Genomic DNA, 229,653 nt, shown 5'->3' with positions numbered 1-229,653 from the left:
TTGGCGATGGCCTGGTTGGTAGAGCCAACCCACGGCTGCGGGCTGCGCGTGTTCACAAACACCACAATACGCTTATCTCCCGCATCGGCCATGATGGCGTCGATCTGGTCGTCGGTTACCAAGCCGTTGGTGCCCAGGGCAAAGACCACGATCTTGTCGGCAAGGTTCTGCTGGATATAGCCCTCAAATGTCGCGCGCCCCGCATCAAACTGGCGGCCCTTTTCGGCATCGATATGGCTGTGCGGGAACACGCCGTCAAAGGTGTCTACGGCACGCAGCGACACGGAGTCGCCGATCATAAGCAGATCGTAGGAGCCATCGGGGAAGCCGTCGTTGTCCTTGTCGGTGTCGTCGGCCGCCTGCTGGTCGGTGGGCGCGGTGTTCTTGGCTTCCTTGTTCAGAACTTCGGCGCCCTCGCCGCTCAGCGCAGACGTCTCGGGCACAAAGATCAGGCCGCCCAGTGCAACGACCAACACGACAGCGTAGGCTGCGCAGACAGGGATGTGCGTGCGTGCCCAGTTGGCGGGCGTGGTGGTGCCATCGCGGAATTCGGCGACGGTGCGCCCAAAGGCGCCCTTCCTAAACGGAGTCTCGATAAAGCGATAGCAGCACTCTGCCACGGCGACCACCAACAACACCTGCAAAATGTACTGCCACCACGGCGTATCGTTGATGTTGGCGACCGGGTTCATGAGGAGCAGCAGCGGATAGTGCCACAGGTAGATGCTGTAGGAGCGCTTGCCAACCCACACGAGTGGCTCGGCGGATAGCGCGCGGGCAACCATTCCCTGGGGCTGCACGCAGGCCGCGATGACCATGAGTGTGAGGATCGAGCACAGCAGCGTGCCTCCGCGATACTGGAAGGCGGTGTAGCCGTTGGTGAGCGCGACCATGGCGGCAAGGCCAACCAGACCCACGACGCCCAACACATCGATGGATGCGGGCGAGGACCAAAAACGCACGAGGGCGCTCGGCTGTGCCGGGGCGGTCTCGGCTGCTTCGTCGGCCTTCTCGCCAGGCTTGCCCTCGGCGTTCTTGCCGTGCTTGGCGGCGCCAGCTAGGCGATTGAGCCCCAAACGACGAGCGAGACGCACCGGCGCCAGGTCGCGATCGGGGATAAAGGCCATCCAGGCACCCAGCAGCAGCGAGAACACACGGGTGTCGGTGCCGTAGTACACGCGGCTGGGGTCGGCGGCGGGGTTATAGAGCACCATCATGGCGAGGGCAGATACCGCGGCAAGGCCCAGAACCACGCGGCGCGTGTTGGGTTTGCTCACATGCATGGATACCATGGCAAACAGCAGTGGCGGCCAAATCAGGTAGAACTGTTCCTCGATGGCAAGCGACCAAAAGTGCGTGAGCGGCGAGGGGTCGCCCAGAGCATTGAAGTACGAGACGTTTTGGGCAATCTGCCACCAGTTGTTGAAGAACAACAGCGACGGCAGGATGTCGGGGCGCATCTTGGTGAGCATCACGTGGTTGAAGACGGTGCACAGAGCACAGGTCACCACCACGACGGTCACCACGGCGGGGACCAGGCGACGGATGCGGCGGATCCAGAAGCTCTTGAGGTCGATGCGGCCGGTCTTAGCGACTTCGTTGAGCAGCAAGCGCGTGATCAGATAGCCCGAAAGCACAAAGAAGATCGTGACGCCGAGCAGGCCGCCCTGAGCCCACGTGAGGTTAAGGTGATAGAGCACCACCGCGACGACGGCGAGCGTACGCAGGCCGTCGAGTGCAGGGATGTAGCGGGACTTGGGGCGAGCAGGCGTCTGCTCCGCGGCGGGAGTGTTGGCGCGGCCCGCGTTGTTGGCAGAAGCGCGATGGGGGCTCGTGGTGCGTCGCGGCTCGTTGGCACGGCGTTCGCTCTTCACGCGTTCGTGCGGCGCCGGCTCGTTGCCCGTGCGGCGTCGACCGCGCGAGCCCGATTGCGAGAATTGTTCCATAAAACATCATCCAATGACGAGAATAATCAGCACGTATTCATTGTAGCTGCCTGCTCCTGTGAATGCTTGCTGCTGGCGCAACCTCAAGCGCGCGTCCACATCAAAGTGAACTAAAGTTATAGGGGGTGCGAGAGTGCACGATCGACGGCCGACGGTGGGCATAAGGCCCGCAGATGAGGAGGTTTCCATGGCAGATCGCGGCATCGTTGCGGTGTTCGGCAGCATGAACATGGACCTTTCGGTGGCGTGCGAGCGCATACCGCGTGCGGGCGAGACCGTCGGCGGCAGCGGGTTTATCACCAACGCCGGCGGCAAGGGCGCCAATCAGGCCGTAGCTGCCGCGCGTATGGGCGCGTGCACGCACATGATCGGCGCGGTCGGTCGCGACGCGTTCGGCGCATCGCTCGTGGTGGGGCTCCAAGACACCGGCGTGGACTGTGACTTTGTAGTGCATCGCGATGACGTGGAGACGGGAACGGCGACCATCATTCGCTGCGAGGGCGACAACCGCATCGTACTGTCACCGGGCGCCAACCATGCGCTTGCGGGCGCGGACGTTGCCCGCGCGCTGAGGCGTCTGGTGGCCCATGAGCTCGACGGCGACGCCAGCGAGATTGCCCCGGCTGCCGGAAGCGTCTTTATCGCCCAAGGCGAATGTGACCTTGCGGCGACGGCCGAGGCGCTTGTTTGTGCTCACGAGCTGGGGTTCTATACGGTCTTTAATCCAGCGCCTGCCTGCGAGCTGCCTGCGGAGGTCTGGCCTGCGGTCGACCTGGTCTGCCCCAACGAGACCGAGTGCCAGGTTCTGACGGGCATTCTGCCCACGGATGATGCAAGCTGCGTCGCGGCGCTCAATGCGCTGCTCGACAAGGGTGCCGGGGCTGCGGTCATCACGTTGGGCGGTGCCGGCTCGGTTACGCTCGGCGATGGCGGTGAGCTGCTGCGCATGCCGGCACTTTCGAGTACGGTAGTCGATACCACGGCCGCCGGCGATACGTTTATCGGCGCGTTGGCGGCGGCTCGCCTAGAGGGCCTGCCGCTCTTTGAGTGCATGGCCGCGGGTGCTCGCGCCTCGGCAGTGACGGTGTCGCGCCTGGGCGCTCAGCAATCGATTCCCACGCGCGCCGAAGTTGAACATTGGTTTGGTTAAACGATAAAGACGGAGAAGCGGAGTAGAACAATGACAACCAAGAAGCTGATCCTTGATCTGGATATGGGTGTGGACGATGCGATGGCGCTGGCCTATGCCATCGCGAGCCCCGAGGTGGAGCTCGTGGGCATCACCACGTGCTTTGGCAACGTGCGCGTCGAGCAATCGGCGCACAACTGCCTTGCGGTGCTCGATCTGCTGGGTCGCCCCGAGGTTCCGGTGTACCTGGGTGCCGACCGTCCTCTGCAGGCGACTGAGCCCTATACGCCGCCGGCGTCCACCGCGCTCATTCACGGCAAGAACGGCATCGGCGGCGCGAGCGTGCCCGCGTCGCCCTACGAGCCGGTGGGGGCGACCTCGGCCGACGGCAACGCTGCGGTCGATTATCTGATCGATGCCGCGCGCACCTATGGTCCCGATCTGGTCTACGTAGCGACTGGCCCGCTCTCCAACCTGGCGCTCGCCCTGGAGCGCGATGCGGCGGCGATGATGTCCATCGGCCGCGTGGCCGTGATGGGCGGCGCCCTTACCGTGCCCGGCAACGTGAGCGCGGGCGCCGAGGCCAATATGGCGAGCGACCCCGAGGCAGCCGACGCGGTGCTGCGCTCGGGCCGTAAGCTCACCATGGTGGGTCTGGACGTGACGCATCGCGTGGTGCTCACACGCCGCGACATTGCCGGCTGGACGGGCTCGGGCACCATGGCGGGCTGCGCATTTGCGAGCATGGTCGAGCACTACATTGGCTCGTACGAGATGAACGCACCCTACCTGGGTGGTTGTGCGCTGCACGATCCGCTGGCCGTTGCCGTGGCGATCGACCCCACGCTCGTAGGTGCGCTCGGCTGCAACCTGCGTGTTGATCTGCTGGGCGAGTACCGCGGTCGCACCATCTGCGATGAGCGCCGCCTGTCCGATCCGGACAAGAGCGCGCTTGTGGCACTGACCGTGGATGCTCCGCGCTTCCTGTCCGAGTTCAAGACGCGTATGGCCCGTGTCCTTGGCTAAGTTGTCTTTTTGGACGGGGCTTTTTTGACTGGTATGATTGGTACGACCATTCGAACCAGCTAAAAGAGCCCCGTCCCAATTTGACTATCGAGAGGATCTGCCATGGAGCGCATCGCCAGCTTTTCCGTTGATCATCTGCTGCTTGAGCCCGGCGTGTATGTGAGCCGCATCGACCGCGATCCGGCGACCGGTGCTGCCGTCACCACGTTTGACCTGCGCCTGACCACGCCCAACAAGGAGCCGGTCATGAACACCGCCGAGTGCCACACCATCGAGCACCTGGGTGCAACGTTCTTGCGCAATCATGCCGAGTGGTCGGGCCGCATTGTCTACTTTGGCCCCATGGGCTGCCGCACGGGCTTTTACCTCGTTGTGTTTGGCGAGGTGACGAGCGAGGAGATCCTGCCGCTCGTGCGTGAGCTGTTCGAGTTTGTCGCCGACTTTGAGGGCGATGTCCCCGGTGCCGCTCCCGAGGAGTGCGGCAACTACCTGGACCAGAACCTTCCCATGGCTAACTGGCTCGCGCGCCGTTACCTCGACCGCGACCTGGCCGATATCGACGAGAAGCACCTGCACTATCAGCAGGCATAAGGGCTTTATCGCCCAAAACGCGCGCATTGGGCGCCTTCGCTTATGCGGGGGCGCCTTTTTGTTGATTGGTCGGGACGAGCGTTCAAAATCGCTCATGTTTGTTCTAGAATGTTCGTATAGTCACATTTACGAACAGGAGTGAACATGCATATCTGCTCTGTCAACGATCCCGAGTTCAAATCCTATGGCAACGTTTGGAATAACGTTCCGTCCGAGCTCACGTCGCCCGTGCTCGAGGCGCTTTCTGCCACGTCCATTCCCGAGGGCAGCAAGTACGTAGCAAGTGCGCCGGAGCTCGAGGGCGTCAAGGATGCCGATAAACTGGGCTTTCTCATGTTTGGCGGCCGACCCTTCCAGCTGGGCTGGTGCAATGGCCACAACACGCAGCTCAACTGCCTGGAGTATCACCGCGCCAGCGAGTTCAACCTGGGCGCGCGCGACTTTATCCTGCTCGTGGCGCATCGCTGGGAGATCGAGGACGGTAAGCTCGACACCGCGTGCGTCAAGGCGTTCCGCGTGCCGGCGGGTACGGTCGTCGAAGTCTTCAACACCACGCTCCACTACACGCCCTGCATGGTCGATGACGGCGGCTTCCAGGTGATGGTGGCGCTGCCGGCGGGCACCAACGGCCCGCGCCCCGAGGCTGCATCCGACATGCCTGCTGCCGGCGACAGCTACTGCTACTGGAAGGCCGACAAGTGGGTCCTCTGCCACGCCGACAGCCCCAAGGCAGCCGAAGGCGGCTACGTAGGCCTCATCGGCAAAAATCTCGACATCACCGTGGACTAGCGCATCGCCCCAAACCACCACAAAGGTGCCTGTCTCCTTTGCGGTGGTTTGGGGCGGGCAGATATCGGGAAGTGCCAGACGGGGGAGGCTGCCGGGCGCCTTGCCGTCTGCGGATTTTGGGACATGTGGCCCGCTTTTTGAGCCTGCCTGTCGGTACACTAAAAGCACTATGGGTACCCGCGAGCGACATATCGGCAACGCGGCCGCCCGATCCGCACCCGTGGCGGATCCCAGGGGCGGCAGGCTCTTCGCCATGCCGCGATTCCTTGTTGGCATAACACATCAGGTGTACCGCCACCGCGTCTTTGCTATCGCCGGTGTCATCACCGCGATGTTCCTCATGCTTTTGGCAGTCTTGCCGGCGCTGTTCGCCTTCGACCCCAAACTTTCTAACGCCGTGCCCGCCTATAGCGAGGTGTCCGAAGAGGTCGTGGATGCGCTCGTCCATTCGAGCTCTCTGCCGTTGCTTGTTGCCGCAATTGCATTTTCGATCTGGGGCGTATCGGTCTATCTGCGCTGTTTGGACTATGTGTTGCGCCGCCGTCTTGTTGCCATCGCCACCATCTGCGCCCTGTGGATGATCGAAGTCATTCTCAAGTACAAGTCGTTCACGCCGTTCTATGCCACCGTGCTGTGGTACCTGTACTACGTGCCCATGACGCTCATTCCGCTGCTCTACCAGTTGTGTGGTCTGCGCCTTGCGGGCCTGGAGCAACACCGCCTGGGTCGCCGCTACTGCGCTGCGCTGTGGATTATGGCTATCCTGCTTATCGGATTTGTGCTCACCAACGATTTTCACCAGCAGGTCTTCCACTTTGACCGTACAAGCGACACCTGGAGCAACGATTACACGTACGGCTGGGGTTATTTCGCCGTCCTCGTGTGGACGGCCTTTAACTTTGTGGCCTTTTTTATCCTGGTGGGCCGGTCCTCGTCCTTTCGCATCCAACGTTTCTCGGGCACGGCGGCGCTCGTGCTGCTGGGCGGCGCGTTCTTTGCCATCTCATATGCGTTGCGCGTGCCTTGGGCATGGAGGCTCAACTTCTCGCTCGTCTATTGCGTCTTGTGCGTGGTGGCGATGGAAATCTGTCTCGATTGCGGTGTCGTTCCGTCATATCACGACATCGCCGGCATTTTCGACACCTTGCCGCTTGACCTCAAAGTTCTAACGCGCGACCTGCAGGAAGTCTATGCCACGCCAGTGTCAAAGCCAATGCCGGTGGGCGTGCGCGAGGAGTTGCGGACCCAGGCGCACAGCCGCGCCCATGCCTTTGCCGTGGCGTCCGATCCCGATGTGATGTGCCGTGCCTTTCCACTGCTGGGCGGATCGGCCCTGCTTGCCCAAGACGTGTCGGATCTCAACGAGCTTAACCGTGAACTGGCACATCGTCGTATGGAGCTGCAGCGTCAAAATGAGCTGCTCGCCGCCGACTACGACCTTAAGACGCACCTGGCAGACCAAGAGGCCGAGACCTTGCTGGTCCAAGACGTGGACCAGGCGCTTGCCCGCGCGCTCGAAGGGATGTACGACCTGCTGAGCTCGCTGCCGCCGTTGACCGATGAATCGTCTTCGCACGAGCGTTACCGCATGCTGCAGCGCGCCAAGATGCTCGTCGCCTATTGCAAGCGCAAGGGGTCGCTCACGTTGGCACAGCACGGGGAGAGCGGTTTTGATTGCGACCGCATTCAGCTCATTGCCAACGAGCTCGCAAGCGACCTGCGCACCATCGATATCGATTGCGCCTCGATTATCGCCATACGGCGCCCGATGCACGCCAGTACGGTAAGCGCCCTGTACGACTGCGTGTATGACTTTGCGTTTTTTGCCTACACCACCGACCATCCGGCGCTTATGTATCACTTGGGCGATCATGACCGATGCAGTGTCGAGCTGCGTGCCGCGCTTTTTTCCAACGATGATGCAGATCTTTCGCAGACGCCCGCTGCGCAAGAGCTCGAAAGCGCTCTGCAAGGGCGCAACGTGGCATACCGCCTTGAGGGCGAGCCCGGCCAGCTGCGCATGATCGTCTTGATGCCGAGGGCGGGTGAGTGACGATGCAGATTTCGCTCATTCTTCCCCAAATCGTTGCGCTCGATGTTGTCTTTGCCCTGGCTGCGTGTCTGCAGACGATCCACGTCCCGCTCATCGCATCGCGCCGCTCGTCCTATAACCGTAAGGTGATTTGTGCCTACGAGGCGAGCCTTGTGCTTCACCTAATTATTTCGGTGCTCATCTTGTTCGCGTCGTCTGGCTCATATCTGGTGGCGCCGCTTGACGTTTGCGCCAGGGCAATGGGCGGAGCGTTGTGGCTCAATGCCGTGATCTTTGCCTACGGCATGGTGCTTATGGTGCACTATCGTCGCCCCGTCATGCTGGCCGAACTGTTGCTCGTTGCCGCCGTGACACCGCCGGTGGTTTTTGCCATGGGCTCGGCGTGGACCACGGTCCTTATCGCAGAGGGAGCGTTTTTCCTGTTCCGCTCCATTGCGGCGCTCTTGATGGATGTCCGCAACCGCCAGGAGGATATCACCGCGTTCTCGACGATCGAAACCATCAACGTGATTCCCGTGGGCATCCTGTATCTGGACCCGAGGGGCCGTCCGCTGCTCATGAACCGCTGCATGCGAAAAAACCTGGTGGAGCTTCATATGCCCACCGACCTAGGCGATATGAGCGGTACATGGAACGACCTGCGCAAACTCAGCATGCAAATGCCCGAAAGCAGCCAGAACCGCGTGCAGATTAATCTGGACCGCTTTGGTGAGGCGCGCGTTGTGGTCGAGGTTTCTCCCGCCGAGATTCGCTTGTTCGTGCACGATGACGTTATGGTTTCGGGCCGCCTCTTCGAGCGCATTATCGGTCTGGATGTAACAGAGTATGCGCATGCCCATGATCGCCTAGCGCAAGCCAACCACCTGCTTGAGCTTGCGGGCCAAGAGCTCCAAGCCCAGATCGAAGAAGTCAAAAAAGTTGCTGACAATGCGGCCTATCTGCGTATGCGCGCTCGCGTGCACGACGTGATCGGGCAGCGCCTGTCCATTCTCCATCGTTATCTGGAGGAAGGGCGCCTGGATGACGAGTCACTCGAGCAGATCGACCCGCTGCTGCGCTCAATCGCTGCCGATCTGCGCAGCGGGGGCGACAGCGAACCGGCAGAGCAACTGGGCGATATCGTCCATGCCTTTGGCCTGGTGAGCGTGCAGATCGATGTGGAGGGCGAGCTGCCAAACGACGCGCGTGTCGCCGCAGCATTTTTGCAGATTATCCGCGAAGCCTCGACCAATGCCACCAAGCATGCACAGGCCCATCAGGTCCATGTGCGCCTGTGGCAGGAGGGGACAGAAGACGGCGCTGTCGCGCGGATGGTCGTTTCTAACGACGGCGCGCCTGCACCCGTATCGTATCGCGAGGGAACGGGTATCCCAGGTATGAGGCATGTCGCACAGAATCTGGGCGGCAGCCTGGAAGTCCACACCGCCCCGCCCTTCACGCTTACGGTGTCCATTCCGCTCGCCTCCAGCGCCACGGCCCAAAGGAGAAGTTCATGATTCGCGTGTTAATCGTCGAAGACCAGGCCATCCTGCGCGAGAGCCTCGCGCGCTCCGTCGGTGACCAGCCCGATATGACCGTCGTCGCCGCGATCGCCGATGCCTCCGAGGCCTTGGGTGTCGCGCTCAAGGAGCGCCCGGACATGATACTGATGGATGTGTGCACCGAGCACGATTCCAACGGCATCGTGGCGGCGGCGCACATCAAAGAACAACTGCCCGAGTGCCGCGTCATTATCATGACGGGTATGCCCGAGATCACATTTGTGGACCAGGCACGCGAGGCGGGCGTCGACAGCTTTGTGTACAAGAACGTCGGTATCGACGAGCTTTTCGCCGTGATGCGCTCCACGCTGGCGGGTTACTGCACGTTTCCCAAGCCGCCCGAGAGCATCTTCTCGGGCACGGCGGCCCTCGACGATGTCGAGCTGTCGATCTTGCGCCTTGCCTGCGAGGGCAAAAGCCGTCGCGAGATCGCGGCCGAGCTGTTTATGAGCGAGGGCACCATCAAGCGTCGCATCTCGGAGATCCTGAGCAAGACCGGCTACGACAACATCATGCGCCTGGCCGTGCACGCGGTGACCGAGGGCAGCATCGTTCCCAACATGGAGCGCTAAAGCTCGTCGCGCATCGGCATAAAAACGACGGGGCCGCAGGATCAACTCCTGCGGCCCCGCCTGGTGTGCGCGGATATGTCCGCCAATCCGCGGCTGTCGGTGTCTGTCGCTACGCGATGGTCGCGGTGTAGGAAGCGACGTCCTCGTAGGAATCGGTCAGGTAGGCGTCGATGCCGATGGTCGTGTTGACCAGGTCGTCAAGGCTGTCAAGCTCGCCGCTCGAGAACGTGAACTCCTCGGTGGCGTTGGTGCCGGGCATCAGGTGAGCCGAGAACCAGGGTTCCTTCATGGTGCCGTTGACGTTGGTCTTGCCGGAAGGAGCGTAGAAGGTCAGGTCCTTGTCGCTCTTGTTGGTGATGTTGACGACAAAGCCGATATCGCCCCAGTCGTCCTTGAACTTCTCGGTGATGGTGATGGTGCACAGATCGTCATCGGCGACGGTGACGGCGGGGGAGATTTCGACGTTCTGGACATCGTCGTCTTCGACGGCCTCATCGATCTCCTCTTCCTTCTCGGCCGCCTCGCGATCCTTCTTCACCGTGCCGGACAGGTCCTTGTCGGACTTGGTAAAGACAAGATTTCCGTCATCTTCTTCGAGGATGAGTTTGCCGTCCTTGAGCTTCATGTCATACGACTCGTCTTCGGCGGTGAGGGTTACGGTGGTGGCGTCCTTTGCCTCCCATTTAAGGTCGACGACTTCAAGGAACAGGTCGAGGGCACCTGTACCGTCCTCATCGAGAATCAGGACGCAGTGGACACCCCAATCCTCGAGCATCTTCATGTACTCATCGGTTAGCTCTTCGCCATCCACGGTTCCACCCGAGAGTTCCCAGCTGCCGACGAAGTTGGCCTTGGGGTCTTTGCCGCCGCCGCTGCAGCCCGTCAGGGCAAAGGCGAGCGCCAGGACGCATGTCAGAAATGCGAGTGCGGACTTTTTGAACGTTGTCTTCATGGTGTCCTCCTTTATCGAACGAAACCCATAGAAGCAAATGCGGGGGTGGCGGACCTCCCCGCCAATTACCGGATAGAGGGGCTAGGGCCTGGGCGTTCCGCAGTTGCTGCAGAACTTGCCGCCGTTTTCGCTGCCGCAGTTGGGGCAGAACCACTTGGCCGGTGCCGGGGCGGGTGCGGGACTACCGCACTCGGAGCAGAACTTGCCGGTGTTGGTGGCGCCGCAGCTGCAGGTCCACGTGCCGGCCGCAGGTGCGGCGACAGGAGCCGGGGCGGGTGCCGGAGCCGGCTGCGGGGCAGCCTGTTGCTGTGCCTGACCGGCGGCGAACAGCTGGCTAGCGTTCATGCCGCCCATGCCACCTGCCATGCCCATGCCCATAAAGCCTGCCATCGCGCCGTTGGGGTTGGCGGCTGCCGCGCGCATCGCATCGCTCTGGGCGCTGGCGATGTTGGCTGCCGCCATGGTGGGATCGCGCATGACCGCGGCTTTCTGCAGGTCCTTGATCATCTGCTCGTCTTCTTGCGAGGCGGCGATGGAGTTGACGCCAAAGCTTACGATCTCAACGCCGCGCAGGTCACGCCAGTCGGCAGAGAGGACCTCGTTGAGCGCGCGGGCGAGCTCGGTGGTGTGGCCGGGGATGGCGCTGTAGCGGATGCCCATCTCCGAGATCTTGGCAAAGGCGGGCTGCAGGGCGGTGAGCAGCTCGGACTTAAGCTGGCTGTCGATCTTGTCGCGCGTATAGCTATCGGTCACGTTGCCGCACACATTGGTGTAGAACAGCAGCGGGTTGGTGATACGGTACGAATACTCGCCGTTGCAGCGAACGGAGATGTCGACATCCAGACCGATATTGTTGTCGACTACGCGGAAGGGCACGGGAGAGGCGGTGCCGTACTTGTTGCCGATGATCTCCTTGGTGTTGATGAAGTAGACGCGCTGGTCCTTGCCCGCGTCGCCGCCAAAGGTAAAGCGGCTGCCGATATTGGCGAAGGTCTCCTTGATGGAGTCGCCCAGGTTGCCGCTAAAGACGCTCGGCTCGCTGCCGGTGTCAAAGACGAACTCACCGGGCTCCAGCGCGACTTCGATGATCTTGCCGTTTTGCACCACGAGCATGCCCTGGCCGTCGTTGACGGCGATGACCGAGCCGTTGGAGATGACGTTGTCCTCGCCGCGCGTGTTGGAGCTGCGGCCGCCGGTGCGCTTGCTGCCCTTGCAGGCCAAGACGTCAGCGGGCATCGATTCGCAGTAGATAAATTCCTTCCACTGGTCGGCCATGACGCCGCCGGCAGCACCCAATCCAGCTTTCAAGAGTCCCATGGTGATCTCCCTTTCTCGTCAAAGGCCGGGTGGTATTGGTCAGGATGGTTAATCGTCCTTGTCGTCCTTCATGACAACGGTGGTCTCGGTGTGGCTGAAGGTGTCGTGCTTCTCGGTCAGGTCGAGCTCGCCACAGTAGCAATCGGCGTGGGTGGCCTCGTTGGCCGTCTTGAGCTGGCCCACCAGCAGCACGTCTGCGATGACCACGATGATCAGCGGCGCGACGATGTTGATGAGGATGCCCTCGATATCAAAGGTGAGGTAATCCGGATCGAAGGCGTTCTCACCCATGAAGAGGATCTGGGAGAGGACAAATCCGATCACAAAGAACAGCGCCGAGGCGATAGCGAGCTTGGGCTTGGAGCAAGGAAGCTCGCCGACCATACGGCCGGTTTGGCCGTTCATGGCAAACAGGTAGCTCTTGCCGTTCCACGAGGTGGAAAGCATCCACACGGGGAACAGGGCATAGTCGCTGTCTTCCCAGGTGTAGTCGAGCTGCTTGCTTTCGACCGTGGCATCGTCATATTCGTCGACGACGGTTTCGCGCAGGGCCGAGATCGTGCTTTCCTCCATGCGGCGTTCGGCGCGCGCCTTGCAGGTTTCGCAGTCCTCGTCGTAGCGGTTGGCGATGTAGCCGGGCATATACGCGACCGAAAACGGGCGCAGGGCATCGTAGTCAAACGGCTCGATGGCGTCCATGTGGCCGTCGGGCATCTTGGACGATCCGTCGACGGGCACGCGCTTAAACGAGATGTTTCCCTTGCGGTAGGCGTCGTAGTGGTCGGTGGTCGTGACGGTGCGGTCGGATTCCTCGGTCACGGTCTCGTTGGTCGCATCGAAGCACACTTCGCCGTCCACGCGGGCGCCGTAAAGCCAAAACGGCACGTAAACGCCTTGGACTTCGTCGATGTGGTTGCCGGTGACAAAGCTCTTGGGCAGCAGGATCTTGCCCTTGTAGTGCTCTTTGAGCGCGGCCATAACGTCGTCGCGGCCGAGCTTAAACGGAATTACCAGGTCGGGCGAGAAGTCGCCCGAGAGCTGGCCGGGTGCCACGGCGGGGTTGCCGCAGTACGGGCAGGTGGTAACGGCGACGGTGCCATCCGAGATTAGCTCGGCGCCGCACGACGAGCAGATATAGCCGGCGTTTTGGGCGAGCTCCTGCACCGCAGCGTCGGTCGCGGGCTTGGGCGTTGCGGCTGCCGCATCGGCTTTGGCATCGGCCTTGTCCTGGCGCTCGCGATAGAGGGCCTCGACTTCTTCGACTTCAAAGCGCGAGTCACAGTAGTCGCAGACGAGCTTTTGCTCGGCGCTTGCAAAATGCAAGGGGCCACCGCAGGCAGGGCACTGATAGTTAACGCTCTCGAAGGCCATGATCGGTCCTTTCCGTGCCGGGGGCTATGCGCCGATGGCGCCGCCGCAGTATTCGCAGCGCCCGCTGGCATCGGGAATGGTGGTGGCTCCGCAGAAGGGGCAGGTCACCGCGGTCTTGGGGGCCTTGGCGGCCACGACGCTGTCGCGCGTCTCCTGGCGCAGCTGCACCAGCGCATCGCGGACTTCGGTTGCCTGGCGCTTGGCCTCGCGGTATTCGATGGAGCCGCGCTGATCGATGGTGGAGTCGTTCACGCGCAGGTTGATCTCGGTAAAGTACGGCGTGTTGACGTGGATGGTCAGATTAAAGTCGTAATCCAGGTCGTAGCGCGGCGGGTTGTAGCTCTCGCGCTCGCCGTCCTTGGTCTCGCGATAGATCTCGGTGCGCTGCTCGTCGATATCCATATCGCAGCCGAGTACCTGCGAGAACTCGATGATGTCGGGATTGGCGTCGCGCCAGCGGCTCTGCGAAGTGATGATCAGCAGGCCCGCGTCCTCATCGAGCATAATATTGGTGCGCCCGGCAGAAAGCGTGCGCGTGGGGTTGAACGAAGACAGGCGCTCGGCGTTGGCCTCGCGGTAGGCGAGTTGCTCACGGATATCGTCCGCGGTGCTGGAGCGATAGCCGTGAAAGTAGGGGGAGAGCTTGCCGGCGCACTCTTTGCACAGGTAGCCTTCATTGATTTTTGTCTTACCTAGAAGTCCCAGCTCGGTACCGCAAATCGCGCACTCTTTCTTCTCGAACATCTTGTCAAAGAAGCCCATGGCTGCCTCCCATCAACTGGTAGCGTGTGTCACTTTTGATGATGGGGGAGTGCGCGATCCTTCGCGATACCCAGACGGCTCAAGGAGTCTCCACAACTGGGACACATGGCCCATTTTTGACTAGTCGTTGGGGACGTTCTTCGGCCACTCATTGGGGACGTACTTAAATGAGCGGTAGTTGGAGACACTCCTTGTCGAGCTAGAGGTCGCGCGTGTCCCTTCTGGTCCATGCGGCTAAAAATCGCGGCGTGATGTGAACGGCTGGGGTCAAATTTGCAGCATTTCGAGCTCGGCTTCGATATTGAGATTGGTTCTTTATTAAAATGGAATTCCAGACAATTGAGCGGCCGGGGGTTAACCATGAGGGGCATGGGAGACACAACCGCATATCTGCGTCGGGGCATTCGGGAGATTATATGCCTGGCGCTGTTCTCCTTCACGTTTTTGGCGTGCGAGTATCTCTTTGATGTGCGCATGGCCGAGTTCGTGTCTCCGAACGAGGTCGTTATTTATGAGAGCCTTGTCCTCGGCGCGAGCGTGATTGGCTTTTTGTGCGTCCCATTCTGTATTATCACCGTTCCCATGCCATCGACGCAACGAGTGACGTCACGGGCGTTTTGCTGGTGGCGGCATTGCTGCTGTTGATTATGGCGGTTCAGGTTGAGGTAATAATTGCCGGAGGTTTGGTGGCGTGCTGCGCGCTGGGCTACTGCGGATCGACTGCTCACGCAAACTTTGCGCGGCGCTTTGCGCGGACGCCTTGCTTGGCGCGCGCCGCAGCACTTTCCTATGCCATGGGCGTTCTGGTACAGGTGTTCAACCACATGGTGATGCCTGTCGGTATTCCTCAGCAGGCTGTTCTGGTTGTCTGTGCGATCGTGCAGGTGGCGTTGCTCCACGGTGCCCGACGCGCCAAACTGCGCGACGAGTCCGATCCCAACTTTGAACCCAGCGTTGCCGGACTTTCGGTAGATGCTTTGGAATATGGCGCCAAGTGGCAAGACGATCCCAAGGCAAAGGCGGCATTCCGCCGCGCCGTAGTTCGCCTGACCGTGGCGACGGTGTATCTTTCCGGCGTATTCGCCGCTCTCAACGCTGGCCTCACGACCTTGCATGCTGTCGGAGCCGTTGATTTGGGTGACTGGCCGCGCCTACTGCTTGTCGTGAGCTCGTTGGCCGCTGGCGTCCTATTTGACCTGCACGGTCGTTCGTATATGAATATCGGCATGACATGCGCCGCCATGTTGTCCACGCTTTCGTTCTTTGTGCTCATCGTCGATGGCAATGGCGGCAACGAGCTTGCTGCCACGATCATCTTTTATCTGGGCTCAGGCTTCTTTGTGGTGTTCTTTACCACAAAATATGCCGCCGTCTCGCTTTATGCGCGCTGGTCATATTTTTGGCCGTGCATGGGTCGCGTCGTCAACAACGTGTGCTCGATGTTCGTGACGGCGCCGGCAGTGGCGATCATCTCGAGTCAAAACGTGCTGGCTGCGGTCGGCGCGGCGCTCGTGATGTTTGTGGGCATTGCGATTACGCTGCTGGGACAGTTGGGGCAACGAGCCGATGACGCCGTGATACGGGGCGAGCTGGCACCTGCCACCGATGATCTTGGTGGGGATCTTGCGCCCACGTGCTCCGACTCCGTGCCCGTGGAGGCAGCGGAGCTCACGTCAGATGAGCGCCTCGATGCTTTCGTCGTCACCTTTGGGCTTACAGAGCGCGAGCGCGATATTCTTGAGGTCTTGGTCGTTTCGGACCAGAGCGTTCAGGACATCGCCACAACGCTCTTCCTTTCGCGCTCCACGCTCTATCGCCACATTTCTTCGATCAACAAAAAGGCCGGTACCGCCTCGCGTGTAGCCCTTATCAACTTCTTCTGGTCCTGGACGCCCAAGGACTAGCTAATCCTCCAATTAGTTGCGGTGGAATAGTCCCTAAATTAAAGTCACGGGGCTTTAAACAGGAACTATTTCACCGCAACTGCTGGGGGGATAGACTGCGGCGGCGGCAGCTGTGGTAGTGGCAACGGCAGCTGGCAGGGTGTTTTCCGTCTACTTGCTACAGCAGCTCGCCGTGGCGGGCAATGTAGCGGCGCTTTGCCAGCTGGGTGAGCGCGATATAGGCGGTAACGATGCCAATGAGCAGCCCAAAAAAGCTCGTGGGCAGCGGCATGAGGCCGAGCGCATCGGCGATGGGGCTTGCCGGCAGCCAGGTGACGAGCGCCAGGCCCAGCACGGTAAGAACGCACAATGCGGGCGCGGCGTGGTCGCGCGGGCTCGGCAGATGCGGGGAGCGCAACATGTGGACCACGAGTGTCTGCGACCACATGGACTCGACAAACCAGCCGCTCTGGAAGAGCGCAGCAAAGGTCGCCATACCCGCGACGTCGCCCGCGGCGGCAAGCTCGGACCAGCTTGCGTCCACGGCGGCGGGGCACACGACAAAGAAGAGCGCGGCGAAGGTCACGATGTCAAACAGCGAGCTCACGGGGCCCAGCTCGAGCATAAAGCCCTTGATGGACGCGGCGTCCCAGGCACGCGGGCGGGCAGTCCAGGCGTCATCGACGGTGTCCCACGGCAGTGCGATGCACACGATCTCGTAGACCAGCGACAGCAGAACCAGCTGCAGGGCGCTCATGGGCAAAAACGGCAAGAACAGGCTCGCGACGGTCACGGACAGCACATTGCCAAAGTTGGAGCTCACCGTGGTCTTGAGGTACTTGAGCAGGTTGCCGTAAGTGCGGCGGCCTTCGATGATGCCGCGCTCGAGCACGCCCAGGTCCTTCTGAAGCAAGATGATATCGGCGGATTCCTTGGCAATGTCGACGGCCGAATCGACCGAGATGCCGCAATCGCTCGCACGCATGGCGGCGGCGTCGTTGATGCCGTCGACCATAAAGCCCACGGTGTGGCCGAGCATCTCGCGCATGACACGTACCAGGCGCGCCTTCTGCAGCGGCGAGAGCTTGGCGAAGAGGTGGGTTTTCTCGGCGCGCTCGGCAAGTTCGGCGTCATCGAGCGCATCGATCTCGGAGCCGAGCAAGACGTTGCTCGCATCGATACCAATCTGCTCGCAGACGGTGGCGGCGACGCGGTCGTTGTCGCCGGTTAGGACCTTGACCGCCACGCCCTTGGCCTCGAGGGTGGCGACGGCGCCCGCGGCACTTGCTTTGGGCGGATCGAGGAAGGCCAAAAAGCCCATCAGCACCATGTCGCACTCGTCGGCGATGCCAAACTCGCCCACGCAGCGCGGATTGGTCTTCTGCGCCACGGCAATTACGCGTAGGCCCTCGGCGTTAAGTCCGGCGATCTGCTTGCGAATCTGGGCGAGCTTCTCGTCGGTGAGCGGCTGAGCGATGCCATCGATCTCGACAAAGGAGCAGATCTCGAGCATTTCCTCGGCGGCGCCCTTGGTAACCATCTGGGTTTTGCCTTGGGCGTCGGCGACAACTACGCTCAGGCGACGGCGCGAGAAATCGAAGGGAACCTCGTCGACCTTGGTGTAGCGGTCGCGCAGGCTCTGGCCCAGCATGGAATCGGGTGCGACGGTCGAGGGTGTCACATCGGCACGGTCGATTACGGCCAGGTCGATAAGATTTTTGAGGCCGGTCTGGAAGAAGCTGTTCAAAAACGCATGGCGCAGCACGCGCGCGTCCTCGTTGCCATCGGTGTTGAGGTAGCGCTCGAGCACGATGCGGTCTTCGGTGAGGGTGCCGGTCTTGTCGCAGCACAGGACGTCCATCGCTCCGAGGTTTTGAATCGCCGGCAGCTCCTTGACGATAACCTGGCGACGGGCGAGGTCCTTGGCGCCCTGCGACAGGCTCGTGGTCACGATGACGGGAAGCATCTGCGGCGTGATGCCCACGGCCACGCTCGTGGCGAACAGCAGCGCGTCGATGACGTTGCCCTTGGTGGCGGCGTTGATGGCAAAGACGGCCGGCGCCATAACGAGCATCAGGCGCACCAGCAGCATGGAGACGCTCGAGACGCCGCGGTCAAACGCGCTTTTTTCGCCGCGCCCGTTGAGCATCTTGGCGATGCCGCCCAGGTAGGTGTCCGAGTCGGTGGCAACGACAAGCGCCATGGCGGCGCCGTTTTGCACGGAGGTGCCGGTAAAGACGATGTTCTTGCAGGCAGAGAGTGGCAGTGCGGAGCCGTCGGCGCCCTCGACGACGGTGACGGCGGTGGTCTTCTCGACGGCCTCGCTCTCGCCGGTGAGTGCGGACTCGATCACAAACAGGTCGCGCGCGGTGATGATGCGGGCATCTGCCGGCACCATATCGCCGGCAGAGAGACGGATTACATCGCCGGGGACGAGCTCGTCGAAGGGGATCTCGATGCGCTCGCCGTCGCGCAGGGCGGTGCAAGTGTTGGAGACCAGGTCCTTGAGGGCCTCGGCCGCATTGCCGCTGCGGGCTTCCTGGATAAACTTCATGCCGCCCGATACCAGCAGCATGGTGCCGATGACGATGACCGTGGAGGGGTCGCGCTGCGGTTCGGGCACGGCGAGCACGTCGATGTAGAGCGAGACCAGTGCGAGCGCGGCGAGGATGCCGGCGAAGGGATCGATGAACGCGTCGGCGATGCGGCGGGCGAGCGTTTTGGTCGTTGCCTCGATGGCGTTGGGGCCGACGGCGTTCAGGCGCTCAGTTGCCTGCTCGACGGTGAGGCCGTTTGCCGTGGCGTCAAGCAGTACGAGGGCGTCCTCGGCACTATGGGTGGCGGCGAATATGGTGTTCTTGGACAGGCCGGTATGAGCGGCAGGGCGCGCCGTGCGGCGGCGCTTGGAGATGGCTTCGAGTACCGTGACGGTTTTGAGCATCAGCATAGGGTCCTCCTTGTTGAGGGGAGTTAGCGTACGTGTCGTATTTGCTTCAAAAAACCTAGATGTCGCTCACGTCAAGCTCTTGAGCCCACAAAGGGTGCAGCGCGCCTTTGCGGTGGTTTTGGCGATCTGCCGGTGGCGTTTATGCGTGTGCGGAGTCCTCGCGGCGTGCCGAGGGCGACATGCAGGTTTTTCGACTAGGACTGCCTTCCATGGCACACCTCCTAAAGGCTGAGCGCAGCGCGCTTTGGGTATCTCGTACCCCTTTTTAATCCGCCCGTATTCTTGATGAGGGGGTTTGACATGTCAACCCCATTGTTCGGAAAACCATTCCCCCTGACAAAGCCTTTACAGAATGCCGTGGCCCCAAAGCGCGCCCGCATCGACGCTTCGCCTGCGCTAAACTGGAAGGCACGTACGCGATTACGAGAGGAGCCCGCATGGAGGCTTACAAGCAAGAGTTCATCAAGTTTATGGTCGAGTCCGACGTCCTTAAGTTCGGCAGCTTTACGCTCAAGAGCGGCCGTCAGTCCCCGTTCTTTATGAACGCCGGCGCTTACGTGACGGGCTATCAGCTCAAGAAGCTGGGCGAGTATTACGCCCAGGCCATCCACGATAACTTTGGCGACGACTTTGATGTGCTGTTTGGACCGGCCTACAAGGGTATTCCGCTGGCCGTCGTGACCGCAATTGCCTACCACGAGCTGTACGGCAAGGAGGTCAAGTACTGCTGCGACCGCAAGGAGGCCAAGGACCACGGTGCCGATAAGGGCAACCTGCTGGGTTATGAGCCCAAGGACGGCGACCGTGTGGTCATGGTCGAGGACGTTACCACCAGCGGCAAGTCCATCGACGAGACCTATCCCAAGGTCAAGGCTGCTGCCGATGTCGAGATCAAGGGCCTGATCGTGTCCCTCAACCGCATGGAGGTCGGCAAGGGCGGTGTGACCACCGCGCAGAAGGAGATCGAGGCCAAGTACGGTTTCCCCGTCGCGAGCATCGTCTCCATGGCTGAGGTCGTCGAGACCCTCTACAACCACGAGATCGACGGCAAGGTTGTCATCGACGACGAGCTCAAGACCGCCATCGACGCCTACTACGAGCAGTACGGAGCACGTTAGTTACGGCGTTTTACCAAACGCCGTAACTGCTCGACGCTGCGCGGGCCGCATTTGGACAATCTGACGTTCAACTTCAAGGGCGCGACCAGAAGGTCAGCGCCCTTTCGTTTCACGTCACCTTGTCTCAAATGCGACCCGCTCGCTGTCCGTTCTCTACCTGCGGCGTCGTCTTGCTCCGAATGCGGCTCGCTCGCTGTCGTTGCCGAAACATCGGCGTTGCCGGACTAGTCATTGGGGACGTTCATAAATGACTACTCAGGAATGAGCGTGGATAATCTCCCGTTTTTGGCCTGTGTGCAGGCTCAAAGTGGGAGATTATCCACGCTCGCTTTAATTTGCCTGGGTTGCGATGCCTATCTAATCGGCTCGGCGTCTTCCCTGAGAATCGAAAGATACTCTTCATACCCGTACTGCCGGTATCTCTGTCTTGACTCGTCGAGCGGACGGAGGATACCCAATTCTTCAAATGATTTGACGAGCGAGCTCGCGGTACTCCTGCCGATATCGAGTTGGGCAGCGATGAATGCGGTGTCGACGATGGGGTGCTCTTCAAGAATGCCCAACAGCCTTTGCCCGTTTGCAGCAGTCCTTCCGAGATTTTCGGTAATGGTTGCTGTGGAACGGTTATGGAGGTCAACAAGGTTTTTTAAAGACCCTACCGAGTCCTCCGCACTCTCGAGAAGACTGTTGCAGAAAAACTCTATCCATTCCTCGTAAGTGCCTCTCTCCCTTACGGATGTGAGTTGCCGGTAGTACTCGCTTCGATTTTTCTTGAACTGGAACGATGGATAGAACAAGCAAGAATGAAGAACGCCATCATTGATGAGCATAAGTGTAATGAGAAGCCTGCCCAGGCGACCGTTTCCGTCTAGGAATGGATGGGCAATTTCAAATTGGTAATGGACGAGCGCCGCCCGCACAATCGGATCCATTTCGACTTGAGGCTCATTGATAAAGCGTTCGAGGTCCTGGAGCGTGTTACTCAAATCTTCAATGTTTGGAGGGACAAACGATGCGGTTGCAATGGTGCAGCCTGAGGGGCCAATCCAGTTTTGTGAGGAGCGCAGTTCGCCTAGATTCTTCTCCGTTCCGCGCACTCCGTCCAGCAAGACCGCATGAACTTGCCTAAGAAGTCTCGTGCACAAGGGCATCTTTTTGAGCAGTTCTACGCCGCGGTCGACAGCACGGACGTAATTCACGACGTCTGCGACATCTTTATGATGGAGTTGTGTTTGCGATGGACTAAGTAGGTCGTCAAACGTGCACTGGGTTCCCTCAATTTGCGAAGAAAGGAGTGCTTCTTTGCGCACGTACATTGTCAGATACATGTCGGCGTTGGGAACAAAGTAGAGCATGCCTTCAAGCTCTCCAAGCTTTCGTGAGCATGCGGAAAGCGTGCGATAGGTTTCCTCGGTGAGGTTTAGCTGCCTCAATGATTGCAAGGGCGTTGGAAAAAACGAATAGTAAGCCAATTTCCCCGATAGATTATTGCGGAGCGTTCCCTGGCCGTTCTCCTCGATTTGCATCGCGCCCTCCATATCTTTAGTGCCGGAAACTCGTTATTAGGCTAATCATATCAATTCTAATAACGAGTTTAAGGATTAAATAGTTATTAGAATTCATGTAAACAATCTAATGATGAGAAGTCGTTATTACTTGACCATGGAGCTCGGCTTGGTACAAGGGGGTCATCCAAAATGAACGTGGATAATCTCCCGTTTTTGGCTCGGTGACGGCCTCAAAGTCAAAGTGGGAGATTATCCACGCTCGTTAGTTAAGCGTCCGAAAATCCACACTCGCCAAACCTACCAAAAAGGGACGGGTTTATTTTGGCACGTTTCGGTCGGTATCAGGAAGTGTCAGGGACGGGGCGGCGGCAGGACTCGAGAGCGAAAAGAAGTATCGGGTTTGGTGCGCCCGCTTCTGCCCGTCCCGTGTGCAGGCGATACTCGGCTTATCGACCCGCGATGCAAAGGAGATGCTCGCCCCACGAACACTACCGGGAAGGGCTCGCGATTCGAGTCCCCACCTTAGCATTTGAACCATTTGGCACTATAATTACCGTAGGCATGCGCACAACGTTGCGCTTAATCAAGAGGAGAAAACATATGGGTCTGTTTGACATGTTCAAGAAGAAGGCTGAGCCCGCGGCTGCCGCTGCTCCGGCCTCCATCTCTGCTTCTGCTGGCGCCGACGTGCTGTGCTCGCCCGTCAAGGGCAAGGTCATCAAGATGGCCGACGTGCCCGATCCCGTCTTTGGTGGCGAGGTTCTGGGCAAGGGCTGTGCCGTGTGGCCCGAGGACGATCTGGTCTACGCTCCCTGCGACGGTAAGGTGACCGTCACCATGGGTCACGCCGTGGGTCTGCAGTCCGATAGCGGCATCGAGGTTCTGGTGCACGTTGGCGTCGATACCGTCAACATGAACGGCGATGGCTTCGAGGGCTTCGTCAAGGCCGACGACGTTGTGAAGGCTGGCCAGCCCATACTCAAGATCGACCGCGCCAAGATCGCCGCTGCCGGTTACAAGGACTGCGTCGTCGTGGCCGTGTCCAACACCGCCGAGTTTGCCGATGTCGAGCTCACCGTTGAGGCAGAGTCCGCCGTCGCCGCCGGTGACGCCATCGTCAAGGTCGTCCGCAAGTAAACTGCGGCGTCCAAAGGATGTGCAAGGGTGGTCGGGTTTTCCGGCCACCTTTTTTATTGCACCGTGGGGAAGCGTTTTATTGCACGTTGGGCGGGCTTGCAAACCGTTCGGACGCTAAAACGAACCGACCACGCCTTCGCGTTGCCGAGGGTGTTCATAAGTGGATAGTATGGGCTTACTTATTACAACGTGTGCCGCGTCCGGGAAGCGCGGTGCCGCTCATTGGGAGGAACAACATGAAAAAGAAGCTGCTGCTTGCGCCCCTCATGGCCGTCTTGGTTGCATGCGTGGTCGTGCTTTCCGGCTGTGGAGGTCCTTCGGTTGAGGAGCTCATCACCGAGGATCTTACGACGCAGTTTGACGAGGTCAAGAACGGTGGCGACGACTTCCTCTCTGGTCTGGAGGAGGCTTCGGGCGACGAGTTCGAGCAGCTGGGTATCGATCCCAAGGAGTATGCCAAGACCTATCTCGAGGGCTTTGACTACAAGATCGGCGACGTGACGGTCGACGAAGACAAGGGTGTCGCGACCGCCGAGGTCTCCATCACCTGCAAGTCCATGAACAAGATCGTCGAGGACTTCTCCACCCAGTATCAGGAGAAGGTTGCCGCGCTTGACACGGTTCCTTCCGATGACGAGCTGTACAAGATGGCCGGTCAGGTTATGGTCGATGTGACCAAGGCCACCGAGCCCAGGAAGACCACGGTTATCTTCAAGTACACCTGCAACGACGACGGTGAGTGGTCTGCCGACGACTCCGTCAACTCCGAGATGATGGATGCAATGCTGAGCTAGTTCGTTGCGGCGTTTTACCAAACGCCGCAACTGCTCGACGCTGCGCGGTCACCAGAGCGACAACTTGTCATTCAAAGAGGACGGCATGACCAGAAGGTCAATGCCGCCCTCTTTTCATGCCAATTTGTTCGCTCTGGTGACCGCTCGCTGTCGTTGCCAAAACATCGGCGTTGTCATGGCAGTCATTGGGGATGTTCTTAAATGACTAGTCGTTGGTGACGTTCTTGTTTGACTAGTCGTTTAAGAACGTCCCCAACGACTACTTTCCGCGCAACGGTATTGCGACGGCTGGGTTGAGCAGCACCAGCGTTACTCGCCCAGAATCAGCGCCGCGAGCTCTGCCTGGGTGTCCACCACGTAGTCGGCGCCGGCGGCTTCCAGCTCTGCGCGGCCGCGGAAGCCCCAGCTGACGCCCGCGCTCTTAAGGCCGGCGTTGTGGCCGGTCAGGATATCGACATTGGAATCGCCCACATAGAGCGTGGTTGCCGGATTGGCGCCCAGCTTTTCCATCACATGTAGCGTAACGGGTGCTTCGGGCTTGGGCGGAAACGCATCGACACGGCCCTGTACCAGCGCAAAGCGCTCGGAACCAAAATACTTCTCGATAAGCGGAGCCGCCGAGACGTGGTCCTTGTTGGTGAGCACGGCAAGCTGAACGCCCGCGGCGCGTAGGCGGTCGAGCATCTCGATTGTACCGGCATAGGGGGCGGTGTGGTCCTCCTTGTGCTCGCCGTAGTAAGCCCTAAACTCGGCAAGCGTCTGCTCAAACATGCGACCGTCGCCCGCATATTCGGCAGGCATAAAGCGTTCGACGAGCTTGAGCATGCCGTTTCCCACCTTGTAGCGGTACTCGTCGACGGCAAACGTGGGCCAGCCGTGCATCTCGCAGGTATGGTTGCCGGCGGCCGCCAGGTCCTCGAGCGTGTTGAGGATGGTGCCGTCCAGGTCAAAGATCACATGGGAAAAAGCTGCTGCCATGAAAGCTCCCGTCATTGGGTTCCAAAACGCACCCCATGATACTGGGCATGCGTGCCGGGCATGTTTGGAATCTGAATATCTTTAATAGCCCTGAGCCTTTGTCGCTAGCAAATCCTCGGCAGCTGCTCTCCCACGAGCATGTCGAGGATGCGGGTCGAGCCCCAGCCGGTGCGCACGCGCACGGCGGGACGGGCATCCTCGGCAAGTGGCAGCACGCGACCGATGATGGCGGCATTCTCGCCGTAGCGGGCGGCGCGCATGGCGGCTAGCGCGGCATCGGCTTGCTCGGCCGGCACGACGGCAACCATCTTGCCCTCGTTTGCCACCTGCAGCACATCGTAGCCGAGCATCTCGCAGGCGGCCTGCACGTCGGGACGCACGGGCACGGCATCTTCGTCGACCTCCATGGCAACATTGCTGGCCTGGGCAAACTCGTTGAGTGTGGACGCCAGGCCACCGCGCGTGGGGTCGCGAAAGCAACGCGTGCCGGGCGCTGCGGCCAGAACGTCGGCAATCAGGTGGTTGAGCGGCGCGGCATCGCTTTCGATCGTGCTCGAAAACGCCAGGCCCTCGCGTTGGCTCATGATGGCGATACCGTGGTCACCCAGTGTGCCCGACACCAGGATAACGTCGCCGGGCTGGCAGTTGGCGCCGCTGAGCGCCACGCCCGTGGGAACCTCGCCCACGCCGGCGGTATTGATGTAGACGCCGTCGGCCCCGCCGCGCTCGACCACCTTGGTGTCGCCCGTGATTATGGACACGCCCGCCTCACGTGCTGTCTCGGCCATCGTCTGCACAATCTGGTGGAGCTTATCCATGGGATAGCCCTCTTCGAGGATAAAGCCACACGACAGGTAGCGCACGTTGGCGCCCGAGGTCGCGACGTCGTTAACGGTTCCGCACACGGCGAGGCGGCCGATGTTGCCACCGGGGAAGAACTGCGGCGAGACTACAAAGCTGTCAGTCGACATGGCTATGCGCCCGCTCGCGGGCAGCGCGGCGACGCCGGCGTCGTTGCCTTCGAGCAGCTCGGGCGACCCAAATGCATCCAGAAAGACCTCATCGATGATGCGTTTCATCATCTGACCGCCAGAGCCGTGGCCCAACAGGACGGTGCTATCGGTGGCAGTACGGGACATATCGAAAACTCCAATCGTGGGTGGTGCCGGTGTGTGGGTGTGTCCGGGCTAGTCGCGGTAGCGGTAGTACGCCGCGCAGCTGCCCTCGGAGCTCACCATGCACGGGCCGACGGGGTGCTCGGGCGTGCAGGTGCGGCCAAAGAGCGGGCAGCTGCTCGGCGCAATGGCCCCGCGCAGCACGTCGCCGCAGCGGCACCCGCGCGGCTCGACCGTCGCCTCAACGGGCACGTCAAAGCGAGCACGGGCATCAAAGCGCGAGAACTCGGGGCGGATGGAAAGACCCGAGTTGGCAATCAGCCCCAGCCCGCGCCATGTGGTATCGCACGGCTCAAATACCTGCTCGACCAGCTGGCGCGCCACGGGATTGCCGTCGGCATTGACGCCGCGACGGTAGGCGTTGTCGATTGCGGGCCTGTCCTCGACAACCATCTGGACCAGCATACAGATGCCCTGCAGGATATCGACCGGTTCAAATCCTGTGACCACGCCCGGGGTATTGAACTCGTCGACCAAAAAGCCAAAGGGGGCTAAGCCCGTGATGGTGGCGACGTGTCCCGGCAGGATAAAGCCGTCGATGGCGGTCTCGGGATCGTTGGCGATGGCGCGCAGCGCCGGCGGCGTGGTCTTGTGGGCGCAATAGACCGAGAAGTTCAAAAGCCCGCGCGCTTCGGCCTCCAAGATGGCGGCGGCGATGGTGGGCGTTGTGGTCTCAAAGCCCACGCCCATAAAAATGACCGGGCGATCGGGGTTTTGCTCGGCAATGTCGAGCGCGTCGAGCGGGGAGTAGACGATGCGAATGTCACGCCCTGCCGCTTTTTGCGCAGCGAGCGAGGTGGATGATCCGGGCACGCGCATCATGTCGCCAAAGGTGGTGATGATGGCGCCGTCTATGTTGGCGAGCGCGATTGCGTGGTCGATGTCGCGGTTGGCGGTGACGCAGACGGGGCAGCCCGGGCCGCTCAGCAGCTTGAGCCCGGCCGGCATAATGGAGCGAAAGCCATAGCGCCCGATGCTCACGGTATGCGTGCCGCAGACTTCCATAAGGTTGATGGCGCGGTCGCCGACAAGCTCATGAATGCGCTCGATGAGCTCGCGAGCCAGCTTGGGATTGCGGAATGCCGAGAAGTCGATACCGGAGCGAGCCGGTTGTTCGGGCGCCACTAGTAAGCCTCCGCCGGGTTGGTGGCAAGCTGGTCTTCTTCGACCAGCTCGGACATGGCATTAACAAGCTCGAGCGTTTCCTGTGCTTCCTGCTCGTCGACGATCTGGATGCCAAAGCCGGCGTGTACGAGAATATAGTCGCCAACCTGCGCCGTCGGCACGAGTCGCAGCGACACGGGGCGCTCGATGCCCATCATGTCGACGGTGGCCTTGAGGTCGTCGTCGCGTTTGACTACTTTACCGGGAACGGCAAGGCACATATTGTTCCCCTTTTATACGCTTTGCGCTGGACGGGCGCTCAATAATCCATCAGTTGATGGTAGCGCTCGCGGGCGCTGCGGGCAAACGCGCTACACCTGTGAGACGGCGGCTTGCGGGCTGGCCGAACAGCCTATTGCGGTGCGACCTGTGCGAGGCGAGTGCGTGCGACTGCCGCCTGACCGTAGGCGATGCAGCCGTCGTTAACGGGCACGGTTTGGGGAATCAAGACCGTAAGGCCTGCGTCTTTAAGCTTGCGGGTGAGGAACTGAAGCAAAAGTCGGTTCATGAACACGCCGCCCGAGAGCGCGACGGTATCGATGCCCTCGTGCACGCAGATATCGCTGGCGATGCGCGCCGAGGAGCGCGCGACGGCGACATGGAAGTCGAGTGCGAGCCTGTCGGCGGGCGCTCCGGCTTCAATTCCTCCCAAAAGTGCCTCAAAGAGTGCTTTCTGGTCCAGAACATAGGGGCCGTCTAGCCACGATGGGCCAGATGCGAAATAGCCGGCGTTGTCGTCGGGAAAATGGGCGATTTCGTTGTCGAGCGCGCGCCAGGCGGCGGCCTCAAGCTCGATGGCGGGTTCGCCCTCGTAGGTTGCCTTGTCGCAGATGCCCAGAATTGCTGCTGCGGCATCAAAGAGACGCCCCATGCTGCTGGTACGCGGGCTGTTGATGTCGCGCTCGATCATGGTGGCTGTCACGCTGCGCGTTTGCTCGTCGAGGCTGTCCAAAAGTCGAGCGGCACCTGGGTGCTCGAGCAGGCCGAGCTCACTGAGCAGGGCAAAGGCGTTGCGGCGGGCGTCGCGCACGGAGGCCGCCCCGCCGGGGAGCGCCCAGGTGCGCAAATGCGCGGCGCGCTCAAAGCCGCCAAGGCCGGCGACAAGAAACTCGCCGCCCCAAATGGTCCCATCGGTGCCGGCGCCGGTGCCGTCAAAGGCGATGCCAAGGACGCGCGCGTCGGTTGTAAGCTGGCCCGCGGCGATGGCCTCGGCCATTACGCTCGCGATATGCGCATGATGGTGCTGCACCTCGACGAGCGGCAGATTGCATTTTCGCGCCTGCTCGCGCGCCCACTGGCCCGATAGATAGCTGGGGTGTACATCGCAGGCCAAGGCGGCGGGCGCCAAGTCAAAGAGATCTTCCAAGCGCGTGCGCGCGGCGTTCCAGGCATCGAAGGTCCCGCCGTTTTCAACATCGCCGATATGCTGCGACACAAAACAGGTTGCCTCGCCGTTCGTCCCTTCGCGCGTGAGCGCAATCGTGGCCTTTTGTTGTGGCCCGCAGGCGAGCACGCAGGACGGAGCGCCGTCGAGCGCCGGCAACGGCAGCGGCTGGGGTGCATATCCGCGAGCGCGGCGCACGGGCATAACGGCGCCGCCGACCACGCGCACTACAGAGTCGTCGTAGCGCGAGAGGATCGCGCGGTCGTTACCGAGCAACGCGTCGGCGATGCCGGCGGCAACGAGGTGTTCCCAGGCAAGATCGTCATCGGTCTCGATGGGCTCTTCGCTCAGGTTGCCGCTGGTCATGACGAGCGCGTGCATACCGCAGGCTTCTGCCACGGCAAGCAACAGATGTTGAAGCGGCGTATAGGGGAGCATGACGCCGAGCTCGGGCAAGTCGTGCGCGACAGATGGCGCGAGGGCGAGGATGTCGGGGGAACCGCCGTTGCCCTCGCCAGCAGTGCGCTGGCGCAGCAGCACAATGGGGCGGATACTGCCGGCGAGCAGATCGCGTTCAGCATCGTCGATATGACACAGGCGCCCGGCATCGGCAAGACTGCGCACCATGACGGCAAGCGGCTTATTGCTGCGGCGTTTGCGACGGCGCAACTCGGCCACCGCCTGCTCGTTGGCAGCGTCACAGGCTAGATGGAATCCGCCCAGGCCCTTGATGGCGACGATGCCACCGCTGGCCAGCAGCTCAACGCAGCGCTCGATGATAGCGTCGCTGGCCTCGCGTGTGGTGCCGACGGCCGGTGTCGCGGACGAATTCCCGCACGCATCGCCGTTCACAGCCTCGCGCCACGTAATATGCGGCCCGCAATCAAAGCAGGCATCGGGCTGTGCGTGAAAGCGACGGTCGAGTGGATTGGCATACTCTGCGGCGCAGGCGGGGCACATGGGGAAACGGTCCATCGAGGTAGCCGCTCGGTCATACGGCAGCGACCGGATGATGGTAAAGCGTGGGCCGCAGTTGGTGCAGTTGATAAAAGGGTAGTGATAGCGCTGATCGGCGGGGTCGAACAGCTCGCGCAGGCAATCGTCACAGGTGGCGATATCGGGCGAGACGAGAGTCGTGTGCGCGGTCTGATCCTGCGACGCTACGATGCGAAAGCCCTGCTCATTGGCAGTGCTCCAGCCGCTAGGCTCCAAATCCGCAATATCGACTCGCTCAACGTGAGCTGCCGCAGGCGCATGCTCAGAAAGCGCGGCAACAAAAGCATCGAGCGCATCGGCCGGAGCGTGCGCCTCGATATGCACGCCGTCGCCCGCGTTGAGCACCCATCCGCAAATGCCATGCGCCATGGCCTCGCGATACACAAACGGTCGCATGCCAACGCCCTGCACAATGCCCGTCACATGAATATGCACATGCCGCATGCGACACCCCTCATCAAAACCGACCAAAAAGGGACAGGTTTATTTTGGTAGGTAAAACTTCTAAACCTGCCAAAACAAACCTGTCCCTTTTTGGCAGGTGCGCTGCGGGAAATCCCGCTACAGCCCCAGGCTCTGCTTGGTGGCGGCGCACGTGAGCTCGCCGTGCTTAACGCCGCGCAGGCCCAGCAGGCGGTCGGACAGTTCGTAGACGCGCTCGCCGCGACCCTTGAGCGCCAGGATCTCCAAGCAGTTGTGGTGATCCAGATGTACGTGCATGGTCGATACGATCTCGTCGGTGTAGTCGTGCTGCACTTCGTCCAGACGGCGCGTCAGGTCGCCGGTATGGTGGTCGTAGATCATGGTGAGCGACCCGATAACATGCTCATCGGGCGTGCGCATCTGCTCTTTGGCGATCGAGGCGCGAATCAGGTCGCGCACGGCCTCGGAGCGGTTGGCCACGTCGCCGCGGCGCGCGATCTGTTCGTCAAAACGGCGCAGCAGGTCGTCCGGTGCGGTAACCGAAAAGCGGACCAGCTCGGAGCCGGAGCCACTACAGTGGCAGCCTGCGTCACCGTCCGCCCCGTGCGGATGCTCGTGCTCGTACCCGCAGCCGTGCTCATGTTCGGCCACGTTACACCAGCTTCACGGAGCCGACGGAGTTGTGGTCGGCCTCGATGGCTTCCTCGTAGCCCTCGAGCGCGTCATGCGCCTCGTGCAGCGCGGCCATGGCGGCCTCGAGCTTGGCGCCGATGCGCTCCATGTCAAAATTCTCGGTCGCATGCAGCAGCTGATGGCTCCACTCATGAGCGAGCTCGATGGTGTCGTCGACCTGTTTGACGCTCATGGCAAGCTGACTCATGTTCATTCCAACATCATGCATGGGAAATCTCCTTTTGTATGGGGCAGTTCAGTGGTTCAGATTTTACTACGCCCGCTCTGCGCGCAGTTGCATAAGAAAACGGGTACGAGTCTGTGCGACCCGCACCCGTTCACTGGGGGCTGTTTGTGACTACCATACTATCCGTGGTTGCACTCGGTGCATCCAGAAGTCCGGCGAGCGGTGCAAAAGCGCTCATAGACGGCGAGTAAGTAACAAGCGTATTACAGATGCTTCTCCAGCAGCGCCTGCAGCCTCGCCTTGGGTAGAGCGCCAACCGAGCGGTCAATCTCCTCGCCGTTCTTAAACACAATCAGCGTGGGGATGCTCATGACGCCATACTTCATGGCCAGGTCCTGGTTGTCGTCGACATTGCATTTGGCAACGGCAAGCTTGCCCGCCAGCTCATCGGCAACCTCGTCAACGATGGGCGAGAGGGATCGACAGGGACCGCACCACGGTGCCCAAAAATCAACCAGCACGGGCAGGCTGTCGTTAACGATGGAATCGAAGTTCTCGGGGGTAATCTGATTAATGCCAGCCATGGTGACCTCCATAATGCGACGCGGCTCGGCCGCGTAAAACTCAGTACGACCGTGCTTATACCCAGCCGCCCGCAAAGCAACCACTCGCGGGCAGCTCTTTTATATAATGGTGGGCACGCAAACGATTGGAGAGCGCATGTCCACGTCACAAAGCCAGAAAAAAGAAGCCATCGCCCAGGCGGCCGAGCAGGAGCTCACATCGCTTGCGGTCCGTGGCGTGCGTATCGCGGGCAACGCGTGCTCGCCGATCGTTCTGGTCAAAGGCGATTTGGACGACGCCGAGCGTTCGGGTGGCGAGCTTGCTGCCGGCCCGGATGGCACGGCGTTGCGCAAGGCGCTTGGGGCCATCGGCTACGCGCCCGAGGATTTTTGCGTGCTGGCAAGCGTCGCCGGCGTGGGTGACGGAGCGGTCGCGGTGGGCGAGACTCTGCCGTGCGAGCTGTTCCGCGAGGCGCTTGAGGCTTTGGATCCCGAGGCGGTGCTACTGCTCGACAACAACGCGGCTGACGCCATGCGCGAGACCTACGCCGATATGCTCGTGGCGATCGATGACTTCGACACCGCCATGCTCAAGCCCGGCTTGGTCGCCCATGTGCAGGGTCGCCGCGTGCTCGCGCTCGACGGTTTTGAGGCGGCGCTAACTGACAAAGCCGCCAAGCAGCGCATGTGGGCATACATCAAGCAGCTGACCCCGGCGGCCGCTCCGCTGTAGCGGATTAGCGCCGGCGAGCGATTGTCTGGCGGGCAAGGCACGCCTCGAGATCGGCGCCGCACTTCTACATCACAGCGCGCAGCTCAAACCGATCGCCGTTAATGCGGAACTGGCAGTTGCCGTTCATGCGTTCGACGGCAAGCTTAATGCTCTTGGTTCCAAAGCCGTGTCCGGTGTGCCCGGCTACGGGCATGCCGTCGACCATGCGCGGCGCGCGGTCAAACGTGTTGGAAACTAACAGCAGCAGCTGGCCGTCCTCTAATCGCAGGTCAAAGTCGACGAATCGCTTTCCTTGGGGTGCGGCGCTTGCAGCGGTGATAGCGTTTTCCAAGGCATTTGAGAGCACGCTAAACAGGTCGGCGTCACCTACGTGGATGGTTTCGGGTACGGCGGCGCGCAGGTTGGCGGTAATGCCGTTTCTATTGATATCCGAGTTAAATGACGAAAGCGCGATGTTTACGGTCTCGTTGGCGCAGAAGCGGCGTACGGCGGTGCGATCGCCGACTTCGCAGAGTTCATCGATGCGTTTGAGCGCCTCGTCGGTGTGGCCCTCCTCAATTAAAGCGGCCAGGCCGCGTAGGAAGTGGCGCATATCGTGGCGAAGAATCGACAGCTCGCGCCCAGATTGACGCCAAGCCTCGAGCTCTTTGATGGCGGCGCTGTCGCGGGTTTCGAGCATCCAGCGCTCTCGCTCGGCGGTTTCCTTTTCTTCGTATTCGCGCAGGTAAACGGCAAGAAACATAAGATAGAAGGCACAGAGCGCAAATGCCAAAAACTCAACCGTCACCACCGAGCCCGAGTGGAACAGCGTGGTGTAGACGTTGGTGGCATAGTCAAAGACGTAATAGACGAGCGGCAGGATTAAAAGGATGCCCAGCTCGGTGGTGCTTTTAATCGCCAAGCGCGGACCGATGTCGCCGGCCCAATGCAACAGGACGGCAAAGACGGCGAGTGTGGTCGCGATGCGCGCCAGATAGTACGCGATCTGAGAATCGGTTGCGGCAAATGCGGCAATGCCCATCCAATTGCTGAACTGGCAGCTCAGATAGGCACTCGTAATGCCGAGTACGGCAAGCAGCGGGCTCAGGCGGTAGCGCGCGCACAAATAGATGACGAGCGGCAGATGCACGACGAGTGGATATACCTGGCGGGCGAAAAGCTCGCCGCCGACGGCATTGGCGAGGCCAAATGCGCATCCAGTTACGGCACCGACCAGCACCAGTTCAAGCGCATGACGCCGGTTGATCTCGACACCGCACAGCGCCGCCGAGGCAAAGACGCCAAAGAGCAGCGTCGTGGCGTGGTGGATTGCCCAAAGGATCATTTCGACCGTGGAGACCATCAGTGTCTCCCACCCTCAAAGCGCACCGCAAAGTAGGCGTCTTGGAATCCCTGCTTGCAGCTGCGCGAAAGCGGGATGCACGCGCCCGAGCGCATGACGATGTCCGTGCGGTCAAAGTGATCGATATTGCGCAGGTTGACCTGGTAGCTGCGGTGGCATTTAAAGAAGGTGGCATTTTGCGCCAAACGGTCTTCGACGCTGCGGAACGACTCAAGTGCCTCGATATCGCGTCCGTCGCGCAGGTGGAAGACCACGTGCTTGTTGCGCGCCTCGGCATATTCGATGTCGGACAGGCGCAGGGCGTGGTAGCCAAAGGAAGTTTTGATCACGAGCTCGTCGGTTGCCGCCGGGCGCATGCTCGAAAGCTCGTCGAGCAACTGCGCTAGGCGTTCGTAAGCCACGGGCTTGAGCAGATAATCGAAGGCGCGGACCTCGTAGGACTCCAGTGCAAACTCGGGCGATGAGGTGAGAAACACCAGACGCACGGCGGTATCGGCCTGGCGCAATTCGCGCGCGGTGTCCATGCCGTTGACGAGCGGCATGATCATATCGAGCAAGATGATGTCGGCGCGCGATGCGGCATGGCGGGCCAGCAGGTCCTCGCCGCGCGTGACGAGCGCAACATCGACCGCCGTGCCCGTCTCGCTCGACCAACGGTCGATCATCCGGTGCAGTCTATCTAGAAAAGCGACGTCGTCGTCGCAGGCAATAATCTTGAGCATTCTGAGCCCCCTTAGTAGTTCGATTTTGCCACATTGGGTGCGGACCGCTCGCGGAGGCGTGTCCCATTTGCGCCCCACGTCGCGCAACTCGCGCCGAGCGGTATTGCGGTGGCGAAAGATGCCTCCTGCGCTATCGAGAGCTCGGCTATCCTCAGCTTGCCAGTTCGAAAATGGACCTGCCGCATGATTGAATCTTTATTTCAACTTTACACCTAGGTTTACAGCTGTCTTGTCAGCTGTAAACCTAGGTGTCATACTAAAGCCCCAAGATTCGCCAAAAGAGAGGGGCCTTGATGGCACAGAGCGCGAACATGGATGCGTCGGAGCTTGCACGCGATATCGCGGCCGGCCTAGCATCGGCAACGACGGCAACGGAGCGCGCGGCACTGGTGCCCGCAGAGCTTGTCGAGGCCATTCAACAACTAAAAACCCAACGTGACGCGGTGATCCTAGCGCACTATTACGTGGCGCCCGAGGTACAGGCCGTGGCTGATTACGTCGGCGACAGCTTTTACCTGGCAAAGCTTGCCAAGAGCCTGCCGCAGCAGACCATCGTGCTGTGCGGCGTGGAGTTTATGGGCGAGAGTGCCAAGCTGCTCAGCCCCACCAAGACCGTGCTGCTGCCCGAGCCGGGCGCGGACTGCCCCATGGCGCACATGGTCAAGCGTGAGACGGTCGACGCGGCGCGCGCCGAGTACGGTGACGACCTTGCCGTGGTCTGCTACGTCAACTCCACGGTCGAGATCAAGAGCTGGAGCGACGTGTGCGTCACCAGTTCCAACGCCGTTAAGATCGTGTCCGAGCTGCCGCAGCAGCATATCCTGTTCATTCCCGACCAAAACCTGGGACGCTTCGTAGCCGAGCAGGTGCCGCAAAAGCACGTCATCCTCAACAACGGCTACTGCCCACGCCATCACATCATCACCGTCGAGCAGATCGTCGACGCGACGGAGGCCCACCCCGACGCGCTCGTGCTGGCGCACCCCGAGTGCAAGGCCGACGTTCTGGCCGAGGCCGACTACATCGGCTCCACCGCCGGCATCATCAGGTATGCCGAGGAGTCCGACGCGAGCGAGTTCATTATCGTGACGGTCCGCGGCGTGCTCTACGAGCTCGAGCGCCGCTGCCGGGGCACCGGCAAGAAGTTCTACTTCCCCGCGGTGCAGCCCACCTGCGTCAACATGGATCTCATCACGCTCGAAAAGCTCGTGCGCTGCCTGGAGACGGGCGAGGGCGAGGTGCAGATCGGCGTGTCGGACGAGGCTGCCGACCAGGCCAAACTCACGCTCGACCGCATGCTCGAGTACGCAGCGCGCTAGAACAATGTGACAAAGGGACAGTCCCTTTGTCACATTCAAGGGAAAGGATTCCTGTGGAAACCAAGCAATACCCCGATATGGAGTGCGACGTCGTCATTGCCGGCTGCGGCGTGGCAGGCCTGTACGCGGCCCTCAATCTGCCGACGAGCACGCGTGTGATCATGCTCTCCAAGGGCGCTGTCGACGAGTGCGATTCGATGCTCGCGCAGGGCGGCATCTGCGTGCTGCCTGAGGGATCGGACTACGATGCCTTCTTTGAGGACACCATGCACGCCGGTCATTACGAGAATCGCCGTGAGAGCGTCGACATCATGATCCGCTCGAGCCGTTCGGTCATCAACGACCTGCTAGCGCTGGGCGTGGATTTTGAGCGCAAGGCCGACGGCAGCCTCGACTTTACCCGCGAGGGCGCGCACAGCCGTCCGCGCATTGCCTTCCATGCCGATATCACCGGCAAGGAGATTACGACCAAGCTGCTCCAGGCCGTTCGCAAGCTGGATAACGTGCAGATTTTGGAGCACGTGGCCATGACCGATATCCTGACGGGCGAGCGTGACGGCGCCACGGTGTGTGCCGGTGTCGTCGCCGTTTCCGTGGACGAGGCCAACTCGGTTCGTCCTGCCGACGAGCTGGCAAATGCTGCCGAGGGCGTGCATGCCGGCGAGCCGTTTAAGATCCATGCCCGCCACACGCTGTGGGCGACGGGCGGCATCGGTGGCGTATACGACCACTCGACCAACTATCCGCAGCTCACGGGCGATGCCTGCTACATCGCTCAGGAGCATGGCATTAAGATGGAGCACCTGGACTACGTGCAGATCCACCCCACGGGACTGTTCTCGCCGCAGCCGGGCCGCACCTTCCTGATCAGCGAGAGCTGCCGCGGCGAGGGCGCGATTTTGCTCAACGCCGCCGGCGAGCGCTTTACCGACGAGCTTCAGCCGCGTGATGTGGTCGCCGCCGCTATTCGCGAGCAGATGAAGCAGGACGGTACCGAGCACGAGTGGCTGAGCTTCGCCCCCGTCGAACGCGATGTGGTGACCGGGCATTTTGCCAACATTCGCGCGCGCTGCCTTGAGGACGGCCGCGACATCTTGGACGAGCCCATCCCCGTTACGCCCACGCAGCACTACTTTATGGGTGGCGTATGGGTCGATAAGGACGGCCGCACCTCGATGCCCGAGCTCTACGCCGCGGGCGAGACGGCCTGCAACGGCGTTCACGGCAAGAATCGCCTTGCATCAAACAGCCTGCTCGAAGCGCTGGTCTGGGGTCGTCGCGCCGCGTGGTATATGCGTACCGGCGAGTCACTGGCCGTGGAGCAGGCGGGCGATCCCGCGCTCGATGGCCGTCATCGCGCCCTGAGCGCCGACATCCTGGCAATCGATGATTTGGCCCGTGCCGCCGGCACGCAGGCCGTGGAGGAGTAGACCATGAATCCCATTACCATGAAGCTCGTCGTCGATGATCTGATTTTGCAGGCTCTGCGCGAGGACATCACGTTTGAGGACGTGAGCACGGCGAGCGTGTGCCCCACGGCGCGTCCCGCTACCGTTGAGCTTATCGCCAAGGCCGACGGCATCATCGCCGGCTTGGATGTGTTCGCCCGCACCTTTGAGCTGTTGGATTCGCAGAGCTCGGTGCTGTTCGACGTTGCCGGCGGTGACGAGGTGCACGCCGGCGACCATGTGGGTCAGGTGCGCGGCGATGCGCGCGTGCTGCTTTCGGGCGAGCGCGTGGCGCTCAACTACCTGCAGCGCATGAGCGGCATCGCTACCTACACGCACAGCATGGCCGCGGCGCTCGAGGGCACCAAGACCGTGCTCGTCGACACGCGCAAGACCACGCCGGGCATGCGCGTGTTTGAGAAGGCGGCGGTCGAGATCGGCGGCGGCAGCAACCACCGCTACAACCTGTCGACGGCCGTCATGCTCAAGGACAACCACATCGATGCCGCCGGTGGCGTGACGCGTGCGATCGAGATGGCGCGCGCCCATGCATCGTTTACCACGACGGTCGAGATCGAGTGCGAGAACCTGGACATGGTGCGCGAGGCTGTGGAGGCCGGCGCCGATATCATCATGTTCGACAACATGACCCATGACGACATGGCCGCCGCCATAGAGCTTATCGCCGGTCGCGCCAAGACCGAGTGCTCGGGCAATGTGGATGCCAGCAATATCCGCGCCCTGGCTGATCTGGGCGTCGACTACATTAGCTCGGGGGCATTGACGCACTCTGCGCCGATTCTCGACCTCTCGCTTAAGCACCTGCGTCTGCTGGACGGTAAATAATGGACGCCCGCGAGCGTCGCCGTGCCATCATGGCCGTGCTCGAGGGAGCCAAGGGGCCAGTTTCGGGCAGCGCGCTTGCCCGCGAGGTGGGTGTGAGCCGCCAGGTCGTGGTGCAGGACATCGCCCTGCTGCGCGCCGATGGGCACGATATCGTGGCGACCAACCGCGGCTACGTGCTGCAGGAGGCCCCCAGCAGCCCCGCCGTGCCCACGCGCTTGGTCAAGGTTCGCCACAGCGTGGAGCAGGCAGGCGATGAGCTCACGAGTATCGTCGACGCCGGAGGCGCCGTGCTCAACGTGATCGTCAATCACCGCGTGTACGGTAAGATCACGGCCGACCTGGACATCCGCAATCGTCGCGATGTTGAGCGCTATCTGCGCGATATCGAGAGCGGCAAGAGCTTCCCGCTGCTGACGGTGACCAGCGGCTACCACTTCCATCGCATTGCGGCGGAGGACGAACAGACCCTCGACGAGATCGAGGCGATGCTCAAGGAAAAAGGCTACCTAGCAGACCTGATGCCCTACGAAGACGATCTCTCTTAGCCGACGCTGCAAACGCCCCTAAGCGGCAATCTGACGTTCAATCGTCGGTCGCGTACCCAAAGTACGCTTCCCTCCTCTTTCACGTCACCTTGCTCGCTTAGGGACGTTTTCGCTGACGTGGGCTCAACCTGCGACGGTGCCAAATTAGTTATCCGCACAAAAAGGAGGCCTCCGCGGCGATGCGGAGGCCTCCTTTTTGTGCACGGTGTACTTTTGAGTGTGCAAGTGGGGGAGTTGTTACTCCTCGACGATCTCGGTGATCGCGCCAGCGGGGCAAGCGTCCTGGCAAGCGCCACAGGCGACGCAGGAGTCCTCGTCAGCGACGGTAGCGACGTCCTGGAGCTCCAGAACGCCAGCGGGGCAGGAGTCGACGCAAACGCCACAAGCGATGCACTCGTCGGCATCAATTACGGGATGAGCCATGGTAGTTTCCTCTCTGTTGACCGACGCTACAGGCGATGCGCGCCGGTTTGATTCGGGCAAAAACATACCACGGGAGCGACCGTTTGCAATACCCTCTGACCGGCATCTTCATACCGTTCGCCGAGTATGCCAAGGTTTACTAAAAAATGCGCAGGTGGGGCCGTTGAGCTGCGCAAATGTTAGCTAAAGGTGACTTGAAATATCGAGCTATTGAGCGCGCCTGCGGAAAGGGCATCCCGTTATTTGGCCGAAAACCGGGTCGTAGTTTCCGGTTGGGCCCGCTAGCGGAAACTGCGACCCGGTATCAGCTCTCAAAACGGGACGAGCTTTCCGCAAGGCAGCCCCAGGCACCCTCGGACCCAAGCCTCAGCCATCTCTACATAGATCTCGATAGATTTGCCGAGAACTCAATCAGCGCATCTACCTGCACATTTAAGAACCTAAACTCTCAGCAATAAGAAATCTTATATGAATTGACTTAGATTTTGTATATTCCGGCCCATAAGGGGATACACTACATCCTGAAAGACAAGCCGAAACACCGCTCGGCAGACCGCCGAGTCGGTGCAAACGCACAAGAGAGAGGGAATTTCTAATGGGCAAGATTCTTGGTATCGACCTTGGTACTACCAACTCCGCTATGGCCGTCCTCGAGGGCGGTTCTCCGACCATCATCGTGAACGCCGAGGGCGACCGCACCACCCCGTCTGTCGTGGGCTTCCGTGCCGACGGCGACCGCGTCGTGGGCAAGGCCGCTAAGAACCAGGCTGTCACCAACCCCAAGAACACCGTGTTCTCCATCAAGCGCTTCATGGGCCGCAAGTATTCCGAGTGCACCTCCGAGATCAAGACCGTGCCGTATGAGGTCAAGGAGGGCCAGGGTGGCCGTGCCGTCGTCGACATCGAGGGCAAGGATTACACCGCCGAGCAGGTGAGCGCCATGACGCTCGCCAAGATGAAGGCCGACGCCGAGAAGTATCTGGGCGAGACCGTCACCGACGCCGTCATCACCGTCCCGGCCTACTTCAACGACGCCCAGCGTCAGGCCACCAAGGACGCCGGTAAGATCGCCGGCCTCAACGTCAAGCGTATCGTCAACGAGCCGACCGCTGCTGCTCTGGCCTATGGCCTGGACAAGCAGGGCACCGACCAGCGCATCCTGGTCTTTGACCTGGGCGGCGGTACCTTCGACGTCTCCATCCTCGACCTCGCCGACGGCGTGTTTGAGGTTCTGTCCACCTCGGGCGACAACCACCTGGGCGGCGACGACTGGGATCAGCGCGTCATCGATTGGATGGCCGATAAGTTCCAGCAGGAGAACGGTGTCGACCTGCGTCAGGACCCCATGGCCCTGCAGCGTCTGAAGGAGGCCGCCGAGAACGCCAAGAAGGAGCTCTCCGCCGCCCAGCAGACCACCATCAACCTGCCGTTCATTACCATGAACCAGTCCGGCCCGCTGCACCTCAACTACACGCTGACCCGCGCCGAGTTCGAGAAGATCACCCGCGACCTGCTCGAGCGCTGCAAGCAGCCTGTCACCAACGCCCTGCGCGACGCCAAGCTTAAGCTCTCCGATCTGACCGAGGTCATCCTCGTCGGCGGCTCCACCCGTATGCCCGCCGTCCAGGAGCTCGTCAAGACTATGACCGGCAAGCAGCCCAACATGTCCGTGAACCCCGACGAGGTCGTTGCCGACGGCGCCGCCGTCCAGGGCGGCGTGCTCACCGGCGACGTCGAGGGCATCCTGCTGCTCGACGTTACCCCGCTGTCGCTGGGTGTCGAGACCATGGGCGGCATCATGACCAAGATGATCGACCGCAACACCACGATCCCGACCTCCAAGACCGAGGTCTACTCCACCGCTGCCGACAACCAGACCAGCGTCGAGATCAACGTGCTCCAGGGCGAGCGCGAGCTTGCCCGCGACAACAAGTCGCTCGGTAAGTTCCAGCTGACCGGTATCCCGGCTGCCCGCCGCGGCGTGCCGCAGATCGAGGTCACCTTCGACATCGACGCCAACGGCATCGTCAAGGTCTCTGCTAAGGACAAGGGCACCGGCAAGGAGCAGCAGATCACCATTTCCGGTTCCACCGCGCTTTCCGACGACGAAGTCGATCGTATGGTCAAGGACGCCGAGGCTCATGCCGAGGAGGACAAGAAGCAGAAGGAAGAGGTCGAGGTCCGCAACCAGACCGACAGCCTGTGCTACTCCACCGAGCAGACCCTCAACGAGCTGGGCGACAAGGTTTCCGCCGACGTGAAGTCCAAGGCCGAGGCCGCTATCGCCGACGCCAAGAAGGCGCTCGAGGGCTCTGACGTCGAGGCCATCAAGGCCGCCGGCGAGTCCCTGCAGTCCGTGGCCTACGAGCTGGCCCAGGTTGTCTACGCCGACGCTCAGCAGCAGACCGACGGTGCCGCCGGCGCCCAGCCTGCCGACGATGACGTTGTCGACGCCGACTACGAGGTTGTGGACGACGAGGACAAGTAATCATGTCCGCCCGTAAAGCTCGCACGGAGGCGGCCGCCGTTGGTGCCGCCCCCGTTGACTCTGAGGAGAAGGACGTGAAGATTCCCGTAGAGGCCGTCGACGATACCGAGGCCAACGAGGCCGCGGCCGCCGAGGCTGCCGAGAACCAGGTAGAGGATTCCAACAAGGAGGCGACGATGACCGAGGACGAGATGGTGGAAGCCGCTATCCGCGCCGGTGAGGAAGCCGCCGACAACGACTTTAAGCTCAAGTTCGAGCAGGCCCAAAAGGAGCTCGCCGACGTGCGCAATGAGCTCGATGCTGCGGCAGAGGCTCAGAAGGCCGCCGAGGACAAGGCAAAGGACGCCACTGAGCGTACCGCCCGTCTTCAGGCCGACTGGGAGAACTTCCGTCGCCGCACCGCCAATGAGCGTATCGCCGAGCGCGAGCGCGCGACCGAGAAGCTCGTCACCGCGCTGCTGCCGGTGGTCGATGATATCGAGCGTGCGATCGACCATGCCCGCAGCCAGGAGCTTGCCGACGACTTTAAGCAGTTCGTCGACGGCGTCGACGCGGTGCATGCCAAGCTGCTCGATGTGTTTGCGCACGAGGGCGTTGAGCCCATCGACCCCAAGGGCGAGGCGTTCGATCCGCTCGAGCACCAGGCCGTGGGTCGCGTCGAGGACGCGTCGCAGTACGACGAGACCGTCAACGACGTGTACCAGAAGGGCTACCGCATGGCGGACCGCATCCTGCGTTCCGCGATGGTGACGGTGACCTACGGTGGCGAGAAGCGCCCCGCACCGGAGCCCGAAGCGGCGCCCGAGGATGCTGCGGCCGATACGGCCGAGAGCACCGAGGAGTAATTGAGAAGGGCCCCGGGGCAACACCCGGGGCCCTTTCTGGCCTAGTGCCATATGAAAGCATGAGCCGTCGTCTGCATGGACGGCGGACGTAACAGGAGAGGAGCTACGATGGCTGCAGGCAAAACCTTCTATGACATCCTGGGCGTATCCAAGAGCGCCTCCGACAAAGAGATCAAGAGCGCGTTTCGCAAGCTCGCGCAAAAATATCACCCCGATGCCGGCGGCGACGAGGCCAAGTTTAAGGAGATCAGCGAGGCCTATGAGACGCTTTCGGACGAGAAGAAGCGCAAAGAGTACGACCAGATGCTCATGTTTGGCGGTATGCCGGGCGCGGGCGGCGCGTATGGCGGCGGCTACGGTGCCGGCGCGGGTGCCAGCGGCTGGGGCGACATCTTCGACAGCATCTTTAGCGGCAACGGCGCCTGGGGCAGCGATTGGGGCTCGGGCTTTGCCGGGGCTGCGGGCGCTGCCGGTGCCGGCGCTGGCCGCAGCCGTGCTCGCAAGGGCGGCGACCTGTCGCTGACCGTCGATGTGACGGCCGAGGACGCGTTTCGCGGTGTGACGCACAAGGTCACCTATCGCATTCCCTCGACAGGTGAGCAGCAGACCATTACGGTCTCGGTGCCTGCGGGTGCGGTCGACGGCGGCAAGCTGCGCTACAAGCGTCGCGGCGAGTATGGCGTTGCGGGTGGCGAGCGCGGCGACCTGGTCGTGACCACGCATGTGGAGGAGCACCCGCTGTTTAAGCGCAAAGGTGCCGACGTGACCATGGAGGTACCGGTCTCGGTCTACGAGGCGGCGCTCGGCTGCACGGTGGACGTGCCGACGCCCGGCGGTGCGACGGTTCGTCTGAAGGTGCCCGCGGGTACCCAGACGGGCAAGAAGTTCCGCTTTAAGGAAATGGGGGCGCCCGACGTTAAGCACCGTGGCCGCACAGGCGCGCTGCTCGTCGAGATCAAGGTGCAGGTCCCCACGAACCTATCCGATGACGAGCGCGATGCCATGACCAAGCTGCGCGAGACCGACACACGCGACTATCGCGAGAAGGTCAACCGTTACAAGGCGACGTACTAGGGCGGTCGCGGCGCACGCCCGCGCCCACGGGCTTATGATGGACGATAACGAGACGGAAAGGGGTCAGGTAGCATGGCCGAGGACAATAGGAACAAACCGCTGTACATGATCAGCGTGGCGGCCGAGCTGACCGGCATGCACCCGCAGACTCTGCGCGTCTACGAGTCCAAAGGCTTGGTGAATCCCCAGCGCTCGGGCGGCAACACGCGTCTGTATTCGCGTGCCGATATCGAGCGCCTGGAGCTCATCAACCAACTGACCGACGAGGGCATCAACCTCGCCGGCGTGGTGCGCATCCTCGATATGAAGGAGCGTGCCGAGGAGCGCGAACGCGAGAACGAGAAGCTCCGCGCCCGCGTACGCCAGCTCGAGGACGAGCTGCACGAGTACAAGATGCAAAAGAAGATCACCGCCCTGGCCCCGCGCGACGGCTCAGTTAACCCCGAGCAAGTCATGCGCAAGCTGCTGGGCGCCGGCGGGGATTTGTAGTTACGCGGTTTTACCAAACCGCGTAACGGGCCGACGCTGCTCGACGTCCAGAGCGACAATTTGTCATTCAAAAGGCAAGGCATGACCAGAAGGTCTATGCCTTGCCTTTTTCATGCCAACTTGTTCGCTCTGGACGTCGCTCGCTGTCCGTCCTCTACCTGCGGCGTTGCCTTGCTCCGGATACGGCAGGGTAGTCATTGGGGACGTTCTTAAATGACTAGTCAAAGGGGACATTCTTGCGGCATTTGGCACTTGGGGACGTTCCTTTTGTGCCGGCACTTTGGGACACTCCTTGTTAGGAGAGTGATGCAAGGGGCTCGTCCTTTACTTTACCGAGATAAAGTGAACGTGCAGATTCGCAACCCACTCGCAACTGTTCTATGGCACGATATTGAATGAATGTATGCTATGCGCCCGAGCCTTTCGGGCAGAGTGGGAGACAGTATGGTCAAGCTGTACGAGGACGGCATCTACCTGCGCGGCGGCAGCGAGGTTGTGCCTGCGGCCGAGGCTGCCGAGCGCGGTATTACGCAGACGCCCGAGGATGCCAAGCGTGGCACCATCGCGTATTCGATCCTCCAGGCACACAATACGTCCGGAGATCCCGAGGCGCTCAAGATCCGCTTCGACGCCATGGCGAGCCACGACATCACCTTTGTCGGCATCATCCAAACGGCGCGTGCCTCGGGCATGGAGCAGTTCCCGCTGCCCTACGTGCTCACCAACTGCCATAACTCGCTGTGCGCCGTGGGCGGCACCATCAACGAGGACGACCACGTCTTTGGCCTTTCCGCTGCTAAGAAGTACGGCGGCATCTTCGTTCCGCCCCATATTGCGGTCATCCACTCCTTTATGCGTGAGAACTTCGCCGGCTGCGGCAAGATGATCTTGGGCTCCGACTCGCACACCCGCTACGGCGCCCTGGGCACCATGGCCGTGGGCGAGGGCGGCGGCGAGCTGGCAAAGCAGCTGCTGCGCGACACCTACGATGTCGCCTATCCCGGCGTCGTCGCCATCTACCTCACGGGCGCTCCGCGCCCCGGCGTCGGCCCGCACGATGTGGCGCTCGCCATCATCCGCGCCGTCTTTGCCAAGGGCTACGTCAAGAACAAGGTCATGGAGTTCGTGGGCCCCGGCATCGCGAGCATGACGACTGACTATCGCAACGGCGTCGACGTCATGACCACCGAGACCACCTGCCTTTCCTCCATCTGGGCCACCGACGAGGACACACACGCGTTTTTGGCCATGCACGGCCGCGGCGACGACTACCGCGAGCTCAAGCCCGCCGATGTCGCCTACTACGACGGCTGCGTCGAGGTCGATCTGTCGAGCATCAAGCCCATGATCGCGCTGCCGTTCCATCCTTCCAACGGCTTTGAGATTGACGAGCTCAACGAGAACCTCGAGGACATCCTGCACGAGGTGGAGCTCGAGGCCGCCAAGATCGGCGAGGGCAAGACGCACTTTAGCCTGCTCGACAAGATCGTCGACGGCAAGCTGCACGTGCAGCAGGGCGTTATCGCCGGCTGCTCGGGCGGCAACTACGACTCCGTGGTCCAGGCTGCCCGCGTGCTCAAGGGCGCCAACACCGGCTGCGGCGAGTTCTCGCTGTCGGTCTATCCCACGAGCCAGCCCGTGGCACTCGAGCTTACACGCCGCGGCTACATCTACGACCTCATGGAGGCCGGCGCGATCGTGCGCACGGCGTTCTGCGGCCCGTGCTTCGGCGCCGGCGACACGCCCGCCAACAACGGCCTTTCGATCCGCCACACTACGCGCAACTTCCCCAACCGCGAGGGTTCCAAGCCGGGCAATGGCCAGCTGAGCGCCGTGGCCCTGATGGACGCCCGCTCCATTGCGGCGACGGCTGCCAACGGCGGCGTCCTGACGCCGGCGACCGACCTGCCCGAGGAGACTTGGGACGAGGCCTGCGAGTACACCTTTGACGACGCGCCGTACAAAAAGCGCGTGTACTGGGGCTTTGGCAAGGCGGAGCCTGCCGACGAGCTGGTCGAGGGTCCCAACATCAAGCCGTGGCCCGCGATGGAGCCGCTCGGCGACGATATCCTGCTCAAGGTGTGCTCCAAGATCATGGATCCGGTCACCACGACCGACGAGCTCATTCCTTCGGGCGAGACGAGCTCCTTCCGCTCCAACCCGCTGGGCCTGGCCGAGTTTACGCTCAGCCGTCGCGATCCGGCCTACGTGGGTCGCTCCAAGGAGGTCGACGCCGTGGAGAAGCGCCGCGTTGCCGGCGAGGCAGCAGGCGATCTGGCGGCACTCGATGCCGAGCTTGCGGGCGTGTTTGAGGCGCTGGTCGGCGCGGGTGTCGCGGCCGATGCCAAGGCGACTGAGTACGGCTCCATGCTCTATGCCAAGAAGCCCGGTGACGGTTCCGCCCGCGAGCAGGCCGCGAGCTGTCAGCGCGTGATCGGCGGTCTGGCCAACATCGTCCACGAGTACGCCACCAAGCGCTATCGCTCCAACGTGATGAACTGGGGTATGGTGCCCTTCCAGATGGAGGCCGAGCCCAGCTTTGAGGTGGGCGACTATGTCTTTGTGCCGGGTATCCGTGCCGCGCTCGACGGTGACCTAAAGGACATCGCCGCCTACGTGGTGCGCGCCGACGGTGCGGTCGAGCAGATTGAGCTCTACATTGCCGATATGACGGCAGAGGAGCGTGCCATCGTCAAGGCCGGCTGCCTGATCAACTACAACAAGTTCAAGGCCGCTGCCGAGTAACGCACTTAATTGTCCGCCCGGGGCTTACCCTTTCCCGCCCGCTCACGCGCTTCGCGAGGGTCGCGTTCGGGAAAGGGTAAGCCCCGGGCTACATTTCTGCGTTCTCGTTGGGTCTTGAGGGACGCTAATAAATAGACTTGCTTGATGCCGCCTCTGTTATCGGGGCGGCTTCTTTTGTCGAAAACCACCATGAAGGGGTAGGCGCCTTTGCGGTGGTTCCGTTTGTCTCGACCTGTAACATCTGGGCCCCTATTTGACGAGCGGTTGTTACAGATTGAGACAAACGATCGCCGCCGATCATTTCATCTCAATCTGTAACATCTAGGATCGAAAAGGGCCGCTAGATGTTACAGATCGAGACAGTGGAACATCGGAGCCGAAACCACCACAAAGGTGCCTGCCCGGCGGGTCCTTATTTCGATGGGGTCCAGGTTATTTCATCGTCAAATAGCCAAGTGCGTGCCGAGCCACTGTTGCGCGCTGTCTGCGGATCGGGCTCGCAGGTTTGTTCGTAGGCATCCTCGGTACACCGATCCATAAAATCGACGACTGCCGTCTGGTCGCCCTCCATGACGTAGATTACGTCGCCATCCGAGATATAGACCCCCGGTCCTTCATTGTCCACGCAGCCGGGGTCGTATGAGACGTTGCACAATTTGCTCCCGTTTGCCGCATCGAGCTCAAGGGTCGAATGATACCCGCCAACCATTTGGCCGTTCTTGGCTCGATATGTTGCGGCGCCGTACCACCGCTTAAACGTCTTGCCTTTGAGTAAACTGGTTGCCTTACCGATAAGCTGCTCATCTTGGGTATAGCGCGTGGCTCCAAGTTCGATTCGGGGATAGTTACTGACCCCAAGCGCTGCGGGCGTACCGTCGAAATCGACGGTGATCGAATCGGGTTTGACGATATCGGTGAGGATTTCGATGGGGTAGCTTACGGTTTCAACCGCCGCCTGCGTTGCCGAGGCAGGGAGAAATGCGAGATAGATAATTCCTACGCCGACTGCGGTAATCGCAAACGCTAAGACGAGCAGGCCGATATAGGTGGAGCGTTTCACGGCGGGTACCTCGCAAACAGTATGCATTCATTAAGATAAGTGATACCAGCTTACGACAATATTCAAAAGAAAGCGATCGGTCGAAATGACGGGGCGAAAAGGCCCTATTGGGCTTCGATTTGACCTCTAATAGGAATATTTGCCCCACTCATTCTGGGCGAGAGGTCAATAATTCAGTTCACGAGTCTTGAGCGATACTATTCTCACTAAACTCACTATTTTCACAGTAAGCACTATAAATACGATAGGGAGGACGACGAGAACGTTGTGACGTGCGATAGCTAAGCCGTTTAAGCCGGACTCTGACCTTGAATCTCCGCCTCTATCTGTGCGAACGGGCTATTGTCGGTTCTCGATTCCATCGCTGCGTTTTCGTTGGGTCTTGAGGGACGCTAATAAATAGGCTTGCTTGATGCCGCCTCTGTTATCGGGGCGGCTTCTTTTTGTCGAAAACCGCCACAAAGGGGACAGGCACCTTTGTGGCGGTGGGGACGAGCTCGATGTTGTTGTGATCGTTGAGCGGCATGTTAATGGGCACCTCTACAGAATTTCATCTGGGCTGGCGGGTTTGGTTGTTTTGGGGATGCCGAGTTTGGATGACGCGAAATCGTCAACATTGTCCTTAATTCCGTCTTTGGTGTAGACAGTGACCATATAGGTGCTGTGTCCGAATTCGCCCTTGTCGCGTGTTGCCCAGGCATCCCAGTAGGCGGCCCCGTTTCGCCCTTTGATTTTTCCGACACGGCGGAGTTCTGTTCGCTTTAATTTCTGGTTGCTATAGATGGTTCGACCGGCTTCCGCGGTGAGCCCGCACTGTCCAAGCAGCTTGTCGAGGACTTGGTTCATGTGGCGCTCATCGGTGTTTGGTGCGTAGTCGTAGGCGAGGGTGATGGAGTCAAGGGGCTGGTCGTCGATCAGATAATTCATTGTCTGAGGTTCGAGGCAGAAATAAGGAGAGCATCCGTCGACCTTGCCGAGCAACGGTAACTTGGACTGCCAACTTCCGGTGGGAATTGCATATTCGTAGAACACGCCACGGCAGACAAAGGAGAGCGAGGTGGCACGCGAGCCGGCGTCGATCATCCCGCAAAGATCGAAGGGCGAGGCGATACCAAAAGAAAAGGGCGTGATGACGATAAGGAAGAGCATCACGATGGGTATGGCGAGAATGGCGATGACGTTGCGACCGGTGGAATGAGACGGCTTCATATGCGCTCCTCGAGACAAAGAGCTGTTGAGGATAGGCAGAAATGGATATGTTCAGAGAACAATTCAAGTTTAATCTCATGGCGTGAGATGGTCGACCGTTAGCGTCGAAAACCACCACAAAGGTGCCTGTCCCCTTTGTGGTGGTGGGGAGCGCGCGGCTTCTTTTGGTGATAGTGTTAGCCGGCGGTATCATTAGGACAAATGGCGCGGGTTTGCATTGTGAGGTGCTTTGCTGTGAGAAGTCCTGCCCGTATTGGATTGATTGTCTTGGCGCTTGCGATCGCTGTGGTTGGCGCGGGCGCTGTCGGTATGGCATTTCTACCTGCTGCGGTGACGGAGCCGGTGGTCAAGCCTGTGACTCAATCTGTCGAACTTCTGACCGGCGACGACAAGCCTGAGACCATTACCGTTGATTTTGATGAGCAACCGGCTGCGCTGGGCATTAGTAATTATCCACGCATTCAGCTTGGGGCTATGCGCTATACCACGGATTCTGGTCTGATCGACAGGGCGTCCGAGCTGCTCAAGGGCAAAATCTTTAAGCGCTGGTATGGATATGCGTCCTATCGGGCAAAAGCGAACGACATGGTTGGCGGATGCCACTCTTCCATCGAGCTGGACACTGCAAACGGCGCAAAGTTATGTGATGTCTCGTACGATCCGGGCTACGAGGACAATGAGGGTCCGGGCATCTACATCATGGACGGCGATGTCGCCTATGTCATGGAGGGCGACCAGACCGAGCTCAACGATTTTATGGGCCAGTGTATCCAAGATGCCTATAAACAGACCTGCTTGCCTGACCCGCAGGCTGCACGCGATAGTGGGTCTGCCCGTACATGGCTGTTCGAGGATGAGATGCCCTGGACCGTCGAATCGGGAAGTACGGGTCCGGCGAAGAAGTAGAGACCGCGACCACCACAAAGGTGTCTGTCCCCTTTGTGGTGGTTTGCATGTCGTGGGAACACTCAGAAAATCTTATATATAGAGACTTAGATTTATGTATAAGATCGCACAAAGCTGGCAACAATACTTCTCGAACAACGTGAAGCCGCCCCGTAGGGCGGCCGCCCCAAGAGAGGTGATTCCATGAGAATCGATAAGCTAGCAATGACGTCGCGCGAGGCGTTGCAGACCGCCATGAGCACGGCTGCCGATGCGCAGGCCGGCGCGGTGGAGCCGATTCACCTGCTGTCTGCCCTGCTCGGTGCCGGCGAGCGCAATATCTCCGTGATCATCGAGCGCATCGGCGCTGATCCGGCCCAGCTCGCACGCTCCACGCAGGATGCCGTCGACCGCGCGCCCAAGGTTTCGGGCGAGGGTCAGCAGATGGGCCTGTCCAACGAGCTCGTCCGCGTCATCGAGAAGGCCGAGAAGAAGGCCACCAAGATGGGCGACAGCTTTGTGGTGACCGAGCATCTGCTGATGGCGCTTGCCGAGGACAAGGGCGAGGCGGGCCGTGTGCTGCGCGACGCCGGCGTCACCAAGGAGCGCATCGAGCAGGTCTACGAGGAGCTGCGCGGCGATGACCGCGTGACGTCCGCCGAGGACAAGACCCAGTTTGAGGCGCTGGAACAGTACGGCCGCAATATCTGCGACCTTGCCCGCGCCGGCAAGCTCGACCCGGTCATTGGCCGTACCGACGAGATCCGTCGCACCATTCAGGTCCTGTCCCGCCGCACCAAGAACAACCCCGTGCTCATCGGCGAGCCGGGTGTCGGCAAGACGGCCATCGTCGAGGGCATCGCCCAGCGTATCGTGGCCGGCGACGTGCCGAGTACCCTGCGCGACCGCGACCTTATCGAGCTCGACATGAGCGCGCTGGTCGCCGGCGCTAAGTACCGCGGCGAGTTCGAGGACCGCTTGAAGGCTGTGCTCAAGGAGGTACAGAAGTCCGAAGGCAAGGTCATCCTGTTCATCGATGAGCTCCACACCATCGTGGGCGCTGGTGCCACCGAGGGCTCCATGGACGCCGGCAACATCCTCAAGCCGGCGCTTGCCCGTGGCGACTTGCACGCGATCGGCGCGACCACGCTCGACGAGTATCGCAAGTACATCGAGAAGGACGCGGCGCTCGCCCGTCGTTTCCAGACCGTTATGGTGAGCGAGCCTACCGTCGAGGACACCATCTCGATCCTGCGTGGCCTCAAGGAGAAGTACGAGATCTTCCACGGTGTGCACATCACCGATAGCGCGCTCGTGGCCGCTGCTGACCTCTCCGATCGCTATATCGCCGACCGCTTTCTGCCCGACAAGGCCATCGACCTGGTCGATGAGGCCGCAAGCCGCCTGCGCATGGAACTCGACAGCATGCCGGTCGAGATTGACGCCACCACGCGTCAGCTCACCCAGCTGCAGATCGAGGAGCAGGCGCTCATGAAGGAGACCGACGACGCCTCCAAGGAGCGTCTGGAGGCCCTGCGCCAAGAGATCGCCGAGGTCCAAGAAAAGCTCAACGTGCAAAAGGCCGGCTGGCTCAACCAGAAGAACGCCATCGACCACGTGCAGGAGCTTAAGGGACAGCTCGACGAGGCCAGAAGCGAAGAGGAGCGCGCGACGCGCAACGGCGACCTGGGCCGTGCGTCCGAGCTGCGCTACTCCGTGATTCCGGGTCTGCAGCAGCAGATTCAGGATTCCGAGGCTGCGCTCGAGGCACAAAAGCAGAAGGACGGCGAGGGTCTCAACGAGCAGGTGACCTCCGATGAGATCGCCGAGGTCGTGAGTGCCTGGACCGGCGTGCCCGTGTCCAAGATGATGCAGGGCGAGCTCGACAAGCTGAAGGGCCTGGAGGGTGAGCTGCATAAGCGCGTCATCGGCCAGGACGAGGCCGTCTCCGCCGTCGCCGCGGCTGTGCGCCGCAGCCGTGCGGGCCTCTCCGATCCGGACAAGCCCATCGGCAGCTTCTTCTTCCTGGGCCCCACCGGCGTGGGCAAGACCGAGCTCGCCAAGGCACTTGCCGAGTGCCTGTTCGACGACGAGCGCGCGCTCGTACGTATCGACATGTCCGAGTACATGGAGAAGTTCAGCGTCCAGCGTCTGATCGGTGCGCCCCCAGGATACGTGGGTTACGACGAGGGCGGCCAGCTCACTGAGGCCGTGCGCCGTCGTCCGTACTCCGTGATCTTGCTCGACGAGATGGAGAAGGCTCATCCTGATGTCTTCAACGTGCTGCTGCAGGTGCTCGACGACGGCCGTCTGACCGATGGCCAGGGTCGCCAGGTGTCCTTCAAGAACACGATTATCATCATGACGTCCAACGTGGGCTCCAAGGCCATCGCCGATCTGTCCGGTAAGGACGAGGAGGAGATGCGCCATCAGGTCGACGCCGCCATGGCTCAGACCTTCCGCCCCGAGTTCCTCAACCGTATCGACGATATCGTGGTGTTCCATCCGCTCGGCATGGCGCAGATCGAGAAGATTGTCGACATCCAGCTTGCCGACGTTCGCGCACGCCTGGCCAAGGAGCGCATGACGCTTGCCATCACCCCGGCGGCCAAGCAGATGCTCGCCGTGGGTGGCCTGGACCCCGTGTTCGGTGCCCGTCCGCTCAAGCGCCTGGTTCAGCGCGAGGTCGTGGATGCCATCGCCGCCGCTATCATCGACGGCACGGTGCGCGAGGGCGATCAGGTGACGGTCGATGCCGACAAGGACGGCGGCTTTACCGTCGTGTGCGACAACACGCCGGCGGCCACCTACGAGGTCCCCGACGCCGAGTAGGTTTTGGGCCATGCCTTAAAATCTACCAGCCGTCTCTAAACGCCAAGGGCGGCGGATCCAATTGGGTCCGCCGCCCTTTTTCGTGCGACAATCGATGATATTGAACGGATGCGATGCGAGGAGCTATGCAGATGAAAGACGAGATCAAGACAAGCGCGCCGGCGACCGATGCCGCACCCGCCGCACCCAAGCCTGTGCCTAAGCCGGCGCCCAAGCCGCGCGACCCCTACATCCGTGCCGAGAACGAGGACGATGACGGCTACGATCCCTACAGCGATCGCCGCCCCGAGCGCGAGCCGCTGTTCGAAGCCGACCCCTGGCGCTAGTTGCATCAAGTAGCTAATTTGGCGATGATTTCCTGGGACGGGGTAGTCAAAAAAGTCCCGTCCCAAATCGACTGTCCAGGGAGTCGCATTCGAGCTTGGTTGCCCTCTCAGCCACTCGGCATCCTTCGAGCAGTAATAGTGAAAAAACTTGCTTAAGTGTTAATCAAGTCAGACATAATCTTGATCTCTAATTAATCAAGAATCGCTATAATTTTGATTAGCTAGAGAGCAAGATTGGAGAATCATGGCATTCAACGACTTGATCGCCCAGAAAATAAAGGACTTTGAACAGCAGGGGGTTCCGCAGGTCTTTGAGCGAGACCTTGATCTAGGAAACCCACAGGAGCCAAAGCGCGACAACATCGTAAATGTGATTGTGGGGGCCCGCCGTTGTGGAAAGACGTATCGCCTGTATCAGGAGATGCGGCGGCTTCAGAGCCGGGGCGTCGAGCTTGACCGGATGCTTTACTTCAATTTTGAGGATGAGCGCTTGCGCCCGTATGAGCCATCGCTGCTGGCGGACGTGCTCGACACGTTCTATGCGCTGTATCCTGTTGCTCGAACCGAGGGCGCTTACATTTTCTTTGACGAGATCCAGGAAATTCCCGAATGGGGTGCGTTTCTGCGGCGTGTAGTCGATACGGAGAAAGCGACCGTCTATGTGACGGGATCTTCTTCTAAGATGCTGTCCTCAGAACTTAAGAGCGAGTTCAGGGGTCGTTCTCTTGTGCGAGAGCTTTTTCCGTTGAGTTTTTCGGAATACGTTCGATATAAGACGGGGAGCGTTCTCGAGTCAGATGCGACCTTTTCCCCGAGCGATGCAGCGCTGCTTCGACATCATCTGATCGGGTATCTTGAACGAGGGGGATTCATCGCGACACTTGAGCAGACGCCTGCAGACGCGATTCAGCTGCTACAGGAATATGCTTCGCGAACGGTCGCCATGGACGTCGTTGAACGTTACGACGTCAAGAACCCTCGCCTGGCATCGCTGTTCTTGACGCGGTGTATGGCATCTTCGGGACGAGAGCTGTCAGTGAACAAAGTGTACAACGAGTTCAAGAGCAGACAGATACCCGTCAGTCGTAATTCGCTCAGCGACTTACTTGAGTATTATGAGGACGCCTACCTGTTATTTTCTGTGCCGGAGTTCACGCGTTCACTGGCAAATAACATGCGGTCTGCGTCTAAGGTCTACGCTGTCGACCCTGCGATGTTTGGAGCATTCTCTCCCGCATCGGCATTGGACCAGGGCCAGAGGCTCGAGACCGCAGTGTTCAATGCGCTAAGAAGAAGGACTCCCGCGGTGAGGACCGGCTCGGTCTGCCGCCTGCTAATCAAAGAGAAGAGCAAAAGCCATGAGGTGGACTTTGTGGCTGGGGATGCGCTTCTCATGCGGGCTTATAGCCTGATTCAGGTGAGTGCGGATATGGCAAGTGAGAAAACGCGCGAGCGCGAAATCGCCGCGCTTGATGCCTCGATGGCCCAGTTTGATCTTGGCGAGTCGGCAATCGTTACCATGGATGAACAGACCGATATTCCATGCGAGCACGGTGTGGTACACGTTATGCCCGCATGGAAGTGGCTCCTTGCCTAATCATCTATGGGCCTGTGGGGTCAGGACCTCCTGGCTCCTTCATCACGGTTGGGGAGCACCTTGCTGCGCCAGGCTAGTCCTGGGCTTTGATACTCGGCAGCAGGATCTGCGCGAGGTAGTCGGTTTCGAGCTTAGTGGCACCATCGGCCTTGCCGTCTTTACCCACCAGGTCGTTCTTGATCTGGCTATACGTATAGCGGTTGCCGGTCGTCAGCTCGACAAGCTCAATGGCCGTATCCATGGGGTAGGTCGACACGGGATTCTGCGTCCGCCCGTTGATGGTCTGGGGCACCACGTACGGATAGACGGGGCCGCTGGCGTAGACGGTATAACCGTTGCCTAGATTGGCCGCACCCAAAACCGTATCGCCTTCATCGGGCGTAAAGCTCTCGCCCTCGCGCACCGCGACGAGCGTCACGAGCGGCGTATTGGCGTCGTCGCCCAGATAGATGCATAGCGTGCTTCCGTTTTGCCAAGTTGCGACCTTGCCGTACCACTCGACGGGAATATCGAGCTGGTAGAGGTCGGTTGCCTTGTGGCGAGCGTCAGCATCACGGGACGCCTGTGCCTTTTGCGCGCTCACGGCATTGACGGCGGCGTCGCGCCGCGCGGTTGCTGCCTGCTGGAGCACTTTGGCAGCCGCGGCGGAGCTCGCACCGCCCTCCTCGGCATACTTGGCGGCGGCATCGATCTGGTCGTCAGTCACCGTGTCGGCCGAAGGCACCTTGAGCTTAAAGGTGGCCTGGGCACTTAAATCCTGTCCATCGCTCTTAACGGTGACCTGCGTCTTGGTGGTCGGGACGGTATAGATGGTGCCGTCGGCCGCGATGGGGGAGGCAGCGATGGAGAGCGTGTAATCGCCGGGCAGCAGTTTGATGCCGCGGCCGTGCTCGTCAACATAGAGCGTTTCGCTCACGGAGGAGCCGTCAGAATCCTGACCGCTCACCTGTACGGGAATCTTGGAGCCAGTGGAACAGTCGAGGCCCGCGGCATGCATGCCAATCTGCACCGACATCATCGTGTGGGCATTGGCGGCGACAGCGGCAGCCTGCTCTTGCTGATATCCGTTCCAGGCAGCATAGCCTGCACCGCCGGCGACGAGCGCGACGGCCACGACACCGGCGACCATCAGATTGCGGCGCTTGGGCGACATCTTGCGATGGCGGACCTCGGCCTCGCGTGCCGAGGGAACGGACGGCAGGGGTATATCGCCCATGGCGATGGTCTCGTCCACGGCTGGTGCGGAACCCAGGCCAGGAAGCTCGCGAGTCAGCGAATCCTCGGCCGGCAAGCTGTCGAGCAAGACGGTTTCCTCGCCCGTGTCGGATTCGGGCTGGTTGCCGGCCTCGCTTTCGGTGCCTTCGTGATCTGCCTCATCCTCGGCAGGCTCAACGTCGCCTGCATCCTGATTATCGGATTGCGCCTCGGTTTCCGGCTCATCCTGCACATCAACGCCCGAATCGTCAAACGCAATCTCATCGAGTGAAATCCGGTCTAAGCTCTCCAAGGCCTCAGCGCAAGCTTCTGCATCTTGGGCCGCATCCTCTTGGCCCATCGTCTCATCATTCATACATCCCCCAAGCTCAATATCGGGACAACACTGTACCCAAAAATGGAGCCATATAAAGCGCGTGCGAAATATAAGATCCGATTTAACCTGAGCGCATCGTTCGGCCGCATCCTCGCGGCGGCAAAAGGCCCCCGGAACGCGAACGAATCACATTCCGGGGGCTCTACAATGCGTTGAGTTGCGCGGAGCCGGCTATGCTGCTTCGTGCTCAAGCGATGTCTGCGCCGGGCGCGTTACTCGGCGTGTGCGTAATCCACCTTGGCGCGGCGAGCGGTAGCCTTCTCCCAATCGCTGGTGCCCTCAAAGACATCCTGCTTGTAGGGATTGCGGCCGAGCTTCTTGGCGCGGTAGGCGATGTAGATGATCGCGGCGACGTTGGCGACCAGTGCGGCGATCGAGACCGCGGTAGCGGCGCCGGGGTCGAGCGTGGAGTGGGTCACAAAGATGGACTCCTCCTGGAAGTAGGGGAATACCTGGGCAAACATGCACCAAATAGCCAGCGTAAAGGCGCGGTTCTGGATCCAGCCGCCCTTGTTCCAGATAAAGGCGGCGACGGTGGGCGCCAGCAGCAGCGCAAAGCCGCAGAACCAGGAGTGGGTGGGCAGGCAGTTGTAGGTGTAGCAGAAGTTCCAGATATCGTAGGCGATGATGTAGACCCAGGTCATGTCGGGCCACAGCATATCGGTCTGATCCTCGGAGGCGTAGACGCTCCACCAACCGGTCATGCAGAAGATGTTGATGAGACCGGCGATGCCGTTGAACACGTTGTTCCAGCCGGCCAGCTGCGTAGCACCTTCGGAGGTGACCCAGGTGGACTCGCCCAGGACAAAGAAGTGATAGGCGCTCTCAAAGTCGGATACGACGGCGATCATGATGTTGATGGCGACGATCACAAACGGCCAAGCGCGGAACCAATGCGCCTTGCCGATCTTTCCCCACTGGTACTTAATGGCAATGAAGCCCCAGCAACCGGCGAGCGCCGCGTATACCTTGGCGTAGTGGAACCAGCTGTTCTGGTACACATGGGTGGGGTTGGTGAGCGCCCACTCGGCGCCTTGCGAAACGCCCACGGCGATGGCGACGCAGTAGATGGTCATGGCCAGCGGAGCCACGCCAAAGATGATTGCCGCGCCCAGCTTGGTGCGGCGGCCGACTTCGTTGAGCACGATCAGGCCAATAAAGACCATGGCCCAGCCGGCCCAGTGGATAAGGGTATCGCTACCCCAAACATCGAACAGCATGCTGCTCTCCTTTCACACGCCCGCGGCCCCTCTTCTGATCGCGGGCAGTTTGGCCAAATGTCGTCAGTTCTGGGGCTTGCGCTCCGGATACTTGGCGGTATAGCCCTCGATGTGGAGTGTCGAGGCGATGATTTCCTTGACCGTCTCGTCGGGCACATCGGGGTGCGTGCGGATATACATCAACAACCCCATGATGAGGGTGTAGAACGTCTCGTAGACATGGTCGATGCGTAGCTCATGATGGGCGACAAAGTCCACCACGGTGGTGTCGCAGATATACTGCGCCACGCGCTGGACCACGTTGTGCAAAAAGCCGCCGTAGAGCGCGCCGCTGCTTGAAGTGAGCGTGCTCGGCAGCTCGTGGCCGCTGGCGACCAGGCGCTTAAAGAGCGGGGCGACGGTGTCGAGCGCGCCCTCGATATCACCGACGGTGCGGTCGGCGTTCCACTGCTCGAGCTCGGAGATAAAGCCGTCGATCGCCTCGTCCATAACAGCGGTGACGGCGGCGTCCATGTCGGCGAAGTAGTGGTAGAACAATGAACGCGTGCAGCCGGCTCGCTTGGTCACGGCCGATACCGATAGGTGGGACACGCCCAGCTCGGAGCTTACGGTGCGCACGGCATCGAGGATCTCGCGACGGCGTTCGTCGCCCGTCAGGCGCTTTGCCGCGCTATCGGATGCGGGAACGGTATCGACCACAGAGGTATCTGCTGTGTTGTTGCCCATGTTTTTGCCGCCTTTCATCCTCTTTTGCCTGACCGTTCGCCTAACAGTCTTGAATATTGTTGACGGTTCGTCAATACTATTTTTGACACAATGTCAACAATGGCGGGTGAACGGCATGGGGGCATGCCCGGCCTGCAAAAAAAAGAGGGGCGCCGCGGTCCCGCCGGGCTGTGGCAAGAGAAGGGACAACCATGATTCTCAACGGACCGGGGATTAGCTACACCGAGCCCGACATCGGTTCGGAGTTCGTGCCGCCGCTGCCGGAGCATCCGCGCGAGGCCATCGTCAAGCTGTGCGAGCACTGCACCAACCGTCTGCTGCATCGCGATGAGCTGCTGGGCTACGAGTACTGGTCGTTTGCCGAGGCCGCGACTGACGAGCAGGCCGAAGTGCTCTGCAAGATGAAGATGCGCCGTCCCTATACGCTGCCCGAGATGGTCAAGCTCACCGGCATGCCCGAAGCCGATATCGAGAAGATGCTCGACGACATGAGCTACACGGGTCTGCTCGAGTACAACTGGGAAAACCCCGAGCGCGCCAAGCAGTGGGTGCTGCCCATGCTGGTGCCGGGTTCCGCCGAGTTCCTCAACATGCGCGTGAGCCAGCTCGAGGAGCACCCGGTCTATGCCAAGTTCTTTGAGCAGGCGTCCAAGGGACCGCTGTCCAAGGCCACGCCGATGGTGCCGCCCGGTGGTGCCGGCATCGGCATGCATGTCATTCCGGTCGAGAAGGCTATCGATGCCGCGAGCACGTCGGTGCCTATTGAGCATATCGAGCACTGGCTCGACAAATACGAGGGTAAGTATGCCGCCAGCACCTGCAGCTGCCGCGCGAGCCGTCGCGTGATGGGTGAGGGCTGCGCCGACGACCCGGCCGATTGGTGCATCGCCGTGGGCGATATGGCCGACTACGTGGTCGAGACCGATCGCGGCCATTACGTGACCCGCGACGAGGTCTACGACATCCTGCGCCAGGCCGAGGACAACGGCTTTGTGCACCAGATCACCAACATCGACGGCGAGAACAAGATCTTCGCCATCTGCAACTGCAACGTCAACGTGTGCTACGCCCTGCGCACCTCGCAGCTGTTCAACACGCCCAACCTGTCGCGCTCGGCCTATGTCGCCAAGGTCGAGAAGGACAAGTGCGTGGCCTGCGGTCGCTGCGTTGAGGTGTGTCCGGCCGGCGCCGCCAAACTGGGCCAGAAGCTCTGTAGCAAAAAGGCCGGTGGACAGGTGCCCGAGTATCCGCGCCAGGAGCTGCCCGATGCCACCAAGTGGGACCACACCAAGTGGTCGCCCAACTACCGCAACGACAACCGCATCGAGACGCACGAGTCCGGCACCGCTCCCTGCAAGACGGCCTGCCCCGCGCACGTTGCCGTTCAGGGCTATTTGAAGCTCGCGGCGCAGGGTCGCTATGACGAGGCCCTAGCACTCATTAAGCGCGAGAACCCGCTGCCCGCTATCTGCGGCCGTGTGTGCAACCGCCGCTGTGAGGATGCCTGCACCCGCGGCCGTGTGGACGCCGCCGTGGCCATCGACGAGGTCAAGAAGTTCATCGCCCAGCGCGATCTGGATGCCGCGACCCGCTATGTCCCACCTGTGGTGACCCCGACGCGTGCCGGCGGCTTCGACCAGAAGATCGCCATCATCGGCGCCGGTCCGGCCGGTCTGTCCTGCGCCTTTTATCTGGCCGAGAAGGGCTACAGGCCCGTCGTGTTCGAGAAGAACGAGCACCCGGGCGGCATGCTTACCTACGGCATTCCCAGCTTTAAGCTGCAGAAGGATGTTATCGAGGCCGAGGTCGAGGTCATTCGCCTGATGGGTGCCGAGTTCCGCTATGGCGTGGAAGTCGGTCGCGACGTGACGCTCGACGAGCTGCGCGCGCAGGGCTTTAAGGCCTTCTACGTTGCCATTGGCTGCCAGGGCGGCCGCCTTGCCGGCATTCCGGGCGAGGATGCCGAGGACGTGACCGTAGCCGTCGACTTCCTTCGCGAGGTCAACAGTGGCAAGATCGACGCGTTGCCCGGCCGCACCATTGTGGTGGGCGGCGGCAACGTGGCTATCGACGTTGCCCGCAACGCCTGCCGTCTGGGCTCTGAGCATGTTGAGATGTTCTGCCTGGAGAGCGAGGCTCAGATGCCCGCCAGCGAGGAGGAGCGTCGCGAGGCCGTTGAGGACGGCGCGCACATCAGCTGCGGCTGGGGCCCCAAGGAGATTCACTTGGACGAGGCCGGTCGTGTCTGCGGTATCACCTTCAAGCGCTGCACGCGTGTCTTTGACGACGAGGGCCGTTTTGCGCCCGAGTACGACGAGAACGACCTGCGCCGTGTCGATGCCGACCGTGTCGTCATGTCGATTGGCCAGTCCATTGTGTGGGGCGACCTGCTGGCTGGCTCCAAAGTGGAGCTCGGCCGCGGCCAGGGTGCCCTTGCCGATCCCCAGACCTATCAGACTGCCGAGCCCGACATCTTTGTGGGCGGCGACGTCTACACCGGCCCCAGCTTTGCCATCGACGCCATCGCCGCCGGCCACGAGGCCGCGGTGTCCATCCATCGCTTTGTGCAGCCGGGCTCCACGCTCACCATCGGCCGCAACCAGCGCCGCTACACCTCGCTCGACCGCGACGACGTTGTGCTCGAGAGCTACGACAACGCGAGCCGCGAGGTTGCCCACGTGGACCGCGAGCGCGAGAAGGCTGCACCGTTTAGCGAGTATGTTGAGACCTTTTCCGAGGAGCAGGTGCGCGCCGAGACCGCCCGCTGCCTGGGCTGCGGCGCCTCGATCGTCGACCCCAACAAGTGCATCGGCTGTGGCCTGTGCACCACCAAGTGCGCGTTCGACGCCATCCATCTGGATCGCGACCGCCCCGAGTGCTCCACGATGGTCAAATACGAGCAAAAGCTCCCAAGCCTCGGCAAGTACGCGCTCAAGCGCGCCATCAAGATTAAGTTCGGTCGCAAGTAAGTAGCCATAACGGGAACGGCGGAAGAAAAAGTGCATGAATTGGGGATCGTTTACCACATCATTCGCGATGTCGAGAACGTGGCGCGCGCTCATGGCGTGCGTCGCGTTTCGAGCGTGACGTTGCTGTTGGGCGAGGTCTCGGGCGTCGTTCCCGACTTGCTGCTCGACGCTTGGCGCTGGGCAGCAGATAAAAAGCCTATCGCGCAGGGCGCGGAGCTTATCGTGGAGCCCGTCGAGGCCGTGACACATTGCGAGGCGTGCGGCTGCGACTACGCGACGGTCGAGCACGGCAAGACCTGTCCCCATTGCGGTAGCGGCGAGACCTATTTGCTGCAGGGCCAAGAGGTCATGATCAAACAGATCGAGACCCCCGACGAGGACCCGGCAGGCGCTGCTCCTGATGGCCTCTCCGACGCCCCCGACGCCGTCGACGCCGCCAACCCCCTCCACATCGCCTAGGATTCCCTATAAGTTGCGGTGAAATAGTTCCTAAATTCAGCCTTCTGGCTCTTAAACAAGAACTATTCCACCGCAACTATTTTGAGTGGTTTCATAGACCATAAGTCACGAAAATAGTCAAGCCATGTCTGTTTAAACAAAATAGCGGCAGTACAAGCGCATTCGCGCTTGCCTAAAATCGATATTAATGAACAGCCTGCTTGTATCTGTAAAATGCATGGCTTGATGAGCGACGCCTTGTCGTGTAATGAGTCAAAAAGCAGTAACGTAATCAACTTGTAACAAACTTAGACGTTTAAACAAATAATCCAACCTTTTGCGAATTTAGCTATAATTCCACAATCCAAACAGGTATACTCCTTTCATGTCGTGTAGGAAATACGTAGACAAAAAGGAGGTTATGTGATGGTAAGTATTGTTCTTGCTAGCCACGGGGACTTGGCAGCTGGAATCAAGCAGACGGGCTCGATGGTCTTTGGCGATCAGCCGTCTGTTGCCGTGGTCTCGCTCGAGCCGAGCATGGGCCCCGACGACTTCCGTGCCAAGGTCGAGGAAGCAGTCGCTTCCTTCGAGGACCAGGAGCAGGTGCTCTTCCTCGTTGATCTGTGGGGCGGCACGCCGTTCAACCAGATCAGCGGGCTCATCGAGGGCCACGATTCCTGGGCTATCGTCACCGGTGTCAACCTGCCTATGCTCATCGAGGCATATTCGCAGCGCTTTGACGCAAAGAACACTGCACATGCGATCGCAAAACATCTCGTGACTGAGGCTAAGGCTGGCGTGCGCGTCAAGCCCGAGTCTCTGGAGCCCGAGGAGAAGAAGCCGGCTGCGGCCGCCGCTGCTCCTGCAGGCGCCATTCCTCCGGGAACGGTCATCGGCGACGGGCACATCAAGATTGCCCACGTCCGTATCGACACCCGTCTGCTTCATGGTCAGGTGGCCACCACGTGGACCAAGCAGATCAACCCCAACCGCATCATCGTGGTTTCCGACGGCGTTGCTCACGACGAGCTCCGCAAGACCATGATCGAGCAGGCTGCCCCTCCGGGAGTCCATGCCAACGTCGTGCCCATCAAGAAGATGGCCGAGGTCGTCAAGGACACGCGCTTTGGTGACACCAAGGCCATGCTGCTCTTCGAGAACCCGCAGGATCTGCTCAAGGCCATCGAGGCCGGCGTCGACATCAAGGAAGTCAACATCGGTTCCATGGCTCACTCCAAGGGCAAGGTCGTCGTCACCAACGCCGTCGCCATGGGCGATGACGACGTCAAGACTCTCGAGGCTCTCAAGGCCAAGGGCGTCAAGTTCGAGGTCCGCAAGGTTCCTTCGGATTCCTCCGAGGATCTCGACGCCATGTTGAAGAAAGCTAAGGCCGAACTGGCCGCTCAAGCATAGTAAAGGAGGGTCCGATACATGTCTGCAATCACTATTCTGCTTGTTGCGATTGTCGCGTTGCTTGCCGGTATGGAAGGCATTCTGGATGAGTTCCAGTTCCATCAGCCGCTCGTGGCATGCACGCTTATCGGTCTCGTAACCGGTCACCTTCAGGAGGGCATCCTCCTGGGCGGTTCGCTCCAGATGATGGCCCTTGGCTGGGCTAACGTCGGCGCCGCTGTCGCGCCTGACGCCGCTCTGGCCTCGGTCGCTTCTTCGATCATCATGGTGCTCGCCCTCAACGGCGGCGCCACTGATTCGGCCAAGGCCGTTACCGCGGCCATCGCCGTCGCCGTCCCGCTGTCGGTCGCTGGTCTGTTCCTGACCATGATCTGCCGTACCATTGCTACCGCTATCGCTCACGCCATGGACGGTTGCGCCGAGAAGGGCGACTTCTCCGGCATCGAGCGCTGGCAGTACGCTGCCATCCTCATGCAGGGCCTTCGTATCGCCATCCCGGCAGTGCTTCTGTGCGTCATCCCGGCCGAGGCCGTTACCAACGCGCTTAACGCTATGCCCGACTGGCTGTCCGGCGGCATGGCTGTCGGCGGCGGCATGGTCGCTTCCGTCGGTTACGCCATGGTCATCAACATGATGGCCACCAAGGAGACCTGGCCGTTCTTCGTCCTCGGCTTTGTCCTTGCTGCCATCCCTCAGCTCACGCTGATCGCCCTTGGTCTCATCGGCATCTCCCTTGCCCTCATCTACCTTGGCCTTAAGGATCTGGCCAAGCAGGGTGGCGGCATGGGCGGTGGCTCCGGCGACCCGCTCGGCGACATTCTGAACGATTACGAGTAGGAGGGGAGTGATACATATGGCAGAGAACAAGATTCAGCTCACCAAGGCTGACCGCAAGAAGGTTTGCTTCCGTCATCAGTTCCTTCAGGGCTCGTGGAACTACGAGCGTATGCAGAACGGCGGCTGGTGCTTCGCAATGATCCCTGCGATCAAGAAGCTCTACACCAGCAAGGATGACCAGATTGCCGCTCTTAAGCGCCACCTGGAGTTCTATAACACCCACCCCTATGTTTCCGCCCCCGTCATTGGCGTTACCCTCGCCCTCGAGGAGGAGCGCGCCAACGGTGCTCCGATCGATGACGTCGCCATTCAGGGCGTCAAGGTCGGTATGATGGGCCCGCTCGCCGGTGTCGGCGACCCCGTCTTCTGGTTCACCCTTCGCCCGATTCTGGGTGCTCTGGGCGCTTCCCTGGCCCTGTCCGGTAGCATCGCCGGTCCGCTGCTGTTCTTCTTCGCGTGGAACATCATCCGTTACGCCTTCCTGTGGTACACGCAGGAGTTTGGCTACAAGGTCGGCTCCTCCATCGCCAAGGACCTCTCCGGCGGTCTGATGGGCAAGGTTACCGAGGGCGCTTCCATCCTGGGTATGTTCATCATCGGCGCCTTGGTCGAGCGCTGGGTGTCCATTTCCTTCACCCCGATCGTCTCCACGGTCAAGCAGTCTGCTGGCGCCTTTATCGACTGGGCTAGCCTGCCCTCCGGTTCCGAGGGTATCAAGGAAGCGCTGACGATGTATAACTCCATCGGTGCTACCGCCCTTGATCAGATGAAGGTCACCACGCTTCAGGCCAACCTCGATCAGCTCATCCCCGGCCTTGCCGCCGTGTGCCTGACCCTGCTGGTCTGCAAGCTCCTCAAGAAGAAGGTCAGCCCGATCGTCATCATCCTGGCTCTCTTCGCCGTCGGCATCATCGGTCGCTTCTGCGGCTTCATGTAAGCATGTTTCGGCTTAAGACCGAGAGTTGCTAGGTAAGGGCTTTTGAGCCATTGAAACGGACCGCACCCGGTGGGTACACTGGATGCGGTCCGATTGTTTTATTTGGAGGGCGAGGCGCGCATGGCGCAATCTCAGAACAGCACGGTCGATCTGGCAACGCCGGCAACCTGCCTGATGGGGCTTACCAGCCACGGTAACGTGATGGTGGGCAATAAGGCGTTTGAGTACTATAACGAGCGCAATCCCGAGGATTATATTCAGATCCCGTGGGACGAGGTCGACTATATTGCCGCCGAGGTTTTGCGCGGCACCAAGAAGATTACGCGTTTTGCCATCTTCACCAAGGATAACGGTCACTTTACGTTTTCGACGCGCGACGACAAAGAGACGCTTCGTGCGGTCCGCAAGTACGTCGACGAGGATAAGCTCGTGCGTTCGCCCGACTTTATCGATGTGACTGCCAAGGGCGCCAAGAGCATCCCCTCCGTTATCAAAAACCTCTTCCACAAAGGTAACTAGCTCCTCATAAGTTGCGGTGAAATAGTTCCTAAATACGGCTTTAGATGCTTCAGACAGGAACTATTCCACCGCAACTTCGAAGTCTAGTCATGCGACGTATTGCGATGCAGTAAATCTGCTACACTAGTGCAACATGCCTCCGTAGCTCAGGGGATAGAGCACCGCTCTCCTAAAGCGGGTGTCGACGGTTCGAATCCGCCCGGGGGCACCATTCCAATTTTGCTCGAACCCGCTGGATGTCCAATCTGGCGGGTTCGCCCTTTTTGTCGTAGTTCAGCGTGACCAGTATCTCGTCCTCCGAGACGACAGCCTGCCACACGAACGCCTTCAGCAGCGTCGCGTCGTCGAGCGTCGTCCCGCACTGCAGGAAGTCGGCGAAGCGCTCCGGGTCAATCCGCTCGTCCGTGATGGCCTCGAGGTCGTACCTCGCGCGCGCCTGCTGCTCTTCCAGCTCGGCTATGCGCTCGTTCACGCCCGGCGCTATCACGCCCTGCTCGATGGCGTTGAGGATGTTCCTCAGGCCCCTCTCCGCGGCCCTGAGCGAGTCCTCGGCCTGCCTGCGGCGCGCCCGCACCTCGGCCGTGTCCGCGCGCTCCGCTACCATGTTGGCTATCTGCAGCGCCTCGCCGCGGTCGCCGAGCAGCCCGCGCAGCGCCGAGGCTATGGAGCCCTCGAGCTCCTCGCGCCTGATGTTGCGGACGCACGACCCCGGGCAGCTGTAGTACTCGTACTTCACGTTGTTGCGGCCCCTGCCGCTCACGCCCTGCAGGTTCCTGCCGCATTCCGCGCACAGTGCCGTTCCCGCGAGGGCGAAGTCGCCCCAGTTCTCGCTCGAGCGCTGCTTGCGGCACTTGATTCCCTGGACCTCCATGAACGTCACCTCGTCCACTATCGCCGGCATCCCGCCCTCGCGGACGATGCCTCCCCACTCGTACCTGCCCGTGTACCTGCGGTCGCGCAGCATCTGCTGCACCATCGCCTGGCCGCACGGGTTGCCCTTGCGCGTCCTGAGGCCGCGCCGAGCGAACTCGCGCGCTATCGCGTTCATGGACATGCGCTCAAGCCTCAGCGCGAAGGCCTCGCGCACCCACGCCGCCTGCGCCTCGTCGACCTCGTACTCGTCATCCCCGTTCCTGCGGTATCCGAAGATGCGCACGCCGTTGGTCTTGCACTTGAGGGCGTTGCCCTCCATTCCGCGCTTGGTCCTGATGGCGGTCTTCCTCGACTCGCAGGCGGCGAGCCCCTCGAGCAGCTTCTCGTAGATGATGCCCTCAGGGCTGTCGGGTATCTGCTCGAGCGCCGAGACCAGCTTGACCCCGTGCGTGGCGAGCTCGCGCTTGTATATCGGCGCGTCGTACTCGCCGCGGCTGAAGCGGTCCATCATGTAGACGAGGACGATCTCGCTCTCGCCGGCGTTGGCTATCATCCGCTGGAACTCGGGGCGGTCGTCGGTGCGCCCCGACACGGCGCGGTCGCAGTACTCCGCCGCGACCTCGTAGCCCTCGCGCGCGCACCACTCGCGGCAGACGCGCAGCTGGTCCTCGATTGAGGCCTCGCGCTGCCTGTTGCACGAGAACCTCGCGTATATCACTGCCTTCTTTGGCATAATGTGTATGTCACCCTTCCTTCAAGTTGAGTTTGCATGGGTGCACTGGTTGGATGCCCCGTCGGCTAAAGCGGTACCAGCGCTGCCGTCGGGGCTCTTTTTATATATATGCGCCATAAGGTGCGACGCAAATGCTGTAACTGTCGCTAATGGTGAAGCCGCGCGCGTAATCGCGGCACGGCGGCATGGAGAACGCCCGATATGTCCGATTGAACATGAAGCCGTGCTTCTCCATTTTCTCTGCGCTGACTGTGCCCAGCAAGACACCGCTTTCGTCCAGTATCACCGCGGCTCCGTTCTCGACCTCCCAGTTCTGGGGCATGTTCCTTTTTGTCTGCCGCTTGAGCTTGACCGAGAACGGTATGAAGGGTTGGTGCGTGGCGAGAACATCTTGGAATGCCGAATAGCTGTGGATGTAAAGGCTGTCTCTTGCGAGCATCCAGATAGCGAACGGAACGTTCATTGGTGGTTGCTCCGTGCTTTGCTGAGCGTTTGCCTTTGGTTTCCCCGTTAGTTGATTAAACAGGCCCATAAAGTTATTCGCCGTCCTCGTATGATTCCGCGCGCTCGAGTAGCTCGTCGACCGTGATACCCATCGCGTGCGCGATCTTGTAGACAATGCTGGCCTTGGGGTCTTTTATTTTCCCGCTGAAAATCTGGGAGACGTGGGCGTCGGACAGCCCCGAAGCCCTGCAAACGTCGGCCTGCTTCATGCCGCGCTCGCCAAGATAGTCAATCAATGCGCGTGAGAGCTGCATTTGTAGCTCCTCTCCATCTAAAGACTGTACGAGTAAATCCTAACAGAAATTAGGAAAACTTCAACATTCTATTGATTCCTAATGCGCATTAGGTTACTGTATCCAATGTACCTAATGCAGATTAGGAAGGAGGTACGGATGAACAGCCTTCAAGGTCTGGTGGCAGCCCGAGTTGCGGAGCTGAACATTACCAAGCAGAGTCTTGCCGACGCCGTCGGGGTATCGCTCGTCACCTTCAACAAGAAGGTGTGTGGCGAGTCCGACATCACCATCACAGAGGCGCGAAAGCTCGCAAAGGCTATCGAGGTGAGCAGTGATGAAGTCTGCCGACTCGCACCCTAGCGAAAGTAAGCCCAAGACCCCGCGCGAGATAGCGCTCGACACCATGTGCTCGACGCTTCGGGCGGCGTACCGGGAATGGGAGAGGAAGGAGGGGAGCAAGAGACAGTGAGGCCATGGTCGACACGTGAGATCCGGTACCTGAGGGAGCACGCCGGCGACGGAGCCAGGGAGATAGCCAAGGCGCTTGGCCGCAGCACCGACGCGGTCAAGTGGCAGGCGCGCAGATGCGGAATATCGCTCCGCCAGCGCTGGATGTGCCCGAAGTGCGGGCGCACGACGTTCAAGCCGCTGAACAAGGCGAACGGCTGGTGCGCGGAGTGCACCAAGGAGGGCCACGTGGCAGACCTCAGGGAGCAGGCCAACGCGATGCGCGAGGAGGCGGCGAGGGCCAAGCGGAACGACAGGGAGCGGCAGAGGTGCTACAGCGCCAAGAGCCGCGCCAAAAAAGTCTCAAAATAGCCACCCTAAAAGCCACACCTGCATCTACCTGCGGAAACATCAGAAGGGAACACAAGATGTACACATACAAAGAAGCGAGCGCCCCCAGCTACCAACTTGCGAGCACTCGCCGAAACAGCCCCAGACATGAGGCTCAGACCATCATAGCACCCAAGTCATATCGACCGACCGTTCGCGAGCAGCTCGACTCCGATGCGTTCAGGGCGGGGGCCATGGTCGGCTTCATCGCCGCCGCGGTCCTGTTCGCGGCGATCCTGACCGTCTTCGTCCTCCCGACGATGGACGGCGCGGTCCAGGCGGCCAAGGCCGCATGCGCGGCGGGGGCCGTCAATGCGTAACGACGAGAGATACCGCCAGAAGCCGATGAGCAACCAGCTCGAGATATTCGGCCTCGGCGCGGACGGCGAGCAGGACATGGCCGAGGCGCGCGCATGGATAGGCGAGCACCCGCGGGCGTGGGACTTCATGGTCGAGCAGGCCACCCGCCTCAACCGCAAGGGCTACGTCTCGATCAACTACCTCATCCACATGGTGCGCAACGAGCTGCACGTCGGCGTGAAGAACGGCCTCGCGCCGAGCCTCGCCCGCATCATGGAGGCGCGCTACCCGCACCTGAGGCACGCATTCAACAAGCACCGCTCGAAATCGGACGGTTTCGTCGATGAGTAGGAGCAGGAGGACCGCCAAGGACGCGGGCACGAGGTTCGAGCGCCTGGTCGCCGACTACCTCGCCGGGAGGCTGGGGGCCGACATCGACAGGCAGGTCAAGACCGGCTCGCACGACACGGGCGACATCCGCGGCGTGTCGATGGCCGGGCGGGGCATCGCAATCGAGTGCAAGGACTACCAGGGAAGGCACGAGCTGCCCAAGTGGCTGCGCGAGGCGGAAACCGAGCGCAGGAACCGCGGGGCCGACTACGGCGTGGTCGTCTGGAAGCGCCGCGGGACCGCCATCCCCGGCGAGCAGTTCGTGACCATGACATTGGAGACGTTCGCGGCGATGCTCGCGGGCGCAGGCAGGGAGGAATAGCAATGGAGAGCACAAACATACCGATGGAGATCGAGGCCAAGTTCAAGCAGGCCACCGTTAAGGGCGGCGTCGCCGTCCTGCAGTTCGAGGTCGACACGGAGGACAGCGCGGCGTTCGACGCCATCCGCAAGAGCGGCGAGGAGGTCTGGCTGTCCATCCAGAGCAAGCAGCCGCAGATCCTGTTCGTTAGCCACGACGGGGAGGTGACCGAGTGATGGAGGACTACAAGGGGATGCTCGCCGAGCTGGCCGAGCTCGCCACGGAGGAGCAGGCGATGTTCACCATCTATGGCATAACCAAGTCCGACGAGGCGTTCGACAGGTTCTTGGACGCGCGCGAGAGGCTGTCCAAGTGGATCGTCGAGCACGCCGCCGTCATCGACGAGGCGATAACCGAGAGGAAGTACAACCGGATGCTCAACGAGGAGGTCAGGTAATGTCCGAGAAGAACAGGGCCGAGGAGGTCGTGGCGGAGGTCGTCGAGGAGCAGGAGGCGTCGTCGCTCATCGTGACCTATGCGCCCTCGTCCATCGAGGCGAACTTCGACGCCCTCGAGAAGCGCGTGCGCAAGACCGTCGAGCTCTACAAGGGCGCGACCTACGACCTCACCAAGGCCGACAAGATCAAGGAGGCCAAGAACGACCGCTCCTACCTCAACGGCCTGAAGAACGAGATAGAGGAGCGCCGAAAGGCCGTGAAGCGCGAGTACAACAAGCCGCTCGCCGCCTTCGAGAAGCGCTGCAAGGAGATCACGTCCATCATCGACGGCGCGTCGGACGGCATCAAGGCACAGCTCGACGAGGCGGAGGAGAGGCGCAGGGCGGGGGCGAGGGCCGCGCTCGAGGCCCACTACAGGGAGTTCGCCGAACTCCTCGCGCCGGTCGTGCCCTACGAGCGCCTGCACGACGACAAGTGGCTCAACAAGTCCTTCGGCGAGGTCAAGGCGAAGAAGGCCCTCGAGGAGAAGGTCTCCGCCGTCGCGCGCGACTGGGACACGCTCAAGGCGCAGCGCGACTCCATGGCCCACTACGAGGTCGCCGAGCGCGAGCTGTTCCGCACGCTCGACCTGGGCTCGGCGCTCAACGCCGCCCGCGCCGCCGACGAGGAGGACGCCCGCATCGCCGCCATGCGCGAGGCGGTCGAGTCCAAGCCCGCGCCGCGTCCCGTACCGAGGCGCCGGGCGGAACCCGCCGCCGCGGCGCGCCCCGAGCTGTCCTGCGCGTGGACGGTCGAGATCCCGTCCGCGACCCGCTCGCAGATGGAGCTGCTCGCCGCGGCGCTGCGCGAGCGCGGCATCACCGGCACCATCAAGTGCAAGGGGGTGTGCTAGATGGACGACGAGAAGATGACGCTCTCCCAGGCGATAGCCAAGGTGCAGCGCTCCGTGACCGTCCCCAAGGCGCGCTACAACGCCTTCGCGAAATTCAGCTACCGCTCGTTCGAGGACATCGTCGCCGCGCTCAAGGAGCCCTGCAAGGAGGCCGGCGTGGCGTTCACGCTCCATGACAGCATCTGCAAGGTGGGCGAGCGCTACTACGTCGAGGCCACGTGCACTCTGTTCTTCGTGGACGGGCACGGCGAGAAGAAGGAGTTCAAGGCCTACGCCCGCGAGGCGGAGCACAAGAGTGGCTCCGACGACGCTCAGGTGACCGGGATGGCGTCGAGCTACGCGCGCAAGTACGCGCTCTGCGGCCTGTTCGCCATCGACGGGCAGAGCGACCCGGACGCGCTCTCGGACAGGCCCGAGAAGAAGCCGCCCGAGAGCGGCGGCTTCACGGCGAAGTGCAAGGCCTGCGGCACGGCCTACGCCTTCGAGTCGAAAGAGCAGTACGAGGAGTTCAAGAAGCACCCCGGCTGCTGCGCCACGCCTACGTGGCGCGTCCTGTAGGCCATGCAGGACATGTACGCGCAGCGCGAGGAGCTGTTCGAGCGCCTCATGGCGGAGCTGGACACGCTCAGGCGGACGGGCCAGCAGTACGCCGAGAACGAGGCGGACTACCGAAAGGCGCTGCGCATCGCCATCCTCGAGGAGCGCTCCAAGGGCACGCCGGTGACCATCATCGGCGACCTGTGCCGGGGGCGCGAGGAGATAGCCGAGAAGAAGCAGCTGCGTGACTGCGCCGAAGCTCTCTACAAGGCATCGAGCGAGGCGATCATGGCGCTGAAGCTGCGAATCAAGACAGTGGACGCCGACATCCAGAGGACATGGACGAGCGGCGGAGAGGAGACATACAGATGAGCATCAACAGAGTGGTCGTGTCGGGCAATCTGACCCGAGACCCCGAGCTGCGCGTCACGCCGGGCGGCACGCAGGTACTGGGCTTCGGCGTGGCCGTCAACGACCGCCGCCGCAACCAGCAGACGGGGGAGTGGGAGGACTACCCCAACTTCATCGACTGCACTATGTTCGGCAACCGCGCCGAGGCGCTCTCGCGCATCCTGCGCAAGGGCATGAAGGTCGCCATCGAGGGGAAGCTTCGCTACAGCTCCTGGGAGGACAAGAACGGGGGCTGCAGGCGCTCGAAGGTCGAGATCATCCCCGACGAGGTCGTCCTCATGAGCCAGAACCCCAACGGGCAGCAGGCGCCTCAGCAGTACGCGCCGCAGGGCTACCAGCAGCAGGCGTACCCGCCCCGACAGGCGCCGCAGCCCGCGCCGCAGGCGTACGCCCCGCATCCGGCGCCCCAGCAGCCCGCGCCGCAGTGGAACGCCCAGCAGGCCTACCAGCAGGCCCCGCAGGCGGCGCCGCAGCCGGCACCGCAGCAGCCCGCCCAGCAGCAGCTGGACGTGTACGACGAGGACATCCCGTTCTGATGGGGCGCTTGCTCGACACCATCCGCGACCACTGGGAGGCGGTCCTGTTCGCCGCCTCCTTCTCCGCGGGTTTCCTGTTCTTCTCTTCGCTTCTTTGGGGGTGGTTCTGATGGCAAGCAAGTTCACGTGGTTCCCGAAGCTCACCGCCGCCCTCGAGCGCGTGCCGGATGGGCCGCGCGGGGAGCTGTGCTGGGCCATCATCCAGTACGGCACCAACGGCGTCGAGCCGGAGTTCGCCGACTGGGCGCTTTCCGCCGTGTTCGAGAGCCTGCGAGAGGACATCGACAACAGTCTCGCCGCCCGCAACAAGAACAAGGGCGGCAGACCGCGCAAGGACTCCAAGGGCGAAACGGGGGTTTCGGAGGATACGGAAACCTCGGAAACGGGGGTTTCGGAAAACGGAAACGGGGGTTTCGGGGTTTCGGAAACTACCGAAACGGGGGTTTCGGAACCTGAAAACCCCTCCTTATATACCAATCCATACCAGTCCATACCAAGCCAGGCCATCCCAGTGCAGGGCAGTGCGGACGCGTGCGCAGCGCCCGAGGGCTTCGAGCCGCCGACCGCCGAGGAGGTCGCCGCGTACTTCGGGGCCAACTGCCTGAACGGCGACCCGCAGGCTTTCTTCGACTTCTACGCGTCGCAGGGCTGGCGCAAGTCCAACGGCATGCCGATCTCGGACTGGCAGCCGCAGGCCCGGCAGTGGCACCGCCGCCAGCGCGAGCTCGACGCCGAGGCCCGCAGCCGCGGCAAGCCCACCGCCTCGGAGGTCGAGGCCGCCACGTTCAGGCTCACGAGGACGCCCGAGGAGGCGCTGGCCGAGCAGGAGCGCCGGTGGGCGTCCGAGCACCCGGGCATCGACCCGGCGAAGGTCGAGGCCCCGCGGGGCACGACCGCTAGCAGGGACCGGTTCGGGCTGTACCAGGACGCTCAGAGACTGCTGGCCGCACGCGCCGCGTGCGAGGGGAGGCCCCGATGACGGTCGACGCGGGAGTCCTCAGGAGCTGGTCCAAGGAGCGCGCCGAGCTGTACGGCAAGCCCCACCTCGGGGCGAGGTACACGCACGGCGCGGCATACGAGCCGACGCAGGCCCGGTGCGCTGTGTGCGGCCGGCGAGCCTGCAACTGCCACCACGTCGCGAGGCGCTCGTGGGGGAAGACGTTCAGGCTCGTCACGCCAAACGGGGTGTGGGAGCTGCGCAGCCCGCTGTTCGCCCTGTGCGGCTCCGGCACGACCGGGTGCCACGGGAAGTTCCACGACGGCGGACTGCACGCCGAGTGGGTATGGCGCACCGGGGCGGCCGAGGAGGCATGGTGGTCCGGCACGCTGCTCAGGGAGTACCCGCCGCACAGCCCCGACCTCTACATGTTCGGCTACTGGGCCATCACCGACCGATACGGCAACGAGATCATCCGAGAGGTGAAATGACGATGGAGATCACCAACTGCGAGCAGTACGTGCTCGCCGAGCTCGACTACGAGCAGCGCCGCAACGAGCGCCTCGTGGCCGAGAACAACAAGCTGGCCAAGCAGCTCGACGCCATGACAAAGATGGCGAACGGCTACAGACAGATCATCAGCCGGCCCAAGACGCCCGTCGAGGCGCTCGGGGACAGGGTCATGCGCGAGGAGATGCTGACCCGCTTCACATACGCCGAGGTCACGGACGTCAAGAGCGCGTTCAGCGGAAGGCTGCTCGACTTCGACGAATGGTGCCACGATGCGATATGTGGCGCTGGCGGACGACGTCGGCGAGGAGGAGTTCACCCGGTTCATGCGCCGGGACCTCAAGAAGATCTACGACAAGAAGGTGGCCAAGCGTGCCGAGAAGAGGCCGCCGTGCCCGACAGGAGCGGCAGGGCGGGCCGATGAATGACGAGAAGGCCATCGCCGCGGCCATCCACGCCGGGCTCCAGAGCGACGACGTGACCGACCTGTACTCGGGCGACTGCAGGGGCTGCGGCGAGTGCTGCTCGCGCTTCCTGCCCGTGAGCCCGTTCGACCGGGTGCGCCTCGAGCTGTACGTGCGCCGGAACGGGATCGAGCCCGCCGAGCCCAGGGCGGAGTACGACCTGCTGTGCCCTTACCTCACGGACGGGCGCGAGTGCGCGGTCTACGCCGCGAGGCCCGAGATCTGCCGCGCCTACCGGTGCGACAGGCACAAGAGGAGCGAGCTCGGAATGTTCTTCGGCGCGGAGTGCGCCGAGGTGACCGACATGCGCGAGCTCGCGGAATCAATGGCCAGCGACGTCTACAGGAAGGAGCAGGGGAATGGCTAGGAACGTCTACGGCGGCTACTGCCGCGAGTGCGGCAGGTGGACGCCTCCCGGGTTCGGGCACTTCGAGCGCTACCGCGGCGGCTGGCGCGTCCACTGCGTCGAGTGCGCGAGCGGGCGGAAGCTGCCGCCCGAGGGAGACCAGGCGGCGCAGGACATGCGGCGCCACGTAAGGAACATGGTGAACGACGGAAGGTACGGGAAGAGGGGATACAGATGACGGGGAACGAGAGGCCGGACATCTATGCGGACGGACTCCGGGAGGAGCGCTGTGAGAACTGTCTGCACTGCTGCGCGACGGTGCTGCGCACCGTCCACGGCGTGGAGCGCACCGAGTACGAGTGCGGGCGGCGCCCGGAGTTCGTGCACCGCACGCAGGGGCTCGCCAGGTGCAACTACTGGACCGACGCGAGCTACGAGACCGGGGAGGACTAATGGCAATTATCGAAATGCCCAAGGGCGTGACCCCATCCACGATCCCCGAGTATGCAACGCCCAACGAATGGGCCGAGGCTTTCAACGTGAGCCTGAGGACCGTCTACAGGATGTGCAAGGACGGGGAGCTAATGACCGTGAGGACGCCCGGCAGCATCCGCATCTGCCGCGACATGTCCTTTGTACTGCTGGGGCTAGATAGGTGATGGCAATGTTGAATATCGAGTTACCAAAAGATGCCGAGGGCCGCGAGATTCCGCTGGACACCAAGGTGCTGTACAACAACATAGGCGTCGGGTACGAGGTGAACAGGTTCACGTTCGGATTCGATGTGATCACACACGAGGTCGAATGGACAGCCGAGTCCTACGGGACTGGGTACATGGTGTACCACTTACCTGCCAACTCCATGTACCTCGAGAAGCCGGACAGCCTCAAGCAGCTCGCGGAAGACCTCAACCGTGTGTGGGATGTGCACGGCAAAGGCTGCAGGGACATGCCGTGCCACTACGACAAGGACCGTGGCGAGTACTGCAACGATTGTCGGCTGTGCAGCCACGGGAAGATGGATTGCCTCGATGCCATGATGGCCGACATCGTATCGCGTGTGAACCGTCTTTCCGGTGATTCCGAATGATTGAGCTACCGAGGGACGCCGAAGGGCGTGAGATTCCGCTGAACACGAAGAGGTTATACGACGCCGGCGGTGTCCCGGTCAGCATTCGAGCGTTCCGCTACAACCCGAATGAATGCTTCTGGAGAGTCGAGCGTTTAGACGGGTTGGGAACCCCAATGACGACAGCGCTAAGATTCACCCAGCCAGACAGCTGGGAGAAGCTCGAAGAGGACTTGGACAAATGCGTCGCAGAAGGCACCGCTTGCACGTACTTCAGCAAGGATGGAACCTGTCAAAGTTGTTCTCTCAGCAATATAACAACTGGTTGCTCTCCGAAAGTGATTGAGGACATCGTATCCCGCATCCGCAAGCTGAGGGGTGAGGCCTGATGGCGACGCACAGGCTCAAGATTCAAGAGCAATACGCCGACGCCGTCCTGAACGGCACCAAGACGTTCGAGATTCGCAAGAACGACCGGGGTTACAAGGTCGGCGATGAGATCGTATTCGACGTTGTCACGAACGAAGGCTACGCCGTCGGGGAAGCAGCCAGGCATCCGCTCAACGGTGAAGTCTACCGAATCGACTACATCCTCGACGACTTCGAGGGCCTTGCCCAGAAATACGTGGCGCTGGCCATATCCAAGGTGGACGAATGATTACCGATGAAAAGCGCCGCGAGGCGGCGGCGAAGGAGGTATAGCCATGGCATACAGCGACTACGGCGCGTTCGTGTACCTCAACGGCGAGCGCAGAACCGACAAGGAGGACGTAGGCGTATACGACACCGACGAGGGTTCCCTGCCTACTGGACTCCGCGTGTACGCGAACATCATGAAGCACCATGACGGATTCGAGTGGTTCGAGTTCTCGCACCATGGAGTCATGGGCGACGGCAATGTCCGCGTCGGGTGCTACAAGCAGGGTTGGCCGGAGGTCTACGAGTGGGAGGACGGCGAGGACAAGCCGACCATATACACGTTCGATGACCTTTCCCGCAAGTTCGGGTGGGACGGTTACGAGGAGTACGGCGACACGAGGTACGCCGCAGACGAGTACGACGAGGAGTTCGACTTCCTTGGATGGTACTTCCGCTTCTGGGGCGACGATACCGGCGGTACTCCGAGGTACGGGGCGACCATGAGCCGCGACGGAGAGACCTGGGAGTGCGACTACGACTGTATGTTTGGAGCTGGTTTCGATGACATTCACTAGCGAAGAGCGACGCGAGATGGCTGAGAACCTGCGACACCTGACCATCGGCCACTCCATCCAGTACAAGGAGCAGTTCTTCGACGAGCTTGCCGAGGTGGTGGTCGGCTTCGAGGACTACCATGACTTCGATGTTGTCCTCGATAAGCTCGCTGATCTCATTGACCCGGAAGGGGGAGACGATGATTAACGACGAGGAGCGCAAGCGAGCGGTGGCTGAGTTGCGCGAAGCATCGACCGGGGCATACCGCCACGTTGATTCACTCGACGTGATTGCAAACTCAATCGGCGTCGAGGTGGACGGCAAGTTCATTCACGAGGTTGAGAACGAGACGTACGCGGCCCTTGCAGACCTAATCGACCGTCCGACATGTCACAACGTCGCCGACTACACCAAGGAATCATTCAAGTGCTCAGAGTGCGGGTGCCGCGTGCTGGTGCCCGGCGACAGGCCGGACGGTGTGCTCGTCGTGACCTCCGAGGCGTTCCCAGTCGACTGGTACTCATGCCCGGTCTGCGGGGCGGTGGTGGTGGAAGATGAAGCGTATTAAGTTCGCAAGGCCGGTCGATTGCCCGACGTGCGGTGCGACCCCGTCGCACCAGAAGTGGAAGCCGCGCAAGCTGGTCTACACCAACGAGATGGTCGCGATAGGGGACGTCGACCCAGTCGACGCCGTCCACTGCCCTAGGTGCGACCTCGTCTTCGGCGTCGTGCATTACGAGCATGACGACACGTACATCACGAGCTGGACCGAGTTCGAGACTGTCCCACGGTATTGCCCGTGGTGTGGGGAGGATTTGACTGATGATTAGCGACGAGCAGCGCCGCGAGGCGGCGGCGAGCCTGCGCGGGTCGAGGGGCTTCTTCAACAGCCTGCCGAGGACCGTCCTCGAGCCGTTCATATTCGACATCTTCGAGCGCGTGCTCGAGTGCGTCGGCTATACGGAGGGCAACGTATTCGACTATCTCGCCGACCTCGTCGACCGCGGCGAGTGCGAGAACGTCTACGACGGGAGCGTCCAGGACTCGTGCGACAACGGCTTCCTGTGCTCGGTCTGCGGCTGCAAGGTCGAGGACGAGGAGCACTACCGCGTGAGCGGCGTCTGGAACTATTGCCCGCAGTGCGGGAGGAAGGTGCGGCATGGCTGACGAGATGAGGCCGGCGCCGTCGCCGTCCGTCGACCTGCGGAGACCGGATGGCCCCGCCGCGAGGGCCGCGGCCGCCATCATGGCCAACGCGGTGGCGAGCTTCAACGAGGCCCTCGTGCCCGTGCTGCGCGGCGTGAGGCGCGAGGCGAGGGCGCTCTGCAAGAGGCTCGACCCGAAATGGAGGCGCGCCCGGATTCGCGCGCTCAAGAGGTCCCGCCGCAACGTGGAGACGCTCAAGCGCGAGGGGAGGTGCAGGTGATGGCGACCGAGTACGTTCTGGACGCCGACAAGATCGCCCATTGGCGCATCGACAACCACGTCCCGCTGAAGCAGCTGGCGCGCGCCGCCGGGGTGAACCTCAGCAGCCTGAGCCATGCCATCAGCAACGGCAGGGAAGTGAAGATGAACCTGCTGCTCAATCTGGCGGAGGCGATGGGCGAAGACCCGCGCGACATCGTGAGGAAGAAGGTGGAGAGATGAGATTCGAGATAATCGAGCGCCACATCATCGACGTGCCTGACAGCGAGCTCACGGACGGCGAGCGCCCCTTGGGCAAGATGGCGCTCGTTGAGGTTCTCGACGTCATCGCGGAGAACCCGCACAGGTTCATCGAACGGTACGAGATGTACCGCGAGGAGGTGATCCGCCTTGGGGGCAAGCTGTGATCCGGGCTACAACCTCCCGGACGGATGCACCGGCGCGGCAATCGACAGGCACTTCGGCGAGGGCAAGCCCACTTGCGCCGAGTGCATCAAGATGTACGAGTGCTGCTGCGACTACGGCATCTGCGAGGTGGAGTTCGACGACGCCTTCCGGGAGAAGTTCGACGGGGCGGACGCGGAGCCGGGCGACGTCGCCTATTGGGCGCTCCCGTGGATAGCGGACCACATGAGGGACATGCAGGAGGAAGCGTGCGCCATGTTCTGTGGCTGATGCCGCTGGCGGCGCTCACCGCGCTGCTGGCGTGGGCGGCGAGGTCCGCATGGGCGCTCGTCGTGGTTCTGACCGTTCTCGTGCGCATGGCGTGCGGGTGGGATTGGAGGATTGAATGGACGAGATTGGAAGGCTGATCGGCAGGCTCATCGGGTGCCTCATCATGACGGTGCTCGTGTTGCTGTGCGTCGCCGCAGTGCTGTGGTGCATGCAGCTGGTCGTGGGGCTGGTCGCATGAGTGCGGGCGAGAGGGTGGCGCGGCAGCTCCGCGACGCCGCGGCCCTGCTGGAGTCCATGGCGGAAGACGTGGCGGGGGACATCGACGAGAGGTTCGTGCTGCCGCCCATAACGCTCACCATCAAGATAGGAAGCACCGACGAGACCCCGACCCTGTCGGTGAAGAAGGACTACCTCGTGAGGAAGCGCCTGGCATGACGTGGAGCTCCAACGGCAACGCCGAGCGCAAGCTCAAGGCGAGGCTCCGCGCCGAGGGCAGGCCGTGCCACATATGCGGACAGCCCATAGACTACAGCCTGCCGCCCGGCACGCCGTGGAGCTTCGAGGCCGACCACGTGGTGCCGAGGGCGAGGGGCGGCGCGGTGCTGGACTACGCGAACCTCGACGCGGCGCACCGCATCTGCAACCAGAGGAAGGGCAAGCACATGCCGGGCGACGCGAGGCCCGTCGAGATAAGGCGCACGAGGCTGTTCTGAACGTTATGGACAACTGAATAGGCGAGGCTGAAAAGCCTAATTGGAGGCGCGGTCGTTTGCTCGGCTGCGCCTCACTGCTTTTCTGGGGCGCTGAGCCGCAGATGGCGGGGGCATCGCCCCTCCCCGGGGGTGCACGGACACCCAACGCTGCCAGTACCGATTTCCCCCCGCCCCATGGCCCCAGGGCGGGGGTAGGCCGCGAATCTCACCCGCATCGCACAATGCGGGCACGAGAAAGGAGGCCGTGATGCCGGAGATGCCGGAATCGGTCGCATCCGACGACTATCAATCGCAGATCTGGGCGAGCGTCACCGCATCGGGGCGCTTCTCCGACGAGGACGCGCCGAACCTCGCACTGCTGTGCTACTGGCACGCCGTGGCGAAGGCCGCGGAGGATGCCATGAGCAAGGGCAAGTCCGTGAAGGTGCTCGACCCCGTCGGCTACAAGCCCGTCAAGGCGAAGAACGGCAGGCACGCCATCATGGAGCGCCCGCACCCCGCCGTGTCCGTGCTCAAGCAGGCGACCGCCGAGATACGCGCGCTCAACGAGCTGCTCGGGCTGTCGCGCAAGGCGGTGCCCATCCAGGTGCAGCAGGCGCGTCCGCAGAGCGATGGCGCTAGGGTGCTGAGCCTCATGTTCGCCGACCGCGAGCGCAAGGCCAAGGCGGCGGGCGCCTGATGGAGCCCAGGCAGACGCCGACATACGAGGCTAACGTCCCGGAGGATCTCAGCGGCGACGGCGAGATGGCCTGCGAGCTCGCGACCGCGTACTTCGGCGACCCGCTCCCGTGGCAGCCGTACCTGCTCGACGCGATGCTGGCCCGCGACGCGCGCGACAAGTACCTGCTGCGCACGCTGGGCATCTCCGTCCCGCGCCAGAACGGAAAGAGCTGGGTCGTGCGCGCAAGGTGCTTCTACGGCGCGCTCAACGGCGAGAAGATCCTGTACACCTGCCAGCACGGCGACACCTCCGACCAGATGTTCCAGGAGCTGTCCCAGCCATTCGAGGACGAGGACAACGAGGAGCTGCACGACCTGCTGCTCGCCGTGCGCAAGACCAACGGCCAGCAGGCCATCAGGCTCAGGAACGGCGGCCTCATCCGCTTCACGACGCGCACCGACTCGCTCGCGCGAGGCAAGACCTACGACGTGCTCATCTACGACGAGGCGCAGGAGCTGACCGAGAAGCAGCAGGCGGCATCGCTGCCCGCCATCTCCGCCAGCGCCACGCACAACCCGCAGACCATCTACCTCGGAACGCCGCCAGGCCCCGACAACGTCGGCACGGTGTTCCGCGACCTCCACGACGGCGTGCACGGCGGCGAGTCCGAGATGGCGTGGATAGAGTGGGGCGCGGACGAGATAGGCGACGTCCACGACGAGTCCCGCTGGTACGAGTACAACCCGTCCATGGGCACCGTGCTCAACTACGAGGCAGTCAAGGGCGAGTCCGAGCAGATGCAGCCTGACGTGTTCGCGCGCGAGCGACTCGGATGGTGGGCGAAGACGGGAGGCTCGCTCCTCTACGCCCTGTCCTCCAAGAAGTGGGACGGGTGCCGGCGCGACTCAGCGCCCACTGACGGAAAGCTCGCCTTCGGCGTGAAGTTCTCCGTGGACGGCTCCCGCGCCGCGGTGTCCTGGGCGCTCGCCGACAGGGACGGACCGTCCTACGTCGAGCTGTACGACGTGATGGGCGCTTCGGGCGGAACGGTCGCGATCTCGGACATGCTCCTGCGCAACCGAGACGAGATCGCGTGCGTCTGCATCGACGGCAAGTCCGGAGCGGACGCGCTCAAGCGGCGAATGCTCGACGGCGGCTTCAGCAAGTGCGCACTCGAGATGGGAACCCCGGCAATCGTGCAGGCTGCGGCGTCGATGCTCAAAGACGAGGTCGACTCGGGCACGCTCTCGCACATCGAGTCGCCGGCTCTCGACGACTCGGCGCGCAAGTCGCTCAAGCGCGACATCGGCAGGGACGGCTGGGGCTTCGCGGACGGCCCCGACTCCATCGCAGCCCCCATCGAGTCCGCATCGCTCGCCCTCTGGGCGGCTAGAACAACGAAACGAGACCCGCGAAGGGAACAGGAGGCCAGCTTCTGATGGCAGCAGTGAACATGGAACTGGCGGGGCAGGTAGCATCCGCCGCAGGCTTGGAGCCGGGGGACGCGGCGCTCGTCCGCGAGCTCATGACCGTTTGGCGCGAGCACAGAACGAGCAACCTCGAGCGCGAGGACTACTACCTCGGTCACGTGTCGGTGAAGGACCTCGGCATCGCCATGCCGGCGAGCCTCGCCAAGAAGATCAACCCACGCGTGGACTGGCCCCGCAAGGCCGTGCATGCACTCGCCGACCGCTCCATCTTCAACGGTTACACGTGCGCGGACGAGCAGACGAGCAAGGCCCTCCGCGCCATCTGCGAGTCGAACCAGCTGGAGCGCCTCTACCGCAAGAACCTCATCGGCGAGCTGAAGCACTGCTGCGGCTTCTGGACCGTGACGGACGGCGGCGGCTACCCGGTCATCTCGGCGTACCCCGCCACCGCGGCGGCGGCGCTCTGGGACGACGCTCGCAAGGCCATCAGGGCGGGCCTCGTCGTGGCTGAGTCCAAGAAGATGCCCGGCGACGCCGAGCGCGTGCCGACCGTGGTGCACCTGCTCACCGACGACAGCCTCGTGGTGCTCACGCGCGACGGCGGCTCGTGGGTAGCCGAGTACCGCGAGCACTCGATGGGACGCTGCCTCATGGAGCCGATGGCACACGGCGCGACGCTCGAGCGCCCCTTCGGCACCTCGCGCATCAGCCGCTCCGTCATGAGCATCACCGACGACGCCATCCGGCAGCGCGCCCGCATGGAGGTCGCCGCCGAGGCCGCGACCCTGCCGCAGACTTGGCTCTTGGGCACCTATAAGAAGATGCTCAACGACGGCAACAAGTACGACGCCTCGATGGGCGCGGTCAACGAGATCACCAAAGACCCCGACGGCGACAAGCCCACGGTCTGGCAGTCCGCGCAGCTCCAGATGGCCCCGCTCACAGAGTACCTGCGCCAACTCGCCTGCCAGATGTCGGCCGTGACCAACGTGCCGGTGAGCTTCTTCGGCGTGTCCAACGACAACCCGTCCTCCTCGGACGCTATCGCCGCGTCCCTGGAGCCCCTGGTCATCGACGCCAAGAACCTCAACCGCGACAACGGCACGGCGCTGCGCAACGTGGCCTACATGGCCCTCGCAGTGGCGAACGGCACCGACTTCGCGACCGAGCGCGACGCAGGGCATGAGATCAACCCGCGATTCCTCAGCCCGGCGTACCCGTCCACGGTGAGCCTGTCCGACGCGCTGCTCAAGCAGGTGCAGGCGCTCCCGAAGCTCGCCAACTCCACGGTGGCCTACGAGATGCTCGACTACACGGACGAGCAGATCCAGCGCATCGAGTCGGATGCCAAGAAGGCGCAGGCGAGCGCGGCTATCGCATCGCTGTTCGAGCCGAAGGAGGGCGAGAATGGCGGCGGTGCCGACTAGCCTGCTGGACGAGCTGACCGATGAGGTGAACGCGCTTTCGGCAGACGCCCAGGCGAAGGTGAGGCCGGCGCTCGAGTCCCTGCTATCGAGCTGGGAGCGCGGCGGTGGCGGCGATGTCGCCGCTCTCCGCGAGAGGGCGTACGAGACGATCGAGGCGGTGCTCGGGTACTACGCCGACACGTGCGCCGCCGCCAGGGCAGCCGAATACTACGACGCGGTCAGGGCGTCGCAGGGCTTCCCCGGGAAGTATCGGGCGGTCGCCGAGTCCATGCGAGACCCGGACGCCACGCTCGGCGCGGTGAGGTATTTCATCGGCAAGGTCGTCGAGGGCGCCCCCGAGGTGTTCGTCTCGCGGTGCGTCACGAGGGTCGACGAGGAGATCAGGCGTGCCGCCAACAGGTGCGTCGCCCACAACGCGCGCAAAGACCCGGCGAAGCCGTGGTACGCCCGCGTTCCCCGAGGCGAGACGTGCGGGTTCTGCCTCATGCTCGCGTCGTTCGGCTTCTACGCCAAGACCGAGGAGGCGGCCGAGCACTCGCACGCGCACTGCGACTGCCGAATCGTTCCCGGCTTCGACGGGGTGACGACGGTCAAGGGGTACGACCCTGACGGGATGTACGAGAGGTATAACGACTGCCTGGCCGCGCTCGGAGGCCGCGACGGCATCGCCTCCGATTGGTACGCAATGCCGGAGGACGAACGCGAAGCGCTCGTGAGGCGCCACGGCAACAAGGAGGGGAAGGCGTACACCGCCTACCTCAACAACCGCGTCGCATCCGAGATAGAGCTGCGCGACCCGTCTTGGTACGCCGGCGGCGAGCATAAGGGCATAACGTTCACGGACGATGCGGTGAGACGCGACAAGGTGAAGAGATGGAGGGTAGACCCCGGAGAGAGGAGAACCGCAGAGAAGCTGGCGACTCTGGGCTACAAGACCGAGTTCTGGGAAGACGAGGTGCACCTGAAGAGCGAGAACGCACAGGGAAAAACGACCGTAAGCCGCGCCGACCTGTCCACGGGCATCGAAATCAAGACCGTGTACACGTCGAAATCGGAGAACACGTTCAAGTCGCACATGAAGTCCGTGGCCAACAAGAGCGGAGTGCGGTTTGTCGTCTTCGACGTCAGCGAGAACAAGTCTGTCACCGACAGCCAAGCCGAAGCGTGGATACGCAAGTACATGAAGAGGTACGGAATCTCTGAAGTGCGGATGCTGGGGCACGACGGATCGCTCCAAACGATAAAAAAATAGGCGGGAGCTGCATGTCTCAATAGGTGAGTCAAACAGCTTCCGCCTGACCTCATCATACCGCATGGCCGCCCACGGGCGGCTTTTTTCATGCCGAAAAACGTCAAACAGGCCAAATCTCACGCCCGTAGGACACTGCCGCGCGACAGGGCCGCACGGCCCGAAACGCACATCTAAGGGGTTCGGCCGCACGGCTGGCCCGACGGGCCGCACGGTCCGGGAAAGGACGCGACATGGCAGAAGAGAACAACACGGAGCCCACGGGCGGTACGGAGCCCACGGGCGGTACGGAGCCGACCGGGGGCAAGGAGCCCGACTACAAGGCGCTCTACGAGGCCGAGAAGGCGCACTCCCGCAAGTGGGAGAAGCAGGCCAAGGCCAACAAGGGCGCGGCGAGCGCACTCGACGAGGCCAACCAAGCGAAGAAGACCGCCGACGAGAAGGTCGCGGAGCTCGAGAAGCGCCTGGACGCCAAGGAGAAGGCCGAGGCGCGAGCCAAGACCGCCGCCAAGGTCGCGCAGGAGAAGGGAGTCCCCGCGGACCTCATCGTCGGCGAGGACGAGGAGAGCATGGCCGCATGGTGCGACAAGATGCTCGCCGCATTCAAGACAAAGCCCGCGCCGCGAGTGGAGAAGCCCGGCAGCTTCGACAAGGGCGGCAAGGGCGGGGACGAGGCGCTGCGAGACTTCGCCAAGCGCCTCCTGAAGTAAGCCAAACCCGAAGAAAGGCACAGAAATGGCTGCAAACGACACCCAGAAAATCAAGCTGCCGTCCAGCGTGGTCTCCACCATCATCGGCAAGGTGAAGGACACCTCCACCATCGCCACGCTGAGCCCCAGCACGCCGCAGAAGTTCGCCGACACGACCTATCTCGTGTTCAACCCGACCGCAGAGGCCGAGGTCGTCGCCGAGGGCGGCAAGAAGTCCGGCTCCGAGATCTCCACCGACCCCGTGGTCGCAAAGCGCGCCAAGATCGTCACGACCACGCGCGTCTCCGACGAGCTGAAGTGGGCCGACGAGGACAACCAGCTGGAGATCATCTCCAACATCATCGCCGACCAGACCGCCGCCGCGGGCCGCGCGCTCGACTACATCATCTACCACGCCATCAACCCCAAGACGGGCCTCGCCCTCAGCGGCTACACCGCCCTGACCGCTGACAAGGACGTCCACAGCGTCGCCAAGACCGACTCCCCGGTCGACGACATCGACTCCCTCTCCGACGCCCTGCTCGACTACGGCATCAACGGCATCGCCATGAGCCGCCAGTTCGCCTCCGAGCTGCGCAAGCTGCGCGTCCCGGCCACCGGACAGCGCCTGTACCCCGAGGTGCCGCTGTCCCTCAACGTGGGCAACCTCGACGGCATCCCCGCCTCCGTGTCCGGCACCGTGAACGGCCGTCTCGCCAAGACCCCGACCAAGGTCTCCGCGATCATGGGCGACTTCTCCGCCATCAAGTGGGGCATGGTCCGCGACATCACCGCCGAGGTCATCGAGTACGGCGACCCCGACAACACCGGTCAAGACCTGAAGGGCTACAACCAGATCGCCTACCGCACCGAGGCCGTCCTTGCATACGCGGTACTCGACCCGAAGGCCTTCGCCGTCCTCAAGAGCGCCTAGGGGGTACCGAGATGGCTCATCTAGTCCAGAAGTTCATCGTGGAGGACGCGGGCAAGGCGTCCAGCATCCTCCCGCAGCACGTTGCGCTCGTGTCCCCCGACGGCAAGCCGCTCGTGCTGCCCAAGAAGGTCGCCAACCCCGGCGCCAGTCCGACCGTCGCGAAGGTCGTGCAGGCCCTCATCGACGCCGGGATCATGGAGGCCGAGTAGCCATGGCCGCGCTCGCCAGCGTGGACGACTACAAGGCCCGCTACGGCGAGCCCGCGGACTCGGCGCGCACCGAGGCGCTGCTGCAGGACGCATCCGACCTGTTGCTCGCGGCATTCGAGGACCGAATCGGCGAGTACGCCGAGGGGGCGTGCCCGGCGTTCGACCGCGCCGCCCCCGCCGTGTGCTGCCTGCTCGTCAACCGCGTGCTCTCGGCACCGTCCGCGATGGCCGGCGCCACGCAGTACAGCCAGGGGGCCGGAATCTACACCGCATCGGTGACCTACGGCTCGGCGCTCGGCGAGATGTACCTAGGCAAGAGCGACCTCAGGCGCCTCGGCCTCACCGGTCAGGCGCTCGGGTCGCTCACGCCGCTGGAGAGGGGAGGGGTGACCGAATGATGTGCCTCATCTCCGGCGAGACCGTGACCGTGCGTAATGCAGCCCAGTCATTCGACGAGCTTGGCGAGCCTACCGGCGAGACGGTGTCCGAGGAGGCGGTCGACAACGTCGTGGTGTGCCCCGGCGCGACCGCCGACCTCGACTCGACGCGCCCGAACGGCGTGACGGTCGCCTACACGCTCTGCTTCCCGAAGGGCGCGGACGTTGACCTCAAGGACGCGACGGTCACGGTGCGCGGCACCGACTACAAGGTGGTCGGCGACCCCAAGCGATACACCGCGGCCAATTCTCCCGGTCCCTGGGACCTCACCTGCGAGGTGACCCGAACCGATGGCTAAGGCGAAGTGCGAGGTCAAGATCAAGTGGAGGGGCTGGAACCGCGGCGGATACGCCGAGGTCATGAACGGTGGGGGCGTGCAGGCCATGCTCACCGAGAAGGCCAACGCCGCCGCTGCCGCATGCAACTCCACGTTCACGCCGAAGTACGGCGAGAGCGGTTACAGCACCGCGACCATAGGCGGCTCGCTTGCGAGAGGCCGCGTCGTCTACACGGACAGCAAACACGCCAACGTGAGCGAGCGCAGGCATAACCGACTGCAATCGGCATTCGGAGGTGACTGATGGACATCGAGAGGGTGGTCGCCAAGCGACTCATGGACGCGACCGGAATCAAGTGCGTGCCCGACGTGCCGCGCGAGAGACCGGATGAGTTCGTCCAGGTCACCCTTGCCGCCACGAGCGCGACACGGTTCATCCAGTCCCCGCGAGTGCTCGCCACGTCGTGGGCGAAGACCCGCAGGCGCGCACGCGAAATCGCCGAGGCCGTCGAGCGGGCGTGCGCCGCCATCGAGGACGAGCCGAACGTGTTCTCGGCCGTTCCCGACGGCACGTACCGATGGGACGACCCTGACACGGGGACTCCCAGATACCAGACGAACATCAACCTGACCATCTGCGAATAAGGAGCAATCATGGCAGAAAGCAACAAGAACAACGTCGCCAACGTCTCCAGCGCCAAGGGAGTAAAGGGCGGCTACATCTTCACCGCGCCCGCCGAAACGGCGCTGCCGACCGACTACAGGACCGCGCTGCCCGAGGCGTGGAAATGCCTCGGCTACATCAGCGAGGACGGCTACGTCGAGACGCTCGACAGCGACTCCGAGGACATCAAGGACATGAACGGCGACCTCATGGCGTCGCCGCAGACCTCCCGCGTCGAGAGCGCGCAGCTCACGCTCGCCGAGATCAAGGCCGTGACCCTCAAGGTCATGTACGGCTCCGGCAACGTCAAGGACGAGGCCGGCATGATCACCGTCAAGCACAACGGCGACTCCACTGAGACATGGCCCGCCGTGCTCGAGCTCGTGCTCAAGGACGGCCGCCGCTGGCGCAAGGTCGTGCCGCTCGCCCAGTCCTCCGAGCTGGACGACCTCACCCTCGCCGTGGGCGAGCTCGCCGCGCGCGCCCTCACGGTCAAGTACCTCACCGACGATGCCGGCAACACCTGCTACGACTACATCCAGTCCACCGAGACCTCGGAGGGCAAGTAATGACCGAGCTCACGTTCACCATCCCCGGTATCGACGGCGAGTTCACCGCCGACCTCGACGAGCTGCTCAGCTACAAGACGAACAAGCAGTTCGCCAAGAGCGAGACCGAGCCGGGCGGGATGTTCGAGGCCTTCGAGCGCGTCTTCGCGGGCCGCGACGAGGAGTACATGGAGCGCCTCGGCGGCTCCGTCGAGTCCACGGGCGTGCTCATGCAGGCCGCATTCGAGGCGGCGAAGGCAAAAAACTCCCAGGATTCGTCCTCGAGCTCGAAGGGCACCGTGCAGAAGTCGTAGCGGATTTCCGCCAGTACTACGGCATCGACCTCCCGCTCGAGGGCGGACCGGACGACCTCCGGCGCGCCGCCCTCCTGTGGGAGCAGCTGCCGGAGGAGTCGAGGTGCGCGTGCCGCATGTACCCGGAGCTCAAGTGGAGCGAGGAGACGTACATGCTCTGGCGCATCGAGCACCAGCTCAGGAGCCTCGCGTGGGGGCTGAGCGACAAGAAGCACCGGCCGCCGCAGGAACCGCAGCCGCTCAAGACGCCCGGGCAGCTCGCGGAGCTCAAGAGGCACCAGCGCAACGCCCTCGCGAACAGGGCGGAAATCGACGAGATTTTAGGATTAGGAGGACGGGATGGCGACTAGCGTAGGCTCGGCATGCATCACGCTCATGCCGTCCATGAAGGGCTTCGCCGGCAGCATCTGCTCGGAGTTCGGCGACACGGGCTCCAAGGCCGGAAAGTCATTCGGCGACTCGATGGCCTCCGGCGTGGACGGCGGGGTCAAGCGCTCGGGCGGGCTGCTGAGCGGGCTCGGCACCGTCGCAAGGGGCGTGGGCACCGTCGCCGCGGCTGGCATGGGCGCGCTCACCACGGCGGTGACCGCAATCGGCGGCGCTGCGGTATCCGCATACGCCGACTACGAGCAGCTGGTCGGTGGCGTCGATACGCTCTTCGGCTCCGCGTCCGGCAAACTGCAGGGATACGCCGCGGATGCGTACAAGACGTGCGGCATGAGCGCAAACCAATACATGACCCAGGCGACCAGCTTCGCCGCATCGCTCGTGAGCTCGTGCGGCGGCGACGTGGCGAAGGCCGCCGAGTCCGCCAACACGGCGATGGGCGACATGGCGGACAACGTCAACAAGATGGGCTCGGACATGGCCGACGTCCAGAACGCCTACCAAGGTTTTGCCAAGCAAAACTACACGATGCTGGACAACCTGAAGCTGGGCTACGGCGGCACGAAGTCCGAGATGGAGCGACTCATCGCGGACGCCAACAAGCTGCGCGCGGCGCAGGGCAAGACCGCCGACCTCACCATCGACAGCTACGCCGACGTGGTCGAGGCCATCCACACCGTGCAGTCCGAGATGGGCATCACCGGCACGACCTCCAAGGAGGCCGCGACGACCATCTCCGGCTCCATCGGCATGGCCAAGGCATCATGGGAGAACTTCCTCACCGGTCTGGGCCGAGACGACGTGGACTTCTCGCAGCTCACCGAGCAGCTGCTCACGTCCGTCGGCGCGGTCGCCAAGAACATCGCGCCGCGCGTTGCGCAGATCGGGCAGGGCATCATCAAGGCGCTCCCCGCGGCGCTCTCCGGCATCGCGTCGGTGCTCACGCCCATCGTGTCCGAGGCGCTCGCCACGGCGTGGAACATCGCCGTCGGGGCGCTCGCCGGCATCGGGATCAAGCTGCCGAAGGTGGACTCCTCGCAGATCTGCTCGGCGCTTCAGGCCATCCTCGGCGTGGCCACGTCCGTCGGTAACGGCATCAAGGCGGCAATCGGGTTCATCGCGCCGCTCATCGCGCCAATCGGCACGGCGCTGCTCAACATCGCGCAGGCCGTGCTGCCGGTGCTTTCCACCGGCATACAGGTGGTGCTCGGCATCGTGCAGGCGCTGTCGCCGGTCATCGGCTTCCTGGTCGGTGTTATCGCGGACGTAATGACGACCGTCTCGCAGCTCGTCGCCATCGCCATGCCCGCCGTGCAGTCCGTGCTGTCCGCCGTGCTGGCGGCGATGCCGCTCATCCAGGGCGCGATTCAGGTGGCGATGGGCATCATCTCCGCCGTCTGGAACGCGGTCTGGCCGGTGATCTCCGCTGTCCTGACTGGCGTGATGGACGCAATCTCTACTGCCGTCCAGGTCGCGATGGCCGTGGTGCAGACAGTCATCTCCACGGTGACCGCCGCGATAAGCGGCGACTGGGACACGGTCTGGAACACCATCAAATCGGTAGCCGAGCTCGTCTGGTCTCAGATTGAGTTCGCCGTTCGAGCGGCCATCGGGGTCGTCGAGTCCGTGATAACGTCAACGCTCGATGGAATCAGCTCGATTTGGTCGAGCGTGTGGGACACCGTCCGCGACTTCGCCGAGGTGGTCTGGGGACGCATCAAGTTCGCCGTCAACTCGGCGATAAATCAGGTCAGCGGCGTGATCAGCTCCGTGCTCAACAGCATCAGCTCCACGTGGTCGAGCATGTGGGGGAGCATCAAGAGCGCCTGCTCGTCCATCTGGGAGGGCATCAAGAGCGCGGCGTCCAACGGAATCAACTCCGTCTACAGGACCGTCACGAGCATCAAGGGCAAGATCACCGGGTTCTTCTCGGGTGCGCGCAACTGGCTCTTCAACTCCGGCAAGTCGATACTCAACGGCCTGAAGGACGGCATCATGTCCGCTATCGGCTCGGTGACCTCAGCGGTCTCAGGTGCAGTCTCAAGAATCCGCTCCTTCTTCCCGTTCTCGCCGGCAAAGGTCGGCCCCTTCTCCGGGCACGGCTACACGACCTTCTCGGGCAAGGCCCTCATGCAGGGCTGGGCGCAGGGCATCGGCTCCGGCACCGGCACCGTGGTCTCCGCCATCAGCGGCGCCATGGACACCGCGCAGGGGATGCTCTCGACGGGCCTGACCGTCGCGCCGTCCGCTGTCTACACTCCGGCGCGTCCCGAGGAGGATTCCGACGACGCCCTCGCCGGCATCCTGTCCGTCCTCGAGCAGATCCGGGACAAGGACGGAAACCTGTACATCGACTCGGAGCGCGTCTCCTCCGCCATCGCGATGCGCGGCAGGCACACGCTCGCCGCAAGGGGGTTCGCATGATATTCGGCGGAATCGACCTAACGCCGTACCTGCTGGTGACCAAGGTCACGAGACCGATTGTCCCCAAGGTGCGGCTCGATGAGACCGAGGTCCCCGGCATGGACGGCACACACGTCCGCGCCACGGGCCTCGAGCCCGTCGAGATAGCGGTCGACTGCAACATCGTCGGCGGCTCCCTCGACGAGGTCGCCGAGGCAAGGGCCGTGCTCGCCTCGGCGCTGTCCGGCGGCGAGAAGGCCCTCGTGCTCGACGACGCTCCCGAGCGCTACATGCTCGCGCGCTACAGGGGAGGGGCGGAGCAGGGGCGCAACGCGCACATGCCGAATCTCACGCTCGGGTTCTACTGTGCAGACCCCGCCGCCTACGGGCAGCGGCGCTCCGAGCAGGTGTCGGCATCCCAGCGCGCCGTCGCCGCCGGGGGCAACTACAGGGCCTACCCTACGGTCACGTGCAAGCCACCGGCAGGCTCGAGCTGGACAATCACCAACGTCTCGACCGGGCAGTTCGTCCGCGTCGAGGCGTCGTTCACGGGCGCACAGACCGTCGTGCTGGACATGCGCGCCGAGCGCTGCACAGTCAACGGCGCGGACTGGCCCGTGACCGTCGCGAGCGACTTCTTCTCGCTCGACGGCGTGCAGCTGATCAAGACGAGCGGCGGCACCGCGACGCTCGAATGGGAGGAGAGGTGGCTCTAGGTGCGAATTGACGTGTACACGTGGCAGGACGCCTATGTATCGACAATCGGCCCCGATGAGCTGCTCGCCCTCACCCATACCGACGAGCTCAACGGCGAGGACAGCGTGGACATCGCCACGACCTTCGCGCTCAAGCAGGGCTACCGCCTCGTGTGGGCCGACCGCCTCGGAGAGGTCCACGAGCACGTCTGCCAAGACCCCAAGGGCCTCCACGCCGGAGGCGATACGGTCTACACGGACACAGCGATCAACTCCATCTGCGAGACGTACGGCGACTACATCGAGGACAAGAGGCCCTACGGCTACGGCTTCCTCCAGGCGCTGAACGTCTGCCTGGAGCCGACCCGCTGGACCGCCGGAACTGTCGACCAGCCCGGTACCGTCGACAAGGGCCTGACCTTCTACCATACCAACTCACGCGAGTCGCTCAAGTCCATCCTGGAGTGCGGCGGCGAGCTGGAGACGGAGATCGCGGTATCCGGCGGCAAGGTGTCCTCTCGCAAGGTGGGCATCCGCTCGCATCGCGGCGCGAAGGGCGGTCACCGCAGATTCACCTACACCAAGGACCTCGCGTCAGTCTCGCGCACCGAGCACTACGGCGCGATAACAGCCTGCTACGGCTACGGCAAGGGAATTGAGACGGATACTGGCGGCTACGGCCGCAAGCTGACCTTCGGCGAAATCAACAACGGCAAGAACTACGTGGAGGACGCGACCGCGCTCAAGCTCTACGGTCGACCCGACGGCAGGGGCGGTCACGCCCACGTCTTCGGGCAGTATGAGAACTCGAACTGCGAGGACGCGGCGACCCTGCTCGCCGAGACCCGCGCATATCTCGACTCCCATAAGGAGCCGGGAATGACCTACGAGGCCGACGCCGTCGACCTCGTGCAGTTCGGGCGCGAGTGGGAGGGCGTCGCCGTGGGCGACGACGTCCAGATCGTCGACACGTGCTTCAGCCCGGCGCTGCGCTGCGAGGGCCGCGTGACCAAGCTCGTCACCGACGAGCTGGGCGGCTCCATGCGCGTGACGCTCGGGAACGTGACCGAGACAATCACGGACATGTTGCTGGCGCAGCAGCAGAAAGTGTCCAGCCTGTCGAAGCGCTCGTCCAGCTGGGACGTGGCGGCATCGACGCCGCCGTCGTACCTCCAGCAGGTCATGGACGCGATGAACACACAGTTCAACATGTCCGGCAGCAGCTACACCTTCACCAGCTTCGAGCAGGGGACAATCTACGCATCCGTGCCCATGGACGCAAACGGCCGCTCGACCACGGGCAAGGGCAGCGCCATGCAGCTGTGCTCCCAGGGCTTCCGCATCGCCTCCGGCTGCAAGGCCGACGGCTCGTGGGACTGGCGCACCTTCGGCACCGGCGCGGGCTTCACCGCCGACCTCATCACGGTCGGCACGCTCATGGGCGACCTGATCAAGGCCGGCACCATCCAGGACAGGAGCGGCAAGAACTACTGGAACCTCGACGAGAGCGAAGTCCATCTAGGCCCCGGCGCCAAGCTCGACGGCAAGGACATCGCCGTCGCCGATGCCGTGATCGCGTCGGTGGATGTGGAGTACGCCCAGGGCGCATCGCGCGTCACCGAGCCGCAGAGCGGTTGGCAGACCACCGCTCCTCAATGGGTTTCAGGAAAATACATCTGGACGCGCACAAAGACCACCATGCAGTCGGGCGACATCGAGTACAGCGAGCCCGTATGCATCAGTGGTCGTGACGGCGTTGACGGCGCGAACGGTGCCGACGGCAAGGACGGCGCGCGCGGTCCTGCAGGAAAGGACGGCGTGTCGACTTATTTCCATCGTGCATACGCCACGAGCGCCGACGGCAGGCAGGGATTCAGCACCTCCTACGGCTCCGGAAAGACTTACCTCGGCACCTACGTCGACAGCGTCAAGGCCGACTCGACCGATCCGGCGAAGTACCAGTGGTCGCTCATTAAGGGTGCCGACGGCGAGGACGGCGTCCCCGGCAAGAACGGTACCGACGGCAAGACCTACTACCTGCACATCGCCTATGCGACCAATGCGGACGGCAAGCAGGGCTTCAGCGTCTCCTACGGCGCTGGCAAGACCTATATCGGCCAGTGCGTCGACCTTAACGTTAAAGACCCGACAGACCCGTCTGCCTACACCTGGTCGAAGATTAAGGGCGAGACGGGTACCGGCGTGAGCGGCATCGTGGAGCAGTACTACCTGTCAACGAGCTCCACGGCGCAGTCCGGCGGCAGCTGGTCGGAGGCGCAGCCTGCGTGGAGTAAGGGCAAGTACATCTGGACGCGAAGCAAGGTCGCGTGGACGGACGGCTCGACCACCTACACCGCGCCGTGCCTCGCCAAGGCCATCAACGGCAGCAACCAGATGGCCGGCAGCGCCATCGCGGCGCGCGTGAAGCTCTACGCCAAGAATCAATCGGACAGCGTGCCGCCGATTAATGCGCAGAACCCAGAGCTGGGATGGTCCGAGGACCTCCCGCAATGGTCGAACGGATACTTCGTCTGGTCGATGGAGCGCGTCACCTACGGCGACGGCAGCGTCACCCACACGGCGCCGGTGCTGGAGGCCGCGTACAACAAGGCCTACCAGAGCGCGCACGACCTCACGGGCTCGCTCAATGGCCTCGACACGACGGTGCAGGACCTCGCAAGGGACGGCGTTGTGACCGAGGCCGAGGCGGCGGCGGTCAAGAAGGCCAAGCAGGACGTGGACAAGGAGCGCGAGGAGCTCACGAGCCAATACAACGCTCTGAAGTCCAACAAGGCGCTCAGCGCGCAGTTCCTCTCGTCCGTCCTCGGCCCCCGCTACACCAAGGCCTTCGGCACGACCGATGAGGGCGGCACGTACGGCGCCTACACCGACAAGGTCGACAAGGTGCTCATGTGCAAGACCGCCGAGGAGCTCAAGGACGCCATGTACGAGTACGACGCGGCCTACGGCGCCTACTCGACCGCCGTGAAGGACTACGCCGATGCCGCGACCGGGGCGCGCCACGCCATCGAGCAGAAGAACGCGTCGGACTACGCCGACGGCATCCTGAGCGCCTACGACGAGCAGATGGACCAGAAGGCCCTCTTCGACCGCCTGACAAAAGGCGGCACCGAGCAGGGCATCTACATGCAGAACGACAGGGTGTACATCAACGCCTCGTACATGGCCACCGGCACCATCGCGGACGCCAAGGGCCGCAGCTCGTGGAACCTCAAGGAGGGCGTGCTGAACACCAACTACATGACCGCGAAGAACATCACGGCGAGCGGCACCTTCTCGTGCGGTGGGAGCTCGTACTACACGAAGCTGAACAACGTCGGTCAGATGGAGGGGTACCGCACGAAAGGCGGGGCCTCGTCCACCTCGCGGGTCGGCTACATCGACTTCTCGTCGTCCATGTACGACAAGTCCGACGGAACGACGAGATACGGCCTCCAGCTCCAGGCGGAAGGCTCGGTTCGCATCAGCTCCCCGAAAATCTCCGTCAGGGCCACGAGCGACACGTCGGTGACCACATTCCACGGCTCGACCGGGAAGTACTACCCGGTCGGCTTCACCTACCCACCGGGTGAAGGGTGGGATACCGCGAACCTCGTGTCGATGGAGACTGAGTTCATCAACGGAATCTGCATACGCAACTTGGGATAGGAGGAAGAAATGACCGATGAGATGGAGAAGGCGACGAACCGCATCGTCGCCTACCTGCTGCACGACCCGATCGGCAACTGCGAGGGGTACGTCTCGGACTACGACACCGACCTGCTCGCAAAGGCGCAGGAGGGCGGCATGATCGTCATAGCCGAGCACGAGGACGGAAGGCGCGAGGTCGTCGACGCGAAGGACGTCAAGGAGCCCAATCCGGCAATCAACGGCGTCGCGGTGGTACTCCCGCCCTACGTCGACAAGCGCACGGCGGCCACGGTGGCGTGCTTCGATGCGCTCTCGGCCATCGTCGACCCGCAGCCGGTCACGGCCGACGAGACGGGGGAGGGAGCCGAGGCCGTCGACCCGGTCGAGGCCTTCAGGGCCGCGCTCGCCGCGCTCAAGGCGTTGGAGGCCAAGGAATGATCACACATGCTATAGCGCTCGACATGCGCAAGCGCCCGGGCACCGTCCCGCAGCGCGTCACCGTGCGCCGGGGCGAGACCCAGACCCAGCGGGTGACCGCGACACTCACCACGGACGGCGCCGCCTACAGCCCGGCATACCAGTCCGCGCGCCTGTGCGTGCTCCACGCCGACGGCACGTGGGCTCGCTGCGCGGCGACCGTGGGCACGGCCTCGGTGAGCGCCACGCTGGCGCCGGAGGCCGTCAACGGCACCGGCAAATGCCGCCTGGCCTACTTCGAGTTCTACGCCAACGGGGCCTCCGAGACTACCGAGGACTTCGCGCTCGTCATCCTGGGAAATGTGGACGGGACAACAGGGCCTGCCGTCAGCTACGACCAGGAGCTCGACGAGCTCTACAGGAAGTGGAGCACTGAACTATCTCGGCTCGGTCAATCCGCGTTCGATGCGGCATCCGCCGCTAGCGGTGCGGCGTCGAGGGCCGATGCGGCGGCAAGCGCGGCATTGCAGATCGCGAACGCGGCGGCGCAAGGCGCCGCCGGCGAGTCCGACATCGCCGAGCTGCGCCGCCAGAACGGCCAGCTCGCGACGATGCTCGCCGACGCGACAGACAAGTTCATCTACATGGACGGCACGGTCTACTGCCCTGCCGGCAAGGCGTCGGTATCCGGGGACACGGTGACGTTCGGCAGCACGTGCTCGGTATCGGGCGGCACGGTAACCCTTTCCTAAGGAGGATAAATGGCAAATGCAAAGACGCTGGTCGTAGGAGGCCAGCCGCTCAACGTCATCGACGATACCGCGCGCAGCAACGCGCAGACGGCGCTCAACAACGCCGAGTACAACCGCCAGGGCCAAATCGGCAAGTACGGCGGGCAGAACATCGCCGCCATCCTGGCGGGAGAGATCGGCAGCGGCAGCGTGTACGACGCGCTGCATAAGCGCATCGCCGCCGCGAACTTCGCGGGCCTGCGCGTGGGCGACTACCTGGACGTGCCGCTTGTGAGCGCATCCGCCGTCACCACACAGCAATCTGTGCGGTTCCTGCTTGCCCACATCGACCCGTACCTATACTGCGGCGACAACAGCAAGGGACACCACATCGCCTTCGTGGCCTCCGCGCCCATCGCCGTGGCCAAGACCGTGACCGGCGTTGCCAACGACAGCTTCCTGATGTGGAACACCACCAACACGAACCAGGGCACCGCCGACCGGAAATGCCCCTACCCCAACAGCAACCTCAAGGCGTGGGAGACGGCCTTCGAGGCGTGCCTGCCCGAGGGGCTGACCAAGTACCTGCTTACCCAGCGCGTGCTGCTTGAGGAGCGGTACAGCGCCAGCGGCGCGCTCAACGACTCCAACTCGTGGAGCTGGCAGGATATCGGCAAGGTGTTCTCGCTGTCGGAGATGGAGGTGTACGGCTGCCCCGTGTGGGGGACGAAAGGCTACAGCGTGGGCTTCGACTGCCAGTTTGACCTGTTCCGAGACACGGCGCACCGAGTCAACGGAAATCGGTACGATTGGTGGCTGCGTTCCGTTGCGTCGGGCTCCGCGTCCGACGTGTGCTATGTCTACAGCTACGGCACTGCCTACTGCGCCTCGGCGGCGGACGTCTGGGTTCGCCCCCGCCCCGGCTTCCTCGTCGGCTAGCCAGCCGAGTGCTCTATACTCTGCTTTTAGGCGACCGCCTTGCGCGGTCGCCTCCTGCCCGCGTAGCGGGCCGTTTTTTCGACAGTTTCCCCAGGAGGTGCACGTGAGCGGCGTCTACCAGCGCAACCGCGAGGTGTCCGAGTACAAGTTCTTCACACAGGCCATCGCCATCCGCGTGGAGGTTAATAAGCTGATGGCGTCCTCCTCAGTAGTGCCCAAGGCCTACAGGCTGCTGAACGCGGTGCCGACCGTGGAGACGGCGCGCAGCATCGTGTACAACGTCAACCGCGCCGACTGCTTCTATCCCAACAGCTCGTTCAACGCGCTGGAGAGAAAACGCTACCTGACGCTGGCCATAGCGGACTGCGAGCAGCTTATGCTGGACATGCAGTGCCTCATGGATATCGGCCTGCCCGTGAACGCCAACCGCTTCGAGGAGCTGGCGGCCATGGTCGAGGAGGAGATCAAGCTGCTAAAGGGCGCGCGCAAGAACGTGCGCGTCACCGGCAAGAAGTCCACCGAGGAGCGCATAGCCGAGGCCGAGGCCGAGCTAGAGCGCCTGCGTTCGCTATAATGGACGGCGGTCGCGCCTTGTTTATCGGTACAATTGGTGGCTGCGTTCCGTTGCGTCGGGCTCCGCGTCCAACGTGTGCTATGTCAACAACAACGGCAATGCCAACTACAACTCGGCGACGAACGTCTGGGTTCGCCCCCGCCCCGGATTCCCTTATTGCCAGACCGAGTAGGCCCCAGGGCCGAAAGCAGAGCGCGAAGAGGAAGGAAGGCGCGACCGTCGGGCATGCGCCCGTAAATACGCACCCCGCGAGGGTGGCCGGACGCTGCTTGCATGGCGCGGCGCTCCGTGGCTTCGCCGCGTTTCATGGCCATACCTCAAGCGGCTGCCAGAGCCACATTGCAAGCCGCGCGGGGTGCCTCCTGTGAACTCCGAGCAAAGGCGGGCGGCGCGCCGCAAGCGCCGCGAGGAGAAGCGCGCGCAGGCCAAGGCCGAGCGCGTCAAGGCGTGCACGCTTGATACCGTGGCCGACCTCAACAGCCTGTGCAAGGCATCGAAGCAGGCCGCGCGCGGCGTGATGTGGAAGGCATCCACGCAGCGATACATGAAAAGCTACCTGCGCAACGCCGTCCTGTCCCGTCGCGACCTTTTGGAGGGGCGCGACATATGCCGGGGCTTCATACGGTTCGACCTGTGGGAGCGCGGAAAGCTGCGCCATATCAGCGCCGTACACTTCCCCGAGCGCGTTGTGCAGAAGTCGCTGTCGCAGAACGCGCTCGTTCCCGCCATAGTCCCCACTCTCATAGCCGCCAACTCCGCGAACATAAAGGGGCGCGGCACCGACTACGCCCTGAAGCTGCTCAAGCGCCACCTGGCCGACAACTGGAGGAGGCACGGCGGCGATGGCTACATACTGCTCGGCGACTTCTCCGACTACTTCGCCCGCATAGCGCACGGCCCCGTCAAGGAGCAGGTGGCTGCCGCGCTGCTCGATCCGCGGGTAATCGACCTTGAGCACCGTCTGATTGACGCGCAGGGCGAGGTGGGCCTGGGGCTGGGCAGCGAGCCGAACCAGATATGCGCGGTGGCGCACCCCAACCGCATCGACCACTACGTGACCGAGATGCTGCGCCCCGAGGCGTACGGGCGGTACATGGACGACTTCTACCTCATACACGAGAGCAAGGAGTACCTGCAGGTGTGCCTGCTGCTGATAGGGCGCAAGTGCGCCGAGCTGGGCATAGAGCTGAACCCGCGCAAGACCCGCATGGTGAAGCTGTCGCGCGGCTTCACGTGGCTGAAGAAGCGCATCTTCTACACGGAGACGGGCCGCATAGTCGTGAAGCCGTGCCGAGACTCCATAACGCGGGAGCGCCGCAAGCTCAAGAAGATGGCCCGCATGGTCGCCGATGGCGTCATGACCCCCGAGCAGGTGGAGCAGAGCTACCAGAGCTGGCGCGGCGGCATGAAACGGCTGGACGCGCACCGCAGCGTGCGGGCCATGGACGCGCTGTACCGCAGCCTGTTCGGAAATCTCGCGCAGGGGGGGGGTGCTCCATGCAGGCCAACCAGAGGGACGATTCAAACGGAAGCAAGCCCTAGCAATAGCGGAGAACCGGCAACTCAAAGCAGCGGCCTAAGCGAAGCGGCTGCGAAATAACAGAAGCATCGAAGGCGTGCTGCGGCGCGCCTTCTTCCTTTGCGCCCATCAAAGCGGCTCGCCAATCTCACGGCGCTAATACGATGGCGGCACATTCCCCGACAAGAGAGGAGTCCGCATGGACACTGAGGAAGACACGCCGCGCCCCAACGAGCTTCAAGATGGCACCATGGCCGAGGTCAACGCCCTGCGCGATCTGCTGTCGCAGATCGGCGACCCCGACGCGGCGCACGACGCGGGCGTTATCGACGATGACGAGTACGCTGAGCGGAAGGCGCGAAAGCTCGCTTACACCGCGGCGCTCGCCGCCTACGACAGCGGCGAGACGCCCGACGTGTCGGCGCTGTTCGACCAGATGCGCGAGCAGGCGTCGCAGCCGACGCAGACCGAGCAGAACACTGCAAACATCGACTACCTGCTCATGACGGTCGGAGGTGACCAGTAATGCCGACGAAGAAGACCGACGAGCACTCCAAGCACTTCGCGCTCGTCAAGAAGTACTACGACCGACCTCTTTGGAGCAAGGCACGAGTGCATAAGGCAGTCGAGTGCAAGTGGATTACCGCCGACGAGTACAAGGAGATCACCGGCGAGGAGTACACGGCCGAATAGGCGGAAGGAGGTCGCTCAGGATGGAAGTGCTCAAGCTCTTTGCGCCATATGGGCCGGGATGGCTCGGTGGCGTCCTTCTCGGCCTCATAGCGTTCTACTTCGGCCGCCAGTTTTTGGATGAATACAAAAGGCAGAACGAACGCAAGGCCGGCATCGACCTGAAGCGCGAGGAGCGCAAGCAGGCGGAGGTCGACGAGCGCGCGCAGCGCGACCGCGAGCGATCCGAGATGGAGGGCCGCATCGCCGCGCAGATGGAGCGCAGCAACAGCCTCATGGAGGCGATGAAGACGCTCATGGAGTCAGTCGTCACGTCGAACGAGGTGCTGCACGCCGACTTGGCGCACAGCCAGGCGAGGAGCCAGGGCATGGCGGAGAAGGTCGACCACATCTGCGACCGCGTCGACCTGATCTACAGCAAGGAATCCGACAGATAGGAGCAATCGAATGAATGAGATCCAGGCGGGGCTCACGGTGTGCACGGTGCTGGTCGTGCCGTACATCGTGCAGGCCATCAAGACGAAGGCGATGACGGGCAATGTCGCCCGCTGGACGGCCATCGCCGTCTCGGCGGGATGTGGCGCCCTCACGGCCATGTCGGGCGGCGTCCCGACCGAACCCTCGGCATGGGTTACGTCCATCTTCGCCGCTGTCGGCGGCGTACAGGTGGCCTATGCGGCCTTCAAATCAGTCGGCATCACGGACAAATGGCTGGACGCCCTGCTGGCGCTCGGCGACATCAAGGAGGACTAACATGGCAGACTTTGCGAACGTCCAGCCGGACGAGTACAAGCTTCTGGGGCGCAACTTCTCCGCAGGTCGCCCGTTCGGCATCAAGGGCGTCACGATCCACCACATGGCCGGCGACCTCAACGCCAGCCAGTGCAACGGCACCTGGGGCGCCAACGGCTGTTCTGCCCACTACTCGGTTGACCGCAACGGCTACATCGTGCAGCACGTCAACGACACCGACCGCGCCTACGCCTGCGGCGACGGAATTGGCACCGGGCGCGGCAACGACACCACCATCAGCATCGAGCACGCGAACAGCGGCAGCAACCCGTGGACGGTTCACGAGAAGGCAATCGAGAGCGGCGCGCACCTCGTCGCTGCCCTGTGCCTGTACTACAACCTCGGTCGCCCCGAGTGGTGCAAGAACGTGTTCCCGCACCGCTATTGGAGTGCCACGGCTTGCCCCGGCGAGCTTGCGGGCTCCCAGCGCGACCATTACATGCAGCGCGCTCAGGCGTGGTACGACGCGATGAAGGGCGGCAAGGCACCCGCCCCCTCCACCACCGCTAAGCCTGTCACAGCAAAGCCCGCTCAGGCGGCATCTGGCGGCTTCTCAAAAGCATCTGGCAAGCGTATCCCCGTCCATTACTCCCTCCACCTCAAGGGCGGCGGCTGGCTGGACGAGGTGACCGACTTCGGCGCTGGGGACAACGGCTTTGCAGGGTATCCGTGCCGACAGCACGACTTGCTGTGCGCACGCGTCGACCGCGGCACGCTGAAGTACCAGGTGCATACCATCGAGGACGGCTGGCTCGACTGGGTCGCCAAGGGCGACCGCAATGACACCGTGAACGGCTGTGCTGGCATCGCCGGCCACACCATCGACGGCGTGCGCATGTACTACGTGACCCCGGGCGGCGAGGAGTACAAGCAGGCGTGGTATCGCTCACAGACCACCGCACGTGCCGGATGGCTCGATACCGTGTGCGACGACGGCTCCACCTACGGCGGCGACGACTACGCCGGTTTCTACGGCGAGCCGCTCGACCGACTCCAGGTCTGCGTCACCGACGGCAACCCGTACTAGCATGATTGCGTTGGCATTCGTGCTCGGCTCGCTCTTCGGCGGCGCCGTGGCGACAATCGGCCTGTGTCTCGTGAGCATAAACCGGCATTAGCCGCAGCCCGCTCGGGTTATCCCGGGCGGGTTTTTCTCGAGAAAAGGTGTCGCTACGCCGCCCGTGGTATCCTGAGCAGCACGACGGTCCCAACGGCGCAGATCTCGGTTCTAGAATCTATGCAGACGGGGCACCAGAGAAATATCGAGCCCGGTACCGCTACGGTGCCGGGCTCTTCTGGTCTAAGGGCAGGATTCGAGCCGTCGACACCCGCGTCACTCATTTCCCCGCGGGGGAGTTTTCGAATCCGCCCGGGGGCACCAGAGGAATATCGAGCCCGGTACCGCTACGGTGCCGGGTTCTTCTGGTTCAATGCCATGTCAAAAACGAAGCGCCCGCTTGCTGGGGGAGCAAGCGGGCGCCTGTGAGCGAATATGTTTGCGGCGAGAGCCGTGATGAGCGGTGGGGTGGCGACTAGTTGGTCGTACCGGAATCGTCACCCGTGCCCGAGCCAGAGCCCGAACCCGAGCCAGAAAGTGCGACCGTCAGCGTAATCGTGCTGTCGGTGGACTGCTTGCCAGTGGGGGAGACGCCCGTAACGGTGGCATCCTCGTTACCGCTTACGGGATTGCCGTTCTGGTCACAGAAGCCGATGTTATAGAAACCGGCGTTGTTGAGCGCGGTGACGGCGGCGGAGATGCTCTTGCCGTACAGGTTGCCCGGAACACTGGCCTTGCCGGACTTCTTGGCAATGACGACGGTAATCGTGGCGCCGGGCTTCTGCTTGCCACTGGGGTTCCAGCTGATCACGGTGCCCTCGGTAACCGAGTCGTTCTCCTGGTAGCTAACGTCGACGCCAAAGCCTGCCATATCGAGGGCGTTGCGCGCCTGGGCCTCGGTCATGTCGGTCAGATCGGGGACGGACGTGGTATCCGGGCCGCTCGAGACCTTGTACGAGATGGTCGTGCCCTTCGCGACTTCCTTACCGGCTTCGGTGCCCTGCTCAAAGACCTGGCCCTCATCGGCCTCGTTGGCCTCCTCGGAGGCGTTGCCCTTCAGGCCAACGCTTGCCAGCGCGGCCTCGGCCTGGTCCTTGGTCAGGCCGACAAGCCGGGGAACCTCAACCTTCTCGGAGGGCTTGGGACCCTTGGAGATTACCAGGTTCACCTTGGTGCCCTTGGCCTTCTTGGTGTTGCCGTTGGGCGTCTGCTCGGCGACCTTGCCCTCGTCGACATCGTCGTTGTAGCTTTGGTCGATGGTGCCGACCTCGAGGCCGGCTTCCTTGATCAGCTCGACGGCAGTCTGCTGGTCCTTGCCCAGCACATCGGGCACGGTGACCTGCTCGCCGCCAAAGAGTCCTGTGGCAAAGGCCACCACGATGCCGATGACGGCAACGGCTGCCACCACGGCGGCGATGATCTTGTTCTTGTTGGATTTGGGCTTTTCGACCTCGTAGGAGCCGGTGGAGCCCGAAACCGAGCTACGGGCGGTATTCTGGCCGCTCACGCCCGAGACGGGACGCACCATGGCGCGCGTCTGATCGGAAAGCACGCGAGTCTTGGTGGCGCCCAGCTCACCGGGGGCACCGATGATGCGCGTGGGCTCCGAGACGTTGACGGCACGGCCCGACAGGTAGCTGTTGAGCACCTGACGAAGCTCGTCGGCGGTCTGGAAGCGGTTTGCCGGGTCCTTCTCCATGCACTTGAGGATGATGCGCTCAAGGTCGGCGTCGACACCGGAGTTGATCTGGCTCGGCGGAATAGGCAGCTCGTTGACTTGCTTGAGTGCGACCGAGATGGCGTCGTCACCGTCAAAGGGAACGCGGCCGGTGGCGCACTCGTACATCACGACGCCCAGCGAGTAGATATCCGAGGTGGGGCCGAGGTCCTGACCGCGGGTCTGCTCGGGGCTGACGTAGTGGGCGGTTCCCAGCACGTTGTTGTCTTGCGTGAGGTGGCTGTTCTTGGCGCGCGCGATGCCAAAGTCCATCACCTTGATGTTGCCGTCGGGCAGCACCATGATGTTCTGCGGCTTAATGTCGCGGTGGATGATCTCGTGCTTGTGGGCGACCGAAAGCGCGGAGCTGATCTGCGAGCCGATCTGGGCGACCTTCTTGGGGTCGAGGGCGCCGTGGCTCTTGATGCCGCTCTTAAGGTCGGTGCCGCGCAGGTACTCCATGACGATGTAATAGGTGTCGCCGTCCTTGCCCCAATCGTAGACGCCCACGATATAGGGGGAGGAGAGACCGGCTGCTGCCTGGGCCTCCTGCTTAAAGCGTGCGGCGAAGGTTGCGTCGCCAGCATACTGCGGCAGCATGATCTTGACGGCAACCGTGCGGTCGAGGACCTGGTCCTGTGCACGGTAGACGGTCGCCATGCCGCCTGTTCCCACCTTATCCTTGAGGAGGTATCTTCCCCCGAGGACCCTCTGTTCCATTCCTGCTCCTAACATAACTATTCGCTCAACGATGTGTGTAGTACCTACGATGTGGCCGCTGGGGCCGTGTGGCGCGTTGCCGCTAACTCTTCGGCCGCGGCGCGCCTCGGGTGTCCGATTCGATCATGGGCATCACGCTCCCTGTGCGGCAAGCGCCGCGGTCAGGACGATACCGGCGATCTTGGCGGCCTTGACGTCATGCTTGTCGAAATCCTCCAAGGCCACCGAGATGGCGACTGTGGGTGAATCGTAAGGTGCAAAGCCAACGAACATCGAGTTGACGTTGGTGCCGCCGGTCTCGGCCGAGCCGGTCTTGCCGGCGACCTTGACGCCGGGGATCTGGGCATCGGTGCCGGTGCCGGACTGGACGACGGCAAGCATGGCCTGCTTGACCTGGTCGGCCGTGGCGGAGCTGACGGCCTGACCCAGCGAGCGGGACTGCGTGGTCTTGACCACGGTTCCGTCCGGGGCGAGTACCTGGGCTACAAAGTACGGGTCCATGACCACGCCGCTGTTAGCGATGGCGGCGGCAATCACGGCGTTTTGCATGACGGTGGTCTGCGGGCCGGGCGTGTGGTCCATGCCGACAGGCTGGCCGGCGCCGGCCCAGGCGGTCTCCCACTCGGTCATGAGCGACGGGTCGGCCATGATGGAGGCCGCGGAGGTCAGGTCCTGGCCGAGCTTTTGGCCGTAGCCAAAGGCGTTGGCAAACTGTACGAGCGTGTTTGCGCCAACTTCGTTTGCCACCTGGCCAAAGACGACGTTGGAGGACACGGCAAAGGCCTGCTGCAGGCTGATGGTGCCGTAGCTCTCGTTGGCATAGTTGGTGACCGGTGCGTTGCCGATGTCCATGGAGCCGGGCGCCTGGTAGGTGCTGGTAAGGCTGGCGGCACCGGTCTCGAGTGCCGCGGAAAGCGTAACGACCTTAAACGTTGAGCCCGGCGTGTACAGCGCGTCCATGGCGCGATTGTACATGGAGCCGTCCTCGCCGCCGCCCGTCTGCAGCAGGGCATCGATGTTGGTGTTGTCGTAGGTGGGCGAGCTGGCACATGCGAGCACCGCGCCGGTACGCGGGTCGATGACCACTACAGCGCCCTTAAAGCCCTTGAGTGCCTGCTCGGCAGCCGTCTGGATGCGCGAGTCGATGGTGAGCTTGGCGGTGTTGCCCGGCTGGGTCTGGCCCGCGAGCGACGCGATGGCGTTGTTCCAGCTGGAGTAATCCTTAGAGCCGGTGAGCGTGTCGTTCATGACGCTCTCGATGGCGGTGGTGCCATACTGCTGGCTCACGTAGCCAACCACGTGCGCTGCCAGGTTACCGTTGGGGTAGGAGCGTACGTAGGTGCCGTCCTCCTGTTGCAGCGACTCGGCCAGCGTCACGCCGTCGGACGTGATGATGGAACCGCGCTGGATGTACTTGGAGCGGGCGATGGTGTGGTTGTTGGTCGGCATGTCCTGATAGTCCTTGGCCTTGATGACCTGGACATAGGTGAGGTTGCCGATAAGGATGGCGAACAGCGCCGTAAAGGCGAGCACCGCGCGGGTTAGACGGTTGGCGAGCGCCACGCGGCCGAGCACACCGGATTCAGGTGTGTCGAGCAGGCGACGGCGCATGCGCGAGCCGACGGAATGGCTGCCGCTGCCGTAGGAAGACGAGGTGGCAAAGCGCGTGCCCGTCGGGGCGGCGGCAGATGCGACCTGATCATCGGTGATGGCGGCCATGGTGCCGGTGCCGGTAAGCTCGGCCTCGCGTCCGGTCGCCTCGTCACCGGCGCGCAGCAGGAGCGCGACGATGATAAAGCTCGCCAGCAGCGAGGAGCCGCCCTGGCTCATAAAGGGCAAGGTGACGCCGGTCAGCGGGATCAGGCGGGTAACGCCGCCAACGATCAAGAAGGCCTGGAAGCTGATGGCGGCCGTAAGGCCCGTGGCGCTAAAGGCGGCGAGGTCGGATTTAGCGCGGGCAGCCGTGGTGAGGCCACGCACGGCAAAGAGCATAAACAGGATGAGCACGGCGCCGCCGCCCAAAAGACCCATCTCCTCGCCGATGGCCGAGAAGATAAAGTCGGACTCGACGACGGGGATGTTGTTGGCCATCCCGTTGCCGATGCCAACGCCGACCAGACCGCCGTCGGCAAGCGAGAAGAGCGACTGGACGATCTGGTAGCCCTGGCCCTGGGCGTCCTTAAACGGATCGACCCAAACCTGGAAACGCACCTGAACGTGCGACAGGAACTTGTAGGCGCCCACGGCTCCAACGGCTAAGAGCGCAAGGCCGATAACGACATACGAAAAGCGCCCCGTGGCAACGTAGAGCATCAGCAAGAAGATGGTGTAGAACAGCACGGCCGAACCCAGGTCGCGTTCGAAGACGACGACGAGCAGGCACACACCCCACACGGCAAACAGCGGCAGCAGCAGTCGCAGGCGAGGGATCTTAAAGCCCAGGATCTTGCGGTTGGAGATGGAGAGTAGCTCGCGGTTCTCGGCCAGGTACCCGGCCAGGAACAGCACGATAAAGACCTTGGCGAACTCGCCAGGCTGGATGGTAAAGCCCGCGATGCGAATCCACAGCTTGGAGCCCGAGATCGTGGTGCCGATAAAGATAGGCAGCATCAGCAGAATGATGCCGATGATGCCAAAGGTGTACTTGTAGCGCATGACCACGTCGAGGTTTTTGACTAGTGCAAGCGTTCCCACCATGAGCGCCACCGAGACAAACAGGATGATGAGCTGTGAGATGGCGAGAGCGGGGGCGAGACGCGTCACGAACGTGATGCCGATGCCCGAAAGTATAAATACGATGGGCAGGATGGCGGGGTCGGCACCGGGCGCCAAGATGCGCACGGCAATGTGGGCCGCGGCAAAGGCGGCAAAGAGGCCGATCGGTACGGCGAGCGTCTCAAAGGAGATGGCAGCGCCCGCGGTGAGGACGTACATCGCATACAGCAGGATGACGGGGAACGCCGAGGCGATGAGCAAGAGCAGCTCGGTGTTGCGGCGACTCATAAGCGGCACTCCCTTTCTAATTCTTATCGGAGGCTTCGGCCTCGGCGGACTGTTCGGCGGTTTTCTCGGAATCTGATTTGGAGGTCGATCCCTGATTGGTGTTGTCGCGAATCGTTTGCGCGTCGATCACCTGGCGGGTCTGCTCCTCGTCGATCTGGTGGCGGTACTTGGATATCGTGTCCTGCGCATCGTCGACACTTGTTTGCGGAATGCCCGCCTTGAGGCGGTTTTGCGTGTCTTCGGGCAGGTCGGACAGCTTGATGCTGGTTTCGCTTTCGAGCCAGTGGAGCTTGAGTCCGAGTGGCTTGCCGGGCAGGCCGCGCCAGACGGCGACATTGCCCTGGTAGGTACCCAGGTAGTACGAGCCGGTGACACCCGTGTAGGCCCAGATGCCAGCTGCCAGCACAAAGACGAGGGCCAGGATGGCGGCGATAGTAACGTTGCGGCGACGCACGCGTTGCGCCTCGCGCATGACGCCATCGTCAACCAGGTCAACGACTACTACGGTCACGTTGTCGTGGCCGCCGGCGGCAAGCGCCGCGTCCACTAGGTTGTCGACGCAGATTTGCGCGGTTGAGGACTGCGTGGCGATGTTCTCGATATCGCTATCGGGAATCATGCTCGAAAGGCCGTCGGAGCACAGGATCAGGCGGTCGCCTTCCTCGATATGCAGAGTGAAGTGGTCGGCATACATGGCGGGGTCCGAGCCCAGTGCGCGGGTGATGACCGAACGGTTGGGGTGGACGCGAGCCTCGTCTGCCGTGATCTCGCCGGCGTCCACGAGCTCCTCCACGTAGGAGTGGTCGCGGGTCACGCGGATGAGCGTGCCCTCGTGGAGCAGGTAGGCGCGCGAGTCGCCCACGTGGGCGATGGCGAGCGTATCGTTTTCGATATAGGCGCAGGTGGCTGTGCAGCCCATGCCGGGCTTGCCCAGGCCGTTCAGGGCCGCCTCGATTACGGCGGCGTTGGCTGCCTCGACGGCTGCGGCCAGGCGTGCTGCGTCGGCGGACTGTGGGGCCGTCTTGGCTATAGTCTCGACAGCGATAGAAGAGGCTACCTCGCCGGCGGCGTGACCACCCATGCCGTCGCATACGCAAAAGAGCGGCGACTGCACCAGGTAGGAATCCTCATTGTGCGGGCGCACACAGCCAACGTCGGAGCGGGCGCCCCACATGAGTTGCGTGGTGGTACCGGCATCATAGGTCGAGTCGGTCTCGATGCGCTCCTCGGTCAGGGGCTCAAAGCTCATGGTCGAGCCGGGGTCTTTGAGCTTGGCCTCAACGGCAGCAACGTCGATCTCGGCGGTGTCACCGGGAGAGACGGTGTCGGTCTCGGCGTTTGATTCGGAATTGTCGGTGTCCGGGGAGTCGGGCTCCTCGGACACGCGGGCGGTCGACTCGTCGTCTTGCGGGCTGACGTCTATAGGCTCGGGCGCCGGCGTAGACGCGGGCGCAACCTCGGATGCCGGGGCTATGGGAAACGCCGGCGCGGCGGGCTCGGGTGCCGCAAACACCGCAGCGCTCTCGTTGATTGCCGCGGCGACGGGCTCTGCAAAGTGAGCCGGCGCCGGGGTTGCTTCGGGCGCTGTGGGCTGTTCCGCAGCATGTGCGCCGATGGGCACCGCTACGGCATCCGCTTCGTCCTCGTTATCGGCGAGATCCGAAATATCATGCGTTACATGCGAAAGAGGCAGGGAGAACACGGTGTCCTCGGGCTCCACGGGTGCGGAGCCTGCCGGAGCGGCGTGGGCCGGCGCAGCTGTGGTGGCGGCCGGTGCCTCGGTCATAGTTGCGGACTTGTTCTCCTCGTCGATCATCGACGGTTCACCTTCATGACCACGTCGCCAATCTGGACTTCGTCGCCCTCGCGCAGCGTTGCGGGCTCCACGAGCTGGCGGCCGTTGACGAGCGTGCCGTTAAGCGAGTTGAGGTCCTCGATGATGAGTGCCGGGCCCTGCAGCGAAAAGCGCGCATGCGAGGCCGAGACGAACGGTTCGTTGATGCAGATGTCCGAAGATGGCGAGCGACCGACGATGACGGGGCCGAGCATGTCTACGTGGATGCCGCGGATACCGCGCGGACCCTTGTCCACATCGATCGTCCAGATAGCCGAGTCGCGGCGCTGCCCGCGCACAAGTCCCACGCCGGTCTTCATGACGGCGAACAAGAAGATATAGAGCAGGGCGACCAGGACGATGCGGCCTGCAAAAAGGACGATATCGATGTTCATAAGCGACTATCCCCTAAATTCAAAGGTACTCAGGCCAAACGTCAGCAGATCGCCGTTGCGCAGCGGGCAGCGCGTAATGCGGCGGTTGTTGACGAGCGTGCCGTTGGTGGAATTGAGGTCCTCGATCGACCAATCCGAGCCCGTAAAGGTGAGCTGGGCGTGGCGGCGCGACACGTTGGGGTCGCGCAGGGCAATGTCGGAAACTGAGCGCTCGCGACCGATGGTCACCTGTGCGGAGGTGATGCTATGGCTCTCGCCGCTCACGACGTCGACGAGCTGGGCGAGCGGGCGCTGCGGGGCGCGAGTGCTCGCCATGTTGGAGGCGATGCCGGCTGCGGCGCCTAGGCCCACGGCGGCACCGGTCGCGGCGGCTCCGCCCATGCCGGCAAGCGCGTCGCGCGAGACGGTCTGCGGCACCGGGATGGGTGCGGCGGCGGGGTCGGGGACGCTAGGCGCGAAGGGGTCTGCCACGGCAAGCGGGTCGGGAGCGGCGGCGCGAGGCGTCGGCTGCTGCTGGGGCATGGCGGCGGGGCGCTGCTGCTGCGGGGCGGCAAACTGCTGCTGGCCGGCGCGCGGGGCGCTGGCGGCACGGCTTGCCGCGGAGTTGTTCTGGCCCAGGCCGTTCTGATAGGCGCGCTCTTCTTCGTACAGGCGGCCGAGCGTGGGGGCATCGACGTTCTCGGCAAAGACCGAGAACTTGCCGGCGCGCAGCTGCGGATCGATCATAAAGCGCACGAGGGGCTCGCCGACAAAGACATAGCGGCGCTTTTCGGCCTGCGCCTTCACGAACTCGCGGACCTCGCGCGAAAGCTCGGGGTAGAACGGGGCGAGCATGGGATCGTCGTCGGCGGCGATAAGGATGGTATAGAGTGCCGGCGCCGTGTTGACGCCGTTAATCACCAGAGTCTGATCCTCCATGTCGCGAGCGGCCTGCTTGGCAAGCTTCTTAAAGGAGAACGGGGCACGGGTGGCACCGAAGATGCCGGCCACGTGGTCCTCGAAGATGTTCAGGAAGTTCACGAAAGATCACTCTCCGTATAGGTTCTTTGGTATCCGAGCAAATATAGGCATATCCCAACGATTATAGAGGATAGGATTCCCGCAACCGCCGCCTTGGCGATGACCGCGGCTGCAAGGCTGGCAATTTCCATATGGTGTGCAAGACAGGACGCCGCTGCGCAGCCGATGCCGGTGACAGCGATGGCGGCGATTGCGGCAAGGTTTGAGCCCTGATTGGCACGCTTGGCATGGACATTGAGCAGCGCAGATGACGCCGCGGCAGTTGCCGCGACCAGCACAAAGGCAGCCCAAAGGAGCGGGTCTCCCAGCGCTGCGGCAACGTTACCGAGCCCCAGCACGCCTTCGGCTGAAAGCGCGACCGTGGCCAGACGGGCAAAAAGCGCGCCCATGCCCGTTGCCGCGGCGGCGCTTGCCGGGCCGAGCCAAAATGACGCGACGCCGGCGGCGACCCCAGCTGCCAGGAAGGTATTGCCGGTCAGACAGCCAAGCGCGAGTGCACAGGTGAGCGTGGCGCTCGCGGCAGTCTCGGTGCGACCCCAGGCGATCCACCAACCGGACATGGCAGCGGCAAAGATCACCGCGACGGGCAGCATCGACAGGATGCCCTGTGCCTGCATGGTGGCGTTGGCCATGAGCACCAAAAAGCCCACAGCCGAGATGGCCGAGCCAATCTGGGGGGCCAGGCCAGCCGCCGCTCCGATCGCGATGGCCGCAATGACCAGGCCGGGAAGCGTCGCGACCCCGGCCGTTTGCATCAGCAAAAAGCTAAAGGTGCCGCACGTTAGCGCCGAGATAGTGCGCATGGTGTAGTCGCGCGCATGGCTCCAGCGCGTGCCCGCCCAGCCGAGTGCGGGGTCGACCTCAATGGCGTCGTCCTCGTAGTGCGACGGCTCGATATCGTCGAGCTCCTGCTCGTCATCCGAAAGTTCGCCAACCATTTGCTCCAGGCTGCGACGGCCCTCGCGCACGCTGCCCAGACCGGCAAGGAGCTGGTCGCAAAATGCCTCGATGCTGTTGGGGCGGTCCTGCGGCATGGGGGAGAGCGCGCTCATGAGCGCGGCCTCGGCTCCCGGGGGAAAGTGTGGTATCAGCTCGCCGGGATAGGTGGCGCCGCCGATGATGCGGTCGAGCGAGTCGGCGGGCGTGGCCGCCATAAAGGGAGCGCTGCCGCACAGGCCCTCGTAGATCACACAGGCGAGGGCAAAGATATCGGCGCGCTCATCGACCGTGCCGGTCTCGATATCGAGCTGCTCGGGCGGCATGTAGCCGATGGTGCCGCCGCGCGAGCCGCCAAAGCCACCGGCGGACGACAGTCGCGCCATGCCAAAGTCGGTGAGCTTTACATTGCCCGAGTGGTCGATGAGCACGTTGGCGGGCTTAATGTCCAGGTGGAGCACGCCATTACTATGGGCGAAGGTGAGCGCCTGGCCCAGGGCATCGGCAATGGCCGCGGCCTCGTCAAAGGTAAGTGAGTGGCCGTCCACGCGATGCAAAAATTCGGCCAGCGACATGCCATCGACATATTCCATAACCAGGTAGGCATAGGCTGTGTCGTGCGTAAAGTCGATGACCTGCACGATATTGGGATGTTGAAGCATGGCGGCGGTGTGCGCCTCGCGCAGGACATCCATGATGTCGCTGGCGGGCATGCCGGCACCGTTGATAAGGGGGATGCGCTTAATGGCGACGCGGCGGCGCAGGTGCGTGTCGCGGCAGATCTCGATGGAGCCAAAACCGCCGGTCGTAAGTGTCTCGAGCGGCTGGTACCGCTTGAGCAGCTCGCGAGAGCTGGTGCCCTCCAAAGGAACGTCCGGCGAGAACCGGGCGGTATGTTGCGAGAAAAGCGGCATGGCCAACCCTCGTGCGTTTAAAGTTCGTTTGCGAGCGGCGGGCGCGGGGCCGAGCCATTCGCGGTGGCATAGATGCTGCTAGTGTAGCACGCTCGGGCGGATGGCGAGGATAACGGGATGCGAGGCTGCCTGTCTGTCTTGGCCTTAGCGCTTATTCTTGTTCTTCTTCTGCTTGCGCTGCTTGCCCTTGGTCTCCTGGGGCTTGTCGCCCTGCTTGGCCTCGGCGGCGGCCTTTTCAGCCTTCATCTTCTTGCGCTTGGTCTCGATGCGGAGTTTTTTGTTGATGCGCGCCTTAAGGAAGGTGCCAAACTGCTCGGCATCGCCGCGAATAAAGGTTTCCTTAGGGATCGTCACGCCCTGGTCGGCGAACATGGCCACAAAGATGCGCTCGCCGTCGAGCACGTGGTCGAGCTTCTCAAACGGGAAAAACTGCGACTTGCCGCTCTTGCCCCAAACCATCAGGCCGTCCTCGTTGGCGGCGACGCGGCGATAGCGGCCACCCATGGACTCGTCGGCCTCGACGGAATCGATAAAGTCGCGGGCGAGGGTGTGGTGCAGGTTTTTGCTCCACCAGGCCAAAAAGGCGCCGAACACGATCAACACGACGCCAAACTTGATCCAGTTGCCGCCGGCCACCAGCATGCCGATGCCGATGAGCGCGGCAATTGCCGCGGCGACATACAGCGAGCCGCGACGCCTGGGCGAGGCGACCAGGCGGGCGAAGTCGGTGACCAGGTCGTTTTCGTACTGGTACTCGTTGAGGTACAGGATGCCGTCATCGGCTGCGGCCTGCTCCTCGAGCGCGACCTCGACCTGGTCGGCTGCTTCGGAGGGAACGAGGTTGCTCTCTGCGTCTGCCATGCTCTTTGGACTCCTATCGCGGCGGGCTCGCCGTACGGGTTATTATGAATGCAGTATGCCGTGCGACCGCATGGCCGTCGCGGCAACAAGACTCAGTATACCCGGGGGAGCACCCATGGAATCGTTGTACCGAAAGTATCGCCCGCTCACCTTCGAATCCGTGGTGGGCCAGCAGCATATCGTCTCGACGCTCGAGCACGCCATCACCGAGGGACGCCTGTCCCACGCGTACCTGTTCTGCGGACCGCGCGGCACGGGCAAGACCACCATGGCGCGCATTCTGGCCAAGGCGCTGCTGTGCCGTAATGCCGAGGCAGCGCGCGCCGAGGGTGCAAGCGGCTGCATGCCCGACGGTACTTGCGAGGAGTGCGAGCTCATTGCCGAGGGCAACCACCCGGATGTCTACGAGCTCGATGCCGCCTCCCGCACGGGCGTGGACAATGTGCGCGAGGAAATCATCAACTCCGTCAACTTTGCCCCGGTGCGCGGCAAGTACAAGATTTATATCATCGACGAGGTCCACATGCTCACAACGGCGGCGTTTAACGCGCTGCTCAAGACGCTCGAGGAGCCGCCGGCACACGTGATCTTTGTGTTGTGCACCACCGACCCGCAAAAGATTCTGGAGACCATTCTCTCACGCTGCCAGCGCTTCGATTTCCACCGCATCGGCAACGAGGATATCGAGCATCGCCTGTCTTACGTGTGCGAGCAGGAGGGCTTCGATTACGACGACGAGGCACTCGCCATTGTGGCGCGCCATGCCAAGGGCGGTATGCGCGACGCGCTTTCCACGCTGGAGCAGCTGAGCGTCTTTGGCAACGGTTCTGTGCATGCGGACGACGCCCGCTCGCTTTTGGGCGAGGTTTCGGACCAGATCCTGGGCGAGTTTTCCCGCGCCATTGCCGATCGCGATGTTGCCGAGCTCTATGGACTGATCCGTGCGCAGGTCGAGGAGGGCAATGACCTGCTGGAGCTGACGCGCGACCTGGTGGCGCATGTGCGCGACGTGTACGTTGCCTGCGTTGCCGGTGCCCGTGCCGAGCTGTTTGAGGGCGGCTCCGAGCAGGCCGAGGCGCTTGCTGCCGAGGCCGCTGCCTTTGGCGAGCATCCTGCCGACCGCCTGGCCCGCGTGCTGACGGTGCTCGACGATGCCGCACTGGAGATGAGGGGCGCGAGCGACGTGCGCCTGGTGCTCGAGATTGCCTGCACGCGTCTGGCGCGTCCCGAGGCCGATTTAACGATTGAGGCATTGGCCGAGCGCGTGGCACGCCTGGAGGCCATGATTGCCAACGGCGCCGTGCCGGCGAGCGTGGCTGCTGCTCAGGCCGCCGCGCCTGCAGCATCCGTACCCGCTGCTGCCCAACAGCCGACGCTCATTTCGGGCGCTCGTGCTGCCGCTCCGGCGGCATCCGCTGCCCCCGCTGCTACGTCCGCGCGCCAGGGCGGTATGCCTTGGGACCGCGGCGCTGCTGTTCCGGCTGCCCAGCCTGCGACCAAGTCCGCGGCTCCTGCGCCGGCGCCCAGACCTGTAACGCCTGCACCTCAGCCCGTTGCGGCTCCGGCTTCCGCGCCTGCTGCATCGACCGTGTCGGTGTCCAAGCCCAACAACGCCGCCCAGGTTGCCACCGCCGGTGCTGCCGAGACCCCCGCGGTTGAGGACGCCGGCGAGCTCCAGCGCAAATGGGCCGAGGTCGTCGAGCGCGTCAAGGCTCGTCAGGCCTCCTACGCAGGGCTTTTGCTCAACGCCCGCGCCACGGCCGACGACGGCTCCAAGCTCACGGTCTCGTTCCCCGCGGGTTCGACTTTTGCCATCAAGATGCTCGGTCGCGCCGATACGCAGTCGGTGGTCCTGCCGACGGTCTGCGCGGTCTTCGGTCGTCGTACCGTCGACTATGTCCTGGATGGGGGTGGCACGCCGGCTCCTCAACATGAGGAGCATTCTCCATCTGCACGGGCTGCGGTATCTGCGGACCCGCAACCCGTGTCCTCGGTGCCCCCTGCATCCTCGAGCGCCAGCGCGACGCAGCCAAAAGCGGCGCCGGTAGCGGCACCGACCCCGTCGGCGCCTGAACCCGCTGCGCCCAAACCGGCTGCTCCGATCCCCGCGCCCAAGTCCGCTGCCGCGCCTGCGCCCAAGTCATCCGACCTGGCCAAGGCCCCTTGGCTGCGCTCCGACAACCCTGCCGGTGCTCCTGCCACGGGCAAGCTCCCGACCGAGCCCGCGCCCCGAGCGCCCGAGCGCGCGTCCGTCCCCATGGCTCAGCCGCCTGCGCAGGCTGCGCCATGGGAATCCGAGCAGGTGCCCTACGACGATGCTATGGTCGGTGGTTTTGCTGCCGATGCCGGCGGGGACAATCTGCCCCCGTTCGACGTGCCGGGTGCGGCGTCCGCGACCAAGGCCGCTGCTGTGGCACCCGCAGCCTCTGCAAACGACGACGTCCCCGCCGCTCCCTGGGAATCCAATCCCGGTGCTGGCAGCCCCTTCGGCCATCAGGGCGCAGCCCCGAGCATCCCGCAGACCGAGGACGAGGCCAAGGCCCTCATCCGCAGCGTCTTCGGTCAGTCCACCATCTTCAAGCCGGTGGAGTAACCGTGCGGGCGGGTATGCTGCTCAAGAAGAGATCTCTTTGCCCGGGCGCATCTGTATTTCGGACATGTGCAACGTGGTGCCGCGTATGTCGCATTTGAGCAGACAGGTGCGTGACGGTCGGCCTAGGATGCTGAGGTCGATACGATACGTCGCATGGCTGTCCGTGTACTCGACTTGCTCGGCGTTAATGGTTGCTCCGATTGCCAAATAAACGCCTAGCTCGGCATCGACAATCTTGAAGTCCTTTATCTTGACCTTGAACTCTTGATAGAGGGACGGGCTGTTGTAGTAGACGGTTCGGGTTCCGTCGGTGCACTCATCGGTCGTCTCCCATTTGACGACGGGCTGGTCCGAGCTGGCTATCAGCAGTTCTGCTCCAAAAGCTATGGCATGGGTGATGACAACCAGCAATGCCCAGCCGACAAAGAGATAGAGAACCACATATGCAACGGGGTGTTTTGAGCGGATGTTTTGGAGCGCGTTGGGGGCATTCATGGGGCACCTCCAAATTACTATCTATGGCAATCAAATTATACCTCGCCGTCATGAGCGCCGCCTCGAGTAGTGGCTCGGCATTTAGCCATTTAGTGGTACGCATTAAATGTCGGATTCCGGCTCTACAAGATTTAGCTTTAAATATTATGCAGATGCGAATTATTCAACTTTGCATAATCTATGGGTGCGGCTTGCGCTCCAGGACATGTATATCGACTGAGGTAACACGTCCGCCCCGCTCGCTGGCCTCGCGCCGTGGTACGATTTTTGAGTTTGAAAGTCCCGCCGTGCTCCGGCTGCCCTTGCAGCTCGGCGTGCGGCCGCACGTAAAGGAGCCATCATGGCCGGTATGAACATGCAGCAGATGATGAAGCAGGCTCGCAAGATGCAGGAGCAGCTTGCCGCCGCGCAGGAGAACCTCAAGTCCCAGACCGTCGACGCCTCTGCCGGCGGCGGCATGGTCAAGGTGACCGTTAACGGCGAGATGGAGCTCGTCAACCTCACCATCGATCCCGATGCGCTCGATCCCGAGGACGTCGATATGCTGCAGGATATGATCATGGCTGCCGTCAACGAGGCCGTCCGCGGCGTCAACGAGCTCGCCAACAAGCAGATGGGCGCCATCACCGGCGGCCTCAACATCCCGGGCATGCCGTTCTAAGACACGCATATATATGAGTGCCAACCACAGTCTGCAAAAACTGCTCGATGAGCTGGGCCGTCTGCCGGGCATTGGTCCCAAGTCGGCCCAGCGCATCGCCTATTACCTGTTGGAGGCCGACGCCGAGGAGGCGCGCCGCCTGGCCGAGGCCATCCTGGAGGTCAAGCAGGAGGTCCACTTTTGCAGCCGCTGCTTTAACTACGCCACGGCCGACGAGTGCTCCATCTGCCAGGACCCGATGCGCGATACCACTCGCATTTGCGTGGTGGGCGAGCCGCGCGATGTCCAGGCGATCGAGCGCACGGGCAGCTACCACGGCCTCTACCACGTATTGGGCGGCGTGATCAGTCCCATGGACAAGATTGGCCCCGAGCAGCTGCACATTCGAGAGCTGCTGGCACGCTTGGGCCACGAGGACATCCACGAGGTCATCATCGCCACCAACCCCAATATTGAGGGCGAGACCACGGCGAGCTATCTGGCCCGTACCATCAAGCCGTTGGGCGTCGAGGTGTCGCGTCTGGCAAGCGGCCTTCCCGTGGGCGGCGACTTGGAGTATGCCGACGAGCTTACGCTTGGCCGCGCCATCGAGGCCCGCCGCGCGATTTAGGTGGCGAGCCTGCTCCTGCCGTATGTTTTCCTCGCGACGCACGGGGTAGTCATAATTTCCCCGTGCGACTGTGAGTTTGTTGTGCAACAAAGATGCTTCGTATCCGCTTATCGCATGGACGCTTCCGCTCGCATCCTTAATTTGTCCATTCGTTGCGCAACCTTTTTGGTTCGCTGATACACTCAAATATGGATTCGAATGAATGCGCCGCTCCCGAGCGGCGTGTTTTTGTTGGAGGAGAACGCATGCGGCCCGGTGGCACTCAGACAAAGCGCGGCGCCGCGGTGCGCATACGACGCCGACTGGGCTTGGCGCCGCGGGCGTACGCACTGCTATCGTGCTCGCTGGTGCTGGTCATAGCTGGCGTTTCTGCCTATGGCATGACCGTGCCGTCCATGATGCAGGCGCATGCCGCACGCGAACCGCGCGTGGGGCATGAGGTCAAAAGCGATCTGGGCACCACGACTGGATATGCTTGGGCAAGTGTGGTCGGGCATATTGTGTTTGGCACCGACGATGCGGACGGCGCCGAGGCCCCGGACAACGAAGTCACGCTTGCCAATGGCAAAACCATCGTGCTCACCAACACCAAGATCATCGATCGATTGTCCAACAATAGCGTGGCGGCAACGGTGAATAAGGTCGAGCAGCAAAAGGAGCAGGACGCCCAGCAGTCCGGAAAGCCCGGTAGCTCGGATACTTCTGGCTCCGGCTCGGATTCATCGAGTTCGGGCGGCGGCTCTGGGTCGGGTTCCTCTACCGGAGGGCCTGGAAACGGCGGCTCGACGGGCGGCAACACTGACAACGATGCAAACTCCGGCGGCCTTTCCGCTGCTGAGGAAGAGAGCATTCACAGTTGGCTTGTGACCAAGTACAACATGCTCGACGGCTATGTTTCTCGTGCCAATGATGTGGTCTCGACCTATAACTCTACGGGAGATCCTAGGCCGTGCGACAGCCTGGTCGGGGAGATGTTTGTCATTCGAGCCGAGTTCGGTCGTCAGACATTCTCGCCCCGGTCAAAGTGGTATCAGCAGTATGCCAATCTGTGGGGCTGTTACACCAACCTATGTCAATGGGTCGGCCATTACGGCGATGATGACGTCGCGCTCGGTAACTTCAACAATAACGTGGCGGCGCTTGCCCTATGATGACCGATCTTGCATCCACCACACCACAATCGCTCGGTCGCGATCCGATGGTCGGCCTGCGCCTGGCGCGTGTCGACGGGTTTGAGCCGGCCATTGCGCTCGGTCAGGACGAACTGCCTGCCTATCTGCGTCGTTTTACGATGTTGTTTGCCGACGATGCCACCATGCGCCGTGGCGGTATCGGCCGCGTGACGCGTGCCGTCAACGCCCAAGGCGAGGCCGTGGCGCTCAAGCAGCTCATCTTGCCGGCGCGCGATGAGTTTGACGACGATGCCGCTCACGAGGCGCTGGTCGCCAAGTTCAAGGCGGCGTTTCGCGAGGAATACGAATGCCATCGCGCCCTTTCGGGCCTTAAGGGCTTTCCCTGCCTCTATGGCTGGGGCGAGGTCGACGGTGTGCCTGCAATTGTCATGGAATGGGTCGAGGGCGAGACGCTTGCCCGCTTGCGTTCGCGACTCGCCGTGGACGATGCCGGACGCCTGTCGCCGCTTGTGGCGGCGCGTCTGGGTCGCGACCTGTTCGATCTGCTCTGCCGTATGAGCCTGGTGGGCGAGGGCTTTGTCCATCGCGATATCTCGCCCGCTAATATTATGGTGCGTACGGCGCGCCTGCCGCTTGACCGGCAGCTTGCCGAGGGCACCTTTGACCTGTGCCTGATCGACTTTGGCTCGTCGCTGGCGCTCGAGCCTGCGTCGGCCGTGGCCGGTACCGGCGGCAAGGCGTCGTTTACGGAGCGTTATGCCACGCTGCGTCGCGCGACGGTTGCCTATGCCCCGCCCGAGATGCTCACCGACGATATTCCCGACCTGCGCGCTTTGCGTATGTCGCCGGCGATCGACGTCTATGCCGCGGCAAGCACGGTTTACGAGCTCATTGCCGGCGTCGCGCCATACGAAGCCGCGCCGGGCACTTCGGGCACCTCGTGTTCGCGCAAAAAGACGCGCGACATCGCCAGCCCCTATCGTCTCAAGATGGACACGCGCCCCGACTATCCCATTGGTGTCCATGCGCCCGGTTGTGATTTGACTCAGCTGCTTCGTCGTGAGCCCGATGTGGCGCTCGCCGCGGCCGAGCAGGCCCAGCAGCTGGGGCTTGAGCCGGATTCCGAAGAGCTACGCGATGCACTGGCGTTTGTCGATGCCCAGCTGTTCGACGTGGTGATGGCCTGTCTGTCCAGCCATCAAAAAGATCGTCCCGAGCCGGCGGCGGTCGAGGCGGCGCTCTCGGCGTTTTGTGACCACTATACGCAAAATGTCGGTCGTTCGCTCCGCGGCGAGCCGCTCACGCCGTGCCCCATGGATGCGTCCGGCCGCGCGGTTCGTCGCGCGCTGATGGTCGGCGCGACGGTCGTCTGTGGCGTGGTTTGGGCTGTGGTCGTGGTTTCGGCCACGCTGCTGGCGTCGGGCGCTCGCGTGACGGCGACTTTGGGATCGCTCGTGTGGTCTGGGTCGCTACCGGGTATTATTGCCGCACTGGCGTTGGCGCTGCCAGGCATAGCCGGCGTTGCCGCGGGGGCACTTGCACGTGATCGGCGCTCGGGCTTCCTGCAGGGTGTGCTTGCGCTTTCTGCCTGCGAGGTTCCGGTGTTGGTTGTGGCTGCATGTAGCGTATTTTCCCAACGCGCCGTGATGGGCGGCCTTGTTGCCGCTCTGGTTGCAACCTATACGCTTACGTGGTTTTTGCTTGCGATGGGCTTTGCCTTTGAACTTCCCGTTTCGGCACCGCGACGCACAAAAGCCCAGATGGCGACTCCGCTTGCCGGTGGAGCCGCAGCTGCCCGTACTTTTGGCGGACCTGTCGAAGTATCGTCCGATTCTATTTCTACGACCAAGGAGGCCTAGGTCATGGCATCTCAAGTTGAGCTCACCCCATGCGGGGCCATGTTTGACATCTTTAAGCGCGCGGCGCATCTGAGCCATATCGAGCTGTGCGGCTTGGTGCTTTCGTCCCGTCCGCTCGCCGACGGCCGCAGCCCGCAGAGCCGAGCCGCCGATCGCTCTTGGGTTTCCCGCTTTATCGTTCGCGCGCCGGTCGGCACGCTTCAGCAGCGCTACTTTGCCGAATACGGTACCTCGGCTGCGCGTATTATGTCGCAACTGGCCCTGCGCCAGCGCAATCCCATGGACTCCACGGCTGTGATCAATATGGTGTGCGGTCCTGCAGGTGAACCGATGGTACACGCGCTCGAAGAATGCCACCAGGACACGAATCTCTATCGCAACGCGCTCGATCGCCTGTCCCAGGCGGCGGAACTCATGCCCGCCGAGCGCGCCGAGGCCGTGCTGGTGCTGTTTGTCGCCGTCGGTTGTTCGGCGGATGTGCGGTCCTCGGTGAACTATGCCATCGACTACGCACACGCGACCTGTGGCGGAGGCACATCCACGCCGCGTTCGCTTGGCATGTCGCTGACTGCGGGCGAACGCGAACCCGCCCCGGCGCACCCCTTGGGCTTGCTGCGCGTGCAAAACAGTTTTGTCGTGAGCGCCCCGCGCTGGATTCAGCCGAGTGAGCAGGGTGTTGAGATTGGCGCGCTGGCCACTGGTGAGGGCGATATTACCGACGTCGGCGACGATGTCTCGGCCCGCCATGCCCATATCTGGTGCGATGCTCAAAATATCTGGCACGTCGAGGACTTGTCGTCCACCAACGGAACCGTGGTGGTAAACGGGGCCACGCGCGTCTGCATTCAGGTCGAGCCCGGCCGTTCCGCCCAACTCAATCCCGGCGACGAGCTCAAGCTCGGCGAATCCACTACCTATGCCATTCTCTTCGGTGCCCTCTAGCCGGCAGTTAGGGACGTTCCTTTTCTGCCGGCACTTGGGGACACTCCTTGGCGCGCCAGGGCCGGCCGCTTGGGACGAGGGGCCATTTCGCCCCTTGGCGGTCAGTCGGGGTAAACCTTTACCGCACGCCTATATTTGCCGAAATTACACTTGACGGCGGGGTACAATAAACCCGCATGCGGATTTCCGTTGCGGGCGCTTCCCATCGCCGGGGCGTGCCCGGGAGCATCCGGCATGCGGCCTTTGCGGCGCTCGGTCATGTGCAAGACGGGCGGTCGGGCCTGTAGGGCGCATCAGTTGCCCCTCGCCTCGGCATGTCTTCTCTCCACGCCATGTACCTGCTGCTGAGCCTGCCTGCCAGATGATTGGAAGCAACAGCGTAAATCCCATCACGCCAACATCCCGGCGATCGCCGGGGCCTGTATACCTATATGAGAGGAGAGGGGTATATGGCGCGTAAGTTTAAGTCTATGGACGGCAACGAGGCGGCCGCATATGTTTCGTATGCGTACACCGAGGTAGCGGGAATCTATCCCATTACGCCGTCCAGCCCGATGGCCGACCATGTCGACCAGTGGGCGGCCCAGGGTCGCAAGAATATCTTCGGCACCCCGGTCAAGGTCGTCGAGATGGAGTCCGAGGCAGGTGCAGCCGGTACCGTTCACGGTTCGCTGGGCGCCGGTGCTCTGACCACCACCTACACGGCTTCTCAGGGTCTGCTCCTGATGATCCCGAACATGTACAAGATCGCGGGCGAGCAGCTCCCGGGCGTCTTCCACGTCTCCGCGCGTTGCGTCGCTTCCCACGCCCTGAACATTTTTGGCGATCACTCCGACGTCATGGCCTGTCGTCAGACCGGCTTCGCCATGCTCGCCGAGGGCAACGTCCAGGAGGTCATGGACCTCTCGCCGGTGGCTCACCTTGCCGCCATCGAGGGTAAGACCCCGTTCCTTAACTTCTTCGACGGCTTCCGCACCAGCCACGAGATCCAGAAGGTCGCCATGTGGGACTACAAGGATCTGGCCGAGATGTGCGACATGGACGCCGTCCAGGCTTTCCGCGACCACGCGCTCAACCCTGAGCACCCGCACACCCGCGGCAGCCACGAGAACGGCGATATCTTCTTCCAGAACCGTGAGGCCTGCAACAAGGTCTACGACGAGCTTCCCGCCGTCGTCGAGGGCTACATGAAGAAGATCAACGAGAAGCTCGGCACCGATTACGGCCTGTTCAACTACTACGGCGCTCCCGATGCCGACCGCGTCGTCGTGTGCATGGGCTCCTTCTGCGACGTGCTTGAGGAAGTCATCGACTACCTCAACGCTCACGGCGAGAAGGTCGGCCTGGTCAAGGTTCGTCTGTTCCGTCCGTTCTCCATCAAGCACTTCGTCGACGTTCTCCCCGAGACCGTCCAGAAGATTGCCGTCATGGACCGTACCAAGGAGCCGGGTTCTATCGGCGAGCCGCTCTACCAGGACGTCGTCTCCGCTCTCTACGAGGCTGGCAAGACGGGCATCAAGGTCGTCGGCGGCCGTTATGGCTTGGGCAGCAAGGACACGCCTCCCGCGTCCGCGTTCGCTGTCTTCGAGGAGCTCAAGAAGGACGAGCCCAAGCGCGAGTTCACCATCGGCATTGTCGATGACGTGACCAACCTGAGCCTGCCCGAGGTCGAGGATGCGCCCAACACCGCAGCCCCCGGCACCATCGAGTGCAAGTTCTGGGGTCTGGGTGGCGACGGTACCGTCGGCGCCAACAAGAACTCGATCAAGATCATCGGCGACCACACCGACAAGTACGTCCAGGCCTACTTCCAGTACGACTCCAAGAAGACCGGCGGCGTCACCGTCTCGCACCTGCGCTTTGGTGATTCTCCGATCCGTTCGCCGTACTACGTGACCAAGGCCGATTTTGTCGCCTGCCACAACCCCAGCTACATCGTTAAGGGCTTCAAGATGGTTCGCGACGTCAAGCCGGGCGGCACCTTCCTGGTCAACTGCCAGTGGAGCGACGAGGAGTTCGCCGAGCACATGCCCGCCGTGGCCAAGCGCTACATCGCGAACAACAACGTCAACGTCTACCTGATCGACGCTATCGACCTGGCGGCCAAGGTCGGCATGGGCAAGCGCACCAACACGGTGCTCCAGTCTGCCTTCTTCGCGCTGGCCAAGGTCCTGCCCGCCGAGGACGCCCTGCAGTACATGAAGGACGCGGCTACCAAGTCCTACATGAAGAAGGGCCAGGCTATCGTCGACGCCAACCACAAGGCCATCGATGCCGGCGCTACCGCTTTCCGTAAGTTCGAGGTTCCGGCCGACTGGGCTACCGCCGAGGACGCCGCTCCCGTCGAGCTCTCCGAGGAGACCAAGTCCGCCATCGCCCAGCAGGTCAAGAACCTGCTCGAGCCCATCGATCGCATGGATGGCGACAGCCTGCCCGTTTCTGCCTTCGTCGGTTGCGCCGACGGCCAGTTTGAGCTGGGCGCCTCCGCATACGAGAAGCGCGGCGTCGCCGTGGTCGTTCCTCACTGGGACGAGACCAAGTGCATCCAGTGCAACCAGTGCGCCTATGTGTGCCCGCATGCCACCATCCGTCCGTTCGCGATGACCGAGGACGAGGCTGCCGCCGCGCCCGAGGCTACCCGCACGCTCGACGCCATGGGCCCCAAGGCCAAGGGCATGAAGTTCACCATGGCCGTGTCCCCGCTCGACTGCATGGGCTGCACCAACTGCGTCAAGGTTTGCCCCAAGGGCGCCCTCGAGATGGTTCCCACCGAGCAGGAGATGGACCAGCAGCCCGTTTGGGACTACATGGTCGAGAACGTCTCCGAGAAGAAGGAGCTCATCGCGGCCAACGTCAAGGGCAGCCAGTTTAAGCAGCCCTACCTGGAGTTCTCCGGCTCCTGCGCCGGCTGCGCCGAGACCGCCTATGCACGTCTGGTGACCCAGGTCGCCGGCGACCGCATGTTCATTTCCAACGCCACCGGCTGCTCCTCCATTTGGGGCAACCCCGCTGCCACCGCTCCTTACTGCAAGGACAAGGACGGTCACGGCCCGGCGTGGAACAACTCCCTGTTCGAGGACAATGCCGAGCACGGTCTGGGCATGGCCGTTGGCTATGAGGCCGTTCAGCACAAGCTGATCGCCGCTACCCAGGACATCATCGCTGCCGATGGTCCGTCCGATGAGCTCAAGGCTGCCGGCCAGGCTTGGATCGACTCCGTCAACGACGCCGAGGCTTCCAAGACCGCTGCCGCTGCCTACGTTGCCGAGCTCGAGAAGTGCGGCTGCGACGCTTCCAAGGCGATCCTCGCCGACAAGGCTTACCTCACCAAGAAGTCCTTCTGGATCTTCGGCGGCGACGGTTGGGCCTACGACATCGGCTTCGGTGGCCTGGACCACGTCCTGGCTTCCGGCCACAACGTCAACGTCTTCGTCTTCGACACCGAGGTCTACTCCAACACCGGTGGTCAGGCCTCCAAGGCCTCGAACCTGGGCCAGGTCGCTCAGTTCGCCGCTGCCGGTAAGGTGACCAAGAAGAAGTCCCTGGCCGAGATCGCCATGAGCTACGGCTACGTCTACGTGGCGCAGGTCGCCATGGGCGCCAACCCGGCTCAGACCCTCAAGGCCATCCACGAGGCCGAGGCCTACGACGGCCCGTCCCTCATCATCGGCTATAGCCCCTGCGAGATGCACTCCATCAAGAAGGGTGGCATGCAGAACTGCCAGGCCGAGATGAAGAAGGCTGTCGAGTGCGGTTACTGGAACCTCTTCCGCTTCAACCCCGAGGCTGCTGCCGGCAAGAAGTTCTCGCTCGATTCCAAGGAGCCTGCGGGCGGTTATCAGGAGTTCCTGATGAACGAGGCCCGTTACGCTTCGCTGACGCGTTCCTTCCCCGAGCGCGCCGAGGAGCTCTTCAAGGAGAACGAGCAGGCCGCTATGGACCGCTACGCTCACCTGCTGAAGCTCAAGACGGTGTACAACGAGGCCTAGGTCTCCCACCGCAGGATCTGAGGGCTGACCTTCGCGGACGTCCTCGGACATGAAAGAACCCCCGCTGCGCACTACGTGCGGCGGGGGTTCTTTCGTCCTGCGGAGTGCCCGCGAAGGTTAGCCCTCAGATCCTGCTACGACTACGTCCTCGGATTGTGTGGGCGGATGAAGGACGTAGTTGGCGGGTATTCCATCCCTTTCGCTGTTTCGCGGCTTTGCCGCGAAACCTCGCGCCACTTTGGGGATGGATGGGGGACTTGGCTGTTGCCGCCTTTTCGGAGCTCTTCTTTATTCCTTATGCTGGATGAAAAGCCCCTTGTTTTTGCAGGGGTGCATACTCGACTTATATGTGCATAGAATCTCGTATAGTGCGAGTAAGATATTGCGCTGTCCGTTTTGTGTTTAGCAGAGATGTAGTTTGCATAATCCGACATAATCCTTGCTTCATTTAAATAAAGTCGCACGTAAATTACGTAGATATGTCTGAGCTGGAGTTCTGTACGCTGAGCGGATAAAAACGACCGTTCACCGTTCCGCTATTTTCAAAATGAATAAAATGAGCGATAAAGAGAATATAAACCTTAATAAACTCGCGTATCGCACGGACGCGGGTTATTAATGGGTTGTAGGCCTTTTACAGAAAGGATTCCAGCAATGTCTAAGCCTCTTGGTAAGCCCGATCGTATTGTCGTCGCCCTTGGCGGCAACGCCCTCGGCAACAACCCCGTCGAGCAGATCGAGGCCGTGAGCAACACCGCCCATGCCCTCCTCGGCCTCATCGAGCAGGGCAACGAGATCATCATCACCCACGGCAACGGCCCGCAGGTCGGCATGATCCAGAACGCCTTCGCCGCTGCCCACGATGCCATCGGTACCCCCGAGATGCCGCTGCCCGAGTGCGGCGCCATGTCCCAGGGCTACATTGGTTATCACCTGCAGCAGGGCATCGGCCGCGAGATGCACAAGCGCTATAAGCGTTGGCACGCCGCCACCGTCGTCACCCAGATCGAGTGCGATCCCGACGATCCCGCGTTCAAGAACCCGACCAAGCCGATCGGTCCCTTCTATACCGAGGAGCAGGCCAAGGAGTTCATGGCCGAGGATCCCTCCAAGGTCTTCGTCGAGGATTCCGGCCGCGGCTGGCGTCGCGTCGTCGCTTCCCCCGATCCCAAGAAGATCGTCGAGGCCGACTCCATCCTCAACCTGCTCGACAACGAGTTCATCGTCATCGCCTGCGGTGGCGGCGGCATCCCCGTCGTCCGCGACTACGAGAACAAGGGCTGCTACAAGGGCGTTCCCGCCGTCATCGACAAGGACCTGGGCGGCGAGCTGTTGGCCGAGGACTGCGACGCTGACGTTCTGTTCCTGCTGACCGCCGTTGAGCATGTCGCCATCAACTTCGGCAAGCCCAACCAGGAGGAGCTCGAGGACCTCACCGCCGACGAGGCCGAGCGCCTGGCCGACGAGGGCCAGTTCGGCAAGGGTTCCATGGAGCCCAAGGTTCGCGCTGCTATCAAGTTCGCGCGTTCCCGCAAGGGTCGTACCTGCATCATCGGCGCTCTGGACAAGGCCGCCGAGACCATGGCCGGCCTCTCCGGTACCCGCATCCACGAGTAGTCTCTACTCTGCTGCCTCTCTTGTGGGCGCCAGGCAAAGCGCCCACAAACTAGCCTCTCTTCATGAGCCCCGCAGTCCGCTCCGACTGCGGGGCTTTTGCTATTCACCTAGTCATTGGGGACGTTCTTAAATGACTAGTCAAACAAGAGCGCCCCCAATGACCACTCATTTAAGTCTGTCCCCAATGACTAGTAGTAGGCCCACATGGCTTCGACTTCGTTGAGGACCTCTACGACGCCCCAGCGGCGGGCGCTGCGGTTGGCCGAGTTGGGGTCGTAGACGCCAATCTGGTTGGCGTTGTCGATGCCGTAGAGCACGATGTAGTGGCCTACGTTGGTAAACGTACCGGGGCGCACTGCGGCGATGACGGGCGCACCCGAGCGAAGTGCTTGGGTAATCGATTCGCGATCGTTATAGAGCTGTGTTCCGTTGAGCCCTAGCTGCCACGCACCGCCTGTCATAAACGACCACTCGGTGGCACCAGTGGGGGCGTAGTTGCCGGCTTCGGCCAGTGCGCATACATCGACCGGCGTCTTATCGGTGTGGCCGGTCTTAAAGATATAGACCATGGTGAGGCAAGTGGGACCGCAAGCGTTTTCTCGAATAGTGCCACCGGCATAGGGCAGCTCCGACCATGCGGGGTCAATTTGGTAGATGTGGGGCATGGCGCCGGCCTGCCATTGCGAGCGTGGGGTCGAGAACGCAAAGGAGTAACCGGGCGCGACGGGAGCTTTAAGCAGCTTGTCCTCGGCAGTGGGCTCAAGACCGGCTGATCCGTGGGAGATACAGGATCCCAAAAACACAAAGACGAGGCAGGCGGCAATGGAGCAAAGCGCAAGGCGTAGGCGGCGGGCCGGAAGCGCGTGGCTTGTGGTGTGCGACGCGGGGTGAGGGGCGGAATTGCCGCGATCGCGTTGAGGTCGCGAAAAGGAGCGCTTGACGTAGTAGTCGGTCTTACGGCGATCGTAGCGGCGTGGCTGCGATGTGCCGGTCTGGCGTTGGCGTGTGCTCGTACTTACACGGTCTGACTGCTGCACGGTACGGCTTTGCTGCCGCGAAGAAGCCCCGAGCTGCTCTTGGGGGCGCTGCGGGTTGTCGTTGTCGGAGGTGATTTTGGGCGTTGACGTGGTGCGGCCGGCAAGGCGCACGCTTTGTGGCCGTTGGTCGCCGTCATTGTATCCGTATGCCATTCGAATCACCTTGCCTCATGTGTAACTTGTCTATCCTACATAAAAAGATGCACGACACATGGGTATGTGCGCCAAAAGCCTGACAAATGGTATGAACGTTGCCGCGCCGCGCGCCAAGCGTCACGGCAACAGGTATTCAAAAGCAGACAAGATGAAAGCGTCCAAGACGAATGACGTCTCCCGCCGTTCGTCCCAAAAACGGTGCCGCTCGTTTTGCAATTCTGCCTTCGGTCGAGCTGCGAGCGGCGCTGCTGCGCCAAGGCCGTATCTTAAAGCCATGGAATAAAAGCGCGCGGCAAAACGGACCGCGCAAGGGGTGACGCCAAGGGCGTCAAACAGGAAAGGAGGGGAACAATGGCGGACAAGAACGCAGAAGTTGCAGTCGAGGATAACGGCGGCATGAAGAAAACGCTTTCGCTCTGGAACTTCTTCACCATCGGCTTCGGTGCCATCATCGGTACCGGTTGGGTTCTGCAGGTCGGCGACTGGATGGTCGTGGGCGGCGGTCCCGTTCCCGCTATGATCGCATTCCTCTTGGGTGCAATCTTCCTCGTGCCCGTCGGAGCTGTTTTCGGTGAGCTCACGGCTGCTATCCCCATCTCGGGCGGCATTGTCGAGTATGTCGATCGTAGCTTTGGCCGTACGCTGAGCTACATCACCGGATGGCTTTTGGCCCTGGGCAACGGCATCCTGTGCCCGTGGGAGGCCATCGCCATTTCGACCCTCGTGTCTGAAATGTTCGGCAGCCTGCCCGGCCTTGAGTGGCTGCGCGCCGTCAAGCTCTACACCATCCTGGGGGCCGACGTTTACCTGTTCCCGACGCTGATCGCGCTCGGCTTTGCAGTCTACGTCATCTTCCTCAATTTCCGCGGTGCCAGCTCGGCTGCCAAGCTCCAGGCCTTCCTGACCAAGGCCCTGCTCTGCGGCATGCTGCTCGCCATGGGCGTCTCGCTGTTCACCGGCTCGCCGGACAATGCCATGCCCGTGTTCTCCCAGGTCACCGGCGCTGGCGGCGGCAAGGCCGCTACCGAGAGCACCAGCCTGTTTGCCGGCATCGTGTCGGTCCTGGTTCTGACCCCGTTCTTCTACGCTGGCTTCGACACCATTCCTCAGCAGGCTGAGGAAGCAGCCGAGGGCCTCAACTGGAACAAGTTCGGCAAGATCATCTCCCTGGCTCTGCTGGCCGCTGGCGGCTTCTACATGGTCTGCATCTACTCGTTCGGCACCATCCTCGACTGGCATGAGTTCGTTAAGAGCCCGGTTCCCGCGCTCGCCTGCCTCAAGGGCATCAACATGCTTCTGTACCTGGCCATGCTCGTCATCGCCACGCTTGGACCCATGGGCCCGATGAACTCCTTCTACGGCGCCACGAGCCGCATCATGCTCGCCATGGGCCGCAAGGGCCAGTTGCCCGAGCAGTTCGCCGAGGTCGACCCCAAGTCTGGCGCTCCCAAGCTCGCCTGCGTCGTTCTGGGCGTCATCACCGTCGTCGGTCCGTTCCTGGGCAAGAACATGCTCATCCCTCTGACCAACGTGTCGGCTCTCGCCTTCATCTTCTCCTGCGGCATGGTCGCCCTCGCTTGCCTGCGCATGCGCTTCACCGAGCCCGACCTACCTCGTCCCTACGAGGTGCCCGGTGGCAAGTTTGGCATCTCCCTCGCTATCGCTGCCTGCGCCATCATCATCGGCCTGCTTGTGATTCCGTTCTCTCCCGCCTCCCTCAACATGGTGGAGTGGAGCATCGTGATCGGCTGGTTGGCTATTGGCCTGGCCCTCATGGCTTTCACCAATTCCCGCAAAAAGTAACGCCGAGCCGGGGCGGATCAGGTGCGCGGGCCCCTCTCTTCCGCGCACCGAACCCGGCGCCACTTGGGTAGCTTTGTGAGGCCTTAACCCAACACGGCCTCGCCCACTATATGGATCCATAAGGAGGAACCATGTCCACTAAGTATGCAATCGTTGGCGGCAAGCTCATCGACGGTACCGGTGCCGAGCCGGTCGAGAACTCCCTCGTTCTCGTCGACGACAACGGCAAGATCGAGTACGCCGGTGCTATGCAGGACCTTCCCGAGGGCGTTGAGGTTATCGACGCCGCCGGCAAGACCGTCCTTCCCGGCCTGATCGACACCCACCTGCACTTCTCGGGCAACCTGACCGACGATGATACCGATTGGGTCATGCAGCCGCTCCTCGAGAAGCAGGCCGTCGCCGTGAAGCAGGCCTACGACTGCCTCACCCACGGCCTCACCACCGTCTGCGAGATCGGCCGCTTTGGTATCCAGATCCGTGACTGCATCGACAAGGGCGTCTTCAAGGGCCCGCGCGTTCTGGCCACCGGCCTTGGCTTCTGCCGCGTTGCCGGCCACGGCGACTCCCACCACTGCAGCCAGGAGCTCAACAAGGAATCGCACCCCTGGGGCGATCAGGTCGACGGTCCTTGGGATCTGCGCAAGGCCGTCCGTCGTCGCCTGCGCGAGAACCCCGATGCCATCAAGATCTGGGCTACCGGTGGCGGCATCTGGCGCTGGGACTCCGGCCGCGACCAGCACTACTGCTCCGAGGAGATTCAGGCCGTGGTCGAAGAGGCCAAGATGGTCGGCATCCCCGTGTGGAGCCACTGCTACAACAACCACGCCGCTGCCTACGATTCCGTTCGCTTTGGCTGCGAGCAGCTGATTCACGGCTTCGATATCGATGAGCGTACCATGGACCTCATGGCCGAGCAGGGCACCTTCTTCACCCCGACGATCGCCTTCCTGCCCACCTGGTACGCCACCTATCCGCCCGTCTACGTCCCCGAGCTGCACGACAAGTACGAGGGCACCCTGGTCGAGAAGGAGCTGCAGCGCAACTACGACTGCCTGCGCGAGGCCAAGAAGCGCGGCGTCGTCATGACGATCGGCTCCGACTCCTTCTCCTTCGTCACCCCGTACGGCACCTGCTCCATCGAGGAGATGTACGAGTTCGTCGACAAGATCGGCTTCACCCCGGTCGAGACCATCACCTGTGCCACCCTCAACGGTGCCAAGATGTGCCACATCGAGGACGAGACCGGTTCCATCGAGGCCGGCAAGTGCGCCGACCTGCTGGTCGTCAACGGTGACGTCGCCGCCGACATCCACGTGCTCAACACCGACAACATGGACGTCATCATGAAGGACGGCTGGATTGTCGAGGGCGGCACCTTCGGCGAGGCAAACAAGTACAGCGCCTAAGCTACCGTTCATCGATGGCTTGATGTAAAACACAGTATTTGATTGCATAATGCATTGGAGAGGGTCGCTTGCGGCCCTCTTTATTGCTATGGGGTGCGTCAGTAAGAAGGGGATGACGGTGGATCTCAATAGACTGATTCTGGGCAAGAGCTACAACTCTACCAAGGTCTTTCGTACCGCTCAGCATGTGGTTCAAGCCATCTTGCTCGGTATTGTCGTTCCGCTGCTTATCCTGCTGCTCATCTGGGATCTAACCGATAATCCCAATCCCGTTCCGGCCGTTGTCGTCATTGCCGGCTTGGTCATGCTGTGCTTCTTCTTCTCGTACGTCTTTGTCGTTCCCGATGATCTCACGTCGAGCGCTACCGACCGCACGCTCGCCATCGCATCGAAAATATTCGCCTATACGTCGCGCGGCCTTACGCCCGAAGCTGCCCTGGGCGCCTCTAAGATCATCCTGTCCGAAACTATCGCCTCTGCCATCTGCTTTACCGACGGCAAGCAGGTGCTGGCGAGCTGGGGCGAGGGTTCGGCAAAGTGCCCCGCGGGCACCCCGGTGGTGCTGCGGACTACGCTCAACGTGATCAACAGCGGTGAGCAAAGCGTGTTCTCGCGCGATGCCTCGACCGAGACGGGTGGCTATTTTCCGCGCCTGCGCGCCGGTATTGTCGCACCGCTTACCGTGCGCGGGCATTGCGTGGGCACGCTCGAGCTGTATTATCCCCGTCTGAGCAGCATCGATATGCGCCAGACGGCGCTTGCCTCGGGCTTTGCCGACCTCATTTCCACGCAGCTTGCGAGCTTTGAGCTCGAGCGTCAGGACGAGCTTACGGCCCGCGTGGAGCTGCGCGCCTTGCAATCGCAGGTCGATCCTCATTTTCTGTTTAACACCATCAGCACCATCGTGTCGCTCGTACGTACCGAGCCGGACAAGGCCAGATCGCTGCTGATCGACTTTTCCAATTACTACCGTCAGACGCTTTCTGATTCCGATACCCTCACAACGCTCGAGCACGAGGTGGAACAGGGCACTCGCTATATCAATCTTATGCAGGCTCGTTATGGCGACGGCCGTCTGCGCGTCTCGGTCGATATCGACTTTGAGGTGCGCGATTGCATGGTGCCGCCGTTTATCTTGCAGCCGTTGCTCGAAAACTGCATCAAGCACGCGCAGCGCGAGACCGAGCCGCTTTCTATTCATGTTAGGGCTTTCGAGACCGATGACGGTTTGGAGATCATCGTCGAGGACGACGGCATCGGTATGAGCGAAGAGGTCTGCGCGCATCTGTTTGAGCAGCATCGCCGAGAGGAGCCCGAGAGCATTACCGCCGACGGCTCCGTCAAGCGAGGTTGCGGCCTGGCGCTCTTCAACGTGCTTCAGCGCATCCATTTTTTTTACGGAGAAGATTCCGGCATGCGCGTGAAGTCCCAGGAGGGCGTGGGAACGCAGGTCATCGTCGAGCTGAACGGCGAGCCGCATGAGCCCGCGCCGTTGACGGCGTAGCACGCGGTTGGATTGAGAGAAAAAGAGGGGAAGCACATATGTCCGAAGGCTGGAACATCTTGGTGGTTGATGACGAACCTCCCATTAGGGCTGAGCTACGCTATCTGTTGGAAAAGGATACGCGTGTGGGTCAGATTGCCGAGGCGGGCAATGTCACCGAAGCCGTGGAGTTGATTCTGTCGAACAAGCCCGACGTGCTGTTTTTAGACATTACCATGCCCGGTCGCTCGGGAATTGAGCTTGCCGAGACGCTGCAGAACCTAAAGACGCCGCCGGTGGTTGTGTTTGTGACGGCGTTTGCCGAATTTGCCGCCGATGCGTATAACCTCGATGCGGTCGACTATGTCGTCAAGCCGGTCGAGGACGCACGCCTGTCAAAGGCATTCGACAAGATTGAGGCAGCCTTGGGTGCCCGTCGTGTTATCCACGCTCCGCGCCAGCCTTTGCGTCTGACGGTGGACCGCGGGGGCAAAAAGGTGTTCATTCCCGCCGCAGACGTCTGCTACTTTGAGGCGCGCGCCGATTTTTGCAATGCCATCTGCGCCGAGGGAACGTACCTGATCAATGAGTCGATCTCTTCGCTCGAGCGTCGCTTGGTCTCCGAGGGCTTTATTCGCGTTCATCGCAGCTATCTGGTCAATTTGGAAGACGTGCACAATGTTGAGATCGGTTCCACGGGTCTTATGGAGCTCAGGCTCGACCACGTGAACTCGACGGTGCCGGTGTCCCGTCGTCGTGCCGCCGAGGTCAAGTCGCACCTGGGGCTTGCGTAAGAGGCTTGCGTGCCGTCGTTTACCATCGCAGGTTTGGCATGGGCGCGCGGTGGGCATAATGGGTGGCATCGAATGAAATCGAAAGGATCATTATGCCCGCGCTTATCACCCATCATCTGTTTGGCGAGGAAAGCATCGACCGTCTTCCGCAGGGCGTCATCGCGTCCGATGAAGAGCGCATTGCCTTTATCTTGGGCAACCAAGGCCCCGACCCGTTCTTCTTTCACATTCTGACACCGCGTGTTTCCGACTGCACGCTGCTGGCACAGGTCATGCATCGGTCGCGCATGTCTCGTCAGTTTGCGTGCCTGCGCGACGGCGTGTCACATCTGCTGCCGCGCGACGCCAGCTTGGGTCGCGCCTTTGCGCTGGGCCTACTGTCTCATTACGTGCTCGACCGCAACGCCCATCCCTTTGTCTATGAGCAGCAGTTTGGCATCGTGGAGTCCGATTCAGAGCTTGAGGATTCGAGCAGTCAGGTCCATGCCGTGATCGAGAGCGACCTGGATGTACTGATGCTGCAGCTTAAACGCGATGGCGCTACGGTCGACGATTACCCGCCGGCGGGCGAGATCGTCACCACCGATCGCATCAATCGCGTGGCCGGCGTGCTGATGAGCTATGTTGCCGGACGCGTGTACGGCATTGACATTCCGGCGGGGGAGTACGGTGCTGCCGTTGCCAATATGCAGCGACTTTACCGCGCGATTGAGCCGGCCGGCTCCGCAAAGACGCGCGCGATCTCGCTGGTTGAGGGCTTGGTGCACGACTACTCGCTGCTCGACGGCCTTGCCCATCGCGTGACGACGGAGCTGCCCGAGCGCACCGGTAACCTGGGCCATCTGACATGGAAGAATCCCTTTACCGACGAGGTCTCGAACGAGAGTTTCCCCGAGGTCTTTGATCGCGCGCTGGTCGATTACGAGTGCACGGTCGCACGTTTTATCGAGACCGGTGACATGGATGCCGTGACCAGTCACGTCAACTACAGCGGTCGCGTGCTCGAAGCCGATGAGGAGTTCGACCGCGAGGAATAGGGCCCGTGCGTGCCCCTTTGCCGAATCCTTACCGGCGGTTCTGGACAATTGGGGTACGATGAACTAACTGCATATCGGGCGAATACGAAGGGTCCCTGTCCATGAAATACACCAAGCTCGAGCGTAACTGGGTTATGTATGATGTGGGCAATTCGGCCCTTGTGCTGCTCAATACCTCGGTGGTGCCCATTTACTTTAACGCCATCAATACCGGCGCTTCCTCGGCCGACCTGGTGGTCGCCTGGGGCAATGCGCAGACGATCGCCTCGCTGGTCATTGCCATGCTCATGCCCATTCTGGGCGCGCTTGCTGACTACGCAGGCAACAAGATCAAGTTCTTCTTGGGCTTCTTCCTCACGGGCCTGGTGCTTTGCCTGGCGCAGGCTATCCCAATGTCCGCCATGGCATTTTTGACCGTGTACGTGCTGTGCACCATCGGCCTTAACTCTTCTATGACGTTCTACGACGCCATGCTGCCCGACATTACGACCGACGAGCGCATGGACGCCGTGTCCAGCTCGGGCTATGCCTGGGGCTATATCGGTTCCACCGTGCCGTTCGTCATCTGCCTGGCGCTCATCATGGGTGGCCCCGCTCTTGGCGTCCCCACCATGCTGGCAACGCGTCTGTCGTTTATCATCACTGGTGCCTGGTGGCTCATCTTTACCCTGCCGCTCATTCGCACCTATAAGCAAAAGTACGGTCGCGAGCGCGGTCCCGAGGACACTATCGGCCACATCGTGGGCGGTGTGTTCTCCGAGGTCGGACACACCATGCGCGAGATCGCCCACAACAAGACCGTGCTGGTCTACATGATCGCGTTCTTCTTCTATATCGACGGTGTGCACACGGTCATTTCCATGGCCACCAGTTACGGATCGGCCTTGGGCATCGATTCGACGCAGCTGGTGCTGGCGCTGCTCGTTACGCAGTTCGTGGCCTTTCCGTCCGCCATCATCTACGGCAAGCTCGCCGGACGCGTGGGCACGCTCAACATGATCCTGGTGGCGGTCGCCGCCTACATGGGCATTGTGCTGTTCGCCGCGTTCTTCCTAAAGACCGCCTTTGAATTCTGGGTGCTTGCCATTATGGTCGGCCTGTTCCAGGGCGGCGTGCAGGCGCTCAGCCGTAGCTACTTTGGCCGCATTATCCCCAAGGAAAAGTCCAACGAGTACTACGGCTTCTTTGACATCTTTGGTCGTTATGCAAGCGTTATGGGCACCTTCCTGGTGTCGGTCGTCACCTCGCTGACCGGCAACCCGTCGCTGGGCGTCCTTTCCATTGGTGTGCTGCTGGTCGTTGGCTTTATGCTGCTGGTTCGCCTGTCCCGCATGACTCGGGCGGCAGAGCATGCCGCATAGGAGCGAGCGGCTATTGTGCCTGTCCACGGTACTCTTTTGGGGTTATCCGCAATAAACATTGCGACTTGCGAGCAATGATTTGCCCAAGTGGGTATGATGGAATCAGCTAGGTCGCGGGGCGTCGCCTGTGTTTGGCGGCGTCCCGTTTTTGTGTTGCAGGGAGGGTAAGGCATGAACGCCACGGTCGTGATTCCAACGTATTGGGCGGGCGATGACGCTTGCGCAAACGCCCCTGGCACCTATGACCATTCGACGCGACTCAACGCCGACAATCCCGAACTCGACCGCTGCCTGGCCTCGCTTGAGCAGGTACGTGACATCCCGCGCATCATCCTTTTGGTGGTCTGTCCCGTTTCTGCCACAGCCGATGTGTCGCTGCGCGTGCACGAGATTGTCGACGCGCATCCCACGCTCAAGGTCACCGTTGTCACCAACACCCAGGCCTCGCGCATCGCAGACCGGGTTGCTCAGATCGCGCCCAAGGGTTCGGGCGAGTGCGTGAGCCTGCGAGGCTACGGCGCCATCCGCAACATGGGGCTAGCCTGTGCCGCTGTGCTGGGGCATGACGCGGTTATCTTTTTGGATGACGATGAGACTGTCATCGACGCCGACTTTATGAAGCGCGCGACCTATGCGTTGGGGCAGCAGACGCGTCAGGGCTTGCCGATCTTGGTCAAGAGCGGCTATTTCTACGATCGCGACGGCTCGCCGCTGGCTCCCACGGACAAGGCGGGCATCTGCCACCGTTGGTGGACCAAGCGCATCGAGTTCAACCGTTGGATGAAAAAGGCGCTCTCGGGCACCCGCATCTCGCGCTCCAACTACGTGTGCGGCGGCCTGATGGCCCTGCACGCCCGCGCCTTTACGCGTGTGGCCTTTGACCCGTTTATCACCCGCGGCGAGGACTTGGATTACCTCTTTAACATGCGCATGTTTGGCTACGACGTGTGGTTCGATAACGAGTGGACCGTGCGCCATCTGCCTCCGGAGTCCGAAAAGCGCTCACCGCGCTTTATGCAGGATGTATACCGTTGGTACTACGAACGGGCCAAGTTGACATTCGCCGCGCATCAAAAGGAGCTCATTCCCGTTACGGCGGCATCACTCATGCCCTACCCGGGCCCGTGGATTTCGCGCGAGCTCGACGACCGTGTGCGCAAGACCGCTATGGTCCGCAGCGTGTTTACCCGCGAGCATGAGGGCTACCTGCGCATCTGGCGCCATGGTATCGGCGAGGCAAAGGCCTATGCGCGCCAAAACGCTGCAAGCTACCTGCGTTTCCAGAGCTTTTGGCCCAAGATCATGGACGGGCTTTGGCGTGACGCACAACTGATCAGTATCCTGGAGGGGGCCGAATGATCGACCGCCGCGCCCAGCGCGATAGTTCAATATCAATCTTTCGCATCATTGCCGTTGCCTGCGCCATTTGCGTGCTGGTGTACTTTATTTTTGCCTTGGTGACCGGTATCGAGCCGATCGCCACGGTGATTGCCTGCGCGCTACTGTGCATCTTTCTGTGCATCTTTATCTTTTTGACGCTCAATCCCGATTCGGTGCGCTCCCAGTACACCGAGGAGACGCTCTCGGTGGCCTCGGCCATGCTCGAGGACATTAAGGGCGGTCTGACGCAGGAGTCGGCGCGTTTGGTGTGCCGGCGCATTTTGCCCGAGACGCGCGCCATGACGGTGGCCATCACCGACGAGGGCAACGTGCTTGCCTGCGCGGGAGAGTTTGAGGAAAAACTACTGCCAGATTCTCCCATCCACACGCTTGCCACGCGCTACGTTATCGAACATGGCATCGTGCAGTCGTTCAACCGTATGGTGGATGTCGTGGGCTCGGACGGCTCGCACAACCAAGTCCCCGCCGGCATTATCGCCCCCATCAAGGTGGGCGATCGTACCGTCGGCACGCTCAAGTTCTACTACAAGACCCCGCGCGCCGTCGACCGTACCCAGTACGCGCTTGCCTCGGGCTTTGCCGAGATCTTGTCCACGCAGCTCGCTATCCACGAGCTCGAGGTGCAAAAGGAACTCACGGCGCGCGCCGAGGTGCGTGCGCTGCAGGCGCAGATTAACCCACACTTCCTGTTCAACACGCTGAACACCATTGCATCGTTTACGCGCACCGATCCGCTGCGGGCCCGCGAACTGCTTCGTGAGTTCTCATCGTTCTATCGTGCCACGCTCGACAACTCGGGATCGCTTATTCCGGTCTCGCGCGAGGTTGCACAGACCAAGCGCTACCTTACCTTTGAGAAGGCCCGCTTTGGCGAGGACCGCGTGCTTGCGACGTTCGATGTGTCCGAGGACGTGGAAGATACGCTGGTGCCGGCGTTCGTGATCCAGCCGATTGTCGAGAACGCCGTACGTCATGGTATGGGCGATGACGACGCCCTGAGGATCGACGTGACCGTTCACCAAGACGGCGAGGATGCAATCTTGATTGCCGTGGCCGATAATGGCGTGGGCATGGATGAGGGTACCGCCGCCAGACTGTTTGACGAGCGCTCTGCCCGTCCCGACGCCAGCTCTCCCCAGGGTGGCGGCGCCGGTGTGGCCATGCACAATATTTCGGAGCGCATCCATCGCTTTTATGGGCCGCACTCCTATACGCGTGTCGAATCGGCGCCGGGCAAGGGCACCAAAGTGCTCCTTCATCTTGATTTGTCAGAGAGCATCTTCGACATTCAAGAGTAAAATAAAAGGCTACGGGCTCAACGTCATGCGACGGATGCCCGGCGTAGTTAGTTGACGAAAGGTTTTATCCCTATGCTGCGTGCGATGATTGTGGATGATGAGGCGCCGGCTCGCTCGGAGCTTCGCTTCCTGCTCGAGCAAACGGGCAAGATCGGCACGATCACGGAGGCGTCGAGCGTCCGCTCCGCCATCGAGATGCTTATGGAAAGTCGCGTGGATGTCGTGTTTCTCGATATCTCGATGCCCGGTGCCTCGGGTCTGCAACTTGCCGAGGCGCTGCATAAGCTCAAAAATCCGCCGGCGATCGTGTTTGTGACTGCGTATAGTGACCATGCGGTCGAGGCATTCGACGTGGATGCCGTTGATTATCTGATGAAGCCTGTCGAGGAAGCGCGCTTGGATCGCGCGATCGAGAAGGTCATGCAACGCGCCAAGCCGGTTACGGACAGCAAGGTGACCATCGAGCGTATCCCGGTGGAAAAGGGCGGCCGCAAGGTGCTCATTCCCGTGGACGACATTCGCTTTATCATGGCCAAGGACGATTACTCCTGCATCTATACCGTCGATGATCGCTTTTTGTCGACGACCTCGCTGGCGCAGTTTGAGGCCAAGCTCTGCGACTTTGGCTTCTTCCGTGTTCACCGCCGTTATATCGTCAACTTGGCGTGCGTCACGGACGTCGAGACGGTGCCCTCGGGCGCCATCCAGCTGGGCATTACGGGCGTCGACGAACGCGTGCCGGTTTCGCGCCGCCGCGTCGTGCCGCTTAAGAAGGCTCTGAGTCTCTAGCACACTGGCCCCGCAGCCCTGTAGACCCATCGTCTGCGGAGTTGTGGGGCCTTTTTTGTATGTATCTGCCGAATCGTTTTTTCGCGGAAGGGATCCCATGAACAGTGCAAGTGCCAAGCGCATCGACATCATCTCGGACACCCACGGCTATTTATCGCCTGCGCTCCTGGACGAGCTTGAGGGCGCGGATCTGATTATCCACGCCGGCGACCTTACGTCAGAGATGGACTACGAGCACCTATGTACCATCGCCCCCGTGCGGGCTGTACTGGGCAACAACGATTACTACCGCGACTACGGCCCCGATGTAGACCGTCTTGCACTCTTTACCTACGAAGGTCTCAAATTCGCCGTAGCCCACTACCGCGAAGACCTTCCGGTGGGATCCGTAGACGTAGCCATCAACGGCCACACCCACGTAACCAAAGAAGCCCAAGTGGGCCGTTGCTTAGTCCTCAACCCGGGCAGCGCCAGCTACCCCAGAGGCACCCGAGGCCCCACCATGGCCAGAATGCTAGTAAAAGACGGCAAGATCCTAAGCACCAAGTTTATTGACCTAGACTAACCGCAACAAAAACGGGGGATGCACAATGCATCCCCTGTTTCCATTTGAGCCAAAGGCGGAGCTTCAGCAAGATCCATCAGACCAACCCCGCCGAGGAGCACGCGGGCTAGCCGCGCAGCGGCGCACGCCCGCAAAACTGGTTGAATAATGTGACGGCAGGGAGGGTCTCCGGGGCTGAGGGCGGGGGTTAAGTTTGTCGCGAGTTCCGCACGCAAAGGAAAGCACTTAATGTGCTTTCCGTCTTGCGCAGGACTGTAGAGCAGCAAACTTAACCCCCGCCCTCAGCCCCGGAGACCCTCCCGGATGGCCCCGAAAAATTTTTTCAAAAAAGTTGTTGCGCGCCGGACAGACTTCTGTGTATACTAATCCCCGCAGCGCACGCGAGCGGAAACAAACGCGAACGTCTGCCTGGGGAGTTAGCTCAGTTTGGTTAGAGCGCCGGCCTGTCACGTCGGAGGTCGCGGGTTCGAGCCCCGTACTTCCCGCCAATGCAATTAAAGCCACGTCTTCGGACGTGGCTTTTTGCGTTTGATGCACTTTGTTTCGATAGAACGATCGCCCTGGTGCATCTTCGCCCAGAATCCCCGCGCCTTCGGGAACGCAAGTAAAATCTAATAAGTATATCTGTCTGAACAACAGCTTTGTTGCGCAACACCTGTTCAACGAGACAGGGGGTTAGGTTATACTAAATTGCACTGTAGGCCGCATTTGATGCATTTCGCTCCAAGCGCGGCGCTCAGTGGATATCCGATTTACTATTTGGATATCCTGCGGTCATTTAGCGTCTCGACACAAGCTCGGCCCCGGAGCTCGTTCGAGCTGTTCGTATTCCTTGAAAGGGGAAAAATGGACATATCGAGGAAGACTGATTACGCCCTTCGTATGTTGGCGATGCTTGCCGAGGATCCGGAGCGTTTGCTTTCTGTTCGCACCGCTGCCGAAGAGGTCAATGTCCCGTATTCGTTTGCCCGCTCGATTCAGCACGGTTTGGTCCAGGCCGGTATTGTGGAGAGCCTGCGTGGCGTCCACGGTGGCATGCGTCTCAAGGTCAGTCCGGACGACGTTACCATTCGTCAGGTCGTCGAGGCCGTTCAGGGCCCTATGGTTATGAATGATTGCACCGCACCCGATGGCGACTGTGCACGCATGGGTACGTGCTGCTATCATCCCCTGTGGGCCGGAGCCCAGGCGTTGATGCGCGACTACCTCGATTCCGTTTCGCTCGGCGACATCGTCGCTCACCGCCAGTTCCCGGCCGTCGATTCCAAATTCGCCGACCGCGACGCGTTTCCCGAGTACGCCGCCTGTGCATGTGCTTGCCGGGAGGAATAGCGCCGCATAAGGAGCATAGATATGATTCAGGACCCCTTTCGTTCGATGATTCGTTCGGAAGGGGTCCTGCGTTATCGCGACCTTCCGTGGCGCCGCACGCGCGATCCGTACATCATTTGGCTTTCTGAGGTCATGCTGCAGCAAACACAGGTGCCGCGCGTGGAGACGCGCATGCCGGCGTGGCTCGATCGCTTTCCGACCGTGCAGGCGCTTGCCCAGGCCGCGCCTTCCGATGTTTTGGACGCTTGGCAGGGGATGGGCTACAACCGACGCGCTCTGGCGCTCCACAAGGCCGCTCAGCGCGTTGTAGAGGACTGGAACGGGGAGTTTCCGCACGAGACGCGTGACTTGGTTGCTTTGCCTGGTATTGGCCCGGCAACGGCGCAGGGTATCCGGTCGTTTGCGTTTGATCTTCCGGGCGTGTATCTGGAGACCAACGTGCGCACGGTCTTTCTGCATCACTTCTTTCCCGATGTACCGGCTGTTCCCGATCGCGAGCTGGTGCCGCTGATTCAGGCGGCCTGTCCGGCGGCCCCCGGTGCGTTGGCGGACGAGATCGCTCCCTTTGCTGTGCCGTTCGATGATGCCGATACGCCGCGCGCATGGTATTACGCGTTGCTGGATTACGGCGCATATCTAAAAAAGACGTTGCCCAATCCGTCCAGGCGCTCGGCGGGTTATAGCCGTCAATCAAAGTTTGAGGGCTCGCGTCGCCAAAAGCGCGCGCATATCGTGCGTATGTTGCTGGCAGCGCGCGATGGCCAGCCGGCGGGGATTACGCTTGCTGATGCCGTGGTGGGCGTTAACGAGATGGAGGCGACGGCTGGGCGTGGACCGGTCGAGCGCGAGCTTGTCGCGGGCATTCTAGCCGACCTGGAGCGTGAGGGCTTTTGCCGAGCCGAGGGCGATCGCTGGCTGAGCATCTAGCCTGTGCAAATCTGAAGAACAGGATTGTAAGGTTTAGATTTTCGGCATGAGGGCATCCTAAAGACGAGGCCGCTCGAAGCCTACGGGCGGCATGCGTTGAAGGGAAGTACACCTATGGATTTTGAGAACTCCCAAACCAAGAAGAACCTCGAGACCGCTTTTGCCGGTGAGTCCCAGGCACACACCAAGTATCGCTACTATGCATCCAAGGCCAAAAAGGACGGCTACGTTCAGATCTCGAATATCTTTGCCGAGACGGCGGGCAACGAGTCCGAGCACGCCAAGCTGTGGTTTAAGTATCTGCACGACGGCGCCGTTCCGGGCACTCTGGACAACCTGCGTGACGCCGCCGCGGGCGAGAACTACGAGTGGACCACGATGTACGACGAGTTCGCCAAGACCGCCGAGGAGGAGGGCTTTGCCGAGATCGCCGAGAAGTTCCGTGGCGTCGCCGCCGTCGAGAAGGCCCACGAGGAGCGCTACAACAAACTCGTCGAGCGCATCGAGTCGGGCGAAGTGTTTGAGCGTGAGGGCGTGAAGGTGTGGAAGTGCCTGAACTGCGGGCACCTGCACGTTGGTGCCGAGGCGCCTGAGGTGTGCCCGGTGTGTAACCACCCCAAGGCGTACTTTGAGGAGCAGGTGGTGAACTACTAGCGCGTGGCGCTAGCGTGAGCTGGGCCGGGAGGGCCGGACTACCTTCCCTCCCCGCTCACGGCTCCGCAGGGTCGCGTTGAGGGAAGGTAGTCCGGCCCTCCCGGCCCGCTTTGGGTCGTCGCGTGCTCGATACAGAAAAGCTGATAAAAAAGTTTGTGTGCCGCCCCTTTTGGGGCGGCACGTTTTGTGTGGGGGCTGGTTGGGACGGCACCGTTCATGGGTGGGGTACACTGGGTAGCGACTTTTAGTTTATCTACTACCTGATGGGGTGTTTTTGTATGGGTAAGAAGTCTCGGGCTCGGATGGCCGCTGCTGGGACTCGTCGTGATCCTAATCGCGTGGTTAATGAGGACGGTAAGGTTGCCCGTGCCGATAAGGAGAAAAAGGTCGGCGCGCATGCTCATCCTGAGTGGGCGCCTCATTTGAATTCGGCTAGTGAGGATTTGACTGCCAAGTTGTTTACTCTGGTCGAGGTAATTTTGGGCGTGGTGCCCGTGGTGGTCATTGGTCTGTTCCTGGCCTCTAAGGATGCCACGAGCGTGGATAAGCTCACCGATGTCTTTTCTCAGGACCCCTCGATGGTGGTTACGTTTATCTCTGCGTGCCTGCAGCCGTTTGTGGCATACATGTTGTACATGATTTATCGCAAATACTGCGAGGGCGATGCGGGCTTTGCCGCCGGCAACCTGATTGGTCTCTTGTGCTCCGAGATTTTGCTGCTCAATATTCCTGGCGTCATCGGCATGGGCATCTTGTTGTGGCGTGTTTGGCGCAACGTCGCTCCGCACTTTGAGAGCTGGCTGTTTGAGCGTCGCGCAATGGGCGTGCTGGTCGACATCGCGGGCTCACTCGTGATCCTAGTCCTGGCGTTTATGTGTGCCACCGCCTCTCGGGGCCTTGCGGGCATGTAGTCTGTCCTCACCGACCACGGAGCGCAGGGCGGGGAAACCTTTGCCTCTCGCTCACGGCTTCGCAGGGTCGCGCGAGGCAAAGGTTTCCCCGCCCTGCGCTCCGGCGTTGAGTCGTCGCATGCTCGTTACAGAAAAGCTGATAATAAGTTTGTGTGCCGCCCCTTTGGGGCGGCACTTTTTGTGTGGGGTCCCTGTCTTCACAATTTTCGTCAAGCTTTTGGTTAGATTTTGGTCAGTTGGCGTAAGGGTGGAAGGCCAAAAGATTGTTGGCGAAAAAAGCTCAGAGAAAGTGCTGGTAGGGGAGTTGTTGAGCTTTTCGACAGCTTTTGAGCAAAAGAAACTTTGTGGCTATTGCCGGCGATTGCGTTGTCGCGGTCATGGCGGTGCGGGATGCTGGTCGTAAGCGTCGAACGCTCCGATTTTGGAGGCCAACATGGACCTGTTTCTTGAGACCCCACAGCAACAAGCCGAGCGTATGCTGCGGCAGCAGCGGCGGCTTATAGAGATGCAAATGCAAGGGGTTGCCAACCAGGCGCCCGTGCAAAACGTCGTGCCCGCTGCTGTGCCTGCAGCTGTGCCCGGGTGTGAATCGGCGCCAGAGGCCTATTCCGTACAGCAAGATTCATATGCGCAGGAGCTCGCGTTCGACAAGCGTCGTGCGCGTCGTCGCCGCGTGGGCCAGCGCTTGCGCACATTGGCGATGATCGTGCTGATCCCGTTGGGGCTCGCGGCAATCTTCTTAGCCTCATATGCCCTCACATGCATTCTCAACGGCGCCTCGCCCAGCGAGGTGCTTGAGCACTTGGCAGCTCTCGGCCAGCGCCTAGGCGATGTCGCAACAACCATCTGCGCCGGCTGGGAGAGTTAGCGTTTGTCACTTTAGGACTTCTAGGGAGTAGGGATTATCGCCACGAGTAGAATTCTTGCATCCTGCGGGTCCTGTCGTGCGACTGAATAGTATTATTGATGATGAATAATAATACCAAATGAATGGAGGTGCTCGGTTGAATCTGACCTTTGAGGGATTCTTAAAAGGCTATTGCCGAGAGCTATCCGGACAGCAGTCGCTGAGTTTTAGAAAATTGGTTGAGCAGGCGACGACGGCTGCGCCGCGCGTGGCGGAGCCTCTGTTTTTGCTCGCTTTGGCGCAAGGAAAAGCCGAATACGTTCTGGGTTTATCCGAGGGCTCGTGGATGGAACGGGATTACCGAGACGTTTTATCCTTGTACGGTCAAGCGGGTAGCCTGGCGTCTCTATGCGCCAAAAGTGAGCTCCCTAATCGTTATGCCAACGTTTGGCGTGCGTATAGAGCGGTGAAGGAAAAGCCGGCGGCCGATAGAAGGGTGAACGCCCTGATGAGAAAGAAAACGCTGGAAGCATTGGAGGAATCGGGTGTAACGCGCTATGGCCTCTGCCGTGCTCTGCGCCTGAATGAAGGAAACGTATACGCATACTTGGCCGGCGATGACTCAAAGGTGAGCAGGAAAACGGCGCGCCGCATTATGGAATATGCGGAGGAGAGGGGCGCCCAAGAAGGGGCCGGGCGCCCGGTGTGTGTGGCGGGGTAAGATTGATCGCGGTTTTGATTGGTGCTCGATTGGGTTTGTTGGGCGGAGTTTATGTCTGCTATTGATATTGCACTTATTGTGATCGCCTTGGTGGCGGTGGGGGTTGCTGTGGCTTGCGCCCTCCAGCTCAAGAGCCTGCGTGCCGAGTTGCGGGAGCGTGGCGACAGTAGCGCGGAAACGCTGGCAGCACTCGAGCAGGCCAACAACGCGCTCGATGCCCTGAACGTCGCGCTGGCCGAAACCCGCCGCACGGCCAATGCCATCGCGCAGCAGCAGACGACCGATGCGGCCGTGGAGCAGCAACGTTACCTGACCATCGCACGCGAGTTCTCGCAAGCTGGTGACCGGATGGATGACCTGCGCCGCGAGACGGCCCAACAGCTCGGCGCCAATCGCGAGGGCATCGAGCATCGCCTGGACAAGGTGCGCGAGACGGTCGATGCTCAGCTGGGCGCCATCCGTAAAGACAACAACGTGCAGCTCGATCAAATGCGCGCGACGGTGGACGAGAAGCTCTCTCGCACGCTCAACGATCGCCTGTCGGCATCGTTTAAGCAGGTGAGCGACCAGCTCGAGGCCGTATACAAGGGGTTGGGCGACATGCAATCCATCGCCACCGGCGTGGGCGACCTTAAGCGCGTGCTGGGCAACGTGAAGGCGCGTGGCATTTTGGGCGAGGTGCAGCTGGGTGCAATTCTGGCGGACATCCTTACACCCGACCAGTATCTGGAAAACGTCGCCACCAAGCCCGGCGCCTCGGAGCGCGTTGAGTTTGCCGTCAAGCTGCCGGTGGACGAGGGCGACCCCGTGCTGCTGCCGATTGACTCCAAGTTTCCGGGCGACGCGTACGAGCACTTGCTCGACGCACAGGAGTCGGGCGACGCTGAGGCCGTCGCCGCCGCACGCAAGACGCTCGATATGATGGTGAAGCGCGAGGCAAAGGACATTTGCGAGAAGTACCTGAGCGTGCCCGCGACCACCAACTTTGGCATTATGTTCGTTCCGTTTGAGGGCCTGTATGCCGAGGTCGTCAGCCGCCCCGGGCTTATCGAGACCCTGGGCCGCGACTATCACGTCAACGTTGCCGGTCCCAGCACCATGGCGGCCATCCTCAACAGTCTGCAGATGAGCTATCAGACGTTTAAGTTGCAAAAACGTACCGACGACGTGCTGCGCGTGCTCTCCGCCGTCAAGGCCGAGCTGCCGCGCTATCAAAAGGCGCTGCGTCGCGCCCAGCAGCAGATCGAGACCGCGGGCAAAACGGTCGAGGGCATCATCACCACGCGCACCAACGTCATGGAGCGCAAGCTCAAGGACATCGACGCGCTGGAAGACGCCGACCAGGCCGATGAAATCTTGGGACTCACGTCCGCAAGCCTTCTCGCAGACCAAGAAGACGAGGACTAATTGCAACAAGACGGTGGGGCACCAGCGCAAACGCGGGTGCCCCACCGCTTTTCGTATCGCACTTGTCTGGAGCGTGCTCCAATGTGCAACAATGGCGTTTCGCCCTATCAGATGCGAAAGGAAGCCCATGTCTCAGAGAAGCACCAGTCCGCTCAAACGCTCCACCGTTCGCCGCACGCTGCAGCGTTTTTGGGACGTCACGCGCATACAACCGCTGATTGTCTTTCTCTCGGTGTTCTCGTCGGCGGGCTACATCTTTTTGCTCACGTTTGCCAACACCTATGTGATGGCCCTTATCGTCGACCGCGTTCAAGCCGGTCCCGTGGCGGGCGACCAGGTGTTTGAGGTCTTTGGCCCCTACATTCTGGCGCTCGTGCTCGTCAACCTAGTGGGCCAGATCCTCTCCAAGCTGCAGGACTACACCGTCTACAAGCTCGAGATTGCGGGCAACTACCACCTGGCGCGCCTGTGCTTTGACACGCTCTCCAATCAATCCATGACATTCCATACCAGCCGCTTTGGCGGATCGCTCGTGAGCCAGACGAGCCGTTTTATGAGCGGCTATACGGGGCTGGTGGACGTGACGGCGTATTCGCTCATCCCCACCATCACCTCGGTCATCTGCACCGTGGCCGCACTCGCCCCGGTGGTGCCGACGTTTACCGTGATCCTGGTGGGCATTATGGTCGTCTACATCGCGTTTGTCTGGCTTATGTACAAGCGCATCATGCCGCTTTCGGCCGCGACGTCCGCCGCGCAGAACAAGCTCTCGGGCGTGCTCTCCGACGCGGTCACGAACATTTTGGCCGTCAAGACCTGCGGGCGCGAGGACTTTGAACGCGATCTGTTCGACGCCGCCGATCGTGCCGCGCGCGACGCCGAGACGGTCTCGATGCACGCCATGATGCAGCGCAACTTTACGACCTCGGGCCTTATCGTCATCACCATGGCCGTGGTGAGTGTGTTCGTGGCGGGCGGCAATGCGTGGTTTGGCATCTCGGCCGGCTCGCTCGTCATGATCTTTACCTACACCTATAACCTCACCATGCGCCTGAACTACGTGAGTTCCATGATGCAGCGCATCAACCGCGCTTTGGGCGATGCGGCCGAGATGACGCGCGTGCTGGACGAGCCACGTTTGGTGGCAGACGACCCGGACGCCCCTGAGCTCAAAGTGACCGAGGGCGCGATTGATTTTGAGCACCTGAGCTTTGCGTACCGTGACGCTGTGGCGGGCGAGAACGTGTTCGATGACCTGACGCTTCATGTGGCGGCGGGCCAGCGCGTGGGCCTGGTGGGCAAATCGGGCTCGGGTAAGACGACGCTCACCAAGCTGCTGCTGCGCCTGGAAGATGTTCAGGGCGGCCGCGTGCTCGTGGACGGTCAGGATGTCTCGCGCTGCACGCAGCAGAGCCTGCGCCGTCAGGTTGCCTACGTGCCGCAGGAGGCGCTGCTGTTCCACCGCTCCATTCGCGAAAACATTGCCTACGGTCGTCCCAACGCCACTGATGAGCAGATCCGCGAGGCGGCTCGCTTGGCTAATGCGACCGAGTTTATCGACCGCCTGCCCCGTGGCTTTGACACCATGGTGGGCGAACGCGGCGTCAAGCTCTCGGGCGGCCAGCGTCAGCGCGTGGCTATCGCCCGCGCCATCCTAACCGACGCGCCGATTCTGGTGCTCGACGAGGCGACCTCTGCCCTCGACAGCGAGTCCGAGGCGCTGGTGCAGGAGGCGCTCGAAAACCTGATGCGTGGACGTACCTCCATTGTGGTGGCGCACCGCCTGTCCACCGTGGCGGCGCTCGACCGCATTGTGGTGCTGGCCGATGGCGAGATCGTCGAGGACGGCACGCATGCGCAGCTCGTCGAGGCGGGTGGCGAGTACGCGAGCTTGTGGAGCCGTCAGACCGGCGCATTCTTGGAGGCGTAAGCGTCTCGGACGTGGGACAATTGTGCCCATAAGTTTATTGTGCCGTTGAGCCGAGGAGTCGTTATGCCACGCGAGACCAATGCCGCCAAACGCGAGCGCGCCGTTGAGGTGTGCGAGCGTCTCAACCGTCGCTATGGCCCGGTCGAGTGCTTTTTGGACCACGAGAATCCCTTCCGCCTGCTGATCGCGGTGCTGCTCTCGGCACAAACGACCGATGCGCAGGTCAACAAGGTGACGCCGCGGCTGTTTGCCCAGTGGCCCACGCCCGAGGCCATGGCCGGGGCGAGCGTGACTGACGTGGCGGACACCATCAAGTCGCTTGGCTTTTATAAGAGCAAGGCCAAGCATGCCGTGGAGGCCGCGCAGATGATCGTTGCCGATTACGGCGGCGAGGTGCCGGCCGACATGAAGGAACTCGTGAAGCTGCCGGGCGTGGGACGCAAGACGGCGAACATCGTGCTCAACGTGGGGTATGGCATCGTAGAGGGCATTGCGGTGGACACGCACGTCAACCGCATTGCGCACCGCCTGATGCTGAGTCCCAAGACGCATGCAAAGGAGCCGCTCAAGACCGAGCAGGATTTGCTCAAGATTTTGCCGCACGAGTATTGGGAGTCGGTCAACCATCAGTGGATCACCTTCGGTCGCGAGATCTGCGACGCCCGCAAACCCAAGTGTGACGAGTGCCCGCTGGCAGATTTGTGCCCCAGCGTGCGCGTAGCGGGGTAGGGCGGAACGCATTTTCGTCTGGCGTTTTTTTGCGGGGCTGGGTTTGCCCTTGAGCCGGAGTTCTCTCCATGCGCTACCATGACGGACAATGTATTTGACGTACGACCCGCCGAGCTTGCCCCGGCGGGCTTTTGGCGTTGCGATGCCGGAGGAACAGCATGCTCATTCACCGTATAGCCGCGCAGCTCTACACTGCCGAGGCGCTGCAGACCGTCGAGGCCGGACTCGATGCCGGCGAGGACGTGACGCTGGCCGTGTCGCAGTCGGGTCGCACGCTTATGGCGGCCGCCCAGTTTGCGCGCCGTCCGCGCCCGACGGTCTACATTGTGAGTGGCGAGGATGCGGCCGATCGCGCCGCGCGCAGCCTTGCCGCCTACGTGGGCCTGGCGCACGTGTGCCGTTTTCCCGAGCGCAAGGACTATCCGTGGCGCGAGCAGGCGCCCGACGACGCCGTGGTGGCGCAGCGATGCGAGGCCCTGGGACGCATCGTGCGCGGGGACAACTGCATCATGGTTGCCTCGGCTCGCGCGTTGCTGCGCTGCGTGCCGCCGGTCGAGAGTCGCTACTGGGAGTCCACTACTTTTGCGGTGGGCGAGGAGATTCCTTTTGATGAGGTACCGCAGCGTCTGGTGGGCATGGGCTACACCAATGCCGGCGCCGCCGATGCGCCCGGTCTGTTCCGCGTGCACGGCGACACCGTCGAGGTGTTCCCTGCACAGGAAAAGGCACCCGTGCGCATTGAGTTCTTTGGCGATGAGATCGATCGCATCCGCCGCATGGTGAGCTCAACGGGGCAGACCATCGGTAACGAGGACAGTATCGAGATCTTCCCCTGCCGTGAGCTGGCGCTTACCGACGAGGCCGTCCACAACATGCATGTGGCGCTCTATCGCGCCAGCCAGGACGACAGCAAGTTGGCGGCGCTGCTCGAGATGGTGGATGCACGCATCGTCACGCCCGAGCTCGACCGCTTTTTACCGGTGATGTACGGCCAGACCGTAAGCCCGTTGGCGCACGTGAGCGGCAAGGCGCTCGTGGTCCTGTCCGAGCCGCGCTCGCTGTTCGACGACTGCCTGCGCGCCTACGAGGATATTGAGGCCCGTGCCGGCGAGGCAGGGATTGACCGCCTGGATGGTCTGTACGTGCGCGCCCAACAGCTCGATTTTGGTGCCCAGCAGCGCCTGAACTATGTGAGCCTCATCCGTGCCGGCGGTGCGGTGACGGCCGAGCTCAAGATTGAGCAGCCGGCCATTGCGGGCTCGGACAACCGTTTTATGACGCGCATTCAGGAAGTCGTGGGCAAGCGCTATGCCTGCGTGTTTGCCATCCCCGATCGCGGTGCGCGCGAGTCGATGGAGCTCACCTTTGGCGACGAGGGCATTACCTTTGAGGAGTCGCTGACGGCTGCGCCCGAAAATGCCGGTGCTATCGGCGACCGCGTGCGCGTGGCAGCGGCGGATTCCGCCGACCGTGCCGCACGCCAGGAGGCCCATGCTTCCATTCGCGAGCGTAAGGCCGACGCGCTCAACGCCCGCTCGCTCGAGGCGGGTGCCGCCCAGGCTGCCGCCGGCGCCGCCGTGCCCACTATTTCGCGCGGACGTGTGACCTTTGTCGATGCCGCCTTGCCGCAGGGCGTGGTGGTGCCCGATGCCAACCTAGCCGTGTTCTCGATCGCCGACCTCAACGCCCGCATGGACGCCAACCGCGCGCGCAGCCGTCGCAAGGTTGACATTACGCAGATCACCTTCCCGTTTAAGCCGGGAGACTACGTGGTGCACGCCACCCACGGCATCGCGCTCTTTAGCGAGATCGCGCGCCAGGAAGTGGGCGGCAAGGAGCGCGATTACTTTTTGCTGGAATATGCCGACGGCGACAAGCTCTACGTGCCGCTCGAGCAGGTCGACCGCATCACACGCTATGTTGGCCCCGACGGCGACAAGCCGCGCCTGACCAGGCTCAATACCGCCGACTGGACGCGTGCCACCAACAAGGCACGCAAGAACGCCAAAAAGCTGGCGTTTGACTTGGTCGACCTGTATACGCGCCGCTCGTCGATTACCGGTATCGCCTGTCCGCCCGATACGCCCGAGCAGATCGAGATGGAGGAGAGCTTCCCTTACGACGAGACGCGCGACCAGCTGGAGGCCATCGCCGACATTAAGGCCGACATGGAGGCGCCCAAGCCCATGGACCGCCTGCTGTGCGGCGACGTGGGCTTTGGCAAGACCGAGGTCGCCCTGCGCGCGGCCTTTAAGTGCGTGGACTCCGGCCGCCAGGTCATGGTGCTCTGCCCCACGACCATTCTGGCCCAGCAGCACTACGAGACCTTCTTTGAGCGCTTTGCCCCGTTTGGCCTCGAGGTCGAGGTACTCAGCCGCTTCCGCACGCCGGCGCAGCAAAAGCGCGCGCTCAAGGCGTTTGCCGAGGGCACGATCGATGTGCTCATCGGCACGCATCGTCTGCTTTCGGCCGATGTGAACCCCAAGAACCTGGGCCTGGTGATCATCGATGAGGAACAGCGCTTTGGCGTGCAGCACAAGGAGCAACTCAAGAACCTGCGCGAGCAGATCGACGTGCTCACGCTCTCGGCAACGCCCATCCCGCGTACCATGCAGATGGCCACGAGCGGCGTGCGCGATATGAGCCTGATCACCACACCGCCGACCGGGCGCCGTCCTGTGATCGTACATGTTGGAGAGTACGACCCCGACGTGGTGAGTGCGGCGATTCGCTTGGAGGTGGGCCGCGGCGGTCAGGTGTATTACGTGTCCAACCGCGTCAAGACCATCGACGACGCCGTGGCGCGCGTGCACGAGGCCGCGCCCGAGGCGCGCGTGGGTGTGGCGCACGGCAAGATGAGCCCGCGCGAGGTCGAGGACGTGATGATCGAGTTCGCGACCAAAAAGATCGACGTGCTCATCGCCACGACCATCGTGGAGAGCGGCATCGACAACGCGACCGCCAACACGCTGATCATCGAGGATTCGCAGCGCCTGGGTCTGGCGCAGCTCTACCAGCTCAAGGGCCGTGTGGGCCGTTCTGCTACGCAGGCCTACGCGTACTTTATGTTCCCGGGCGAGCTGCCGCTCACCGAGGAGGCGACGGCGCGCCTGACCGCACTTTCTGAGTTCCAGGACCTGGGCAGCGGTATGCGCATCGCCATGCGCGACCTGGAGATTCGCGGCGCCGGCTCGCTTATGGGCGCCGAGCAGCACGGCAACTTGTCGAGCGTGGGCTTTGACCTGTTTACGCAGATGTTGGGCCAGGCGGTGGCCGAGGCGCGCGGCGATGACGATGCCGGCGTGGAGGCGGCAAGCGTGGGCATCAACCTGCCGGCCGACTACTTCTTGTCCGAGGAGTACCTGCCGGCGGTGGACCAGCGCGTGCTCGTGTACCGCAAACTCGCGGCGGCCGAGGACCTGGAGAGCATCGACGAGGTGCAGGAAGAGACCGAGGCTGCGCATGGAGAGCTGCCGTTGGCGGGGCTCAACCTGTTCAATCGCGCACGAATCCGCATTCGCTGCGAGCGCCTGGGGCTCGAGAGCGTCACGCTCAGTGGCGGCCGCATCACGTTTTTGGGCGTCGACGTGCCCAAAAAGGTGGCCTTTGAGCTAAAGACCCGCTATGGCGCGGTGAACTTCCCCAAGAGCCGCAAGCTGTCGGTGCCCTACAAGGCGGGCGCTGGCGCGGGCAGCGGCCTGGGTCGCGGCCTCGACGCCAACGACGGCACCGGTCCTGTGGCCGCGGCGCTCATGCTGCTGCAGCAGTTGGGTGCTAGCGACGACGACTAACAAGTAGGGGGCGTGGCGGGGCAGAGCTACCAGTTGTTCTTTGCCCAGCCACCTTGCAGGTTGATTCCAACCCCATCGAAAGGAAAGCATGTTCGGATACATCTATAAGAAAGATGCCGCCATTATCGCGGTTGTCTTGTGCCTTTGTCTGGGCGTGGGCAGTTTCTTCGATTATCAGATCTCGAGCGCGCTGTTCAATATCGGTAGCATGTACGGTCGCTTTATCGAGGCCGCCGGCGAGCTGCCGTTTGAGCTGACGGCGAGCGTCGCGGGCGTTATGCTCGTACGCGCGGTGCGTCCCGACTCCAGGGGGAGCAAATGGCTCGCCGTGCTCGGCATTCTCGTCAACGTTGGCCTGGCCGGCTACGAGGTCGTTTCGTCCCTGCGGGTTGGCGGTAAACTCATTGCCGTTCAGCTGGTGCTGACGTTTGTGCTGGTCATCGCCGCCAACCTTATCGTCTATCGCCTCACGCGCACGACCGAGCCCGACGAGCTTACGCGCTGGGCGTTGATGGTGCTTGCCGTGTGGGTCGCTCAGGCCATTATCCTCAACGTGATCGTCAAGCCGCTGTGGTCGCGCCCACGCATGCGCGTGATCGAGGTCACGCCGGGGCTCAATTTTCAGCCGTGGTGGGTAATCGGTAACCCCGACAAGTGGAGCTATATCGCGGCCGGCGTAATCAAGGACGGCTTTAAGTCGTTCGCGAGCGGGCACACGGCGCATGCGGCGATCGGCCTTATGCTCGCCGGGCTTCCCGCGGCGGCCTTTAAGGAAAAGCCTTCGCGCCGCCGCGTGGTCTTTTGGACGGCGGCTGTGGTCGCGGCGCTCGTCGCGTTTGGCCGTATCGTGATCGGGGCGCACTTTTTGAGTGATGTGAGCTGCGGTTTTGCTCTGGTACTGGCACTCGAGTGCCTTGCCGCGCGCATTGCCTATCCCAACGGCGTACAATAGCTCCGTTTGAATCATCTGGCCGATACCCGGTAAGAGAGGATTGCCATGCTCGCGTTCAACAACGACTATTCCCACGGCGCACACCCAGCGGTGCTGCAGGCGCTCGTCGATACCAACATGGAGCCGCAGCCCGGCTATGGTACCGATGCGCATACCGAGCGTGCCAAGCAACTTATTCGCGAGGCCTGCCAGGCCCCCGATGCCGACGTGTTTTTTCTGGTGGGCGGCACGCAGGCCAACGCGACGGTGATCGACATGCTGCTCGCGCCGTACGAGGGCGTCGTTGCTGCCGAGACTGGCCACGTCGCCTGCCACGAGGCGGGCGCCATCGAGTTTGGCGGCCACAAGGTACTCACCATCCCCGGCTACGAGGGCAAGATGCACGCCGAGGACCTCGAGAACTATATCCAGGTGTTCTACGAAAACGAGAGCTACGAGCATACGGTGTTCCCGGGCGCCGTGTACGTGAGTCTATCGACCGAGTACGGCACGCTGTACTCCAAGGCCGAGCTCGCGGCGATTCATGCGGTATGCCAGAAGCGCGAGATTCCGCTGTTTGTGGACGGTGCTCGCCTGGCCTATGCGCTGGCGGCCGATGAGTGCGACATTACCCTGCCCGAGCTGGCGCAGCTGTGCGACGTGTTCTACATCGGCGGCACCAAGTGCGGCGCGCTCTGCGGCGAGGCTGTGGTGTTCTGCGGCATGCACGCTCCGGCACATCCCATTCCGCGCATTAAGCAGCACGGCGCGCTGTTGGCCAAGGGCCGCCTGACGGGCGTGCAGTTTGAGGCACTCTTTACCGATGGCTTGTATTTTGAGATTGGTCGACAGGCGATCGAGACGGCTCAGGCGCTGCGTCGTGTGCTGCACGAGCGCGGCTACCAGTTCTTTTTGGAGACGCCCACAAACCAGCAGTTTGTGATTCTGCCCAACGAGGACATGGCGCGCATTCGCGAGCACGCCTCGATCGAGTACTGGGAAAAGTACGACGAGACCCACACGGTGGTGCGCTTTTGCACCAGCTGGGCCACGACGCAGGAGGATATCGACGCGTTGGCGGCGGTTCTGTAGGTTGATGTGACGAGGAGGGCCGCCTTGCGCTGGGTTTGGCGCAGGGCGGCCTTTGCTTTTGGGAAGAAGGGTTGTATGACCGAGATGTCCGAGCCGGCGATTCGCCTGGCGACGCCCGAAGACGCGCCGGCGTTGCTTGCCATCTATGAGCCATATGTGCGCGAGACGGCGATTACCTGCGAATACGAGGTGCCGAGCGTTGAGGAGTTCGCCGGACGCATCGAGCGTACGCTCAAGCGCTATCCGTATCTGGTGATGGAGTTGGACGGGCGTCCGGTAGGTTATGCCTATGTGAGTCCGCTCAACAGCCGCGAGGCATACGACTGGTCGGTCGAGACGTCGATCTACCTGGCACGCGACGTGCGCCACGGCGGGCTGGGCCGCAAGCTGCACGATGCGCTCAAGCAATGCCTGATCGCGATGGGCATCACCAACATGTGCGCGCTCATCGCCGTGCCGCACGACAAGGACGACGAGTATCTGACGCACAACAGCCAGGATTTCCATGCCCATATGGGCTACCGCCTGGTGGGCGCCTTTGACCGCTGTGCCCAAAAGTTCGGCCGCTGGTACGACATGTGTTGGATGGAGCTGGTCCTAGCCGAGCGCGTCCCTAACCAACCCAAACCAACCTGGTTCCCCGACCTCCCCAAACCTACCATTTAGGGACAGGTTTATTTTGGCAGGTTAGCCGATGGGCTCGGTGTATTTGGCGCGGTCGGTGCGTTGGATGCGCTTGGAGACATGGAGCGGGCGGCCGTCGGTGTCGTAGACGTAGTCGGTGATCAAGATCAGCGCCTGCCCGCGCTCAACGTTGAGCAAAAACGCCTCGTTTTGCGAGGCATAGCACACCTCAAAGGTCTTGTGCCCCTGTGCCGGCGCGCGATGGAATTCTTGGCGCAGCGTGGCGTAGAGCGAACCGTTGATATCGCGGTCGATGAGTGCTTCAAAGCTCGGTGGTAGATAGGTGGTTTCCAGGCACAGTGGCGCATCGTCCAGATAACGCAGGCGGACAAGTTTGACGAGCTTGCTGCCCACGGCGGCGTCAAAGAACTTAGCTATGCTGCCGGCCGCCTTGGCAAAGCCCGAGTCCACGGTACGCGTGGTGGGCTTCATGCCCTGGCCTTCGACCTGCTTGGTATAGCTCGAAAACATCAGATTGTTCTCGTGGAGCGCGGGCGTGTCGGCCACAAAGGCGCCACGCCCGCGCTCGGTGCGCACCAGGCCCTCATCAACGAGCACCTTAAGGGCGTGGCGCACGGTGCTGCGCGACAGTCCCGATTCGTCCATGAGTTCCATCTCGGACGGCAGCTTGTCTCCGCGTGCATAGGTGCCGGAGGCGATGCGGTCGCGCAGCATGCCCGCCAAGCGCTCGTATTGGGTCAGTCTCTTTTTAGATGAAGCGTTCATGCGATCAACCTGTATCTAACCTGTATGCGTATCTAATCAAGCATGTATTCAATACAACAACAAAACCGCTGGTAGCAAGTTATCGAAAACCGCATCAGCAATATTTCTAAGACAAATATAGCATACAACTAGTCGACATAACCAAAACATGTATGTAACTTGTATGCCATCGAGAGCATCAAACGAGAAGAAAGGCTGATGCACGATGACTACTCAGGAACAGGTTAAGGATGTCGTCTCCCAGGTTTTGGCTGACAAGGCAGACAAGGGCGGCATCAAGCGCGTCGTGTGGATTGGCGCCGGCGGATCCAACGGCGGTAACTATCCTGCCCAGTACTTTATGGAACACGAGGCCACGCAGGTCGTGAGCTCCAGCTACACCAGCAATGAGTTCGTGCACGCAACTCCTGCCTACGTTAACGAGAACACCCTGGCCGTCGTCGTGTCCATGCGCGGCACCAAGGAGACCATCGTCGCCGCCCAGGTCGCCAAGGACCACGGCGCCAGCACCATCGCCATCTATGTTGACGAGTCCGGCCTCACCGAGGTCTGCGACTACAAGATTCAGTACGACAGTCTGGCCGTCGACGAGTCCTGCATGGGTCGCACCAACTCTGCCGTCGTGACCATGATCGCCATGGAGCTTACGCAGCAGACCGAGGGCTATGCCGAGTACGAGACCGCTATGGCCGCGTTCGACTTGGTCGACCCCATCTATCGCAAGGCCGTCGAGTACACCCGTCCGCTCGCTGCCAAGTGGGCCGAGCAGAATGCCGACAAGCCCTGCATCAACGTCATGGCCCAGGGCCCGCTCTTTGGTGCCGCATACGTCTTTAGCATCTGCAACGTGCAGGAGATGCTGCAGATTGACTCCTGCACCATCAACACCTGTGACTTCTTCCACGGCCCCTTCGAGATCCTGGACAAGCGCACCTCGCTGTTCCAGCTCATCAGCGTCGGCCGCAGCCGCTGCAACGACGAGCGCGGCATCCGCTTCGTCAACCAGTACGGTGGCGAGCGCGTCTATCAGCTCGACGCCAAGGAGCTCGGCCTCAACGACATCAAGGACAGCGTGAGCGAGTACTTCAACCACCTGATCTTTGCCCCGATCCTCAACAACGTGTACATGCGTGCGCTCTCTGCCGTCACCCACAAGGACTACATGACACGCCGCTACATGTGGAAGCTCGATTACTAAGGGATAGAGTGGCCTAACAGCTCGATATCCTCATAAGTTGCGGTGGAATAGTTCCTGTTTGGGGGTTTGAAGCCTCTATTTAGGAACTATTTCACCGCAACCGCCGAATGATCCGCTGGGGACGGAGGAAAACGGATCACTTTTCCGCTCGCCGATTTGTGTCTTGAAAAATGTATATAACGACTATAACGTAGTATGAAACATATTGGAAACAATACTGAGGAGGCTGCGTTGAAGAAAAGCAATCTGGGCTATGTGCTGGTGCTGATCGCCGCGCTTATGTGGGGCAGCATCGGAATCTTTGTAAACGGCATCTCGGCCATGGGCGTTTCGTCCCAGAGCATGGCTGCCTTTCGCTTGTTGTCGGGTGCCGTCTTAATGGCTCCGGTCTTGGCGTTTATGGGTTGCCAGGGAGGTGCTCGTGAGGGAAAAGCCTCGGGTCCTATGGCACTATTCAAGGCAAGTCCTAAAGAGCTTGTTCCCTGCGCGCTTCTTGGCATTATCGGCCTCGCCACCGCTAACACGCTTTATTACGAGTGCATGGGCGAGGTGGGCATGTCCACGGCCTCGGTGCTGCTTTACACCTCGCCGGTGTTTGGCGTCGTGCTCGGCCGCGTGCTTTATCGCGAGGACGTGACCCCCAACAAGCTCGTCGCCATCGTCTTTAACATTGTGGGTTGCGTGCTCGCGGTGACGAGCGGCGACCTGTCTGGTTTCCATTTCTCGGCTTGGGGCGTCGCGTCGGGTGTGATCGCCGGACTTTGCGGTGCACTTCTGGCGGTGTTTAGCCGTATGGCTACCAAGACGCTGCATCCGCTGGCGGTGACGTTTTGGGGCTTTGTCTTTGGCGGATGCTTTATGGCAGTGCTTTCGGCTCCGTGGTCCGATGTAGCCGCGGCAATGTCCCCGCAGCTCATTCTGCTGTTCGCGGGCTTTGGCTTTATTCCTACGGCTCTTGCGTACATCTTCTATATGCAGGGCCTTTCGATGGATCTTGAGACATCGAAGGTGCCGGTCGTGGCTTCGTTCGAAACCGTGGCGACCGTTCTGGTCGGTATTGGCATCTACGCCGAGCCCGCTGGCGCGATCAAGGTCCTGGGCATCGTGCTGGTGCTCGCGTCCATCCTGATTATGAACACCGATTTCTCCAAGCTGCGCAACAGCGCCTTTGTCGGCCATATCGTTGAGAGCATGACCTTTAAGCCCAACGCGTGGTGGACGGAGAAATCGCAGGACATGGATCTGTTCCGCGAGCGCACCGGCATCGCGCTGGAGCCCACCGTGCAGGAAAGCCCCTGGTACTTCGTGCGATAGGGGATTGAGCGCGGCGTCCGACCTGGGGTTATCCAGCCAGCGCCGGCCTACCCAGCCCCAACGTTTCAAGTACGTTAAACCCGTCAACGGTCGATTTTCACCCGCGAACGGTCTTTATACTAATTAGCAATATAAGCAACGTATAAGACGTTATAATGACCATAACGAAAAGGAGGAGGCAAGATGAATCAGATCATTCTCGCATCTCATGGCGGCCTGGCCGCAGGCGCCAAAGACACGCTCGAGATGGTTCTCGGCGACGTGTCGAACGTCCACGTCGTGTCGCTTGCTCGTGACGACAAGGAGCCCATCACCAATAAGGTGGACGCCATGATCGCCACGTTCAACGCGGACGACACCGTCTATGTGCTGACCGATATGCTCGGCAGCTCGGTCAACAACAACATGGTCGAGCTTTCCAAGAACGGCACGAAGTTTACGGTTGTCAGCGGTTTCAACATCCCGCTGGCGCTCACGCTCGCTATGAGCCCCGTCCCCGTCAAGGGCGCCGAGCTCGCGGCCCTCATCAACGAGGCCCGCACCGGTCTGACCAACCCCAACGCACCGGTCGAGGCCGCCGCGGCTCCCGCAAAGAAGGCCAAGGCGTCCCGTCACAGCTCCGGTCCCGCCAAGATCGTCCTCGCACGTCTTGACTACCGTCTGCTGCACGGCCAGGTCGTCTTTACCTGGACCACCAAGGTCCAGGCCGAGCGCATCATCGTCGTCGACAACGCTGCCGCCAACGATGACATCAAGAAGGGCGCTCTTAAGCTGGCCAAGCCCCAGGGCGTGCGCCTGAACGTCTTCACCGTCGAGCGTGCCCTCGCCAAGATGGATAAGCTCAACACCCTCGGCGAGCGCGTCATGTTCGTCTTTGGCAACACTGCCGAGATGCTGCAGTTCTGCCAGGGCTACAAGCTCGACGCCATCAACCTGGGCGCCACCGCCAACCACAACGGTGCCGATCAGGTCGGCGGCAAGGACAGCTCCGTCTTCCTCGACGCCACCCAGAAGGCCGACGTCAACCAGCTGCTCGACATGGGCATCAAGCTCTATGTCCAGCAGACCCCTACGTATCAGAGCGTCGACATCGACGCCAAGCTGTAATCAACCAGGCTTTTGCCTGACTGAAAGGAGAAGGGTATGAATACGTTCATCAGTGCGGTGCTCGTCGGCCTCGTCGGCGTGTTCTGCATGTGGGACTCCCGCCTGCTCGGTCGTCTTAACTTCGAGCAGCCCCTCGTTGGCGCTACGCTCGTCGGTCTGCTGCTGGGCGATGTGCCCACCGGCCTTGCCGTCGGTGCCGCCGTCGAGCTCGTGTCCATGGGCCTGGTGCAGGTCGGCGCCGCCGTTCCGCCCGATATGGTCCTGGGCGGCATCGTGGCCGCTGCCTTTGCGTGCCTGACCGATGCTTCCGCCGAGACCGCCATGACGATCGCCATCCCGGTCGCCGTCCTGGGTCAGCTCCTCGGCATCGTGTTCCGTTCCATCATCGCCGCCCTCACCCATGTGGCAGATAGCGCGATCGATAACGGAAAGTTCAAGACCGCCTACCGTATGCACATCTGCGCCGGCTCCGGTCTGTACGCCATCATGTACTTCCTGCCGATCTTCCTCGCCGTCTTTGTTGGCACCGACCTGGTTCAGGCCATCGTCAACATGGTTCCCGAGTGGCTGTCCACTGGTCTTAACGTTTCGACCAAGATCATGACCGCCTACGGCTTGGCCCTGCTGCTCACCATGATGATCAAGAAGGGTATGACTCCGTTCCTGTTCATCGGTTTCCTGCTCGCCGCTTACCTCAACCTGTCCGTCATCGCGGTCGCTCTGATCGGCGTGTGCCTGGCTGTCGTCTTCATGGGCTTCAAGTTCAATGGTTCCCATGCAGCCGCCGGTGTCGATTCCGACTACGATCCGCTCGAAGACGACGAAGACTAAGGAGGAACACACTATGGCAACCGCAACCAAGGACGTGTCCCTGAACAAGAAGGTCAGCCAGTTCTTCTGGCGCTCCTGGGCCATCCAGGCCTCTTGGAACTACGAGCGTCAGATGAACATGGGCTTCCTCTACGGCATGGTTCCCACGCTCGATCGCCTCTATCCGGATGAGTCCGACCCCAAGCAGCTCGCTGCTAAGAAAGAGGCTTACCACCGTCACATGGCGTTCTACAACTGCACCCCGCAGACGAGCGCTTTCATCCTGGGCCTCTCCGCCTCCATGGAGGAGGAGTACGCCAAGGATCCCGAGAACTTCGATCCCGATTCGATCAACGCGGTCAAGACCTCCCTCATGGGTCCGCTTTCCGGCATCGGTGACTCCTTCTTCCAGGGCACCATCCGCGTTATCGCCTTTGGCCTGGGCGTTCAGCTGGCTCAGCAGGGCTCCATCATGGGCCCGATCCTGGCCATGCTCATTTCCATCGTGCCCTCCGTGCTGATCACTTGGTTCGCAGCCAAGATGGGCTATCAGGGCGGTCACGAGTACCTGAGCAAGCTTCAGGGCGGCGACCTCATGGAGAAGCTCATGTATGTCTGCGGCATCGTGGGTCTTATGTCCGTGGGCGGCATGATCGCTACGCTGATCGGCGCCACCACCCCGCTGCAGTTCGCTGAGGGCACCGTCGTTATCCAGGACATCCTGGACGGCATGATGCCTCAGATGATCTCCCTCGGCCTCACCGGCCTTATGTACTGGCTCATCAAGAAGAACGTCAACACCGGTTGGCTTCTCGTGATCGCCATCGTGGGCGGCATCGCCCTCTCCGCGGCCGGCATCCTGGCCTAGTCGCGACCAAGCGTCTAACCGCTTTCCCCGGGGAGCCTGCCTGGCATCCCATACCCCAGGCAGGCTTCCATCCCTATACGTGACAAAGGGCAGTCCCTTTGTCACATCCTCAACGGGCCGGCGACTCGGTCCAAATCACGGTAACCCTGCGTGCGCCCGGCAATGTGGCGCCGCAAAAATCGAAAGGAATGTGTCAGATGTACGAGATCGACCTTAACCTCCCTAAGCAGATCGTCGCTGACGTCCTGTCCAACCACGAGATCCACAGCGTCGCCTTCGTCGGCTGCGGTGCTTCCATGTCCGACCTGTACCCCGCCAAGTACTTCCTGGCCAACAACACGGACAAGCTGAACGTTCAGATCTTCACCGCTAACGAGTTCAACTACGACACGCCCTCCTGGGTCAACGAGCACACCTTCGTGATCACCTGCTCCCTCGGTGGCTCCACGCCCGAGACCGTCGAGGCCAACAAGACCGCCAAGAAGCACAACTGCCCGGTCGTCTCCCTCACCAACAAGGCTGGCTCCGCTCTGACCGTCGACGCCGACCACGTCATCGTCCACGGCTTCCACGCCAACTACGCTGCCAAGTGCGAGAAGCCCGGCTACGCCATCGCTCTTGCTCTCGAGATCCTTCAGCAGACCGAGGGTTATGACCACTACGAGGACATGATCACCGGCCTCACCAACATCTTCGATCTCTGCGAGAACGCCGCTCAGCACTGCAAGAAGCTCGCCAAGAAGTTCGCCGAGGACTTCAAGGACGACAAGATGATCTACTTCATGGCTTCCGGTGCCTCCGAGAAGATGGCTTATTCTCACGCCGCCTTCCTGTTCACCGAGATGCAGTGGATCGACGCCGCCGCCTACAACACCGGCGAGTACTTCCACGGCCCGTTCGAGGTTTCCACCGAGGGTAAGCCCTACGTCTTCTTCATGTCCGATGGCGCCACCCGTCCGATGGACGCTCGCGCCCTCACCTTCCTTGAGCGCATGGGTGCCAAGGTCGCTCTGATCGACTCCAAGGACTACGGCCTGGCTGACGCCGTGCCCGCGAGCGTCATCACCTACTTCAACCCGCTGCTGCACCTCGCCGTTATGCGCGAGTACGGCAACCAGATCGCCGAGGCCCGTCAGCACCCGCTGACCATGCGTCGCTACATGTGGAAGCTTTCCTACTAATCACAAGTAAGTAGACCTTACGGGTTGATTGAGAGGGGATGGGGTTTGCGCCCCATCCCCTTTTTTGCTCTGGGGAGGGCGTGTCTGTCGCGTCATAAAGCCCCAGATAAAACCTACCAAAATAAACCTGTCCCTTTTTGGCAGGTGGGAGGAGATGCATATGATCAAGGCAGTGCTGTTTGACATGGACGGAGTGCTGGTCGATACCGAGTGGTTCTACAACCGCCGCCGCGTGGCGTTTATGGAAGAGAAGGGGTTCCACTTTGACGAGATTCCCGATCTTTCGGGGTCTAACGAGCCTGCCATTTGGGAGGCGCTGGTGCCCGACGATGTTGAGCTGCGCGAGCGCCTGCGCGTGGAGTACAAGCAGGTTTATAGCCCGGACCATCCCGTTCCGTATGCCGAGCTGCTCAACGAGCAGGCGGAGCCGGTGATGCGTGAGCTGCACGAGCGCGGCGTGAAGTGCGCCATCGCGAGCTCGTCCTATCGCGAGCTTATTGACGAGCTGGTGGAGATTGCCGGTATCGCCGACGTGCTGGACTACACCATCAGTGGTCACGAGTGCAGCGCGTTTAAGCCCGACCCCGAGATCTACCTGCGCGCCATGGAGGCGCTGGGGGTGGAGCCTGCCGAGTGCCTGGTTATCGAGGATTCGCCTTTGGGCATCGAGGCCGGCAAGCGCTCCGGCGCCCGCGTCCTGGCGCTGCGTCCGCACGAGGGCGTCAACCTAGATCAGTCCGCCGCCGACGTTGTCATCGACAGCCTGACCGACATTTTGGCCGCTTTGTAGTGTCAATCCGCCGCGAGAAGCATTGGTTCATGCGTCTTTTGCTGCGGATTGGCTTAATTTGTCCTCTATTTGGATTCGTTTGGCTTCGATTCGGACTAAGTGAGTAGACTTTTTGGTGCAGTACGAGCACAAAGTGCATCTGCTCTAGCAAAACCGCAGGTCACAGGGGTGGCGGTTTTGGGTGTGCTCGGCAGATCGTAAAAAGTCTACTCACTGGTAATTTGGGCCTTTGGTCGTGGAGACTGTTGGTCCCGCTTTGGTTGTCGAGAGAGGGTGAATTGAAGCGCCCCCGCACGCTCCATGCTACAATCGCGGGCATGCCCCACAACTATATCTGCCTTCGAAAGGAACCTACGTGGCGAACGCCATCGATCAGCTCACGGACCGCGTGCTCGTGCTCGGCCGCCTCACCATCGTCCGCCGTGCCATTACTGCCGTGGCGGTCACCATTTCCGCCGTCCTCCAAACATTCCTGATCCAGGCGTTCATTCAGCCCGCCGACCTGCTTCCGAGCGGTCTCACCGGCGTCGCGGTCCTGCTCGATCGCGTTACTTCGCTGGGCGGCGTTCACATCGACATCTCGCTCGGTATGCTCGCGCTCAACATCCCCGTGGCACTCCTATGTTGGAGCGGCATCAGCAAGCGCTTTGTCATCTTCTCGATGATGCAGGTCGTGCTCTCGTCGCTGTTCCTTAACGTCTTTCACTTCGCTCCATTTTTGGGCGACAAGATCATGCTAATCATTTTTGGCGGCGTGGTCTCGGGTCTGGGCGCTGCCATCGCGCTTAAATCCGGCGCATCCACCGGCGGCACCGATTTTATCGCGCTGTGGGTTTCCAACCACACGGGCAAGACCATCTGGGGCGTCATCTTTGGTTTCAACTGCTTTATCCTGGCGATCTTTGGCTTTATGTTTGGCTGGGACAAGGCGGCGTATTCCATCGTGTTCCAGTTTATTTCGACCAAGACCATCGACAGTTTCTATCGTCGCTACGACCGCGTGACGCTGCAGATCACGACGCGTAAGGCAGACGAGGTCATGACTGCCTACGTAAACCATTTTCAGCACGGCATTAGCTGCGCCGAGGTCGTCGGCGGATACAGCCGCGAAAAGATGTACCTGCTGAACACCGTTGTCTCGACCTACGAGAGCCAGGACATTATCAAGCTGGTGTGCGACGTTGATCCCGGCGCCGTGATCAACGTGTTCCACACGCTCAACTTTGTGGGCGGCTGGTGGGGTGGTCATGTCGACGAGCCCATGCCCACGGCCGTTCCCGATCCCGACAAGCCCGCACGCATGGCCAGCAGGCAGGCGCGCCTCAGCGAGCAGGACAGCCTGCAGCAGGACGACGGCAGGTAGAGTGTTGGCATTTTGCCGGCACGGCGCAATCCTGTCCGCTTGAGCCTCCCGAAAGCCTCGCTGCTTTCGGGAGGCCTTCGTTTGCCCAGATAAAACCTACCAAAATGAAGCTGTCGCTTTTTGGTAGGGAGGGTGTATCGTTTTATCATTATGAGGTAACATGAAACTAGACGTTATATACGTATTAGTTATTTCGATATTTCGATAAGAGTGATTAGATATGCCTACACCCAAAAATGCACCGCTTTACCAGCAGATTTATGACGAAATCAAGGATGCGATCGAGAAAGGTGTTTATGCACCCAAGGAGCGTATTCCGTCCGAGCTTGAGCTAGCCGAGCAGTACGAGGTGAGCCGCATCACGGTGCGCCGCGCCGTCGAGGAGCTGTGCTCCGATGGCTACCTGGTTAAGCAGCAGGGCCGCGGCACCTTTGTTTCCACGCCGCACATCAACCGCCAGTTTCACGCCTCGACGTTGCAGACGTTTACCGCGCTGTGTGCCAACAACGGCATGAAGGCCGGTGCACATGTGGTCGATCGCCAGATTGTGCCGGCGCGCCAAAACGAGATGGAGTTCTTTGGCCTGCAGAAGGATGCGCTGCTGCTGCATATCAAGCGCGTGCGTACGGCCGACGGCGAGCCAATCTTTGAGGAGAACATCTTTGTGCCGTTTGACGCCTACCGTGAGCTTTTGACGGCCGATCTTGAGGACAAGTCGATTTTTGCCGAGGTCGAGCGTGTTGGCGGAACGCCGATTGTCTCGGTTGGCTACCGTACGGTCGAGGCCGTTCGAGCTAACGCCGAGCAGGCGGCCGAGCTGGGCATTGCTCCGCACGATCCGCTGCTCAACCTGCGTGCCGGCTTTACCGGTCCCGATGACGAGCCGGTTTTGATGGGTAAGCAGTACTACGTGGGATCGCGCTACGTTATGGTCATGTAAGTTACGCGGTTTTACCAAACCGCGTAACGGCTCGACGCTGCAAACGCCCCTAAGCGGCAATCTGACGTTCAATCGTCGGTCGCGTACCGAAGTACGCTTCCCTCCTCTTTCACGTCACCTTGCTCGCTTAGGGGCGTTTTCGCTGACTTATGCTCAACCAGCGACGTTTGCGCGCTTGTCAAGAGATTAGCCGTTGGGAAAGTGTCCAAAAATCCCACGCTCGTTCCTTTTGGATTGCGTTGCCCGTGGCCGACAGCCGTGCGGCACCGGTCCGCGTGGCGGCGTATAATCGGCGGCAGATGACTTGGACGTTAGGAAACCATGACCGATAGCATGCAGCAGATGGCGCTCGACACGCTCGGCGCCTATTTTGGCTACACCTCGTTTCGCCCGGGACAGGACCGCATGGTCGATGCGATCCTTGCCGGTCGCGATGCGCTGGGCGTTATGCCCACGGGCGCCGGCAAGTCCATTTGCTACCAGGTGCCCGCGCTCATGCTGCCCGGCATCACCTTTGTGGTGAGTCCGCTGCTGTCGCTTATGGAGGACCAGACCCGTGCGTTGCTCGCGGCGGGTGCGCGACCCAGCTATCTCAACTCCAGCCTTACTCCGGCCCAGCAAAATACCGTGCTCAAACGGGCACGCGAGGGCCGCTACCAGCTTATGTACGTGGCGCCCGAGCGCCTGCTCGAGCCGCGCTTTTTAGCCTTTGCGCAGGAGGCTGCGGCCGACGGCGGCATTGGCGTGCCGCTCGTGGCCATTGACGAGGCCCACTGCGTGAGCCAATGGGGCCAGGATTTCCGCCCCGCCTATCTGCAGATTCGTGAGTTCATCGATTCCCTGCCGCAGCGCCCCATCGTTGCGGCCTTTACCGCTACGGCGACCGAGCGCGTGCGTGCGGACATTCAGCAGATGCTCGGCCTGCAAAACCCCGCGACGGTGGTGACGGGCTTCGATCGCAAGAACCTCTACTTTGGTTGCGAGGAGATGGGCGACAAGGCCAAGACTGCCTGGGTGCGCGACTACGTGATTGCGCATTCGAGCGAGAGCGGCATCGTGTATTGCTCGACTCGCAAGACGGTCGATGCGCTGGCGGGCGAGCTTGCCGAGGCGCTGGGACCCAGCGGCATTCGCGTTGGCCGCTACCATGCCGGCATGGGCAACGACGCCCGCCGCCAGAGCCAGCGTGCCTTTATCGACGATGACATTCAGGTGATGGTTGCCACCAACGCCTTTGGCATGGGCATCGACAAGCCCAACGTGCGCTACGTGATCCACAACAACGTGCCCGAGAGCATCGAGGCATACTACCAAGAGGCGGGCCGCGCTGGCCGCGATGGCGATCCGGCCAGCTGTCACTTGCTGTGGAACGGTAACGATTTTCGTATGCGCCGCTTTTTGATCGACCGCGGCGATGCGGCCGACGAGGCGCTCGACGACGAGCAGCGCGCGTGGGCGCTCCAGAACCGTTATCGCCTGCTCAGCCAGATGGAGGGCTACTGCAATACCACCGGCTGTCTGCGCGAATACATGCTGCGCTACTTTGGCGATGAGGCCGCGGCCGAGCATGCGGCAGCCGCCGCGGGCGGCACGGCAGACGACGCCGCGGGCTGCGGCAACTGCAGCAACTGTCTCACGCAGTTCGAGGTCGAGGACGTCACCGGCATGGCCCGCGCCGCCGTGCGCTATGTGGCCACGCGTCCCATGCGCTTTGGCAAGTCGCTGATCGCCGACGTGCTCCACGGCGGCAACACCGAGCGCATTCGCCAGATGCATCTGGACGAGGACCGCGGCTACGGTGAGCTGTCGAGCGAATCGGTCGGGCGCATCAAGGACATCGTCGGGCAGCTGTGCGGTCGTGGTTATTTGGCCACCTCGCAGGGGCAGTACCCGGTCGTGGGACTGGGTCCGCGTGCCGGCGAGGTCGAGGACGAGGCGTTCGCCTTTACCGTTAAGCGCCGCGCGTCCAAGCGCAAGGCCTCGGCCTGCGCCCGCCGCGCCGTCGATCTGCTGCGCGAGGAGGCCGAGCTGGATCAGCGCCCGCGCGTTGGCGACGATGCCGAGCTGTTCGAGCGCCTGCGTGCCCTCCGCAAGGAGATCTCGACGGAGCTGGAGATGGCGCCGTATATGGTCTTTTCCGACAAGGCCCTGCGCGGCCTGTGCCGCCTGCGTCCACAGACGCGCGAGGAGCTGATCCAGGTCAACGGCATTGGCGAGAAAAAAGCCGACGCCTTTGGCGAGCAGTTTATGGCGGCGATTGAAGAGTTTGAGCCCGAGCATGCGCGGGATGGAGCGTAACGATGGCATTCGACGATAAAACCGACCGCACTGACGTGCCCGCCGTGCCGCTGTACCAGCAGGTTATGGACGACCTAAAGGGCGAGATCGCGCGCGGCGTGTACGCAGCCGGCTCGCGCATCCCTGCCGAGATAGAGCTCGCGAAGTCCTACGGCGTGGGGCGCATCACCGTGCGCCGCGCCATCGAGGAGCTGTCGCGTGCGGGGTATCTCAACCGCCAGCAGGGGAGGGGCACGTTTGTGTGCGCTCCCAAGCTCAAACGCAAGATTCGCCAGAAGGGTGACGTCCAGAGCTTTACTGAGGGTTGTGCTGCCAACGACATGGTGCCGGGTGCGCGTCTGGTGTCGCGCACGGTGGTCGCGGCGACGCACGAGGATGCGGCGTTTTTTGGTGTGGAACCCGGCTGCGAGCTCATCGTTATCGAGCGCGTGCGCACGGCCGACGGCATTCCCGTCATGCTCGAGAACAACGCCTTTGTGCTCGCCGACCATCCCTACCTGCAGACGCTGGCCGACGAGGACCTCACCGATAACTCAATCTTTGCGCTCGTTGCCGAGCATTCGGGTCGCGCGCCGCTCAAGTCCGACCCCTGCACCGTGGAGATTGCGCTTGCCGATACTCAGACGGCCCCGCTGCTGGAGGTGCCGGTCGGCGAGCCGCTCTTCTATATGGAGGCCTACTTTACCGACGCCGGCGGGCGCCCTCTACTGCTCGGCCGCCAAAAGATCGTGGGCTCGCGCTACGTCTTTGACATCTAACGTCCACAGATAGAACAATATAGAACAAATTTGCTGAGATGACTTCACGGGCGTTGTTACACGTGCTATAAATAGGACAACATAGAACGACAACAGGTACGAGCTGTCGTCGTTCAAAGCCGCCCCACAAGGAGGAGCATCAGCATGAACGCACATGATCTGGTTCAGGAAATCATCGAGCGCAAGGGCAAGATCGAGAACGTCTTTTGGATCGCTTGTGGCGGTTCGATGATCGACCTGATGCCGGCCAACGAACTGCTCAAGCGTGAGGCCACCACGTTTACCTCGACGGTCTACACGGCGCGCGAGTTTTGCCTGATGGCTCCCAAGAGTCTTGGCGAGAAGTCGCTCGTCATCGCCTGCAGCCACAGCGGCAACACGCAGGAGGTCGTCGACGGCTGCGAGATGGCGCTGGCCGCCGGTGCCGAGGTCATTGCCCTTACCGACTGCGAGGGCTCAAAGATCGACAACGGCAAGTGGACTACCTGGGTCTATCCGTGGGGTGAGGGTGTGTCGCAGGCTGAGGTGCCGCAGGGCATCGGCGCTCTGATCGCCGCCGAGTTGCTCGACCAGCAGGAAGGCTACGAGGCACTCGCCGACATGTATGAGGGCCTCAAGCAGATGGATGCGCTGCTGCCCGCCGCCCGTGAGAAGGTCAACGCCGAGCTGGGCGCCCGCTTTGCCGAGCTCTGCCAGCAGCACAAGTTCTTCTATATCCTGGGCTCCGGCCCCAACTTTAGCCAGACCTATGCCATGGCGATCTGCTCGCTCATGGAGATGCAGTGGCAGCACTGCTGCTACATCCACTCCGGCGAGTATTTCCACGGTCCTTTCGAGGCTACCGAGCCCGGCGTGTTCTACTTTGTGCAGCTCGGATCGGGCGAGTGCCGCCCCATGGAGGAGCGCGCGCTGGCGTTCCTCAACACGCACACCGATACAGTCATGGTGCTCGATGCGCTCGAGTACGGCGTGGGTGAAGTGCCTGCTAGCGTGCGTTCGTTCCTGGAGCCGATCTTCTTCTACAACATGAGCTGCGAGCTGCGCGCCGCACGCGGCAAGGTGTTCGATCACAGCCCCGAGGTTCGTCGCTACATGGGCATCGAGCAGTACTAGGTACCGGGAAAAGTATTCACCTTCGATTCGCAAGCGTGTCGTGTGAGTCAAAAAGCGGGCCGCGCCGATGGGTTTCCGGCGCGGCCCGCTTTGCATGGCGTCCGTATGAGCGAGGTGTCGCGGCAACCGACGCTTACTTGGCGTCGTAGGCCTCGGCATCCCACCAGTCGAGCTGGGCGATGTTGTCGCGAATGTGCTGGCAGCTCTTGTGGAAGCCCTCGAGCTCGTGCTCGGACAGGTCGAGCGTGTAGACCTCCTCGACGCCCTCGGCGCCGATCACGCACGGCAGGGAGGTAAAGATACCCTCCTCGCCATAATGGCCGGTCATGAGCGTGGATGCCGAAAGCACGGCGTGCTCGTTGTGCAGCACGGCGGCGCAGACGCGCGCGGCGGAGTTGGCGACGGCGTACTCGGTGCACTGCTTGCCCTGGTAGGTCACATAGCCGCCCTTGCGTGCAAGCTCCTCGATCTCCATGTGGTCGAAGGCGTACTTGTCGGGGTTCTCGGCCTGAAGTTCGTTGAGGCTCTTACCGGCGATGGTTGCGGCTTTAAAGGCGGCAAGCTGGCTAAAACCGTGCTCGCCGATCATGTAGGCGTCGATGGACTTGGGGCTCACGCCGACCTTCTTGGAGATCTCGGTGCGAAGGCGGGCGGAGTCCAGGCCGCAGCCCGAGCCGATGATCTTCTTGGGATCATAGCCGGTCAGGTGCCACAGCTCGGTGCACACGACGTCGCAGGGGTTGGAGATGCTCACGAAGATGCCGTCAAAGCCGGCGTCGACGATGCGCTTGGCAAAGGTGCGGGCGGCGTCGGTGGTAAAGAACAGCTCGCCGTCGCGGTTGCCGGCGGCCAGTGCGACCTTGCCGGCGGCGTTGACGATGACGTCGCAGCAGGCAAGCTCCTCGTAGTGGTCGTAGCAGTTGACGATCTTGGTGTTGTACGGGACAAACGAAAGGGAGTCGCGCAGGTCCTGGACCTCGGACGTCACCTTGGCCTGGTTGATATCGCACAGGTACAGCTCATCGGCAATGCCCTGCATGAGCAGACTGTTGGCAACATGTGCTCCTACGTGGCCCTGGCCGACCACACCGATCTTACGCGTCTGGTACATATATGTATCCTTTCGGCCGAGTTTTTCGCGTCGAACCATTGTAACGTCCTGCTGCCACTTTGCTAGGCTAAAGCGCCATAGATTTTTGGGCATGCCTTAATCTCTACTTTTGGAGTGATTTGGGCCGCTGACGGCATCGCTGGGCGATATGCTCGCGCGGATGGGGCCGCTCGTTGTACCATAGCTGCAACTGACTCGTAAGGAGCATCCATGCCCATTCGCATCCCCGACGCCCTCCCTGCCGCCGCGCAGCTCGAGAGCGAGAACATCTTTGTCATGACCGAGTACCGCGCGCTGCACCAAGACATCCGTCCGCTGCGCGTGCTCATCCTCAACCTCATGCCCACCAAGATCGCCACCGAGACGCAGATCATGCGCAAGCTCTCCAACACGCCGCTGCAGGTGGAGGTGGACCTGCTGCGCACGAAAACGCACGAGGCCACGCACGTGAGCGCCGGCCACCTGGAGACGTTCTATCGCACGTTCGACGACATCCGCGACATCCACTACGACGGCCTGATCATCACGGGCGCGCCGGTGGAGCAGATGCCGTTCGAGGAGGTCGACTACTGGCCCGAGCTCTGCCAGATCATGGATTGGTCCACCACGCACGTGCACTCCACGCTGCACATTTGTTGGGGCGCGCAGGCCGGTCTGTACCATCATTACGGTATCCAGAAGTATGACCTGCCGGCAAAGGCAAGCGGCGTGTTCGAGCATTATCTGGTGAAGCCGCAAAGCCCGCTGGTCCGCGGCTTTGACGACCGCTTCTATGCCGTACATTCGCGCAACACCGATGTGCGTCGCGAGGACGTGGAGGCCGAGCCGCAGCTTGAGGTCGTGGCCGTGTCCGACGAGGTGGGCCTGTACATCGTCAAGTCGACCGACAGCCATCGCTTCTTTGTCTTTGGCCATCCCGAGTACGATACCGACACGTTGCGCCTGGAGTACGAGCGCGACGTGAAGCGCGGCCTCAACCCTCAGGTGCCGGCGCACTACTTTCCGGGTGACGACCCCACCGCCGAGCCGCGCAACGTCTGGCGCAGCCAGGCTCAGCTGTTCTACACCAACTGGCTCAACTACTACGTCTACCAGACCACGCCCTACGACCTGGCCCGCGCCGGCGAGGAGCACTAGGCTGCGATGGTACTGCTGTAGCCGTGGCTGATGTGGCGGCGATTAGGCGCTGATGATGTGGGGTAGCGGCAGGTCGTGAGCGTCGGTGGGAACGCGGTCGACACGCTGCTCGTCAAAGGCGATGCCGATGATTTGGCATGCGGGCGAGAGCATGGGCAGATAGCGGTCATAGCAACCGCCGCCGTAGCCCAGGCGCGCGCCGGTTTGGTCGAAGGCCACGAGCGGCACGACGATCATGTCGAGAGCTTCGGCAGGCACGATAGGGAAGTGGTTGCTGTCGATGTCCGTGGCCGCGAAGGCCCGCGTGGGGTGGGCGATAAACGGAGCCGCGGACGCATCGTCGGCGGCAACTGCCCGCATACACATGCGCTGGCCACAAGCCACGGCGTCTGTTGCCGAGAGCATGCACGGATAGGCCACGCGCCAGCCGCGCGCGGCGGCCGCAGCGGCAAACGCGGCAGGGTCTGCCTCGGAACCCATCGCGGCATAGACGGCAACGATGCGCGGCGCCGCGGCATCCAAGCGGCCCAGCAGCTCAACCAGCCGCGCACAGATATCAGCAGACTTCGCCGCCCGCACATCCAAATCAATCGCATCGCGCCGGGCAATCACCGCTCGCCGCAATTTAGCCTTGTCCATCCCAACCTCCTCTAGCAAACCTGCCAAAAAGGGACAGGTTTATTTTGGCGGGTTTTATCTGGGTAAACAGCAAAAACAACCACGAAGGGGACACATGCACCTTCGTGGCGGTCTGTGCCGTGATGGGCGTCTGCGGCGGTTTGTCTCGATCTGTAACAGTAACTCGGCAAAATTGGACTTAGATGTTACAGATTGAGACAAAGAGCTAGTGCCGTTCGGGAACGTCTTGATCTGTAACATCTGGAGCCGATATTGCCGTCTAGATGTACAGATCGAGACAAACCGCCGCGGTGGGCTGCGCCGCCTCGCCCAAGCCGCAGAAAAAGGTAGATTTCCGGGCATGTCCCAAAAATCTACCTTTGTTGTGGTTAGCCCAGCAGGTCGATGACGTTGAAGCCGGCGTTGCTCTTGGCGATGACGTCTCGGCCGCCAAAGACGCAGGTGGGCGAGGTGGCCGCGATGCGCGTGACGTCGGCGCCGAGCGAGCGCAGCTCACCGGGCGTGGCGGCGAGCATCTGGGCGCGGCGCTCCTCGCGTGCATGCGGATCGAGTCCGGCCAGGTAGGTCGTGTTGCGGCGCTTGGTGAGCGCGTACGGCTTCACCGGCGCGTCCATGCCGCTCACGCAGCTCACGATAAAGCCCTCAAAGGCGGCCTCGTCGGGCTCAAAGCTGCCGAGCCATTCGCCTGCGCGCGCCACGCGCTCAATCGAGGGGTCGATTGCCGGGTCGCGGTAGGTGTAGAACGCCGCCTGACGCTCGCCGGCCGCGCGGAATCCGCAGCCGTACGCACCACCCTTCACGCGGATCTCGTTCCACAGGTAGTCGTAGGAGAGCGCGTTGGCGGCAACCGCCCAGGCGCCCGTCACGTCAATGCCCAGGCGACGCGGATCGCACGCACGCGCGGCAAAACAGATGTCGCTGGGGATGACAAAAGCCTCGTGGCGGTCGCACGGCGCCGGCACCACGAGCGCGTCGCGGCCGGCATCGGCGCCGTCGCCAGCGTCCAGCCCCAGGTCGCCCGCGGCATCCCAGTACGCGTCAAAGTCCTCGTCGCTGCCGGTAAAGCTCGCCATGCAGCCGTCGGCCACAAAGATGCGGCCCGCCAGCTCGGTAAGCTTGGCGCGCAGGCCGTCCAGGCGCTCGTCAAAGTGGTCGAGCAGATCGCGCAGGAACAGATAGAAATCAACGCCCGAAAGCTGCTCGCGCACCACGGCCGAAGGCGAGCTGTAGCTCATCGCGCGACCGAGCGCCGCCGAGTGGCCGTTGTTGATAAAGCCCTGCTCAAGCCCAATGCGAATCTGCGTGAGCACGTCGCGCATGCGGTCGGCGTCGGCGTCTGCCAAAAGCGTGCTCGACCATACCTCGCGCGGCAGACTCGCCAGTGCATCGATCTTCTCGGACAGGGCGCCGGCGCTCACCAGCAGGTAGGGGCGCACGCCGTCTACTTCGGGCTGCGTCATGACTTCGGTCGTAAAGCTCAAAAAGCCCAGCTTGCCGGCGAGCAAGTTGTCGAGTTCCTCGGCCGAGTGCTCGCTCGTGGGCAGCTGTTTGAGCAGGCGGCAGAGCAGCGTCACATAGGGCAGGTCCTCAAACGCGACGCAGCTCAGGTCGAAATACTGCATGGCGTAGGCCAGACGGTTGGTGGGGATGCCGTGGCGCAGGCAGGGGATGGGCGCGGTCGTGTCCACGACCAGTGGCGGCTCGGGGCGCGCCTCGCCAATGTCGGACACGCGCAGGCGCGGCAGCGTGGCCTTGGCCTCGGGTGTGTCTTCCGCCTCCTGCGCGGCACGCAGCGCGGCCGTGCGCTCGACCACGTCGGCCAGCTCGGCATCGGTCATGGCATCGCGCTTGGCTGCCAGCTCGGCGGCCTCGGCACCCTCCGAACCCTCGGCGGCGTCCACCGGCACCAGCTCGACCAGTGCCATGTGATCGTTCTGCAGCACCAGTTCGCGCAGCAGGTCCTCAAAATAGCTGCCGTCCAGGTCGCCGCGCAGCTCCTCGTACACCGGGCCGTACTTGAGCGCCAGCGTCGCGGCGTCGTCATCGTAGAGCCACGTGCTCAGCGCGTCGCACGCAATGGCCACGCCGTCGGCGATACCGTAGTCGCGCTGGCGCAGGTCGTATTCGTTGCTGCTGATGATGGCTTCCAGGCGCTCGTGCGGAACGCCATGCTCGCATAGGTCGCGGCAGGCGTCCTGGAACATGCGGCGCAGCTCGCGCGCCACGCCGGGCTGCGCGTTTTGCAGCATGATGAGCTCGTAGGGCTGCAGGCTCTCGGCCGCGGTGTAGCTCACCACGTTGCCGCCCAGGCCGGCGGCCAGAATGGCCTTCTTAACCGGTGCTTCGTTGGAGCCCAGCAGTGCCTCGAACAGGATATCCGCCGCGATCGTGCGTTTGCGGTCGAGCGCGCTGCCCAGCACCAGGCCCAGGCCCACCAGGGCGTTCTCGGGTGTAGTGGCCATCTCGACGCGCTTGTACTCGCAGGTCACGGGTGCCTGCACGCCCAGCGGATTGGGCGCCAGCGTGGACGGGTCCTCGCCGGCGGCGACGGCAGCGTCCATGCGGCAGCTCGCGGCACTCGGCTGCGACAGATAACGCTCGTCCAAAAACGCCAGCGCGCGGTCCACATCTAGGTCGCCGTAGAGCGTTATATAAGAGTTGGAAGGATTGTAGTGGCGCGCGTGCGTGTCCAGGAACTGCTCGTAGGTGAGCGCGGGAATCGCGCGCGGGTCGCCGCCGCTCTCGTGCGCATAGGCGGTGTCGGGATAGAGCGCGGCGTTGATGGCGTCGTCCAGCACGCTCATGGGGTCGGACAGCGCGCCCTTCATCTCGTTAAACACCACGCCGTTATAGCGCAGCGTGCCCTCGCGCAGGCTGGCGGGGCTGCCGTCGCCCTCGCCCTCGGCGCTCTCTGGCAGATCCAGCTCGTAGTGCCAGCCCTCCTGCTCAAAAATGGTGGGCTTGGTATAGATGGCCGGGTTGAACACCGCGTCCAGGTACACGTCCATCAGGTTATACAGATCCTGCTCGTTGGTGGTGGCAACGGGGTAGATGGTCTTGTCGGGGTAGGTCATGGCGTTGAGGAACGTCTGCATGGAGCTCTTGATCAGGTCGACAAACGGCTCCTTGACGGGAAACTTGGCCGATCCGCACAGCACCGAGTGCTCAAGAATATGGAACACGCCGGTGGAATCGGCCGGCGGCGTCTTAAAGCCAATGGCAAAGGCCTTGTTTTCGTCGTCGCACGCCAGGTACAGCAGACGAGCGCCCGAGGCAGTGTGTCGCAGCACGTAAGCGTCCGAGTCGAGCTCGGGCACGGTCTCGCGGCGCTCGACGGCAAAGCCGTGGCAGGTAGTGCCGGGCACCAGCAGTGCAGCGGCTGCGGCGCGCGGGTCGGTTGAGGTGGTGGGCATATGCAGTCTCCTTTGACGCCCCAGCGGGGGCGAATCGAGTCGAATCCTCGAGAGTATACCCATATGGGGCCGCGACCCTGCGGCGAACTGGAGACGATGCCAGCGGATTGGGCGAAGGGCTCGCGTGCCCGCCGCACGAGCGTGGAAAATTGGACACTCGCCAAACGAGAGTGGATATTCGGACGGACGAGCGAGGATTTCCGGATACCTATCGAACGAGAGTGGATATTTGGACGGAATTTGCCGCAAAAGCCCCAAAAACCGTCCAAATATCCACTCTCGATATCCGACCGTCCGAAAATCCTCGCTCGTCCATCACTCGCGTATCTCTCGTCCCTCATTCGTCTCTAATATGAGAGATGACAGGAAGATGAGAGAAAAATATGAGAGATAACTGAGCAGCAAAGAGACAGGCAATCATGGTATTGTCTCAATACCGATTGTTCTACCAGCAAAAATATGTATAAATGAAGCAAATGGTAGACATTCCATCTCTATCTATCTCTTATCTCTAAGCCGAGAGATAGAGAGATAAATGAGAGATAATTACGAGAGATAACTGAGAGACGAGGGAAATCTATCCGCGGCATTCTCCGCAGGACCGAGCGAAAGGACGTGCAGATGAACGAAAACGAGCTGACCGGTCTGCTTGAGTCTTTAAGGCGTATGGGCTCGGATGATCTTAACGTCGAAGTGAAGGAGAGCGCCACGACGCTTTCCCGCGACGTATGGGAAACGGTGAGCGCATTCGCGAACACTGCCGGCGGAATCATCGTGCTCGGAGTGAGTGAGCGCGCAGGTTTTGTCCCGGTTGAGAACTTCGAGACCGAGAAAGTGCTCAACCAATTTGTGTCAGGCATGGGTGATGCGGGCGGTCGAGGAAAGCTGGCCAATCCGCCTAAATACACGATCGAGCGAGTGGAGCTTCAGGGCGTCATCGTTCTCGTCATTACGATTGAGGAGCTCGATCCGTCGAGCAAGCCCTGCTATGTCATAGAGCGGGGCGCCCAGGGCGGCAGCTACAAGCGCATCGATGACAAAGATGTGCCGCTTTCATCGACTGAGGTGCTCGCATTGGCGTCATACGGTCGAGCGACTCCGAGCGATCGCGACGCGGTGGCGGGTGCGGGCGCGGACAATCTCGACGAGACGCTGGTCGACCGTACGATAGATCGGGCTTTCTCGTTGACGCCCCGGGCAATGCGCGGCGCGCCGGACAAACAAACGAAGCTGGAGCGCCTAAATATCCTTGATTCCCAGGGCAATGTCACCAAGGCTGGACTCCTAGTTGTGGGCACCTACCCTCAGCAGTTCTATCCCAAGCTCTTCATTGACGTGGCTGTCCATGCGGGAACTCAGAAGGGCATGGCGGGGTCGCTGAGGTTCATGGACCGCACAATCTGTGAGGGAACGTTGGGCGAGATGATCTCGGATGCTGTCGCGGCCGTCGCCAAGAATTTGCGGCGAACCTCGACCGTCCAAGGTGTCTCGCGTGTCGACTCGCTGGAGATTCCCGAGGAGGTTCTGCGCGAGGCAATCGCCAACGCCGTAATCCATCGAGAATACGGGGATCGGTTCTGTGGACAATCGATTGCCGTCGACGTCTTTGACAATCGTGTCGAGGTGACGAATCCTGGCGGCCTTTACGGGGGAAAGACTCGCGAGAACTTGTTTGACGGCAGCTCCCGATGCCGTAACGCGACGCTCGTGAAACTCATGTCGATTGTCCCGCTGCCGGATGGCGCAGGTTCGCCGGCTGAGGGCAATGGCTCGGGCATCCCGATGATGATCGATGCCATGCGCGCGCATGGTCTGGCCGAGCCCCTGTTCTGCCCGGGGCTCGATCGGTTCAAGGTCGTACTTTACCGTTCAAAGATCGAGCCGGTCGATCATGGCGGGGGCTTAATTGTGACGGCACTCAAACACTACGGCGAGCTGGGGACGCGTGAGCTGGCAGAACGCACGGGGCTTACAATTTCCCAGGTTAGGTCGCGCGTCAACGCGCTCATTGCTCAAGGCGAGCTTGAGCCCACGGCGCCGTCGACAAGCCGCAACCGCAAATATCGACTGTCAGAGCGCGTGGAATAAATGCGTTAGTGGACGAGGCGACTCAATAATCGACCCTCGATTGGCGCCCACTAAGGTAAAGCGGTTGTTGCCCAGTCGACGGTGATGCTAAAGACTCGGCTTACGCCGGCATGGCCCCGAACCCGTCCATCAAGAACAGCCTAAGAACCAGCTTGATGACATATCCCGGTTTGACTTCAGCCGTGCCAAAGACGCTGCGTTCGGCGAGCTCGCTGCAGTATGCGTAGATATCGCGGATAAGGTCCGCGCCCGAAAGCGTAAACATGTAGCCTGCGTCCGAAAGCGCATTGGGCGCGGCGGGCAACTTGGCCATGTGGCAGAACGTTTGCAGGTCGGGCGCCATAACATTCTGGTAGTCGAGGTGGCCGCTGGTATCCTGTGCGGCAAGCTCCAATTGGCGCGCAAAATCCAGCGCCGCCGCTAACACAAAGCTCGGCGTAGGCGCATTGACGTCCTGGGTGGTCGCCACAAGCCTGCCCGCCGCCTGCGTGATAAGCCAGGCGACCTCGCGCTGGCAGCGCACGGCCTTGCGCGTAACCGGCTTGATGGACGAAGAAGAAACGCTCCCCTTAGGTGGATTCGAAGCAGCCATAAGGCCCTCCCATGAACGACCCGGTCCAACAAGCCCGGATGAAACACGTGCTACATCAGTATACAGGGAAGTGGGGTAGCGGGGTACAAGCGCGCCAGCGGCAAACCGAGAGCATCAACGATGTGCCGATCGCGGAATGAGATCTCGTAATAATTGACTCTCGGCCATATTATTGAGGGGCATAACTCGCGTTCGTATGGTTGTAGGTGCTGGCGATGAACGACATTGACCTTGCTGTTCCGTTGATGGATGGACCAAGCTATGACCGCGCCTGCAGTCTCGTGCCTTCCGAATACGTTGAGGCATGGGAGTGGTTTCTGGGTGAGGAACAGCGCGGCGGCGTTTGGACCAGCCTTCCGCACCACACCAAGGAAGATAGCCCTCAGTATCAGTATCGTTTGAGAATTGGCTCGGACTTCTTTCCCGTAACGCGGGATTCAGGGATCTTCTGGCCGGGCCAGGATCGGGTGAAGCAAGATCCCAATAAGATCTTTGCGCTTTCGGTCCATAACTCTAAAAAGAGCTTCTACACCGATGTACCTCCGCTCTATTTGGACGATGGTACGTGGGTCATTAAGTATTCGGTCCAAGCGCCAGGCGCCGTTGGTTCTCGAGACCAGAATTACAACAGTAAAATGCTCAACTGCATGGAATGTGGCGTTCCAGTCGGAGTCATATTTGCAACCGAGGTGGGCTACAAGGTGCTCGGCCTTGCGTTTGTTGAACGGTTCGAGCCCGAAAACGGATGGTTTGTTCTGCACGGTCCTGTTCATAAAGGCGGACCGGACCCCCGTTTTGCGCCCGACATGAGCTATCTGAAGCACATGCCCGTCGATATTGAGTTTGCCGGACAGGGTACGACCGACGACGAAAAGGTCCGCTATGCGTTAAGGCGCGAGCGATTGGGGCAGCAATGGTTCCGCAAGCAGCTCGTTGCCGCCTATGATGGCCGTTGCGCGGTGTCGGACTGCGGCGTCAGCGAAGCTCTGGAGGCTGCACATATCGAGAATTACTCGGGACCCAAATCGCAGGTTGCCAGCAACGGCATTCTGCTTCGGCGCGACTTACATGCTTTATTCGATGCTCATCTGATTTCGTTTGAGCCTGTTTGCGGCGAATATCGGCTGTGCGGATCGTACCTGCTGGATAAGACCGGCTACGCTTCCTTTGCGGGTGCGACGCTAAGGCAGCCGAATGAGCGTCAGTGGCGACCCAATGCGGTGTTTCTTGAGGCCCATCGCATTGAGTTCGATCGCTCGGAAAAGAAGCGTGAAAAGGCGGGGCTTCTGCCGTATTAGCGTATTTGGCTTTGGCATTCTTTGACGATCGTGTTGTTTGATCGGATCGCGTGGCGATGCAATCTCGCGCATGCCCGCCGGTGCATGCTCTTCCTGTTTTGTATAGCGAGAGGGGAGCGTGTATGAGCTGGCGAGGCGATATTGTGATGGGGAAGTACGGAAAACTGCCGTGTGCCCTTATAGACAACAATATGTTTCCGAGCGTAGAGGTTGATTGCGGGTCGTTTGTCGTCACCTGCCCTTGCTGCGGCTCGCAAATACCGTGTCTCGACATTCGGTTCATCGATGCGCGCGACAGGTTCAGCGACGAAGTGAGAAAACAGACAGGCGTTCATATGCCGGTGTATCCGGAGAAATGCCCCGTTTGTGGCCTCGATATCGTGTACGACGCCGGCGACGAGGGATAGGTGATGCGGAGGAGCTGACTGTGAAGGCCTCTCCGTCCCTACAAATAAATCCCCTCACCGAGCTGCTTGTGGAACTCGGCGTGATGGTCGCGTGCCCAGGTAAAGAGCGCCTGGTCAAAGTCGGTACGCGTGGCCGGGACGCCAAAGACGCCGGCAACTTCGACGCGTATAAACTCCAGTGCCGGCAGCTTGTTGATGGCAGTGAGGGCAAACGGGGACGAGGGCTCCTCGAACAGATAGCGGCTGCCTTGCAGCGCGTCGCAACTGGTGCACGTGTTGCCGAGCGACGGGGCTTTGGAGGCTCGCGCGCCTACGGGCTTGTAGCCGCAGCGCTTATGAAGGTAGTCGCGGATCTCGCCCGGCACGCAGCCAAGAGCGGGCACGATGGCGAGTGCGTTGGCGTTGGCCGTGTCGATGGCAATGTGCCCGGCTTCGTTGGGCGCGTGCGCGATGGCGATGCTCTCGTCGTTATCGGCTCGATAGGGAATGCCGAAGGCCGCGACCGAGGTCTCTTTGTGACACTTCCAGCACTCGCGCTTGCCCAGTACTAGATATATATACGGCGCAGAGGGGTCGGATCGGTCAATACCGGGCAGCCACTCGGCAAAGGGCTCGGGGTTGACGCCGCTGGGTACATACCAGATTTTCTTGGTCCGGTCCCATTTGGCGCCCAACGCCTTGGCTTCTTCTTTGTGCGAAAAGGGAACATCGAGCTCGGTGCGCATGGTGGCTCCTTGGTGCTGCAGGTGTAAGTGGCTCAAGGATACCGCAGGGCGCAGACATCGTGGCGTTTTGCCGAGAAGCTGTGGTGCGGACTGATTGGTTATACCGATGGATAGATCGGCAAGTAGATGGTCGGCTTTTGGCCAGTTGGGCGGTTGGAGCTGCCAGCGGATTTGGCGGCATAAAACAAAACAGCCCAGAGGACATAGCCTCTGAGCTGCGAACATTTGGTGGGCGTTAGAAGATTTGAACTTCTGACCTCTTCCGTGTCAGGGAAGCGCTCTCCCCCTGAGCTAAACGCCCGATCAAGGGTGCGCAAGCGCGCAAGGGATAATATAACGGAGCCTGAACTCGGTGGCAAGAACATTTTTAAAAATCGCTTACATTGTGGAATTCGGGGGCTTTGTCATATCCATCTCAAAAGAGCCTGCTGCCGCGATTTGGCTGTCGCATAATGCAAGGCCATTGCGGTATCGAGCTATGGAAAGACGCCTGCGGAATTGTCCTACCGATAAGCGGACAAGCCTCCAGCTGGTGACTTCGCCGTGGTAAGGTAAGCCGAATTGTTTCCAGGCTGTTTCGGGGGAGTGGAATGAGCAAAGAGCGTGTCGAGCAGGTCAAAGGCACAGGGGCTTCGGTGCCGATGACCGATATATCGAACATTGATGTGCCCGAGGGCACCGACGAGCTCAGCCGTAGCACCCGCCGCGCCTGGCGCGAGCGCCTGAACAGCGCTTCGACGCGCAAGATGATCACGGGCGTCTTGGCTACGCTGGTGGGCGGTTCGTTTTGGGGCTTCTCGGGCACCAGCGCGAGCTTTCTGTTCGATACCTACCACGTCGATACCTTGTGGCTTATGAGCGTGCGTCAGATTCTCGCCGGTCTACTCTTTATGGCCGTGGTTGTTACGCGCGACCGCGAGCGCCTGATTAAGCTCTGGACCACACCCGCCGATCGCAAGCAGCTGCTGCTCTTTACCGCCTTTGGCCTGCTGTTCAACCAGTTTTGCTATCTTTCGGCCGTGCGCCTGACGAACGCCGGAACCGCGACGGTGCTCCAGTGCCTGCAGCTCGTTATCATCATGGGCTACACCTGCGCGATCGATCGCCGCATGCCGCGTACTCGCGAAGTCATCGGCATTGGCCTGGCTCTGGGTGGAACCTTTTTAATCGCCACCGGCGGCGACCCCATCAGCCTGAATATCTCGCCGCTTGGCCTGGCAGCAGGTCTTATGTGTGCGGTCAGCGCCGCGTGTATGGCGGTGATTCCCGCCAAGATCCTGCCCGAATACGGCAGCCCCATCGTCACGGGCTCGGCAATGCTCACGGCGGGCGTGATCTCATGTGTCTTCGTGCAGCCCTGGGCGCATATGCCGGCACTCGACGCTGCCGGCGTCGAGGCGCTCGCGGTGTTCGTGGTTATCGGCTCGTTTTTTGCTTACATGCTCTATATGCAGGGCGTTAAGGACATCGGCTCGGTGCGTGCGAGTCTCATCGGAACCGTGGAGCCCGTCTCGGCGACCATCACCAGCGCCGTTATGCTGGGCACGGTGTTTTTGCCGACCGACCTTATCGGCTTTGCCATGATCATCGTGATGATGTTCCTCACGGTGTAGCTGGCGCCGCCGCCAAGACGGGAAAGGTGTTGTGCCGCATTTTCGCCAATTGACGTCCGTGTCTGGAGTTTAGCTGTCGATGCTCAAAATGCCATAAACTAGTAACGTTATGGACTTTTTCATTGCGACTCAATTGCGAGGATTTCTTTATGGCTGGTAATCACTTTAAGGGCAGCGATAGCGGCCGCCCTGCAGTTCCGCCGCGTCCGAACGGGGCTGGTAAGGCCGGCACGCCGGGCGGCGCTGGACAGGGCGGTTCCGGTAAGCGCGTGTCCCCGGGCGAGACAGCGATGTTTACCGCTCTGTACGAGCAGTCTCAAAAGGCAAAAAAGACCGGCCGTGCAAGAGGGAATGTCTTTGCGGGCGGTGCAACCTCCACGTCGCAGCCGAGCGGGGCTCCTTCGGTACCCGCGAACAACGCAGGTGCTGCCAACGCCGCGAATGCCGACGGCAACGTTAATGCCGACAAGGCCGCCAACAATACTCCCTCTGCCGGTGGCGCGGGGCTTACGGGTAACCTTGGCACGATTTACACCGGCGCCTCCGAGACTGGCACGTTCGCCCGCCTGGATGATAGCGGTGCCGAGTTTGCGGGCTCGGGTTCCAAGGAAGATTATTACGATTTTGGCTTGAACTACGGTGGCGACGCTTCGCCGAGTTCGACCTCTGACGGTCTGGTCCGTCATCGCCATCGCAAGGGCGAGCGCAAAAAGCGTCACACCGGCGCCATTATTGCCGTTGTAGTCGCGGTGCTTCTCGTTGCGCTTGGCGCAAGCGGCTTTATGCTGCTTAACTCGGCAAAGACCGTAAAGAGCGAAGCGAAGGAGGCTGTCGAGATCGTCGGTGGCCTTAAGGACAAGGTCACGTCGGGCGATTTTTCGACGCTGCCTGACGACGCGAAGAAGATCGATGAGCTCTGTAACAGCATGAAGGCGGAGACCTCGAGCCCGCTGTGGGCGGCGGCTTCGTTTATCCCGGTGTATGGCAGCGATATCAATGCGGCCCGCACCATGATTGACGCCCTGTCCGATGTCTCGAGCAATGCGCTGGTTCCCATGGCCGATAACCTTTCGCAGGCTACGCCCGGCAAGCTGTTCCAGGACGGCATGATTAACGTGTCCGCGCTGCAGGCGGTCGCCGATTCGCTTTCCAGCAGCTCGAAGGTGTTCAAGAGCGCCAACGAGAAGGTCCAGGGCATTGGCGATACTCATATTTCCCAGGTGACCGAGCTGGTCGATAAGGCCAAGGACGGCTTTGCCACCCTCAACGGCGCGGTTGACGCGGCGGAGAAGGTCGCCCCCGTCCTTCCCCAGATGCTCGGCGCCAACGGCCAGACGCGCAACTACCTTATGTACGCCATGAACAACGTCGAGATTCGTGCTTGCGGCGGCTTTGGCGGTTCGCAGGGCCTGATTTCGGTCACTGACGGCCAGATGTCGATTGGCGAGTTTGTTCCCCGCATTGGACTCAGCGAGGATGAGGCAGTCGAGAGCGTCGACGAAGAGGATGAGGCGCTGTTCGGCAACCACAGCAACCTGTACAACTCGGGCAATACCTATTCGCCTGATTGGCCCCGCAACTCGCAGCGTGTCGCCGCGCTGTGGAAGTCCCAGTATGGACAGGACGTTGATGGCGTCATCGGTATCGACCCGGTGTTCCTGCAGTATCTGCTGGGCCTGGTCGGTAACGTGTCACTGCCCGACGGAACGGTTGTCGACGGCACCAACGCCGCAAAGGTCCTCATGCACGATGTGTACTGGAACTATCCGGTCGAGGAGTCGGACGGCATCTTTGCATCCGTCGCCAGCGCTGCCTTCGACAAGATCCTTGGCGGTATCGGCGATGTCGATGTTACGAAGCTTGTCAGCGCCGTTGAGCGCGGTGCCGAAGAGGGCCGCCTGATCGCGTGGATGAGAAACGATGATGAGCAGAATGCCATCAAAGAGACGGGCATTGACGCTTCGCTGCCCGATCCGGATGATCCGAGTGCCGATCCCGTTGCCGGCGTTTACTTTAACAACCTGAGCTTCTCCAAGCTCGACTGGTATCTGAACGCCGACACTCAGATTGGTCAGGGCATCAAGAACGGTGACGGCACGTGCTCGTATCGCATCACCGTTACCCTGACGAACATCATGACGCAGGAGGAGGCTGGCAAGCTGCCCGACTACGTTGCGGCGAGCGCACCCGATGCCGCGCGTGACGACGAGCGTCTGAATGTCTCGTTGTTTGCCCCGACGGGCGGCAACATTACTGATCTGACCGTCGAGGGCACCCAGTTTGGTCTTGGCGCCGCTACGTGGCATGGAATCCCCTTCTATTCGGGCACCGTTGACCTGCATGCTGGCGAGACGACGACGATCACGTATACGCTGACCACGTCGGCCGAGGCGGGGGACAAGCCGCTTACGCTGCGTCAGACTCCTACATGCCAGGCGGCTCGCGACAGCGCGTCGGCGTAGGGTTTTTCTGGTAGCGCAGATAATCGAGTACCATTTTGGGGCGGACAGGCAATCTGTTCGCCCCTATTTTGTAAGGAGAGCGCATGAAGTACTTTGGCACCGACGGCTTTCGTGGTGAGGCCAACGTTGGGCTGACGGTAGAGCACGCTTATAAGATTGGCCGTTTTGTGGGCTGGTATTACGGCGCCAACCGCGAGCGCAAGGCACGCGTGATCGTGGGCAAGGACACGCGTCGCTCGAGTTATATGTTCGAGGCGGCGCTGGTGAGCGGCCTGGTCGCGAGCGGTGCGGACGCCTATATGCTGCACGTGATCCCCACGCCGGGCGTAGCGCATCAGACTGTGGAAGGCTGCTTCGATTGCGGCATCATGATCAGCGCGAGCCACAACCCGTTTTGCGATAACGGCATTAAGCTCGTCAACAGCGACGGCTTTAAGATGGACGAGGACGTGCTGGAGCTCATCGAGGATTACATCGATGGCAAGAGCGAGGTGCCGCTGGCAACGGGCAACCACATCGGCGCCACGGTGGACTACATGCAGGGTCGCAACCGCTACATTGCTTCGCTCATCGCCAGCGCGAACTTTTCGCTGCAGGGCGTCAAGATCGGCATCGATTGCGCCAACGGCTCGGCATCCTCGGTGGCCAAGCCGGTGTTCGACGCACTGGGCGCCGATGTGCGCGTGATCAATGCCGCGCCCGACGGCTTTAACATCAATGTCGACTGCGGCTCTACGCATATTGAGCGCCTGCAGCGCCACGTGGTGGAGCAGGGCCTGGATGTGGGCTTTGCCTACGACGGCGATGCCGACCGCTGCCTGGCCGTGGACGAGCGCGGCCGCGTGGTCGACGGCGACCAGATCTTGTACGTGTGCGGCGTGTACCTGAACAAGCACGGGCGTCTCTCGGGCGGTACCGTGGTACCGACGATCGCCAGCAACTTTGGCCTGATCAAGTCGTTGGAGCTTGCCGGACTGAGCGCCGTGACCAGCGGCGTGGGCGACCGTCACGTGTATGCCAAGATGCGCGAGGGCGGCTACAGCCTGGGTGGCGAGCAGACGGGCCATACGATCTTTGGCGATATCGAGCGCACGGGCGACGGCATTATGACCTCGCTGCGCGTGATGGAAGTGATTCGTGCCGAGCGCGAGACGCTCTCGCAGCTCACGGCTCCGTGCAAGCTGCTGCCACAGGCGCAGGTGGCCGTGCACGTGGCGGACAAGGACGCCGCGCTCGAGAACATGGGCGTGCAGAACGCCATCGCCGAGGCCGAGGCTGCGCTGGCAGGCGAGGGCCGCGTGCTCGTGCGCAAGAGTGGAACCGAGTCGGTTATCCGCGTGCTGGCCGAGGCGCCCGACCAAGCATCCGCCGATGCCGCCATGAAGCGCATCGCCGCCGCGCTGGAAGCTCTGTAAGGTAGTCATTGGGGACGTTCTTAAACAACTAGGTGGAAAGGGGGCGCTGCGGATTGGTTCCGCGGCGTCCCCTTTGCGTTGGCGTGTCGGTTATGCCTTACAGCTCGTACAGCGTGGTGAACTTGTCCTGCAGGTAGCTGCAGTAGTAGCGGGCGTCAAAGTCCATGCCGCACGCGCCCTTGATGAGCTCCGGTGCGTCCTTGGCACGGCCCCACTGCCAAATGTGCTCGCCCAGCCAGGCACGGACGGGCGCCAAATCGCCGCTCGCACAGGCACCGGTAAGGTCGACGCCGTCGCGGCACATGGCCGGCACAAACATAGCGTCGTAGGCGCTACCCAGCGCATACGTGGGGAAGTAGCCAAACGAGCCACCGCTCCAGTGCGTATCCTGCAGGCAGCCGTGCGTGTCGTCGGGAACGGGAATGCCCAGGTACTCATCCATAAAGCGATTCCAAAGCGCGGGGATATCCTTGGCTGTGGCCTCGCCGGCAAACAGCATGCGCTCGATCTCGTAGCGCACCATAACGTGCAGCGGATAAGTGAGCTCGTCCGCCTCGGTGCGGATCAGCGACGGCCGTGCGATGTTCACGGCATGGTAGAGCGTATCCTCGTCCACACTGCCATAGACCTCGGGCGCGTGACGGCGCAGCACCTCGAGCAGCGGGCCCATAAAGGCGCGGCTGCGACCCACGGTGTTCTCGAAAAAGCGGCTCTGGCTCTCGTGGATGCCCATGGAAGTGCCGCCCTCCAGGCGGGTGCGCGCATAGGCAGGATTGACGCCCAGCTCGTACATGGCGTGTCCCGCCTCGTGGATGATGCTGTAGACGTTGGAGATGCAGTCGTCCTCGTAGATGTGCGTCGCGATGCGCGCGTCGCCCACGGCAAAGCCCTCGCTAAACGGGTGCTCGGTAAAGGCAAGCGTGGTGTCGTTCAGGTCCAGGCCGACGAGCTTCATAAGGTCGAAGCTCATGGCGCGCTGGGCGGCCTCGGGCACGCGGGCGTGCAAAAAGTCGGCAGCGGGCTGCTGGCCGCGCTCGCCGATGGCGTGCACGAGCGGCACGACCGTCGCCTTGACCTCATCGCAAAACGCATCGAAGCTCTTGGCGGAAAGGCCGCGCTCGTACTGGTCGAGCCAAACATCGTATGGGTCGCGCTTGGGGTCCATGAGCTCGGCCTGATGCTTAAGTTGGGCGACGATTCTATCCACATAGGGCTCAAAGCTCGCCCAGTCATTGGCCGTCTTGGCCTTGTGCCACACGGCGTCGGCCTCGCAGGTGAGCCTGGTCCAGGCCTCGGCCTCCTCGGTGGGAATGACGCTCGCTTCGCGCTGGTCGCGGCCGAGTACGCGGATCTCGTCGAGCAGCTGCGGGTCGTCGATCTTGCCGCCGGCGACGGTTTCGCGTGCCAGCGAGCGCACAAGTTCGACAGACTTTTCGCTGGTCAGGAGCTTATGATGCTCGCCGGCAAGGGTGCCCATGGCGTCGGCGCGCGCTGCGGCGCCGTTGGCGGGGGCAATGGTCGCGCCGTCAAACTCGGCAATCTTGAGCAGGTACTCGCGGGTCCACAGCTTGCCCTCGAGCTTGCGGAATTTTTTGACGGCCTTATCGACCTTCATGCCTTTGGGCGTCTTGCCCACTGCGGGCTCGGCCTTCTTATCGTGCTTCTTTCCCATACCATATCCTTGATCTCGTGAGCCGAGCGCCTTGGGTGGGCGCGCGGCCAGTTTGCACAGCTACTCGCCTTGTACCCAGCGCGAACAAAACGGAACGCGGCGATATGCCCAAACAATGTGGTATCCTGTAGCCCAATGCGTTGACGGAGAGGGTTTTGCCCGCCGCGTCGCCGGCAAGAGAGGGAAGGTCATGGGCTGTAAGCCTTCCTGCGGTGGCAAGGGCCAAGCGTTCACTCCCGAGCAGCGACCTCAACGGGCACGCGGCCGGCGGCGGCGATGTCCCCAGTAGGGAAGCCGTGAGCCTCGCGACAAGGGGCAAAGAGTGGGCGCGGCGGGCCAGACATCCGCCGGGTCAAACAAGGTGGTACCGCGGAATTCAACCGTCCTTGGGCAATGCACATGCCCGAGGACGGTTTTTTGTTACCGAACCGGGCCGCGTTTTCGCAACGTCAGACGGCGGCAGCCGCCTCGGCAAGCGGGGAGCGCGAGAGACGAAAGGGAAGACATGAGTCTGATTGATGATCTGGTCAAACTCGAGGAAGAGGCCAAGGAGCTCGTCGCAGGCGCCGACGACGCCGCAAAGCTCGAGGCCGCGCGCGTTGAGCTGCTCGGCCGCAAGGGCCGCATCACCGGCCTGATGCGCATGATGGGCAAGCTCGCCCCCGAGGATCGTCCCGTGATGGGCAAGCGCGCCAACGAGATGCGCCAGCTGATCGAGGGCATGCTCGACGAGCGCACCACCGAGATGAAGGCCGCCGCCCTCAAGCACGCACTCGAGCACGAGGCCGTCGACATCACGCTACCGGGTATCCGTCCGCAGATCGGCCACCAGCACCTGATCAAGCAGATCATCGAGGAGGCCGAGGACATCTTCTGCGGCATCGGCTACACCGTCGAGTCTGGCCCCATGGTCGACACCTCCTATTACAACTTCACCGCGCTCAACGCCCCCATGGATCACCCGAGCCGCTCGGCCCGCGATACCTTCTATGTGGTCGACAACAACCCCGGCAGCGTCGCGCACCCCGAGGCTCACGCCCACGGCGAGTCCGACGTGCTGCTGCGCACCCAGACCTCGGGCGTGCAGATCCACACCATGGAGTCGCAGAAGCCGCCCATCTACATGATCTGCCCGGGCACCGTCTACCGTCCCGACACGGCCGACGCCTGCCACCTGCCGCAGTTCAACCAGATCGAGGGCCTGGTCGTCGACGAGGGCATCACCTTTGGCGATCTTAAGGGCACGCTCGACTACTTTGTTAAGTGCATGTTTGGCGAGGACCGCAAGACGCGTTACCGCCCGCACTTCTTCCCCTTCACCGAGCCGAGCTGCGAGGTAGACGTGAGCTGCCACGTGTGCGGCGGCAAGGGCTGCAACTTCTGCAAGCACAGCGGCTGGATCGAGATTCTGGGCTGCGGCATGGTCGACCCCAACGTCCTTATCAACTGCGGCATCGACCCCGAGAAGTACACCGGCTTCGCCTTTGGCATTGGCGCCGAGCGCGTCGCGGCCCTGCGCTACGACCTGCCCGACCTGCGCACGTTGATGACTGGCGATATGCGCTTCTTGAACCAATTTTAGGCTTGCCCAGGCACCCCATCTTGGCGTTCAAACCGTCGCTCGCGTACCTTTAGTACGCGTCGCTCCTCTTTCACGCCAACCTGGGGCACCTGGACAACCCTAAGGCGAACGTCTTCATTTGATATTCCTCCCTATGCGGAGATTAAGAACTAGGAGAGCTACATGCGCGTTTCTTACGACTGGCTCAAGACCATGATCGATATTCCGGAGGATCCCAAGACCCTTTCGGACGAATATATCCGTACCGGCACCGAGGTCGAGGCGATCGACACCGTGGGCGAGTCCTTCGACCACGTGGTGACCGCCAAGGTGCTCACCAAGACCCCGCACCCCGATAGCGACCATATGTATGTGTGCTCGGTCGACGTGGGCGACAAGAACCTCGACGCCGACGGCAACCCCGCCCCGCTGCAGATCGTCTGCGGCGCGCAGAACTTCGAGGCCGGCGACCACATCGTCACGGCCATGATTGGCGCTGTCCTGCCCGGCGACGTCAAGATCAAGAAGAGCAAGCTTCGCGGCGTCGTGTCCATGGGCATGAACTGCTCCGCGCGCGAGCTCGGCCTGGGCGGCGACCACTCCGGCATCATGATCCTGCCCGAGGATACGCCCTGCGGCATGCCGTTTGCCGAGTACGTGGGCTCGAGCGATACCGTGCTTGACTGCGAGATCACGCCCAACCGTCCCGATTGCCTGTCCATGATCGGCATGGCCCGCGAGACCGGCGCCATCTTCGACCGCGATTTCCACGTTGAGCTGCCTGCCATCAAGGCCGAGACCGGCCGCGCGACCGACGACGAGCTTTCGGTCGAGATTGCCGACGAGGGCCTGTGCGACCGCTACGTCGCCCGCATCGTGCGCAACGTGAAGGTCGGCCCCTCGCCCGACTGGATGGTCAAGCGCCTCAACGCCCTGGGCGTGCGCCCGCACAACAACATTGTCGATATCACCAACTACGTGATGATGCTCACCGGTCAGCCGCTGCACGCCTTTGACCTGGACACCTTTGCCGAGCGCGATGGCCGCCGTCGTGTGGTGGTCCGCGCCGCCCAGCAGGATGAGAAGTTCACGACGCTCGACGGCGAGGAGCGCACGCTCGACGCCGGCATGGGTCTCATCACCGACGGCGAGCGCCCCGTGGCGCTGGCCGGCGTTATGGGCGGCATGGATTCCGAGATCGAGGACGACACCGTCGATGTGATGGTCGAGAGTGCCTGCTTCAACGCCGGTCGCACCTCGCACACCAGCCGCGACCTGTCCCTGATCTCCGACGCCTCCATTCGCTTTGAGCGCCAGGTTGACGAGACCGGCTGCGTGGACGTCGCCAACGTTGCCTGCGCGCTCATCGAGGAGATCGCCGGCGGCGAGGTTGCTCCCGGCTATGTCGACGTTTTCCCTGCGCCCAAGACTATCGACAGCATCAAGCTGCGCCTGGCCCGCGTGCATGCCATCTGCGGTGCCGACATCGAGCCCGAGTTTATCGAGCGTTCGCTCACCCGCCTGGGCTGCACCGTCGAGCGCGACGGCGATGACTTCATGGTCACCCCGCCGAGCTTCCGTCCCGACCTGCCGCGCGAGATCGACCTGATCGAGGAGGTCCTGCGCCTGTGGGGCATGGGCCGTGTGACGGCGACCATCCCGGCTGCCAAGAACCACATCGGCGGCCTGACCCGCGAGCAGAAGCTCACCCGCAAGGTCGGCGAGATCCTGCGCGCCTGCGGCCTCAACGAGACCACGACTTTCGGCTTTGCCGCCCCGGGCGACCTGGAGAAGATCGGTATGTCCACCGAGGGTCGCGGTTGCCCCGTGGTGCTCATGAACCCGCTGGTAGCCGAGCAGACCGAGATGCGTCGTTCGCTGTTGCCGGGCCTGCTGCAGTCCGTGGCCTATAACGAGGCCCACGGCACGCCCAACGTGCACCTGTACGAGGTCGGCAGCCTGTTCCACGGTCGCGAGAACGCCAGCCTGCCCAAGGAGACCAAGTCCGTGGCGGGCGTGCTCTCGGGCCAGTGGAGCGAGCAGTCCTGGAACATGAAGTACCGCAAGCTGCGTTTCTTCTTTGGCAAGGGCATTGTCGAGGAGCTGCTCGCCCAGCTGCGCATCGAGAAGGTTCGCTTCCGTCCCGTCGAGGGCGAGGGCTACGCTTTCTTGCAGCCGGGTCGTGCGGCCGAGGTTCTGTCCGGCGGCACCGTACTGGGCTGGGTCGGCGAGATTCACCCCGAGGCGCGCGAGGCGATGGGCATCGATGAGGTCGTCGTTGCCTTTGAGCTCGATCTGGACAAGCTGATCAAGGGCGCCCGCAATCAGGAGAACTACCGCGAGTTCTCGCAGTACCCGGCTGTTGAGCACGACCTTGCTATCGTGGTCGACAATGCTGTGACCTGCGAGGATCTTGAGCGCCGCATTACCAGCGCCGGCGGCAAGCTGCTCGAGGGCGTGCGCCTGTTCGACGTCTACCGCGATCCCATCCGCATCGGAGCGGGCAAGAAGTCCATGGCCTTTGCGCTTACGTATCGCTCCGACGACCACACGCTCACCAGCGAAGAGGTCGAGAAGGCGCACCAGAAGATCGTCACCAAGGTATGCAAGGGCGTAAACGGCGAGGTCCGCGGATAGGGCTTGCGCTGGGGTATGGGTCAGCGGTGGTTGCCGCCGAGTCTTACGTGACCGCTATGCTCGATATAAGGCACCGTTGAGCCTTCATATATGACACGCGCATTACATAACGGCGTGCTGCTTTGTCGGCAGTGCGCCGTTTTGCTATGATAGCCCGCGGCGTGTTACGAATCTTACAATGCGTAACACTGACAAGGTGATTTAAGCGGCGTTGCAATTCTGTGCGCCGATAACCGGGAGGCGCCCATGCACATTCCAGATAATTATCTGTCCCCGCAGACGGATGCCGTCATGGCAGTGGCAATGGTGCCCGTTTGGGTCCACTGCATCAAAAAGGTGCGTGCCACGCTCGATCGCGAGCACATGGCTTTCCTGGGCATCTGCGCCGCATTTTCCTTCTTGCTCATGATGTTCAACGTGCCGCTGCCCGGCGGCACCACGGGTCACGCCGTCGGCGGCGCGCTCATCGCGCTGCTGCTGGGCCCGGAGGCCGCGGCCATTGCTGTCTCGGTCGCGCTGGCGTTGCAGGCGCTGCTGTTTGGCGACGGCGGCGTTCTGTCCTTTGGCGCAAACTGCTTTAACATGGCCTTTGTGCTGCCGTTTACCGCTGCTATCGTGTTCCGTGCGCTCAACAGCCGTCTGCACGACAAGAGCTGGGGCACCTCGGTTTCTGCCATCGTGAGCGGTTGGGTCGGCCTGTGTCTGGCGGCCCTGTGCGCGGCGATCGAGTTCGGTATTCAGCCGATGCTCTTCACCAACGCTTCGGGCGCTCCACTGTACTGCCCCTTCCCGCTGTCCGTTGCCATTCCGGCCATGATGATTCCGCATATGTTGGTTGCTGGCGTGGTCGAGGGCGTGGCGACGGCCGCCATCTACGGTTTCATTAAGAAGACGGCGCCGAGCGTTATCGTCGGGCCCGAGGCCGTCGATGGCCAGTTTGCTGCCGAGGGCGCTGCCGCCAAGAAGACCTCGCTGGTCCCCACGCTCATCCTGGTCGCCGTGCTTGTCGTGGCCACGCCGCTGGGCCTGTTGGCCACAGGTGACGCATGGGGCGAGTGGGACGCCGAGGGCGCCTCGACCGCCGTTCAGGAGACTGGTGACGACAGTCTGCAGGCTTCGGTCGGCCTCGATACCCCGACCTTTGCCGACGCTCTGCCTACGGGCGATTATCTGCAGGCCTATTCCGAGGAGCAGGGCCTTGGCTTTGCCGGCCAGGCTGCGATGTATATTCTTTCGGGCGTGATTGGCGTGGCGGTGCTCACCATCGCATTCCGCCTGGTCTCGCTGACGGTCAAGGAAAGCGGTGCTCATGGCGACGGTCGAGCTGCCTAGCTGGCTTGCGGTCGAGCAGTGTTACGAGCCCGCGGGGGCTCGGCATCGTGTAATGCAAAAGAATGTCCTGCACCTGGCGAGCCTGCTTGAGCGGGTTCGCCTGGGTGGAGGCGCGAACGAGGGCGGGTCGATGGTCGACCGCGCCCTTTCTTGCGTTTCGGCTCCGGTGCGCCTGGTGGGGATGTTCGTCTGCGTTCTGTGCGTGTGTCTGACGCAAAGCCCGCTGTACCTGATGTTGATGGCGGCGATCGCGTTGGTGCTGGTCGCGGTGCGCCCCGTACGCGGGCTGCGCGCTACCTTTGTGCCGGCGTTGGCTGCCGCGGGGTTTGCCGTGGTTCTGGCGCTGCCTGCCCTGCTGCTGGGTGCTTCTGCCACGGGCGCCATGCTCAAGATTGCACTCAAGACGTTCATTAACGTGTCGCTGGTGCTGGGTGTTTCGTGGACGCTCACCTGGAGCCGCATGTCGGCGGCGCTCAAGACGCTACAGCTGCCCGACGAGGTCATCTTTACGTTTGATATGGCGCTCAAGCACATCGAGGTGCTGGGACGCACGGCACACGATCTGACCGAATCGGTCATGCTGCGCAGTGTGGGTCGTGCGCCTGCGGGTTTTTCGCGTACCGATTCGATCGCGGGTATCATGGGCATGACCTTTATCAAGGCGATGGAATGCATCCGCGCGATGGACGAGGCTATGCTTTGCCGTGGCTTTGCCGGTGCGTATCCGACTCCCGCGCGGAGCGGCTTTGGCTGGCGCGATGCGGTCTATGCGGTCGTCGTGGTGCTGCTCGCCGTGTTGTGCGCGGTGCTGTAGCGCGGGCGGCCGAGCCGTCGATGTGGATAGGGAAGGGCGACGTTTTGGCAAACGATACGAATGGCGTGATGGGCGCGAGCGGTGCTACTGGCGCCAAGAGCGTGCCGCTCATCGAGTTTCGCGACGTGCTGTTCTCCTATGCGGGGCATACGGTTGTCGATGGTGTGTCGCTGCAGGTCGATCGTGGTGAACTCGTTGCCCTGCTCGGTCCCAACGGCTGCGGTAAGACGACGATTATGCGCCTTATTAACGGCCTTGAACTCGCGGACGCAGGGGCATACCTGTTTGACGGGCACGCGATCGACGCGGCGTTTCTAAAGGATTCCGCGGCCGCTCAGCGTTTTCATCAGCGCGTAGGTTTTGTGTTTCAAAATGCCGACGCCCAGCTGTTCTGCGCTACGGTGGGCGAGGAAGTTGCTTTTGGTCCCGCGCAGATGGGGCTGCCGGCAGACGAGCTCGAGCGCCGCGTGCGCGATGCCATGGAGCTGTTCCAGGTTGCCGATCTGGTCGATGCCTCGCCCTATCAGCTTTCGGGCGGGCAAAAGAAGCGCGTGGCGCTGGCTGCCGTCGTGTCGATGAACCCCGATATCCTGGTGCTCGACGAGCCTACCAACGGACTTGACGAGGACTCGTGCGACATCGTGGTCAACTTTCTACTGGCCTATGTTGCTGCCGGTAAGACGGTCTTGATGAGCACGCACCATCAGGATTTGGTACGACGCCTGGGTGCCCGCGCCATCTATATCGATCGATATCACCATGTGGTCGAGGCTCCGGTGTCGTCGTATGGAACCGAGAGCGGCGCTGCGGAATAGTTGCTGCGTAGAGCGTGCGTAGCGGCCCGCGCGGCTTTGCCGTGATGGTATAGTTATCCAGGTTTTTATGGGGGTGGCTATGCCAAGCTGGAACATTCATATCGCTCAAACGGAGCGCTTGCTGGCACGTGCTAGCGTGCTTGCCGATAGCGTGCGCGACCGCAATGCCTTTTTGTTTGGCTGCGTGGTTCCGGATATCTTCGTGGGCTATATGGTCCCTGGCATCGCCGATCCCATTCCGTATCGCATTACGCACTTTGCAAAGCCCGAGCCTATCCCTAAGCCGCGCGAGCACGAGTTCTGGGATACCTATGTGGCGCCGCTGCTTAAAGGCGCACCCGCGGGCGAACCTGCTGAGGCTACCTCGATTGTCGAGGAGCGCGAGCGACTGAACCGCGTGCACTATCCTCAGCGCTACATGGATGCCGAGCCGGTTGTCGGTCCCGGCGCCTGTGAGTTCTCGCTTGCGTCCGAAGATGTGGCGCAGTCGCTGCTCGATTTAACGCTGGGCGTCTGGTCGCATCTGGTGGCCGACACGGTATGGAACACGCGTGTGAACCAGTATCTGGAAGCACACGGCGGCAAGCCGTGCGAGGAATTCCGCATTAAAAAGCAGGGCGATTTTGACTGGTTTGGCAAGACGCTGGGCATCGTTTCCATTCCGCGTGCGACCGATCGCCTCTATACCGCTGCGACGCGTTTTGGGCAGTATCCCATCCATAAAGAATATGTGCTCAAGACTATCGGCGTCATGCACGAGATTGTACGCGAAAACCCCGGCGAGCCCGATCATCCGCCGTATCGCCTGCTAACCGAGGAGTTTTTCGATGTAACGTTTACCGAGGTCATCGAGCTGACCGAGGCGGGATTTGCGGCTCGCGTTGCTGCTTCTGACGTTCCCGCAGTCCCCCTGATCGCTAGCTGCTAGCCGGCCGGCTTAACGGTGAACAGTTCATTCCAATTGACCAACGGCTCCCGTCGCAGGGCGTCTTCGGTGGTGCGCTCGGCATCGGAGAGGCTTGCGACTGAACACAAATCGATGATGCGGCATACGAAGAAGGTCTAAAAAGGGCCCGGAAGGCAAAGCCTTCCGGGCCCTTTTGCAATGCAAGCGTGCTTGCAAGTGCGATTTAGCGCACCTGAGCGACGTAAGCGACGTTGGTCGAGGAGACCTTGTCCTCGAGCTGAACACTCATGCGGGGATCGCCGGCGGTAGCGACGGTCAGATCGCCGGCCTCGACGTAGCCGAGCTCCTTAGCGGTCTCGATCGCCTTGACGATCGTGCCGTTGACGGTGCCCTGGGTAATCTCGGCCTGGTGCGGGATAACGCCCCAGTACATGATCATCTGCTGGACGGCCCACTCGTGGCGGGAGAACGCGCAGATCGGCATGTTGGGACGGAAGTGCGAGATCAGGCGTGCGGTACGACCGGTGGTCGTCGGCACGGTGATGCACTTGGCGCCAACGGTGGTGGCCATGTTCACAGCGGACATACCCACAACGTTGTTGACGACGCGGGTGCCGTGAGCGTCGGCCGGAACCTCGAGCGGAGCGTGGGCCGGGAGGTACTTCTCGGTCTCGAGAGCAATGCTGGCCTGCATCTTAACGGCCTCGACCGGGTACTTACCGGCAGCGGACTCGCCAGAGAGCATAACGGCGTCGGTGCCGTCGTAGATGGCGTTAGCAACGTCGGCAACCTCGGCGCGCGTCGGGCGCGGGTTCTGCTGCATGGAGTCGAGCATCTGCGTAGCGGTGATAACGGGCTTGTAGGCCGCGTTGCACTTGGCGATGATCTCCTTCTGGATGTGCGGAACGAGCTCGGGCTTGATCTCGATACCCAGGTCGCCACGGGCGACCATGATGCCGTCGGAAGCCTCGAGGATCTCGTCGAAGTTCTCGACGCCCAGGGCGCACTCGATCTTCGGGAAGATCGTCACGTGCTCGCCACCGTTCTCGCGGCAAAGCTTGCGGATGCCGCGGACGGACTCGCCGTCACGGATGAAGGAAGCGGCGATGTAGTCGATGTTCTCGGTCAGGCCAAAGAGGATGTCCTGACGATCGCGCTCGGTGATGGCGGGCAGCGAGATGTTGACGTTGGGCATGTTGACGCCCTTGCGCTCGCCGATCAGGCCGTCGTTCTTAACGACGCAGGTCATGTCCTGGCCGCTGACGGACTCGACCTCGAGGGCAACCAGGCCGTCATCGATCAGGATGAGGGAGCCCTTCTCGACCTCGGAAGGCAGAGCCAGGTAGTCGAGGGAGATGTGCTCAGCGGTGCCGTGGAAATCCTCGGACGTGGGCTGAGCGGTGACGACGATCTTATCGCCGGTCTTGACGGCAACCTTCTTGCCGTCGACCAGAAGGCCGGTGCGGACCTCGGGGCCCTTGGTGTCGAGCAGGATGCCGACAGGCAGACCGAGCTCCTTGGAAATACGGCGGACGCGCTCGATGCGACCGTGGTGCTCGTCGTAGGAGCCGTGCGAGAAGTTAAAACGGGCGACGTTCATGCCCGCCTTGATCATCTCGCGGATGGTCTCGTCGCTATCGCAGGCGGGACCCATGGTGCATACAATCTTAGTGCGCTTGTACATTCAGACCTCCATCTGACATCGTCTTGCGCTGATAGATAAACCATAAGAAATAAAACCGAGATGATTATAACGAAATGCCGACCGAATACCCCAAAAAATCGACCGTATGCCGAAATGGAAGTTCATTTTTTGCGGGAAAAACGGTATATGAAAAATCTTTACCAACCACTCCAACCGCTGCTATCTGGGCGATATGTCAGTTTGGCGATGTGCCGAAGAAAAAACGTTTTACCAATGTTGAGCATCACACGGTCTGCACCGTTGCGTGCGGACCATATTTCCAAACCGATTGTTTTGGCTAGACGCGTCTCTTTGGGGTACCATAGCTCCACTATCAACTGCCGCTCAGCACGGCAGCCTTGATGAGCCCTTGCCCTTCTCCTGGGAATTATGATCGGGCATCAATCTGCTGAGTGGCCCGAATCCCAGGAGGGGACTCTATATGCAAAAGGAATACCTGTCCGCCGCGGCGGAGGTGCTCAGCGACCAAGGTGTCGATGAGAACCTCGGCCTGAGCAACGACGAGGCGTCTTCGCGCCTCGCCAAGACAGGCCCTAACAAGCTCGAGGAAGCCGAGAAGACGCCGCTGTGGAAGCGTTTCTTTGAGCAGATGGCCGACCCCATGGTCATCATGCTGATCGTTGCCGCCGTCATCAGTGCGCTCACGGGCATGGTCAAGGGCGAGCCCGACTTTGCCGATGTTGCCATCATCATGTTCGTCGTTATCGTCAACTCGGTGCTGGGCGTGGTCCAGGAAGCCAAGAGCGAGGAGGCCCTCGAGGCCCTGCAGGAGATGAGTGCGGCGCAGTCCAAGGTGCTGCGCGACGGCAAGCTCGTGCACCTGCCGAGCGCCGAGCTCGTGCCCGGCGACGTGATCATGCTCGAGGCGGGCGACTCCGTCCCGGCCGACTGCCGCGTGCTCGAGAGCGCCACGATGAAGATCGAAGAGGCCGCGCTCACCGGCGAGTCCGTGCCCGTAGAGAAGCACGCCAACGTGATCGAGCTTGCCGCGGGCACCGCTGACGTGCCGCTCGGCGACCGCAAGAACATGTGCTACATGGGTTCCACCGTGGTATACGGCCGTGGCCGCGCCGTCGTGGTCGGCACCGGCATGAACACCGAGATGGGTAAGATCGCCGGCGCCCTGGCCGAGGCCAAGGAGGAGCTCACGCCGTTGCAGGTGAAGCTTGCCGAGCTCAGCCGCATCCTTACCATTATGGTGATCGTCATCTGCGTCGTGATCTTTGGCGTTGACATCCTCCGCCACGGCGTGGGCAATGTCCTCACCGACCCGACTGCCCTGCTCGACACCTTTATGGTCGCCGTCTCGCTTGCCGTCGCCGCCATCCCCGAGGGCCTGGTTGCCGTCGTGACCATCGTCCTTTCGCTTGGCGTGACCAAGATGGCCAAGCGCCAGGCGATTATCCGCAAGCTCTCTGCTGTCGAGACCCTTGGCTGCACACAGACCATCTGCTCCGACAAGACCGGTACCCTTACCCAAAACAAGATGACCGTCGTCAAGCACGAGCTCGCTGCGCCCAAGGAGAAGTTCCTGGCCGGCATGGCGCTGTGCTCCGATGCTCAGTGGGACGAGGAGCTGGGCGAGGCCGTGGGTGAGCCGACTGAGTGCGCGCTCGTCAACGACGCCGGCAAGGCGGGCCTCACTGGCCTGACTGCCGAGCACCCGCGCGTGGGCGAGGCCCCGTTTGACTCGGGCCGCAAGATGATGTCCGTGGTCGTCGAGACCCTGGACGGCGAGTACGAGCAGTACACCAAGGGCGCGCCCGACGTGGTGATCGGCCTGTGCACCCATATCTACGAGGGCGATAAGGTCGTACCCCTGACCGAGGAGCGTCGTGCCGAGCTCGTGGCCGCCAACAAGGCCATGGCCGACGAGGCCCTGCGCGTGCTGGCGCTGGCAAGCCGCACCTACACCGAGGTCCCGGCCGACTGCAGTCCCGCCGCGCTCGAGCACGACCTGGTCTTCTGCGGCCTGTCCGGCATGATCGACCCGGTTCGTCCCGAGGTCGCCGACGCCATCCGCGAGGCGCACGATGCCGGTATTCGCACCGTCATGATCACGGGCGACCACATCGACACCGCCGTGGCCATCGCCAAGCAGCTGGGCATCGTCACCGATCGCAGCCATGCCATCACCGGTGCCGACCTCGATCGCATGAGCGACGAGGAGCTCGACGCGCACATCGAGGACTACGGCGTGTACGCCCGCGTCCAACCCGAGCACAAGACACGCATCGTCGAGGCTTGGAAGTCGCGCGACCAGATCGTGGCCATGACGGGCGACGGCGTCAACGACGCCCCGTCCATCAAGCGCGCCGACATCGGCGTGGGCATGGGCATTACTGGTACCGACGTCACCAAGAACGTCGCTGATATGGTGCTCGCCGACGATAACTTTGCCACCATCATCGGTGCCTGCGAAGAGGGCCGTCGCATCTACGACAACATCCGCAAGGTCATCCAGTTCCTGCTTTCGGCCAACCTTGCCGAGGTGTTCTCGGTGTTTATCGCCACGCTCATCGGCTTTACCATCTTCCAGCCGGTGCAGCTGCTGTGGGTGAACCTGGTCACCGACTGCTTCCCCGCACTCGCGCTGGGCATGGAGGATGCCGAGGGCGACATCATGAAGCGCAAGCCGCGCAACGCCAAGGACGGTGTCTTTGCCGGACATATGGGTCTGGACTGCGTGGTCCAGGGCCTAATCATCACCGCGCTGGTGCTGGCGAGCTTCTTTGTGGGCGTGTACTTTGACATGGGCTACATCCACATCGCCGATATGATCGCCGGCAATGCCGACGAGGAAGGCGTGATGATGGCGTTCATCACGCTCAACATGGTCGAAATTTTCCACTGCTTCAATATGCGCAGCCGTCGTGCGTCGCTGTTCACCATGAAGAAGCAAAACAAGTGGCTGTGGGCTTCCGCCGCGCTGGCGCTGGTGCTGACGGTGATCGTAACCGTGCAGCCGACGCTTGCCGAGATGTTCTTTGGCCCCGTGACGCTTGAGCTCAAGGGCGTTCTTGCCGCGCTGGGTCTGGCCTTCCTGATCATCCCGTTGATGGAGATCTACAAGGCGATCATGCGCGCGGTCGAGAAGGAGTAGGTCGAAAGGCCATCCTTCCCACCGGCCCGACCGCCTGCGGGGTTTCTTCTTCGCTGGTCCTCGCGCTTCGCGCTGCGGGATCGCTCAGAAGAAATCCCTCCCGGCGGGCGGGCCTTCGGATAACCTCTCGGGACCATGAGCTGAGGGAAAGTGTGTGAGTCGGTCGAGCATTTGCTCGACCGACTCTTTTTTGTGGGAAAATACCTGCTCAGTTGTGATTTATGGTGCTGGGAGGCGCTTGTGGGCAAGGCTAAGGCTAAAGCGAAGAAAAAGACGACGGGGGCGCGGGCTAAGCGCGATCGTCGTCGGAAGCTCGCGACCGAGGCTCCCGCACCTGCTGAGGAGCTGCTGGCAAGCGTGCCGGGGCTCGACGCGCTGCAGGATGTTCCGGCGTTTGATGACCTGCCGGTCGATGAAGCCCAGCAGGCTGCCTTTGATGATTTCTGCGCACATGCCGAGGAGCCCGAGCAGATGCAGCTTGGCGCCGTGGTGCGCTTGGATCGCGGGTTTCCGCTGGTGGCGACTGCCGACGATACCTTCCGCGCCGAGCATGCCGTGGGATTTGCCAAGTCGCGCGGTGGGGACGAGGTCCTGCTGCCTGCCGTGGGCGATCGTGTGGCGGTGCGCCGCGCTCCCGGGCACGATATGGGCGTGATTGAATGCGTGCTGCCGCGCCGTACGAGCTTTGAGCGTTGGCGCGGCCGTGCCCGCGGAGAGCGCCAGGTGCTCTGCTCCAACGTGGATAGCGTGCTAATCGTGCAGGCGCTCGGTGCCGGCGAGGTGCTGCTCGACCGTGTGGCGCGTTCGCTGGTATTGGCGCTCGACTGCGATGCCGAGCCGGTGGTGGTACTCACCAAAGCTGACCGCTGCGATGCCGAGGAACTCGAGCGCGATCTGGACCGCGTGCGCCGCCTGGTGGGTCCGGACGTGCGCGTGATCGTGACGTCCTCTGCCGAGGGCCGCGGCCTGGACGAGGTCCGTGCCTGCGTGCCTGCCGGGAGCTGCGCCATGATTCTGGGCGAGTCGGGTGCCGGCAAGTCGACGCTGCTCAATGCGCTGCTGGGCCACGATACGTTGGCGACCGGCGGTGTGCGCGAACGCGACGACCAGGGCCGTCACACTACCGTCGCGCGCGTGATGGTGACGCTGCCGGGCGACGCCGGCGTGATCGCCGATGCCCCGGGCCTGCGCAGCCTACCGCTCGTGGGTCACGAGCGGGGACTGGCCCGCGCCTTCCCCGAGATTGTCGAGGCATCGCGCGCGTGCCGGTTTGGCGATTGCACGCATACCCATGAGCCGGGTTGCGCCGTTCGCGAGGCCGAGGACGCCGGGCAGATCGATAGCCTGCGTCTGGAAACGTTCCAAAACCTGGCGTCATCCATGCGCGTGAGTGCTCAAATGCTCGATCCCGATGTCCATCTGTAATTGATTTTTCCTATGACAGCCGTCTCCCAACTGTTCGGGAGACGGCTTTTTGCTGCGGAAAAGCCTCGAAACATGCAGTTTGCTGACGTGCTGACCAAAACCTTGCCACGAGCTTGACGGGCTGGTCAGCTTTTGGTCAGCGATTGGTTTGACATCGAAAACCAAGATTGCGATTGCGCCGCTTTGCACTCTGACCGCCCAGACAATGGTGGTACGGGCATTCGCCCGGCACTGCCATGAGAGGAGCGGCCGTGAACAAGAGCAAGCGCATCGCCATCAGTCTGGTCGCGGGCGTGCTCGCTGCTCTGCTCTGCATGGTTTACGGCTCATCGATCCGCTCACAAGCCGAACAGGTCCAGGCTGAGACCTTGGCCAAGTACGGTGGCGATCGCGTCGAGGTATGCGTCGCGGCGCGCGATATCGATGTGGGCGAGACCCTCGATGAGACCAATGTCATAACCCAGGAGTGGCTGACGAGTCTGCTGCCGCGTGACGCGGCGACCGAGCTGCGCCAGGTGCGCGGCGACGTGACGACTTCGCGTATTCCCAAAAACGCCGTGATCTGCAATGTCTACACCAAGGTCGAGAGCCGCAAGCTCGAGGTGCCTAAGGGCAAGGTTGCCGTTTCGGTGGCGGTCGATGCCGAGCACTCGGTCGGCGGTGCTACGGGCGTGGGCAGCTACGTGGATGTGTATGTGCAAAAAGACGGCGTGACCGATCGGCTGTGCGGCGCGTACGTGATCGATACCAGTGAGGATTCCGGTGCCACGCGCGAGGGCAAGATCGAATGGGTGACGCTGGCGGCTGACCCCGAAGACGTCAAGGAACTGCTGGGAGCCTCGGGCAAGGGAACGGTCAGCTTGACGATTCCCGCCACGGCGCGCGGCAAAAAGAGCGGAGGCGACGAGTGATGAAGGCGATCTGGCTTGCGTGCTGCGCGTGCGGCGATTACGGGCTGTTGCAGCGGGAAGTCGAGGGCCGTGATGCGGGTGCACAGGTGCTTCGCGTGGGTGACCTGGACGGGCTGGTTTCCATGGCGCGGGCGTTTCCGTCGCGCCGCGGGGCTGCCATCATCGCGGCGTCTCTGTTTGATACCGAAGATGTGCGCAAGACTGTTGCGCGCCTGACGGCCGAAGGCCGCGTGAGTCGCGTGGTCGTGTTGATAGAAGCGCTCGATCCGTCGGATATCGAGGGGCTGTTTCGCGCGGGGGCGACCGAGGTCATCGCTGCACACAGTATATGCGGCAACGGGCACGCGGGTGAGGGAGCGGTTGATTCCGATCGGCGCATGACGATTGAGCCCGATGCTTTTGTTGATAGGGAACCCGGGGCGCCTCGCGCTACAAGAGGCCCGCGTGTTGATGATTATGGAAAAGCGGAAGCCGAGCATGGTCGGCGCCCCCGGAACCCCCTTGTATACGATGACGCTGGAGGGCCGGCGCAGCATGCTGGCGACTCCCCGGCAGTAGATATGGGATACGTGCACGGCGTGAATCTGGCGGATGAACTCGACGAAGTTGAGGGCCTTGCCGGGTGCGGCGAGTTGTCGCTGATGCAGCATGAGCAGATTGCGCAGATCGAGCCTGCCTCGCAGACCGAACAAGCAGCCATGCCGGCTTGGACGCAGCACGTGGTTGCGGCGGGGGAGACGGGGACGCTGTCACCGACGTCCGCCCCGCCGCCTCCGATGCCGCCGGCAGACGCTGCCGCTCCGCCGCATCGAGCTCCAGTCATCTGCGCCATTTCGGGTTCGGGCGGTTGCGGCAAGTCGACGATCGTTGCCACCATGGCACACACATCGTCGCTGTTGGGCTTGCGTGCCGCCGTGCTCGACCTGGACCTGATGTTTGGAAACCTTTACGACTTGTTAGGCGTCGATGCTCCGCGCGATATGGCGGCACTTATCGAGCCGTCGGCGGCGGGCACGCTCACCGAGCCGGATATCGTAGCCGCTTCGATGCGCGTGGCGCCGGGCGTTACGCTCTGGGGTCCCGTCGCGGCGCCCGAGCAAGCCGAGCTCATGGCACGTCCGGTGGAGCTACTGCTTGATGTTCTGCGTCGCGAATCCGACGTGGTCTTTATCGATACCTCGGTCTTTTGGGGCGACGCCGTGGCGGCTGCGGTGGCGGCGAGCGACCGTTGCCTGGTCGTTGGCGATGCGGCGGTGTCGTCCGCGGCATCGGCATCGCGCGTCATTGAACTGGCAGGTCGAGTAGGTGTGCCGCGCACGCGCATGAGCGCCGTGTTCAACCGGTTCGGTGCGCGCGGGGCAGACGAGGACGTCGCCATGCGCTTTGAGATTGCCTGTGCGTTAAGCTCCAAGATTCGTATCGCCGATGGCGGGCAGGATCTCGCCGCGCTCATGGCGTTTGGGCGCGCTGACGAGGCAGTGGGGCAGACCAGCGCTTTTGCGACTAGCGTGCGCGAGGCCACGCGCGAGATGCTCGTGGAACTGGGGTGCGCCGTCGGCCCTTGGAGCGATATGGTCGCCGACCGTGCAACGCGCACCGAACGCCCGCGTATCCGCCTTCCCTGGTCGCGCGAGGGTGATCAGCGATGAGCCTGCAAACGAGGATTAAGGCTGCCGGCGCTGCGGCGGCGGCAGCGCCTGTAGATGTGGGGCGTCGCCGCGCCGTGAAACGACGCACCAAGCGCGCCGTGATGGACCGCATGGGTTACGACGAAGTGGCGCGTATCAGCGCCTATATCGACCCGGCACTTGCCCGCTCGGAATTGCGTCCTGCGGTGGAGGCGGCGCTCAATGTTGAGGAGCCGACCGATCTCGCGACGCCCGAGCGCGAGACCATCATCGACGAGATTTTGGATGACGTGGTGGGCTTGGGGCCGTTGCAGCCGCTCATCGAGGACGACACCGTTACCGAGATCATGATCAACGGCTGCCGCTCGGCTTTCTTTGAACGCGGCGGCGTCTTGTACCCCATCGAGCATGCGTTTGAGGATGATGAGCAGATCCGTGTGCTTATCGACCGCATTATCTCGCCACTTGGCCGCCGTATCGACGAGCGCAGCCCCATCGTCAACGCCCGCCTCAAAACGGGCTATCGCGTCAACGCGGTGATTCCGCCTGTGGCGATTGACGGACCGATTCTCACCATCCGAAAGTTCTCGGACCGTATCTGCTCGCTGGACGAGCTCGTGGGGTTGGGATCGCTGCCGCTTTGGTATGCGCAGCTGCTGTCGTGTGCGGTGTCGCTGCGACAGGACCTGGCGGTTGCGGGAGGCACGGGATCTGGTAAGACCACCCTGCTCAACGCGTTGTCATGTGAGATTTCCACCGGCGAGCGCATCGTGACGATCGAGGACTCTGCCGAGCTCAAGTTTGCGCATCATCCGCACGTGGTGCGCCTAGAGGCGCGCGAGGCTTCAATTGAGGGCGAGGGCGCGGTGACGATCCGCGACCTGGTGACTAATGCCCTGCGCATGCGCCCCGACCGCATCGTGGTGGGCGAGGTGCGCGGTGCCGAGTGCTGCGACATGTTGCAGGCCATGAACACGGGCCACGACGGGTCGCTCACCACGCTTCATGCGGGTTCAGAACAGGAGACCGTGGTGCGTCTGACGTTGCTTGCACGTTATGGCATCGATCTGCCGAGCGAGCTCATCGAGGAGCAGATTGCCATGGCACTCGACGGTATCGTGATGTCCGAGCGCCACGCCGATGGCAGGCGCTTCGTCTCCTCGTATTCGGGGGTGCGACGCGCCGCATCGGGCGGCGTAGAGCTCGAGCGCTATGTGACGTTCGATGCCGCCGAGCGCACCTGGACGCTTGACCGCGAGCCGCCGTTTATCGCAGAAGGCCTGCGGTCGGGGACGCTCACACAAGAGGAGGTGGACGAATGGAGATCACTGTGCCCCTCGTCGTAGGGGGCTTGGCAGGGCTTTCTGTCGCGACGGCGTGCGGGGCGGAACCTCGTGTGCCGCAGGTACCGCCGGCGGAGCTGGCACGTCAGGCGCTCGAGACGGTGGCAGAGAAGCTGCCGCGTGAGCTGGTGGAAAACGATCTGCTGAAAAAGATCGCCCGTTCGTGGGCATCGCTGGCTCCGGCGCATCGCCTTGGCCTCGTGATCGAAGATGCTTCGGGACGTTTGGCGTTTCTGCTGCTATCGAGCGGTGTCTGCTGCGTTTTACTAACGATGGTGTCGTTATCGCCCCTCGGATTTGCCTTGGGACTTGTTGCTCCGTTTGCCGTTGGTGCCGCTCGGGATGGCTTTGAGAGCCGGCGCGAGCAACACGATGCAGAAGAGGCAATGCCCGAGGCGTTTACCGCACTTTCCATGTCGCTTGCCTCGGGACATTCGCTGGCCCAGGGCATGCGCTTTGTGGGCGCTCATGCGCAAGAGCCAGTGCATACCGAGTTTTTGCGGGTGGCGGCGGCGATCGATTGCGGCATCTCGGCGACCGACGCGCTCGATGACTTGCTCGTGCGTATCGACGCCCCCGGTCTTTCGCTTGTGACCTTGGCGCTTAAGGTGTCTCAGCGCACCGGCGCTCCGCTTGCCGACTTACTGTCCGAGGCGTCGAGCATGGTGGGGGAGCGCATTGAGCTCAAGCGCCGCCTGGATGTTAAGACGTCGCAGGCTCGCATGTCTGCGCATATGGTCGCGGCGATGCCGGCGGGCATGTGCGCGGTGTTGGCGCTGCTTTCGGCAGATTTTCGTCGCGGTCTTGCGACGCCTGCCGGCGCGGGCGCTGTGGTGCTGGGTCTTGCCCTCAACGCCGTTGCCCTGGTGGTTATCCGGCGCATTATGCGGGTGGAGCTATGAGCGCCCCGGTTGCAGTTGCGGCTTGCCTGTGCGCCCTGAGTGTATTTGTCGCGACGGGTTTGGATCGGGCGGATGCACGCAAGATCGCAGGGGCCTGCAAGCGCGAGGCGGTGCTGGTCGCTGCCGCGGGTCGCTCGGTGGTCGATGCTCTGACCGCGCGAGTGAAGGGCGCGGTTGGAGCGGGCGGCCCGGCGCGAGTGTCGCTCGGCGAAGTGTCCGAGATGATCGATGTTGTGCGCTTGGGTCTTTCGGCCGGTCTTTCGTTTGATGCGGCGCTTGAGATTTTCTGCGCCAACCGCCGGTCAGTGCTGGCTCTTCGCCTTGAGCGCGCCTGCATGGCGTGGCAGGTGGGCGTGGGCACGCGTGAGGACGAGTTGTTGGCCGCCGCGCGCGACCTGGACGTGCGAGCGCTCGAGACCTTTGCCATCACGGTGGGGCAGGCGCTCGCCCTGGGTGCCCCACTTGCCGAGATGCTGGCCGCTCAAAGTCGCGAGATCCGTGCGGCTCATCGCGCCGCGGTCGAGCGCGAGATCGAGCGTGCACCCGTCAAGCTGCTGATTCCCACCGGCACGCTCATCTTGCCGGCGTTGCTTCTGTCCATATTGGGCCCGCTGCTGGGAGCAGGCGGGATGATGTAGGGAGGAATACATGAACACGATGACTGACGCTGCTGGCAAGGTCCAGGGCTGGGCGTTTTGCCGGGCGGCACATGTTCGTCAGCGCGCCAAGGAACTATTGCAGGAGGAGAGTGCACAGGGTACCACCGAGTATGCCATCTTGGTCGGCGTGCTCGTGGTGATCGCGATTATCGCCATCGTCGCATTTAAGGGCAAGGTCCAAGATCTATGGAACGCTATCAGCGAGGGCATCAACAGCCTGTAGAGGGCGAGCGCCCCATCGGGGTGCTGCTGGTGTTTGCTTGCCTGACCGTGGCGATAGCGGCGGTGCTTTGGGGGCTTAACGCCGCGCGGCAGCAGCGTCCTGGGACCGCCTCCGATTTGGGCTCAGATTCGGCGGTGGCGTCTCAAAAAGATGAGATGCGAGATGCGGACGATTCGGATGTCGCTGTCACGGCGCAAACCTTTCTGCGGACGCTCGACAAGCGGTCTGGCACTGCGACGGATTCGCCTGAGGGCAACGCGATTGCGGTCCGGCTTGCATGGTCCGAGGACCGACCGATGACCGAAGCGGCGGCGGATATGCTGCGTGCCTATCGCGAGGTACCCACGGCGCAACTTGCTCTGAGCGGCTATCTCGACATCAAGGGAAACGTGTGGGGCGCCATCGTGCGCGACGAACGCGGCTGGGTCGATATGGTGACAATTGCCGCGGATGCTGGCGATGCTTCGTGTCGTCTGCGCGCCGTGCGCCTGAGCCCGCAGGCAACGGACTCAAAGGAGGGATCGTGAAATGCATGATGTCCTGCGTGAGGAATCTGCCCAGGCGACGGTCGAATACGCCATCGTCACGGTGGCGCTGTTATCGATCGTGCTGGCGATCGCGGGACTTTGGCGTGCCGGCACCGATGGGCGCTTGGCGGCGCTGGTTGAGCGGGCGGCATCCCATGGCGTTGCCTCGACGTCGGTTATCGACGCCGCTGCGGCCGCTAAGGACATCGCGTTGTATTGATGCCGCGCGCGAGGACCGGGCGCAGTCTACGGTCGAGGCCGCTTTTTTGCTGCCGACGTTTCTGACACTCATCCTTCTCGCGCTGCAACCGGTGTGCCTGCTCTATACGCGCGCGGTCATGGAGTCTGCCGCCGCCGAGACCGCGCGGCTCATGACCACGACGACGGCGGAGGACGACGATCTTAAGGAGTTCACCCGCCGCCGACTTGCCGCAGTGCCCAACGTTTCGATCTTTCATGCCGGCGGGCCGTTGTCGTGGGATATCGAGCTTGGCCGGGCCGGTGCGGGTGGCGTCTCGTCCGTGTCCGTTTCCGGCGAGGTCAAGCCGTTGCCTGTGATCGGTGCGTTTGCGCAGGCTATGGGTGGTACCGCCGAGGGCGGCTACGTTGAGCTCAAGGTCGATGTCTCGTATCAATCGCGTCCCGAATGGCTGGAGGGAGATTATGATTCGTGGATTGCTGCATGGGATTAGGCGCTGCCTGTTGCGGGTGACGCAAGGGTTTGCGGCCCGCCGTCGACCAGGCGCTCTCCGCAAACGAGGCGGCTTTATGGGTCGAGCCGGTGTCGATCTGTTTATCGAAGACGGCGCCTATACCACGCTTTCTTCTGCCGTGGTCATCCTAGTGGTGCTCACATTGTTGTTTTCGTCGACCGCGGCGATATGGAGCATGTCGCGTGCCGGGGATACCCAGGTGGCGGCTGATAGTGGCGCGCTGGCGGGTGCCAACGTAGTGTCGTCCTATCACACGGCTGCCACGGTGGTTGATGCGAGCATCTTGAGTCTGGGGCTGGCGGGGTTTGCCACGATCGGGACGGGCCTGGTCGCCATCCTCATCCCGGGTGCCGAGCCGGTTGCCGGCAATATGGTCGACACCGGGATTGAGATCATTAAAACGCGCAACAAGTTTGCCAAAAGCGCATCGGAAGGCTTACAGAAAATCGAGACGGCTCTGCCGTATCTGATCGCCGCGCGTGCCACGCAGGCGGTGTCGGCGCAGGATACCGATAGTGTGACCTATACCGGTACGGCGCTTGCCGTGCCCAGGACATCCGAGTCTGACTTCGCTGCGCTCGAGGGGTCCGAGATCTCGACCGATGCCATTAAAGACACATCAGATGATTTAGAGTGTGCGGCCGAGGAGCTGCGGAAGGCTTCTGAGGACACGGCGAAGGCTAAAGAGCGTGCTTGGCTGGCGGATTGTGGTGGGTCTGACAAGGGCTCGGTCGGCAGCTGTTCTTGCATGTGGGAGCGTGCGAAAAGCCTAACGGATCTCTCCGGTGTTCAAAATCCGCATTACTCATCGAGCTTTACGTGGGAGCCCCAAGTTGCCCTTGATCGCGCGAAGGACTACTACCATTGGCGTCTGACAAATGAGAAGCCCCACGGCTCGAGTGTCGAGATGAAGGCAGAGTCTGCGGCGCGTAAGGCGTTTTATACCTATGCGAGCGCGGAGGTCGATCGGGCGCATATAACCGAGAACGGAGACAGGGTTTCCTCCTATATTCCGCTGCTGCCGCGCAACTCTGATGAGGTTCGGGCGACGGAACTCTATACCGATGCGGTGTGGCCGACGAGCGTGAACGATGACAAGGCGTATCTGCATTACGGGACGACCTGCCCTAACTATAAGAAAGGGACGCCGAGCGGATTTGCTTCGGTTGCCGATTACGATGGACAGGATAAATGCAGCAAATGCCATTTTGGCGTTTTGTCGCTTGGTGCTGTTGCGGCGCCTTCAACCTCTATCGAAAACGGCTTCGAATATCACTTCGACGAGTTCAAAAAGGCCTTGGAGGAATACGTCAAATGTCGGAACAAAGAGCTTGAGCTCATGCGTCAGACCGAGGATGAGGCCGACCGTGCGAGCAATGCGTTTGACCAGGCCATTAAAGCGCTTTCGGGCGAGCGTCCGCGTATCGCTCCGCCCGGTCGCAACGGCGTGGTTGCCTTTGCGGTTTCGGGTGCCATCTCGAGCCCCGATGAGCTCAACTCTTCGTTTAACACGGCAGTCAGGCTTGGCGATCGCGGTGCCATCTCTGCCGCGGTGCTGGCGCCCGATGAGGCGACGGCGCAAAACAACGTGCTTTCGCGATTTTTCTCGACATTGAAGGAACGCTCGGGTGGCGTTGCCGGCGTACTCGATGGCGTCATGGATGTCTGGGGACGGCTGCTTGTGGGATACGGAGACATCCAAGGTTCGGCCGACGAACTTATGGACGAGATGATTAAAGGCCTAGGAGGGGGCAGCGGCGCGTTGGGCTCCATCGCATCGTGGCTCGGCGATACCGTTTCGGCGTCCGTGGCGGCGCTGGGTTTGGAACCGTGCGACTTGCGCCTGCGAAAGCCGGTGCTGACTGATTCCGCCAACGTCATTAAGAGCCCGGGGTCTGACATTGCTGGTCTCTCTCAAGCGCAAGACAAACTGCGAAGTATTCCGTTGGGCGTGACCGATCCCAAGGCGCTTTGCGAGGCGTTGGAATATCAAGTCGAACGCACCATCAGCGGTACGGTGTTCACGCTTGCGGAGATTCCTCTGCCCGGCGGCGGCTCCATCCCGCTCACCGTCGATGTCGCCACGCTGGTTGGCGCTCTGGGCGGTGGGTCGTAATGAGTATCCGCATGCGTCTGCGCGAGGAGCGCGCCCAAGCGACGGTGGAGATAGCAGTGGTTACGCCCGTTTTGCTGGTGCTGGCACTCATCGTATACAACGTCATGATCTATGCCAGCGCTGTCGCGCGCTTCGACCGCGTGGTGCCCGACATCGTGTTGGCGCACGCCGTGGCGCCGAGCGGGGAGGGCGACGAAAGCTCTGTCGATGCCTCGGCGACGGTCCGGACTCAAATTCTGAATGCCATGGAAGGCTATGACTTGCAGATCGAAGTGTCGAGCGAGCAAGGCGCGGAGGCATCGGATGGTGGCCTGCTCTCCCTATCCGGTACGTTTAGGACCTACACCTGCACCATGCACTATGAGCCGTGGCCGACTTCTCTCAGCATCGCTGGCGTTCCGCTGGGGGCGCCGACAACGTTGTCGCACGAGCGCGCGGTGACGGTCGATCCATGGCGTCCGGGGGTGGTCATGTGACCGCGGTCTCGTCCTACATCGCCTACGCGCGGGCACTCAATAGGCTGGGCTGGACGCCGGCCGAGTTTGCGGTGGCGGAGTCGTTTGCCGTGCGCCTGCGCGGCATGCTGGGACGGTGTCCGGTTGCCGCCAACGGTCTGCCGCTCGTCATGGCATTTCCACGCTGCTCTTCGGTCCATACGTGTTTTATGGCCTATCCCATCGATATCGCCTTTATCGATGCACGTGGCTATGTCCTCGTATGCTACGAAAACGTACGTCCCTGGCGTATGTGCTCCTGCCCCGGCGCCTGGGCCGTACTAGAGCGTCCTTCAATCATTGTTTCGACCCCTGCTCTCCAACGCGTGCCGGCTTAAGAATTGGCGACAGCGGACTTTCGTCATACGAAATTGGGTAAGATGGAGGAGAAGATGCATGGATGTTGAGATCCATCCCAACGCTAAAAAGCACCTGACGGAAAAGCAGGTGCTTAGCGCTTGGCTTGCGGTTACTGAGTGCATTCGTCGCGAGCCGAAGGACGAGCCGCCGAGATGGCTTGCGATTGGATGGCTCCCAGACGGACGAAGCGTGGAGCTTGTCGCGGTCGAGCTTGTCCGTGGGGGCTTATCATTCATGCCTTGTCTCCAGTCCAGAAGAAATTTTGGCAGGAGATTGAACGGGCTCGGCAAAGGGGTCGATGATGGGCAAGACGTATACGGCCGCTAATGGTCAGGTTGTAACGGATGAAATGATTGACGCGTGGTGCGAGTCGTACGAGCGCGGAGAGTTTCCGGATGGCGAACACACCGTTGGTGGGATCGTGCATGGACGGCCCCCACTCTCAGGTGAGGGGACGGCAACGCTGTCGGTCAAGATTCCTCTGGGAATGAAGGAGGCCATTCGTCGACGGGCGGCTGCCGAGGGGATGACGCCAAGTGAGTTTGCCCGTGCGGCTCTGAGCGAAAAACTTCTTGCTGCCGGCTGATGCCTCTGACGTGCCGATTTAAAGAACCGAGGCTGTGCTCAAAAACTTTTTTGAAATTCTCGGTTGACCGGAACGCGTCCTTGGTTATACTAATCAAGCCTTGAAACAAGGCACACCTCAAATGGCTGGGTAGCTCAGTTGGTAGAGCAGAGGACTGAAAATCCTCGTGTCAGGGGTTCGATTCCCTTCCCCGCCACCTTGAATTGACTAGGACCTCTGCAAAGGGGTCCTTTTCTTTTATGTAGCCCTCGCACGGAATCGAACCCCGTGAGGGCGCGGAGCTGAGTAAACGCGTAAGCGTTTGCCAGCGCAGCTCGCAAGGCGCGTAAGCGCCGCAGCGGTCCGTCCGCGCAGCGCGCGGACGCGGTTCCCTTCCCCGCCACCTTGAATTGACTAGGACCTCTGCAAAGGGGTCCTTTTCTTTTATGTAGGGTTCTGCGGAAACTGCGTCCCAGAATAAGGGCTCAGAACGGGACACACTTTCCGGTGCCTGCCTCCGGCGCGCGTACACACCTCGTCGCACCATTCCGAGTCCGTCTGCTCCCAGACATTCCTCCCACTTTCGCGTCACTTTGCAGACCGTTCGGTCGCCTGTCCGCACACGCGGGTATACTCAAAACGATACTTATCCTACGCAATACGATGCGGGTTCGACCTGCATGATCCGAAGGGGGCAGTGATGGAGAGGATACTCGGCGTTAATCTCTCTGGCTGGTTTATTCCCGAGCCTTGGGTGACCCCGTCGCTGTACGCGGCGACCGGTGCATCCAACGCGGCTGAGCTACAGGAGGCCATGGGTACCGCCGCCTATAACGAGCGCATGCGCCGCCATTACGAGACGTTTGTGAGCGAGGACGATTTTCGCCGCATGGCGCAGATCGGTCTCAATGCCGTGCGTCTGCCGGTGCCCTGGTATGCCTTTGGCTCACAGGAGTCCGATGCCTCCTACATATCGGTTGTCGATTACATCGACCGCGCAATTGAGTGGGCTGCCAAGTACGACATCCGCGTGCTGCTCGATCTGGCAACCGTGCCCGGTGGCCAGGGCGATTCCAACGATTCGCCCACCACGCCGGAGGCTGTTGCCGAGTGGCATTCGTCCACCAACGGCCGTCATGTCGCACTCGACGTGCTCGAGCGCTTGGCCGATCGCTATGGCGAGGCCGAGAGCCTGCTGGGCATTGAGCTGCTGGACACGCCGCAGATGAGCGTTCGCAAGAGCCTCTTCACCATGACGGATGGCATTCCTGCTCACTACCTGCGCAATTTCTATCGCGATGCCTACGAGCTCGTCCGTTCGTATATGCCCGAGGATAAGATCGTCGTCTTCTCGTCGTCGGGGCATCCCAGCGAGTGGAAGCATTTTATGCGCGGCGCCAAGTACAAGAACGTCTACATGGACCTTCACCTGTACCATTACCGCGACGAGTATGCGCTCGACATCACGAGCCCTCGCGGGCTGACGACGGCGATTTCGCGTAACAAGCGCGAGCTTAAAGAAGCGATTTCGACTGGGTTCCCCGTGCTGGTGGGCGAATGGTCGGGCGCGGCGATCTTTGCCAACTCGTCGGTTACGCCCGAGGGCCGCAATGCCTACGAGCGCGTGTTTATCGCCAACCAGCTGGCTTCGTTTGCGCCGGCTGCCGGTTGGTTCTTCCAAACGTGGAAGACCGAGAAGCGCATTGCAGCATGGGACGCCCGCGCGGCGCTCGGTACGCTCGAGCGCGGCATGATTGAATAGGTTGATATGACGCAAAACAGCGCCCATACGGGCAAACTCTATGTGGTCGGCACGCCCATCGGCAACCTGGGCGACCTGTCCCCGCGCGTTGGTGAGGCCTTTGCCGCCGCCGATGCCATTTGCTGCGAAGACACGCGTGTGACGTCAAAGCTACTGATGCACCTGGGCATTTCCAAGCCGCTTGTCCGTTGCGACGAGAATGTGATCGCCAGCCGCGCCGCCGGCCTGGTCGACCGTCTGCTGGCGGGGGAGACCCTCGCTTTTGCCTCGGACGCCGGCATGCCGAGCGTGTCCGATCCCGGCCAGGCGCTGGTCGAGGCGGCGCGTGAGGCCGATGTGCCCGTCGAAGTTATTCCCGGGCCCTCTGCTTGCGTCACGGCGCTTGTTTCGTCCGGCATTCCCTGCGAGCATTTTTTCTTCGAGGGCTTTTTGGGCCGAAAGCACGGCGACCGTGTGCGCCGTTTGCAGCGCCTTGCCGTGGTGCCCGGCGCACTCATCTTCTACGAGTCTCCACATCGCATCGTGGCGACGCTCGAGGCCGTGGCGGAGGTCTTTCCCCAGCGTGAGGTTGCCGTCTGCCGCGAACTCACCAAGCTGCACGAGGAGGTCTTGCGCGGGCCCGCTGACCAGCTTGCCGAGGAGCTGCGTGCTCGCGGCGAGGTAAAGGGCGAGATTGCGCTGGTCATCGCGCCACCGAGCGAGGATGAGGAGGCCGGTATCGTGCCGGTCGGCGCCACGGCAGCGGATCCCGACGAGGCCCTGCGCGAGGATATCCGCGCCGCGCTCGAGGAGGGGGAGCCCGCGTCTGCGGTGGCCAAGCGCCTGTCTCAGAAGTATTCGCGCCGCAAGCGCGATGTCTATGCCATGGTGCTCGATATGCAATAGATGGAGGATATCCAGCCCTTGCGCTAGAATCATCCTCTGTATGCAACGTTTTTCTGGAGGACAAACCCCATGGATCAAAGCAAGCCTTCGTTCTTTATCACGACGCCCATCTACTACGTCAACGCCGATCCGCACCTGGGCACGGCTTATTCCACCATCATCGCCGACGTTCAGGCTCGCTATCGCCGTTCCGCCGGCTATAACGTCAAGTTCCTGACCGGCATGGACGAGCACGGCGAGAAGGTCGCCGAGGCCGCAGCCAAGCATGGCATGACGCCGCAGGAGTGGACCGATAGCCAGGCCCCGCACTTCAAGGAGCTTTGGAGCAAGCTCGAGATTTCCAACGACGACTTCATCCGCACCACCGAGCCGCGCCAGCATCATGCCGTGCAGTACCTGTGGGAGCGCATGAAGGAGTCCGGTTACCTGTATAAGGGCAGCTACGACGGTTGGTATTGCGTGCCTGACGAGACCTACTTCACTGATACGCAGGTCCAGAAGGGCGACGAGGAGTACGGCAGCGTCGGCCAGCATCTATGCCCCGACTGCCACCGTCCGCTTGAGCGCGTCCAGGAGGAGTCCTACTTCTTTAAGCTTTCCGCCTTCCAGGACAAGCTTCTCAAGCTCTATGACGAGCACCCCGACTTTGTCGAGCCTGCGTTCCGCATGAACGAGGTTCGCAGCTTTGTCGAGGGCGGCCTCAACGACCTTTCCGTGAGTCGCACGAGCTTTGACTGGGGCATCCAGGTTCCGTTTGACGAGGGCCATGTGACCTATGTATGGTTTGACGCGCTGCTCAACTATATGACGGCCGTCGGCTACGGTGTCGACACCGACGAGGCCCGTGCCGAGCTGGCCTATCGCTGGCCCGCGCAGTTCCACATCGTGGGTAAGGACATCATCCGCTTCCACTGCGTCATTTGGCCCGCCATGCTCATGGCCATCGGCGAGGCCCTGCCCGAGCACGTCTTTGCCCACGGCTTCCTGACCGTGCGCAATGCCGAGACCGGCAAGGCCGAGAAGATGTCCAAGAGCCGCGGTAACGCCATCGCTCCGCAGGACGTTATCGACATGCTGGGCGTCGAGGGCTATCGCTACTACTTTATGACCGACGTCGTTCCCGGTACCGACGGCGCTATCAGCTTCGATCGCATGGAGCAGGTCTACAACGCCGACCTGGCCAACAGCTGGGGCAACCTTATCTCGCGTTCGCTCAACATGAGCGGCAAGTACTTTGACGGTTGCGCGCCCGCCAAGCCCGCATCGTTCGATGCGTTCGACAACCCGCTGGCAAAGATCGCCGATGGCCTGGTCGACCGCTACATGGCCAAGATGGACGTGCTCGATTACGGCGGAGCCAAGGACGAGGTTATGGAGCTCATCCACGCCGCCAACCACTACATCGAGGACTCCGAGCCTTGGGCGCTTGCCAAGGATGAGGCTAAGGCTGACGAGCTGGCATTTGTGATCTACAACCTGCTCGAGGCCATCCGCATTGCCGCTCACCTGCTGATGCCGCTCATGCCTCAGACCTCTGCCGAAGCCCTGCGCCGCCTGTCCTGCGAGGACGAGGCCGCGAGCGACGACCTCAAGGGCATTTGCGCTTGGGGCCTGCTTGCCGGTGGTCAGCCCGTCGAGAAGGGTGAGCCGCTGTTCCCGCGTCTGGGCTAAGACGCCGCGCGCCATATCGGCAATTTGCTGTTTAGATGTAAGGGCATGGCCGCAACGGTCCATGCCCTTTTGTTTCAAGACGCCGCCATCATGCTAAGGAGGCAACTATGACAACTTCGCCTTTGGCAAACCCCACGGCAACAAGGGAGCTGCTGGAGGAGTTTGGCCTTGCGACCAAGCATCGCCTGGGCCAGAACTTCCTGATCGACAACCATGTAATTGAGCGCATTTGCGAGCTTTCCGAGCTCACGGGCGATGAGCGCGTGCTCGAGGTTGGCCCGGGCGTTGGTACGCTCACGCTCGCGCTGCTGCAGGAGGCGGCGTGCGTCACGTCGATCGAGACCGATCCCGAACTCGAACCGGTGCTCGATGCCCACGCCGCCGACTATGCCAACTTCCGCTTTATCATGGGCGACGCGCTTAAGGTTGGCCCGGAGCAGATTGAGCAGGCTGCGGGCGGTGAGCCGACGGTATTTGTCGCGAACTTGCCTTATAACGTGGCGGCGACGATCATTTTGCAATTTTTCCAGACGATGCCGGCGCTCAAGCGCGCCGTCGTCATGGTGCAAAAGGAGGTTGCCGATCGCATTGCCGCAGTGCCGGGCAACAAGACCTATGGCGGCTATACGGCAAAGCTTGGCCTGTATGCGCAGGTAACGGGTCGCTTTGAGGTGCCGCCGCGTTGCTTTATGCCGGCGCCACACGTGGACTCGGCCGTCGTGCGTATCGACCGTGTTGACGGTGTGGTGCCCGAAGGACTCGATCGCGAATTTGTGGCCCGCGTGATTGACGCTGCATTTGCTCAGCGTCGCAAGACCATCCGCAATTCCATGAGCGCCAACGGCTTTGCCAAGGACGTGCTCGATGCCGCCTTTGAGGCTTGCGGTATCGCACCCACCACGCGCGCCGAGACGCTCGGCGTCGCCGACTTTGTGTGCCTGGCTCGGGAGCTTTCCCATGACGCTTAATGCCGAACGCGTGACGTTTACCAAGAAAAAGAAGACGGTTGCTTGTCCCGTGCCCTTGGCACCGCTTGCCGACACACATGCGCATCTGCTTTCGTTCTGGGGCAAGGATGTGCCCGAGACACTCGTGCGTGCCAAGGCGGCAGGCATCGACCTGTTGGTGACGGTCTTCGACCCCATCGCCGACAAGCGCAGCGTGACGGACTATAGCGACTGGCTCGTGCGCGAAATTCTGCCGATGCAGGATATCCCGCAGATCAAGTATCTTGCCGGCGTGCATCCGTATGGCGCGCCGGACTATACCGACGACATTCACGCGCAGGTTGTTGCTGCGCTTGATGACCCTTTGTGTGCCGGTATTGGCGAAATCGGTCTGGACTACCACATGGATTACGACGACGACATCACGCCGGCGCCCCACAGCGTGCAGATTGATTGCATGGCACGTCAGCTCGAAGTCGCCGTGCGCTGCAATGTGCCGGTGGAGCTGCATCTGCGTCACGAGGACATGGACCAGGAGCGTACCTCGCACGTGGACGCCTACAACGTGCTTCGTGAGGTGGGCGTGCCCCAGGCCGGTTGTGTGCTGCACTGTTTTGGCGAGGACCGCGCCACGATGGAGCGCTTTGTGGAGTTGGGCTGCTATATCGCCTATGGTGGTGCGGCCACCTTTAAGCGCAACGACGACGTGCGCGAGGCATTTGCGGCAACCCCACTCGATCGAATTTTGTTCGAGACGGATTGCCCGTATATGGCTCCGGAGCCCATCCGCGGTCTTGAATGCGAGCCCGCAATGATCTCCATTACGGCAAACGCGCTGGTTAACGACCGTGTCGATCGCACTGGTGAGGACGCCGAAACAATCGCGCATGCCGCTTGGGAAAATGCCTGCAAACTTTTTCAAAAATAGTTCTTGCGTTCGCGGTGGCGCTCCGTTATTCTAATTCCTGCACGCGGGCGTGGCGGAATTGGCAGACGCGTACGGTTCAGGTCCGTATGGGGGCAACCCCATGAAGGTTCAAGTCCTTTCGCCCGCACCATTAAATGAAAGAGCTCCCAGCAATGGGAGCTTTTTTGTTATGTGCCCATCGCGGGGACTTGAACCTGCGAAGGAGCGAGCGTCAAGAAAACGCGGAGCGTTTTTAGCGAGCTGGCAAGGACGCCGGCAGGCGGCCGATGCCGGTGCGGATCCGCGAAGCGGATACGCGGACGTCCTTTCGCCCGCACCATTAAATGAAAGAGCTCCCAGCAATGGGGGCTTTTTTGTTATGCACGATCTCCTTGGACGGGTATCCTAATGGCAACGTGTGCCTATCAGAGGAGAGACCATGCTGTTTTCCGGTATCATCGCCGCCCTTACCAGCCTTTTGATTCCCATCATCATCCTGTTGCTGCTGCTCCCCAACGCCTGCTACGTCGTTGAGCAGCAGCACGCTGTGATCATCGAGCGCTTGGGTAAGTTCAATCGTATCGTCAACGCGGGCTTCCACGTGAAGGTGCCCGTGATCGACCGCAAGGCCGCCACGGTGAGCCTGCGCACCATGAAAAACGGTTTTGGCATCGACGTTAAGACCCAGGACAACGTGACCATTGGCCTTGAGGTCTCCGCTCAGTATCACGTGAGCTATGACATGGGCGCCGGCCCGGCAGATTCGGGCATCTACAAGAGCTACTATATGCTGCAGGAGCCCGTCGACCAGATGCGCGACTTCATCACCGACGCCCTGCGCTCCTCCATCCCCGTCTACACACTCGATGAGGTCTTTGCCAAGAAGGATGACATCGCCAAGGATGTCAACGCTACCGTTTCCGAGCAGATGGCCGCCTACGGCTTCACCCTCGTGTCGACGCTCATCACCAAAATCGCACTGCCGACCGAGGTCGAGAACTCCATGAACGACATCAACGCCGCCCAGCGCAAGCGCGCTGCCGCGCAGGAGCTCGCCGAGGCCGACCGCATCAAGCGCGTCACCGAGGCGACCGCCGAGGCCGAGGCGATGGAAAAGGCAGGCGAGGGTATCGCCAACCAGCGCAAGGCCATCGCGCTGGGCATCAAGGATTCGCTTGAGATTATCCAGGAGACAGGCGTTGGCAACGATGAGGCCAACCAGCTGTTCATGTTTACGCAGTGGACCGAGATGATGACGGAGTTCGCACGTACGGGCAAAAACTCGACGGTCGTGCTGCCGAGCGACTTCTCGCAGTCGGCCTCGATGTTCGAGCAGATGCTGGCTGCCGGCAAAGTTCAAAACGATTCGAAGGAGTAGGCGCGCGTGAAATACACCGTCGTTTGTGTTGGTAAGCTCAAGGAGCGCTTTTGGAAGGACGCGTGCGCTGAGTACACCAAGCGCCTGGGTGCCTATGCCAAGGTGGATATCCGCGAGGTGGCCGATATCGACCCGGCTAAGGCGGGCGGTGTGGATGCTGCGCGTGACAAGGAGGGGGCGGCGATTCTTGCTGCCTTGCCGTCTCGAGCGCATGTGATCTTGCTGGCCATTGAGGGCAAGGAACGTTCGAGTGAGGAGCTCTCGGCGAGGCTCGACGATCTTATGCTGCGAGGCAGCAGCGACATTGCCTTTGTAATCGGCGGTTCGGACGGCGTGAGTGATGAGGTGCGCGCACGAGCCGACGAGATGCTCAGCTTTGGACGCATTACCTTGCCGCATAACCTGGCGCGTGTGGTGCTGCTAGAGCAGATTTACCGTGCCTGCAAGATCAGTCGTGGCGAGCCGTATCACAAATAGGTTGGCAATACGAAACAATGGCGTGGGACAATACCTTTCGTTTTGAGGAATGTGTCTGAAAGGACTATGAGATATGAAGATTGGATTTGTCGGTTTTGGCAATATGGCGAGCGCTATGGCCGATGGCTGGATCGCTGCCGGTGTAGCTGCGAGCGACATGTGCGCCTGTGCGGGTCGCTACGACGCACTGGTTGAGCGCTGCGAGGCGCGCGGCATGGCCGCTTGCCACGATGCCGCCGAGGTTGTCTCCGCATCCGATATCGTGGTCGCTGCGGTCAAGCCGTACATGATCGAGAAGGTCTTCGCCCCGCTCAAGGATGCTCTTGCCAAAAAGGTCGTTCTGTCGGTTGCCTGGACCTGGGACAGTGCCAAGTGGGAGCAGGTCCTGCCGGGCGTCGCGCATATCTCGACGGTGCCCAACACGCCGGTTTCGGTGGGCGAGGGTGTCATCGCTTGCGAGAAGGCTTCCACGCTTAGTGATGAGCAGAGCGCAGTGGTGCTTGATCTGCTTGGCAAGCTCGGTGCGGTGGTCGAGCTCGATACGAGCCTACTGTTTGTGGGCGGCACGGTGGGTGGTTGCGCTCCGGCGTTTGTCGCCATGGCAATCGAGGCCCTGGGCGATGCGGCGGTCAAGCACGGTATCCCGCGTGCGGATGCCTATCGCATTGTGAGCCAGATGGTGCTGGGTACGGCAAAGCTGCAGCTTGCAACTGGCCAGCATCCTGCGGCGATGAAGGATGCCGTATGCTCGCCCGGTGGTGCCACCATCAAGGGCGTCGTTGCGCTCGAGGACGCCGGCATGCGCAGCGCCCTGGTCAAGGCAATCGACGCAACCCTCCAGTAAAACCTGCTATTTAGGGACAGGTTTATTTTGGCGGGTTTTTCCTGCGGTTTTGTCCTTTTAGCGAAAAGCGCCCCGCAACTGGTTCAATTCCAGTTGCGGGGCGCTTGCGTTTGCCCAGATAAAACCGACCAAAATAAACCTGTCCCTTTTTGGCGAGTTAGTCCCAGAAGCTGTCTTCTTCGTCCTCGGACTTGGGGCCGCGGTCGACATACATCTTATGGGTGCGCTTCTCCATTACAAAGGCAAGAATCGCAAACAGCAGGATGCCGCCGGCGAAAAGGATGGCAAAACCGGTGCGGGTGCCAAACAAAAAGGAAAAAACTGCGTCCATTGGGTGCCTTCTTGCGTAGTTGAGTTGGGTCGTAAACGCTCATAAGTATATACTTGCCCATACATGTACAAGGTTGCAACCTAAATGGAATGTATATCGCCGGAGGATCTAATGCTTGATATCAAGTTTGTTCGCGAGAACCCCGATGCCATCGATGTCGCCATGGCTAACCGCCAGACGTCTTGGGATCGCGAGAAGTTCTTTGAGCTCGACGACGAGCGTCGTGCCGTCATCACCGAGGTCGAGGAACTTCAAGCCACGCGCAACGCCGAGTCCAAGAAGATCGGCGCCCTGATGAAGGAGGGCAAGAAGGACGAGGCCGAGGCCGCCAAGGAGGCCGTGCGCGCCGTCAACGAGAAGATTGACGGTCTGGCCGAGCGCCGCACTGCTCTCGAGCAGGAGCAGTACGACTTCATGGCTCACCTGCCCAACATTCCCTGCGAGGCCACGCCGTACGGCAAGGACGAGGACGAGAACATCGAGCGCCGCCGCTGGGGCACCCCGCGCGAGTTCGACTTCGACTTTAAGCCGCACTGGGACCTGGGCACCGATCTGGACATCCTCGACTTCGAGCGCGGCAACAAGCTCTCCGGCAGCCGCTTCACCGTTCTCGGTGGCGCCGGCGCCCGCTTGGAGCGCGCCCTTATCAACTTCTTCCTGGACACGCACACGAGCCGTGGCTTCAAGGAGTGGTGGCCGCCTATCGTCGTCAAGCGTCAGACCATGTTCGGTACGGGCCAGCTGCCCAAGTTTGAGGACGACGCCTATCACGTCTCGGGCGACAACTTCCTGATCCCCACCGCCGAGGTCGTGCTCACCAACCTGCACGCCGGCGAGGTTCTCGACGCCGACACCCTGCCGCGCCGCTACACCGCCTTCACTCCCTGCTTCCGCGAGGAGGCCGGTTCCGCCGGTCGCGACACCCGCGGCATCATCCGTCAGCACGAGTTCGACAAGGTCGAGATGGTCAAGTTCGCTAAGCCGGAGGAGTCCGACGAGGAGCTCGAGAGCATGACCGCCGAGGCCGAGTACCTGCTGCAGCAGCTGGGTCTTCCGTATCGCGTGATTAGCCTGTGCACCGGCGACCTGGGCTTCTCTGCCCGTCAGACCTACGACGTCGAGGTCTGGCTGCCGAGCTACAACGCCTACAAGGAGATCAGCTCCTGCTCCAACTGCGGTGACTTCCAGGCTCGCCGCGCCAACATCAAGTATCGCGACCCCGATAACTTCAAGGGTTCGCGCTACCTGCACACCCTTAACGGTTCCGGCCTGCCGGCTGGTCGTACCATGGCTGCCATTCTGGAGAACTACCAGAACGCCGACGGCACCATCACGATCCCCGAGGTCCTGCGTCCCTACATGGGCGGCCTCGAGAAGATTGAGCCGGTCGCGTAACTTGGCTGCATAGGCGATATGCAAGGGCGCTCCTTCGGGGGCGCCCTATTTCGTGCGCAGGTCCATACCATGCCGTGCGGACAGCTCAATAGATAATACACGAACAACTGTTCTGTATACAGTCATCTACCTGCTATGCTTTTACTAGATAAGAGCGAGAGAAAGGGGATGCGATGGAGTTGTTTGATGATCGGGTGGTTTTGTTTGAGAGCGACGAGGGCGGGGAGTACCTGCTTGTAACGTGTGAGCCGTCTGGCATGGGTGGCCTGGTGGTTCGACAGACGAGCGAGGGTCCGTTGACCCAATGGTGCTACGAGGAGTCGCCGCATGTGGTTGAGACGTTTGTGGCGCACGAGGGGCTTGTGGCCCTGGAGCACTTCTATGGGGTCCGGACATCTAACCAGGTTGCTCGCATGCTGAGCATCTCGTTTGCCGATTATGATTGTGCCCAGCGGGTGAGATCGCTCCTGAGGGAACTTGATGCTAAGTTTGACGTGATCGAAAAGCCAATCGATCGTACGGGGAACGACGGTATATGCGGAGCAGCATGACAAAACTGCGTTCCACAAAAAAGTTTGAGATTGTGCTTGACTCCAATAAGCTAAAGTGGTTTTATATGTCTTGCGCTGCGGCGTTACCTCAGCTGGATAGAGGGTCTGACTACGAATCAGAACGTCATAGGTTCGAATCCTATACGCCGCACCAATTGAAATTGAAAGCCTCCGGCAACGGGGGCTTTTCTTTTATGGCAACACCACATGGATTCGAACCTCGGTCGAGGCGCGGGCGTCAAGAAAACGCGGAGCGTTTTTAGCCCGCGGGCGAGCGCGCCGGCAGGCGGGTGAAGCCGATGCGGATCCGCGAAGCGGATGCGCGGAATCCTATACGCCGCACCAATTGAAATTGAAAGCCTCCGGCAACGGGGGCTTTTCTTTTATGGCAACACCACATGGATTCGAACCTCGGTCGAGGCGCGGGCGTCAAGAAAACGCGGAGCGTTTTTAGCCCGCGGGCGAGCGCGCCGGCAGGCGGGTGAAGCCGATGCGGATCCGCGAAGCGGATGCGCGGAATCCTATACGCCGCACCAATTGAAATTGAAAGCCTCCGGCAACGGGGGCTTTTCTTTTACGTAAGCACCGCATGGATTCGAACCTCGGTCGAGGCGCGGGCGTCTTAATCATCACTTCGTAAAATTTTTCCAAATTGTCGCTTGACCCATCGAGGGGTCACGTGCATAATAATCCGTGCGTTGCGGCGTTACCTCAGCTGGATAGAGGGTCTGACTACGAATCAGAACGTCATAGGTTCGAATCCTATACGCCGCACCAATTGACTTTAAAGCTCCCGGCGACGGGGGCTTTTCTTATATCGCGATGCGTCGAAGATCGCGCCAAGCCCTCCAAATGATTAAAAATCAAATTCGATAACTTTTTTTGAAAAAATGCTTGACCATTATTCAGTCCCTGTGCATAATAATCAACAAGTCGCGGCGTTACCTCAGCTGGATAGAGGGTCTGACTACGAATCAGAACGTCATAGGTTCGAATCCTATACGCCGCACCAATTGACTTTAAAGCTCCCGGCGACGGGGGCTTTTCTTTTACGTAAACACCGCATTGATTCGAACCTCGGTCGAGGCGCGGGCGTAAAGAAAACGCGGAGCGTTTTTAGCCCGCGGGCGAGCACGCCGGCAGGCGGGCGAAGCCGGTGCGGATCCGCGCAGCGGATGCGCGGAATCCTATACGCCGCACCATTTGCGATTAAAGCTCCCGGCAACGGGGGCTTTTCTTTTGCGCCAGCTTGAGTGCTTTCGTCCAAAGGGACGATTTCCTGTCGACTCGTGTAAGATTCCGAGTAGATGTCGCGACTTATTCGCGACCACTCCTTCTTCAAGCGACCGATCAGGGTGATATTCCGTGGCAGAGCGTCCGACATACAAGCTCAGGTTTCTCGATCCCAAGAAGCGCTTTCCGGCGATGCCCGAGCAGCCTGCGGGACGCTCATATGGCGTGGTCTGGAAACTCTTTGGCGAGGATCAGCATGAATCTTGTTATGTCGTCGAATTCGTTGGCAAAAGCCATGTGTCGCTTTTGGGCTACGTAAGCGTTTCGGGTGAGGTGTACAAGGTGGACCGCCCCGTCAGCGAGGCTCCGCTGCCCAACGATCCCGACATGGAACTGGTCCTTGACGAGTCGGACTCCGGTATTGGTGAGATTATGGTGAGGGGAGCAAACGGCACGATGCGCGCGTGCGCGCGAACCGTCGGCTCTCCCGAAGGTCCCATGCGCGAACAGTCCGATCACGAGACATGGAATTCGACCCGCTCCCTTCCTTACGGTGAGTTCATGGCATCGATGTTCCTGCGCTACGTGATATTCGCTGACTCCGAAAATACCATTGCGAGCACGGCGGACGCCGACGGACTCGACGAGGGTATGCAAAACGTTGTCGACAAGATCAAGCTCGTAAAGTTGCCCGAGCCGGTCGAGGTGTTTTTGGGCTTTAACACGACACCGCTACCTGACGCTATCGAGACGCTGCTCTACCGCGTTGACCATGCCGAGAATCCGAGCGGTATCGAGCGCTATGCCGCCGCCCTTATGAGTGAAATTGACTTGCCTCGCTTGCGCACCATCGCCGCTAAGTCCGAGATGAGCCTGGCTCGCATCGATCGCTCAAAGCTTTTCTATCTCAATTTTGATCGCAGCCTGCTGGACCAGGACGAGATTGACATGCTGCTTGCCATCGAGTGCCGTCTTAACCGTCTCTCCGGCATCCTTGAGCACATCGGGGCCGGATTGGTCCCTGCGGCATCCTCGCCGAGCCTTGAGGGCTGCGCGCTCTTTGATGCGTGGCATATCGCCAAGACGACCAACGATGTTCCCCGACTGCTTGATACGGCCTCGAGCGATAACCCGTGGGGCAAACCGGGTACGGTGGCTTGCCAGCCGGGCGGTGAGTGGGATGTGCGTACCCGCTTCGCGCGTATTGTCGAGGCACTTAACGTGGTCACGCGGCTCGACTATACCTATCGGGCAAACGTTGCCGAAGGGATCATGCTCGTTCGGTTTGGGCAGTCTGTCGTTGATGCCATGCCGCAACGTGAATACGACGCTCAAGATGACGCCTGGCGCGAGTTGGACGAGGACGCGCGTGCGATCTGGGCCGCGGAGCACGATGCGCGCGTGGCACTCACGCTTGCGGCAGCGTGTTTTGCCGCGGGCACCTGCATCACGCGCTGCTATGTGCAGATTGCTGCTCCCGACAGTGAGCAGGGCGAGCGCGTTGTTGCAACGTATTTCTTTGGGCGCGCGGCCTATCTGGCCGATTGCGTGCCTGTCGCCAAGGATCTTGAAAGCATGGACATGGACGATATGCCGTGCAAGCGTGTGCTTGAGGCATATGAGTCAACCGCTCCGGAGACGATTGAACCTGCGGAGGTTCATGCTCGTCCGCGTGATGACCATCGCATGCTGCCGCCGGCGCTGCGCGATCTGCTGCTTGCCGATACGGCTGACGAGCTGGAGGTCATGGAAGAGGACGACGACCCATACGTGGCCCGTGTTGTTGAATTGCGCGAGCAGGCAAAAGTCGACCGTACAGGTGCTTTTGAAGGCTTTTCTCGTCTTGTTGAGGAGTTGGAGGCTAAGTGCGCCGTCGCCGAGCTTTTGGCGACAGGTCCGGTTCAAACGCAGTTTTGCGATAACCAGCTGGTGCGCATGGTGCTACCGGTGTTGGAAGAAGACCGCTCTGTGCGAATCCTTCGTGCGCCCGATGCGCTGTACTTTGCCCAACACGAGATCTGCAGCTTTTACGCCGAGCAAGAGGACTTTGAACGAGCACTGCCCGAGGTGCGCCATCTTTACGATCTGGCGCGCTCGTCCATGCAGTCGCACTTTGCGCTCATCAACGTGCTTGCGCGTCTGGAGCGCTTTGACGAGATTATCGAGGTGGCGCGCCACGGCCTACGTATTGCCAGCGATCGTTCTGCAATCGGCTACCTGTTCTATCGCTTGGCGTTTGCCTATTGGAATTGCGATCAGCTCGACCTGGCGCTGGCTTGTTACCGTCTGGTGCCGCGCGGCGAGGAGTCGGGCAGCAGCGCGCTGGAAGAAATGCAGGGCCTTATGAACGAGATGGGCGTCAGCGAGCCTCCGACGTTCGAGGAAGCGGTCGAGACCATCCACAAGGCTGGACTAGAGCTGCCGCCAGTGTCCGCCGTGACGAATCAGCTGGCAGATGCCGCTGTGCAACTGGTCGATAACGGTTTCTTTTTCCTGGCGCGCGGTTGTATCTTCCAAATGTGGCGCACCATGGGCAACGACGAGCTCGGCTCCCTCAACCGCTCGCTGGGGTAGGCGAAGCTTTCAAGAAGGAAAGGCTGCTAGGCAATTAGAAAATTTCCTCTTGCTCATCCTTGGCTGTTTGGTTACTATAGAACGGCTGTTACGGAGAGCTGACCGAGAGGCCGAAGGTGCTCGCCTGCTAAGCGAGTATGCCCCAAAAGGGCATCTGGGGTTCGAATCCCCAGCTCTCCGCCAGTACGAATTTGAAGAAGGGTCCCATTTGGGGCCCTTTTTATTATCAAGAATGGCGGCTGGGGATTCGAACCTCAAAAAAGGAGGCATCCTTTCGGACGCCTCCTTTCAGTGGACTTATTATTCTTGCGCCCTACACCTCGGGCGCCTTGGCGACGGTCTCGCTTTCTGCCGTGAGTGGGCGGTTGTCGATGCGACGGCCCAAGCGATCAAGCTTCACAAGGAGCCATTCAATGGGATTCGGCCCTGCGCCTTCCTCGTCGGCAACCAGGTCCATGACGGCGATCTTGGTGCCGTCCTGCTTGAGCGTGACGCTACCCACCTTGTCGCCAACATGTACCGTGCCCGAAAGGTCATCGTAGCTAACTTTTTCGGTCACTTCGCCGGCGAGTGAGAACACCGTTGCCTGTGCGGTGGGGTCGGCGAGCGTGGCGTCGATCGTCTTGTCCGTCCAATCTGTCTGGCTAATGCGTGCCATAAGCGGGTTGCCGTTGGCGGTCTTTTCCTGCGTGTTGGCGATTGCGACCGTCACCTTGTGACCGTAGTACCAATTGGCAAGGGTGGCGGTATCGGTAAAGCGCTGATCGGTGGTGGTGGAGTTCAAAATAACGGTGTAGATCTCGTCGCCGTCGCGGTTGTAGGCGCTCGTAAAGCAATAGCCCGCGTCGTCGGTGGTGCCGGTCTTGCCACCGATGTTGCCATCTTGACCCAGCAAATAGTTATGCGTGTCCATGGAATGCGAATGGTCGGTGCCGTC

The 229,653-nt window shown here is 61.8% G+C and carries 218 protein-coding genes, 9 tRNA genes and 2 pseudogenes (2 of these 229 cut by a window edge); 183 read left to right on the top strand and 46 right to left on the bottom strand.

Going from position 1 to position 229,653, the window contains the following annotated elements:
• A protein-coding gene (locus tag KTF55_RS02530; RefSeq protein ID WP_217107410.1) for an acyltransferase family protein crosses the window boundary here: on the bottom strand, positions 1-1,946 show its 5' portion. Its footprint begins 271 nt before the window's first position; the window shows 1,946 of its 2,217 coding nt (coding positions 1-1,946); the start codon lies at positions 1,944-1,946; the stop codon falls past the left edge of the window.
• A gap of 187 nt (positions 1,947-2,133) precedes the next feature.
• Between KTF55_RS02530 and KTF55_RS02525 the strand changes: the two genes are divergently transcribed.
• The 7 genes from KTF55_RS02525 to KTF55_RS02495 all read left to right on the top strand — a co-directional run bounded on the left by KTF55_RS02525 (position 2,134) and on the right by KTF55_RS02495 (position 9,647).
• Positions 2,134-3,096 (top strand): ribokinase, encoded by a 963-nt coding sequence (locus KTF55_RS02525; protein ID WP_217107411.1) that lies wholly within the window; start codon positions 2,134-2,136, stop codon positions 3,094-3,096.
• A 30-nt stretch (positions 3,097-3,126) separates the two neighbouring features.
• Positions 3,127-4,101, top strand: a complete 975-nt coding sequence (locus KTF55_RS02520; RefSeq protein ID WP_217107412.1) for a nucleoside hydrolase — start codon at positions 3,127-3,129, stop codon at positions 4,099-4,101.
• A 102-nt stretch (positions 4,102-4,203) separates the two neighbouring features.
• Complete coding sequence (locus tag KTF55_RS02515) at positions 4,204-4,692, top strand: S-ribosylhomocysteine lyase (RefSeq protein WP_195521906.1); 489 nt, start codon at positions 4,204-4,206, stop codon at positions 4,690-4,692.
• Positions 4,693-4,836: 144 nt separating this feature from the next.
• Entirely contained in the window at positions 4,837-5,481 is a 645-nt protein-coding gene (locus KTF55_RS02510) for a DUF4867 family protein (RefSeq protein ID WP_148332917.1), read from the top strand.
• A 253-nt stretch (positions 5,482-5,734) separates the two neighbouring features.
• The gene (locus tag KTF55_RS02505; RefSeq protein ID WP_217107413.1) at positions 5,735-7,534 is read left to right on the top strand and encodes a histidine kinase N-terminal 7TM domain-containing protein; all 1,800 of its coding nucleotides are present in this window, start codon (positions 5,735-5,737) and stop codon (positions 7,532-7,534) included.
• A 2-nt stretch (positions 7,535-7,536) separates the two neighbouring features.
• Complete coding sequence (locus KTF55_RS02500; RefSeq protein ID WP_367303212.1) at positions 7,537-9,030, top strand: sensor histidine kinase; 1,494 nt, start codon at positions 7,537-7,539, stop codon at positions 9,028-9,030.
• A complete protein-coding gene (locus tag KTF55_RS02495) occupies positions 9,027-9,647 on the top strand; it encodes a response regulator transcription factor (RefSeq protein ID WP_217107415.1) in 621 nt (206 codons plus the stop codon). The genes KTF55_RS02500 and KTF55_RS02495 overlap by 4 nt, the downstream gene beginning before the upstream one ends.
• A 109-nt stretch (positions 9,648-9,756) precedes the next feature.
• On the opposite strand, the gene KTF55_RS02490 is transcribed toward KTF55_RS02495, so the two are convergent.
• The 4 genes from KTF55_RS02490 to KTF55_RS02475 form a co-directional block, all read right to left on the bottom strand.
• The gene (locus KTF55_RS02490) at positions 9,757-10,599 is read right to left on the bottom strand and encodes a hypothetical protein (RefSeq protein ID WP_195363255.1); all 843 of its coding nucleotides are present in this window, start codon (positions 10,597-10,599) and stop codon (positions 9,757-9,759) included.
• An 81-nt stretch (positions 10,600-10,680) separates the two neighbouring features.
• Positions 10,681-11,916 (bottom strand): SPFH domain-containing protein, encoded by a 1,236-nt coding sequence (locus KTF55_RS02485; RefSeq protein WP_118065976.1) that lies wholly within the window; start codon positions 11,914-11,916, stop codon positions 10,681-10,683.
• Positions 11,917-11,964: 48 nt separating this feature from the next.
• Positions 11,965-13,287 carry a hypothetical protein gene (locus tag KTF55_RS02480; protein ID WP_148332527.1) on the bottom strand — a complete coding sequence of 441 codons (1,323 nt, stop codon included), beginning with the start codon at positions 13,285-13,287 and terminating at the stop codon, positions 11,965-11,967.
• Between the two features lie 24 nt (positions 13,288-13,311).
• Complete coding sequence (locus KTF55_RS02475) at positions 13,312-14,049, bottom strand: DUF4428 domain-containing protein (protein WP_055310636.1); 738 nt, start codon at positions 14,047-14,049, stop codon at positions 13,312-13,314.
• A 551-nt stretch (positions 14,050-14,600) separates the two neighbouring features.
• Between KTF55_RS02475 and KTF55_RS10125 the strand changes: the two genes are divergently transcribed.
• Positions 14,601-15,953, top strand: coding sequence for a helix-turn-helix domain-containing protein (locus KTF55_RS10125; RefSeq protein ID WP_148332525.1), 1,353 nt, complete (start codon positions 14,601-14,603; stop codon positions 15,951-15,953).
• Between the two features lie 157 nt (positions 15,954-16,110).
• Here KTF55_RS10125 and mgtA read toward each other — a convergent pair whose 3' ends face one another.
• On the bottom strand, positions 16,111-18,879 hold the full coding sequence (gene mgtA, locus KTF55_RS02465; RefSeq protein ID WP_217108522.1) for a magnesium-translocating P-type ATPase: 2,769 nt from the start codon (positions 18,877-18,879) through the stop codon (positions 16,111-16,113).
• 437 nt (positions 18,880-19,316) lie between these two features.
• On the opposite strand from mgtA, the gene pyrE reads away from it, so the two are divergent.
• The gene (gene pyrE, locus KTF55_RS02460) at positions 19,317-19,997 is read left to right on the top strand and encodes an orotate phosphoribosyltransferase (RefSeq protein WP_148332521.1); all 681 of its coding nucleotides are present in this window, start codon (positions 19,317-19,319) and stop codon (positions 19,995-19,997) included.
• A 353-nt stretch (positions 19,998-20,350) separates the two neighbouring features.
• Here the strand turns inward: pyrE and KTF55_RS02455 are convergent, their stop codons facing one another.
• Positions 20,351-21,523 (bottom strand): Fic family protein, encoded by a 1,173-nt coding sequence (locus KTF55_RS02455; RefSeq protein WP_217107417.1) that lies wholly within the window; start codon positions 21,521-21,523, stop codon positions 20,351-20,353.
• Positions 21,524-22,105: 582 nt separating this feature from the next.
• Between KTF55_RS02455 and KTF55_RS02450 the strand changes: the two genes are divergently transcribed.
• The gene (locus KTF55_RS02450) at positions 22,106-22,642 is read left to right on the top strand and encodes a PTS glucose transporter subunit IIA (RefSeq protein ID WP_035136613.1); all 537 of its coding nucleotides are present in this window, start codon (positions 22,106-22,108) and stop codon (positions 22,640-22,642) included.
• A gap of 236 nt (positions 22,643-22,878) precedes the next feature.
• A complete protein-coding gene (locus KTF55_RS02445; RefSeq protein WP_035136614.1) occupies positions 22,879-23,436 on the top strand; it encodes a hypothetical protein in 558 nt (185 codons plus the stop codon).
• 309 nt (positions 23,437-23,745) lie between these two features.
• Here KTF55_RS02445 and KTF55_RS02440 read toward each other — a convergent pair whose 3' ends face one another.
• From KTF55_RS02440 to trxA, 8 genes are all read right to left on the bottom strand, one after another.
• The gene (locus tag KTF55_RS02440; RefSeq protein ID WP_226790500.1) at positions 23,746-24,414 is read right to left on the bottom strand and encodes an HAD family hydrolase; all 669 of its coding nucleotides are present in this window, start codon (positions 24,412-24,414) and stop codon (positions 23,746-23,748) included.
• Positions 24,415-24,518: 104 nt separating this feature from the next.
• Positions 24,519-25,553: a hydrogenase expression/formation protein HypE gene (hypE, locus tag KTF55_RS02435; RefSeq protein WP_117848344.1), complete on the bottom strand. Its 1,035-nt coding sequence runs from the start codon at positions 25,551-25,553 to the stop codon at positions 24,519-24,521.
• Positions 25,554-25,601: 48 nt separating this feature from the next.
• The gene (hypD, locus tag KTF55_RS02430) at positions 25,602-26,714 is read right to left on the bottom strand and encodes a hydrogenase formation protein HypD (RefSeq protein ID WP_226790499.1); all 1,113 of its coding nucleotides are present in this window, start codon (positions 26,712-26,714) and stop codon (positions 25,602-25,604) included.
• Entirely contained in the window at positions 26,714-26,974 is a 261-nt protein-coding gene (locus tag KTF55_RS02425) for a HypC/HybG/HupF family hydrogenase formation chaperone (protein ID WP_006235228.1), read from the bottom strand. Before KTF55_RS02425 ends, hypD begins: the two co-directional genes overlap by 1 nt.
• Before the next feature lie 131 nt (positions 26,975-27,105).
• On the bottom strand, positions 27,106-29,577 hold the full coding sequence (hypF, locus tag KTF55_RS02420; protein WP_217107419.1) for a carbamoyltransferase HypF: 2,472 nt from the start codon (positions 29,575-29,577) through the stop codon (positions 27,106-27,108).
• A gap of 117 nt (positions 29,578-29,694) precedes the next feature.
• On the bottom strand, positions 29,695-30,207 hold the full coding sequence (gene nikR, locus KTF55_RS02415) for a nickel-responsive transcriptional regulator NikR (protein WP_217107420.1): 513 nt from the start codon (positions 30,205-30,207) through the stop codon (positions 29,695-29,697).
• A 1-nt stretch (position 30,208) separates the two neighbouring features.
• Positions 30,209-30,457 carry a hypothetical protein gene (locus tag KTF55_RS02410; protein WP_006235225.1) on the bottom strand — a complete coding sequence of 83 codons (249 nt, stop codon included), beginning with the start codon at positions 30,455-30,457 and terminating at the stop codon, positions 30,209-30,211.
• 221 nt (positions 30,458-30,678) lie between these two features.
• Positions 30,679-30,999, bottom strand: a complete 321-nt coding sequence (gene trxA, locus KTF55_RS02405) for a thioredoxin (RefSeq protein WP_217107421.1) — start codon at positions 30,997-30,999, stop codon at positions 30,679-30,681.
• A 136-nt stretch (positions 31,000-31,135) separates the two neighbouring features.
• Here trxA and KTF55_RS02400 point away from each other — a divergent pair, with 136 nt between their 5' ends.
• Positions 31,136-31,711, top strand: coding sequence for a hypothetical protein (locus KTF55_RS02400; protein ID WP_217107422.1), 576 nt, complete (start codon positions 31,136-31,138; stop codon positions 31,709-31,711).
• Between the two features lie 64 nt (positions 31,712-31,775).
• Here the strand turns inward: KTF55_RS02400 and KTF55_RS02395 are convergent, their stop codons facing one another.
• Together KTF55_RS02395 and KTF55_RS02390 are read right to left on the bottom strand one after the other, a co-directional pair.
• Positions 31,776-33,053 carry a GHKL domain-containing protein gene (locus KTF55_RS02395; protein WP_217107423.1) on the bottom strand — a complete coding sequence of 426 codons (1,278 nt, stop codon included), beginning with the start codon at positions 33,051-33,053 and terminating at the stop codon, positions 31,776-31,778.
• Complete coding sequence (locus KTF55_RS02390) at positions 33,053-33,775, bottom strand: LytTR family DNA-binding domain-containing protein (protein WP_217107424.1); 723 nt, start codon at positions 33,773-33,775, stop codon at positions 33,053-33,055. Before KTF55_RS02390 ends, KTF55_RS02395 begins: the two co-directional genes overlap by 1 nt.
• Positions 33,776-34,068: 293 nt before the next feature.
• On the opposite strand from KTF55_RS02390, the gene nadA reads away from it, so the two are divergent.
• The 4 genes from nadA to KTF55_RS02370 are packed head-to-tail and all read left to right on the top strand — an operon-like array spanning position 34,069 to position 37,933.
• A complete protein-coding gene (nadA, locus tag KTF55_RS02385; RefSeq protein WP_217107425.1) occupies positions 34,069-35,094 on the top strand; it encodes a quinolinate synthase NadA in 1,026 nt (341 codons plus the stop codon).
• A gap of 53 nt (positions 35,095-35,147) precedes the next feature.
• Positions 35,148-36,524: an FAD-binding protein gene (locus KTF55_RS02380; protein ID WP_226790498.1), complete on the top strand. Its 1,377-nt coding sequence runs from the start codon at positions 35,148-35,150 to the stop codon at positions 36,522-36,524.
• 3 nt (positions 36,525-36,527) lie between these two features.
• Entirely contained in the window at positions 36,528-37,388 is an 861-nt protein-coding gene (gene nadC / locus KTF55_RS02375) for a carboxylating nicotinate-nucleotide diphosphorylase (protein ID WP_217107427.1), read from the top strand.
• Positions 37,388-37,933, top strand: a complete 546-nt coding sequence (locus KTF55_RS02370; protein ID WP_217107428.1) for a transcription repressor NadR — start codon at positions 37,388-37,390, stop codon at positions 37,931-37,933. The genes nadC and KTF55_RS02370 overlap by 1 nt, the downstream gene beginning before the upstream one ends.
• A gap of 237 nt (positions 37,934-38,170) precedes the next feature.
• Here KTF55_RS02370 and KTF55_RS02365 read toward each other — a convergent pair whose 3' ends face one another.
• Complete coding sequence (locus tag KTF55_RS02365; RefSeq protein ID WP_158564522.1) at positions 38,171-38,422, bottom strand: 4Fe-4S binding protein; 252 nt, start codon at positions 38,420-38,422, stop codon at positions 38,171-38,173.
• A 529-nt stretch (positions 38,423-38,951) separates the two neighbouring features.
• Between KTF55_RS02365 and dnaK the strand changes: the two genes are divergently transcribed.
• From dnaK to KTF55_RS02340, 5 genes are all read left to right on the top strand, one after another.
• Positions 38,952-40,844: a molecular chaperone DnaK gene (gene dnaK / locus KTF55_RS02360; protein ID WP_006235214.1), complete on the top strand. Its 1,893-nt coding sequence runs from the start codon at positions 38,952-38,954 to the stop codon at positions 40,842-40,844.
• Between the two features lie 2 nt (positions 40,845-40,846).
• The gene (locus KTF55_RS02355; protein ID WP_217107429.1) at positions 40,847-41,689 is read left to right on the top strand and encodes a nucleotide exchange factor GrpE; all 843 of its coding nucleotides are present in this window, start codon (positions 40,847-40,849) and stop codon (positions 41,687-41,689) included.
• 108 nt (positions 41,690-41,797) lie between these two features.
• Complete coding sequence (locus KTF55_RS02350) at positions 41,798-42,763, top strand: DnaJ C-terminal domain-containing protein (RefSeq protein WP_117876925.1); 966 nt, start codon at positions 41,798-41,800, stop codon at positions 42,761-42,763.
• 72 nt (positions 42,764-42,835) lie between these two features.
• A complete protein-coding gene (locus KTF55_RS02345; protein WP_006235210.1) occupies positions 42,836-43,252 on the top strand; it encodes a heat shock protein transcriptional repressor HspR in 417 nt (138 codons plus the stop codon).
• A 444-nt stretch (positions 43,253-43,696) separates the two neighbouring features.
• The gene (locus KTF55_RS02340; RefSeq protein WP_117876923.1) at positions 43,697-45,997 is read left to right on the top strand and encodes a hydratase; all 2,301 of its coding nucleotides are present in this window, start codon (positions 43,697-43,699) and stop codon (positions 45,995-45,997) included.
• 412 nt (positions 45,998-46,409) lie between these two features.
• Here the strand turns inward: KTF55_RS02340 and KTF55_RS02335 are convergent, their stop codons facing one another.
• Positions 46,410-47,057: a hypothetical protein gene (locus KTF55_RS02335; protein WP_117770267.1), complete on the bottom strand. Its 648-nt coding sequence runs from the start codon at positions 47,055-47,057 to the stop codon at positions 46,410-46,412.
• Positions 47,058-47,597: 540 nt separating this feature from the next.
• Positions 47,598-48,266: a hypothetical protein gene (locus KTF55_RS02330; RefSeq protein WP_117770268.1), complete on the bottom strand. Its 669-nt coding sequence runs from the start codon at positions 48,264-48,266 to the stop codon at positions 47,598-47,600.
• A 234-nt stretch (positions 48,267-48,500) separates the two neighbouring features.
• Between KTF55_RS02330 and KTF55_RS02325 the strand changes: the two genes are divergently transcribed.
• The 4 genes from KTF55_RS02325 (at position 48,501) to KTF55_RS02310 (ending at position 53,906) form a co-directional block, all read left to right on the top strand.
• The gene (locus KTF55_RS02325) at positions 48,501-49,172 is read left to right on the top strand and encodes a hypothetical protein (protein ID WP_217107430.1); all 672 of its coding nucleotides are present in this window, start codon (positions 48,501-48,503) and stop codon (positions 49,170-49,172) included.
• A gap of 183 nt (positions 49,173-49,355) precedes the next feature.
• Positions 49,356-51,983, top strand: a complete 2,628-nt coding sequence (clpB, locus tag KTF55_RS02320; RefSeq protein ID WP_117770270.1) for an ATP-dependent chaperone ClpB — start codon at positions 49,356-49,358, stop codon at positions 51,981-51,983.
• Positions 51,984-52,114: 131 nt separating this feature from the next.
• Entirely contained in the window at positions 52,115-52,309 is a 195-nt protein-coding gene (locus KTF55_RS02315) for a hypothetical protein (RefSeq protein WP_226790497.1), read from the top strand.
• A 244-nt stretch (positions 52,310-52,553) separates the two neighbouring features.
• The gene (locus tag KTF55_RS02310; RefSeq protein WP_117770272.1) at positions 52,554-53,906 is read left to right on the top strand and encodes an ATP-binding protein; all 1,353 of its coding nucleotides are present in this window, start codon (positions 52,554-52,556) and stop codon (positions 53,904-53,906) included.
• A gap of 73 nt (positions 53,907-53,979) precedes the next feature.
• Here the strand turns inward: KTF55_RS02310 and KTF55_RS02305 are convergent, their stop codons facing one another.
• From KTF55_RS02305 to KTF55_RS02295, 3 genes are all read right to left on the bottom strand, one after another.
• A complete protein-coding gene (locus KTF55_RS02305; protein WP_117770273.1) occupies positions 53,980-55,476 on the bottom strand; it encodes a hypothetical protein in 1,497 nt (498 codons plus the stop codon).
• Positions 55,477-55,709: 233 nt separating this feature from the next.
• Positions 55,710-56,717 (bottom strand): DUF5692 family protein, encoded by a 1,008-nt coding sequence (locus KTF55_RS02300; protein WP_117770274.1) that lies wholly within the window; start codon positions 56,715-56,717, stop codon positions 55,710-55,712.
• Positions 56,718-56,780: 63 nt separating this feature from the next.
• Complete coding sequence (locus tag KTF55_RS02295) at positions 56,781-57,443, bottom strand: TetR/AcrR family transcriptional regulator (RefSeq protein WP_217107431.1); 663 nt, start codon at positions 57,441-57,443, stop codon at positions 56,781-56,783.
• A 191-nt stretch (positions 57,444-57,634) separates the two neighbouring features.
• Here KTF55_RS02295 and KTF55_RS02290 point away from each other — a divergent pair, with 191 nt between their 5' ends.
• The 8 genes from KTF55_RS02290 (at position 57,635) to KTF55_RS09930 (ending at position 65,281) form a co-directional block, all read left to right on the top strand.
• A complete protein-coding gene (locus KTF55_RS02290) occupies positions 57,635-60,412 on the top strand; it encodes an FAD-dependent oxidoreductase (protein ID WP_217107432.1) in 2,778 nt (925 codons plus the stop codon).
• Between the two features lie 30 nt (positions 60,413-60,442).
• Entirely contained in the window at positions 60,443-60,871 is a 429-nt protein-coding gene (locus tag KTF55_RS02285; RefSeq protein ID WP_195625035.1) for a hydrogenase maturation nickel metallochaperone HypA, read from the top strand.
• A gap of 405 nt (positions 60,872-61,276) precedes the next feature.
• The gene (locus KTF55_RS02280; protein ID WP_148332486.1) at positions 61,277-62,266 is read left to right on the top strand and encodes a PTS sugar transporter subunit IIB; all 990 of its coding nucleotides are present in this window, start codon (positions 61,277-61,279) and stop codon (positions 62,264-62,266) included.
• An 18-nt stretch (positions 62,267-62,284) separates the two neighbouring features.
• Positions 62,285-63,103 carry a PTS mannose/fructose/sorbose transporter subunit IIC gene (locus KTF55_RS02275; protein WP_148332484.1) on the top strand — a complete coding sequence of 273 codons (819 nt, stop codon included), beginning with the start codon at positions 62,285-62,287 and terminating at the stop codon, positions 63,101-63,103.
• Positions 63,104-63,119: 16 nt separating this feature from the next.
• The gene (locus KTF55_RS02270; RefSeq protein WP_148332482.1) at positions 63,120-64,040 is read left to right on the top strand and encodes a PTS system mannose/fructose/sorbose family transporter subunit IID; all 921 of its coding nucleotides are present in this window, start codon (positions 63,120-63,122) and stop codon (positions 64,038-64,040) included.
• Between the two features lie 120 nt (positions 64,041-64,160).
• Entirely contained in the window at positions 64,161-64,559 is a 399-nt protein-coding gene (locus KTF55_RS02265; RefSeq protein ID WP_006235193.1) for a DUF956 family protein, read from the top strand.
• Between the two features lie 135 nt (positions 64,560-64,694).
• A tRNA-Arg gene (locus KTF55_RS02260) sits at positions 64,695-64,770 on the top strand.
• 298 nt (positions 64,771-65,068) lie between these two features.
• A complete protein-coding gene (locus KTF55_RS09930; RefSeq protein WP_226802964.1) occupies positions 65,069-65,281 on the top strand; it encodes a hypothetical protein in 213 nt (70 codons plus the stop codon).
• A 143-nt stretch (positions 65,282-65,424) separates the two neighbouring features.
• Here the strand turns inward: KTF55_RS09930 and KTF55_RS10120 are convergent.
• The 3 genes and pseudogenes from KTF55_RS10120 to KTF55_RS02240 form a co-directional block, all read right to left on the bottom strand.
• Positions 65,425-66,165 (bottom strand): annotated as a pseudogene (locus KTF55_RS10120) (recombinase family protein); the annotation flags it as partial.
• Between the two features lie 100 nt (positions 66,166-66,265).
• A complete protein-coding gene (locus tag KTF55_RS02245; RefSeq protein WP_217107433.1) occupies positions 66,266-66,697 on the bottom strand; it encodes a hypothetical protein in 432 nt (143 codons plus the stop codon).
• A 4-nt stretch (positions 66,698-66,701) separates the two neighbouring features.
• Complete coding sequence (locus KTF55_RS02240; protein WP_118205812.1) at positions 66,702-66,923, bottom strand: helix-turn-helix domain-containing protein; 222 nt, start codon at positions 66,921-66,923, stop codon at positions 66,702-66,704.
• 138 nt (positions 66,924-67,061) lie between these two features.
• Between KTF55_RS02240 and KTF55_RS02235 the strand changes: the two genes are divergently transcribed.
• The 60 genes and pseudogenes from KTF55_RS02235 to KTF55_RS01950 all read left to right on the top strand — a co-directional run bounded on the left by KTF55_RS02235 (position 67,062) and on the right by KTF55_RS01950 (position 101,565).
• Entirely contained in the window at positions 67,062-67,265 is a 204-nt protein-coding gene (locus KTF55_RS02235) for a helix-turn-helix transcriptional regulator (RefSeq protein ID WP_118205811.1), read from the top strand.
• Between the two features lie 75 nt (positions 67,266-67,340).
• A complete protein-coding gene (locus KTF55_RS02230) occupies positions 67,341-67,724 on the top strand; it encodes a hypothetical protein (protein ID WP_217107434.1) in 384 nt (127 codons plus the stop codon).
• A 56-nt stretch (positions 67,725-67,780) separates the two neighbouring features.
• The gene (locus KTF55_RS02225) at positions 67,781-68,062 is read left to right on the top strand and encodes a hypothetical protein (RefSeq protein WP_217107435.1); all 282 of its coding nucleotides are present in this window, start codon (positions 67,781-67,783) and stop codon (positions 68,060-68,062) included.
• On the top strand, positions 68,055-68,393 hold the full coding sequence (locus tag KTF55_RS02220) for a hypothetical protein (RefSeq protein ID WP_217107436.1): 339 nt from the start codon (positions 68,055-68,057) through the stop codon (positions 68,391-68,393). The genes KTF55_RS02225 and KTF55_RS02220 overlap by 8 nt, the downstream gene beginning before the upstream one ends.
• On the top strand, positions 68,386-68,754 hold the full coding sequence (locus KTF55_RS02215) for a hypothetical protein (RefSeq protein ID WP_217107437.1): 369 nt from the start codon (positions 68,386-68,388) through the stop codon (positions 68,752-68,754). The genes KTF55_RS02220 and KTF55_RS02215 overlap by 8 nt, the downstream gene beginning before the upstream one ends.
• 2 nt (positions 68,755-68,756) lie before the next feature.
• The gene (locus tag KTF55_RS02210) at positions 68,757-68,969 is read left to right on the top strand and encodes a hypothetical protein (RefSeq protein ID WP_217107438.1); all 213 of its coding nucleotides are present in this window, start codon (positions 68,757-68,759) and stop codon (positions 68,967-68,969) included.
• On the top strand, positions 68,969-69,190 hold the full coding sequence (locus KTF55_RS02205; protein ID WP_217107439.1) for a hypothetical protein: 222 nt from the start codon (positions 68,969-68,971) through the stop codon (positions 69,188-69,190). Before KTF55_RS02210 ends, KTF55_RS02205 begins: the two co-directional genes overlap by 1 nt.
• Positions 69,190-70,083 carry a DUF1351 domain-containing protein gene (locus tag KTF55_RS02200; RefSeq protein WP_217107440.1) on the top strand — a complete coding sequence of 298 codons (894 nt, stop codon included), beginning with the start codon at positions 69,190-69,192 and terminating at the stop codon, positions 70,081-70,083. The genes KTF55_RS02205 and KTF55_RS02200 overlap by 1 nt, the downstream gene beginning before the upstream one ends.
• Positions 70,084-70,641 (top strand): ERF family protein, encoded by a 558-nt coding sequence (locus tag KTF55_RS02195; RefSeq protein ID WP_217107441.1) that lies wholly within the window; start codon positions 70,084-70,086, stop codon positions 70,639-70,641. It abuts the gene before it with no gap.
• A 3-nt stretch (positions 70,642-70,644) separates the two neighbouring features.
• The gene (locus tag KTF55_RS02190) at positions 70,645-70,992 is read left to right on the top strand and encodes a hypothetical protein (RefSeq protein ID WP_118205802.1); all 348 of its coding nucleotides are present in this window, start codon (positions 70,645-70,647) and stop codon (positions 70,990-70,992) included.
• Positions 70,989-71,567: a single-stranded DNA-binding protein gene (locus tag KTF55_RS02185; protein WP_217107442.1), complete on the top strand. Its 579-nt coding sequence runs from the start codon at positions 70,989-70,991 to the stop codon at positions 71,565-71,567. The genes KTF55_RS02190 and KTF55_RS02185 overlap by 4 nt, the downstream gene beginning before the upstream one ends.
• A gap of 109 nt (positions 71,568-71,676) precedes the next feature.
• Positions 71,677-72,546: a DUF6291 domain-containing protein gene (locus tag KTF55_RS02180; protein ID WP_217107443.1), complete on the top strand. Its 870-nt coding sequence runs from the start codon at positions 71,677-71,679 to the stop codon at positions 72,544-72,546.
• Positions 72,543-72,995, top strand: a complete 453-nt coding sequence (locus KTF55_RS02175; RefSeq protein ID WP_217107444.1) for a hypothetical protein — start codon at positions 72,543-72,545, stop codon at positions 72,993-72,995. The genes KTF55_RS02180 and KTF55_RS02175 overlap by 4 nt, the downstream gene beginning before the upstream one ends.
• 2 nt (positions 72,996-72,997) lie before the next feature.
• Positions 72,998-73,438: a hypothetical protein gene (locus tag KTF55_RS02170; RefSeq protein WP_217107445.1), complete on the top strand. Its 441-nt coding sequence runs from the start codon at positions 72,998-73,000 to the stop codon at positions 73,436-73,438.
• A complete protein-coding gene (locus KTF55_RS02165; RefSeq protein WP_217107446.1) occupies positions 73,435-73,845 on the top strand; it encodes a YkgJ family cysteine cluster protein in 411 nt (136 codons plus the stop codon). Before KTF55_RS02170 ends, KTF55_RS02165 begins: the two co-directional genes overlap by 4 nt.
• Positions 73,838-74,062, top strand: a complete 225-nt coding sequence (locus KTF55_RS02160) for a hypothetical protein (protein ID WP_161160813.1) — start codon at positions 73,838-73,840, stop codon at positions 74,060-74,062. Before KTF55_RS02165 ends, KTF55_RS02160 begins: the two co-directional genes overlap by 8 nt.
• Complete coding sequence (locus KTF55_RS02155) at positions 74,059-74,277, top strand: hypothetical protein (protein WP_217107447.1); 219 nt, start codon at positions 74,059-74,061, stop codon at positions 74,275-74,277. The genes KTF55_RS02160 and KTF55_RS02155 overlap by 4 nt, the downstream gene beginning before the upstream one ends.
• Positions 74,277-74,483: a helix-turn-helix domain-containing protein gene (locus tag KTF55_RS02150; RefSeq protein ID WP_217107448.1), complete on the top strand. Its 207-nt coding sequence runs from the start codon at positions 74,277-74,279 to the stop codon at positions 74,481-74,483. The genes KTF55_RS02155 and KTF55_RS02150 overlap by 1 nt, the downstream gene beginning before the upstream one ends.
• A gap of 5 nt (positions 74,484-74,488) precedes the next feature.
• A complete protein-coding gene (locus KTF55_RS02145) occupies positions 74,489-74,914 on the top strand; it encodes a hypothetical protein (protein WP_217107449.1) in 426 nt (141 codons plus the stop codon).
• 367 nt (positions 74,915-75,281) lie between these two features.
• Entirely contained in the window at positions 75,282-75,551 is a 270-nt protein-coding gene (locus KTF55_RS02140) for a DUF3850 domain-containing protein (RefSeq protein ID WP_195234062.1), read from the top strand.
• A 46-nt stretch (positions 75,552-75,597) separates the two neighbouring features.
• Positions 75,598-76,107, top strand: a complete 510-nt coding sequence (locus tag KTF55_RS02135) for a hypothetical protein (RefSeq protein WP_217107450.1) — start codon at positions 75,598-75,600, stop codon at positions 76,105-76,107.
• Positions 76,094-76,294: a hypothetical protein gene (locus KTF55_RS02130; protein ID WP_147356478.1), complete on the top strand. Its 201-nt coding sequence runs from the start codon at positions 76,094-76,096 to the stop codon at positions 76,292-76,294. Before KTF55_RS02135 ends, KTF55_RS02130 begins: the two co-directional genes overlap by 14 nt.
• Positions 76,287-76,655 carry a hypothetical protein gene (locus KTF55_RS02125; protein ID WP_161160819.1) on the top strand — a complete coding sequence of 123 codons (369 nt, stop codon included), beginning with the start codon at positions 76,287-76,289 and terminating at the stop codon, positions 76,653-76,655. The genes KTF55_RS02130 and KTF55_RS02125 overlap by 8 nt, the downstream gene beginning before the upstream one ends.
• On the top strand, positions 76,642-76,917 hold the full coding sequence (locus KTF55_RS02120) for a hypothetical protein (protein WP_195234070.1): 276 nt from the start codon (positions 76,642-76,644) through the stop codon (positions 76,915-76,917). The genes KTF55_RS02125 and KTF55_RS02120 overlap by 14 nt, the downstream gene beginning before the upstream one ends.
• Positions 76,910-77,254 (top strand): hypothetical protein, encoded by a 345-nt coding sequence (locus KTF55_RS02115; protein ID WP_195234072.1) that lies wholly within the window; start codon positions 76,910-76,912, stop codon positions 77,252-77,254. Before KTF55_RS02120 ends, KTF55_RS02115 begins: the two co-directional genes overlap by 8 nt.
• Positions 77,247-77,513 carry a hypothetical protein gene (locus tag KTF55_RS02110; protein ID WP_217107451.1) on the top strand — a complete coding sequence of 89 codons (267 nt, stop codon included), beginning with the start codon at positions 77,247-77,249 and terminating at the stop codon, positions 77,511-77,513. The genes KTF55_RS02115 and KTF55_RS02110 overlap by 8 nt, the downstream gene beginning before the upstream one ends.
• Positions 77,513-77,734, top strand: coding sequence for a helix-turn-helix transcriptional regulator (locus KTF55_RS02105; protein ID WP_195234077.1), 222 nt, complete (start codon positions 77,513-77,515; stop codon positions 77,732-77,734). The genes KTF55_RS02110 and KTF55_RS02105 overlap by 1 nt, the downstream gene beginning before the upstream one ends.
• Positions 77,731-77,919, top strand: coding sequence for a hypothetical protein (locus KTF55_RS02100; RefSeq protein WP_217107452.1), 189 nt, complete (start codon positions 77,731-77,733; stop codon positions 77,917-77,919). Before KTF55_RS02105 ends, KTF55_RS02100 begins: the two co-directional genes overlap by 4 nt.
• Positions 77,903-78,187, top strand: coding sequence for a hypothetical protein (locus tag KTF55_RS02095; protein WP_161160825.1), 285 nt, complete (start codon positions 77,903-77,905; stop codon positions 78,185-78,187). Before KTF55_RS02100 ends, KTF55_RS02095 begins: the two co-directional genes overlap by 17 nt.
• 115 nt (positions 78,188-78,302) lie before the next feature.
• Positions 78,303-78,425, top strand: a complete 123-nt coding sequence (locus tag KTF55_RS10030) for a hypothetical protein (RefSeq protein WP_256441494.1) — start codon at positions 78,303-78,305, stop codon at positions 78,423-78,425.
• Positions 78,422-78,622 carry a hypothetical protein gene (locus KTF55_RS02090; RefSeq protein WP_217107453.1) on the top strand — a complete coding sequence of 67 codons (201 nt, stop codon included), beginning with the start codon at positions 78,422-78,424 and terminating at the stop codon, positions 78,620-78,622. Before KTF55_RS10030 ends, KTF55_RS02090 begins: the two co-directional genes overlap by 4 nt.
• Complete coding sequence (locus tag KTF55_RS02085; RefSeq protein WP_118205783.1) at positions 78,619-78,900, top strand: HNH endonuclease; 282 nt, start codon at positions 78,619-78,621, stop codon at positions 78,898-78,900. Before KTF55_RS02090 ends, KTF55_RS02085 begins: the two co-directional genes overlap by 4 nt.
• Positions 78,901-79,156: 256 nt before the next feature.
• Complete coding sequence (locus tag KTF55_RS02080) at positions 79,157-79,579, top strand: P27 family phage terminase small subunit (protein ID WP_217107454.1); 423 nt, start codon at positions 79,157-79,159, stop codon at positions 79,577-79,579.
• A complete protein-coding gene (locus KTF55_RS02075) occupies positions 79,579-81,000 on the top strand; it encodes a terminase large subunit (protein ID WP_217107455.1) in 1,422 nt (473 codons plus the stop codon). Before KTF55_RS02080 ends, KTF55_RS02075 begins: the two co-directional genes overlap by 1 nt.
• Positions 81,000-82,418, top strand: coding sequence for a phage portal protein (locus KTF55_RS02070; RefSeq protein ID WP_217107456.1), 1,419 nt, complete (start codon positions 81,000-81,002; stop codon positions 82,416-82,418). Before KTF55_RS02075 ends, KTF55_RS02070 begins: the two co-directional genes overlap by 1 nt.
• The gene (locus KTF55_RS02065; protein ID WP_217107457.1) at positions 82,399-83,670 is read left to right on the top strand and encodes a hypothetical protein; all 1,272 of its coding nucleotides are present in this window, start codon (positions 82,399-82,401) and stop codon (positions 83,668-83,670) included. Before KTF55_RS02070 ends, KTF55_RS02065 begins: the two co-directional genes overlap by 20 nt.
• A 230-nt stretch (positions 83,671-83,900) precedes the next feature.
• A complete protein-coding gene (locus tag KTF55_RS02060; protein ID WP_217107458.1) occupies positions 83,901-84,377 on the top strand; it encodes a hypothetical protein in 477 nt (158 codons plus the stop codon).
• A gap of 25 nt (positions 84,378-84,402) precedes the next feature.
• Positions 84,403-85,290, top strand: a complete 888-nt coding sequence (locus tag KTF55_RS02055) for a phage major capsid protein (protein ID WP_217107459.1) — start codon at positions 84,403-84,405, stop codon at positions 85,288-85,290.
• 11 nt (positions 85,291-85,301) lie between these two features.
• On the top strand, positions 85,302-85,499 hold the full coding sequence (locus KTF55_RS02050; protein WP_217107460.1) for a hypothetical protein: 198 nt from the start codon (positions 85,302-85,304) through the stop codon (positions 85,497-85,499).
• A gap of 2 nt (positions 85,500-85,501) precedes the next feature.
• The gene (locus KTF55_RS02045; protein WP_217107461.1) at positions 85,502-85,897 is read left to right on the top strand and encodes a Gp19/Gp15/Gp42 family protein; all 396 of its coding nucleotides are present in this window, start codon (positions 85,502-85,504) and stop codon (positions 85,895-85,897) included.
• A complete protein-coding gene (locus KTF55_RS02040) occupies positions 85,894-86,235 on the top strand; it encodes a hypothetical protein (RefSeq protein ID WP_217107462.1) in 342 nt (113 codons plus the stop codon). Before KTF55_RS02045 ends, KTF55_RS02040 begins: the two co-directional genes overlap by 4 nt.
• Positions 86,228-86,518, top strand: coding sequence for a hypothetical protein (locus KTF55_RS02035; RefSeq protein ID WP_217107463.1), 291 nt, complete (start codon positions 86,228-86,230; stop codon positions 86,516-86,518). The genes KTF55_RS02040 and KTF55_RS02035 overlap by 8 nt, the downstream gene beginning before the upstream one ends.
• Complete coding sequence (locus tag KTF55_RS02030; protein WP_118205772.1) at positions 86,518-86,859, top strand: hypothetical protein; 342 nt, start codon at positions 86,518-86,520, stop codon at positions 86,857-86,859. The genes KTF55_RS02035 and KTF55_RS02030 overlap by 1 nt, the downstream gene beginning before the upstream one ends.
• Before the next feature lie 9 nt (positions 86,860-86,868).
• Complete coding sequence (locus KTF55_RS02025; RefSeq protein WP_217107464.1) at positions 86,869-87,447, top strand: hypothetical protein; 579 nt, start codon at positions 86,869-86,871, stop codon at positions 87,445-87,447.
• Positions 87,447-87,740 (top strand): hypothetical protein, encoded by a 294-nt coding sequence (locus KTF55_RS02020; protein ID WP_217107465.1) that lies wholly within the window; start codon positions 87,447-87,449, stop codon positions 87,738-87,740. The genes KTF55_RS02025 and KTF55_RS02020 overlap by 1 nt, the downstream gene beginning before the upstream one ends.
• A gap of 152 nt (positions 87,741-87,892) precedes the next feature.
• Positions 87,893-88,090 carry a hypothetical protein gene (locus KTF55_RS02015; protein ID WP_147356477.1) on the top strand — a complete coding sequence of 66 codons (198 nt, stop codon included), beginning with the start codon at positions 87,893-87,895 and terminating at the stop codon, positions 88,088-88,090.
• Positions 88,080-90,551 (top strand): hypothetical protein, encoded by a 2,472-nt coding sequence (locus KTF55_RS02010; RefSeq protein WP_217107466.1) that lies wholly within the window; start codon positions 88,080-88,082, stop codon positions 90,549-90,551. Before KTF55_RS02015 ends, KTF55_RS02010 begins: the two co-directional genes overlap by 11 nt.
• Complete coding sequence (locus KTF55_RS02005; protein ID WP_217107467.1) at positions 90,548-91,246, top strand: distal tail protein Dit; 699 nt, start codon at positions 90,548-90,550, stop codon at positions 91,244-91,246. The genes KTF55_RS02010 and KTF55_RS02005 overlap by 4 nt, the downstream gene beginning before the upstream one ends.
• 12 nt (positions 91,247-91,258) lie before the next feature.
• On the top strand, positions 91,259-94,894 hold the full coding sequence (locus KTF55_RS02000; protein ID WP_217107468.1) for a phage tail protein: 3,636 nt from the start codon (positions 91,259-91,261) through the stop codon (positions 94,892-94,894).
• A 9-nt stretch (positions 94,895-94,903) separates the two neighbouring features.
• Positions 94,904-95,314: a hypothetical protein gene (locus KTF55_RS01995; RefSeq protein ID WP_217107469.1), complete on the top strand. Its 411-nt coding sequence runs from the start codon at positions 94,904-94,906 to the stop codon at positions 95,312-95,314.
• On the top strand, positions 95,311-96,045 hold the full coding sequence (locus KTF55_RS01990; RefSeq protein WP_217107470.1) for a hypothetical protein: 735 nt from the start codon (positions 95,311-95,313) through the stop codon (positions 96,043-96,045). The genes KTF55_RS01995 and KTF55_RS01990 overlap by 4 nt, the downstream gene beginning before the upstream one ends.
• A gap of 9 nt (positions 96,046-96,054) precedes the next feature.
• A complete protein-coding gene (locus KTF55_RS01985) occupies positions 96,055-96,963 on the top strand; it encodes a DUF6273 domain-containing protein (RefSeq protein ID WP_217108521.1) in 909 nt (302 codons plus the stop codon).
• A gap of 103 nt (positions 96,964-97,066) precedes the next feature.
• Positions 97,067-97,537 carry a hypothetical protein gene (locus KTF55_RS01980; protein ID WP_199669199.1) on the top strand — a complete coding sequence of 157 codons (471 nt, stop codon included), beginning with the start codon at positions 97,067-97,069 and terminating at the stop codon, positions 97,535-97,537.
• Between the two features lie 34 nt (positions 97,538-97,571).
• Positions 97,572-97,709 (top strand): annotated as a pseudogene (locus KTF55_RS10115) (DUF6273 domain-containing protein); the annotation flags it as partial.
• A gap of 192 nt (positions 97,710-97,901) precedes the next feature.
• Positions 97,902-99,137, top strand: coding sequence for an RNA-directed DNA polymerase (locus tag KTF55_RS01975; protein WP_371814727.1), 1,236 nt, complete (start codon positions 97,902-97,904; stop codon positions 99,135-99,137).
• Positions 99,138-99,255: 118 nt separating this feature from the next.
• Positions 99,256-99,582, top strand: a complete 327-nt coding sequence (locus KTF55_RS01970) for a hypothetical protein (RefSeq protein ID WP_217107473.1) — start codon at positions 99,256-99,258, stop codon at positions 99,580-99,582.
• Positions 99,582-99,749 (top strand): XkdX family protein, encoded by a 168-nt coding sequence (locus KTF55_RS01965; RefSeq protein ID WP_117743573.1) that lies wholly within the window; start codon positions 99,582-99,584, stop codon positions 99,747-99,749. The genes KTF55_RS01970 and KTF55_RS01965 overlap by 1 nt, the downstream gene beginning before the upstream one ends.
• A 20-nt stretch (positions 99,750-99,769) precedes the next feature.
• Positions 99,770-100,183: a hypothetical protein gene (locus tag KTF55_RS01960; RefSeq protein ID WP_217107474.1), complete on the top strand. Its 414-nt coding sequence runs from the start codon at positions 99,770-99,772 to the stop codon at positions 100,181-100,183.
• A gap of 10 nt (positions 100,184-100,193) precedes the next feature.
• Positions 100,194-100,499 carry a hypothetical protein gene (locus tag KTF55_RS01955; protein WP_161160241.1) on the top strand — a complete coding sequence of 102 codons (306 nt, stop codon included), beginning with the start codon at positions 100,194-100,196 and terminating at the stop codon, positions 100,497-100,499.
• Between the two features lies 1 nt (position 100,500).
• A complete protein-coding gene (locus KTF55_RS01950) occupies positions 100,501-101,565 on the top strand; it encodes a peptidoglycan recognition family protein (RefSeq protein WP_217107475.1) in 1,065 nt (354 codons plus the stop codon).
• A 505-nt stretch (positions 101,566-102,070) separates the two neighbouring features.
• Here KTF55_RS01950 and pknB read toward each other — a convergent pair.
• From pknB to KTF55_RS01915, 7 genes are all read right to left on the bottom strand, one after another.
• Positions 102,071-104,032, bottom strand: coding sequence for a Stk1 family PASTA domain-containing Ser/Thr kinase (gene pknB / locus KTF55_RS01945; RefSeq protein WP_217107476.1), 1,962 nt, complete (start codon positions 104,030-104,032; stop codon positions 102,071-102,073).
• Between the two features lie 132 nt (positions 104,033-104,164).
• Complete coding sequence (locus KTF55_RS01940; protein ID WP_117770280.1) at positions 104,165-107,035, bottom strand: FtsW/RodA/SpoVE family cell cycle protein; 2,871 nt, start codon at positions 107,033-107,035, stop codon at positions 104,165-104,167.
• Between the two features lie 16 nt (positions 107,036-107,051).
• Positions 107,052-108,851: a Stp1/IreP family PP2C-type Ser/Thr phosphatase gene (locus KTF55_RS01935; RefSeq protein ID WP_217107477.1), complete on the bottom strand. Its 1,800-nt coding sequence runs from the start codon at positions 108,849-108,851 to the stop codon at positions 107,052-107,054.
• A complete protein-coding gene (locus KTF55_RS01930; protein WP_006235180.1) occupies positions 108,848-109,264 on the bottom strand; it encodes an FHA domain-containing protein in 417 nt (138 codons plus the stop codon). The genes KTF55_RS01935 and KTF55_RS01930 overlap by 4 nt, the downstream gene beginning before the upstream one ends.
• A gap of 6 nt (positions 109,265-109,270) precedes the next feature.
• On the bottom strand, positions 109,271-110,284 hold the full coding sequence (locus KTF55_RS01925; RefSeq protein ID WP_035136732.1) for an FhaA domain-containing protein: 1,014 nt from the start codon (positions 110,282-110,284) through the stop codon (positions 109,271-109,273).
• Positions 110,281-112,134, bottom strand: a complete 1,854-nt coding sequence (locus tag KTF55_RS01920) for a serine/threonine-protein kinase (RefSeq protein WP_217107478.1) — start codon at positions 112,132-112,134, stop codon at positions 110,281-110,283. Before KTF55_RS01920 ends, KTF55_RS01925 begins: the two co-directional genes overlap by 4 nt.
• A gap of 144 nt (positions 112,135-112,278) precedes the next feature.
• Positions 112,279-112,995 carry a hypothetical protein gene (locus KTF55_RS01915; protein WP_217107479.1) on the bottom strand — a complete coding sequence of 239 codons (717 nt, stop codon included), beginning with the start codon at positions 112,993-112,995 and terminating at the stop codon, positions 112,279-112,281.
• Between the two features lie 115 nt (positions 112,996-113,110).
• Between KTF55_RS01915 and dnaX the strand changes: the two genes are divergently transcribed.
• Positions 113,111-115,588 carry a DNA polymerase III subunit gamma/tau gene (dnaX, locus tag KTF55_RS01910; protein WP_217107480.1) on the top strand — a complete coding sequence of 826 codons (2,478 nt, stop codon included), beginning with the start codon at positions 113,111-113,113 and terminating at the stop codon, positions 115,586-115,588.
• Positions 115,589-115,609: 21 nt separating this feature from the next.
• Here dnaX and KTF55_RS01905 read toward each other — a convergent pair whose 3' ends face one another.
• Positions 115,610-116,083 (bottom strand): hypothetical protein, encoded by a 474-nt coding sequence (locus KTF55_RS01905; RefSeq protein ID WP_161178034.1) that lies wholly within the window; start codon positions 116,081-116,083, stop codon positions 115,610-115,612.
• Positions 116,084-116,423: 340 nt separating this feature from the next.
• On the opposite strand from KTF55_RS01905, the gene KTF55_RS01900 reads away from it, so the two are divergent.
• The 7 genes from KTF55_RS01900 to arcC all read left to right on the top strand — a co-directional run bounded on the left by KTF55_RS01900 (position 116,424) and on the right by arcC (position 126,894).
• Positions 116,424-116,744 carry a YbaB/EbfC family nucleoid-associated protein gene (locus KTF55_RS01900; RefSeq protein ID WP_006235174.1) on the top strand — a complete coding sequence of 107 codons (321 nt, stop codon included), beginning with the start codon at positions 116,424-116,426 and terminating at the stop codon, positions 116,742-116,744.
• A 13-nt stretch (positions 116,745-116,757) separates the two neighbouring features.
• A complete protein-coding gene (gene recR / locus KTF55_RS01895; RefSeq protein ID WP_006235173.1) occupies positions 116,758-117,354 on the top strand; it encodes a recombination mediator RecR in 597 nt (198 codons plus the stop codon).
• A 245-nt stretch (positions 117,355-117,599) separates the two neighbouring features.
• Positions 117,600-118,505 (top strand): hypothetical protein, encoded by a 906-nt coding sequence (locus KTF55_RS01890; RefSeq protein ID WP_217107481.1) that lies wholly within the window; start codon positions 117,600-117,602, stop codon positions 118,503-118,505.
• Positions 118,502-120,346, top strand: a complete 1,845-nt coding sequence (locus KTF55_RS01885; RefSeq protein ID WP_217107482.1) for a hypothetical protein — start codon at positions 118,502-118,504, stop codon at positions 120,344-120,346. Before KTF55_RS01890 ends, KTF55_RS01885 begins: the two co-directional genes overlap by 4 nt.
• Before the next feature lie 3 nt (positions 120,347-120,349).
• Positions 120,350-121,288, top strand: coding sequence for an FHA domain-containing protein (locus KTF55_RS01880; RefSeq protein ID WP_217107483.1), 939 nt, complete (start codon positions 120,350-120,352; stop codon positions 121,286-121,288).
• A gap of 449 nt (positions 121,289-121,737) precedes the next feature.
• Positions 121,738-125,277 carry a pyruvate:ferredoxin (flavodoxin) oxidoreductase gene (gene nifJ / locus KTF55_RS01875; RefSeq protein ID WP_217107484.1) on the top strand — a complete coding sequence of 1,180 codons (3,540 nt, stop codon included), beginning with the start codon at positions 121,738-121,740 and terminating at the stop codon, positions 125,275-125,277.
• Between the two features lie 654 nt (positions 125,278-125,931).
• Positions 125,932-126,894, top strand: a complete 963-nt coding sequence (arcC, locus tag KTF55_RS01870) for a carbamate kinase (protein WP_006235166.1) — start codon at positions 125,932-125,934, stop codon at positions 126,892-126,894.
• 188 nt (positions 126,895-127,082) lie between these two features.
• Here arcC and KTF55_RS09925 read toward each other — a convergent pair whose 3' ends face one another.
• Positions 127,083-128,084 carry a C39 family peptidase gene (locus tag KTF55_RS09925; RefSeq protein ID WP_226790489.1) on the bottom strand — a complete coding sequence of 334 codons (1,002 nt, stop codon included), beginning with the start codon at positions 128,082-128,084 and terminating at the stop codon, positions 127,083-127,085.
• Positions 128,085-128,438: 354 nt separating this feature from the next.
• On the opposite strand from KTF55_RS09925, the gene KTF55_RS01860 reads away from it, so the two are divergent.
• The 24 genes from KTF55_RS01860 to KTF55_RS01745 all read left to right on the top strand — a co-directional run bounded on the left by KTF55_RS01860 (position 128,439) and on the right by KTF55_RS01745 (position 155,965).
• Positions 128,439-129,890 carry an APC family permease gene (locus tag KTF55_RS01860; protein WP_217107485.1) on the top strand — a complete coding sequence of 484 codons (1,452 nt, stop codon included), beginning with the start codon at positions 128,439-128,441 and terminating at the stop codon, positions 129,888-129,890.
• Positions 129,891-130,021: 131 nt separating this feature from the next.
• A complete protein-coding gene (locus tag KTF55_RS01855) occupies positions 130,022-131,299 on the top strand; it encodes an amidohydrolase family protein (RefSeq protein WP_055285286.1) in 1,278 nt (425 codons plus the stop codon).
• 112 nt (positions 131,300-131,411) lie between these two features.
• Positions 131,412-132,803, top strand: a complete 1,392-nt coding sequence (locus tag KTF55_RS01850) for a sensor histidine kinase (RefSeq protein ID WP_254179401.1) — start codon at positions 131,412-131,414, stop codon at positions 132,801-132,803.
• Positions 132,804-132,841: 38 nt separating this feature from the next.
• The gene (locus KTF55_RS01845) at positions 132,842-133,576 is read left to right on the top strand and encodes a LytTR family DNA-binding domain-containing protein (RefSeq protein WP_217107486.1); all 735 of its coding nucleotides are present in this window, start codon (positions 132,842-132,844) and stop codon (positions 133,574-133,576) included.
• Between the two features lie 92 nt (positions 133,577-133,668).
• Complete coding sequence (locus tag KTF55_RS01840; RefSeq protein ID WP_195568632.1) at positions 133,669-134,613, top strand: zinc dependent phospholipase C family protein; 945 nt, start codon at positions 133,669-133,671, stop codon at positions 134,611-134,613.
• Positions 134,614-134,714: 101 nt separating this feature from the next.
• The gene (locus KTF55_RS01835) at positions 134,715-135,974 is read left to right on the top strand and encodes an MFS transporter (RefSeq protein ID WP_117646634.1); all 1,260 of its coding nucleotides are present in this window, start codon (positions 134,715-134,717) and stop codon (positions 135,972-135,974) included.
• A gap of 171 nt (positions 135,975-136,145) precedes the next feature.
• Complete coding sequence (locus KTF55_RS01830) at positions 136,146-137,333, top strand: glycosyltransferase (RefSeq protein WP_117803913.1); 1,188 nt, start codon at positions 136,146-136,148, stop codon at positions 137,331-137,333.
• On the top strand, positions 137,330-138,673 hold the full coding sequence (locus tag KTF55_RS01825) for a histidine kinase (protein WP_055310084.1): 1,344 nt from the start codon (positions 137,330-137,332) through the stop codon (positions 138,671-138,673). Before KTF55_RS01830 ends, KTF55_RS01825 begins: the two co-directional genes overlap by 4 nt.
• Before the next feature lie 72 nt (positions 138,674-138,745).
• On the top strand, positions 138,746-139,462 hold the full coding sequence (locus KTF55_RS01820) for a LytTR family DNA-binding domain-containing protein (protein ID WP_006235156.1): 717 nt from the start codon (positions 138,746-138,748) through the stop codon (positions 139,460-139,462).
• Positions 139,463-139,559: 97 nt separating this feature from the next.
• Positions 139,560-140,027, top strand: a complete 468-nt coding sequence (locus KTF55_RS01815) for a YfcE family phosphodiesterase (RefSeq protein WP_117584170.1) — start codon at positions 139,560-139,562, stop codon at positions 140,025-140,027.
• 410 nt (positions 140,028-140,437) lie between these two features.
• Positions 140,438-140,515, top strand: a tRNA-Asp gene (locus tag KTF55_RS01810).
• Positions 140,516-140,873: 358 nt separating this feature from the next.
• The gene (locus KTF55_RS01805; protein ID WP_117786742.1) at positions 140,874-141,359 is read left to right on the top strand and encodes an Rrf2 family transcriptional regulator; all 486 of its coding nucleotides are present in this window, start codon (positions 140,874-140,876) and stop codon (positions 141,357-141,359) included.
• Positions 141,360-141,380: 21 nt separating this feature from the next.
• Positions 141,381-142,286: an adenine glycosylase gene (locus KTF55_RS01800; protein ID WP_217107487.1), complete on the top strand. Its 906-nt coding sequence runs from the start codon at positions 141,381-141,383 to the stop codon at positions 142,284-142,286.
• A gap of 114 nt (positions 142,287-142,400) precedes the next feature.
• Positions 142,401-142,940, top strand: a complete 540-nt coding sequence (rbr, locus tag KTF55_RS01795) for a rubrerythrin (RefSeq protein WP_006235152.1) — start codon at positions 142,401-142,403, stop codon at positions 142,938-142,940.
• 278 nt (positions 142,941-143,218) lie between these two features.
• Positions 143,219-143,851, top strand: a complete 633-nt coding sequence (locus KTF55_RS01790) for a hypothetical protein (RefSeq protein ID WP_217107488.1) — start codon at positions 143,219-143,221, stop codon at positions 143,849-143,851.
• Between the two features lie 433 nt (positions 143,852-144,284).
• The gene (locus tag KTF55_RS01785; RefSeq protein WP_217107489.1) at positions 144,285-144,719 is read left to right on the top strand and encodes a hypothetical protein; all 435 of its coding nucleotides are present in this window, start codon (positions 144,285-144,287) and stop codon (positions 144,717-144,719) included.
• A gap of 136 nt (positions 144,720-144,855) precedes the next feature.
• The gene (locus tag KTF55_RS01780; RefSeq protein WP_217107490.1) at positions 144,856-145,419 is read left to right on the top strand and encodes a hypothetical protein; all 564 of its coding nucleotides are present in this window, start codon (positions 144,856-144,858) and stop codon (positions 145,417-145,419) included.
• 51 nt (positions 145,420-145,470) lie between these two features.
• Positions 145,471-146,826, top strand: a complete 1,356-nt coding sequence (gene rmuC, locus KTF55_RS01775; protein ID WP_217107491.1) for a DNA recombination protein RmuC — start codon at positions 145,471-145,473, stop codon at positions 146,824-146,826.
• 127 nt (positions 146,827-146,953) lie between these two features.
• On the top strand, positions 146,954-148,756 hold the full coding sequence (locus KTF55_RS01770) for an ABC transporter ATP-binding protein (protein WP_217107492.1): 1,803 nt from the start codon (positions 146,954-146,956) through the stop codon (positions 148,754-148,756).
• A gap of 63 nt (positions 148,757-148,819) precedes the next feature.
• A complete protein-coding gene (gene nth / locus KTF55_RS01765) occupies positions 148,820-149,485 on the top strand; it encodes an endonuclease III (RefSeq protein WP_217107493.1) in 666 nt (221 codons plus the stop codon).
• Between the two features lie 158 nt (positions 149,486-149,643).
• Positions 149,644-153,276 carry a transcription-repair coupling factor gene (gene mfd / locus KTF55_RS01760; protein ID WP_217107494.1) on the top strand — a complete coding sequence of 1,211 codons (3,633 nt, stop codon included), beginning with the start codon at positions 149,644-149,646 and terminating at the stop codon, positions 153,274-153,276.
• An 88-nt stretch (positions 153,277-153,364) separates the two neighbouring features.
• Positions 153,365-154,228: a phosphatase PAP2 family protein gene (locus KTF55_RS01755; protein ID WP_217107495.1), complete on the top strand. Its 864-nt coding sequence runs from the start codon at positions 153,365-153,367 to the stop codon at positions 154,226-154,228.
• Positions 154,229-154,273: 45 nt separating this feature from the next.
• The gene (locus KTF55_RS01750) at positions 154,274-155,299 is read left to right on the top strand and encodes a low specificity L-threonine aldolase (protein ID WP_118271027.1); all 1,026 of its coding nucleotides are present in this window, start codon (positions 154,274-154,276) and stop codon (positions 155,297-155,299) included.
• A 75-nt stretch (positions 155,300-155,374) separates the two neighbouring features.
• The gene (locus KTF55_RS01745; protein WP_217107496.1) at positions 155,375-155,965 is read left to right on the top strand and encodes a GNAT family N-acetyltransferase; all 591 of its coding nucleotides are present in this window, start codon (positions 155,375-155,377) and stop codon (positions 155,963-155,965) included.
• Between the two features lie 21 nt (positions 155,966-155,986).
• Here KTF55_RS01745 and KTF55_RS01740 read toward each other — a convergent pair whose 3' ends face one another.
• On the bottom strand, positions 155,987-156,709 hold the full coding sequence (locus KTF55_RS01740) for a GntR family transcriptional regulator (RefSeq protein ID WP_217107497.1): 723 nt from the start codon (positions 156,707-156,709) through the stop codon (positions 155,987-155,989).
• Positions 156,710-156,914: 205 nt separating this feature from the next.
• Between KTF55_RS01740 and KTF55_RS01735 the strand changes: the two genes are divergently transcribed.
• The 12 genes from KTF55_RS01735 to KTF55_RS01680 all read left to right on the top strand — a co-directional run bounded on the left by KTF55_RS01735 (position 156,915) and on the right by KTF55_RS01680 (position 170,449).
• A complete protein-coding gene (locus KTF55_RS01735; protein WP_006235139.1) occupies positions 156,915-157,907 on the top strand; it encodes an SIS domain-containing protein in 993 nt (330 codons plus the stop codon).
• 231 nt (positions 157,908-158,138) lie between these two features.
• Positions 158,139-159,221, top strand: a complete 1,083-nt coding sequence (locus KTF55_RS01730) for a DMT family transporter (RefSeq protein ID WP_217107498.1) — start codon at positions 158,139-158,141, stop codon at positions 159,219-159,221.
• Between the two features lie 183 nt (positions 159,222-159,404).
• Complete coding sequence (locus KTF55_RS01725) at positions 159,405-160,328, top strand: PTS mannose/fructose/sorbose transporter subunit IIAB (RefSeq protein ID WP_217107499.1); 924 nt, start codon at positions 159,405-159,407, stop codon at positions 160,326-160,328.
• A 36-nt stretch (positions 160,329-160,364) separates the two neighbouring features.
• Entirely contained in the window at positions 160,365-161,159 is a 795-nt protein-coding gene (locus tag KTF55_RS01720) for a PTS sugar transporter subunit IIC (protein WP_022095161.1), read from the top strand.
• Positions 161,160-161,172: 13 nt separating this feature from the next.
• Positions 161,173-162,006, top strand: a complete 834-nt coding sequence (locus KTF55_RS01715; RefSeq protein ID WP_035136780.1) for a PTS system mannose/fructose/sorbose family transporter subunit IID — start codon at positions 161,173-161,175, stop codon at positions 162,004-162,006.
• A 197-nt stretch (positions 162,007-162,203) separates the two neighbouring features.
• Entirely contained in the window at positions 162,204-163,187 is a 984-nt protein-coding gene (locus KTF55_RS01710) for an SIS domain-containing protein (protein WP_226790479.1), read from the top strand.
• A 160-nt stretch (positions 163,188-163,347) separates the two neighbouring features.
• Positions 163,348-163,977: an HAD family phosphatase gene (locus KTF55_RS01705; protein ID WP_217107500.1), complete on the top strand. Its 630-nt coding sequence runs from the start codon at positions 163,348-163,350 to the stop codon at positions 163,975-163,977.
• 355 nt (positions 163,978-164,332) lie between these two features.
• A complete protein-coding gene (locus KTF55_RS01700; RefSeq protein WP_195521476.1) occupies positions 164,333-165,340 on the top strand; it encodes a YitT family protein in 1,008 nt (335 codons plus the stop codon).
• Between the two features lie 220 nt (positions 165,341-165,560).
• On the top strand, positions 165,561-166,280 hold the full coding sequence (locus KTF55_RS01695) for a GntR family transcriptional regulator (RefSeq protein ID WP_148332770.1): 720 nt from the start codon (positions 165,561-165,563) through the stop codon (positions 166,278-166,280).
• Between the two features lie 321 nt (positions 166,281-166,601).
• Positions 166,602-168,578, top strand: a complete 1,977-nt coding sequence (locus KTF55_RS01690) for an ATP-dependent DNA helicase RecQ (RefSeq protein ID WP_217107501.1) — start codon at positions 166,602-166,604, stop codon at positions 168,576-168,578.
• Between the two features lie 2 nt (positions 168,579-168,580).
• A complete protein-coding gene (locus KTF55_RS01685; RefSeq protein ID WP_217107502.1) occupies positions 168,581-169,336 on the top strand; it encodes a GntR family transcriptional regulator in 756 nt (251 codons plus the stop codon).
• A gap of 144 nt (positions 169,337-169,480) precedes the next feature.
• The gene (locus tag KTF55_RS01680; protein ID WP_217107503.1) at positions 169,481-170,449 is read left to right on the top strand and encodes an SIS domain-containing protein; all 969 of its coding nucleotides are present in this window, start codon (positions 169,481-169,483) and stop codon (positions 170,447-170,449) included.
• Between the two features lie 133 nt (positions 170,450-170,582).
• Here the strand turns inward: KTF55_RS01680 and KTF55_RS01675 are convergent, their stop codons facing one another.
• The gene (locus KTF55_RS01675) at positions 170,583-171,560 is read right to left on the bottom strand and encodes an L-lactate dehydrogenase (protein WP_217107504.1); all 978 of its coding nucleotides are present in this window, start codon (positions 171,558-171,560) and stop codon (positions 170,583-170,585) included.
• Between the two features lie 210 nt (positions 171,561-171,770).
• Here KTF55_RS01675 and metA point away from each other — a divergent pair, with 210 nt between their 5' ends.
• Complete coding sequence (gene metA / locus KTF55_RS01670) at positions 171,771-172,697, top strand: homoserine O-succinyltransferase (RefSeq protein WP_217107505.1); 927 nt, start codon at positions 171,771-171,773, stop codon at positions 172,695-172,697.
• A gap of 42 nt (positions 172,698-172,739) precedes the next feature.
• Here the strand turns inward: metA and KTF55_RS01665 are convergent, their stop codons facing one another.
• Together KTF55_RS01665 and KTF55_RS01660 are read right to left on the bottom strand one after the other, a co-directional pair.
• A complete protein-coding gene (locus tag KTF55_RS01665) occupies positions 172,740-173,336 on the bottom strand; it encodes a 5-formyltetrahydrofolate cyclo-ligase (RefSeq protein ID WP_217107506.1) in 597 nt (198 codons plus the stop codon).
• Positions 173,337-173,704: 368 nt separating this feature from the next.
• Positions 173,705-176,749, bottom strand: coding sequence for an insulinase family protein (locus KTF55_RS01660; RefSeq protein ID WP_217107507.1), 3,045 nt, complete (start codon positions 176,747-176,749; stop codon positions 173,705-173,707).
• 621 nt (positions 176,750-177,370) lie between these two features.
• Between KTF55_RS01660 and KTF55_RS01655 the strand changes: the two genes are divergently transcribed.
• Complete coding sequence (locus KTF55_RS01655; protein ID WP_217107508.1) at positions 177,371-178,837, top strand: ATP-binding protein; 1,467 nt, start codon at positions 177,371-177,373, stop codon at positions 178,835-178,837.
• Positions 178,838-178,937: 100 nt separating this feature from the next.
• On the opposite strand, the gene KTF55_RS01650 is transcribed toward KTF55_RS01655, so the two are convergent.
• The gene (locus tag KTF55_RS01650; RefSeq protein ID WP_217107509.1) at positions 178,938-179,429 is read right to left on the bottom strand and encodes a hypothetical protein; all 492 of its coding nucleotides are present in this window, start codon (positions 179,427-179,429) and stop codon (positions 178,938-178,940) included.
• A 215-nt stretch (positions 179,430-179,644) separates the two neighbouring features.
• Between KTF55_RS01650 and KTF55_RS01645 the strand changes: the two genes are divergently transcribed.
• A complete protein-coding gene (locus tag KTF55_RS01645; protein WP_195521324.1) occupies positions 179,645-180,727 on the top strand; it encodes an HNH endonuclease in 1,083 nt (360 codons plus the stop codon).
• Between the two features lie 122 nt (positions 180,728-180,849).
• Positions 180,850-181,134: a hypothetical protein gene (locus KTF55_RS01640; protein ID WP_217107510.1), complete on the top strand. Its 285-nt coding sequence runs from the start codon at positions 180,850-180,852 to the stop codon at positions 181,132-181,134.
• 38 nt (positions 181,135-181,172) lie between these two features.
• On the opposite strand, the gene KTF55_RS01635 is transcribed toward KTF55_RS01640, so the two are convergent.
• The gene (locus tag KTF55_RS01635; RefSeq protein ID WP_195521322.1) at positions 181,173-181,859 is read right to left on the bottom strand and encodes a DUF5710 domain-containing protein; all 687 of its coding nucleotides are present in this window, start codon (positions 181,857-181,859) and stop codon (positions 181,173-181,175) included.
• A gap of 226 nt (positions 181,860-182,085) precedes the next feature.
• Positions 182,086-182,160, bottom strand: a tRNA-Val gene (locus KTF55_RS01630).
• Between the two features lie 289 nt (positions 182,161-182,449).
• Here KTF55_RS01630 and KTF55_RS01625 point away from each other — a divergent pair.
• The 3 genes from KTF55_RS01625 to glmM all read left to right on the top strand — a co-directional run bounded on the left by KTF55_RS01625 (position 182,450) and on the right by glmM (position 187,349).
• Positions 182,450-183,472, top strand: a complete 1,023-nt coding sequence (locus KTF55_RS01625) for a DMT family transporter (RefSeq protein WP_217107511.1) — start codon at positions 182,450-182,452, stop codon at positions 183,470-183,472.
• Positions 183,473-183,621: 149 nt separating this feature from the next.
• Positions 183,622-185,934 carry a DUF4012 domain-containing protein gene (locus tag KTF55_RS01620; protein ID WP_217107512.1) on the top strand — a complete coding sequence of 771 codons (2,313 nt, stop codon included), beginning with the start codon at positions 183,622-183,624 and terminating at the stop codon, positions 185,932-185,934.
• A gap of 83 nt (positions 185,935-186,017) precedes the next feature.
• Positions 186,018-187,349, top strand: a complete 1,332-nt coding sequence (gene glmM, locus KTF55_RS01615) for a phosphoglucosamine mutase (protein WP_195521317.1) — start codon at positions 186,018-186,020, stop codon at positions 187,347-187,349.
• Positions 187,350-187,446: 97 nt separating this feature from the next.
• Here the strand turns inward: glmM and KTF55_RS01610 are convergent, their stop codons facing one another.
• Positions 187,447-189,021, bottom strand: a complete 1,575-nt coding sequence (locus KTF55_RS01610; protein WP_217107513.1) for a carboxypeptidase M32 — start codon at positions 189,019-189,021, stop codon at positions 187,447-187,449.
• A 505-nt stretch (positions 189,022-189,526) separates the two neighbouring features.
• Here KTF55_RS01610 and pheS point away from each other — a divergent pair.
• The 6 genes from pheS to KTF55_RS01580 all read left to right on the top strand — a co-directional run bounded on the left by pheS (position 189,527) and on the right by KTF55_RS01580 (position 197,108).
• The gene (gene pheS, locus KTF55_RS01605; protein WP_040359117.1) at positions 189,527-190,603 is read left to right on the top strand and encodes a phenylalanine--tRNA ligase subunit alpha; all 1,077 of its coding nucleotides are present in this window, start codon (positions 189,527-189,529) and stop codon (positions 190,601-190,603) included.
• Between the two features lie 162 nt (positions 190,604-190,765).
• Positions 190,766-193,219 (top strand): phenylalanine--tRNA ligase subunit beta, encoded by a 2,454-nt coding sequence (gene pheT, locus KTF55_RS01600; RefSeq protein ID WP_099432608.1) that lies wholly within the window; start codon positions 190,766-190,768, stop codon positions 193,217-193,219.
• A gap of 246 nt (positions 193,220-193,465) precedes the next feature.
• Positions 193,466-194,551 carry a cobalt transporter CbiM gene (gene cbiM, locus KTF55_RS01595; RefSeq protein ID WP_217107514.1) on the top strand — a complete coding sequence of 362 codons (1,086 nt, stop codon included), beginning with the start codon at positions 193,466-193,468 and terminating at the stop codon, positions 194,549-194,551.
• Positions 194,529-195,365: an energy-coupling factor transporter transmembrane protein EcfT gene (locus KTF55_RS01590; RefSeq protein ID WP_217107515.1), complete on the top strand. Its 837-nt coding sequence runs from the start codon at positions 194,529-194,531 to the stop codon at positions 195,363-195,365. The genes cbiM and KTF55_RS01590 overlap by 23 nt, the downstream gene beginning before the upstream one ends.
• Before the next feature lie 44 nt (positions 195,366-195,409).
• A complete protein-coding gene (locus tag KTF55_RS01585; RefSeq protein WP_226790443.1) occupies positions 195,410-196,180 on the top strand; it encodes an energy-coupling factor ABC transporter ATP-binding protein in 771 nt (256 codons plus the stop codon).
• 79 nt (positions 196,181-196,259) lie between these two features.
• Entirely contained in the window at positions 196,260-197,108 is an 849-nt protein-coding gene (locus KTF55_RS01580; protein WP_226790442.1) for a hypothetical protein, read from the top strand.
• Positions 197,109-197,310: 202 nt separating this feature from the next.
• On the opposite strand, the gene pyk is transcribed toward KTF55_RS01580, so the two are convergent.
• Positions 197,311-198,771, bottom strand: a complete 1,461-nt coding sequence (gene pyk / locus KTF55_RS01575; protein WP_117637393.1) for a pyruvate kinase — start codon at positions 198,769-198,771, stop codon at positions 197,311-197,313.
• A 442-nt stretch (positions 198,772-199,213) separates the two neighbouring features.
• Here pyk and KTF55_RS01570 point away from each other — a divergent pair, with 442 nt between their 5' ends.
• The 26 genes from KTF55_RS01570 (at position 199,214) to proC (ending at position 222,632) form a co-directional block, all read left to right on the top strand.
• Positions 199,214-201,895, top strand: coding sequence for a cation-translocating P-type ATPase (locus tag KTF55_RS01570; RefSeq protein WP_217107518.1), 2,682 nt, complete (start codon positions 199,214-199,216; stop codon positions 201,893-201,895).
• A gap of 471 nt (positions 201,896-202,366) precedes the next feature.
• On the top strand, positions 202,367-203,320 hold the full coding sequence (rsgA, locus tag KTF55_RS01565) for a ribosome small subunit-dependent GTPase A (protein ID WP_199408838.1): 954 nt from the start codon (positions 202,367-202,369) through the stop codon (positions 203,318-203,320).
• Positions 203,321-203,571: 251 nt separating this feature from the next.
• Positions 203,572-204,231 carry a Flp pilus assembly protein CpaB gene (gene cpaB, locus KTF55_RS01560; protein ID WP_226790441.1) on the top strand — a complete coding sequence of 220 codons (660 nt, stop codon included), beginning with the start codon at positions 203,572-203,574 and terminating at the stop codon, positions 204,229-204,231.
• A complete protein-coding gene (locus KTF55_RS01555) occupies positions 204,231-205,880 on the top strand; it encodes a P-loop NTPase (protein WP_217107519.1) in 1,650 nt (549 codons plus the stop codon). The genes cpaB and KTF55_RS01555 overlap by 1 nt, the downstream gene beginning before the upstream one ends.
• Positions 205,877-207,205: a CpaF family protein gene (locus KTF55_RS01550; protein ID WP_117634305.1), complete on the top strand. Its 1,329-nt coding sequence runs from the start codon at positions 205,877-205,879 to the stop codon at positions 207,203-207,205. The genes KTF55_RS01555 and KTF55_RS01550 overlap by 4 nt, the downstream gene beginning before the upstream one ends.
• Complete coding sequence (locus KTF55_RS01545) at positions 207,178-208,104, top strand: type II secretion system F family protein (RefSeq protein ID WP_117563706.1); 927 nt, start codon at positions 207,178-207,180, stop codon at positions 208,102-208,104. Before KTF55_RS01550 ends, KTF55_RS01545 begins: the two co-directional genes overlap by 28 nt.
• A complete protein-coding gene (locus KTF55_RS01540; RefSeq protein WP_217107520.1) occupies positions 208,101-208,742 on the top strand; it encodes a type II secretion system F family protein in 642 nt (213 codons plus the stop codon). The genes KTF55_RS01545 and KTF55_RS01540 overlap by 4 nt, the downstream gene beginning before the upstream one ends.
• A gap of 10 nt (positions 208,743-208,752) precedes the next feature.
• Positions 208,753-208,986, top strand: a complete 234-nt coding sequence (locus KTF55_RS01535) for a hypothetical protein (RefSeq protein WP_089572694.1) — start codon at positions 208,753-208,755, stop codon at positions 208,984-208,986.
• On the top strand, positions 208,950-209,513 hold the full coding sequence (locus tag KTF55_RS01530; RefSeq protein ID WP_128620524.1) for a hypothetical protein: 564 nt from the start codon (positions 208,950-208,952) through the stop codon (positions 209,511-209,513). Before KTF55_RS01535 ends, KTF55_RS01530 begins: the two co-directional genes overlap by 37 nt.
• A 1-nt stretch (position 209,514) precedes the next feature.
• Positions 209,515-209,733, top strand: coding sequence for a hypothetical protein (locus KTF55_RS01525; RefSeq protein ID WP_117563704.1), 219 nt, complete (start codon positions 209,515-209,517; stop codon positions 209,731-209,733).
• Positions 209,669-210,205: a TadE/TadG family type IV pilus assembly protein gene (locus tag KTF55_RS01520; RefSeq protein ID WP_117563703.1), complete on the top strand. Its 537-nt coding sequence runs from the start codon at positions 209,669-209,671 to the stop codon at positions 210,203-210,205. The genes KTF55_RS01525 and KTF55_RS01520 overlap by 65 nt, the downstream gene beginning before the upstream one ends.
• A gap of 76 nt (positions 210,206-210,281) precedes the next feature.
• Positions 210,282-212,342, top strand: coding sequence for a hypothetical protein (locus KTF55_RS01515; RefSeq protein WP_217107521.1), 2,061 nt, complete (start codon positions 210,282-210,284; stop codon positions 212,340-212,342).
• Entirely contained in the window at positions 212,342-212,818 is a 477-nt protein-coding gene (locus tag KTF55_RS01510; RefSeq protein WP_117563701.1) for a TadE/TadG family type IV pilus assembly protein, read from the top strand. The genes KTF55_RS01515 and KTF55_RS01510 overlap by 1 nt, the downstream gene beginning before the upstream one ends.
• The gene (locus KTF55_RS01505) at positions 212,815-213,174 is read left to right on the top strand and encodes a DUF192 domain-containing protein (protein WP_226790440.1); all 360 of its coding nucleotides are present in this window, start codon (positions 212,815-212,817) and stop codon (positions 213,172-213,174) included. The genes KTF55_RS01510 and KTF55_RS01505 overlap by 4 nt, the downstream gene beginning before the upstream one ends.
• Before the next feature lie 58 nt (positions 213,175-213,232).
• Complete coding sequence (locus KTF55_RS01500; RefSeq protein ID WP_117583813.1) at positions 213,233-213,523, top strand: hypothetical protein; 291 nt, start codon at positions 213,233-213,235, stop codon at positions 213,521-213,523.
• Positions 213,498-213,782, top strand: coding sequence for a ribbon-helix-helix domain-containing protein (locus KTF55_RS01495; protein ID WP_035137167.1), 285 nt, complete (start codon positions 213,498-213,500; stop codon positions 213,780-213,782). Before KTF55_RS01500 ends, KTF55_RS01495 begins: the two co-directional genes overlap by 26 nt.
• Before the next feature lie 123 nt (positions 213,783-213,905).
• Positions 213,906-213,978: transfer RNA gene (locus tag KTF55_RS01490), tRNA-Phe, on the top strand.
• Between the two features lie 483 nt (positions 213,979-214,461).
• Positions 214,462-215,523, top strand: coding sequence for a glycoside hydrolase family 5 protein (locus KTF55_RS01485; protein WP_055309641.1), 1,062 nt, complete (start codon positions 214,462-214,464; stop codon positions 215,521-215,523).
• A 6-nt stretch (positions 215,524-215,529) separates the two neighbouring features.
• On the top strand, positions 215,530-216,408 hold the full coding sequence (gene rsmI / locus KTF55_RS01480) for a 16S rRNA (cytidine(1402)-2'-O)-methyltransferase (RefSeq protein ID WP_117583812.1): 879 nt from the start codon (positions 215,530-215,532) through the stop codon (positions 216,406-216,408).
• A 69-nt stretch (positions 216,409-216,477) separates the two neighbouring features.
• A complete protein-coding gene (gene metG / locus KTF55_RS01475) occupies positions 216,478-218,079 on the top strand; it encodes a methionine--tRNA ligase (protein WP_117583811.1) in 1,602 nt (533 codons plus the stop codon).
• A gap of 107 nt (positions 218,080-218,186) precedes the next feature.
• Entirely contained in the window at positions 218,187-219,047 is an 861-nt protein-coding gene (gene rsmA / locus KTF55_RS01470) for a 16S rRNA (adenine(1518)-N(6)/adenine(1519)-N(6))-dimethyltransferase RsmA (protein WP_217107522.1), read from the top strand.
• Complete coding sequence (locus tag KTF55_RS01465) at positions 219,037-219,954, top strand: TatD family hydrolase (RefSeq protein WP_217107523.1); 918 nt, start codon at positions 219,037-219,039, stop codon at positions 219,952-219,954. Before rsmA ends, KTF55_RS01465 begins: the two co-directional genes overlap by 11 nt.
• Positions 219,955-219,997: 43 nt before the next feature.
• Positions 219,998-220,084 (top strand) — tRNA-Leu (locus tag KTF55_RS01460).
• 288 nt (positions 220,085-220,372) lie between these two features.
• Positions 220,373-221,311: an SPFH domain-containing protein gene (locus KTF55_RS01455; protein ID WP_117757556.1), complete on the top strand. Its 939-nt coding sequence runs from the start codon at positions 220,373-220,375 to the stop codon at positions 221,309-221,311.
• 6 nt (positions 221,312-221,317) lie between these two features.
• Entirely contained in the window at positions 221,318-221,788 is a 471-nt protein-coding gene (gene rlmH, locus KTF55_RS01450) for a 23S rRNA (pseudouridine(1915)-N(3))-methyltransferase RlmH (RefSeq protein ID WP_035136824.1), read from the top strand.
• 73 nt (positions 221,789-221,861) lie between these two features.
• Positions 221,862-222,632, top strand: coding sequence for a pyrroline-5-carboxylate reductase (gene proC / locus KTF55_RS01445; protein ID WP_217107524.1), 771 nt, complete (start codon positions 221,862-221,864; stop codon positions 222,630-222,632).
• A 157-nt stretch (positions 222,633-222,789) separates the two neighbouring features.
• Here the strand turns inward: proC and KTF55_RS01440 are convergent, their stop codons facing one another.
• Positions 222,790-222,963, bottom strand: coding sequence for a DUF6724 family protein (locus KTF55_RS01440; protein ID WP_006235069.1), 174 nt, complete (start codon positions 222,961-222,963; stop codon positions 222,790-222,792).
• Between the two features lie 111 nt (positions 222,964-223,074).
• Between KTF55_RS01440 and serS the strand changes: the two genes are divergently transcribed.
• The 7 genes from serS (at position 223,075) to KTF55_RS01405 (ending at position 228,899) form a co-directional block, all read left to right on the top strand.
• The gene (serS, locus tag KTF55_RS01435) at positions 223,075-224,358 is read left to right on the top strand and encodes a serine--tRNA ligase (RefSeq protein ID WP_217107525.1); all 1,284 of its coding nucleotides are present in this window, start codon (positions 223,075-223,077) and stop codon (positions 224,356-224,358) included.
• Between the two features lie 173 nt (positions 224,359-224,531).
• Positions 224,532-224,909 carry a hypothetical protein gene (locus KTF55_RS01430; RefSeq protein WP_117583806.1) on the top strand — a complete coding sequence of 126 codons (378 nt, stop codon included), beginning with the start codon at positions 224,532-224,534 and terminating at the stop codon, positions 224,907-224,909.
• Positions 224,910-224,986: 77 nt separating this feature from the next.
• A tRNA-Arg gene (locus tag KTF55_RS01425) sits at positions 224,987-225,063 on the top strand.
• A 546-nt stretch (positions 225,064-225,609) separates the two neighbouring features.
• Positions 225,610-225,686: transfer RNA gene (locus tag KTF55_RS01420), tRNA-Arg, on the top strand.
• A 158-nt stretch (positions 225,687-225,844) separates the two neighbouring features.
• Positions 225,845-225,921 (top strand) — tRNA-Arg (locus KTF55_RS01415).
• 353 nt (positions 225,922-226,274) lie between these two features.
• The gene (locus tag KTF55_RS01410) at positions 226,275-228,716 is read left to right on the top strand and encodes a lipopolysaccharide assembly protein LapB (RefSeq protein WP_217107533.1); all 2,442 of its coding nucleotides are present in this window, start codon (positions 226,275-226,277) and stop codon (positions 228,714-228,716) included.
• 92 nt (positions 228,717-228,808) lie between these two features.
• Positions 228,809-228,899 (top strand) — tRNA-Ser (locus tag KTF55_RS01405).
• A 130-nt stretch (positions 228,900-229,029) separates the two neighbouring features.
• On the opposite strand, the gene KTF55_RS01400 is transcribed toward KTF55_RS01405, so the two are convergent.
• Positions 229,030-229,653, bottom strand: partial view of a D-alanyl-D-alanine carboxypeptidase family protein gene (locus KTF55_RS01400; protein ID WP_217107534.1) — the 3' portion only. The gene runs 717 nt beyond the window's last position; the window shows 624 of its 1,341 coding nt (coding positions 718-1,341); its start codon lies beyond the right edge, outside the window; its stop codon occupies positions 229,030-229,032.

It is taken from the genome of Collinsella sp. MSK.8.10 (genome assembly GCF_019041915.1).
In the GTDB taxonomy this organism is placed as follows: Bacteria; Actinomycetota; Coriobacteriia; order Coriobacteriales; family Coriobacteriaceae; genus Collinsella.
Note: the sequence above shows the minus strand (reverse complement) of the source record. Positions and strands in the feature narration are given on the sequence as shown.

Coding starts and splice junctions, on each gene's coding strand:
- KTF55_RS02525 (WP_217107411.1), top strand. CDS start 2,134: ATGGCAGATCGCGGCATCGTTGCGGTGTTCGGCAGCATGAACATGGAC.
- KTF55_RS02520 (WP_217107412.1), top strand. CDS start 3,127: ATGACAACCAAGAAGCTGATCCTTGATCTGGATATGGGTGTGGACGAT.
- KTF55_RS02515 (WP_195521906.1), top strand. CDS start 4,204: ATGGAGCGCATCGCCAGCTTTTCCGTTGATCATCTGCTGCTTGAGCCC.
- KTF55_RS02510 (WP_148332917.1), top strand. CDS start 4,837: ATGCATATCTGCTCTGTCAACGATCCCGAGTTCAAATCCTATGGCAAC.
- KTF55_RS02505 (WP_217107413.1), top strand. CDS start 5,735: ATGCCGCGATTCCTTGTTGGCATAACACATCAGGTGTACCGCCACCGC.
- KTF55_RS02500 (WP_367303212.1), top strand. CDS start 7,537: ATGCAGATTTCGCTCATTCTTCCCCAAATCGTTGCGCTCGATGTTGTC.
- KTF55_RS02495 (WP_217107415.1), top strand. CDS start 9,027: ATGATTCGCGTGTTAATCGTCGAAGACCAGGCCATCCTGCGCGAGAGC.
- KTF55_RS02490 (WP_195363255.1), bottom strand. CDS start 10,599: ATGAAGACAACGTTCAAAAAGTCCGCACTCGCATTTCTGACATGCGTC.
- KTF55_RS02485 (WP_118065976.1), bottom strand. CDS start 11,916: ATGGGACTCTTGAAAGCTGGATTGGGTGCTGCCGGCGGCGTCATGGCC.
- KTF55_RS02480 (WP_148332527.1), bottom strand. CDS start 13,287: ATGGCCTTCGAGAGCGTTAACTATCAGTGCCCTGCCTGCGGTGGCCCC.
- KTF55_RS02475 (WP_055310636.1), bottom strand. CDS start 14,049: ATGGGCTTCTTTGACAAGATGTTCGAGAAGAAAGAGTGCGCGATTTGC.
- mgtA (WP_217108522.1), bottom strand. CDS start 18,879: ATGCTGATGCTCAAAACCGTCACGGTACTCGAAGCCATCTCCAAGCGC.
- pyrE (WP_148332521.1), top strand. CDS start 19,317: ATGGAGGCTTACAAGCAAGAGTTCATCAAGTTTATGGTCGAGTCCGAC.
- KTF55_RS02455 (WP_217107417.1), bottom strand. CDS start 21,523: ATGCAAATCGAGGAGAACGGCCAGGGAACGCTCCGCAATAATCTATCG.
- KTF55_RS02450 (WP_035136613.1), top strand. CDS start 22,106: ATGGGTCTGTTTGACATGTTCAAGAAGAAGGCTGAGCCCGCGGCTGCC.
- KTF55_RS02445 (WP_035136614.1), top strand. CDS start 22,879: ATGAAAAAGAAGCTGCTGCTTGCGCCCCTCATGGCCGTCTTGGTTGCA.
- KTF55_RS02440 (WP_226790500.1), bottom strand. CDS start 24,414: ATGGCAGCAGCTTTTTCCCATGTGATCTTTGACCTGGACGGCACCATC.
- hypE (WP_117848344.1), bottom strand. CDS start 25,553: ATGTCCCGTACTGCCACCGATAGCACCGTCCTGTTGGGCCACGGCTCT.
- KTF55_RS02425 (WP_006235228.1), bottom strand. CDS start 26,974: ATGTGCCTTGCCGTTCCCGGTAAAGTAGTCAAACGCGACGACGACCTC.
- hypF (WP_217107419.1), bottom strand. CDS start 29,577: ATGCGGCATGTGCATATTCATGTGACGGGCATTGTGCAGGGCGTTGGC.
- KTF55_RS02410 (WP_006235225.1), bottom strand. CDS start 30,457: ATGCATGATGTTGGAATGAACATGAGTCAGCTTGCCATGAGCGTCAAA.
- trxA (WP_217107421.1), bottom strand. CDS start 30,999: ATGGCTGGCATTAATCAGATTACCCCCGAGAACTTCGATTCCATCGTT.
- KTF55_RS02400 (WP_217107422.1), top strand. CDS start 31,136: ATGTCCACGTCACAAAGCCAGAAAAAAGAAGCCATCGCCCAGGCGGCC.
- KTF55_RS02395 (WP_217107423.1), bottom strand. CDS start 33,053: ATGGTCTCCACGGTCGAAATGATCCTTTGGGCAATCCACCACGCCACG.
- KTF55_RS02390 (WP_217107424.1), bottom strand. CDS start 33,775: ATGCTCAAGATTATTGCCTGCGACGACGACGTCGCTTTTCTAGATAGA.
- nadA (WP_217107425.1), top strand. CDS start 34,069: ATGGCACAGAGCGCGAACATGGATGCGTCGGAGCTTGCACGCGATATC.
- nadC (WP_217107427.1), top strand. CDS start 36,528: ATGAATCCCATTACCATGAAGCTCGTCGTCGATGATCTGATTTTGCAG.
- KTF55_RS02370 (WP_217107428.1), top strand. CDS start 37,388: ATGGACGCCCGCGAGCGTCGCCGTGCCATCATGGCCGTGCTCGAGGGA.
- KTF55_RS02365 (WP_158564522.1), bottom strand. CDS start 38,422: ATGTTTTTGCCCGAATCAAACCGGCGCGCATCGCCTGTAGCGTCGGTC.
- dnaK (WP_006235214.1), top strand. CDS start 38,952: ATGGGCAAGATTCTTGGTATCGACCTTGGTACTACCAACTCCGCTATG.
- KTF55_RS02355 (WP_217107429.1), top strand. CDS start 40,847: ATGTCCGCCCGTAAAGCTCGCACGGAGGCGGCCGCCGTTGGTGCCGCC.
- KTF55_RS02350 (WP_117876925.1), top strand. CDS start 41,798: ATGGCTGCAGGCAAAACCTTCTATGACATCCTGGGCGTATCCAAGAGC.
- KTF55_RS02345 (WP_006235210.1), top strand. CDS start 42,836: ATGGCCGAGGACAATAGGAACAAACCGCTGTACATGATCAGCGTGGCG.
- KTF55_RS02340 (WP_117876923.1), top strand. CDS start 43,697: ATGGTCAAGCTGTACGAGGACGGCATCTACCTGCGCGGCGGCAGCGAG.
- KTF55_RS02330 (WP_117770268.1), bottom strand. CDS start 48,266: ATGAAGCCGTCTCATTCCACCGGTCGCAACGTCATCGCCATTCTCGCC.
- clpB (WP_117770270.1), top strand. CDS start 49,356: ATGAGAATCGATAAGCTAGCAATGACGTCGCGCGAGGCGTTGCAGACC.
- KTF55_RS02315 (WP_226790497.1), top strand. CDS start 52,115: ATGAAAGACGAGATCAAGACAAGCGCGCCGGCGACCGATGCCGCACCC.
- KTF55_RS02310 (WP_117770272.1), top strand. CDS start 52,554: ATGGCATTCAACGACTTGATCGCCCAGAAAATAAAGGACTTTGAACAG.
- KTF55_RS02305 (WP_117770273.1), bottom strand. CDS start 55,476: ATGAATGATGAGACGATGGGCCAAGAGGATGCGGCCCAAGATGCAGAA.
- KTF55_RS02300 (WP_117770274.1), bottom strand. CDS start 56,717: ATGCTGTTCGATGTTTGGGGTAGCGATACCCTTATCCACTGGGCCGGC.
- KTF55_RS02295 (WP_217107431.1), bottom strand. CDS start 57,443: ATGGGCAACAACACAGCAGATACCTCTGTGGTCGATACCGTTCCCGCA.
- KTF55_RS02290 (WP_217107432.1), top strand. CDS start 57,635: ATGATTCTCAACGGACCGGGGATTAGCTACACCGAGCCCGACATCGGT.
- KTF55_RS02280 (WP_148332486.1), top strand. CDS start 61,277: ATGGTAAGTATTGTTCTTGCTAGCCACGGGGACTTGGCAGCTGGAATC.
- KTF55_RS02275 (WP_148332484.1), top strand. CDS start 62,285: ATGTCTGCAATCACTATTCTGCTTGTTGCGATTGTCGCGTTGCTTGCC.
- KTF55_RS02270 (WP_148332482.1), top strand. CDS start 63,120: ATGGCAGAGAACAAGATTCAGCTCACCAAGGCTGACCGCAAGAAGGTT.
- KTF55_RS02265 (WP_006235193.1), top strand. CDS start 64,161: ATGGCGCAATCTCAGAACAGCACGGTCGATCTGGCAACGCCGGCAACC.
- KTF55_RS09930 (WP_226802964.1), top strand. CDS start 65,069: ATGTTCCTCAGGCCCCTCTCCGCGGCCCTGAGCGAGTCCTCGGCCTGC.
- KTF55_RS02245 (WP_217107433.1), bottom strand. CDS start 66,697: ATGGGCCTGTTTAATCAACTAACGGGGAAACCAAAGGCAAACGCTCAG.
- KTF55_RS02240 (WP_118205812.1), bottom strand. CDS start 66,923: ATGCAGCTCTCACGCGCATTGATTGACTATCTTGGCGAGCGCGGCATG.
- KTF55_RS02235 (WP_118205811.1), top strand. CDS start 67,062: ATGAACAGCCTTCAAGGTCTGGTGGCAGCCCGAGTTGCGGAGCTGAAC.
- KTF55_RS02230 (WP_217107434.1), top strand. CDS start 67,341: ATGGGAGAGGAAGGAGGGGAGCAAGAGACAGTGAGGCCATGGTCGACA.
- KTF55_RS02225 (WP_217107435.1), top strand. CDS start 67,781: ATGTACACATACAAAGAAGCGAGCGCCCCCAGCTACCAACTTGCGAGC.
- KTF55_RS02220 (WP_217107436.1), top strand. CDS start 68,055: ATGCGTAACGACGAGAGATACCGCCAGAAGCCGATGAGCAACCAGCTC.
- KTF55_RS02215 (WP_217107437.1), top strand. CDS start 68,386: ATGAGTAGGAGCAGGAGGACCGCCAAGGACGCGGGCACGAGGTTCGAG.
- KTF55_RS02210 (WP_217107438.1), top strand. CDS start 68,757: ATGGAGAGCACAAACATACCGATGGAGATCGAGGCCAAGTTCAAGCAG.
- KTF55_RS02205 (WP_217107439.1), top strand. CDS start 68,969: ATGGAGGACTACAAGGGGATGCTCGCCGAGCTGGCCGAGCTCGCCACG.
- KTF55_RS02200 (WP_217107440.1), top strand. CDS start 69,190: ATGTCCGAGAAGAACAGGGCCGAGGAGGTCGTGGCGGAGGTCGTCGAG.
- KTF55_RS02195 (WP_217107441.1), top strand. CDS start 70,084: ATGGACGACGAGAAGATGACGCTCTCCCAGGCGATAGCCAAGGTGCAG.
- KTF55_RS02190 (WP_118205802.1), top strand. CDS start 70,645: ATGCAGGACATGTACGCGCAGCGCGAGGAGCTGTTCGAGCGCCTCATG.
- KTF55_RS02185 (WP_217107442.1), top strand. CDS start 70,989: ATGAGCATCAACAGAGTGGTCGTGTCGGGCAATCTGACCCGAGACCCC.
- KTF55_RS02180 (WP_217107443.1), top strand. CDS start 71,677: ATGGCAAGCAAGTTCACGTGGTTCCCGAAGCTCACCGCCGCCCTCGAG.
- KTF55_RS02175 (WP_217107444.1), top strand. CDS start 72,543: ATGACGGTCGACGCGGGAGTCCTCAGGAGCTGGTCCAAGGAGCGCGCC.
- KTF55_RS02170 (WP_217107445.1), top strand. CDS start 72,998: ATGGAGATCACCAACTGCGAGCAGTACGTGCTCGCCGAGCTCGACTAC.
- KTF55_RS02165 (WP_217107446.1), top strand. CDS start 73,435: ATGAATGACGAGAAGGCCATCGCCGCGGCCATCCACGCCGGGCTCCAG.
- KTF55_RS02160 (WP_161160813.1), top strand. CDS start 73,838: ATGGCTAGGAACGTCTACGGCGGCTACTGCCGCGAGTGCGGCAGGTGG.
- KTF55_RS02155 (WP_217107447.1), top strand. CDS start 74,059: ATGACGGGGAACGAGAGGCCGGACATCTATGCGGACGGACTCCGGGAG.
- KTF55_RS02150 (WP_217107448.1), top strand. CDS start 74,277: ATGGCAATTATCGAAATGCCCAAGGGCGTGACCCCATCCACGATCCCC.
- KTF55_RS02145 (WP_217107449.1), top strand. CDS start 74,489: ATGTTGAATATCGAGTTACCAAAAGATGCCGAGGGCCGCGAGATTCCG.
- KTF55_RS02140 (WP_195234062.1), top strand. CDS start 75,282: ATGGCGACGCACAGGCTCAAGATTCAAGAGCAATACGCCGACGCCGTC.
- KTF55_RS02135 (WP_217107450.1), top strand. CDS start 75,598: ATGGCATACAGCGACTACGGCGCGTTCGTGTACCTCAACGGCGAGCGC.
- KTF55_RS02130 (WP_147356478.1), top strand. CDS start 76,094: ATGACATTCACTAGCGAAGAGCGACGCGAGATGGCTGAGAACCTGCGA.
- KTF55_RS02125 (WP_161160819.1), top strand. CDS start 76,287: ATGATTAACGACGAGGAGCGCAAGCGAGCGGTGGCTGAGTTGCGCGAA.
- KTF55_RS02120 (WP_195234070.1), top strand. CDS start 76,642: ATGAAGCGTATTAAGTTCGCAAGGCCGGTCGATTGCCCGACGTGCGGT.
- KTF55_RS02115 (WP_195234072.1), top strand. CDS start 76,910: ATGATTAGCGACGAGCAGCGCCGCGAGGCGGCGGCGAGCCTGCGCGGG.
- KTF55_RS02110 (WP_217107451.1), top strand. CDS start 77,247: ATGGCTGACGAGATGAGGCCGGCGCCGTCGCCGTCCGTCGACCTGCGG.
- KTF55_RS02105 (WP_195234077.1), top strand. CDS start 77,513: ATGGCGACCGAGTACGTTCTGGACGCCGACAAGATCGCCCATTGGCGC.
- KTF55_RS02100 (WP_217107452.1), top strand. CDS start 77,731: ATGAGATTCGAGATAATCGAGCGCCACATCATCGACGTGCCTGACAGC.
- KTF55_RS10030 (WP_256441494.1), top strand. CDS start 78,303: ATGGACGAGATTGGAAGGCTGATCGGCAGGCTCATCGGGTGCCTCATC.
- KTF55_RS02090 (WP_217107453.1), top strand. CDS start 78,422: ATGAGTGCGGGCGAGAGGGTGGCGCGGCAGCTCCGCGACGCCGCGGCC.
- KTF55_RS02085 (WP_118205783.1), top strand. CDS start 78,619: ATGACGTGGAGCTCCAACGGCAACGCCGAGCGCAAGCTCAAGGCGAGG.
- KTF55_RS02080 (WP_217107454.1), top strand. CDS start 79,157: ATGCCGGAATCGGTCGCATCCGACGACTATCAATCGCAGATCTGGGCG.
- KTF55_RS02075 (WP_217107455.1), top strand. CDS start 79,579: ATGGAGCCCAGGCAGACGCCGACATACGAGGCTAACGTCCCGGAGGAT.
- KTF55_RS02070 (WP_217107456.1), top strand. CDS start 81,000: ATGGCAGCAGTGAACATGGAACTGGCGGGGCAGGTAGCATCCGCCGCA.
- KTF55_RS02065 (WP_217107457.1), top strand. CDS start 82,399: ATGGCGGCGGTGCCGACTAGCCTGCTGGACGAGCTGACCGATGAGGTG.
- KTF55_RS02060 (WP_217107458.1), top strand. CDS start 83,901: ATGGCAGAAGAGAACAACACGGAGCCCACGGGCGGTACGGAGCCCACG.
- KTF55_RS02055 (WP_217107459.1), top strand. CDS start 84,403: ATGGCTGCAAACGACACCCAGAAAATCAAGCTGCCGTCCAGCGTGGTC.
- KTF55_RS02050 (WP_217107460.1), top strand. CDS start 85,302: ATGGCTCATCTAGTCCAGAAGTTCATCGTGGAGGACGCGGGCAAGGCG.
- KTF55_RS02045 (WP_217107461.1), top strand. CDS start 85,502: ATGGCCGCGCTCGCCAGCGTGGACGACTACAAGGCCCGCTACGGCGAG.
- KTF55_RS02040 (WP_217107462.1), top strand. CDS start 85,894: ATGATGTGCCTCATCTCCGGCGAGACCGTGACCGTGCGTAATGCAGCC.
- KTF55_RS02035 (WP_217107463.1), top strand. CDS start 86,228: ATGGCTAAGGCGAAGTGCGAGGTCAAGATCAAGTGGAGGGGCTGGAAC.
- KTF55_RS02030 (WP_118205772.1), top strand. CDS start 86,518: ATGGACATCGAGAGGGTGGTCGCCAAGCGACTCATGGACGCGACCGGA.
- KTF55_RS02025 (WP_217107464.1), top strand. CDS start 86,869: ATGGCAGAAAGCAACAAGAACAACGTCGCCAACGTCTCCAGCGCCAAG.
- KTF55_RS02020 (WP_217107465.1), top strand. CDS start 87,447: ATGACCGAGCTCACGTTCACCATCCCCGGTATCGACGGCGAGTTCACC.
- KTF55_RS02015 (WP_147356477.1), top strand. CDS start 87,893: ATGCTCTGGCGCATCGAGCACCAGCTCAGGAGCCTCGCGTGGGGGCTG.
- KTF55_RS02010 (WP_217107466.1), top strand. CDS start 88,080: ATGGCGACTAGCGTAGGCTCGGCATGCATCACGCTCATGCCGTCCATG.
- KTF55_RS02005 (WP_217107467.1), top strand. CDS start 90,548: ATGATATTCGGCGGAATCGACCTAACGCCGTACCTGCTGGTGACCAAG.
- KTF55_RS01995 (WP_217107469.1), top strand. CDS start 94,904: ATGACCGATGAGATGGAGAAGGCGACGAACCGCATCGTCGCCTACCTG.
- KTF55_RS01990 (WP_217107470.1), top strand. CDS start 95,311: ATGATCACACATGCTATAGCGCTCGACATGCGCAAGCGCCCGGGCACC.
- KTF55_RS01985 (WP_217108521.1), top strand. CDS start 96,055: ATGGCAAATGCAAAGACGCTGGTCGTAGGAGGCCAGCCGCTCAACGTC.
- KTF55_RS01970 (WP_217107473.1), top strand. CDS start 99,256: ATGGACACTGAGGAAGACACGCCGCGCCCCAACGAGCTTCAAGATGGC.
- KTF55_RS01965 (WP_117743573.1), top strand. CDS start 99,582: ATGCCGACGAAGAAGACCGACGAGCACTCCAAGCACTTCGCGCTCGTC.
- KTF55_RS01960 (WP_217107474.1), top strand. CDS start 99,770: ATGGAAGTGCTCAAGCTCTTTGCGCCATATGGGCCGGGATGGCTCGGT.
- KTF55_RS01955 (WP_161160241.1), top strand. CDS start 100,194: ATGAATGAGATCCAGGCGGGGCTCACGGTGTGCACGGTGCTGGTCGTG.
- KTF55_RS01950 (WP_217107475.1), top strand. CDS start 100,501: ATGGCAGACTTTGCGAACGTCCAGCCGGACGAGTACAAGCTTCTGGGG.
- pknB (WP_217107476.1), bottom strand. CDS start 104,032: ATGGAACAGAGGGTCCTCGGGGGAAGATACCTCCTCAAGGATAAGGTG.
- KTF55_RS01940 (WP_117770280.1), bottom strand. CDS start 107,035: ATGAGTCGCCGCAACACCGAGCTGCTCTTGCTCATCGCCTCGGCGTTC.
- KTF55_RS01935 (WP_217107477.1), bottom strand. CDS start 108,851: ATGATCGACGAGGAGAACAAGTCCGCAACTATGACCGAGGCACCGGCC.
- KTF55_RS01930 (WP_006235180.1), bottom strand. CDS start 109,264: ATGAACATCGATATCGTCCTTTTTGCAGGCCGCATCGTCCTGGTCGCC.
- KTF55_RS01920 (WP_217107478.1), bottom strand. CDS start 112,134: ATGCCGCTTTTCTCGCAACATACCGCCCGGTTCTCGCCGGACGTTCCT.
- KTF55_RS01915 (WP_217107479.1), bottom strand. CDS start 112,995: ATGGCAGACGCAGAGAGCAACCTCGTTCCCTCCGAAGCAGCCGACCAG.
- dnaX (WP_217107480.1), top strand. CDS start 113,111: ATGGAATCGTTGTACCGAAAGTATCGCCCGCTCACCTTCGAATCCGTG.
- KTF55_RS01905 (WP_161178034.1), bottom strand. CDS start 116,083: ATGAATGCCCCCAACGCGCTCCAAAACATCCGCTCAAAACACCCCGTT.
- KTF55_RS01900 (WP_006235174.1), top strand. CDS start 116,424: ATGGCCGGTATGAACATGCAGCAGATGATGAAGCAGGCTCGCAAGATG.
- recR (WP_006235173.1), top strand. CDS start 116,758: ATGAGTGCCAACCACAGTCTGCAAAAACTGCTCGATGAGCTGGGCCGT.
- KTF55_RS01890 (WP_217107481.1), top strand. CDS start 117,600: ATGCGGCCCGGTGGCACTCAGACAAAGCGCGGCGCCGCGGTGCGCATA.
- KTF55_RS01885 (WP_217107482.1), top strand. CDS start 118,502: ATGATGACCGATCTTGCATCCACCACACCACAATCGCTCGGTCGCGAT.
- KTF55_RS01880 (WP_217107483.1), top strand. CDS start 120,350: ATGGCATCTCAAGTTGAGCTCACCCCATGCGGGGCCATGTTTGACATC.
- nifJ (WP_217107484.1), top strand. CDS start 121,738: ATGGCGCGTAAGTTTAAGTCTATGGACGGCAACGAGGCGGCCGCATAT.
- arcC (WP_006235166.1), top strand. CDS start 125,932: ATGTCTAAGCCTCTTGGTAAGCCCGATCGTATTGTCGTCGCCCTTGGC.
- KTF55_RS09925 (WP_226790489.1), bottom strand. CDS start 128,084: ATGGCATACGGATACAATGACGGCGACCAACGGCCACAAAGCGTGCGC.
- KTF55_RS01860 (WP_217107485.1), top strand. CDS start 128,439: ATGGCGGACAAGAACGCAGAAGTTGCAGTCGAGGATAACGGCGGCATG.
- KTF55_RS01855 (WP_055285286.1), top strand. CDS start 130,022: ATGTCCACTAAGTATGCAATCGTTGGCGGCAAGCTCATCGACGGTACC.
- KTF55_RS01850 (WP_254179401.1), top strand. CDS start 131,412: ATGACGGTGGATCTCAATAGACTGATTCTGGGCAAGAGCTACAACTCT.
- KTF55_RS01845 (WP_217107486.1), top strand. CDS start 132,842: ATGTCCGAAGGCTGGAACATCTTGGTGGTTGATGACGAACCTCCCATT.
- KTF55_RS01840 (WP_195568632.1), top strand. CDS start 133,669: ATGCCCGCGCTTATCACCCATCATCTGTTTGGCGAGGAAAGCATCGAC.
- KTF55_RS01835 (WP_117646634.1), top strand. CDS start 134,715: ATGAAATACACCAAGCTCGAGCGTAACTGGGTTATGTATGATGTGGGC.
- KTF55_RS01830 (WP_117803913.1), top strand. CDS start 136,146: ATGAACGCCACGGTCGTGATTCCAACGTATTGGGCGGGCGATGACGCT.
- KTF55_RS01825 (WP_055310084.1), top strand. CDS start 137,330: ATGATCGACCGCCGCGCCCAGCGCGATAGTTCAATATCAATCTTTCGC.
- KTF55_RS01820 (WP_006235156.1), top strand. CDS start 138,746: ATGCTGCGTGCGATGATTGTGGATGATGAGGCGCCGGCTCGCTCGGAG.
- KTF55_RS01815 (WP_117584170.1), top strand. CDS start 139,560: ATGAACAGTGCAAGTGCCAAGCGCATCGACATCATCTCGGACACCCAC.
- KTF55_RS01805 (WP_117786742.1), top strand. CDS start 140,874: ATGGACATATCGAGGAAGACTGATTACGCCCTTCGTATGTTGGCGATG.
- KTF55_RS01800 (WP_217107487.1), top strand. CDS start 141,381: ATGATTCAGGACCCCTTTCGTTCGATGATTCGTTCGGAAGGGGTCCTG.
- rbr (WP_006235152.1), top strand. CDS start 142,401: ATGGATTTTGAGAACTCCCAAACCAAGAAGAACCTCGAGACCGCTTTT.
- KTF55_RS01790 (WP_217107488.1), top strand. CDS start 143,219: ATGGGTAAGAAGTCTCGGGCTCGGATGGCCGCTGCTGGGACTCGTCGT.
- KTF55_RS01785 (WP_217107489.1), top strand. CDS start 144,285: ATGGACCTGTTTCTTGAGACCCCACAGCAACAAGCCGAGCGTATGCTG.
- rmuC (WP_217107491.1), top strand. CDS start 145,471: ATGTCTGCTATTGATATTGCACTTATTGTGATCGCCTTGGTGGCGGTG.
- KTF55_RS01770 (WP_217107492.1), top strand. CDS start 146,954: ATGTCTCAGAGAAGCACCAGTCCGCTCAAACGCTCCACCGTTCGCCGC.
- nth (WP_217107493.1), top strand. CDS start 148,820: ATGCCACGCGAGACCAATGCCGCCAAACGCGAGCGCGCCGTTGAGGTG.
- mfd (WP_217107494.1), top strand. CDS start 149,644: ATGCTCATTCACCGTATAGCCGCGCAGCTCTACACTGCCGAGGCGCTG.
- KTF55_RS01755 (WP_217107495.1), top strand. CDS start 153,365: ATGTTCGGATACATCTATAAGAAAGATGCCGCCATTATCGCGGTTGTC.
- KTF55_RS01750 (WP_118271027.1), top strand. CDS start 154,274: ATGCTCGCGTTCAACAACGACTATTCCCACGGCGCACACCCAGCGGTG.
- KTF55_RS01745 (WP_217107496.1), top strand. CDS start 155,375: ATGACCGAGATGTCCGAGCCGGCGATTCGCCTGGCGACGCCCGAAGAC.
- KTF55_RS01740 (WP_217107497.1), bottom strand. CDS start 156,709: ATGAACGCTTCATCTAAAAAGAGACTGACCCAATACGAGCGCTTGGCG.
- KTF55_RS01735 (WP_006235139.1), top strand. CDS start 156,915: ATGACTACTCAGGAACAGGTTAAGGATGTCGTCTCCCAGGTTTTGGCT.
- KTF55_RS01725 (WP_217107499.1), top strand. CDS start 159,405: ATGAATCAGATCATTCTCGCATCTCATGGCGGCCTGGCCGCAGGCGCC.
- KTF55_RS01720 (WP_022095161.1), top strand. CDS start 160,365: ATGAATACGTTCATCAGTGCGGTGCTCGTCGGCCTCGTCGGCGTGTTC.
- KTF55_RS01715 (WP_035136780.1), top strand. CDS start 161,173: ATGGCAACCGCAACCAAGGACGTGTCCCTGAACAAGAAGGTCAGCCAG.
- KTF55_RS01710 (WP_226790479.1), top strand. CDS start 162,204: ATGTACGAGATCGACCTTAACCTCCCTAAGCAGATCGTCGCTGACGTC.
- KTF55_RS01705 (WP_217107500.1), top strand. CDS start 163,348: ATGATCAAGGCAGTGCTGTTTGACATGGACGGAGTGCTGGTCGATACC.
- KTF55_RS01695 (WP_148332770.1), top strand. CDS start 165,561: ATGCCTACACCCAAAAATGCACCGCTTTACCAGCAGATTTATGACGAA.
- KTF55_RS01690 (WP_217107501.1), top strand. CDS start 166,602: ATGACCGATAGCATGCAGCAGATGGCGCTCGACACGCTCGGCGCCTAT.
- KTF55_RS01685 (WP_217107502.1), top strand. CDS start 168,581: ATGGCATTCGACGATAAAACCGACCGCACTGACGTGCCCGCCGTGCCG.
- KTF55_RS01680 (WP_217107503.1), top strand. CDS start 169,481: ATGAACGCACATGATCTGGTTCAGGAAATCATCGAGCGCAAGGGCAAG.
- KTF55_RS01675 (WP_217107504.1), bottom strand. CDS start 171,560: ATGTACCAGACGCGTAAGATCGGTGTGGTCGGCCAGGGCCACGTAGGA.
- metA (WP_217107505.1), top strand. CDS start 171,771: ATGCCCATTCGCATCCCCGACGCCCTCCCTGCCGCCGCGCAGCTCGAG.
- KTF55_RS01665 (WP_217107506.1), bottom strand. CDS start 173,336: ATGGACAAGGCTAAATTGCGGCGAGCGGTGATTGCCCGGCGCGATGCG.
- KTF55_RS01660 (WP_217107507.1), bottom strand. CDS start 176,749: ATGCCCACCACCTCAACCGACCCGCGCGCCGCAGCCGCTGCACTGCTG.
- KTF55_RS01655 (WP_217107508.1), top strand. CDS start 177,371: ATGAACGAAAACGAGCTGACCGGTCTGCTTGAGTCTTTAAGGCGTATG.
- KTF55_RS01650 (WP_217107509.1), bottom strand. CDS start 179,429: ATGGCTGCTTCGAATCCACCTAAGGGGAGCGTTTCTTCTTCGTCCATC.
- KTF55_RS01645 (WP_195521324.1), top strand. CDS start 179,645: ATGAACGACATTGACCTTGCTGTTCCGTTGATGGATGGACCAAGCTAT.
- KTF55_RS01640 (WP_217107510.1), top strand. CDS start 180,850: ATGAGCTGGCGAGGCGATATTGTGATGGGGAAGTACGGAAAACTGCCG.
- KTF55_RS01635 (WP_195521322.1), bottom strand. CDS start 181,859: ATGCGCACCGAGCTCGATGTTCCCTTTTCGCACAAAGAAGAAGCCAAG.
- KTF55_RS01625 (WP_217107511.1), top strand. CDS start 182,450: ATGAGCAAAGAGCGTGTCGAGCAGGTCAAAGGCACAGGGGCTTCGGTG.
- KTF55_RS01620 (WP_217107512.1), top strand. CDS start 183,622: ATGGCTGGTAATCACTTTAAGGGCAGCGATAGCGGCCGCCCTGCAGTT.
- glmM (WP_195521317.1), top strand. CDS start 186,018: ATGAAGTACTTTGGCACCGACGGCTTTCGTGGTGAGGCCAACGTTGGG.
- KTF55_RS01610 (WP_217107513.1), bottom strand. CDS start 189,021: ATGGGAAAGAAGCACGATAAGAAGGCCGAGCCCGCAGTGGGCAAGACG.
- pheS (WP_040359117.1), top strand. CDS start 189,527: ATGAGTCTGATTGATGATCTGGTCAAACTCGAGGAAGAGGCCAAGGAG.
- pheT (WP_099432608.1), top strand. CDS start 190,766: ATGCGCGTTTCTTACGACTGGCTCAAGACCATGATCGATATTCCGGAG.
- cbiM (WP_217107514.1), top strand. CDS start 193,466: ATGCACATTCCAGATAATTATCTGTCCCCGCAGACGGATGCCGTCATG.
- KTF55_RS01590 (WP_217107515.1), top strand. CDS start 194,529: ATGGCGACGGTCGAGCTGCCTAGCTGGCTTGCGGTCGAGCAGTGTTAC.
- KTF55_RS01580 (WP_226790442.1), top strand. CDS start 196,260: ATGCCAAGCTGGAACATTCATATCGCTCAAACGGAGCGCTTGCTGGCA.
- pyk (WP_117637393.1), bottom strand. CDS start 198,771: ATGTACAAGCGCACTAAGATTGTATGCACCATGGGTCCCGCCTGCGAT.
- KTF55_RS01570 (WP_217107518.1), top strand. CDS start 199,214: ATGCAAAAGGAATACCTGTCCGCCGCGGCGGAGGTGCTCAGCGACCAA.
- rsgA (WP_199408838.1), top strand. CDS start 202,367: ATGCAGCTTGGCGCCGTGGTGCGCTTGGATCGCGGGTTTCCGCTGGTG.
- KTF55_RS01555 (WP_217107519.1), top strand. CDS start 204,231: ATGAAGGCGATCTGGCTTGCGTGCTGCGCGTGCGGCGATTACGGGCTG.
- KTF55_RS01550 (WP_117634305.1), top strand. CDS start 205,877: ATGAGCCTGCAAACGAGGATTAAGGCTGCCGGCGCTGCGGCGGCGGCA.
- KTF55_RS01545 (WP_117563706.1), top strand. CDS start 207,178: ATGGAGATCACTGTGCCCCTCGTCGTAGGGGGCTTGGCAGGGCTTTCT.
- KTF55_RS01540 (WP_217107520.1), top strand. CDS start 208,101: ATGAGCGCCCCGGTTGCAGTTGCGGCTTGCCTGTGCGCCCTGAGTGTA.
- KTF55_RS01535 (WP_089572694.1), top strand. CDS start 208,753: ATGAACACGATGACTGACGCTGCTGGCAAGGTCCAGGGCTGGGCGTTT.
- KTF55_RS01530 (WP_128620524.1), top strand. CDS start 208,950: ATGGAACGCTATCAGCGAGGGCATCAACAGCCTGTAGAGGGCGAGCGC.
- KTF55_RS01525 (WP_117563704.1), top strand. CDS start 209,515: ATGCATGATGTCCTGCGTGAGGAATCTGCCCAGGCGACGGTCGAATAC.
- KTF55_RS01520 (WP_117563703.1), top strand. CDS start 209,669: ATGGCGTTGCCTCGACGTCGGTTATCGACGCCGCTGCGGCCGCTAAGG.
- KTF55_RS01515 (WP_217107521.1), top strand. CDS start 210,282: ATGGGTCGAGCCGGTGTCGATCTGTTTATCGAAGACGGCGCCTATACC.
- KTF55_RS01510 (WP_117563701.1), top strand. CDS start 212,342: ATGAGTATCCGCATGCGTCTGCGCGAGGAGCGCGCCCAAGCGACGGTG.
- KTF55_RS01500 (WP_117583813.1), top strand. CDS start 213,233: ATGGATGTTGAGATCCATCCCAACGCTAAAAAGCACCTGACGGAAAAG.
- KTF55_RS01495 (WP_035137167.1), top strand. CDS start 213,498: ATGGGCAAGACGTATACGGCCGCTAATGGTCAGGTTGTAACGGATGAA.
- KTF55_RS01485 (WP_055309641.1), top strand. CDS start 214,462: ATGGAGAGGATACTCGGCGTTAATCTCTCTGGCTGGTTTATTCCCGAG.
- rsmI (WP_117583812.1), top strand. CDS start 215,530: ATGACGCAAAACAGCGCCCATACGGGCAAACTCTATGTGGTCGGCACG.
- metG (WP_117583811.1), top strand. CDS start 216,478: ATGGATCAAAGCAAGCCTTCGTTCTTTATCACGACGCCCATCTACTAC.
- rsmA (WP_217107522.1), top strand. CDS start 218,187: ATGACAACTTCGCCTTTGGCAAACCCCACGGCAACAAGGGAGCTGCTG.
- KTF55_RS01465 (WP_217107523.1), top strand. CDS start 219,037: ATGACGCTTAATGCCGAACGCGTGACGTTTACCAAGAAAAAGAAGACG.
- KTF55_RS01455 (WP_117757556.1), top strand. CDS start 220,373: ATGCTGTTTTCCGGTATCATCGCCGCCCTTACCAGCCTTTTGATTCCC.
- proC (WP_217107524.1), top strand. CDS start 221,862: ATGAAGATTGGATTTGTCGGTTTTGGCAATATGGCGAGCGCTATGGCC.
- KTF55_RS01440 (WP_006235069.1), bottom strand. CDS start 222,963: ATGGACGCAGTTTTTTCCTTTTTGTTTGGCACCCGCACCGGTTTTGCC.
- serS (WP_217107525.1), top strand. CDS start 223,075: ATGCTTGATATCAAGTTTGTTCGCGAGAACCCCGATGCCATCGATGTC.
- KTF55_RS01430 (WP_117583806.1), top strand. CDS start 224,532: ATGGAGTTGTTTGATGATCGGGTGGTTTTGTTTGAGAGCGACGAGGGC.